The organism is Micromonospora matsumotoense (genome assembly GCF_050951065.1).
GTDB classification, from domain to species: Bacteria; Actinomycetota; Actinomycetes; order Mycobacteriales; family Micromonosporaceae; genus Micromonospora; species Micromonospora matsumotoensis.
The window spans coordinates 2,399,693-2,630,378 of sequence record NZ_CP192025.1 but is presented as its reverse complement, the minus strand read 5'-3'; the positions used below and the strand labels follow the sequence as shown (position 1 = coordinate 2,630,378).

207 protein-coding genes, 1 tRNA gene, 3 rRNA genes, 4 pseudogenes and 1 riboswitch (2 of these 216 cut by a window edge) are annotated in these 230,686 nt (G+C 72.4%); of the genes and pseudogenes, 61 read left to right on the top strand and 154 right to left on the bottom strand.

Annotated elements, in window-relative coordinates:
- Together ACQP1S_RS11760 and ACQP1S_RS11755 are read right to left on the bottom strand one after the other, a co-directional pair.
- Positions 1-58, bottom strand: the 5' end (the start) of a protein-coding gene (locus ACQP1S_RS11760; RefSeq protein WP_432906142.1) for a TSUP family transporter. The gene continues 668 nt to the left of window position 1, outside the view; only the first 58 of its 726 coding nucleotides appear in the window; it begins with the start codon at positions 56-58; its stop codon lies off the left edge, out of view.
- Between the two features lies 1 nt (position 59).
- Positions 60-926, bottom strand: a complete 867-nt coding sequence (locus tag ACQP1S_RS11755; RefSeq protein ID WP_432906139.1) for a hypothetical protein — start codon at positions 924-926, stop codon at positions 60-62.
- Positions 927-1,045: 119 nt separating this feature from the next.
- Here ACQP1S_RS11755 and ACQP1S_RS11750 point away from each other — a divergent pair, with 119 nt between their 5' ends.
- The 11 genes from ACQP1S_RS11750 (at position 1,046) to ACQP1S_RS11700 (ending at position 12,338) form a co-directional block, all read left to right on the top strand.
- Positions 1,046-1,828 (top strand): DeoR/GlpR family DNA-binding transcription regulator, encoded by a 783-nt coding sequence (locus ACQP1S_RS11750; RefSeq protein ID WP_432906136.1) that lies wholly within the window; start codon positions 1,046-1,048, stop codon positions 1,826-1,828.
- A gap of 254 nt (positions 1,829-2,082) precedes the next feature.
- Positions 2,083-3,186 (top strand): mandelate racemase/muconate lactonizing enzyme family protein, encoded by a 1,104-nt coding sequence (locus ACQP1S_RS11745; protein WP_432906133.1) that lies wholly within the window; start codon positions 2,083-2,085, stop codon positions 3,184-3,186.
- Positions 3,183-4,634 carry an aldehyde dehydrogenase family protein gene (locus ACQP1S_RS11740; RefSeq protein ID WP_432906130.1) on the top strand — a complete coding sequence of 484 codons (1,452 nt, stop codon included), beginning with the start codon at positions 3,183-3,185 and terminating at the stop codon, positions 4,632-4,634. The genes ACQP1S_RS11745 and ACQP1S_RS11740 overlap by 4 nt, the downstream gene beginning before the upstream one ends.
- Positions 4,631-5,740, top strand: coding sequence for a 6-phosphofructokinase (locus tag ACQP1S_RS11735; RefSeq protein WP_432906127.1), 1,110 nt, complete (start codon positions 4,631-4,633; stop codon positions 5,738-5,740). The genes ACQP1S_RS11740 and ACQP1S_RS11735 overlap by 4 nt, the downstream gene beginning before the upstream one ends.
- An 11-nt stretch (positions 5,741-5,751) precedes the next feature.
- Positions 5,752-7,050 (top strand): ABC transporter substrate-binding protein, encoded by a 1,299-nt coding sequence (locus ACQP1S_RS11730; protein WP_432906124.1) that lies wholly within the window; start codon positions 5,752-5,754, stop codon positions 7,048-7,050.
- Positions 7,051-7,067: 17 nt separating this feature from the next.
- Positions 7,068-8,012 carry a carbohydrate ABC transporter permease gene (locus tag ACQP1S_RS11725; protein WP_176739204.1) on the top strand — a complete coding sequence of 315 codons (945 nt, stop codon included), beginning with the start codon at positions 7,068-7,070 and terminating at the stop codon, positions 8,010-8,012.
- Positions 8,009-8,824, top strand: coding sequence for a carbohydrate ABC transporter permease (locus ACQP1S_RS11720; protein ID WP_432906120.1), 816 nt, complete (start codon positions 8,009-8,011; stop codon positions 8,822-8,824). The genes ACQP1S_RS11725 and ACQP1S_RS11720 overlap by 4 nt, the downstream gene beginning before the upstream one ends.
- Positions 8,821-9,819, top strand: coding sequence for an alcohol dehydrogenase catalytic domain-containing protein (locus ACQP1S_RS11715; RefSeq protein ID WP_432906117.1), 999 nt, complete (start codon positions 8,821-8,823; stop codon positions 9,817-9,819). The genes ACQP1S_RS11720 and ACQP1S_RS11715 overlap by 4 nt, the downstream gene beginning before the upstream one ends.
- Positions 9,816-10,676: a 2-deoxy-5-keto-D-gluconate 6-phosphate aldolase domain-containing protein gene (locus tag ACQP1S_RS11710; RefSeq protein ID WP_432906114.1), complete on the top strand. Its 861-nt coding sequence runs from the start codon at positions 9,816-9,818 to the stop codon at positions 10,674-10,676. Before ACQP1S_RS11715 ends, ACQP1S_RS11710 begins: the two co-directional genes overlap by 4 nt.
- Positions 10,673-11,323: a GntR family transcriptional regulator gene (locus ACQP1S_RS11705; protein ID WP_091253045.1), complete on the top strand. Its 651-nt coding sequence runs from the start codon at positions 10,673-10,675 to the stop codon at positions 11,321-11,323. The genes ACQP1S_RS11710 and ACQP1S_RS11705 overlap by 4 nt, the downstream gene beginning before the upstream one ends.
- Positions 11,310-12,338 carry an alcohol dehydrogenase catalytic domain-containing protein gene (locus ACQP1S_RS11700; protein WP_432906112.1) on the top strand — a complete coding sequence of 343 codons (1,029 nt, stop codon included), beginning with the start codon at positions 11,310-11,312 and terminating at the stop codon, positions 12,336-12,338. The genes ACQP1S_RS11705 and ACQP1S_RS11700 overlap by 14 nt, the downstream gene beginning before the upstream one ends.
- A gap of 322 nt (positions 12,339-12,660) precedes the next feature.
- On the opposite strand, the gene ACQP1S_RS11695 is transcribed toward ACQP1S_RS11700, so the two are convergent.
- A complete protein-coding gene (locus tag ACQP1S_RS11695; RefSeq protein WP_432906109.1) occupies positions 12,661-13,419 on the bottom strand; it encodes a relaxase domain-containing protein in 759 nt (252 codons plus the stop codon).
- Between the two features lie 136 nt (positions 13,420-13,555).
- Here ACQP1S_RS11695 and ACQP1S_RS11690 point away from each other — a divergent pair, with 136 nt between their 5' ends.
- Positions 13,556-13,963: a hypothetical protein gene (locus tag ACQP1S_RS11690; protein WP_432906107.1), complete on the top strand. Its 408-nt coding sequence runs from the start codon at positions 13,556-13,558 to the stop codon at positions 13,961-13,963.
- Complete coding sequence (locus ACQP1S_RS11685; protein WP_432906105.1) at positions 13,960-17,397, top strand: CHAT domain-containing protein; 3,438 nt, start codon at positions 13,960-13,962, stop codon at positions 17,395-17,397. The genes ACQP1S_RS11690 and ACQP1S_RS11685 overlap by 4 nt, the downstream gene beginning before the upstream one ends.
- Here ACQP1S_RS11685 and ACQP1S_RS11680 read toward each other — a convergent pair.
- Positions 17,335-18,255 carry a sensor histidine kinase gene (locus ACQP1S_RS11680; protein WP_432906102.1) on the bottom strand — a complete coding sequence of 307 codons (921 nt, stop codon included), beginning with the start codon at positions 18,253-18,255 and terminating at the stop codon, positions 17,335-17,337. The genes ACQP1S_RS11685 and ACQP1S_RS11680 overlap by 63 nt on opposite strands.
- Before the next feature lie 35 nt (positions 18,256-18,290).
- Here ACQP1S_RS11680 and ACQP1S_RS11675 point away from each other — a divergent pair, with 35 nt between their 5' ends.
- Positions 18,291-18,557: a hypothetical protein gene (locus ACQP1S_RS11675; protein ID WP_432906099.1), complete on the top strand. Its 267-nt coding sequence runs from the start codon at positions 18,291-18,293 to the stop codon at positions 18,555-18,557.
- A 395-nt stretch (positions 18,558-18,952) separates the two neighbouring features.
- On the opposite strand, the gene ACQP1S_RS11670 is transcribed toward ACQP1S_RS11675, so the two are convergent.
- Together ACQP1S_RS11670 and ACQP1S_RS11665 are read right to left on the bottom strand one after the other, a co-directional pair.
- On the bottom strand, positions 18,953-20,359 hold the full coding sequence (locus ACQP1S_RS11670) for an NAD(P)/FAD-dependent oxidoreductase (protein WP_432906096.1): 1,407 nt from the start codon (positions 20,357-20,359) through the stop codon (positions 18,953-18,955).
- 378 nt (positions 20,360-20,737) lie between these two features.
- Complete coding sequence (locus ACQP1S_RS11665) at positions 20,738-21,559, bottom strand: GNAT family N-acetyltransferase (protein ID WP_432906094.1); 822 nt, start codon at positions 21,557-21,559, stop codon at positions 20,738-20,740.
- A gap of 398 nt (positions 21,560-21,957) precedes the next feature.
- Here ACQP1S_RS11665 and ACQP1S_RS11660 point away from each other — a divergent pair, with 398 nt between their 5' ends.
- Both ACQP1S_RS11660 and ACQP1S_RS11655 read left to right on the top strand, forming a co-directional pair.
- Entirely contained in the window at positions 21,958-22,512 is a 555-nt protein-coding gene (locus ACQP1S_RS11660) for a hypothetical protein (protein WP_432906092.1), read from the top strand.
- A 152-nt stretch (positions 22,513-22,664) separates the two neighbouring features.
- Positions 22,665-23,261 (top strand): hypothetical protein, encoded by a 597-nt coding sequence (locus tag ACQP1S_RS11655; RefSeq protein WP_432906089.1) that lies wholly within the window; start codon positions 22,665-22,667, stop codon positions 23,259-23,261.
- Positions 23,262-23,473: 212 nt separating this feature from the next.
- Here ACQP1S_RS11655 and ACQP1S_RS11650 read toward each other — a convergent pair whose 3' ends face one another.
- A complete protein-coding gene (locus ACQP1S_RS11650) occupies positions 23,474-23,884 on the bottom strand; it encodes a hypothetical protein (RefSeq protein WP_432906087.1) in 411 nt (136 codons plus the stop codon).
- Positions 23,885-24,104: 220 nt separating this feature from the next.
- On the opposite strand from ACQP1S_RS11650, the gene ACQP1S_RS11645 reads away from it, so the two are divergent.
- Complete coding sequence (locus ACQP1S_RS11645; protein ID WP_357773938.1) at positions 24,105-24,452, top strand: hypothetical protein; 348 nt, start codon at positions 24,105-24,107, stop codon at positions 24,450-24,452.
- Positions 24,453-24,699: 247 nt separating this feature from the next.
- Here ACQP1S_RS11645 and ACQP1S_RS11640 read toward each other — a convergent pair whose 3' ends face one another.
- The gene (locus ACQP1S_RS11640) at positions 24,700-25,416 is read right to left on the bottom strand and encodes a DUF998 domain-containing protein (RefSeq protein ID WP_432906083.1); all 717 of its coding nucleotides are present in this window, start codon (positions 25,414-25,416) and stop codon (positions 24,700-24,702) included.
- Between the two features lie 124 nt (positions 25,417-25,540).
- Between ACQP1S_RS11640 and ACQP1S_RS11635 the strand changes: the two genes are divergently transcribed.
- The 3 genes and pseudogenes from ACQP1S_RS11635 (at position 25,541) to ACQP1S_RS11625 (ending at position 28,578) form a co-directional block, all read left to right on the top strand.
- A complete protein-coding gene (locus ACQP1S_RS11635; RefSeq protein WP_432906081.1) occupies positions 25,541-26,176 on the top strand; it encodes a TetR/AcrR family transcriptional regulator in 636 nt (211 codons plus the stop codon).
- 221 nt (positions 26,177-26,397) lie between these two features.
- Positions 26,398-27,523: pseudogene (locus tag ACQP1S_RS11630) on the top strand (IS701 family transposase).
- A 191-nt stretch (positions 27,524-27,714) separates the two neighbouring features.
- On the top strand, positions 27,715-28,578 hold the full coding sequence (locus tag ACQP1S_RS11625) for an IS5 family transposase (RefSeq protein WP_432906078.1): 864 nt from the start codon (positions 27,715-27,717) through the stop codon (positions 28,576-28,578).
- 12 nt (positions 28,579-28,590) lie between these two features.
- Here the strand turns inward: ACQP1S_RS11625 and ACQP1S_RS11620 are convergent, their stop codons facing one another.
- Positions 28,591-29,709, bottom strand: a complete 1,119-nt coding sequence (locus ACQP1S_RS11620; protein ID WP_432906075.1) for an aromatic ring-hydroxylating oxygenase subunit alpha — start codon at positions 29,707-29,709, stop codon at positions 28,591-28,593.
- Positions 29,710-29,886: 177 nt separating this feature from the next.
- Between ACQP1S_RS11620 and ACQP1S_RS11615 the strand changes: the two genes are divergently transcribed.
- The 5 genes from ACQP1S_RS11615 (at position 29,887) to ACQP1S_RS11595 (ending at position 32,106) form a co-directional block, all read left to right on the top strand.
- Positions 29,887-30,294, top strand: a complete 408-nt coding sequence (locus tag ACQP1S_RS11615) for a PaaI family thioesterase (RefSeq protein ID WP_432906072.1) — start codon at positions 29,887-29,889, stop codon at positions 30,292-30,294.
- 286 nt (positions 30,295-30,580) lie between these two features.
- Positions 30,581-30,850 carry a hypothetical protein gene (locus ACQP1S_RS11610; RefSeq protein WP_432906069.1) on the top strand — a complete coding sequence of 90 codons (270 nt, stop codon included), beginning with the start codon at positions 30,581-30,583 and terminating at the stop codon, positions 30,848-30,850.
- Positions 30,792-31,178 (top strand): hypothetical protein, encoded by a 387-nt coding sequence (locus tag ACQP1S_RS11605; RefSeq protein WP_432906067.1) that lies wholly within the window; start codon positions 30,792-30,794, stop codon positions 31,176-31,178. Before ACQP1S_RS11610 ends, ACQP1S_RS11605 begins: the two co-directional genes overlap by 59 nt.
- A gap of 117 nt (positions 31,179-31,295) precedes the next feature.
- A complete protein-coding gene (locus ACQP1S_RS11600) occupies positions 31,296-31,673 on the top strand; it encodes an integrase core domain-containing protein (RefSeq protein WP_432906064.1) in 378 nt (125 codons plus the stop codon).
- A 70-nt stretch (positions 31,674-31,743) separates the two neighbouring features.
- Positions 31,744-32,106, top strand: a complete 363-nt coding sequence (locus tag ACQP1S_RS11595; protein ID WP_432906061.1) for a tyrosine-type recombinase/integrase — start codon at positions 31,744-31,746, stop codon at positions 32,104-32,106.
- A gap of 115 nt (positions 32,107-32,221) precedes the next feature.
- On the opposite strand, the gene ACQP1S_RS11590 is transcribed toward ACQP1S_RS11595, so the two are convergent.
- The 22 genes and pseudogenes from ACQP1S_RS11590 to ACQP1S_RS11485 form a co-directional block, all read right to left on the bottom strand.
- Positions 32,222-32,295, bottom strand: a tRNA-Pro gene (locus tag ACQP1S_RS11590).
- 183 nt (positions 32,296-32,478) lie between these two features.
- The gene (gene der / locus ACQP1S_RS11585; RefSeq protein ID WP_357024988.1) at positions 32,479-33,876 is read right to left on the bottom strand and encodes a ribosome biogenesis GTPase Der; all 1,398 of its coding nucleotides are present in this window, start codon (positions 33,874-33,876) and stop codon (positions 32,479-32,481) included.
- The gene (cmk, locus tag ACQP1S_RS11580) at positions 33,873-34,553 is read right to left on the bottom strand and encodes a (d)CMP kinase (RefSeq protein WP_432906059.1); all 681 of its coding nucleotides are present in this window, start codon (positions 34,551-34,553) and stop codon (positions 33,873-33,875) included. Before cmk ends, der begins: the two co-directional genes overlap by 4 nt.
- Positions 34,554-34,744: 191 nt before the next feature.
- Entirely contained in the window at positions 34,745-35,515 is a 771-nt protein-coding gene (locus ACQP1S_RS11575; protein ID WP_091254551.1) for a pseudouridine synthase, read from the bottom strand.
- Positions 35,502-36,503 carry an SMC-Scp complex subunit ScpB gene (scpB, locus tag ACQP1S_RS11570; RefSeq protein ID WP_432906055.1) on the bottom strand — a complete coding sequence of 334 codons (1,002 nt, stop codon included), beginning with the start codon at positions 36,501-36,503 and terminating at the stop codon, positions 35,502-35,504. Before scpB ends, ACQP1S_RS11575 begins: the two co-directional genes overlap by 14 nt.
- Positions 36,503-37,474, bottom strand: a complete 972-nt coding sequence (locus tag ACQP1S_RS11565) for a segregation and condensation protein A (protein WP_432906053.1) — start codon at positions 37,472-37,474, stop codon at positions 36,503-36,505. Before ACQP1S_RS11565 ends, scpB begins: the two co-directional genes overlap by 1 nt.
- Before the next feature lie 86 nt (positions 37,475-37,560).
- Positions 37,561-38,484, bottom strand: a complete 924-nt coding sequence (locus ACQP1S_RS11560) for a ParA family protein (RefSeq protein ID WP_067315071.1) — start codon at positions 38,482-38,484, stop codon at positions 37,561-37,563.
- Between the two features lie 172 nt (positions 38,485-38,656).
- Positions 38,657-39,673: a site-specific tyrosine recombinase XerD gene (locus ACQP1S_RS11555; protein ID WP_432906050.1), complete on the bottom strand. Its 1,017-nt coding sequence runs from the start codon at positions 39,671-39,673 to the stop codon at positions 38,657-38,659.
- A 68-nt stretch (positions 39,674-39,741) separates the two neighbouring features.
- Positions 39,742-40,857 carry an alanine dehydrogenase gene (ald, locus tag ACQP1S_RS11550; RefSeq protein ID WP_432906047.1) on the bottom strand — a complete coding sequence of 372 codons (1,116 nt, stop codon included), beginning with the start codon at positions 40,855-40,857 and terminating at the stop codon, positions 39,742-39,744.
- Between the two features lie 445 nt (positions 40,858-41,302).
- On the bottom strand, positions 41,303-41,908 hold the full coding sequence (locus tag ACQP1S_RS11545) for an NUDIX domain-containing protein (RefSeq protein ID WP_091254542.1): 606 nt from the start codon (positions 41,906-41,908) through the stop codon (positions 41,303-41,305).
- The gene (locus ACQP1S_RS11540; protein WP_432906044.1) at positions 41,905-43,701 is read right to left on the bottom strand and encodes a CTP synthase; all 1,797 of its coding nucleotides are present in this window, start codon (positions 43,699-43,701) and stop codon (positions 41,905-41,907) included. The genes ACQP1S_RS11545 and ACQP1S_RS11540 overlap by 4 nt, the downstream gene beginning before the upstream one ends.
- Before the next feature lie 129 nt (positions 43,702-43,830).
- The gene (locus ACQP1S_RS11535) at positions 43,831-46,251 is read right to left on the bottom strand and encodes a hypothetical protein (protein ID WP_432906042.1); all 2,421 of its coding nucleotides are present in this window, start codon (positions 46,249-46,251) and stop codon (positions 43,831-43,833) included.
- The gene (locus ACQP1S_RS11530; RefSeq protein ID WP_432906040.1) at positions 46,251-47,435 is read right to left on the bottom strand and encodes a glycosyltransferase family 4 protein; all 1,185 of its coding nucleotides are present in this window, start codon (positions 47,433-47,435) and stop codon (positions 46,251-46,253) included. Before ACQP1S_RS11530 ends, ACQP1S_RS11535 begins: the two co-directional genes overlap by 1 nt.
- On the bottom strand, positions 47,432-49,102 hold the full coding sequence (murJ, locus tag ACQP1S_RS11525; RefSeq protein ID WP_091254532.1) for a murein biosynthesis integral membrane protein MurJ: 1,671 nt from the start codon (positions 49,100-49,102) through the stop codon (positions 47,432-47,434). Before murJ ends, ACQP1S_RS11530 begins: the two co-directional genes overlap by 4 nt.
- 1 nt (position 49,103) lies before the next feature.
- Positions 49,104-49,969: pseudogene (locus ACQP1S_RS11520) on the bottom strand (hypothetical protein).
- A gap of 58 nt (positions 49,970-50,027) precedes the next feature.
- Positions 50,028-50,963: a copper transporter gene (locus tag ACQP1S_RS11515; protein WP_091254524.1), complete on the bottom strand. Its 936-nt coding sequence runs from the start codon at positions 50,961-50,963 to the stop codon at positions 50,028-50,030.
- A gap of 27 nt (positions 50,964-50,990) precedes the next feature.
- Positions 50,991-52,169 carry a putative cytokinetic ring protein SteA gene (steA, locus tag ACQP1S_RS11510; protein ID WP_091254585.1) on the bottom strand — a complete coding sequence of 393 codons (1,179 nt, stop codon included), beginning with the start codon at positions 52,167-52,169 and terminating at the stop codon, positions 50,991-50,993.
- 119 nt (positions 52,170-52,288) lie between these two features.
- Positions 52,289-54,046: a DNA repair protein RecN gene (gene recN / locus ACQP1S_RS11505; protein WP_432906035.1), complete on the bottom strand. Its 1,758-nt coding sequence runs from the start codon at positions 54,044-54,046 to the stop codon at positions 52,289-52,291.
- A 162-nt stretch (positions 54,047-54,208) separates the two neighbouring features.
- On the bottom strand, positions 54,209-55,093 hold the full coding sequence (locus ACQP1S_RS11500; protein WP_219460079.1) for an NAD kinase: 885 nt from the start codon (positions 55,091-55,093) through the stop codon (positions 54,209-54,211).
- Between the two features lie 109 nt (positions 55,094-55,202).
- Positions 55,203-56,048 carry a TlyA family RNA methyltransferase gene (locus ACQP1S_RS11495; RefSeq protein ID WP_432906034.1) on the bottom strand — a complete coding sequence of 282 codons (846 nt, stop codon included), beginning with the start codon at positions 56,046-56,048 and terminating at the stop codon, positions 55,203-55,205.
- Positions 56,049-56,070: 22 nt separating this feature from the next.
- Positions 56,071-56,268: a hypothetical protein gene (locus tag ACQP1S_RS11490; protein ID WP_432906032.1), complete on the bottom strand. Its 198-nt coding sequence runs from the start codon at positions 56,266-56,268 to the stop codon at positions 56,071-56,073.
- A gap of 121 nt (positions 56,269-56,389) precedes the next feature.
- Entirely contained in the window at positions 56,390-56,998 is a 609-nt protein-coding gene (locus ACQP1S_RS11485) for a phasin family protein (protein WP_432906029.1), read from the bottom strand.
- A gap of 111 nt (positions 56,999-57,109) precedes the next feature.
- On the opposite strand from ACQP1S_RS11485, the gene ACQP1S_RS11480 reads away from it, so the two are divergent.
- Positions 57,110-57,445: an SCP2 sterol-binding domain-containing protein gene (locus ACQP1S_RS11480; protein WP_432906026.1), complete on the top strand. Its 336-nt coding sequence runs from the start codon at positions 57,110-57,112 to the stop codon at positions 57,443-57,445.
- A gap of 154 nt (positions 57,446-57,599) precedes the next feature.
- Here the strand turns inward: ACQP1S_RS11480 and ACQP1S_RS11475 are convergent, their stop codons facing one another.
- On the bottom strand, positions 57,600-58,619 hold the full coding sequence (locus ACQP1S_RS11475) for an HAD-IIA family hydrolase (protein ID WP_432906024.1): 1,020 nt from the start codon (positions 58,617-58,619) through the stop codon (positions 57,600-57,602).
- Positions 58,620-59,148: 529 nt separating this feature from the next.
- A pseudogene (locus ACQP1S_RS11470) lies at positions 59,149-59,758 on the bottom strand (hypothetical protein); the annotation flags it as partial.
- Here ACQP1S_RS11470 and ACQP1S_RS11465 point away from each other — a divergent pair.
- Positions 59,717-61,588 (top strand): hypothetical protein, encoded by a 1,872-nt coding sequence (locus ACQP1S_RS11465; RefSeq protein WP_432906021.1) that lies wholly within the window; start codon positions 59,717-59,719, stop codon positions 61,586-61,588. The pseudogene ACQP1S_RS11470 and the gene ACQP1S_RS11465 sit on opposite strands and share 42 nt — an antisense overlap.
- A gap of 91 nt (positions 61,589-61,679) precedes the next feature.
- Here the strand turns inward: ACQP1S_RS11465 and rrf are convergent.
- The 4 genes from rrf to tyrS all read right to left on the bottom strand — a co-directional run bounded on the left by rrf (position 61,680) and on the right by tyrS (position 68,895).
- Positions 61,680-61,796: ribosomal RNA gene (gene rrf, locus ACQP1S_RS11460) — 5S ribosomal RNA — on the bottom strand.
- A 94-nt stretch (positions 61,797-61,890) separates the two neighbouring features.
- A 23S ribosomal RNA gene (locus tag ACQP1S_RS11455) occupies positions 61,891-64,999 on the bottom strand.
- Positions 65,000-65,396: 397 nt separating this feature from the next.
- Positions 65,397-66,911: ribosomal RNA gene (locus ACQP1S_RS11450) — 16S ribosomal RNA — on the bottom strand.
- The 16S, 23S and 5S rRNA genes sit together here, the layout of an rRNA operon.
- Before the next feature lie 697 nt (positions 66,912-67,608).
- A complete protein-coding gene (tyrS, locus tag ACQP1S_RS11445) occupies positions 67,609-68,895 on the bottom strand; it encodes a tyrosine--tRNA ligase (RefSeq protein WP_432907975.1) in 1,287 nt (428 codons plus the stop codon).
- Between the two features lie 116 nt (positions 68,896-69,011).
- On the opposite strand from tyrS, the gene ACQP1S_RS11440 reads away from it, so the two are divergent.
- From ACQP1S_RS11440 to ACQP1S_RS11425, 4 genes are all read left to right on the top strand, one after another.
- Complete coding sequence (locus tag ACQP1S_RS11440) at positions 69,012-69,386, top strand: PaaI family thioesterase (RefSeq protein WP_176739218.1); 375 nt, start codon at positions 69,012-69,014, stop codon at positions 69,384-69,386.
- 164 nt (positions 69,387-69,550) lie between these two features.
- The gene (locus ACQP1S_RS11435) at positions 69,551-70,825 is read left to right on the top strand and encodes an NRAMP family divalent metal transporter (RefSeq protein WP_091253278.1); all 1,275 of its coding nucleotides are present in this window, start codon (positions 69,551-69,553) and stop codon (positions 70,823-70,825) included.
- Positions 70,822-71,199 carry a hypothetical protein gene (locus tag ACQP1S_RS11430; protein ID WP_091253276.1) on the top strand — a complete coding sequence of 126 codons (378 nt, stop codon included), beginning with the start codon at positions 70,822-70,824 and terminating at the stop codon, positions 71,197-71,199. Before ACQP1S_RS11435 ends, ACQP1S_RS11430 begins: the two co-directional genes overlap by 4 nt.
- Positions 71,186-71,503: a hypothetical protein gene (locus ACQP1S_RS11425; protein ID WP_091253274.1), complete on the top strand. Its 318-nt coding sequence runs from the start codon at positions 71,186-71,188 to the stop codon at positions 71,501-71,503. Before ACQP1S_RS11430 ends, ACQP1S_RS11425 begins: the two co-directional genes overlap by 14 nt.
- Positions 71,504-71,571: 68 nt before the next feature.
- Here ACQP1S_RS11425 and ACQP1S_RS11420 read toward each other — a convergent pair whose 3' ends face one another.
- From ACQP1S_RS11420 to ACQP1S_RS11410, 3 genes are all read right to left on the bottom strand, one after another.
- On the bottom strand, positions 71,572-72,894 hold the full coding sequence (locus ACQP1S_RS11420; protein ID WP_432906017.1) for a hemolysin family protein: 1,323 nt from the start codon (positions 72,892-72,894) through the stop codon (positions 71,572-71,574).
- A gap of 249 nt (positions 72,895-73,143) precedes the next feature.
- The gene (locus tag ACQP1S_RS11415; protein ID WP_091253272.1) at positions 73,144-73,779 is read right to left on the bottom strand and encodes a hypothetical protein; all 636 of its coding nucleotides are present in this window, start codon (positions 73,777-73,779) and stop codon (positions 73,144-73,146) included.
- 9 nt (positions 73,780-73,788) lie between these two features.
- On the bottom strand, positions 73,789-74,292 hold the full coding sequence (locus ACQP1S_RS11410) for a GNAT family N-acetyltransferase (RefSeq protein ID WP_091253269.1): 504 nt from the start codon (positions 74,290-74,292) through the stop codon (positions 73,789-73,791).
- Between the two features lie 135 nt (positions 74,293-74,427).
- On the opposite strand from ACQP1S_RS11410, the gene ACQP1S_RS11405 reads away from it, so the two are divergent.
- The 3 genes from ACQP1S_RS11405 to pflA all read left to right on the top strand — a co-directional run bounded on the left by ACQP1S_RS11405 (position 74,428) and on the right by pflA (position 78,047).
- Complete coding sequence (locus ACQP1S_RS11405) at positions 74,428-74,880, top strand: hypothetical protein (RefSeq protein ID WP_091253267.1); 453 nt, start codon at positions 74,428-74,430, stop codon at positions 74,878-74,880.
- Between the two features lie 141 nt (positions 74,881-75,021).
- Complete coding sequence (gene pflB / locus ACQP1S_RS11400; RefSeq protein ID WP_432906013.1) at positions 75,022-77,265, top strand: formate C-acetyltransferase; 2,244 nt, start codon at positions 75,022-75,024, stop codon at positions 77,263-77,265.
- Complete coding sequence (gene pflA / locus ACQP1S_RS11395; RefSeq protein WP_432906010.1) at positions 77,262-78,047, top strand: pyruvate formate-lyase-activating protein; 786 nt, start codon at positions 77,262-77,264, stop codon at positions 78,045-78,047. The genes pflB and pflA overlap by 4 nt, the downstream gene beginning before the upstream one ends.
- 31 nt (positions 78,048-78,078) lie before the next feature.
- Here the strand turns inward: pflA and ACQP1S_RS11390 are convergent, their stop codons facing one another.
- Positions 78,079-78,300 carry a helix-turn-helix transcriptional regulator gene (locus ACQP1S_RS11390; RefSeq protein ID WP_091253265.1) on the bottom strand — a complete coding sequence of 74 codons (222 nt, stop codon included), beginning with the start codon at positions 78,298-78,300 and terminating at the stop codon, positions 78,079-78,081.
- Positions 78,301-78,531: 231 nt separating this feature from the next.
- Between ACQP1S_RS11390 and ACQP1S_RS11385 the strand changes: the two genes are divergently transcribed.
- Positions 78,532-78,708, top strand: a complete 177-nt coding sequence (locus ACQP1S_RS11385; RefSeq protein WP_176739215.1) for a hypothetical protein — start codon at positions 78,532-78,534, stop codon at positions 78,706-78,708.
- Positions 78,705-79,010: pseudogene (locus ACQP1S_RS11380) on the top strand (hypothetical protein); the annotation flags it as partial. The gene ACQP1S_RS11385 and the pseudogene ACQP1S_RS11380, both read left to right, overlap by 4 nt.
- Here the strand turns inward: ACQP1S_RS11380 and ACQP1S_RS11375 are convergent.
- Entirely contained in the window at positions 79,009-79,218 is a 210-nt protein-coding gene (locus ACQP1S_RS11375; protein ID WP_141723245.1) for a hypothetical protein, read from the bottom strand. The pseudogene ACQP1S_RS11380 and the gene ACQP1S_RS11375 overlap by 2 nt on opposite strands.
- Positions 79,219-79,292: 74 nt before the next feature.
- Between ACQP1S_RS11375 and ACQP1S_RS11370 the strand changes: the two genes are divergently transcribed.
- The gene (locus ACQP1S_RS11370) at positions 79,293-80,165 is read left to right on the top strand and encodes a universal stress protein (RefSeq protein WP_432906005.1); all 873 of its coding nucleotides are present in this window, start codon (positions 79,293-79,295) and stop codon (positions 80,163-80,165) included.
- 93 nt (positions 80,166-80,258) lie between these two features.
- Here ACQP1S_RS11370 and ACQP1S_RS11365 read toward each other — a convergent pair whose 3' ends face one another.
- The 4 genes from ACQP1S_RS11365 to ACQP1S_RS11350 form a co-directional block, all read right to left on the bottom strand.
- Positions 80,259-80,882: an FMN reductase gene (locus tag ACQP1S_RS11365; protein ID WP_432906002.1), complete on the bottom strand. Its 624-nt coding sequence runs from the start codon at positions 80,880-80,882 to the stop codon at positions 80,259-80,261.
- Positions 80,879-82,024 (bottom strand): LLM class flavin-dependent oxidoreductase, encoded by a 1,146-nt coding sequence (locus ACQP1S_RS11360; RefSeq protein ID WP_432906000.1) that lies wholly within the window; start codon positions 82,022-82,024, stop codon positions 80,879-80,881. The genes ACQP1S_RS11365 and ACQP1S_RS11360 overlap by 4 nt, the downstream gene beginning before the upstream one ends.
- Positions 82,025-82,135: 111 nt before the next feature.
- Complete coding sequence (locus ACQP1S_RS11355) at positions 82,136-82,540, bottom strand: hypothetical protein (RefSeq protein WP_432905998.1); 405 nt, start codon at positions 82,538-82,540, stop codon at positions 82,136-82,138.
- Positions 82,541-82,661: 121 nt separating this feature from the next.
- Positions 82,662-83,267 carry a DNA-3-methyladenine glycosylase gene (locus ACQP1S_RS11350; RefSeq protein ID WP_432907973.1) on the bottom strand — a complete coding sequence of 202 codons (606 nt, stop codon included), beginning with the start codon at positions 83,265-83,267 and terminating at the stop codon, positions 82,662-82,664.
- Between the two features lie 171 nt (positions 83,268-83,438).
- Here ACQP1S_RS11350 and ACQP1S_RS11345 point away from each other — a divergent pair, with 171 nt between their 5' ends.
- Complete coding sequence (locus ACQP1S_RS11345; protein ID WP_432905995.1) at positions 83,439-83,864, top strand: DNA-binding protein; 426 nt, start codon at positions 83,439-83,441, stop codon at positions 83,862-83,864.
- Between the two features lie 587 nt (positions 83,865-84,451).
- On the top strand, positions 84,452-84,802 hold the full coding sequence (locus ACQP1S_RS11340) for an MmcQ/YjbR family DNA-binding protein (protein WP_091253252.1): 351 nt from the start codon (positions 84,452-84,454) through the stop codon (positions 84,800-84,802).
- 151 nt (positions 84,803-84,953) lie between these two features.
- On the opposite strand, the gene argH is transcribed toward ACQP1S_RS11340, so the two are convergent.
- From argH to ACQP1S_RS11290, 10 genes are all read right to left on the bottom strand, one after another.
- Positions 84,954-86,417, bottom strand: coding sequence for an argininosuccinate lyase (gene argH / locus ACQP1S_RS11335; protein ID WP_432907970.1), 1,464 nt, complete (start codon positions 86,415-86,417; stop codon positions 84,954-84,956).
- A gap of 89 nt (positions 86,418-86,506) precedes the next feature.
- Positions 86,507-87,016, bottom strand: a complete 510-nt coding sequence (locus ACQP1S_RS11330; RefSeq protein ID WP_091253247.1) for an arginine repressor — start codon at positions 87,014-87,016, stop codon at positions 86,507-86,509.
- The gene (gene argF / locus ACQP1S_RS11325) at positions 87,013-87,942 is read right to left on the bottom strand and encodes an ornithine carbamoyltransferase (protein ID WP_432905991.1); all 930 of its coding nucleotides are present in this window, start codon (positions 87,940-87,942) and stop codon (positions 87,013-87,015) included. Before argF ends, ACQP1S_RS11330 begins: the two co-directional genes overlap by 4 nt.
- A complete protein-coding gene (locus ACQP1S_RS11320; protein ID WP_432905990.1) occupies positions 87,939-89,270 on the bottom strand; it encodes an acetylornithine transaminase in 1,332 nt (443 codons plus the stop codon). The genes argF and ACQP1S_RS11320 overlap by 4 nt, the downstream gene beginning before the upstream one ends.
- Positions 89,267-90,193 (bottom strand): acetylglutamate kinase, encoded by a 927-nt coding sequence (gene argB / locus ACQP1S_RS11315; protein WP_432905987.1) that lies wholly within the window; start codon positions 90,191-90,193, stop codon positions 89,267-89,269. The genes ACQP1S_RS11320 and argB overlap by 4 nt, the downstream gene beginning before the upstream one ends.
- Positions 90,190-91,362 carry a bifunctional glutamate N-acetyltransferase/amino-acid acetyltransferase ArgJ gene (gene argJ / locus ACQP1S_RS11310; RefSeq protein ID WP_432905984.1) on the bottom strand — a complete coding sequence of 391 codons (1,173 nt, stop codon included), beginning with the start codon at positions 91,360-91,362 and terminating at the stop codon, positions 90,190-90,192. Before argJ ends, argB begins: the two co-directional genes overlap by 4 nt.
- 115 nt (positions 91,363-91,477) lie before the next feature.
- Positions 91,478-92,479, bottom strand: coding sequence for an N-acetyl-gamma-glutamyl-phosphate reductase (argC, locus tag ACQP1S_RS11305; RefSeq protein ID WP_432905981.1), 1,002 nt, complete (start codon positions 92,477-92,479; stop codon positions 91,478-91,480).
- Positions 92,480-92,682: 203 nt separating this feature from the next.
- A complete protein-coding gene (locus tag ACQP1S_RS11300; protein WP_432905978.1) occupies positions 92,683-93,504 on the bottom strand; it encodes a hypothetical protein in 822 nt (273 codons plus the stop codon).
- On the bottom strand, positions 93,504-95,600 hold the full coding sequence (locus ACQP1S_RS11295) for a hypothetical protein (RefSeq protein ID WP_432905976.1): 2,097 nt from the start codon (positions 95,598-95,600) through the stop codon (positions 93,504-93,506). Before ACQP1S_RS11295 ends, ACQP1S_RS11300 begins: the two co-directional genes overlap by 1 nt.
- A 179-nt stretch (positions 95,601-95,779) precedes the next feature.
- Entirely contained in the window at positions 95,780-96,577 is a 798-nt protein-coding gene (locus ACQP1S_RS11290; protein WP_091253235.1) for a hypothetical protein, read from the bottom strand.
- Positions 96,578-96,749: 172 nt separating this feature from the next.
- On the opposite strand from ACQP1S_RS11290, the gene ACQP1S_RS11285 reads away from it, so the two are divergent.
- Positions 96,750-97,628: a Crp/Fnr family transcriptional regulator gene (locus ACQP1S_RS11285; RefSeq protein WP_432905973.1), complete on the top strand. Its 879-nt coding sequence runs from the start codon at positions 96,750-96,752 to the stop codon at positions 97,626-97,628.
- A 48-nt stretch (positions 97,629-97,676) separates the two neighbouring features.
- On the opposite strand, the gene pheT is transcribed toward ACQP1S_RS11285, so the two are convergent.
- The 9 genes from pheT to ACQP1S_RS11240 form a co-directional block, all read right to left on the bottom strand.
- Entirely contained in the window at positions 97,677-100,223 is a 2,547-nt protein-coding gene (pheT, locus tag ACQP1S_RS11280; RefSeq protein ID WP_432905970.1) for a phenylalanine--tRNA ligase subunit beta, read from the bottom strand.
- Between the two features lie 40 nt (positions 100,224-100,263).
- Positions 100,264-101,343, bottom strand: a complete 1,080-nt coding sequence (gene pheS, locus ACQP1S_RS11275; RefSeq protein WP_432905967.1) for a phenylalanine--tRNA ligase subunit alpha — start codon at positions 101,341-101,343, stop codon at positions 100,264-100,266.
- A 212-nt stretch (positions 101,344-101,555) separates the two neighbouring features.
- Positions 101,556-102,395, bottom strand: coding sequence for a TrmH family RNA methyltransferase (locus ACQP1S_RS11270; protein ID WP_432905964.1), 840 nt, complete (start codon positions 102,393-102,395; stop codon positions 101,556-101,558).
- Between the two features lie 31 nt (positions 102,396-102,426).
- On the bottom strand, positions 102,427-102,819 hold the full coding sequence (gene rplT / locus ACQP1S_RS11265) for a 50S ribosomal protein L20 (RefSeq protein ID WP_067305147.1): 393 nt from the start codon (positions 102,817-102,819) through the stop codon (positions 102,427-102,429).
- 32 nt (positions 102,820-102,851) lie between these two features.
- Positions 102,852-103,046, bottom strand: a complete 195-nt coding sequence (gene rpmI, locus ACQP1S_RS11260; RefSeq protein WP_026267805.1) for a 50S ribosomal protein L35 — start codon at positions 103,044-103,046, stop codon at positions 102,852-102,854.
- 19 nt (positions 103,047-103,065) lie between these two features.
- Positions 103,066-103,716 (bottom strand): translation initiation factor IF-3, encoded by a 651-nt coding sequence (gene infC / locus ACQP1S_RS11255; RefSeq protein WP_091253224.1) that lies wholly within the window; start codon positions 103,714-103,716, stop codon positions 103,066-103,068.
- Between the two features lie 346 nt (positions 103,717-104,062).
- Positions 104,063-104,536, bottom strand: a complete 474-nt coding sequence (locus tag ACQP1S_RS11250; protein ID WP_432905959.1) for a PH domain-containing protein — start codon at positions 104,534-104,536, stop codon at positions 104,063-104,065.
- Positions 104,537-104,752: 216 nt separating this feature from the next.
- Entirely contained in the window at positions 104,753-105,598 is an 846-nt protein-coding gene (gene hisG / locus ACQP1S_RS11245) for an ATP phosphoribosyltransferase (RefSeq protein ID WP_091253222.1), read from the bottom strand.
- Positions 105,599-105,644: 46 nt separating this feature from the next.
- Positions 105,645-105,908 carry a phosphoribosyl-ATP diphosphatase gene (locus tag ACQP1S_RS11240; protein ID WP_091253220.1) on the bottom strand — a complete coding sequence of 88 codons (264 nt, stop codon included), beginning with the start codon at positions 105,906-105,908 and terminating at the stop codon, positions 105,645-105,647.
- A 240-nt stretch (positions 105,909-106,148) separates the two neighbouring features.
- Here ACQP1S_RS11240 and ACQP1S_RS11235 point away from each other — a divergent pair, with 240 nt between their 5' ends.
- Genes ACQP1S_RS11235 through ACQP1S_RS11225 form a run of 3 tightly spaced genes read left to right on the top strand, consistent with a single transcriptional unit; the run spans position 106,149 to position 108,672 of the window.
- Positions 106,149-107,018: a transporter substrate-binding domain-containing protein gene (locus ACQP1S_RS11235; RefSeq protein ID WP_432905955.1), complete on the top strand. Its 870-nt coding sequence runs from the start codon at positions 106,149-106,151 to the stop codon at positions 107,016-107,018.
- The gene (locus ACQP1S_RS11230) at positions 107,015-107,896 is read left to right on the top strand and encodes an amino acid ABC transporter permease (protein WP_432905952.1); all 882 of its coding nucleotides are present in this window, start codon (positions 107,015-107,017) and stop codon (positions 107,894-107,896) included. The genes ACQP1S_RS11235 and ACQP1S_RS11230 overlap by 4 nt, the downstream gene beginning before the upstream one ends.
- Positions 107,897-107,928: 32 nt before the next feature.
- Entirely contained in the window at positions 107,929-108,672 is a 744-nt protein-coding gene (locus ACQP1S_RS11225; RefSeq protein ID WP_091253211.1) for an amino acid ABC transporter ATP-binding protein, read from the top strand.
- Positions 108,673-108,817: 145 nt separating this feature from the next.
- Here the strand turns inward: ACQP1S_RS11225 and ribH are convergent, their stop codons facing one another.
- The 7 genes from ribH to rpe form a co-directional block, all read right to left on the bottom strand.
- The gene (gene ribH / locus ACQP1S_RS11220; protein ID WP_091253209.1) at positions 108,818-109,318 is read right to left on the bottom strand and encodes a 6,7-dimethyl-8-ribityllumazine synthase; all 501 of its coding nucleotides are present in this window, start codon (positions 109,316-109,318) and stop codon (positions 108,818-108,820) included.
- Positions 109,319-109,320: 2 nt separating this feature from the next.
- Positions 109,321-110,598, bottom strand: a complete 1,278-nt coding sequence (locus tag ACQP1S_RS11215) for a bifunctional 3,4-dihydroxy-2-butanone-4-phosphate synthase/GTP cyclohydrolase II (protein WP_091253207.1) — start codon at positions 110,596-110,598, stop codon at positions 109,321-109,323.
- Positions 110,595-111,290, bottom strand: coding sequence for a nicotinamide riboside transporter PnuC (gene pnuC / locus ACQP1S_RS11210; protein WP_091253205.1), 696 nt, complete (start codon positions 111,288-111,290; stop codon positions 110,595-110,597). The genes ACQP1S_RS11215 and pnuC overlap by 4 nt, the downstream gene beginning before the upstream one ends.
- On the bottom strand, positions 111,287-112,006 hold the full coding sequence (locus ACQP1S_RS11205; protein WP_432905947.1) for a riboflavin synthase: 720 nt from the start codon (positions 112,004-112,006) through the stop codon (positions 111,287-111,289). Before ACQP1S_RS11205 ends, pnuC begins: the two co-directional genes overlap by 4 nt.
- 1 nt (position 112,007) lies before the next feature.
- Positions 112,008-113,069 carry a bifunctional diaminohydroxyphosphoribosylaminopyrimidine deaminase/5-amino-6-(5-phosphoribosylamino)uracil reductase RibD gene (ribD, locus tag ACQP1S_RS11200; RefSeq protein WP_091253200.1) on the bottom strand — a complete coding sequence of 354 codons (1,062 nt, stop codon included), beginning with the start codon at positions 113,067-113,069 and terminating at the stop codon, positions 112,008-112,010.
- A gap of 139 nt (positions 113,070-113,208) precedes the next feature.
- A riboswitch (FMN riboswitch) is annotated at positions 113,209-113,379 on the bottom strand.
- Between the two features lie 62 nt (positions 113,380-113,441).
- Positions 113,442-114,437, bottom strand: a complete 996-nt coding sequence (locus tag ACQP1S_RS11195; RefSeq protein ID WP_176739212.1) for a response regulator — start codon at positions 114,435-114,437, stop codon at positions 113,442-113,444.
- On the bottom strand, positions 114,403-115,083 hold the full coding sequence (gene rpe / locus ACQP1S_RS11190) for a ribulose-phosphate 3-epimerase (RefSeq protein WP_091253196.1): 681 nt from the start codon (positions 115,081-115,083) through the stop codon (positions 114,403-114,405). The genes ACQP1S_RS11195 and rpe overlap by 35 nt, the downstream gene beginning before the upstream one ends.
- Positions 115,084-115,341: 258 nt before the next feature.
- Here rpe and ACQP1S_RS11185 point away from each other — a divergent pair, with 258 nt between their 5' ends.
- Both ACQP1S_RS11185 and ACQP1S_RS11180 read left to right on the top strand, forming a co-directional pair.
- Positions 115,342-116,232 (top strand): septum formation family protein, encoded by an 891-nt coding sequence (locus tag ACQP1S_RS11185; RefSeq protein ID WP_091253194.1) that lies wholly within the window; start codon positions 115,342-115,344, stop codon positions 116,230-116,232.
- Positions 116,233-116,313: 81 nt separating this feature from the next.
- Positions 116,314-117,204 (top strand): septum formation family protein, encoded by an 891-nt coding sequence (locus ACQP1S_RS11180; RefSeq protein WP_432905943.1) that lies wholly within the window; start codon positions 116,314-116,316, stop codon positions 117,202-117,204.
- 186 nt (positions 117,205-117,390) lie between these two features.
- Here the strand turns inward: ACQP1S_RS11180 and ACQP1S_RS11175 are convergent, their stop codons facing one another.
- The 18 genes from ACQP1S_RS11175 to pyrR all read right to left on the bottom strand — a co-directional run bounded on the left by ACQP1S_RS11175 (position 117,391) and on the right by pyrR (position 139,415).
- Positions 117,391-118,935, bottom strand: a complete 1,545-nt coding sequence (locus ACQP1S_RS11175; protein WP_245722834.1) for an RsmB/NOP family class I SAM-dependent RNA methyltransferase — start codon at positions 118,933-118,935, stop codon at positions 117,391-117,393.
- Complete coding sequence (gene fmt / locus ACQP1S_RS11170) at positions 118,932-119,858, bottom strand: methionyl-tRNA formyltransferase (protein ID WP_091253189.1); 927 nt, start codon at positions 119,856-119,858, stop codon at positions 118,932-118,934. Before fmt ends, ACQP1S_RS11175 begins: the two co-directional genes overlap by 4 nt.
- Before the next feature lie 7 nt (positions 119,859-119,865).
- Positions 119,866-120,426, bottom strand: a complete 561-nt coding sequence (gene def, locus ACQP1S_RS11165) for a peptide deformylase (protein ID WP_357889586.1) — start codon at positions 120,424-120,426, stop codon at positions 119,866-119,868.
- A gap of 109 nt (positions 120,427-120,535) precedes the next feature.
- Complete coding sequence (locus ACQP1S_RS11160) at positions 120,536-121,519, bottom strand: AAA family ATPase (protein ID WP_432905938.1); 984 nt, start codon at positions 121,517-121,519, stop codon at positions 120,536-120,538.
- Between the two features lie 190 nt (positions 121,520-121,709).
- Entirely contained in the window at positions 121,710-123,713 is a 2,004-nt protein-coding gene (locus ACQP1S_RS11155; RefSeq protein ID WP_432905936.1) for a primosomal protein N', read from the bottom strand.
- Positions 123,714-123,772: 59 nt separating this feature from the next.
- Positions 123,773-124,966 (bottom strand): methionine adenosyltransferase, encoded by a 1,194-nt coding sequence (metK, locus tag ACQP1S_RS11150; RefSeq protein WP_432905933.1) that lies wholly within the window; start codon positions 124,964-124,966, stop codon positions 123,773-123,775.
- An 89-nt stretch (positions 124,967-125,055) separates the two neighbouring features.
- Entirely contained in the window at positions 125,056-126,264 is a 1,209-nt protein-coding gene (coaBC, locus tag ACQP1S_RS11145) for a bifunctional phosphopantothenoylcysteine decarboxylase/phosphopantothenate--cysteine ligase CoaBC (protein WP_432905930.1), read from the bottom strand.
- Positions 126,265-126,278: 14 nt separating this feature from the next.
- Positions 126,279-126,542, bottom strand: a complete 264-nt coding sequence (gene rpoZ, locus ACQP1S_RS11140) for a DNA-directed RNA polymerase subunit omega (RefSeq protein WP_007075826.1) — start codon at positions 126,540-126,542, stop codon at positions 126,279-126,281.
- Between the two features lie 160 nt (positions 126,543-126,702).
- Complete coding sequence (locus tag ACQP1S_RS11135; RefSeq protein WP_432905925.1) at positions 126,703-127,203, bottom strand: guanylate kinase; 501 nt, start codon at positions 127,201-127,203, stop codon at positions 126,703-126,705.
- 25 nt (positions 127,204-127,228) lie between these two features.
- Complete coding sequence (mihF, locus tag ACQP1S_RS11130) at positions 127,229-127,546, bottom strand: integration host factor, actinobacterial type (RefSeq protein WP_067309448.1); 318 nt, start codon at positions 127,544-127,546, stop codon at positions 127,229-127,231.
- Positions 127,547-127,720: 174 nt separating this feature from the next.
- The gene (gene pyrF / locus ACQP1S_RS11125; RefSeq protein WP_432905922.1) at positions 127,721-128,560 is read right to left on the bottom strand and encodes an orotidine-5'-phosphate decarboxylase; all 840 of its coding nucleotides are present in this window, start codon (positions 128,558-128,560) and stop codon (positions 127,721-127,723) included.
- Between the two features lie 75 nt (positions 128,561-128,635).
- A complete protein-coding gene (locus tag ACQP1S_RS11120; protein WP_432905919.1) occupies positions 128,636-129,910 on the bottom strand; it encodes an adenosylmethionine--8-amino-7-oxononanoate transaminase in 1,275 nt (424 codons plus the stop codon).
- Positions 129,911-130,580: 670 nt separating this feature from the next.
- Positions 130,581-131,633, bottom strand: coding sequence for a quinone-dependent dihydroorotate dehydrogenase (locus ACQP1S_RS11115; RefSeq protein ID WP_432907967.1), 1,053 nt, complete (start codon positions 131,631-131,633; stop codon positions 130,581-130,583).
- A gap of 133 nt (positions 131,634-131,766) precedes the next feature.
- Positions 131,767-135,168, bottom strand: coding sequence for a carbamoyl-phosphate synthase large subunit (gene carB / locus ACQP1S_RS11110; protein ID WP_432905917.1), 3,402 nt, complete (start codon positions 135,166-135,168; stop codon positions 131,767-131,769).
- Positions 135,161-136,366: a glutamine-hydrolyzing carbamoyl-phosphate synthase small subunit gene (gene carA, locus ACQP1S_RS11105; protein ID WP_432905915.1), complete on the bottom strand. Its 1,206-nt coding sequence runs from the start codon at positions 136,364-136,366 to the stop codon at positions 135,161-135,163. The genes carB and carA overlap by 8 nt, the downstream gene beginning before the upstream one ends.
- A 118-nt stretch (positions 136,367-136,484) precedes the next feature.
- The gene (locus ACQP1S_RS11100; RefSeq protein ID WP_091253167.1) at positions 136,485-137,816 is read right to left on the bottom strand and encodes a dihydroorotase; all 1,332 of its coding nucleotides are present in this window, start codon (positions 137,814-137,816) and stop codon (positions 136,485-136,487) included.
- Entirely contained in the window at positions 137,813-138,784 is a 972-nt protein-coding gene (locus ACQP1S_RS11095) for an aspartate carbamoyltransferase catalytic subunit (RefSeq protein WP_091253165.1), read from the bottom strand. Before ACQP1S_RS11095 ends, ACQP1S_RS11100 begins: the two co-directional genes overlap by 4 nt.
- Positions 138,785-138,833: 49 nt before the next feature.
- A complete protein-coding gene (pyrR, locus tag ACQP1S_RS11090) occupies positions 138,834-139,415 on the bottom strand; it encodes a bifunctional pyr operon transcriptional regulator/uracil phosphoribosyltransferase PyrR (protein ID WP_432905911.1) in 582 nt (193 codons plus the stop codon).
- 288 nt (positions 139,416-139,703) lie between these two features.
- Here pyrR and bldD point away from each other — a divergent pair, with 288 nt between their 5' ends.
- Complete coding sequence (bldD, locus tag ACQP1S_RS11085; RefSeq protein WP_013285505.1) at positions 139,704-140,192, top strand: transcriptional regulator BldD; 489 nt, start codon at positions 139,704-139,706, stop codon at positions 140,190-140,192.
- 124 nt (positions 140,193-140,316) lie between these two features.
- Here bldD and nusB read toward each other — a convergent pair whose 3' ends face one another.
- From nusB to aroB, 4 genes are all read right to left on the bottom strand, one after another.
- Positions 140,317-140,727 (bottom strand): transcription antitermination factor NusB, encoded by a 411-nt coding sequence (gene nusB, locus ACQP1S_RS11080; RefSeq protein ID WP_176739216.1) that lies wholly within the window; start codon positions 140,725-140,727, stop codon positions 140,317-140,319.
- Positions 140,728-140,750: 23 nt separating this feature from the next.
- The gene (gene efp, locus ACQP1S_RS11075) at positions 140,751-141,308 is read right to left on the bottom strand and encodes an elongation factor P (RefSeq protein ID WP_091253160.1); all 558 of its coding nucleotides are present in this window, start codon (positions 141,306-141,308) and stop codon (positions 140,751-140,753) included.
- Between the two features lie 115 nt (positions 141,309-141,423).
- The gene (aroQ, locus tag ACQP1S_RS11070; protein ID WP_432905904.1) at positions 141,424-141,897 is read right to left on the bottom strand and encodes a type II 3-dehydroquinate dehydratase; all 474 of its coding nucleotides are present in this window, start codon (positions 141,895-141,897) and stop codon (positions 141,424-141,426) included.
- The gene (gene aroB, locus ACQP1S_RS11065; protein ID WP_432905901.1) at positions 141,894-142,970 is read right to left on the bottom strand and encodes a 3-dehydroquinate synthase; all 1,077 of its coding nucleotides are present in this window, start codon (positions 142,968-142,970) and stop codon (positions 141,894-141,896) included. The genes aroQ and aroB overlap by 4 nt, the downstream gene beginning before the upstream one ends.
- 410 nt (positions 142,971-143,380) lie before the next feature.
- Here aroB and ACQP1S_RS11060 point away from each other — a divergent pair, with 410 nt between their 5' ends.
- Complete coding sequence (locus tag ACQP1S_RS11060) at positions 143,381-143,902, top strand: DUF2243 domain-containing protein (RefSeq protein ID WP_091253151.1); 522 nt, start codon at positions 143,381-143,383, stop codon at positions 143,900-143,902.
- Positions 143,899-144,690: a cytochrome c oxidase assembly protein gene (locus tag ACQP1S_RS11055; protein WP_432905898.1), complete on the top strand. Its 792-nt coding sequence runs from the start codon at positions 143,899-143,901 to the stop codon at positions 144,688-144,690. Before ACQP1S_RS11060 ends, ACQP1S_RS11055 begins: the two co-directional genes overlap by 4 nt.
- On the opposite strand, the gene ACQP1S_RS11050 is transcribed toward ACQP1S_RS11055, so the two are convergent.
- From ACQP1S_RS11050 to ACQP1S_RS10950, 21 genes are all read right to left on the bottom strand, one after another.
- On the bottom strand, positions 144,680-145,186 hold the full coding sequence (locus tag ACQP1S_RS11050) for a shikimate kinase (RefSeq protein WP_432905895.1): 507 nt from the start codon (positions 145,184-145,186) through the stop codon (positions 144,680-144,682). The two genes, ACQP1S_RS11055 and ACQP1S_RS11050, sit on opposite strands and share 11 nt — an antisense overlap.
- An 88-nt stretch (positions 145,187-145,274) precedes the next feature.
- Positions 145,275-146,453 carry a chorismate synthase gene (gene aroC, locus ACQP1S_RS11045; RefSeq protein ID WP_432905893.1) on the bottom strand — a complete coding sequence of 393 codons (1,179 nt, stop codon included), beginning with the start codon at positions 146,451-146,453 and terminating at the stop codon, positions 145,275-145,277.
- 99 nt (positions 146,454-146,552) lie between these two features.
- Positions 146,553-147,440, bottom strand: coding sequence for a sulfotransferase family protein (locus ACQP1S_RS11040; protein ID WP_432905891.1), 888 nt, complete (start codon positions 147,438-147,440; stop codon positions 146,553-146,555).
- A 40-nt stretch (positions 147,441-147,480) separates the two neighbouring features.
- The gene (locus ACQP1S_RS11035) at positions 147,481-149,109 is read right to left on the bottom strand and encodes a lipopolysaccharide biosynthesis protein (RefSeq protein WP_432905889.1); all 1,629 of its coding nucleotides are present in this window, start codon (positions 149,107-149,109) and stop codon (positions 147,481-147,483) included.
- A complete protein-coding gene (locus ACQP1S_RS11030; RefSeq protein WP_432905887.1) occupies positions 149,106-151,373 on the bottom strand; it encodes a hypothetical protein in 2,268 nt (755 codons plus the stop codon). Before ACQP1S_RS11030 ends, ACQP1S_RS11035 begins: the two co-directional genes overlap by 4 nt.
- On the bottom strand, positions 151,366-152,298 hold the full coding sequence (locus ACQP1S_RS11025) for a glycosyltransferase family 2 protein (protein ID WP_432905885.1): 933 nt from the start codon (positions 152,296-152,298) through the stop codon (positions 151,366-151,368). Before ACQP1S_RS11025 ends, ACQP1S_RS11030 begins: the two co-directional genes overlap by 8 nt.
- Positions 152,291-153,937: a hypothetical protein gene (locus tag ACQP1S_RS11020; protein ID WP_091246313.1), complete on the bottom strand. Its 1,647-nt coding sequence runs from the start codon at positions 153,935-153,937 to the stop codon at positions 152,291-152,293. Before ACQP1S_RS11020 ends, ACQP1S_RS11025 begins: the two co-directional genes overlap by 8 nt.
- Positions 153,938-154,129: 192 nt before the next feature.
- Positions 154,130-156,136: a delta-60 repeat domain-containing protein gene (locus ACQP1S_RS11015; protein ID WP_432905882.1), complete on the bottom strand. Its 2,007-nt coding sequence runs from the start codon at positions 156,134-156,136 to the stop codon at positions 154,130-154,132.
- 134 nt (positions 156,137-156,270) lie between these two features.
- The gene (locus ACQP1S_RS11010; RefSeq protein ID WP_432905879.1) at positions 156,271-157,215 is read right to left on the bottom strand and encodes a glycosyltransferase; all 945 of its coding nucleotides are present in this window, start codon (positions 157,213-157,215) and stop codon (positions 156,271-156,273) included.
- A 90-nt stretch (positions 157,216-157,305) separates the two neighbouring features.
- Complete coding sequence (locus ACQP1S_RS11005) at positions 157,306-158,145, bottom strand: hypothetical protein (RefSeq protein ID WP_432905877.1); 840 nt, start codon at positions 158,143-158,145, stop codon at positions 157,306-157,308.
- 318 nt (positions 158,146-158,463) lie between these two features.
- Positions 158,464-159,699 (bottom strand): hypothetical protein, encoded by a 1,236-nt coding sequence (locus ACQP1S_RS11000; protein WP_432905874.1) that lies wholly within the window; start codon positions 159,697-159,699, stop codon positions 158,464-158,466.
- Positions 159,700-159,814: 115 nt separating this feature from the next.
- Positions 159,815-161,320 (bottom strand): family 16 glycosylhydrolase, encoded by a 1,506-nt coding sequence (locus ACQP1S_RS10995; RefSeq protein WP_432905871.1) that lies wholly within the window; start codon positions 161,318-161,320, stop codon positions 159,815-159,817.
- A gap of 248 nt (positions 161,321-161,568) precedes the next feature.
- Positions 161,569-162,378, bottom strand: coding sequence for a shikimate dehydrogenase (locus ACQP1S_RS10990; protein WP_091246325.1), 810 nt, complete (start codon positions 162,376-162,378; stop codon positions 161,569-161,571).
- The gene (gene mltG / locus ACQP1S_RS10985) at positions 162,375-163,610 is read right to left on the bottom strand and encodes an endolytic transglycosylase MltG (RefSeq protein WP_432905867.1); all 1,236 of its coding nucleotides are present in this window, start codon (positions 163,608-163,610) and stop codon (positions 162,375-162,377) included. The genes ACQP1S_RS10990 and mltG overlap by 4 nt, the downstream gene beginning before the upstream one ends.
- Positions 163,607-164,068, bottom strand: a complete 462-nt coding sequence (gene ruvX / locus ACQP1S_RS10980) for a Holliday junction resolvase RuvX (protein WP_432905864.1) — start codon at positions 164,066-164,068, stop codon at positions 163,607-163,609. The genes mltG and ruvX overlap by 4 nt, the downstream gene beginning before the upstream one ends.
- 73 nt (positions 164,069-164,141) lie before the next feature.
- Positions 164,142-166,820, bottom strand: a complete 2,679-nt coding sequence (gene alaS / locus ACQP1S_RS10975) for an alanine--tRNA ligase (protein ID WP_363668657.1) — start codon at positions 166,818-166,820, stop codon at positions 164,142-164,144.
- Positions 166,817-167,122: a hypothetical protein gene (locus tag ACQP1S_RS10970; RefSeq protein WP_208569474.1), complete on the bottom strand. Its 306-nt coding sequence runs from the start codon at positions 167,120-167,122 to the stop codon at positions 166,817-166,819. The genes alaS and ACQP1S_RS10970 overlap by 4 nt, the downstream gene beginning before the upstream one ends.
- A gap of 31 nt (positions 167,123-167,153) precedes the next feature.
- Positions 167,154-167,615 carry a DUF948 domain-containing protein gene (locus ACQP1S_RS10965; RefSeq protein ID WP_091246334.1) on the bottom strand — a complete coding sequence of 154 codons (462 nt, stop codon included), beginning with the start codon at positions 167,613-167,615 and terminating at the stop codon, positions 167,154-167,156.
- 145 nt (positions 167,616-167,760) lie between these two features.
- The gene (locus ACQP1S_RS10960; RefSeq protein WP_432907963.1) at positions 167,761-168,366 is read right to left on the bottom strand and encodes a hypothetical protein; all 606 of its coding nucleotides are present in this window, start codon (positions 168,364-168,366) and stop codon (positions 167,761-167,763) included.
- Positions 168,367-171,611: 3,245 nt separating this feature from the next.
- Complete coding sequence (locus tag ACQP1S_RS10955) at positions 171,612-173,108, bottom strand: replication-associated recombination protein A (protein WP_432905860.1); 1,497 nt, start codon at positions 173,106-173,108, stop codon at positions 171,612-171,614.
- A gap of 75 nt (positions 173,109-173,183) precedes the next feature.
- Positions 173,184-173,396, bottom strand: coding sequence for a hypothetical protein (locus ACQP1S_RS10950; RefSeq protein ID WP_432905857.1), 213 nt, complete (start codon positions 173,394-173,396; stop codon positions 173,184-173,186).
- A 129-nt stretch (positions 173,397-173,525) separates the two neighbouring features.
- On the opposite strand from ACQP1S_RS10950, the gene ACQP1S_RS10945 reads away from it, so the two are divergent.
- Entirely contained in the window at positions 173,526-174,269 is a 744-nt protein-coding gene (locus tag ACQP1S_RS10945) for a GNAT family N-acetyltransferase (RefSeq protein WP_432905855.1), read from the top strand.
- Here the strand turns inward: ACQP1S_RS10945 and ACQP1S_RS10940 are convergent.
- The 8 genes from ACQP1S_RS10940 to ACQP1S_RS10905 all read right to left on the bottom strand — a co-directional run bounded on the left by ACQP1S_RS10940 (position 174,240) and on the right by ACQP1S_RS10905 (position 183,811).
- Positions 174,240-175,673, bottom strand: a complete 1,434-nt coding sequence (locus ACQP1S_RS10940) for an MFS transporter (RefSeq protein WP_432905852.1) — start codon at positions 175,671-175,673, stop codon at positions 174,240-174,242. The two genes, ACQP1S_RS10945 and ACQP1S_RS10940, sit on opposite strands and share 30 nt — an antisense overlap.
- Entirely contained in the window at positions 175,673-176,269 is a 597-nt protein-coding gene (locus tag ACQP1S_RS10935) for an ArsR/SmtB family transcription factor (protein ID WP_432905849.1), read from the bottom strand. The genes ACQP1S_RS10940 and ACQP1S_RS10935 overlap by 1 nt, the downstream gene beginning before the upstream one ends.
- A gap of 120 nt (positions 176,270-176,389) precedes the next feature.
- Complete coding sequence (locus ACQP1S_RS10930) at positions 176,390-176,773, bottom strand: hypothetical protein (RefSeq protein WP_432905846.1); 384 nt, start codon at positions 176,771-176,773, stop codon at positions 176,390-176,392.
- Positions 176,774-176,891: 118 nt separating this feature from the next.
- Entirely contained in the window at positions 176,892-178,694 is a 1,803-nt protein-coding gene (aspS, locus tag ACQP1S_RS10925) for an aspartate--tRNA ligase (protein ID WP_432905844.1), read from the bottom strand.
- Between the two features lie 159 nt (positions 178,695-178,853).
- Positions 178,854-179,906 carry a S1 family peptidase gene (locus ACQP1S_RS10920; RefSeq protein WP_432905841.1) on the bottom strand — a complete coding sequence of 351 codons (1,053 nt, stop codon included), beginning with the start codon at positions 179,904-179,906 and terminating at the stop codon, positions 178,854-178,856.
- A gap of 783 nt (positions 179,907-180,689) precedes the next feature.
- Positions 180,690-181,625: an acyl-ACP desaturase gene (locus tag ACQP1S_RS10915; RefSeq protein ID WP_091246356.1), complete on the bottom strand. Its 936-nt coding sequence runs from the start codon at positions 181,623-181,625 to the stop codon at positions 180,690-180,692.
- Between the two features lie 74 nt (positions 181,626-181,699).
- Positions 181,700-183,022, bottom strand: a complete 1,323-nt coding sequence (hisS, locus tag ACQP1S_RS10910; RefSeq protein WP_432905838.1) for a histidine--tRNA ligase — start codon at positions 183,020-183,022, stop codon at positions 181,700-181,702.
- Between the two features lie 69 nt (positions 183,023-183,091).
- Entirely contained in the window at positions 183,092-183,811 is a 720-nt protein-coding gene (locus tag ACQP1S_RS10905) for an MBL fold metallo-hydrolase (protein WP_091246360.1), read from the bottom strand.
- A gap of 262 nt (positions 183,812-184,073) precedes the next feature.
- Between ACQP1S_RS10905 and ACQP1S_RS10900 the strand changes: the two genes are divergently transcribed.
- Together ACQP1S_RS10900 and ACQP1S_RS10895 are read left to right on the top strand one after the other, a co-directional pair.
- Positions 184,074-184,958 carry a peptidylprolyl isomerase gene (locus tag ACQP1S_RS10900; protein WP_363668683.1) on the top strand — a complete coding sequence of 295 codons (885 nt, stop codon included), beginning with the start codon at positions 184,074-184,076 and terminating at the stop codon, positions 184,956-184,958.
- Between the two features lie 62 nt (positions 184,959-185,020).
- Positions 185,021-185,863 carry a peptidylprolyl isomerase gene (locus ACQP1S_RS10895; RefSeq protein WP_432905834.1) on the top strand — a complete coding sequence of 281 codons (843 nt, stop codon included), beginning with the start codon at positions 185,021-185,023 and terminating at the stop codon, positions 185,861-185,863.
- A 135-nt stretch (positions 185,864-185,998) separates the two neighbouring features.
- Here ACQP1S_RS10895 and ACQP1S_RS10890 read toward each other — a convergent pair whose 3' ends face one another.
- From ACQP1S_RS10890 to ACQP1S_RS10835, 12 genes are all read right to left on the bottom strand, one after another.
- Complete coding sequence (locus ACQP1S_RS10890) at positions 185,999-188,431, bottom strand: RelA/SpoT family protein (protein ID WP_432907961.1); 2,433 nt, start codon at positions 188,429-188,431, stop codon at positions 185,999-186,001.
- Between the two features lie 278 nt (positions 188,432-188,709).
- On the bottom strand, positions 188,710-189,276 hold the full coding sequence (locus ACQP1S_RS10885) for an adenine phosphoribosyltransferase (RefSeq protein ID WP_091246369.1): 567 nt from the start codon (positions 189,274-189,276) through the stop codon (positions 188,710-188,712).
- 99 nt (positions 189,277-189,375) lie between these two features.
- Positions 189,376-190,575 carry a protein translocase subunit SecF gene (gene secF / locus ACQP1S_RS10880; protein WP_432905831.1) on the bottom strand — a complete coding sequence of 400 codons (1,200 nt, stop codon included), beginning with the start codon at positions 190,573-190,575 and terminating at the stop codon, positions 189,376-189,378.
- A 1-nt stretch (position 190,576) separates the two neighbouring features.
- A complete protein-coding gene (gene secD / locus ACQP1S_RS10875; protein ID WP_432905828.1) occupies positions 190,577-192,514 on the bottom strand; it encodes a protein translocase subunit SecD in 1,938 nt (645 codons plus the stop codon).
- A 227-nt stretch (positions 192,515-192,741) separates the two neighbouring features.
- On the bottom strand, positions 192,742-193,107 hold the full coding sequence (yajC, locus tag ACQP1S_RS10870) for a preprotein translocase subunit YajC (protein WP_091246376.1): 366 nt from the start codon (positions 193,105-193,107) through the stop codon (positions 192,742-192,744).
- A gap of 121 nt (positions 193,108-193,228) precedes the next feature.
- The gene (gene ruvB, locus ACQP1S_RS10865; RefSeq protein WP_067307871.1) at positions 193,229-194,293 is read right to left on the bottom strand and encodes a Holliday junction branch migration DNA helicase RuvB; all 1,065 of its coding nucleotides are present in this window, start codon (positions 194,291-194,293) and stop codon (positions 193,229-193,231) included.
- Positions 194,294-194,336: 43 nt separating this feature from the next.
- Positions 194,337-194,939 carry a Holliday junction branch migration protein RuvA gene (gene ruvA / locus ACQP1S_RS10860; protein ID WP_432905825.1) on the bottom strand — a complete coding sequence of 201 codons (603 nt, stop codon included), beginning with the start codon at positions 194,937-194,939 and terminating at the stop codon, positions 194,337-194,339.
- Positions 194,936-195,463 carry a crossover junction endodeoxyribonuclease RuvC gene (ruvC, locus tag ACQP1S_RS10855; RefSeq protein ID WP_218108214.1) on the bottom strand — a complete coding sequence of 176 codons (528 nt, stop codon included), beginning with the start codon at positions 195,461-195,463 and terminating at the stop codon, positions 194,936-194,938. Before ruvC ends, ruvA begins: the two co-directional genes overlap by 4 nt.
- A gap of 155 nt (positions 195,464-195,618) precedes the next feature.
- Positions 195,619-196,227 (bottom strand): TetR/AcrR family transcriptional regulator, encoded by a 609-nt coding sequence (locus tag ACQP1S_RS10850; protein ID WP_432905822.1) that lies wholly within the window; start codon positions 196,225-196,227, stop codon positions 195,619-195,621.
- Between the two features lie 12 nt (positions 196,228-196,239).
- A complete protein-coding gene (locus ACQP1S_RS10845; protein ID WP_432905820.1) occupies positions 196,240-197,805 on the bottom strand; it encodes an MFS transporter in 1,566 nt (521 codons plus the stop codon).
- 153 nt (positions 197,806-197,958) lie between these two features.
- Positions 197,959-198,582, bottom strand: a complete 624-nt coding sequence (locus ACQP1S_RS10840) for a transcriptional regulator (protein WP_432905817.1) — start codon at positions 198,580-198,582, stop codon at positions 197,959-197,961.
- Positions 198,583-198,672: 90 nt separating this feature from the next.
- Entirely contained in the window at positions 198,673-199,710 is a 1,038-nt protein-coding gene (locus ACQP1S_RS10835; protein ID WP_432905814.1) for an aminotransferase class V-fold PLP-dependent enzyme, read from the bottom strand.
- A 245-nt stretch (positions 199,711-199,955) separates the two neighbouring features.
- Between ACQP1S_RS10835 and ACQP1S_RS10830 the strand changes: the two genes are divergently transcribed.
- Positions 199,956-200,816, top strand: coding sequence for an SPFH domain-containing protein (locus ACQP1S_RS10830; protein ID WP_432905812.1), 861 nt, complete (start codon positions 199,956-199,958; stop codon positions 200,814-200,816).
- Positions 200,817-200,876: 60 nt separating this feature from the next.
- Here ACQP1S_RS10830 and dnaE read toward each other — a convergent pair whose 3' ends face one another.
- The 4 genes from dnaE to ACQP1S_RS10810 all read right to left on the bottom strand — a co-directional run bounded on the left by dnaE (position 200,877) and on the right by ACQP1S_RS10810 (position 208,452).
- The gene (gene dnaE, locus ACQP1S_RS10825; RefSeq protein WP_091246394.1) at positions 200,877-204,407 is read right to left on the bottom strand and encodes a DNA polymerase III subunit alpha; all 3,531 of its coding nucleotides are present in this window, start codon (positions 204,405-204,407) and stop codon (positions 200,877-200,879) included.
- A 242-nt stretch (positions 204,408-204,649) separates the two neighbouring features.
- Positions 204,650-205,969 (bottom strand): hypothetical protein, encoded by a 1,320-nt coding sequence (locus tag ACQP1S_RS10820; RefSeq protein ID WP_432905811.1) that lies wholly within the window; start codon positions 205,967-205,969, stop codon positions 204,650-204,652.
- A gap of 213 nt (positions 205,970-206,182) precedes the next feature.
- The gene (locus ACQP1S_RS10815) at positions 206,183-207,715 is read right to left on the bottom strand and encodes an MDR family MFS transporter (protein ID WP_432905809.1); all 1,533 of its coding nucleotides are present in this window, start codon (positions 207,713-207,715) and stop codon (positions 206,183-206,185) included.
- 47 nt (positions 207,716-207,762) lie between these two features.
- Complete coding sequence (locus tag ACQP1S_RS10810; RefSeq protein WP_432905807.1) at positions 207,763-208,452, bottom strand: TetR family transcriptional regulator; 690 nt, start codon at positions 208,450-208,452, stop codon at positions 207,763-207,765.
- Positions 208,453-208,652: 200 nt separating this feature from the next.
- On the opposite strand from ACQP1S_RS10810, the gene ACQP1S_RS10805 reads away from it, so the two are divergent.
- Positions 208,653-209,192: an RNA polymerase sigma factor gene (locus ACQP1S_RS10805; protein ID WP_432905805.1), complete on the top strand. Its 540-nt coding sequence runs from the start codon at positions 208,653-208,655 to the stop codon at positions 209,190-209,192.
- Positions 209,185-209,736, top strand: a complete 552-nt coding sequence (locus ACQP1S_RS10800) for a hypothetical protein (RefSeq protein WP_432905803.1) — start codon at positions 209,185-209,187, stop codon at positions 209,734-209,736. The genes ACQP1S_RS10805 and ACQP1S_RS10800 overlap by 8 nt, the downstream gene beginning before the upstream one ends.
- On the opposite strand, the gene ACQP1S_RS10795 is transcribed toward ACQP1S_RS10800, so the two are convergent.
- Positions 209,733-210,170, bottom strand: a complete 438-nt coding sequence (locus tag ACQP1S_RS10795) for a hypothetical protein (protein ID WP_432905800.1) — start codon at positions 210,168-210,170, stop codon at positions 209,733-209,735. The genes ACQP1S_RS10800 and ACQP1S_RS10795 overlap by 4 nt on opposite strands.
- Before the next feature lie 55 nt (positions 210,171-210,225).
- A complete protein-coding gene (locus tag ACQP1S_RS10790; protein WP_432905797.1) occupies positions 210,226-211,200 on the bottom strand; it encodes a serine/threonine-protein kinase in 975 nt (324 codons plus the stop codon).
- 144 nt (positions 211,201-211,344) lie between these two features.
- Here ACQP1S_RS10790 and ACQP1S_RS10785 point away from each other — a divergent pair, with 144 nt between their 5' ends.
- The 3 genes from ACQP1S_RS10785 (at position 211,345) to ACQP1S_RS10775 (ending at position 213,356) form a co-directional block, all read left to right on the top strand.
- Complete coding sequence (locus ACQP1S_RS10785; protein WP_091246410.1) at positions 211,345-211,938, top strand: hypothetical protein; 594 nt, start codon at positions 211,345-211,347, stop codon at positions 211,936-211,938.
- Between the two features lie 117 nt (positions 211,939-212,055).
- Positions 212,056-212,397 (top strand): PadR family transcriptional regulator, encoded by a 342-nt coding sequence (locus ACQP1S_RS10780; protein WP_091246413.1) that lies wholly within the window; start codon positions 212,056-212,058, stop codon positions 212,395-212,397.
- Positions 212,394-213,356, top strand: a complete 963-nt coding sequence (locus ACQP1S_RS10775; protein WP_432905793.1) for a permease prefix domain 1-containing protein — start codon at positions 212,394-212,396, stop codon at positions 213,354-213,356. Before ACQP1S_RS10780 ends, ACQP1S_RS10775 begins: the two co-directional genes overlap by 4 nt.
- Positions 213,357-213,451: 95 nt before the next feature.
- Here ACQP1S_RS10775 and ACQP1S_RS10770 read toward each other — a convergent pair whose 3' ends face one another.
- The 8 genes from ACQP1S_RS10770 to pgsA form a co-directional block, all read right to left on the bottom strand.
- Positions 213,452-214,066: a DUF402 domain-containing protein gene (locus ACQP1S_RS10770; protein ID WP_432905790.1), complete on the bottom strand. Its 615-nt coding sequence runs from the start codon at positions 214,064-214,066 to the stop codon at positions 213,452-213,454.
- Positions 214,067-214,071: 5 nt separating this feature from the next.
- Positions 214,072-214,824, bottom strand: coding sequence for a YebC/PmpR family DNA-binding transcriptional regulator (locus ACQP1S_RS10765; protein WP_432905788.1), 753 nt, complete (start codon positions 214,822-214,824; stop codon positions 214,072-214,074).
- 232 nt (positions 214,825-215,056) lie between these two features.
- A complete protein-coding gene (pdxT, locus tag ACQP1S_RS10760; protein WP_432905786.1) occupies positions 215,057-215,662 on the bottom strand; it encodes a pyridoxal 5'-phosphate synthase glutaminase subunit PdxT in 606 nt (201 codons plus the stop codon).
- 37 nt (positions 215,663-215,699) lie between these two features.
- On the bottom strand, positions 215,700-216,617 hold the full coding sequence (gene pdxS, locus ACQP1S_RS10755; protein WP_363668730.1) for a pyridoxal 5'-phosphate synthase lyase subunit PdxS: 918 nt from the start codon (positions 216,615-216,617) through the stop codon (positions 215,700-215,702).
- Positions 216,618-216,880: 263 nt separating this feature from the next.
- Positions 216,881-217,384, bottom strand: a complete 504-nt coding sequence (locus tag ACQP1S_RS10750; RefSeq protein ID WP_432905783.1) for a hypothetical protein — start codon at positions 217,382-217,384, stop codon at positions 216,881-216,883.
- Between the two features lie 8 nt (positions 217,385-217,392).
- On the bottom strand, positions 217,393-218,562 hold the full coding sequence (locus ACQP1S_RS10745) for a glycosyltransferase family 4 protein (protein WP_091246426.1): 1,170 nt from the start codon (positions 218,560-218,562) through the stop codon (positions 217,393-217,395).
- Between the two features lie 14 nt (positions 218,563-218,576).
- The gene (locus ACQP1S_RS10740; RefSeq protein WP_432905780.1) at positions 218,577-219,518 is read right to left on the bottom strand and encodes a phosphatidylinositol mannoside acyltransferase; all 942 of its coding nucleotides are present in this window, start codon (positions 219,516-219,518) and stop codon (positions 218,577-218,579) included.
- Entirely contained in the window at positions 219,515-220,135 is a 621-nt protein-coding gene (gene pgsA, locus ACQP1S_RS10735) for a phosphatidylinositol phosphate synthase (protein ID WP_432905778.1), read from the bottom strand. The genes ACQP1S_RS10740 and pgsA overlap by 4 nt, the downstream gene beginning before the upstream one ends.
- A gap of 251 nt (positions 220,136-220,386) precedes the next feature.
- Here pgsA and ACQP1S_RS10730 point away from each other — a divergent pair, with 251 nt between their 5' ends.
- Complete coding sequence (locus ACQP1S_RS10730; RefSeq protein WP_432905775.1) at positions 220,387-222,540, top strand: elongation factor G-like protein EF-G2; 2,154 nt, start codon at positions 220,387-220,389, stop codon at positions 222,538-222,540.
- A gap of 58 nt (positions 222,541-222,598) precedes the next feature.
- Here the strand turns inward: ACQP1S_RS10730 and ACQP1S_RS10725 are convergent, their stop codons facing one another.
- From ACQP1S_RS10725 to thrS, 4 genes are all read right to left on the bottom strand, one after another.
- The gene (locus ACQP1S_RS10725; protein ID WP_432905773.1) at positions 222,599-223,657 is read right to left on the bottom strand and encodes an aldo/keto reductase; all 1,059 of its coding nucleotides are present in this window, start codon (positions 223,655-223,657) and stop codon (positions 222,599-222,601) included.
- Between the two features lie 161 nt (positions 223,658-223,818).
- Entirely contained in the window at positions 223,819-224,469 is a 651-nt protein-coding gene (locus tag ACQP1S_RS10720) for a CG0192-related protein (RefSeq protein ID WP_432905770.1), read from the bottom strand.
- A gap of 92 nt (positions 224,470-224,561) precedes the next feature.
- Positions 224,562-225,119, bottom strand: coding sequence for an HIT family protein (locus tag ACQP1S_RS10715; RefSeq protein ID WP_425413158.1), 558 nt, complete (start codon positions 225,117-225,119; stop codon positions 224,562-224,564).
- Between the two features lie 70 nt (positions 225,120-225,189).
- Positions 225,190-227,193 carry a threonine--tRNA ligase gene (gene thrS / locus ACQP1S_RS10710; RefSeq protein WP_432905767.1) on the bottom strand — a complete coding sequence of 668 codons (2,004 nt, stop codon included), beginning with the start codon at positions 227,191-227,193 and terminating at the stop codon, positions 225,190-225,192.
- A 186-nt stretch (positions 227,194-227,379) separates the two neighbouring features.
- Between thrS and ACQP1S_RS10705 the strand changes: the two genes are divergently transcribed.
- A complete protein-coding gene (locus ACQP1S_RS10705) occupies positions 227,380-228,258 on the top strand; it encodes a DUF1775 domain-containing protein (RefSeq protein WP_091246438.1) in 879 nt (292 codons plus the stop codon).
- A 100-nt stretch (positions 228,259-228,358) separates the two neighbouring features.
- Here ACQP1S_RS10705 and ACQP1S_RS10700 read toward each other — a convergent pair whose 3' ends face one another.
- Entirely contained in the window at positions 228,359-229,282 is a 924-nt protein-coding gene (locus ACQP1S_RS10700) for an ADP-ribosylglycohydrolase family protein (protein WP_432905764.1), read from the bottom strand.
- Positions 229,283-229,355: 73 nt separating this feature from the next.
- On the opposite strand from ACQP1S_RS10700, the gene ACQP1S_RS10695 reads away from it, so the two are divergent.
- Entirely contained in the window at positions 229,356-230,045 is a 690-nt protein-coding gene (locus ACQP1S_RS10695) for a response regulator transcription factor (RefSeq protein ID WP_091246442.1), read from the top strand.
- Between the two features lie 29 nt (positions 230,046-230,074).
- Positions 230,075-230,686: the 5' portion of a HAMP domain-containing sensor histidine kinase gene (locus ACQP1S_RS10690; protein WP_432905759.1), read on the top strand. Its footprint extends 792 nt past the window's final position; only the first 612 of its 1,404 coding nucleotides appear in the window; the start codon lies at positions 230,075-230,077; its stop codon lies off the right edge, out of view.

Genomic DNA, 230,686 nt, shown 5'->3' with positions numbered 1-230,686 from the left:
GCATGACAGCGCCGAGGGCGACCGCGCCGACCGCGAGCACGTCGCCGACGGGCACCATGTCAGTGCGACACGGCGTCGTCAACCACGTCGGCGAGGCGGCGCAGCCGGTCGACCGAGACCGTGCGCAGGTCGTCCGCCATGGTCGCGCTGCCGACCACCGAGGCCCAGACCGCGCGGCCGGCGAGGAAGCCGGAGGCGCCGGCGCGGCAGGCGAGCCGCACGGCGTCCGGGAAGACCTCTGCGGGTACGCCGGAGGACAGCACCACCCAGGGGCTGCCGATGGCCGACGACAGGGCGGCGCAGCCGGCGGTGATCTCGGCCGGGGTGCCCTTGCCGTGGGTCGGCACCTCCGACTTGTAGAGGTCGGCACCGAGGCCACCCAACTCGCGGGCCGCCGCGTGGATGCCCGCCTCGTGGTCGTAGGCGCCGCCGTCGCGTGGCCCCCGGGACACCGGTTCGATGATGCTGACCAGCCCGGCCTCCCGGCAGCGGGCGACGAAGTCGGTGACCATGGCGATCCGTGACTGCGGTGCCTCGTCGGGCCGGTAGAGGACGAGCAGTTTGAGCGCCCGGGCACCTTCCTTGCGGACGGTCGCGGGGTCGACGTCCGGGTCGATCGTCACGTCGGCGACGAACTCGGTGGCGCTAGGGATGAACGCGTCGGCCGCGGCGATCAGTGCGCAGGACGGGTCCACGGCCTGCTCCGCGAGCACGGCGTCCCAGCCGAACTGCTTGTCCACGAGGATCGCCGACGCGTACGGGCTGAGCGCGCGCGCCGCGTCGACCTTGAAGGCGGTCAGCTGCGCGTCGGTCACGGGCGTCGACCCGGTGGCGGCGAACATAGCCCGCAGCGCCTCGCGCTGGTCGACGGCGAGCATGGCGTAGCCGCCCGACGGGCGGGCGAGGATCGAGGGGTCGACGGGCATTGTTCCTCCGGCGGGTGAGCGGCGCCGCCGAGAGCGGCGACGTCGAGACGCTGAGATCAAAGGTTGGTTGAAAACTACCATCTACTGGTAGGAGCAGAACAAGGGCTAGACTGTCCGACGTGTCAGGGGAAGCGATGCGCTACGACGGCGCCCCGCTGCGGCGGACGCACATCATGGCCGCGCTACGTCGGGCCGGCTTCCTTTCGGTCGCCGACCTCAGCGCCCAACTCGGCGTGTCGCCGATGACGATCCGCCGTGACCTGCGGCGACTCGCCGACAACGGTGAGGTTCTGCTGGTGCACGGCGGGGCCAGCCTGCCGCCGGGCGGCGCCGGGGGCCCCGGCTACACCTCCCGCGCGCTCAGCCATGCCGACGCCAAGCGGAAGATCGGCGTCGCCGCGGCCCGCCTGGTCCAGCCGGGTGACACCATCGGCGTCGACAGCGGCACGACCGCCGCCGAGGCGGCCCATGCGCTGCCCGAGGACTTCGACGGCTGCGTGATCACCCATTCCGTTCCGGTGCTGGCCCACATGCTCTCCCGGCCCAGGTCACGGGTCATCGGGATCGGCGGCGAACTACTGCACGACAACCAGGCGCTGGTGGGGTTCGCCGCCCTGGACCTGGTCCGGCGGATGCGGGTGCGCCTGCTGTTTCTCGGCGCGAGCGCCGTGGACGAACGGGGTGCCTACGTACGCTCCGAGGTCGAGTTGAGCGCCAAGCACGCCCTGATGGACATCGCGGACGAGGTCGTGCTGCTCGCCGACACGAGCAAGCTGACGGCCTCCGCACCGGTGCTGGTCTGCGGCTTCGATCGCATCGACACCCTGGTCGTGGACGGTCCGCTGCCCGACGCGGCGGCGACGGCGGCCCGCCGCACCGGCACCCGCGTCCTGACCGCCTAGCTCGACCGGCCCGCGTCCGACGCCGGCACGGCGCCCCGCCGCCGGAGCACCGGGTCACCGAACTCCCCGGCTGCGACAGTTCGTCCTTTTCGCCGGGAACCATCGCGCACCTTTTCTTGCGGCTGGTCTTGACGTCTCGACAAGAGACGTTCAACACTGCATGCACATCTGATCGAAGTGAGAGAAGGCGCATGGACCTCGGAGCCGCATCCTCAGCCACGCAGACCCACCGGGTCACGTTGCCGGCTGCCGCGGTGGCAGACGTGCGCTGTCGGGTCTTCCGGGCACGCGCCACCGAGTCCATCGCCATGTCCTTCGCGCCGCTGACCCACCGCGTGATGGTCCTGGTCGAGGTCGAACTGGCCGACGGTTCGGTGGGCGTCGGCGAGAGCTGGGCGAACTACCCCTCCTGGGCGTGGCGCGAACGGATCGCCACGATCCACGAGGGCATCGCACCCCGCATGAGGGGCCGCCACTTTCCCGATCCGGCCACCGCCCAACGGGCGCTGCTCGCCGAGCTGGTGCCGCTGGGCCGCCAGTGGGGCGCACCCGGCCCGATCCACCAGGCGGTCAGCGGCGTCGACATGGCGCTGTGGGACCTCGCCGCCCGGCACCGCGGCGTCGCGCTGGCGCAGTTGCTCACCCCGCATCCCCGCACCGAACTGCCGGCATACGGTTCCAGCCTCGGACCCACCGGGGTCGCCGAGGTCGCCCACCGCTGCGCCGCGCTCGGGCTCACCGCGGTCAAGGTCAAGGTCGGCTTCGACGCCGACACCGACCTGGCCAACGTCCGCACCGCCCGCCGGATCCTCGGCGACGGAGTGCAGGTCTTCGCCGACGCCAACCAGGCGTGGGGGCCGACCGAGGCGCTGAGGATGGTGCCCGCCCTGGCCGACCTCGGGGTGACCTGGGTCGAGGAGCCGTTGGCCGGCGACGATCCCCGGGCGCTGGCCGAGTTGGGCCGCCGTACCGGCATGCCGCTGGCGACCGGCGAGAACCTCTACGGCGCCGCGGCGTTCCTGCCCTACCTGGAGGCGGTCGAGATCCTCCAGCCCGACCTCGGCAAGGTCGGCGGCGTCACCGAATACCTGGACATCCTCGCGGCTGGGCAGGCGGCGGGACGGACCGTGAACCCGCACCTCTACAACGGTGCGGTCGCCACCGCCGCGACCGTCCAGGCCGGCGCGATCTCGCCCGCGACCCGGCTCATCGAGTGGGACGTCCGCGCCAACCCGCTGCGGCAGGCCGCCGACGGCCTGCTCACCACCCACGGCACGGTCCGCGTGCCGGACCGGCCGGGATTCGGCATCGATCTCGACCAGGACCAGCTCGACGCCTACGAGGAGCAGCTACCGTGACCGACCCCGTCGTCAACGACATCCGCTCGGCCGCCACCGCCGTACGGGTGGCCGGCCGCAGCGCCGGTGGGCCACCGCTGGCCGTGCTCGACCCGGCCACCGGTGACCCGTTCACCGAGGTCGCCACCGGTGACCGCGCTGACGCGGCGGCGGCCCTCACGCTGGCTCGGCAGGCGCTGCCGGTCTGGGCGGGGACGCCGCAGGCGGCCCGGTCGGCGGCGCTGCGGGCCATCGCCGCCGACGTCGAGACGCTCGCCGCCCAGCCCGAGTGGGCCGCGCTGATCACCCGGGAGACCGGCAAGCGGCTCGCCGAGTCGACGGCCGAGTTGGGGCTGACGGTCGGCTACTTCCGGATCATGGCCGATCTGCTGGACCGGCAGCAGGCCGAGCAGTTGTCCGTCGTACCCGGGATCACCCACCGGGTGAGCACCCGGGCCGCCGGAGTCGCCGTCGTCCTGACACCCTGGAACTTCCCGGTCTCCATTCCCGCTCGCAAGATCGCGCCGGCGTTGGCGGCGGGGTGCCCGGTGCTGTTCAAACCCTCCGAGCTGACGCCGCTGTCGTCGATGGTGCTGGCTGCGGTCGTCGAACGGCACCTGCCGGCGGGGGTCCTGTCGACGGTGCTCGGCACCCCGACGGACGTCGTCGACCCGTGGCTCGCCGACCCCGCCGTCGGCGTCGTGTCCTTCACCGGGTCGACCCGGGTGGGGCGGCTGGTCGCCTCGGCCACCGCGCCCCGCTTCCTGCCCACGGTGCTGGAACTCGGCGGTTGCGCGCCCTTCCTGGTGCTGCCCGACGCCGATCCGCAGGCGGCGGCGCAGACGCTGCTGGTGGCGAAGTTCCGCAACAACGGCCAGTCCTGTATCGCCGCCAACCAGGTCCTCGCGGCCCGCGCGGTGGCGGCCGAGTTCACCGAGGCGTTCGTCGCGGCGGTCGAGAAGATGGTCGTCGGCCGGCCCACGGATCCGGCCACCGACCTCGGCCCGCTGGCTCCGGCGGCGGACCCGGCCCGGATGGCCGCCCTCGTCGACGAGGCGGTGGGCCGGGGCGCGCGGAGGGTCACCAGCGGCGTCGTTCCCGGCCGGGGCCACTTCGCCCCGGCGACCGTGCTGCTGGACGTGCCCGTCGACAGCCGGGTGATGACCGACGAGATCTTCGGACCGATCGCGCCGATCCACGTCTACGACGACCTCGACGACGCGCTGGCCCTGCACCACGCCACCGGCTACGGCCTGGCCGGCTACGTCTGCGGCACCGACCTCGATCGCGCCCACGCCGTCGCCGAGCGCCTGCACGCCGGGATCGTCGGCATCAACACCGCCACCCCGAACACGCCGTGGATCCCGTTCGGCGGCCTGCGGGACTCGGGGCTCGGATACGAGGGCGGCCGGCCGGGCCTGGCCGCGTTCCAGACCTACCTGTCCGTGGGCACGAAGGCGCAGGGATGACGATGCGCCTGCTCATCGGTCAGACCGGCGCACCGACCAGTGTCGTCAACGCCAGCCTGCGCGGCTTCCTCGACGCGGCGGCGGAGCACGACGTACTGGCGCTGCGGGGCGGGCCGGACGGCCTGGTCGAGGGCCGGTTCACCCCGGTCACCGCCGCCGACGTGCCGGTCGCCGCGACCCGCCACGGCGGGTCCTGGCTCGGTGCCGGGCGGCGGGCGGTCACCGACGCGGACCTCGACGTGGCGCTCGACGTGCTGGTTGCCAACGGGGTCGACGGCGTGGCCCTGATCGGCGGGAACGGGACGATGGCGCTGTTGCACGCGCTGGCGGGCCGGGCTGCCGCGCGCGGGCACGAGCTGACCGTGGTCGGCATCCCGAAGACCGTGGACAACGACCTGGTCGGCATCGACCACAGCCCTGGATACGGCTCGGCGGCACGCTACCTGACGACCGTCGTCCCGGATCTGGCGCGGGACCACGCCGCGATGGCCGGCGTCGAACCGGTACGGATCGTGGAGACCCTCGGCCGCTCGGTGGGTTGGCTGGCCCTCGCCGCGACCTGGCACCGCGACGACCCGGGCCACGCGCCGCACCTGGTTCTGATCCCGGAGCTGCGCTTCGACCGGCTGGCGTTCCTCGCCTCGGTGCAGGACGCGCTGCACACGCACGGGCGGGCGTTCGTGGTGGTCAGTGAGGGCGCGGTGCCCGAGCTGACCGACGAGCCGTTCGGGGCCGTCAACCACTCCCGGATCATCCTCGGGGGCGTCTCCCGGGCGCTCGCCAGCCTGGTGAGCACCGAACTGGCGGTCGCCGCCCGCGGCGAGGTGCTCGGCATGGCCCAGCGCAGCGCCGGCGCGCTCGCCAGTGACGTCGACCGGGCGGAGGCCACGGAGGCGGGACGCCACGCGGCGAAGCTGTTGGCCGACCGCGCCACCGGGTTGATGGTCGGCCTGCACCGCAGGTCCGGCGGGACCGGCTACGACCCGGTGCCACTCGCGGAGGTGGCCGGTCGGACCCGGCCCGTGCCACCGCGATGGCGCACCACCCGGCCCGCCGACCTCGGCGACTTCCACGACTGGCTCTCCCCACTCCTCGGCAAGAACTGAAAGGCACACCGATGCGACAGAAGATGTTGAGCGCCGGATTCGCCCTGGCCCTCGTCGGCGGGCTCGCCGTCGGCTGCGGCGACGGTGGCGGCTCGGGCGGTGACGCCAACGAGATTTCCATCGTCATGTCCAACCACCCGTGGCAGAAGGCCATCGAACCGCTGATCGGCGAGTTCGAGAAGTCCTCGGGCGTCAAGGTCAACGTGCAGACCTTCGCCGAACAGCAGGCCCGCGACAAGATCTCGCTGACCCTGCAGTCCCGCAGTTCGTCCATGGACGTGTTCATGACGTTGCCGTCGCGGGAGGGCCTCCAGTTCGCCAAGGCCGGCTACTACGCCCCGCTCGACGACTACATGAGCAAGTCCGGCAGCTACGACGCCGCCGACTTTCCGGCCGCGGTCAAAACCGGCATGACGATCCAGGACAAGACGATCGCCGCGCCGGTGAACGTCGAGGGCGTCGTCCTGTTCTACAACAAGGACCTGTTCGCCCAGTACGGCGTCACACCGCCGAAGACCCTCGACGAGCTGCCCACGGTCGCCGCCGAGATCAAGCGGAAGTCCGCCGGCAAGGTCACCCCGATCGCGTTGCGCGGGCAGTCCGCCGCGCTGCCGTTCACCTTCGGCCCGTTCCTGCACTCCCAGGGCCTGGAGTGGACCAAGCCGGACGGCACGCCGAACTTCGACACGCCCGCCGCCGCCGACGTGATCAACCGGTACGCGACCCTCGCCCGGGACTTCGGCCCGCCCGGCGTCGCCAACAACACGTTCACCCAGTCCTCGGCGCTGTTCGCGGCGGGCAACGCGGCGATGGAACTGGAGTCGAGCAACGAGATCGGCAGCGTCAACGACCCGAAGACCTCGAAGGTCAGCGGCAAGATCGGCGTGTTGGACTTCCCGGCCGGCTCGGCGGGTTCGAAGTCGACCGTCCTGAACTGGGGCATCGCGATGTCCTCGTACTCGAAGCACAAGGACGCGGCCTGGAAGTTCATCGAGTGGGCGACCGGCAAGGCCACCCAGCTCAAGCTGACCGAGGGCGGCATCGCTCCGCCACGGACCTCCGTCGCGCAGGACAAGTCGTACACCGACACGCTGACCACCGACACGCTGAAGGAGTGGGCCGCGGCGCTGGCCAACGTGCAGACCAGCGGCTCCACCGAGGTCGGTCCGGTCGGCGTCGCCGCCCCCGAGATGCGCAAGGTCGTCGGGGAGGCGGTCGGCAAGGTGATCCTCGGCCAGTCCGACGCCGACACCGCAGCCAAGGAGATCCAGACCGGCCTGACCCCGCTGCTGGCGAAGAACGCCGGGTAACGGCGATGGGCGACCTGATGACGAAGCCGTCCGCCACCCCCGGACCCGTCGGCGCGGGTCCGGCGGTGGGGACGCCGCCCCGGCGGCGTCGCCGCCGGGTGGACCCGACGGCCCGGGGTGTGTTGCCGTTCGCGCTGCCGGCCGTGCTGGCCACGGCGGTGCTGGTGCTGGTGCCGATCGGCTACACGATCTGGCTGTCGGTCAGTGACCGGCAGGCCGACGGGACGAACTCGGGGTTCCTCGGGCTCGCCAACTACGCCGAGATGTTCGACAGTCCGCAGTTCTGGAGCTCGCTGAAGATCACCCTGTTCCTCTTCGTGGTCTGCCTGCTGCTGGAGACCGTCCTCGGGTTGGCGCTGGGCTACGTGATGAGTCTCGACGTGCCCGGCCAGCGGATCTTCCAGGGGATGATGCTGATCCCGGCGATCACGGCCTCGGTCGCGGTCGGCCTGGTCTGGTTGCTGATCATGGACCCGACGCTCGGCGCGGCCAACCAGATCCTCGGCGCGGTCGGCATCGACCCGGTGGTGTGGCTCGGCGACCCGGACGTCGCACCCTGGGCCATCGCCCTGGTCGACATCTGGCAGTGGACGCCGTTCATGGCGCTGATCATCTCGGCCGGTATCCGGTCGCTGCCGGAGGAGCCGTTCGAGGCCGCCGCGCTGGACGGGGCGAGCGGCTGGCGGCTGGCCTGGAACGTCGGCCTCCCGCTGCTGCGCCCGGTGCTCACCGTGGCGATGCTGCTGCGCACGGTCGACCTGGTGCGCTTCTTCGACACGATCTACATCATGACCCAGGGGGGTCCGGTGAACTCCACGAACACCCTCAACGTCTACGGCTACAACGCCGGTTTCGTCGACAACCAGCCGAGCTACGCGGCCACCCTGCAGATCGCCCTGCTCGCCCTGGTCATCATGATCGCCGGCCTGTTCACCTGGTTCCGTCAGCGGGCCGCGCGATGACCCGGCGGCTCAGCGGTGTCTACGCCGCGTACCTCGTGTTCACGATCGTCTTCTTCGGCCCGGTGGTGTTCATGCTCTGGTCGTCGTTGCGCGACAACGTCGACATCACCGGCTCGCTGTTCGACCTCGGGTCGCCACTGACGCTGGACAACTTCACCAACCTGTTCGAGCGCTTCGCGTTCGGCCGGCACATCGCCAACAGCTTCATCGTGGCCGGCGGGTCGACGATCCTCGGGCTCGCCCTCGGCGCACCGGCGGCGTACGTGATCGTGCGCCGCAAGCTGGCCGCGCTGGGCTTCGTCACGCTGCTGGCCCGGATGGCGCCCGGCGTGCTGTTCGTGCTGCCGCTGTTCGTGCTCTCGATCCGCATCGGTGGCCCGGACAGCGTGGCGCTCAACTACGCCCTGCTGATCGTCGCGCATCTGATCATCACGCTGCCGCTGTGCATCTGGCTGCTGGTGCCGTTCTTCGAGGAGATCCCGATCAGCATCGAGGAGTCGACGCTGATCGACGGCGCGAACGCCTGGCAGCGGTTCCACAAGATCGCGCTGCCGCTGGCCCTGCCCGGCCTGTCGGTCGCGTTGACGCTCAGCTTCGTCTTCAGCTGGAACTACTTCCTCTTCGCGCTGGCGCTGGCCAACGAGCGGACGATGCCGCTGACCGTCATCGCGTTCAACTTCATCGGCCAGGGGTCCAACGACTTCGGCGGCCTGATGGCCGCGAGCGCGCTCATCTCCGCGCCCGCCCTGCTGCTGACCATCTTCGCGCAGCGCTGGCTGGTGCGCGGCATCACCGGAGGAGCCGTCAAGTGACATCCACCCGGGCCCGTTTCCAGGGCAACGGCGAGATCACCTTCGAGCAGGTCACGCTCGGCGACGTGGCCGAGGGCGAGGTGCGGCTGCGGGTCGACGTCTGCGCGCTGTGCGGGTCGGACAAGCGGCTGCTGCACAGCGGTGCGACCGTCGTGCCGGGCCACGAGATCGGCGGCACGGTCGTCGGCGGCGCGCTGCCCGCCGGCACCCGAGGCATCGTCTACATCCCGGTCTTCTGCGGTACGTGTGTCCGCTGCGCCGCCGGCCGCACCAACCAGTGCCTGCACCTGTCGCAGCTGATCGGCTGGCAGCGTGACGGCGGTTTCGCCGAGCACGTGGACGTACCGGCGCGGTGTGTCCTACCGGTGCCGGACGACATCCCGCTCTCGGTCGCGGTCCTCGGGCTCGACACGGTCGGCACCGCCGCGCACGCGCTGCGGCTGGCGTTGCGGACCCAGGACACGGTGGACCGGCTGCTGGTCGTCGGTGCCGGGCCGCTCGGCCTCGGTGTCGTCGCGGTCGCCCGTGCCATGGGCATCGCCGTGGACGCCGTCGACCCCAATCCCGCCCGGCTGGAGACCGCGACGGCACTCGGCGCGACACCCGCCGGTGACCTGTCCGCCGAGAACCAGTACGACGTGGTAGTCGAGGTCAGCGGCGCGGACGCGGCCCGGGCGACGGCCCAGCGGGTGATCCGCCCCGGGGGCACGGTCGTCGCGTTGGGCGAGTCGAACGAGCCGTACACCATGCCGGCGACGCCCCGCTGGCGGCGGACCGACTGCTACACCGTGCGGTCCTTCTATTTCCCGGTCGACGAGATGGCGGCCAACTGGGACCTGTTGCGGGTCATGGGCGGGCCGCTGCGGGACCTCCTCGTCACGCCCCTGACCCTGCCCGAGCTGCCCGAGGCGTTCGCCCGCTTCGTGGCCGGCGACCATGTCAAGCCCTGCATCGTCTCGGCGGACGCCGATGTCGTGTCGGAGGTGACCCGATGAGCCTGTTGATCCTCGCCGTCGACCAGCGTCCCTGGCTCACCCAGGCCCTGTACGGCCACACCGGCACCGCGCTGCCCGCGCAACGTGCGGCGATCACCGACGGCAAGCACCTGGTCCTCGACGGGCTGCTCGCCGCCCTCGACGCCGAGCCGCGCCTGGCCGCGCACGCCGGCATCCTGGTCGACGACCAGCTCGGCGCGGGGGTGCCCGAACGGGCCCGGGCCCGTCGGGTGACGCTGAGCATGCCGGTCGAGCGCGGCGGTTGCGACCTGTACGAGACGGAGCCGGCCGACCTGCCGGGCTACCTCGCCCACTTCCGTCCCGAACTGCCCAAGGTGCTGGTCCGCTACAACCCCGACGGGTCCGCGGCCGACAACCGCGAGCAGCGGACCCGACTGGCCGGGGTCTCGCGGGCCGTCCGGGATTCCGGCGGCCGGTTCCTCTTCGAACTGCTCGTGCCGCCGACGGCGCAGCAGCGGACCATCCCCGGTGAGGTCTTCGACACCGAGGTACGACCGGGGCTCATCCACCGGGCGATGGCCGAGATCATGCCCGAGGTGCCCGTCGACGTGTGGAAGGTGGAGCACCTCGGCGCGCCGGAGCACTACCGGAGGGCCGCCGACCTCGCCGCCGAGACCGGCGGTGAGTGCATCCTGCTGGGCGCGAACGCCCCACGGGCCACAGTCGACGGTTGGCTGGCCGATGCCGCCGCCAACGGGTTCACGGGGTTCGCCATCGGCCGTAGCATCTGGTGGGACTCGCTGCGCGGACTTCTGGCCGGTGAACTGACGCGGCCCGAGGCGATCGCGGCGGTCGCCGCCAACTACCGCCACTTCGCAGGGACGTTCCTCCAGTGACAAGCTCTCTCCAGGCCGACCCGCAGCGCGTCGGCGAGGTGCTCTACCGGACCCTCCGCGACCGGATCATCTCCGGCGCCCTGCGGCCGGGGGCCCGGCTGAGTGTGCCGGCCCTCGCCGAGGAGTTCCACGTCAGCCGCAGCCCGGTCCGGGACGCGGTGATCCGCCTCGTGCAGGAGAACCTGGTCGTCGAGACGATGAACCGGGGCGCCGAGGTCGCCCGGGTGTCCCGCGCCGAGTTGGTCAGCCTCTACGAGGCCCGCGAGGTCCTGGAGGGGGCGGTGGCCCGGCTGGCGACGGAGAGGTACGACGCGGCGCTGCGGCGTACCCTGCTCGCGCTGCTCGCCGAGCACCGTGCGGTCGCCGAGCAGGGCGACTTCGGCCGCCACCTCGAACTCGACGCGGCGTTCCACCGGGCGATCCGGCAGGCGGCGCAGAGCCCGGTGCTGGCCCGGATGCTCGACAGCGTGCAGAGCCGGGTGCTGGTGGCGATGCGCTCCACCAGCCTGACCGGCGGCATGGTCCAGGCCGTGCACGAGCACCAGGCCATCTTCGAGGCCATCGGCGCGGGTGACCCGGAAGCCGCCGAGGAGATCGCGCGGGCCCACATCCGCCGGTTGAAGGAGCTGCTCCGTGCCGCTGACTGAGGCCCGTTTCTTCGGCGCCGGAGACGTCCGGTTGCTCACGGCCGAGCCGGCGTCGCCCGGCCCGGCCGAGGTGGCGATCGCACCCCTGGCGGTCGGCGTCTGCGGCACCGACAGCCACATCGTCGCCGGCAGCTTCGCCGCCGCGCCCCAGGTCGTCCTGGGTCACGAGGTGTGCGGCCGGATCATCGAGGTGGGCCCGGCCGTCGACGGGCTCGCCGTCGGCGACCTGGTCACCGTCGAACCGCACGACTACTGCACCCGGTGTACGTACTGCCGGCTCGGTCAGGAACACCTCTGCGACGACAAGCGCGGGTACGGCGTGAAGCTCGACGGCGGCATGACCGAACGCATGGTCGTGCCGGCGCGGATCGCCTACCGGCTGCCCGACCGCACGCCGCCGTGGATCGGCGCGCTGACCGAGCCGCTGGCCTGTTGCCTGCACGGAATGGACCGACTCGACCCGCGCTCGGGGTTGCCGATCCTCATCTTCGGTGCCGGACCGGCCGGGGCGATGATGGTCGCCCTCGCCAGGGCCCGTGGGCTCGCGCCGGTGGTGGTGCTCGATCCGCGCGACGACCGGCGGGCAGCCGCGCTGCGGATGGGCGCGGACGCCGCCTTCGACCCGGCGTCGCTGGACGAGGCCACCGCGCTGACCGACGGGCTCGGCTTTCCGCACGTCGTCGACGCGGTCGGCGCCGGCCGAGTCCTGGAGTCGGCGATCGCGGTGTCCTCGCGTGGCGGCCGGGTCCTCGTCTTCGGCGTGGCCCGACCCGACGACGAGGCCCGGGTCCGCCCCCACGACATCTTCGCCCGGGAACTGACCCTGGTCGGAGCAGTGATCAACCCGTACACGCACCACCGGGCGGTGCGGTTGTTGCCGACTCTGGGCCTGGATCGGTTGCGCCCGGCCTTCTACGGTCTCCACCAGCTACCGGAGGCACTGGCGGCGCAGCGCGCCGGCACCGCCGACAAGGTGTTCATCGCCCCGCACGGCATCGCCGCAGCTCGGGGCTGACGCGAAGGAACGTCCCTCTCCCCCGCTCAGGGGGTGCTCCAGCATGCTCAGGATGAGCCCGAGCACTTTCGCGCAGCGTGGCCAGCACGACGGCGCGGCACCCCCAGAAAGGTCGCCGGATCCGCCGAGGACCGTGCGGGGTGTGCGGCACGTCAAAGCCGACGTACGGCCCGCCCCGGTGCCGGTCACCGCCGGCACCGCCTACGCCGCGCCGTACCTGGTCCGCCGCGCCGAGACCGTGCTGCGGGGCCGCGACGACACGGCGGGGCGCACGGCACGTCGGCGGTGCGGTGCGATCCTGTCCGCTGTGGGATCGCCCCGGTCATCCGCCGGCAATCGCGCATCCCGCGTTGCGCCAGAACTCCTCGTCGTCGAGCAGTGCCCGGGGTACCCCGTCGAGTTCGAAGGAGTGACCCGTGCCCGCCCCGGCGGTGTTCCTGACCCGGTAGCCGAGCGTCACCAGACGGTCCGCCAGGTGGGCCTCGGCAGCGGCGTCACACTCGCGCTGGACGTCCTCGTCGGCCAACGTCGGCTCGTCGGGCTGGGCCAGCGTCCCGTCCTCGTCCTGCACGGCGAACAGGCAGCAATGGACGTGCAGCAGCGGCGGGATGGGCCCTGCCGCGTCGGAGCGGGTGCCGACCGCGTGGGACACCAGCGCGGCGACGAACGACCGGGCCGGGCGGACCCCGTCGACCAGCGCGGCGGAGCGGGCCAGGTGCGCCAGCATGCTGCGGGCGCTGTCGCGGATCGCCTCCTCGATGTCGCTCTGCGCCCCGGTGTCGAGCTGGGTCCACGCGATCGACAGGGAGCGGGGCGCCAGGTAGACCAGGTTGTACAGGGCCGGGTCGGGCAGCACCCGTACACCGCTATCGGTGTGCCGCCCGACCAGGACGTGCGTCAGGTCGTGCGGGTGAACCGGCGTTCCCGGGCGTAGGCCGAACTGTTGTAGGGCGTCGCCACCGCCGAGCCAGGCCGTCGCCGGGGCGGCTGTCGTGCGGTCCGGCCGGAATGCCTGCGGGGAGAGCCCCGGGTCGAGCAGTTCGCTGACGATCGCGGCTGCCTCGGATTGATCTTCTGACATGCGCTCTCCTCGTGTGCGTTCACCGCCGGGGCTATCACCGTCGGGCCATCGGTGATCATCGTGGCTCATCTGTCGGGCTGACTCCTACCGCTACAGTGTGTTGCTCCACTGTCGATAGTCGGGAGGGACGTCAGTCATGCTCACGGGCTCGGGCACCGAAGAGATCATCCTGACCTGGCAGCGGGCTGACCAGCCCGGTGTCGTGGAGTTCGTGGTCACTGAGCGGTACGCCGGTGAGGTGCGGACGCTACTGGCCGCGCAGGATGTGGCGGTCGACCGGAGCCCGGCGGCGTTCCGCACCACCGGCAGTGACCTGATGACGACCCTGGTGGCGGTGGCCGACACTCCGGCGGCCTGGGTCGCGGTCGGGGTCGCCATCAAGGCGTTCTTCGACCGGCACCGGGGTAAGCGGATCAAGGTGGACGAGGACGGGCTGACCGACGCGAGCAACTACTCGGCGCGGGAGATCGAGCGGATCATCCGCGCGCTCGCCCGGCCCGACGCGACCGGGGACGGCGCCGAGGACTCCACCCGGGGCCAGTGACCGGCCGGCCACCGATGAGCTGCCACCTGCTCGTCGACCAGGTCCGGGAGACCCTGCGGACCGCCGCCGAGGAGCAGCTCCGGCTGACCGCGACGGTGCCGCGACCCCAGGTCCACCTGTTCGTCGAGGGTCTCCGACAGGCCTACGTCGGCTGTGTCGAGGCGCGGGCCTTCGCCAGCGGCACGGACGCGGCGACAGCGATCGGCGCATTGGGCTTTGCCGCGGCGGCGCTGCCCGCCAGCCACCTGTTGGTGGTGTGGGAGCAGGTCGACCTGATGGCCGGGTTGGGGGAGCCGCTGGTGGGCGACAGCTCGTTGGTCGTCCTGGAAGCCACGGCCGATGACCACAGCCTGGCCTGGTATCCCCTCCTGGCAGCCGGCGCCGGCATCGAGCGGCAGGTCCGGCGGCCGGCGGCTCGGGCGCGGCACCGGGCTCCGCTGCCCGCGCCGATCGACACCCTGCTGGCCACCTGGCGGGGCGTCCGTCCGCCGGACTTCGCCACGACCTTGGCGATGCTCACCGACCACGGGTACGCGTTCACGGCAGCGGCGACATCGCCGCCGCGAGTGATCCGCAGGCCGGCGGACGCTCTCGACGTCGCCCGCTCTGCCGTGGGCGAAGCGCTCGCCACACTGGCGCCGGACGCGGTGGACAGGGCCTGTCGGGCGGTGCGCGACGCGCTCGCCCTGATGCCCGACGACGATCCCCGCCGGGGGCTCTACCTGGTCGACCTCAGCCAACTCCTGCAACAGCGCTACGAGCACGGCGGTGACCTCGCCGACGTGACCGCCGCCGTTCGCGCGGCACGGCAGGCCGCCGGGTACCCGGCCGGCGACACCCCGGCCCGACGGCTGGACGCGCTGGGGACCGCACTGCGGATCTGGTACGAGGCGACCGGTGAACGCGCCGGTCTCGACGAGTCGATCGAGGCGTCCGCCGCGGCGGTCGACGTGCTGCCCGACCACGACGACAATGCCGCGACCTGCCTGGTCAACCTCGCCACAGCCCGACACGTCCGGTTCCGTGCCACCGGCGACGTCGGCGACCTCGACCAGGCCGTCTCGGACGGCCGCCGTGCCCTCGGATGGTTGAGGCCCGACGACCGGCGCTGGGCACAGGCAGCGATGATGCTGTGCAACTTCCTCGAGGCCCGGTACGCGCTCACCGGCGTTCTCGCCGTACTCGACGAGGCGATCAAGTTCGGTCGGGCCGCCGCGACCGCCCCCGGGGATGTCGGCTGGATGCACGCCGCGTACCACGCCAATCTCGCCCGGACGCTGGACGCCCGGTACCGACGCACCGGCGAACTCCAGTCGCTGCACGACGCCATCGACGCGGGACGGACGGCAGTGGCGGCGGTGCCGCCTGTTCATCCTGAACACGCGCGCTACCAGTTGGTGTTGTCGGAGTCGCTGCGCGCGCTGTTCGACCGTACCGGCAACCTCGTGGACCTCCGCGCCGCCATCGAGGCCGCGCACGAGGCAACGGCGGCAGTGCCGACCGGTCATCCCAACCGACTCAACCACGTGGCGAACCTGGCCCTGCTACAGACGGAGCGCAGTCGCTTCACGACCGGGACGTCCGGACTGGACAGTGCGGTCGCACTGCTGCGGGAGTCCCTTTCCGAGGCTCCGGCCGAGCATCCGCAGCGGCCAACGGCTCAGGCCGTCCTCGCCGACGCGCTACGGCTGCGGGCCGAGCGGACCGGTGACACGACAGCAGTCGACGAGGCGGTCGACCTGGCCCGCCTGGCCCTGGACTCCCTCTCCCCCGACCATCCCCGCCGGAGCACGTTGCTGAGCACCCTCGCGCACGCCCTCGACGCCCGACACGCCGTCGGCGCCGACCAGCGGGACCTTGCCGAGGCGATCGACCTGCTGCGGACGGCGGCGGCGCACCGGACGGCGGCGGTGGGCCCACGCCTCGATGCCGCCCGAGCCTGGAGCGACATCGCGGTCGCCGCCGGTCGGACCGACCTTGCCGCGCAAGGCCTGGACACCGCCGTGCGGCTGCTGCCACTGCGTGCCGCGCGAGGACTGCACCGGACCGACGCGGAGTACTGGCTCGGTCGCCTTGCCGGCCTGGCGCGGGACGCGGCTGCTCTCGCGGTGGCGAGCGGGTCACCGCAGCGTGCGGTCGAGTTACTCGAACTGGGTCGTACGGTGCTGACCTCGCAGGCGCTCGACGGCCGGACCGACCTGTCCGAACTTCGCGAGCACGATCCGGCGCTCGCCGACCGTTTCGAACTCCTCAGCGCGCGGATCGAGGGTGTGGGCAACCCCGCGGCCGAGGACCGCCGGAGCTGGGCCGACGAACTCGACGCGGTGGTGGCCCGAGTCCGCGCGCTGCCCGGACTGGAGCGCTTTCTCCTGCCGCCGGTGGCCGCCGACCTCACCGCCGGCACCGCCGCAGGGCCGATCGTGCTCGTGAACGTCAGCCCGCACCGTTGCGACGCCCTACTCGTCACCCCGGACGGGATCCGGGCGCTGCCGCTGCCCGACCTCACGCCTGACCGGCTCACCGAGGTGGTGGCGCGGTTCCTCCCAGCGGTCCGTGACGATGTCACGTCGATGTTCCGCAACCGCCAGGAACGTGCCGAGACGATCATCGCGGACACCCTGGCCTGGCTGTGGGACGCCGTTGCCGGTCCGGTTCTCGATACGCTCGCACCGGCGCCGGGCGACCGGCTGTGGTGGGTGCCCACCGGTCCGCTCACCCTCCTGCCACTGCACGCGGCAGGACGCCCGCAGGGACCGTCGGCGCTGGATCTGTGCGTCCCGTCGTACGCGCCGTCGATCCGGGCACTGACCCACGCGCGCGCCGCCGTCGTGCCCCCGGCACCGGGACGGACGCTGGTTGTCGGCATGCCCAGTACCCCGGGCGAGACGGACCTGCCCGCCGCACTCCGCGAGGCCGCCCTCGTCGCGGAGCAGGCACCACAGGCCCGCACCCTCATCGGCCCGCAGGCGGTCTCGGCCGCGGTGACCAGGGCCATGGAGAACAGCACCTGGGCGCACTTCGCCTGCCATGCCACCACCGGCGCAAGCCCATCGGACAGCCGGCTACTCCTGCACGACCACGCCACACAGCCACTGACCGCCACGGGGATCTCCCGCCTGCGCCTGCGATCGGCGTCACTGGCCTACCTTTCCGCCTGTGACACCGCCGTCACCAGCACGGACCTCGCCGACGAGGTCATCCATATCGCGTCCGCGTTCCACCTGGCCGGCTATCCGCGTGTCATCGGCACCCTGTGGAACGTCAGGGACGACGCGGCAGCGACGATCGCCCACGACGTGTACGCCACGCTCACCGCCGGTCGGCCGGATCCGAGCCGGGCCGCGCGTGCCCTGCACCAGGCGGTCACCCGGCTACGCGACGAGCATCCGGACCGACCATCCCGTTGGGCCAGCCATGTGCACCTCGGGCTGTAGGCCGGCGACACCGGCCGTCGGTCCGGCGGTCGTCCGCCGACGCCGGTAGCCGCGTTGGTCGCCGCTACCGCGACGGGGCCCGCAGGCATGCTCCGGCACGTTGGTCAGCGACTCCTGCGCGATGCGGTACAGCGTCAACCCGACAGCGGGAGGGAGGAGCCGCGCCTCGCCGACGCTGTCGAACGCCACCCGCAGGCCGGCGTCGGCGACCCGGCCGAGCAGGTCCTCGATCTGGGTCTCGTCGGGCAACGGATGCCGGTCCGGGTCCGTCGGCGCGTCCGGCTCGCGCAGCAGACGTACAGCCGCTGCCAACTCGCCGATCGCGTCCGCATTGATCTGCCTGGTGGTGTCGAGCATCGCGCGGGCGGCGTCGGGGTCGTCGACGACCAGTTCCCGCGCGAGGTTCACCTGGATGCCGACGACCGCGATGGTGTGGGCGGTGACATCGTGCAACTCCCGGGCGATGCGCAGCCGCTCGGCGAGCAGCCGCCGGGCCGACTCGCGCTCCTGCTGGCCACGCTCCGCGGCGAGCCGGGCCGCGAACTCGTGCGTGAGCAACTCCCGGGTACGCACGGCGGTGCCGGCGACGAGGGCGAGGGCGAGCATCGCGGCCTCCCGTAGCGCGCCGTCGAGCAGTTCGAGCGGTGGCGCACCGGCGTGCAGCACCCAGCCGGTGGAGACCAGCAGGGTCGAGGTACCGACCGCCGCCCCGATGAGCGGCTGGCCGCAGCGGGCCACCGTGTACAACGGCACGAGCAGCGGCCAGATGGGCGAGACACCGGAGAAGTCCGTCAGGTTGTAACCCATGACGGCGATCAGAGACAGCACGAGCACGAGCACCGGACCGGCCGCTGGCAACCCTGCTCCATCTCCGTCGCGGGCTGACCCACGACGTGATCGCGGCCTGGCTCGGGGTGCACCGCTCGACGATCAGCCACAGCATCACCGAGATCCGGCCGCTACTGGCCGAACGCGGCTGCGGGATACACGCCGGCATCCGATCCGGACCCTCTCCGACGTGGTGGCCCACCTCGGACACCACCCGCAGGCGTCGATGGACGCCACCGAAGTGCGGGTACGCCGTCCGGTCGCGGGCCGAGCGGGCCGGGACCGGTTCCGTCGCGTCCTCGAAGGGCTGTCGTTCGCCGACCTCGACGTGATCCTCGCCACCACCCCGGTCACCAACACCTCCCTCACCCGCTACACCCGTACCCGGGGCCGTCTCGACCTCGTCAGGTTCGCCGCCACCCCCCACCTGACCACGGAACAGCACCGCCACGGACGGGAACGCCATCGCGGGGCGACCTCAACAGCCCGTGCCCAGCGCGGAGAGCGAGCATCCCCGGTCGACCTGGACGAGGGCGCGGCCTGCTCGGACGCTCAAACCCCACGCCCGAGCAGGTGCCACGATGGCCGACTACCCGTCGGCGAGGGTGAGGTGGCGGTGTCAGCCGGTCCAGGAGCGTCGCGCAGTCGTCGAGCCCGAGGGCGGTCTCGGGTTCGCCGTGGTCGTGCTCGACGCGCCAGCGGCTCTTGGCCAGGCAGCCCAGCTCGGTCAGGGGCGCGCTTCACGCACCCGCTCGAGGCCGAGTTGCGGGCTGGTGACGAGGCGGTAGTCAGCCGACTCCGCATCGGAGAGGGGGTTGCCCCGCACCGGGGTGAAGTCGGGCCCGACGGAGTCCGGTGCACGCAGTGACCGCATCTGCGCTCTCACCGCCTCCACCCGCAGTTGGTCCGTGATGACACGGGTGGACGAATGGGCCGCCTCACGCAGGTCGGACAGACCACCGATGATCTCGGCGAAGGAACGGGAGGAAACGCCTTCCTCCGCCTTCCCCGCTTGCTCGTCTCCGATCAACCGATCGGACGTGAGAAAGAAGCCGTCCTTCCCGAGATAGCGCTCGTACATGATACTCACCAACGCGAATAGGCGCATGTACGCGCGGCGGTAGGCGAATTCGAAGAACCTCAGGGCTTCCGTTTCGCTGACCTCGCCACGGTCCATCGAGGCAACACACGCGGCTGCGGTCAACGCGCTGTAGAGCGCGAGGTGCACGCCGGTGGACAGGAGCGGATCCAGAAAACACGCCGCGTCGCCCACGATCGCGTAGCCTGGGCCACAGAACTGGTCTGCGATGTACGAGTAATCGGTCTCGACCCTCGTACCACCAAGGAACTCTGCCCCCGCGGTCAGGCCCGCCACGGTCGGCGAGACTGCGACAAGGTGCCGGTACAGTTCATCCGACGACGGGTGCTCGCGACGGTCACGCGCGAAGGCGTCCTTGGTGGTGACGTAACCGATACTCATTCGCCCACCGGCCATCGGGATAACCCAGTACCAACCCTCCGGCGAAGAGATGATATTAATACCTCCGGTCGGCGTTTCGGGCAGTAGCCTGGCGCCGGTCCAGTAGCCCCAGACGCCGACATTCCGTAGGTTACTCAGGGGTTCACGGTTGCCGAAGTGCCGGGCGCTGAGAAGCCCGTTACGCCCGGTAGCATCGATCAGAAAGTCGAAGTCATCGACAGTGAACGACTCACCGTCGTCCCGGAAGCACTCCACGGCCACCGGCCTGCCGTCGGCGAACTGAACCGACCGACCGGTGACGCCGGTGGTGACGCTGACGCCGTTCTGGCGGGCGTGCTCCAGCAGCAGCGTGTCGAACTCGCTCCGATCCACCTGCCATGACTGCACGCCGGACTGCATGTGCCAATCAAACGTCCACTGGTCGTCATCCCAGTGGATGACACCTCCGTTCTTTTTCACGAAACCATAGTCATCGAGGATTTTCGACACACCGATCACGTCCAGCACCACCCGGCACGACGGCGTGAGCGACTCACCCACGTGGTATCGCGGAAAATGGGCGCTCTCGATGAGCTGCACGTCGAGCCCGGCCTGGGCCATCGCCGTTGCCGCAGTGCTCCCGGCCGGACCACCGCCGATGACGAGAACCTTCATGTCGTTGCCACCTTGCCGTTCCGGCCGTAGCCAAGGGGATGGGTCCGCCGACGATGTGACGACGACTTTCCTGAAGTCGAGCCGCGGCTCGACCAGCCGTACCAGCCCGGAGCTGCCGCTCGCGCAGATGACGGCGAGGAGGCAGGCGCAGGCCGTCCGCCCTGGCGGCACACCCGCACCGACGGATGTGCGCCGGATATGGCGCACTCGATGACGAACGAAGCAGCACAGGTGACCCCCGTCCTCGTACGGCAACGATAGACGATCGTACATGAAAGAGGTATCGGTCACCGCTTCGCTTCACCAACCATCCGAGATTCGCAAGGCGTCCCAGGCCCGCCTGCCCGCCCGATCCCGCACGGACGGAATGTGTCGGCCTTACCAAATCCGGCAAACGGGGGTCAAGATATTGAACGGGCGGCGACAACCGCTTATCCGAGCACCCGGCCGCACACCCTGGCGGATGGACACCACATCTCGTCCGTCGGCCGGAGCCGGTTGGATGTCCCGCAGCACGACCTGGCCGGTGCTGAGGACCGAGTGCGAGGATCTAGTGACGACAGCCTGGACTGGGTCGACCGCCCCGGCCATCCGGATGCTGCCCACGACGACCTGCCACCGGGCTGCCCCACGACGAAGGATCTCCTGGTACAGGTCCTGGCCGTCTGCGGCGTAGACGCCCCGGACACGCTCGCGCCCGGGCTCCCCGGGTGGCGCCGGGCCCGCGCGACAGCGGCCCGACGGTCGACCTGGCCGGAGCCCTCCGGGGGCTGATCCGGTCGTGCCGCACCGACTTCCCGGTAGTAAGCGCCCGGCCGGCCGGGAACGGTACCGACCCCGCTGCCAGCCCCACCCCTCATAGAGCGCATGAGTAGCGGTCGCGGCAGGGTTGGCCGACAGCGTGGCGCGTTCCTCGCGTCGTCCCCTCAGGAACGCATCGTGCAGGCCGCGCCCGATCCCCCGTCCCTGCCATGCCTTGCGTACCTCGATCTCGGCCAGGACCACCGTGCGTTCACCACCCCGCTCGTCGGTGAAGCCCTCCTCCGGAGCCGGCTGAAGCCCGGCGAACCAGTCCCGGTCCTGCCGCAGGCTGTACCCGAAGACGAACCCCACCAGCTCATCCCCCGCCGGCGCGGTGACCAGCTCGTAGTTCCGCGCACCCAACGCCGCCGTGGCCCGATCCCGAAACGCGTCGACCATGACGTCGCGTCCTCGCCGGGAACCTGCCCGTAGGCGTCCGCGTAGACCTCACACAGCTCGTCCATCAACTCGGCAGCAGCCTCCGCACCGAGGCGGGCAAGCGTCACATCGCTCATGCCCACCACCGTACGGACGCCCCCACGCCCCACCCTTCCCCGTGCCACGGGGAACTACGCTGAGCAAGCACCGATGACTCTCGCCGGTCTTTAGCGCCGTGCCGGGCTATTCAGGACCTTTCCTGAGGCAACCGTCACCCTGGGTCCGTGCCGCCGCCGTAGGGGCCCCATAAAGGAACACCCGCATGCGCGGGGAGCAGAGCAAGGTCCGGCGGGCCCATGACGCCCTCGGGATCACCCCCGCATGTGCGGGGAGCAGCGCGAGACCGTTACGGCGTACGGGTGCAGGGTGGCAGCCCGGCCTTCACCGGCGGCGAGGGCGGAATCGTGCTCGATGGTGCCCTCGACACCGACGTCCGGGTCGAGGACACCACTGTTCGGGGTACCTCGCAGACCGGGATCGCCACCGAGGGCTCCGGCCGGCTCATCGGCACGACGGGGTCAGCGGTGGTGCTGCGGGACCAGTCCCGGCTGGACATGCGGACCGGGATGGTACGCGGCTGCGGCGGGGACGGTGTACAGGTGGAGACCGACGCCCCGGTGGTGGTCCAGGGGTGCGAGTTCGTCGACGTCGGCGGCGAACCGGTGCGGGGCGTCGACCGGCCGCTCGTGTCGGTCCGCGCCACGCAGCCGCCCGACAACTTGCCAGAGGCGACCGGTTCGGCGGGCGGCGACCGCACCGACGAGCCGGATCGCAGCGGCGGCGGCAGTGGTCCCGGCGAGGCCCGATGCTGTCACCAACGTCGATGCGGCGCTGGCGGAACTGGACGCCACGATCGGACTGGCCGCGGTCAAGCGCGAGGTCCGGACCCTGGTGCATCTGATTCGGGTGAGTGAGCAGCGGCGGCGTGCCAACCTGCTGGTGCTGCCGATAAGCCGGCATCTCGTCTTCACCGGCCCGCCGGGGACCGGCAAGACCACCGTCGCACGCATCTACCGGGCGGCTGCTGGCCCACTTCGGATTGCTGTCGAAGGGGCAGGTCGTCGAGGTGGCCCGGGTCGATGTGGTGGGTGAATACCTGGGCAGGCGGCGAACGGAAGCTGGCGGCTGCGGGTCCAGCACCGCACTGAAGACCTCAGCGGTGTTCGAGCGGGCGCTCGGCGGTGTGCTCTTCGTGGACGAGGCATCCACGCTGGCCCGTAAGTTCGGCATCGGTTCGGACCTCGGCCTGGAGGCGATCGACACCCTGGTCAAGCTGATGGAGGACCACCGGGACGAGGTAGTGGTGATCGTTGCCGGGTATCCCGCCGAGATGGACGGGTTCCTGGCCACCAATCCCGGCCTCGCCTCGCGCTTCACCAGGACCATCGAGTTCGCCGACTACAGCCCCGAGGAACTGCTCGCCATCGCCTCCGGGCTGGCCGCCCAGCACGACTACGACCTGACGAAGGCGACCAGCGCGGCCCTGCTGGAACGGCTCGCCGAGGCCGTCGAGCAACCGAACTTCGGCAATGGGCGCGGCGCACGGAAGCTGTTCGGCGTCATGGTCGAACGGCAGGCCGAACGGCTCGCCGACCTACCGACGCCGACCTCCGAACAACTCCGGCTGCTACCGCCCGGGGACATCCCGCCGGTGGGCAGCTGAGAACCTGGGTCACCGGTCACGGTCGCCCGCTTTCTCGGTGGCCGTCCCCACCCGACGATCACCGAGAAAGCGGAAGCACCGAATTCGGGAGATCATAAAACGGCGGAGATCAGCAGACGTGTACCGTATTCCCACTCACCTTCGCCACGATCAATGGCATATATCAGAATTGTCGCCGGTGATCCCAGGTGGGCCAGACGCAGAGTGGAGGATCAGCAGGGGGTCAGCTGCCAAGTCACCTTCGTCACGTTGACCGGTATATACAGATCGCCCCCGGTCCCGCCGGCAGGAGCGCAGTTCTTGAAGGGGGCCCCCGTGCCGTACTGGAACCCGGATATTACGGCGTCGCGGCCTGTGCCGTTGTAGAAGTTGAATCCCTGGATGCTGCCGGTCCACTCGGTTTTAGCAATCAGAGACGGCGTCTCCACGGGACCCTGCGGCGGGTGATTCCAGTTGGGCCAGATGCAGAGCGAGCCCTGCGGGCAGTTCCCGGACCCGGCCCCCCCTTGTATCGACACTCCGGGTGCTGCCGCCGAGGCGGCGGGGGCGACTGCCGAGGCGGCAGGGGCGATGACCAGCACACCTGCGACGGCCCCGGCGATGGCGAAGGATTTCCACAGCACGGCTACCTACTTCCATTGATGAACCTGGATGGAAATCTCAAGCTACCGCCGAAAAGTTTCACCGTCAAGCATCCGGCACCCCTGCACTCGGGCGGCCCAGCGGCAGAGATCAGCGACGGATTTTATTGACACGGAAAATAAAATCGACGACCATCTACGTTAGCCCTGGGCTGAACGAGCTCCGGCCCTGTCCCTGAACGCCGTTCGAAAGGGAAAACCCATGCGCCAATTCACCAGCCGAATCGCAGCGGGTCTCGCCGCCGCATTGATTACCACACTGGCCCTGACGATACCGGCGTCGCCGGCAGCCGCTGTCGAGACGCTCAAGGTTCCCGACGTCGGCCTCGTCTTCTACCAGGCCACCACGCAGATCATCGTCGGCAGGCAGGCCACGCCCGACGGTATCTGTCGCCCGGTCCCGGCCGAGGCGATCTGGGCGATCGGCTGGAACGGTTTCGGTTCCGTCTCGGGCTACCGGACCTCCGACTGCACCGGTACCGCGGCCGAGCTCAACAACTTCCACAGCTGGCCGTACGAGGGCTACTACCTCTCCTACCGGGCCGGCTGACCAGCGTTCCCGGTGGCCGTTCGCGGACGACCACCGGGAAGGCACCGATCCGAATTGCCCGGATCAGCCCCGCCGGCCGAGCCGGCGACTCCGGGAAAGCCCGGGAACATCAGACTCTCCACCAAACCCGGGGCTTGACACATGTCCTCGCGGATCGCGATGTCGCATGGGCCGGGCGTGAGCCCCGCGAGGGGCCGCGACTCACCCATCGGGAGAGCCGCTGGCGCAGCTTGTCCATGTGACGACCTCAGAGCGCGGGGATGTCCCGGTCCCTGCGGCGACAGATGGACACTCCTGCGTAGACGAGGCCGATGAGGACCGGGTAGACGGCGCAGCGTTCGACGAGGCCGACCAGGACGTTGGCCCCTGAGCCAGCGACGGCGAGGAAGGCCACCGTGGAGACGAGTCCGAAGGCACCGAGCATGACCATGGTCTTCGCGGGCTTCCTACCGATGCCGAGGTCTCGGTACATGCGCGCGAGCAGGATGATCAGAATGTTGCCGCCGACGATGGCGGCCATGGCGCCCAGACTGTGGAAGTCGACAGCGCCCTGCCGGTCGGCTTCGCCGTCGCCGGGAAAGAGCGCCAGCACGACGCCGCCGGCACCGACCAGGGTGGCCATGCCGAGCAGGACCCTGCGGCGCCAGCCTCGCAGGCCGTTGAGCAGGGCGACACCGATGAACACCAGGACTCCGAAGAGGAAGAAACCGGTGTTCATGACCCACCAGAGGGGCGAATACATGTACTGGCCGAGCGCGGTCAGCGGGCCGTGGACTCCGAGGTCGCTGATGTAGTGGTAGGTGTAGCTGTAGGGCGGACTCCGCCAGGCCGCGGCGGCGACGAACTCGAGCAGCAGGAAGAGCGCTGCGGCGGCGACGAGCGCTGCTCCGGCAGGCCGGCGCTGGCCGCTCCGGTGCGCCGCAGAGACGGTTGCCTTCGGCTTTGTCTTCATCTGTTGTGTCATGGTCGCGAGCCCTTCAGTCGGTGAGGTCGGCAGAGACGGACACGCTCCTGACATCACTACGAAAGTGTAGCCGTACCAGTTTTGGTGTCAACACAATTACGGTCAGAGTTGTACGATGACGGGCATGGCAACGGAGCAAAACCCCACCGGGCGGCGCGAGCGCAAGAAGGCCATGACCCGGGCCTCGATCCTGCAAGCGGCGCAGGAGCTGTTCCTCAAGCGCGGCTTCGACGCGGTGAGCGTGCGGGAGATCGCCGACCAGGCGGACGTCTCCCCCACCACTGTCTTCGCCCACTTCCCCCAGAAGGAGGCGCTCCTCTTCCACGAGGAAGACGCGCAACGCGAGAGACTCGTCGCCGCCGTGCGCGGGCGGCCGGACGGCCTCTCGATCTCGGAAGCGCTGAAGACCTACTACCGCTCCGAGTTCGTCGCCATGTGGTCCGGCGAAGAAGCGCCGCTCCGCCGCCGCGTCATGTCGCTGATGGAAGCCACACCAGCCCTCCAGGAGTACGCCTCCCGGATGTGGCTCCGCCATGAGGACGCACTCGCCGCAGCCATCACCGAGGAGCTCGGCCTGTCCCAGCCCAGCAACGACATCCGGATCTACGCCCGGTTCGCCCTCCAGATCCAGCTACTCGTGACAAGTGACACCGATCCGATGCTCGACGCGGGATTCCGGATCCTCGATCAGGGCTGGAGTGAGCACGACCCGACGCCTGACGATCATGGGAACGAGGTCACAGAATCCGTCGGCAGCTAGCGTTCAGATCCGGTGTGGCTCGATCCCGATCGGCTCGCCCAAATACTCCAGCCACACCTGCCTGATCTGACGTCTCCGCAGTTCATCACCGTGATTGACGCCTTCCCGGCACCAGCCGGGTAGCTGCGGATGTCGATGCTGATCGCGGAGTGGGCTGGCTGAGCGCACTTGCTGTCTGTTGTGGTCAGTCGTAGAGCGGGCATGCTCCCGTGCTTGTGTTGATCGATGAGATCGTGGGTTGGCGGACAGGTCTGGATGATCTGCTGGCGCGGTTCTCGCACCGGTTCGGGCGGGCAGAGCCACGCCGGCAGGCGCTGGCCTACCTGGTCGGGTTGCTGTCGCCCCTGGCCAGCAAGAACGGCTGGACCCTCGCCGAGGCTGCCGGTGATACCACGCCGATCGGATGCAACTGCTGCTCACAAGTCCGCGTGGGACCCGGACTCTGTTCGTGACGACCTGTTCGCCTATGTGACCGAGCGCCTCGGCCACGCCGACGGAGTATTGATCGTCGACGAGACAGGCTTCCTGAAGAAGGGGATCAAGTCGGCCGGGGTGCAGCGCCAGCACTCCGGCACGGCCGGCCGGACGGAGAATTGCCAGCTGGGAGTGTTCCTCGCCTACGCCAGCCCGGCCGGGCGCACGCTGATCGACCGAGAGTTGTATCTTCCCCGCGGCTGGTGCGACGACGCTGTCCGCCGCGTCGAGGCCGGCATCGCCGCCAACGTCGGGTTCGCGACGAAGCCTGCGCTGGGTCTGCGGATGATGCAACGCGCCATCGTCGCCGGCCTGCCGACGAAATGGGTCACCGCGGACGAGGCATACGGGCAGGACTCGAAGTTCCGGACGTGGCTACAGCAGCAACGCCTCGGCTACGTCCTCGCCGTGCCCCGCAACCAGCGAATCCCCACTGTGGTGGGTAACTCCCGACCAGACGTCCTCGCCGTTGCCGCGCCAGCCCTGGCATGGAAGCGCCGCAGCTGCGGTGACGGCGCCAAAGGGCCGCGACTCTACGACTGGGCCGTGGCCTCCCTGCCCGGCGCTGACGACAGCTACGGCCACTGGCTGTTGATCCGCCGCAGCATCACCGACCCCACGAACCTGGCCTACTACCTGTGCTTCGGCCCAACCGAGACGCTCGACGAGGACCTGATCCGCATCGCCGGAACCCGGTGGGCGATCGAGGAGTGCTTCCAGACCGCCAAGACCGAGGTCGGACTGGATCACTACCAGGTGCGCCGGTACGACGCCTGGTACCGGCACATAACTCTCGTTCTGTGCGCCCACGCTTACCTCGCCGTCACCGCCACCCACGCTGACTGGACGTTTCCTTTACTTTCGCGTCAGTAGCGGCCGATTTCACATCCCGACCCGGTAGCGCGAAATGCCGGGCCTGGGATGAAAAAATGCCATCCTGCCCAGCTCTGCCCTGACCGGAATCAGCGTATTTAACCTCGGGATCATGTCTGGTTCACATTCATCCCCGCGTAGGCGGACATGACGTCCGCCGAGCCGAGGCCCCGGCACCGTACGCCTGAATCATGACCGAACGGCGCCCCTATCCGTCCGACCTCTCCGACGCCCGCTGGGCACTGATCGCACCCCGGCTGACCGCCTGGCGACAAGCCCGCACCGACGCCGGCGTCAGCGGCCGCACCCCCATCCACGACCTCCGCGAGATCTTCAACGCGATCCTCTACGTCAACCGCACCGGCATCGCCTGGCGCTACCTGCCCCACGACTTCCCACCACACCCGACCGTCTACGGCTACTTCGCCGCCTGGAGCAAGGAAGGCACCTTCACCGAACTCAACTACCAGCTCACCGGCCTCGTCCGCGACCACCACGGCCGCACCATCACACCCACCGCATCCATCATGCACAGCCAGAGCGTGAAGACCTCCACCAACGTCCCACTGTCCACACAGGGCACCGACGCCGGCAAGAAAATCGTCGGCCGCAAACGCGGCATCATCACCGACACCCTCGGCCTGCTCCTCGCCGTCACCGTCACCGCCGCAAGCGCCAGCGACAACACCATCGGCATGAACCTGCTCGACCAGGCCACCACCACCTACCCCACCCTCACCAAGACCTGGGCCGACGCCGGCTTCAAAAACCGCGTCGTCGAACACGGCGCACACCTCGGCGTCGACGTCGAGATCGTCACCAAAGACCCACAGATCAAGGGCTTCAGCGTCGTCAAACGCCGATGGGTCGTCGAACGCACCATCGGCTGGCTCATGCACCACCGCCGACTCGTTCGCGACTACGAAACCCGACCCGACAACTCCGCCAGCATGATCACCCTCGCCATGATCGACAACCTCGCCAAACGCCTCACCACCGAAACCACCCCAACCTGGCGAGAACCCCCACAACCACAACACACACAAAATACGTGAATCAGACGTCTCTCAGCGCAGGCGGTCGTCGATGCTCTGCTGGAAGATGGCGAGCAGACCCTCCGCCAGGCCCAGGGTGTGCACCTCGTTGGCGCCGTAGCGGAGGTTCTCCTGGACGTCCTCGGCCACCGCGAAGTCCTCCCCGCCGAACACCACGTCGTTGGTGAAGGCGAAGCGCTTGGCCAGCGCCGCCTGTCCCTCCTCGCCAGGGAAGTCGGCGGCCCGGTACATCATTTCGTGGGTCCAGATGGTCCGGTCCGGCGCCTCCGGCCAGAAGATGTTGATCGAGACGTAGTCCGGGTGCATGATGAAGAAGGTGTTCGGGAAGAGCACGTAGTAGACCGAGGCGTATTCGAGGATCCGCCACGAGTCGGGCTCGGTCGTCAGGGCTTCCTCGATATTCGACCGGGCGGCGCACATGCGGATGTGCGGACCGTCCTCGAAATGGGAGAGCACGCCCTTCCGGAATGCCTTCGACAGGGTGCTGCGGTGCAGATACGGGACGTGGTAACCCTCAAGATAGGTCTTGATCAGCAGTTTCCAGTTCGCATTCTTCACCACCTTGGTCTTGCGATACCGGACGAGTTGGTCGACCTCGAATTCCACCAGGTCGTCCAGCATCCGGCCCAGGTACGCCCGCAGGTCGAGGTTGCCCGCCGGGTCCGGGTGCACCCAGATCAGGCCGCCCGCCTCGGTGACCGGCAGCTCCTTCAGGCCGTACTGGTCGGGGTCGATGCCGGGGAAGTCCTCCTGCCGGCTGATCGAGCGTAGCGAGCCGTCGAGGTCGTACACCCAGTTGTGGAACGGGCAGACGAACGCCTTGAGTTGCTTCTCGTCCCCCTTCACCAGTCGGGCGCCCCGGTGTCGGCACTGGTTGAGGAAGGCGCGCAGCCGGCCCTGCCGATCGCGGGTCACCACGTAGGGGATCCGGTTCCAGTCGCTCAACAGGTAGGAACCCGGTTCGGCGACGTTCGAGACGTGCCCGGCCACCAGAGGGTAGTCGCGGAAGACGCCAGCCAGTTCGCGGTCGAGGATGTCGGCGTCCGTATAGTTGCTCACCGGCACCTCGACGACCCGGCCGAGCATTTCCTGATCGCGGCCCTGTTCGCGGAGCGCGAAAAGGCCCTTCATGATTTCTACCTGTTCCTGGTGATTCATCAGACACGTTCCTTAGATCCGGGGCCTGCCGCAGGTGGGCGGCGGGTCGGTGTGCCCTGTTAGGATCCGATCGGGAGTCGTCAGCACACTTTTTCACCGATTATCGTCGGTGAGCGCACCCTGTCAATGTGGCCGGTGTCCGGAGGAACGATGGATCTCGAGCAGTTCGCGCACAGCGTGTTCGACGCGCAGCCGTTCAGTCAGTACCTCGGCGCGCGGCTCACCGGGGTCGGTCAGACCAGCGCGGAGTTGTCGGTGACCATCACCGACCAGCTCAAGCAGCAGCACGGGTATGTGCACGGCGGCGTGCTCAGCTACCTGGCCGACAACTCCATCACCTTCGCCGGTGGGCTGGCACTGGGCGGCAACGCGCTGACCTCCGAATTCAAGATCAACTATTTGAAGCCGGCCACGGGGGCGGTCCTGGTCGGCCGCGCGGTGGCCAAGAGCGTCGGCAAGCGGCAGGCCGTCTGCCAGTGCGAAATCTACTCGGTGCAGGACGACCAGGAGACCCTCTGCGCGATCGCCCAGGGCACGGTGGTCTCCGCCCGGTCGTAGTTCTCCACTGACGAGGTCACCCCCGGCGGTCGGGCGCCCGGTGTGGGCCGCCCGACCGCCGGGGGTGGAGTCGTGCCGGTGGGTCAGGAGACCACGGCGGTCGACGACGGCCAAGCGGTCACCAAGGTCGGCAGCGGACCCGGCGGCGTTGCTGGTGCCGAAAACCTCATCCGCCCTGGTCAAAGCCTTCTCGATCATCGACGCGCGGGCCTGATCCGAGGGGCTGGTTTCAGTGACCGGACCTCGGTGATCTTCGATGCATTCTGCTCCGCGAGGATGATCGCTTGTGTTGCTGCGACTGGCCTACCTCGGTGTGACCAACGCCCTCACGCTGCTGCGGCTGTTGCCGATGAGCGACCGTGACAAGGACGCCGAGATCCTCGCCCTGCGCCACCAGATCATGATCCTCGAACGGCAACTCGGCGGCGACCGGGTCCGGTTCGCCCCCCGCGGACCGGGCATGGCCGGCCGCTCTGCTGCACCCGCTACCCCGACCGGTGCTGCACCAGCCGCGGCTGCTCGTGCGCCCGGACACGGTACTGCGCTGGCACCGTGATCTGATCGCCCGCCGACACACCCAGAGTTCCCGGCCCTACCGGGCCGGACGGCCACGAACGATCCGGTCGATCCGCACCCTGGTCCTGCGCCTGGCACGAGAGAACAACGGCTGGGCCAACCGGCGCATCCACGGCGAACTCCTCGTCCTCGGGGTGAAGGTCGCCGCCTCCACCGTATGGGAGATCCTCCAGGACGCCGGCGTCGACCCGGCACCCGAACGCACGAGCAGCACCTGGGCGACGTTCCTGCGTTCCCAAGCCCAAGGCCTGATCGCCACGGACTTCTTCGAGACCGTGACGCTGACCGCATGTACGTCCTCGCGGTGATCGAGCACGCCACCCGCCGCGTCCGGGTCCTCGGCGTCACGCCCCATCCGACCGCAGCCTGGGTCGCGCAGGCGGCCCGGAACCTGGTCATGGGACCTCGAGGACACCGGCTGCCAGGTGAAGTACCTGATCCGCGATCGTGACGGCAAATATCCGGCGCTGTTCGACAACACCCTGGCCGACACCGGCATCGAGGTCATGCTCACCGGCGTGCGCATGCCTCGCATGAACTCGATCATGGAACGGTGGATCCAATCCTGCCGCCACGAGGTGCTCGACCGGACTCTGATCTGGAATCAGGCGCACCTGCTACACGCACTGCGCGAGTACGAACACCACCACAATCAACATCGACCGCACCGGGGCATCGCGAACGCCCGGCCCCTGCGAGCACTACCCGACCCGACCACCGAGCCAACCGCCCCCGCACGTCTACGCATCCACCGACATGACCGACTCGGCGGCATCCTCCACAAATACGATAAAGCCGCCTGACCAGCACGGATGGCATTATCGGCACCCACACGGCTACCGGAGGGTCGTCCTGCCCCGCTTCGCCGTCGGCATGCTCATGGCCCGCAAGATCGACGCCCCCGACAACCTCCACGACGCGATCTTCGCGTCCCGACGCGGTACCTGGCTCTCCCCCAACAACGTCCGCCGCCAGTGGCGTCAGGCCCGCGCCGACACCGACCTCGCCTGGGTCACCCCGCACACCTTCCGCAAGACCGTCGCCACCCTCATCAAGGAGGAAAAGGACACCAAGAGCGCGTCCGCGCAGCTCGGACACTCCAGCGAGGAGGTCACCGACACCTACTACATTGCCAAACCCGTCCAGGTCCCGGACGTCTCCGACATCCTCGAACGGCTCGGCACCCACCGCCAACGCCGTTCCACACCAGCAACAACCAACGACGCACATGGATGACAGAACCTGACCGTCGACCCCGGTAAACGGGGGGTTTTCGGGGGGCGGTTCAAATCTCCATAGATACAAGTCAAAGCCCTGACCAGCGTTCCCGCTGGTCAGGGCTTTTTGTCTGTCGGGACGGCCGGATTCGAACCGACGACCCCTTGACCCCCAGTCAAGTGCGCTACCAAGCTGCGCCACGTCCCGATACTCCCCGCGTGGTCTCCCCCGCGGCAGCCGGTACAGCTTAGCGCAGGATCTTCGCACCGCGCGCACAGCCCCCTGTCGCGTTGAGGTGCACCGCCACCACCCCTAAAGCGTCCTAGGAAAGGGGGATACGGGAAGGGCTGCCGTTCCCGGGTGGGAGCGGCAGCCCTTGACGGTGCCGGGTCAGCCGTGGGCCTTGCCCCGGCCGCCGGGGCCGAGCTTCTTGCGGGGTCGTACCGAGATCTCCACCGGGCTGCCCTCGAAGCCGAACTCCTCGCGGAGCTTGCGCTCGACGAAACGCTGGTAGCCGGCGTCCAGCGGCGCGGTGGTGAACAGCACGAACCGGGGCGGGGAGACACCCGCCTGGGTGGCGAAGAGGATCTTCGGAGCCCGGCCGCCGCGCACCGGGTGCGGGGTGGCCTGGACCAGGGCGGTGAGCCACTGGTTGAGCTGCGCCGTGGGCACCCGGGTCTCCCAGCTCGCCAACGCCTTGCGCAGCGCGGGGGCGAGCTTGTCGACGGCCCGGCCGGTCTGCGCCGACAGGTTGAGCCGGATCGCCCAGGGAATCCGGCGTAGCTCCCGGTCGATCTCCTTGTCCAGGTAGTACCGGCGGTCGGCGTCGACCAGGTCCCACTTGTTGAAGGCGATCACCAGGGCCCGGCCGGCCTCGACGACCATGGTCAGGATCCGCTGGTCCTGCTCGCTGATCGGCTCACTGGAGTCGAGCAGCACCACCGCCACCTCGGCCGCCTCGATGGCCCCGGCGGTACGCAGGCTGGCGTAGTACTCGGTGCCGCTGGCCTTGCCGACCCGCTTGCGCAGCCCGGCGGTGTCGACCAGCTGCCAGGTCTCGCCGCCGATCTCCACCAGGCTGTCCACCGGGTCGACGGTGGTGCCGGCGACCGAGTCGACGACCGCCCGCTCCTCACCGGAGAACCGGTTGAGCAGGCTGGACTTGCCGACGTTGGGCCGACCGACCAGCGCCACCCGGCGGGGGCCGCGCGGCCGGTTCTCGACGATCTTGGGCGCGTCGGGTAACGCGTCGAGGATCGCGTCGAGGAGTTCGCCGGAGCCCCGGCCGTGCAGCGCGGAGACCGGGAACGGCTCACCGAGGCCCAGCGACCACAGCGCGGTCGCCTCCATCTCGATGGCGGTGTTGTCGGTCTTGTTGGCCACCAGGATCACCGGTTTGGCGCTGCGCCGCAGCATCTTCACCGCGGCCTCGTCCACATCGGTCGAGCCGACCATGGCGTCGACCACGAAGATCACCACGTCGGCGGTGACCACCGCCGTCTCGGCCTGGGCGGCGATGGCCGCCGCCCGGTCCTTCGCGTCCGGCTCCCAGCCGCCGGTGTCCACCACGGTGAACGAGCGGCCGTTCCACTGCGCGTCGTACGGCACCCGGTCCCGGGTCACCCCGGGGACGTCCTCCACGACCGCCTGCCGCCGGCCGATGATCCGGTTGACCAGCGTCGACTTGCCCACGTTGGGCCGACCGACCACGGCCACCACGGGCTGCGGGCCGGTCGGTTCCTCGACGGTGGCCTCCGGCTCGCGCAGCTCCACCCATCCGTCGCTCATGCCACGCCCCGCTCGGTGAGCAGCTGACGCAGTTGGGCGACGACCTCGTCGATGCCCAGCTCGGTGGTGTCCAGTTCGACGGCGTCGTCGGTCTGCCGCAGCGGGTTGACCGTGCGGGTGGAGTCGAGCCGGTCCCGCCGGGCCAGGTCGGCGGCGGTCGCCGTGACGTCGGCGGCGTCCTCGGCGCTGCGGCGTCGGGCGCGGGCCGCCTCGGAGGCGGTCAGGTAGACCTTCAGGTCGGCGTCGGGGGCCACCACGGCGCCGATGTCGCGGCCCTCGACCACGATCCGGCTGGCCTGGGCGATCAGCTCCCGCTGCCGGGCGACGAGCAACGCCCGCACCGCCGGCACGGCGGCCACCGCGGAGACCGCGCCGGTCACCTCGGGGCCCCGGATCTCCTGGTCGACACCCGTCCCGTCGACGGTCACGCCGTACCCCTGGGGGTCGGTGCCGATGCGCAGCTCGACCTCGCCGGCAACCTTGCCCACCGCGGCGGCGTCGGCCAGGTCGACGCCGGAGCGCAGCACCGCCCAGGTGATCGCCCGGTACATCGCGCCGGTGTCCAGGTAACGCGCACCGAGGTCGACGGCGAGTCGCCGCGAGACGGTGGACTTACCCGAACCGGACGGCCCGTCCACCGCGACCACACAGCGCCCGGCCCGTACGTTTTCCTCCACCGTTGTCCTCCTCAGCCCGTACCTCGCGGGTCACCGGTTCCTCCGGTGCCGTTGAGCGGTCGTCCATCGATCGTCCATCATCCCGCGCCTCGCGGGTCGGCCCCCCGCGCCGCCGTCGGGGGCGACCCGCACCACCCGCCGGCCCGTGGGCCGCGTGGAAGCCTACCGGCACACCTACCCGCTACGACGGGTCAGTCACCCACGACCTTGAACAGGGCGGCGACCTCCGCGTTGGTCAGCCGCCGGATCCGCCCGGTGCGCAGGTCACCGAGCTTGATCGGCCCGATCGAGGTACGCACCAGCCGGGACACCGGGTGCCCGACCTCGGCCAGCAACCGCCGGACGATGTGCTTGCGTCCCTCGTGCAGGCTCAGCTCCACCTGGGCGGTTTTACCCAGGGTGTCCACCACCTTGAACGAGTCGACCTTCACCGGCCCGTCCTCCAGCTCGACGCCGGCCAGCAGCCGCTTGCCCAGGTGGCGCGGGATCGGCCCGGCCACCTCGGCCAGGTACGTCTTGAGCACCTGGTAGGACGGGTGCATCAGCTTGTGGGTGAGGGTCCCGTCGTTGGTGAGCAGCAGCAGGCCCTCGCTGTCCGCGTCGAGCCGCCCGACGTGGTAGACCCGCTGCTCGACCCGGTTGCCGATGAACTCGGCAAGCTCGTTGCGGCCCTTGTTGTCCGACATGGTGGTGACCACCCCGCGCGGCTTGTTCATCGCCACGTAGACCAGGCGGTTGTCGGCCTGGAGGCGTTCGCCGTCGACGTGGATCACGGCGGTGGCGGGGTCGACCTTGTCGCCGAGGTGGGCGACCCGCCCGTCGACGGTGACCCGACGCCGGAAGATCAGATCTTCGCAGGCGCGGCGGGAGCCCACCCCGGCGGCGGCGAGCACCTTCTGGAGGCGTTCGGCGCCTTCGTACACCGGGGCGTCGGGCTTGGGGGAACGGTCATCGCGTGGCATCGGCAAGCTCTTCTACGTCGTCGGGGAGGAACGGGGCGAGCGGGGGCAGGTCGGCGACCGAGTCCAGGCCCAGCTTCTCCAGGAACATCGTGGTGGTCCGGAAGAGGAACGCCCCACTGTCCGGTTCGGCGCCGCACTCCTCGACCAACCCCCGGGAGACCAGGGTACGGAGCACCCCGTCACAGTTCACACCCCGGATGGCCGAGACCCGTCCCCGGGTCACCGGCTGCTTGTAGGCGATCACCGCGAGCGTCTCCAGGGCGGCCTGGGTCAACCGTACCGACTGCCCGTCCAGGACGAACCGCTCCACGTGGGTGGCGTATTCCGGCCGGGTGTAGAGCCGCCAGCCACCCGCCGCCCGGCGCAGCTCGAAGCCGTGCCCGGCGGCGGTGTAGCCGGCGGCGATGTCGTCGAGCACCGGCCCGATCCGCTCCGGTGACTGCTCCAGCACCTGGGCCAGCACCAGCTCGCTGACCGGTTCGTCGACCACCAGCAGGATGGCCTCCAACGCGCCCCGCAGCTCCGCGTCGTCCAGCTCGGGTGCCGGCTCCGGCACGACGGTGGCCCGCCGCCGCCCCGCCGGCCGCCGCTTCGGTACGCCCGCCGCGTCCCGCTCCCCCGCCGGGTCGGGGCCGACGCCGGCTGCACCCGCCCCGGTCCCGGCCGCCGCCACCGGCCCCCCCGGGTCCACCGGCGTCCCCGGTTCGTCGGGTGCCGCATCGGCCGGGGTGTCGCCCGGATCAGCGGGCCCGGCGCCCGCCGGCAGTTCGCCGGGCGGCACCGGGGTGACGCTGTCGTCATCGCCCGGCGGGGACCCCGCCACGACCGGATCGGGGAGGTCGTGGTCAGGTGCCGTTCCTAAGGTGTCCGCGGTCCCGGAGTCGGTCGGGACGGGAGCGGGAGCCTGCCGGGCGGCGGGGCGTTCCCACGGCGGGACCCAGGCGGCTGCCTGATCGGCCAGGGAGTCCTGGCGCTCCTCGTCGCTCATCACGTCTCCTGCGTCGTCGCGGTTTCGCCCGCCGGGTCGGCGGACACGGCGGGTCCGCCCGGGACGGGACCGGTCTCGTCGGGGTCGGCGGGGGTGCCGGCGTACTCGTCGACGTGCAGGTCGGCGTCGCCGTCGGCGGGGCCGGTCCAGCGTACGGTCAGCTCCTCCAGGGCCTCCTCCTGGACGAAGGCGACCAGCCCCTCCCGGTAGAGCTCCAGCAGCGCCAGGAAGCGGGCCACCACCTCCAGGGTGATCTCGCAGTCCGCGCAGAGCAGGGTGAAGGTGGCGACGCCGGCCCGGCGCAGCCGTTCGGCGAGGATCGTCGCGTGCTCCCGGACGCTGACCCGGACCAGGTGCACGTGCGCGATGGAGACCTCGGGCACCGGCTTCGGGGTCATCGCCCGGACCGCCAGCCTCAGCAGCCGCTCGGGGCCGACACCGAGCACCAGGTCGGGCAGGGCGTCGGCGTAACGGGCCTCCAGGGTGACCGCGCGGGGGTAGCGTCGCCCGCCGACCGCCTCCAGTTCGGCGATGTGCGCCGCCGCCTCCTTGTACGCCTTGTATTGCAACAGCCGGGCGAAGAGCAGGTCCCGCGCCTCCAGCAGGGCGAGGTCCTCCTCGTTCTCCACCTCGGCCGAGGGCAGCAGCCGGGCCGCCTTGAGGTCGAGCAGGGTGGCGGCGATGAGCAGGAACTCGCTGGTCTCGTCGAGGTCCCACTCGTCACCCATGGCCCGGATGTAGGAGATGAACTCGTCGGTGACGGTGTGCAGGGCCACCTCGGTGACGTCCAGCTTGTGCTTGCTGATCAGTTGCAGCAGCAGGTCGAACGGGCCGGTGAAGTTCGCCAGCCGGACGGTGAAGCCGGCGCTCTGCCCGCCCGCCGGATCGGCCGCCTTCTCGCCGGCCACCTCGGCGGTCAGCACGGACTGCTGCTCCGGGGTGGTCGTCGGGTCCAGCGGTGGCGCGGTCACCGGACGACCGTAGTCCACGCCCCAGGCGTGGAGGTCGTCGCCGTCCGGGACACTCCGGTGGTGCCCCGGGGACGCAACCCCGGCCCCTACCGGTCGGCCTGGGCCGCGATCACCTCACGGGCCAACTGCCGGTAGTTGCGTGCGCCCGAGGAGGCCGGGTCGAGGGTGGTGATCGGCGCACCGGCCACCGTGGACTCGGGGAACTTCACCGTCTTGGTGATGACGGTCTGGTAGACCTTGTCGCCGAACGCCTCGACCACCCGCTGGAGCACCTGCCGGCAGTGGGTGGTGCGGCTGTCGTACATGGTCGCGAGGATGCCTTCGAGTTCCAGGTCGAAGTTGAGCCGCTCGCGGACCTTGTCGATGGTGTCCAGCAGCAGCGCCACCCCCCGCAGGCTGAAGAACTCGCATTCGAGCGGGATGAGCACCCCGTGCGCGACGGTCAACGCGTTGATCGCCAGCAGGCCCAGCGAGGGCTGGCAGTCGATCAGGATGTAGTCGTACTCCTTGCGCACGTTGCGCAGCACCCGGGCCAGGGCCATCTCCCGGGCGACCTCGTTGACCAGCTGTATCTCGGCGGCCGAGAGGTCGATGTTGGCGGGCAGGATGTGCAGGCCGGCCACGTCCGTCTTGATCAGGACGTCCTCGGCCATCACGTCGTCCTGCATCAGCAGGTTGTAGACCGACAGGTCGAGGTTGTGCGGGTTGACCCCCAGCCCCACCGACAGCGCGCCCTGCGGATCGAAGTCGACCAGCAGGACCTTGCGGCCGTACTCGGCCAGCGCCGCGCCCAGGTTGATGGTGGTGGTGGTCTTACCCACGCCACCCTTCTGGTTGGCCATCGCGATGATCCGGGCCGGCCCGTGCCGGTCGGTGGGCATCGGCTCGGGGATCGGCTTGCGCATCGTGTAGGCGGCCGGGTCGGCCGGGCCCAGGTCGGCGCCGAGCGACGCCTGCTGCTCACGGAGCTCCGACGTCCAGGCGTCGGCACGATCACCGTTGCCAGCCATGTCCTCGCTGCCCCCTCCCGACGACCACCCGGCATCGGAGCTGTCCGACGTCCTTCGCGGCGCCGCTGCGCACCCCGGTTGTCGTTCCAGGAGGTCCGCGCCGATGCCGACTCTACGCCACCGACGACCAGCGCGTTCGGCACCGGTCCGGCGTGTCGGGCGTACCGGCCGGTCAGCGGCCCGACGGCGGGTTCGCGTCCCGGGCCCGGGGGTGCGTGGTGGCGTACACCTCGCGCAGTCGTTCCACGGTGACCAACGTGTACACCTGGGTGGTGGTGACCGAGGCGTGGCCGAGCAGTTCCTGCACCACCCGCACGTCCGCGCCGCCGTCGAGCAGGTGGGTGGCGTACGAGTGGCGCAGGGTGTGCGGGGAGACCGCGTGCGGCCCGGCCACCGGCAGCCCCGCCCGCCGCGCGGCCCGCCGCAGCACGGTCCACGCGCCCTGCCGGGTCAACGGCCCGCCCCGGGCGTTGACGAACACCGTCGGGGTGCCCCGGCCGGCGGCGACCAGGCCCGGCCGGGCCCGCACCAGGAAGGCCCGCAGCGCCTCGACGGCGTACCCACCGATCGGCACCAGGCGGGTCCGGCCGCCCTTGCCGCGCAGCAGGGCGGTGCCCTCGTCGACGTCCAGGTCGTCGATGGCGGCGCCGACCGCCTCGGAGATCCGCGCGCCGGTGCCGTAGAGGAACTCCAGCAGCGCCCGGTCGCGCAGCGCCAGCGCCGTCCCGTCGCCGGTGGCGGTGACCGGGCCGGCGGTCTCCAGCAGCCGGGTCACGTCGTCGACCGGCAACGCCCGGGGCAACCGGCGGGCCGCGACCGGCGGGCGGACGTCCCGGCTGGGGTCCGCACCGGACAGCCCCTCCCGGACGGCGAACCGGTGCAGCCCGCGCACGGCGGAGGCGGCCCGCGCGGCCGAGGTCACCGCCAGCGGCGGGTGGTCGTCGTCGCCGGCGCGCAGCCGGGCCAGGTGCGCCTCGACCTGCCCGGTGCCGACCGCCGCCAGGTCGGTCACCCCGGCGGCGGCCAGGGTGCCCAGATACCGTTCCAGATCCCGACGGTACGAGGTGAGGGTGTTCGCCGACAGCCCCCGCTCGACGGTGAGGTGGTCGAGATAGCCGCGCACCACACGGCGCAGGGCCGGCGCGGGTTCCCCGCCCGCGCCGACCCCGTCGCCTGCGCTGCCGGGCACCCCGCCGGATGCCGGCCCGGGTCCGGCGGCGCGCACCTGCTCCGGTGCCGCGCCGGGCGGCTGACCGGTCAGGCCAGCACCTCGGCCAGCGGGAGGGTGGCCATGCCGTGCGCCTCGGCGACCGGGCCGTAGACCACCCGACCGTCGTGGGTGTTCAGTCCCAGCGCCAGGGCGGGATCGCGGCGCAGCGCGTCACGCCAGCCCTGGTTGGCCAGCTCCAGGGCGTACGGCAGGGTGACGTTGGTCAGCGCGTAGGTGCTGGTGTGCGGCACCGCGCCGGGCATGTTCGCCACGCAGTAGAAGATCGAGTCGTGCACCTGGTAGGTCGGCTCGGCGTGCGTGGTGGGGCGGGAGTCCTCGAAGCAGCCACCCTGGTCGATGGAGATGTCCACCAGCACACTGCCCGGCTTCATCCGGGACACCAGCTCGTTGGAGATCAGCGTCGGGGCCTTCGCGCCCGGGACGAGGACCGCGCCGATGACCAGGTCCGCGTCGAGCACCGCCCGCTCGATCTCGTACGCGTTGGACGCGACCGTCTGCAGGTGGCCCCGGTAGATGGCGTCGGCCTGCCGCAACCGGGCCACGTTCATGTCCAGCAGGAGCACCTCGGCCTGCAGGCCCAGCGCGATGGCGGCGGCGTTCATCCCGGACACGCCCGCGCCGATGACCACGGTCTTCGCCGCGTACACCCCGGAGACGCCACCCATCAGGATGCCCCGGCCACCCCCCTGCCGTTGCAGGTGGTACGCGCCGACCTGCGGGGCGAGCCGGCCGGCCACCTCGGACATCGGGGCGAGCAGCGGCAGCGACCGGTCGGGCAGCTCCACGGTCTCGTACGCGATGCCGGTGACGTTCCGGTCGACCAGCGCGTCGGTGCACTCCTTGGAGGCGGCCAGGTGCAGGTAGGTGAAGAGCACCTGCCCGGCGCGCATCCGGTGGTGCTCCTCGGCGATCGGTTCCTTGACCTTGAGCACCAGCTCGGCGGTGTCCCACACCTCGTCGGCGGTGTCGAGGATGGTGGCCCCGGCGGCGACGAACTCGTCGTCGGTGAGGCTGGACCCGATGCCGGCGCCGGCCTCGACGAAGACCTGGTGACCGTGGCGGACGAACTCGTTGACGCCCGCCGGCGTGATCGCCACGCGGTACTCGTGGTTCTTGACCTCGCGTGGGATTCCGACCTTCACGATGCAGACACCCTTCTCCGGGGTGCCGCACCCCGGACTGCGCGGTGCCCCGCCGGCTCCGTTGCCGACGCGGTCCACCGGTCCCGCCGGCGGCAGTCTAGGCGGGCTGTCCTGCTCCGACGGGCGGCACAGTGACAACCGGTGTCCGTCGCGCCTGACGATGTGTCAGGCATACCGCGCCGGCCTGCCGTTCGGCGTATCTCCCCATGGTCGCACCGGACGCCGCCACCCGCCGGACGGGAACGCCCGCGGGCGCATCGTGTCCCGACGGCGTGACGCACCGCGCCGGCGGGGGTGCAGGCACCGGCCGGCACCGCGCCGTGCGGGGGTGCACGCCCGCCGGCCGGCACCGCGCCAGCCCGCCGGCACCGCCGCCTGCTGGCCGGCTGCGGGGACGGCGCAGGGCCGCGCGGCGTACCGCGGCGGCCCCTGTCGGCGTACCGGATCAGCGGTGCAGGGGGGTGTCGGCCCGGCGCAGCGCCGACCAGCCGGCGTCGCGGGCCCGGGCGGCGGCCAGCAGGCCGGCCACGCACGGACCGTTGGTGACCTCCCCGGCCAGCACCATGCCGACCGCCTCGTCCAGGTCGATCCGGACGATCTGCAGGTCAGCCTCCTCGTCGTGCCGCTCGTGCCGCTGCCCGACGGGCACCTCGGCCAACTCCCGGGCCAGGAACACCCGGACCACCTCGTCGGAGAACCCCGGCGAGGTGTGCACGTCGACCAGCAGGTCCCACCGGCCGGCGGTCAGGTCGGCCTCCTCGGCCAACTCCCGGGCGGCGGCCACCGGCAGGTCCTCGCCGTCGACGTCCATCAGCCCGGCGGGCAGCTCCCACAGGTGCCGCCCGACCGGCTGCCGGTACTGCCGCACCAGCACCACCTGACCGGCGTCGTCGAGGGCGACCACGGCGACCGCGCCGACGTGCCGGGCGTAGTCGCGGGTGGCGGTGCCCCCGCCGGGCATGCTCACCTCGTCGGTGACCACGGTGAAGATCCGCCCGGCGTACCGCTCGACCCGGGAGCGCAGCTCGTAACGGTGCTCGGCGGCGCTCACGACGCGGACGACGCCGTCGCCGACGCGCCGTTGCGGGCCGCGTTCTTCGGCGTCGGCGCCCCCTTCTTCGACGCCTCGCTCGTGGGCGTCTCGTTCTTGGCCGCCCCGGCCCCCGGGTCGAGGTCCACCGGCAGCTGGTCGGCCTGCGAGTACGCCACGGCCGCCTTGACGAATCCGGCGAACAGCGGGTGCGGGCGGGTCGGGCGGCTCTTCAGCTCCGGGTGCGCCTGGGTGGCCACGAAGAACGGGTGCAGACCCCGGTCCAGCTCGACGAACTCGACCAGCCGGCCGTCCGGGGAGGTGCCGGAGATGTGCAGGCCGGCCCGGGTGAGCTGGTCCCGGTAGGCGTTGTTGACCTCGTAGCGGTGCCGGTGCCGCTCGCTGATCTCGGTGCTGCCGTACGCCTCGGCCACGATCGACCCCTCGGCCAGCGTCGCCGGGTACGCCCCGAGCCGCATCGTGCCGCCGAGGTCACCCCGACCGGCGACGATGTCCTCCTGGTCGGCCATGGTGGCGATGACCGGGTGCGTGGCCTCCTCGTCGAACTCGAGGGAGTTCGCCGCGTCGAGGCCGGCCAGGTGGCGGGCCACCTCGATGGTCATGCACTGCAGGCCGAGACAGAGCCCGAGCAGCGGCACCCCGTTCTCCCGGGCGTACCGGGCGGTGCCGATCTTGCCTTCGATGCCGCGTACGCCGAACCCGCCGGGAATGACGATCCCGTCCACGCCGGACAGCGCCGACGCCGCGCCGGCCGGGGTGACGCAGTCGTCGCTGGGCACCCAGCGCAGCTGCACCCGGGCCCGGTGGCCGAAACCGGCGGCCCGGATCGCCTCACTGACCGACAGGTAGGCGTCGGGCAGGTCGACGTACTTGCCGACCACCGCCACGGTGACCGTGTGGTGCGGCTGGTGCACCCGCTCCAGCAGGTCGTCCCACCTGGTCCAGTCGACGTCGCGGAAGGACAGCCCGAGCCGGCGCACCACGTACGCGTCGAGCCCCTCGCGGTGCAGCACCTTGGGGATGTCGTAGATGCTCGGGGCGTCCGGGGCGGCGACGACCGCCTCCCGGTCCACATCGCAGTAGAGGGACAGCTTCTCCTTCAGCTTCTCCGGGATCTCCCGGTCGCAGCGCAGCACGATGGCGTCGGGCTGGATGCCGATGTTGCGCAGCTGCGCCACCGAGTGCTGGGTCGGCTTGGTCTTCAGCTCTCCCGACGGGGCCAGGTAGGGCACCAGCGAGACGTGCAGATAGAAGCAGTTGTCCCGGCCCAGGTCGTGCCGGACCTGACGGATCGCCTCCAGGAACGGCAACGACTCGATGTCGCCGACGGTGCCACCGACCTCGGTGATCACCACGTCCGGGATCTGGCCGTCGCCGTCCGGATCGGCCATGCCGAGGATCCGGGCCTTGATCTCGTTGGTGATGTGCGGGATGACCTGGACGGTGTCGCCCAGGTATTCGCCGCGCCGCTCCTTGGCGATCACGTCCGAGTAGATCTGGCCGGTGGTGACGTTGGCCTTGCCGGAGAGGTCCCGGTCGAGGAAACGCTCGTAGTGCCCGACGTCGAGGTCGGTCTCCGCGCCGTCCTCGGTGATGAAGACCTCACCGTGCTGGAACGGGTTCATTGTCCCCGGGTCGACGTTGAGGTAGGGGTCGAGCTTCTGCATCACCACCCGCAGCCCGCGCGCGGTGAGCAGATTGCCGAGGCTGGAGGCGGTGAGGCCCTTGCCGAGCGAGGAGGCGACGCCCCCGGTGACGAAGATGTGCCGGGTCGTCCGTGCTGAAGGGGCCAAGGCCTGCTCCCGTGTCGTCCGTAGCGGTCGTGCGAACCGCCGTGCCGATCAGCAAAGTGATCACGCGATCCACGGGATTCCACGGTAACACCTCCTCCGGGGCCACCTGGCGTCGCACCCGACCTCGGGCTATCGCGCCCCGGCGTCGGACCGGCCGGCCACCGCCCCGGACCGGGCCGACTCCACCGCCCCGGGGGTACGCGCCGCGGGCACCTTCGCCGCGTCCCGCCCCGCCGGCCGGGCCCCGGCGTCGTCCGTACCGTCGGCACCGCCCTCGTCCGGGCCGCCCACCCGGGGGCCGTCGGACGGCTCCCCCGCCCCCGTGGTCGGGGCGTCCCCGTCCACCGCGCGGGCTTCCCCACCGTCGTCGGGCCGTCCCCCGTCGGGGGCGTCGTCGGGCGGGGCACCGCCGGGCGGACCATCCAGGCCACCCGGGCGGGGATTGCCCGTGCCGGGCAGGGTGCGGTCGGTGGAGTGGTCGAGCACCCGCAGCGAGGCCAGCGCCGCCATCGGCACCACCAGCGCCGCGGCCGCCCCGGCCACGTCCAGCGCGGCACCACCCAACAGCCCGGCGATGACCGCCGCCAGGGCCGTGCCGGCCAGCGCCGCCCGGATCGCCGGGTAGATGCCGAACAACCGCATCAGCCCACCCCACGGCTGGAGCAACGCGAACCAGACCAGCAACAGGCCGACCACCGCCAGCACCGTCAGCGGGCTGTTCACCAGCGTCTGGAAGTTCGCCGTGCTGGACCGGTGCACGGTCAGCCCGCCGGTGCCCTCGCCCAGGGCGGTCAGGAACCGGCCCAACGCCCCCCGCTCCTCCACCGGCCGGCGCAGGTCCACCACCGCGAAGCCGATGGTCAGCGCCAACCCGGCCATGGTGGCCCAGACCAGCCGGCTGATGGTCAGCCAGCCGCCGGTGCTGATCGCGGCGGCCACCGCCACCCCGGCGGTCAACGCGATCGCGCCGATCGAGTCCGCGCCCAGGTAGGGGCTGCCGATCACCACCACGGCCAGCCCGCCCACCGCGACGACCACCATCGGCCGCCACTGCCGGCGGACCCGCTGGGCGAGCCAACCGGCGCTGAGCAGCGAACCGGCGAGAAACACCCCCAGCCCCACCGTGCCGAGGCCGGAGAACCGGCCACCCTCCAGCGCGGAGTAGCCGACCACCCCGTTGAGCTGCAACCGGGCACCACTGAGCACGTCCGCGCCGACCACCAGGGTGGCCAGGCCGGCGACCGCGCCGAGCGGGCCGAGGGTGCGGTCGTGGCCGGGGGCGAACCGGACCAGGGCGGTGCCGCCGACGATCAGCGCGACCGTCACCAGGGCGAAGTACGCACCGGCGTGCTCGCCCCGCCACCACGGCACCGCGTCGGCGAGCAGCGCGGCGGGCACCGCCAGGGCGACGGCGACCAGCAGCAACTCCACGGTCGCCACGATCCGGCGGGACACCGGCGGCGGACTGTGCGGTCCGGCCAGCCGGCGGGCCCGGCGCAGCAGCGGCAGCACCGCGATGGCCAGCACGACCTGCGCGGCGGCGAGCAGCGCGAAGAACCAGCCGGCCACGGACCGCTGGGCGGCGGCCTCCCGGTCGGCGTCGGCCGGCGCACTGATCGCGGTGGCCAGGTCGTCGGGGCGACCGTCGACCTTCACCGCGGGCCGACCGAGGAAGAGCCGCTCCGGCATCGGCCGGCCCAGCGCGATCAACGCGGTCGGCGCCAGGTCGACCAGTTGCAGGTAGCCCTCCCGACCGGTGCTGGCGGAGGTGAGCCAGCCGTGTTCCCAGCCCGGACCGTCGGCGACGACGACGTGCAGCCGGGCCGGCGACTCGGTGTCGGACACCCCGGCGACCAGCACCAGCGACCGTTGCGGCCGGGCGGCGAGCACCTTCGCCAGCGCCTCGTCGGCACGCCGGGCGTCCGCCCGCCGGTCCGCCGGGTCGGTGCCGCTGACCGCGCCCAGGTCGACGATGCTCAGCACGCAGGAGCCGAGCAGCCCCGCCGGGTCGGCCGGCAGCGCCGGGGCGTACCGGTCGACGCGGCCGAAGGGACGGGCGGCGGCGACGGCGGCACCCGGGCCGACCGCCACCGAGCAGCGCACCGACTCCGACAGCGAACCGGGCACCGTGCCCCAGGGCTGCCGGTCGGCGTTGTAGGCGACCACACCCTCCTGGTCGGGCAGGTTGGCGCCGATCCCGTCGGGCTGCTCGACGGTCACCCCGGCAGGTGGGCAGCCGCCCGGCTGGCGGCTGCCGTTCCAGCCGGCGTAGCTGCCCGCGCCGAGGGTGAGCCACCCGTCCACCGGGCAGGTGGGGCGGTGCGCGGAGCGGGTGGACAGCGAGCCGATGGAACCCTGCTGGGCCATCCGCCACAGGGTCGGGGTGGTCTGCGGGTCGACGTCGGACCAGCGCAGCCCGGCCACCCCGGCGAGGACCACGTAGTCGGCGGTACGCCGGGGCGCACTGGTGTCGGGGCGGGCGGCCAACGCGGTGACGCCGAGCGCCACCACGATCAGGGTGAGCAGGACCGGGGTGAATCGGCGCAGCATCAGGCGCGTCCCGTCGAGGGGGTGTCGGTGCCGGGGACGGCCGCCCCGGTGCGGCCTGCCGGGCCGGCGGGGTCGGCGTCCAGCTCGGTGTAGAGAGCCCGCAGCGCGGCGACGGTGTCGGCCTCGGTGGGCCAGCCGGCGGCCCGGGTGACGCCCCGGGCGGCCAGGTCGGCCCGCAGGTCGGGGTCGTCCAGCAGCGACCCGACGGCCGCGTCGACCGCGTCGACGTCGCCGGCCGGGACCAGCAGCGCGCCGTCGCCGACCAGCTCGGGCAGCCCGCCGACGGCGGTCGCCACCAGCGGCACGCCGGCCCGCAGCGCCTCCTGGGCGAACAACTGCCGGGCCTCCCAGTCGCTGGTCACCACCGCCAGGTCGGCGCCGGCGAGCAGGTCCGCCACGTCGGTGCGGTGCCCGAGCAGGGTCACCGGGGCCCGGGTCGCGGAGATCCGGGCGGCCAGCGGCAGGTACGCCGGGCCACTGCCGGCGATCACCACCACGGGCGGCGGGGTGCGGGTACGCCACCGGGCGGCGGCGTCGACCAGCACGTCGTAGCGCTTCTGCGAATGCAGCCGGCCGACGGAGAGCACCAGCGGTTGCCCGGCGGCGACGCCGAACTCGGCGCGGACGGCGGCCCGGCGGCGACGCGGGGCGGGCAGGGCCGGGGCGGCGACGGGGGCGAGCCGGGCGTCGGCGGCACCTAACGCGGCGGCCCGGTCCACCAGGTCCGCGGAGGCCCCCAGGGCGACCCGGGCGGACCGCGCGACCACCCGTTCGGCGAGCCGGGACAGCCGCCCGCGCAGCCCACCGGCGAGTACCGCGTTGTGCCAGGTGACCACGAGCGGCGCGGCCGGCCGGGCGAGCGCCGCGACCAGCCCGGCGCGCAGCCCGTGGGCGTGCACCACCCGGACGTCCGCGCCGGCCAGCGCCCGACGCAGCGCGGTGACCGCCCGGGCGTCGGCGGGGGTCGGGTTGGCCGAGATCTCCACCGGGGTGAACCGGGCTCCGGTGGCGGCGAAGTCGAACTGTTCGCCGGTGGCGGCCGGGCCGCAGACCAGCACCGGCTGGCCGGCCTCGACGAGCCCCCGGGCCACCGACCGGACGTGTTGACCCACCCCGCCGGTGCTGGAGGCGAGCAGCAGCACCACCGTGCCCCCGGGATCGGGGGCGGGCGTCGCGTCGGTCATGGGGAGAGGGTCTCCTTCCCGTCACCGGCGTCGCGGGCAACGCCGTCCTGCGGGTCACCCGTCGGTCGCCGGCCACCCAGCCGACGACGTACGCCGGTGAGCAGCGGCCCGACGTCCCGCCGGTCCACCAACCAGGCCACGGCGAGGAACAGCACGCCGACCACGGCCCCGGACAGCATGCCCTGCACGAGTGCTCCCGTTGTCGTCGGGGTGCCGCCGTCGGCGAGCAGGCGGGCGGTGAGGACACCGGCCGGGGCGGCGAGCAGCGCGGCCAGCAGACCGGCGGTGGCGGCCCGGCCGGCGCCGGCGAGGGCGGCCCGACCGGCGGAGCGGAGCACCGCGCCGACCAGCAGCACCCCGAGGACCAGCATGCCGACGGAGTTGGCCAGGGTGACGGCCGGCACCCGGTCGGCGCGCGGCAGCAGCGCCGCCAGCGGTACGGCGACCAGCGGCACCACCAGCCAGCCGGTGGTGATGGCGGCGGTGGCCACCCGGGTGGCCCCCCGGGCGTAGAGGGCCCGCGACAGCACCGCGAAGAGCCCGTAGCCGACCAGCCCGGGGGCGAAACCGGCGATCGCGGCGGCGGTCGGCTCCGCGCCGAGCGGGAAGAACCGGCCGACCGGTTCGGCGGTGCCGATCAGGGCCGCCGCGCCGAGGAAGCTGCACAGCAGCACCCCCCGGGTGGTCGCGGCGACCGTCGTGCGGTAGCCGTCCTCGTCGCCGGTCGCGGCGGCGGCCGACAGCCCCGGGTACGCGGCGACCGCCAGCGGCACCGCGAGCACCGCCCAGGGCAGCAGGTACATGGTCTGGGCGAGGTTGTAGACCTGCGGGGCTTCGGTCGGGCCACCGGAGATCCGGTTGAGGATGACCACCAGGGCGAGTTGTTGGGCGGTGACGGTGACCGCCCCGGCGACGGCGAGCCCGCCGACCCGGGCCCGGGCGTCGGCGGGGAAGGCGTAGCCGGGTCGCCAGGCCAGCCCGAGCCGGCGCAGCGGGATCAGCAGCGACAGCGACAGCACCACCACGCCGAGGGTGGTGCCGCCGGAGAGGATCAGCTCCCCGGCCCGGCTCACCTGGGCGATGCTCGCGTCCCGCCCCTGGGTGACCCCGAAGACGAGGTAGGCCAGCACGACGGTGAGGCTGGACAGCAGCGGTGCGACGACCGGCCAGGCGAACCGGCGGTGCGCCTGGAGCACCCCGGTCAGCACGATCCCGATGCCGTAGAGGGGCAGTTGCGGGGCGAACACCCGCAGCATCCGTGCCCCGGCGGCCAGTTCGGCCGGTGACCGCCCGTCGGAGATGACCGCCACGACCGGGTCGGCGAACAGCGCCACCAGCGCCGCGAGCGGCACCAGCAGGGTCACCGTCCAGGTCAGCAGCGCGCCGGTGGTGGCGGCCACCGCCCGCCGGTCACCGGCCGCGACCGGCCCGGCCAGCAGCGGTACGACGAGACTGGCCAGCGCCCCACCGGCGACGATCTCGAAGATGATGTTCGGGACGGTGTTGGCGAGCACGTACATGCCACCGAGGTCGCTGGTCTCGACGACCCAGGTGAACACGGCGGTCCGGCCGAACCCGGCGAGCCGGGCGACCACGGTGAGCACGGCGATGAGGGCGGCGGCGCCGGCCACCCGACCGGCGCCGGCGAGGGGTGCCGGTCTGGTCACGTCAGTCGGATCGCCGGCCCAGCGCGTCGAGTTCCCGCAGCACCGGGGTGCGCTGGATGACCGCCGTGAAGCTGACCTTCTCACTGGCCGCGGTGAGGCCGGCGAGGACCGCGAGCAGACCGGCCCGGCCGAGCGGCCCGGTCCGGGCGGCCAGTGCCACCCCGAGCAGCGCGCCGAGCGCGTTGGCCCCGCTGTCGCCGATCATGACCCGCTCGCCCAGGTCCTCGTCGAGCAGCCCACCGGCGGCGCCGACCGCACCGGCGGCGATGCCCGCGTGCGGGCCACCGGCCAGCGGGACGCCGAGCAGCACGCCCGACTTCAGCGCCCGGCCGGGGCGCAGGTCGAGCAGGTTGAGCAGGTTGGCGGTGCCGGCGATCACACCCGCGCCGAGCAGCACGTCGACGGTGCGGCCGAGGGTGCGGTGCCGCTGCCGGCGGGGTGCGCGGCGACCGTGGGATCGGCGGCGAGCAGCGCGGCGGCGGCCAGCCCGGCCGCGCCCACCCCGGCGACCTTGACCAGGCCGGCGGTGACCCGGCCGGCGCGCAGCGCGGCGAGGTGACCGGCGAAGCCCTTGGCGGCCTTCTGCTCCGGCCGGGCGCCCACCACGTCGTCGTAGAGGCCGACCGCGCCGGAACCGAGGCCGGCGACGAGCACCGCCGCCCCGGCCGGGACGCTGGCCGCGCCGAGCGCCCCCGCACCGGACGCCCCGACGGCGAGCGCCGGCCCGGCCGCGAGGCTGACGGTACGGCCCCGGAAGTTGGTCCGCTCCAACGCCGGCCCCACCGGGGAGGTACGGGCCTCCCGCAGCGCGTACCGGGTGGCGGCGGCTCCGGCGGCGGCGGCGAGCAGCCGCCCGAGCCCGCTCACGCGGCACCGCCGGACAGTGCGGGCGGGTGGTAACCGGTCACCGGGGTACGTGGTTCGCTCACTGGGGCAGTCTAGGCACCAACGTGGCGTTGTCGCCGACGCCGTACTGACCGGTCCGCTTCTCGGAGAGTTGTTGGACCAGGGCCAGGCTGGTGACCAGCTGCCCCTGCACGGTGTTGGCGTTGTCGACGGTGGAGATGGTCTGGGCGAGCACCGGGTCGCCGCGGACGACGGCCACCAGGTTGCCCCCGGCGGAGCCGTTGCCGCCGACGACGATCGCGCCGGTGCGGTCGAACTGCTCGGCGACCTTCACCACCGACTCGTCCTTCTTGGCGGAGTCCTTGTCGACGTAGGGCTGCCCGCTGACCACCACCACGGCCTCGGCCGGCCCGGTGACCTTCTCCTCGCTGGTGAGGTACCCGGCGTTGGCGTACGCGGCCAGCACCGCCCGCCGGTCGGCCTCGGTGACCACCGGGGTGCCCTGCGGGCGGTCGAGCAGGACGCTGGCCAGCAGGGCGCTGGAGGTCTCCACGCCGTTGCCGTTGCCGGGCAGCGCCGAGGCGGGCGCGGTGGGCCGGGCGGCGGTGACGGCCAGCTCCATCAGGTTGGTGTTGTTGTCCGGGTTGATGAACTTGTCCTGCACGTCGACCCGGCCGGTCACGGTGGCCCCGGCGGTCTGGAGCATCTTCAGCACGCCCTCGGTGTGCTCCCGGCCGGTGGGCAGGCTGAGCACCATCACGCGCTTGCCGGTGAGCTTGCCGGGGAGGTAGAGCTGCGCCATCTCGGCGGCGAAGTCCTCCTCGAGGTCCAGCTCCTTCTGGAGGCTGTTGACCGACTGGCGCATCTGCTGGTTGTCCTTGCGCAGCGAGTTGACGGTCTCCTTGAGGGAGTCGGCCACCGGGCCGTTGAGGGCGGCCGTGCCGACCACCAGGCCGATCGCCAACGCCAGGAAGACCGCGGTCAGGGACACCACGTGGTACCGGAAGTTGATCACGCTTGCAGCCTCTTGATCGGTCGGGAGCTAGAAGAGCTGGCCGAGCTGGAACACGAGATTGTCCCACCATTCGGAGACCACGCCCAAATACGCCTTGCCGACGGTGGAGACCGCCACGGCGGAGGCCATCGCGGCGATCGCCGAGAGGACCAGGAGCAGCAGGGACGAGCCGGAGATGCTCTGCCGGTAGAGCCGGCTCACGCCCTTGGCGTCGACCAGCTTGCCGCCGACCTTGAGCCGGGTGAGGAAGGTGGAGGCCATCCCGCCCCGCCCCTTGTCCAGGAACTCGACAAGCGTGGCGTGGGTGCCCACCGCGACCAGCAGCGAGGCACCCTTCTCGTCGGCCAGCAGCATGGCCAGGTCCTCGCTGGTGGCGGCGGCCGGGAAGGTGATCGCCGGCACCCCGAGCCCGTTGACCCGGGCCAGGCCGGGCGCCCGGCCGTCCGGGTAGGCATGCACGATCACCTCGGCACCGCAGCGCAGCACGTCGTCGGTGACCGAGTCCATGTCCCCGATGATCATGTCGGGGGTGTAACCCGCCTCGACCAGTGCGTCCGCGCCGCCGTCCACGCCGATCAGCACCGGCTTGAACTCCCGGATGTAGGGGCGCAACACGTCCAGGTCGGCCTTGTAGTCGTACCCCCGCACCACGATCAGGCAGTGCCGACCCTGCACCGCGGTCTGGATCTCGGGTACGCCCACCCCGTCGAGCAGCAGGTCCCGTTCCTGGCGCAGGTAGTCCATGGTGTTGGCGGCGAACGCCTCCAGCTGCACCGACAGACCCTCCCGGGCGTCGGACATCGCCTTGGCGACCGTCTCGGCGTCCTGGAGGTCACCGTGCGCGACCGGATCGTCGCCGACGAAGACGGTGTTGCCCTCGATCCGGACGGTGTCGCCCTCCCGGAGCCGCTCGAAGACCCCCTCACCGAGGTCGTCCAGGAGCAGGATGCCCGCGCCGATCAGCACCTCGGGGCCGAGGTTCGGATACCGGCCGGAGACCGACGGCTTGGCGTTGAGGACCGCCGCGACCCCGACCGCGACCAGCGAATCGGCCGCCACCCGGTCCAGGTCGACATGGTCGATCACCGCGATGTCACCGGGGCGGAGCCGGCCGACCAGCCGTTTGGTACGGCGGTCCAGACGTGCGGTGCCGAGAACTGAGTCCGGTTCCGCGTTCCGGGTCCGGCGCAACGTGGGTAGACGCATCGTGACCATCCTGGCATGGGAGGCAGGCATTTCCGTTGCGACATGCCTGAGCAGGGCCGCCTACCCAGGGAAGCACACCGGAGCACAGGGCGGTGTGCCTCCGCTCACAATCGTTGCGGTCAGGGTCGTCTTTCCTTGGCCGCGACGGCCAGCAGCTCCTCGGCATGGGCGATACCCAGATCCGAATCCGGCAAACCCGCCAGCATCCGGGCCAACTCCCGGGCCCGCTCGGTGTCCTCCACCACCCGCACCCCACTGGTGGTCACCGCACCCCCGGTGTCCTTCGCCACCACCAGGTGCCGATCGGCGAACGCGGCCACCTGCGGCAGGTGGGTCACCACCAGCACCTGGTGACTGCGCGCCAACCGGGCCAGCCGACGACCGATCTCCACCGCCGCCTGCCCACCGACCCCGGCGTCGACCTCGTCGAACACCAGGGTGGGCGGCCCACCGGAGCCGGCGAACACCACCTCGATGGCGAGCATCACCCGGGACAACTCACCGCCGGAGGCCCCCCGCTGCAACGGCAGCGACGGCGCACCCGGATGGGCCAGCAGCCGCAACTCCACCTCGTCGGCACCGTCCGGACCGACCCCGCACTCGACCCCGTTGACCGACAGCGTCGGCTCGGACCGCCCGGCCGGTCGGGGCAGCACCGCCACCTCGATCCGGGCGTGCGGCATCGCCAAGCCGGCCAACTCCACGGTGACCTGCGCGGCGAACCGGACCGCCGCCTCCTGCCGGGAAGCCGACAACCGCCCGGCCAACTCGGCCACCTCACCGGCGAGGCGCTGCGCCTCCCGGTCCAACTCGTCGAGCACCTCGTCGGAGGTATCCAGGTCGGACAGCCGGGTCCGGGCCCGCTCCGCCCAGGCGATCACCCCGTCGACGTCGTCGGCGTACTTGCGGGTCAACGCGCGCAACGCGGCCCGCCGCTCATAGATCGTCTGCAACCGGGCCGGATCGGCGTCCAGCGCCGCCAGATAGGTCGACAGCTCCGCCGAGACGTCCGCCACCAGGGTGGCCGCCTCTTCCAACCGACCGGCCAGATCACCCAGCGCCGGATCGGTGCCGGCCTGCGCCTCCAGGGTCCGCCGGGCCGTGCCGAGCAGCGTCGTGGCGTCCGGGGTGTCGTCGGCCGCCTCCACCCCACCGGCCACGCACAGGTGCGCCAACTGGGCCGCCGTCCGCAGCCCCTCGGCGTGCTCCAACCGCTGCGCCTCGGTCTTCAGCTCATCGTCCTCGCCGGCCTGCGGATCGACCCGGGTGATCTCATCCAGGCCCAGCCGCAGCAGGTCGGCCTCCTGGTGCCGGGCCCGGGCGTTGCTGCGCCGGTCGGCCAGGTCGTCGACCACCTGCCGCCACCGCCCGTACGCCTCCCGCAGCGCGTCGACCAGCTTCTCGTGCCCGTGGCCGGCGAACCGGTCCAACGCGGCCCGTTGCTCGGTGGGCCGCAGCAACCGCAGCTGGTCGGATTGACCGTGCACCGCCACCACCTGCTCGCCGACCTCACCGAGCATCGACACCGGCATGCTCCGGCCGCCCAGGTGCGCCCGGGACCGGCCCTCCACGGTGACCGTGCGGCTCATCAGCAGCGAACCGTCGTCGTCGGGTCCGCCGCCGGCGTCGACGATCCGGGCGTGCACCACGTCGGCGACCCGGCCGGCGAGGCGCAGCCGCCCCTCGACGGTGGCCCGGCCCGGCACGGCCCGCACCCGGCCCGCGTCGGCCCGACCGCCGAACAGCAGGCCGAGGCCGGTCACCACCATCGTCTTGCCGGCACCGGTCTCACCGGTGATGACGTTCATCCCGCCGGCAAGCGGCAGGGTGGTGTCCTCGATGACGCCCAGTCCGGTGATCCGCAGCTCTTCCAGCACAGCACCCGACAGTAGACGCGTGCTGCGACAGTTGACCAGCCGGCACGGCCGACCATCCGGGCCGGGGATGATCCACCCCGTCGCCGCCGGGGCAGTGACACTGGTGGACGGCCCTCGGGCGACGACGGACATACCCGGTCCCGCCTGCGGATCGGGACGGGATCAGCGGCGGCTGCCCCGCCAGCCCTGCACCGGCAGGTCGAACTTGGCCACCAGCCGGTCGGTGAACGGTCGGTCCCGCAACCGCACGACCCGCACCGGCAGCGCGCCCCGACGCACCGTCACCGTCGCCCCCGGCGGCAGATCGTAGACCCGACGACCGTCACAGCAGAGCACCGCCAGGGTGGTGAACGGGTCGACCGTGATGACGAACGTGGAGGTCGGCGCGGTCACCAGCGGGCGGCTGAACAACGCGTGCGCGCTGATCGGCACCAGCAGCAGCGCCTCCACCTCGGGCCACACCACCGGCCCGCCCCCGGAGAACGCGTACGCGGTGGAGCCGGTGGGGGTGGCGCAGACCACACCGTCACAGCCGTAGCGGGACAGCGGCCGACCGTCCACGTCGACCAGCAGCTCCAGCATCTGGGCCCGCTCGCCCTTTTCCACGCTGATCTCGTTGAGCGCCCACGACTCGATGGTCGGGCCGCCGTCGAACTCGGCGGTGACGTCGAGGGTGAGCCGTTCGTCCACCGTGTAGTTGCGCCCGACCACGTCCCGCACGGCCGTGTCCAGGTCGTCGATCTCCGCCTCGGCGAGAAACCCGACCTTGCCCAGGTTGATGCCGAGCAGCGGCACCTTCGTCGGGCGGGCCAGTTCGGCGGCGCGCAGGAAGGTGCCGTCACCGCCGAGCGCGAAGACGATCTCGGCGCCCTCGGCCGCCCGCTGACCGGCCATCGGCACCACCCCGGGCAGGTCCAGGTCCTCGGCCTCCTCGGCCACCACCCGCACCTCGAAGCCGGCCGCGATCAGGTCGGCGGCGACCGCCCGGGCGTGCTCGGTGCTCCGGCGCCGCCCGGTGTGCGTCACCAGCAACGCGGTGCGGCTCACCGGTGCCACCACCCGTCGGGCAGCCGAGCGGCCCCACCATCGTTGAGGTCCACCGGACCCGCCTCCCGTCCACCCTCGTGGGACACCGTCCCGACGCCGCGCACCACCCTCACCCTGCCACCTTCCCCGAGGCCGGGTCCGGCCCGGGGCCGATCGGCCCGGCGGCCACCACGGCGTGCACCCGCTCGGCGTCGGCCGTCGGGGCGTCCCGGCGTAACCATACGAAGAACTCGACGTTGCCGCTCGGACCCGGTAGCGGGCTGGCCGCCACGTCCGCCAGCCCCAGTCCGAGCCCGGCGGCGGTCGCCGCCACGTCCAGCACCGCCTCGGCCCGCAACGCCGGGTCCCGGACCACACCGCCGGTGCCGACCCGTTCCTTGCCGACCTCGAACTGCGGCTTGACCATCAGCGCCAGGTCACCGTCGGTACGGGTGCAACCGGCCAGCGCGGGCAGCACCAGGCGCAGTGAGATGAACGACAGGTCGGCCACGGTCAGGTCCACCGCCCCACCGATCGCCTCCGGGGTGAGGGTGCGCACGTTGGTGCGGTCCAGGACCCGCACCCGTTCGTCGGTACGCAGTGACCAGGCGAGCTGCCCGTAACCGACGTCCACGGCGACCACCTCGGCCGCGTCCGCCCGCAACAGCACGTCGGTGAACCCGCCGGTCGACGCCCCGGCGTCCAGGCAGCGGCGGCCCGCCACCCGCAGCCCGGCGGGGCCGAAGGCGGCGAGCGCGCCGGCCAGCTTGTGGCCGCCCCGGGAGACGTACTCGTCGGCCGGGTCGGCACCGGTGACCAGCAGCGGATCGGCCGGATCGACCATCGCGGCGGCCTTGCGCGCGGGCACCCCGCGCAGCTGGACCCGGCCGGCCTCGATCAGCGCGCCGGCCTGCTCGCGGGACCGGGCCAGGCCGCGACGGACGAGTTCGGCGTCGAGCCGGGTACGACGTGCCATGGGGTGGTTCTCTCCGGTCCGGTCAGGCCTGATCGATGGTGGCGAGGGTCTCCCGCAACGTCTGGTACGCCGCCTCGTACTGGGCGATCTGGTCGGCCGGGGGCAGGCCCTCGGCGTTGGCCATCGCCCGGACGGCGGCGTCGACGGCGGGATGACGGACGTCGTCGACATCATCGTCGAACCCGACGACCGCCGACGGACCGGGGCTGCCGGCGGGCACCGGACCCGGGCGACCGGCGGACGGCGGAACGGGCCGGCCGACGGGCGGCGGACCAGGGCGTCCGGCGGGCGGCGGACCGGGGCGGAACGGGCCGGTCACGACCGACTCCCGGCCGGGCGGCTCACTCGGCGTCACCGGTGTGCCGTCGGCCGGGGCCGGCCTTCTTGACCGGTCGGGACGGCACGGCGCCCTCGGCGGGGCCGTCCACGCCGGTCGAGGGTTCCACCGACGCCGCCTTCTTCACGGCTTTCTTCGCCACCGCCTTCTTGGCCACCGTCCTGGCCGGCGGGCTGGCGACCGCAGTCGGGGCGGCGGTGTCCGGTACGGCGGCGGCGGGCGGCGGGACAGCGGCGATCGGCGGGACGGTGGTGTCCGGCGGGACGGTGGTGTCCGGTGCGGCATCGCCGACCGGCAGCACGCCCGGTCCGCCCTTCGCCTCACGGAGTTGCCGTTCCAGCTCGTGCACCCGGCGGGTCAACTCGGCGACCTCGTCGGCGGTGGCCAACCCCACCGCGCCGAGCGCCCGGTCGACCTCGAACCGGACCAGTTTGGTCAGCGCCTCCCGGTTCGCCGCGCCGGTGGCGAGGAGTTCCTCGGCGAGCGCCTGAAGCTGCCCGGCGGTCGCGCCGCCCGTACCGACCAACCGCCGGGCGGCGTCCTGAGCCCTCTTCCGGGGCGCTTCCGTCAGGCCCAGGGCCAGCTCCAGGTAGGCGCGCCACGCGTCCTGCATGACTGAGTCCTTCCGCGGGGGCAGTGTGCGGCCCTCACGCTACCGGGCGCCCCGGGCCGCCCATTGCGGTACGGTGCCGGAAAACGGCGTGGCGGGTGTGAGGGAGACGATGTGGCCACCGTGGACGAGTGCCGACAGGCACTGCGGGATCTTGCCAGCCGCCTGGACCGGCACGCCGACGCGTCCAGCAAGATCGATCTGGACCGCACCCTGGCCTGCCGGATCACCGACCTGGAGACCGCGTTCCACGGCCGGATCACCGGTGGTCGACTGCTCGACCTCACCGACGGCGACGACCCCAAGGCGAAGATCGCCCTGGTCACCAGCAGCGACGACCTGGTCGCCCTGGTGCACGGTCAGCTCGACGTCACCAAGGCGGTCGCCGCCCGGCGGATCTCCATCAAGGCCAGCCCGTTCGACCTGCTGAAGCTACGCAAGCTGCTCTGAGCGGCGACACCGGCGACGACCGGTCCGCTGCGGCGGGCCGACAGACAGGCCGGGGCGGCACCACCCGCTGTCGGGTCGGTGCCGCCCCGGGCCCCGCTGTCAGCTGGCCGAGCTGGTCAGGTGCCGAGCTGGCTAGGTTGCCGAGTGGTGCTGGTCAGGTGGCCAGTCCGAAGCCGGCCAGCGCCTGCTGCGCCTCCGGTGAGGCCGGTCGGACGTCCGCACCGGTGCCCGCCGACCAGGCGACCGCGCAGAGCGCCGCCAGCGCGTCGAGCGGCCGCCCGGCACCACGCAACTCCACCGCCCCGTCCACCACCGTCACCGACCATCCGCCGGTCTCCGGGGCACCGGGAACCCGGACCACCGCTGCCGGGTCGAAGAGCCCGGCCAGGTCCGCCGCCACATGGGTCGGCCGCCGCTGTTCGGCAGCCGCCAGCAGCTCGGGTACGTCGCTGACGCCGGTCAGCACCAGCAGGCTGTCCAGCCCGGCCCGGCGGGCGCCCTCGATGTCGGTGTCGAGCCGGTCACCGACCACCAGCGTCCGACCGGTGCCGGCCCGCCGGGCGGCGGTGGCGAACAGCGCCGGCTCGGGTTTGCCGACCACCACGTCGGGTGCCCGGTCCAGGGCGTGCCGCAGGGCAGCCACCAGCGACCCGTTGCCGGGCAACGGGCCACGTCCGCTCGGCAGCGTCCGGTCGGTGTTGGTGGCCACCCAGCTCGCCCCGGCCCGGATCGCCACCGACGCCTCGGCCAGGTCCGCCCAGCCCACCTGCGGGCCGTACCCCTGGACGACGGCGACCGGTGCGGCGTCGGCACGGTCGACGGGGGTGAGCCCGACGGCGCGGATCTCGGCGCGCAGCGCCTCGGCACCGACGACGAGCACCGCGGACCCGGCGGGAAGCCGGTCCCGCAGCAGTTCGGCGGCGGCAGCGGCCGAGGTGAGCACCTCCGCCGGATCGGCCGGCACGCCCATGCCCGTGAGCAGGTCGGCGACCTCACTGGAACGTCGTGAGGCGTTGTTCGTGGCGAACGCCACCGAACGGCCCTCGGCCCGCAGCGCGCCGAGGGCCTCGACCGCGCCGGGGATCGGCCGGTCGATCAGGTAGATCACTCCGTCCAGGTCGAACACGACCAGGGCGTACCCGTCGATCAGCCGGTCCCCGGCGACCCCGGTCATCGCTGGTCCGCCTCCGCGTCGCGCCCGTCCACCGGCCGGACCTCGACCGGGGTCGTCGCGTCGGCCGCGCGACCGGCCGCACCCGCGGCGGGGTCGCGCCGGGTCTCCACGGCGCCTGCGGAGACGTCGTCGGCCTCGTGGTCGCCGTCCCCCGCCGCACCGGCGGAGAGGTCGACCGCACCGGCCTGGGCGGCCGGCTCGCCGTCGCGGACGTCACCGTCGTGGACATCGCCGTCGTGGACATCGCCGTCGTGGACGTCCCGGTCGACGGCATCGTCGTGCCGGCTCCGCGTGACATCCTCGCCGCCACGGTCGTCGTCGCCTTCACGATCCTCGTCGCGGTCACGGTCGTCGTGGCCGTCGCGAACCTCGTCGTCGAAGTCGTCCCCGTCGCGGTCGTCCCCGTCGTCGAAGCCGTCCTCGTCGCGGTCGTCCGCGTCGTCGCGGTCGTCGGGGGTCTGCCGGGGTGCGGTGTCCGCACCGGTCGGCCGCGTGCTGCCGTCCCCCCCGGCGGTCGGTTCCTCGACCGGCTCGTCGTCCTCGTCGTCACCCTCGATCACGACGCCGTCGAGTTCCAGCAGCCGCTCCGGGGCGTCGGTCTCACCGTCGGTGTCCACGTCGGCGGCACGCGAGAACCACTCCCGGGCCTCCTCGCGGCGACCCACCGCGAGCAGCGCGTCGGCGTAGGCGTAACGCAGCCGGGCGGTCCACGGCTCGGCGACGTCGGTGGTCAGCTCCGGAACCTGGAGCATCGCCACGGCCGCGTCCTTCTGCCCCAGGTCACCCCGGGCCCCGCCGGCAACGATCAGCAGTTCGATCGCGACGGCCTTGTCGAGCTTGTCGCTGTCGGCCCCCCGGAACAGGTCGATCGCCCGCTCCGGACGCCCCAGGGCGCGCTCACAGTCCGCGAGCACGGCCAGGTGGCTCTGCAACCCGGTCATCCGGTGGTACGTGCGCAGCTCGGCGATCGCCGACTGCCACTCCCCCGCGTGGTAGGCGGCCAGGCCGACCGCCTCACGTACGGCGGAGATCCGGGACGCCAGCCGCCGGGCGGCCATCGCGTGCGCGAGCGCCTCCGCCGGGTCCTCGTCGATCAGTTGACCGGTGGCGACCAGGTGCCGCGCGACGGTCTCCGCCACCGGCTTGTTCAGCGAGAGGAGCTCCGCCCGAACGGCCGTGTCGAGGTCGGTCGCGACGATCTCGTCCGGAAGCGCCGGCGCGGCCGACCGGCCGTCGGCCTCGTCCCGGCGTTCCCGGTCGGGGCCGAACCCGCCCTCGTTGCGGCGGTCCTCGTCACCCCGGTGGTCGTCGTGGCGCGGTCGGTCGTAACCGCCACGCTCGCCGCCCCGGAAACCACCCTCACGGCGGTCGCCACCGCGCGGGTCGCCGCCCCGGAAACCGCCACGGTCGCCGCCCCGCGAATCGTCGCGACGGTCTCCACCACGGAAGCCACCCTCACGGGAGTCACCGTCACGGCGGAAACCACCCGGACGGGAATCACCGTCACGGGGACCGGAACGGAAGCCACCCTCACGGCGGTCACCGCCGCCGAAACCACCGGGACGACGCTCACCCCCGACAGCACCCTCACGGCGATCCCCTCCCCGGAAGCCACCCTCGCGGGAGTCACCACCGCGGAAGCCACCTTCACGCGGGCCGGACCGGAAACCACCACGGTCACCGCCCCGCGAATCGTCACGACGGTCCCCACCACGGAAGCCACCCTCACGGGAGTCACCATCGCGGCGGAAACCACCCGGACGGGAATCACCGTCACGGGGACCGGAACGGAAACCACCCTCACGGCGGTCGCCACCGCCGAAACCACCGGGACGACGCTCACCCCCGGCACCACCCTCACGGCGGTCACCGCCACGGAAACCACCCTCACGGGAGTCACCACCCGGACGACGGTCGCCACCACGGAAACCGCCGTCGCGGGAGTCGCTGTCCCGGCGGAAGCCACCCTCGCGGGAGTCACCACCGCGGAAGCCGCCCTCACGCGGGCCGGACCGGAAACCACCACGGTCACCGCCCCGCGAATCGTCGCGACGATCCCCACCACGGAAACCACCCTCACGGGAGTCACCATCGCGGCGGAAACCACCCGGACGGGAATCACCATCACGGGGACCGGAACGGAAACCACCCTCACGGCGGTCACCACCCTGGAAACCACCGGGACGACGCTCACCGCCCCGGAAACCACCCTCACGGGAGTCACCACCACGGAAGCCACCCTCACGGCGGTCGCCACCGCCGAAAGCACCGGGACGACGCTCACCCCCGGCACCCCCCTCGCGACGATCCCCACCACGGAAACCGCCTTCACGGCGGTCGGCGCCACCGGAACCGCCTTCGCGACGGTCACCACCGCGGAAGCCGCCCTCGCGGGAGTCACCGTCACGGCGGAAACCACCGGGCCGGGAGTCACCACCGCGGAAGCCACCTTCACGCGGGCCGGACCGGAAACCACCACGGTCACCGCCCCGCGAATCGTCACGACGATCCCCACCACGGAAACCACCCTCACGGGAGTCACCATCGCGGCGGAAACCACCCGGACGGGAATCACCATCACGGGGACCCGACCGGAAACCACCCTCACGGCGGTCACCACCGCCACCGGCGCCCTCGCGACGGTCGCCGCCGCGGAAACCGCCGCTTCGCGGGGCGTCACCGTCGCGCCGGAAACCACCTTCACGACGGTCACCGCCGCGGAAGCCTCCGTCACGCGAGTCCCCACCGGCACGGAAACCGCCGGGCCGAGAGTCACCGGAACGGGGGCCCGCGCGGAAGCCGTCCTCGCGCCGGTCGCCGCCCCGAGGTCCGCCGCGGGAGGCACCGCGATCGTCGCGGTCTCCCCGGTACGGGGGACGGTCATCCCCACGAGGGCCGGCGTCGCGCCCCTGGGGCCGGTCGGAGCGGTCTTCATATCGGCGCGGACGATCTCCGCCCTGCGGTCCTGAACTCACAGGTACATCCTTCCTGATTGCGCCACCAACGGCGCGACGCAGTCGAGGGCCGACCCGGATGGGGCGGCCCTCGACTGGAAAGGTTGTCCGGCGGTGTCCTACTCTCCCACACCCTCCCGAGTGCAGTACCATCGGCGCTGGAGGGCTTAGCTTCCGGGTTCGGAATGTGACCGGGCGTTTCCCCTCCGCCATGACCGCCGTAACACTATGAACATATCAAACAACACACGCACCCACACACGGTGTGGGGGGTTGTTCGGTTGTTCAGAGTTGCACAGTGGACGCGTAGCAGCTTTGTAGTCAAGTCCTCGGCCTATTAGTACCGGTCAACTGAACCCGTTACCGGGCTTACATTTCCGGCCTATCAACCCAGTCGTCTAGCTGGGGGCCTTACCCCCACAAAGTGGGGTGGGATACCTCATCTTGAAGCAGGCTTCCCGCTTAGATGCTTTCAGCGGTTATCCCTTCCGAACGTAGCTAACCAGCCGTGCCCCTGGCGGGACAACTGGCACACCAGAGGTTCGTCCGTCCCGGTCCTCTCGTACTAGGGACAGCCCTTCTCAAGTATCCTACGCGCACGGCGGATAGGGACCGAACTGTCTCACGACGTTCTAAACCCAGCTCGCGTACCGCTTTAATGGGCGAACAGCCCAACCCTTGGGACCTGCTACAGCCCCAGGATGCGACGAGCCGACATCGAGGTGCCAAACCATCCCGTCGATATGGACTCTTGGGGAAGATCAGCCTGTTATCCCCGGGGTACCTTTTATCCGTTGAGCGACACCGCTTCCACTCGCAAGTGCCGGATCACTAGTCCCGACTTTCGTCCCTGCTCGACCTGTCAGTCTCACAGTCAAGCTCCCTTGTGTACTTGCACTCAACACCTGATTGCCAACCAGGCTGAGGGAACCTTTGGGCGCCTCCGTTACCTTTTAGGAGGCAACCGCCCCAGTTAAACTACCCACCAGACACTGTCCCTGAACCGGATAACGGTCCGAAGTTAGATACCCAAATCAACCAGAGTGGTATTTCAAGATTGCCTCCACCTATACTGGCGTACAGGTTTCACCGGCTCCCACCTATCCTACACAAGCCCATTCAGATACCAATGTCAAGCTATAGTAAAGGTCCCGGGGTCTTTCCGTCCTGCCGCGCGTAACGAGCATCTTTACTCGTAATGCAATTTCGCCGGGCCTGTGGTTGAGACAGTGGGGAAGTCGTTACGCCATTCGTGCAGGTCGGAACTTACCCGACAAGGAATTTCGCTACCTTAGGATGGTTATAGTTACCACCGCCGTTTACTGGCGCTTAAGTTCTCCGCTTCGCCCCGAAGAGCTAACAGGTCCCCTTAACGTTCCAGCACCGGGCAGGCGTCAGTCCATATACATCGAATTACTTCTTCGCATGGACCTGTGTTTTTAGTAAACAGTCGCTTCCCCCTGCTCTCTGCGGCCATACAACGCTCCACCCGCATGGGGCTTCACGTCTCCGGCCCCCCTTCTCCCTAAGTTACGGGGGCAATTTGCCGAGTTCCTTAACCACAGTTCGCCCGATCGCCTCGGTATTCTCTACCTGACCACCTGTGTCGGTTTGGGGTACGGGCCGCTAAGAACTCGCTAGAGGCTTTTCTCGGCAGCATAGGATCACTGACTTCACCTGAATCGGCTCGGCATCACGTCTCAGCCCCATGTGTTGCGGATTTGCCTACAACACGGCCTACACGCTTACCCCGGCACAACCACCGGCCGGGCTCAGCTACCTTCCTGCGTCACCCCATCGCTTGACTACTACCCACCAGGTTCCTGCGCTCCCCGTTCTTGGTCCGAAGACCGCCAACAGATCGGGCAGTTAGCACAATAAGGTTCATCACGGGCGCTCTTTCGCGGGTACGGGAATATCAACCCGTTGTCCATCGACTACGCCTCTCGGCCTCGCCTTAGGTCCCGACTCACCCAGGGCGGATTAGCCTGGCCCTGGAACCCTTGGTCATCCGGCGGAAGGGTTTCTCACCCTTCTTTCGCTACTCATGCCTGCATTCTCACTCGTGCCGCGTCCACAACTGGGTCACCCCGCTGCTTCACCCCCGGCACGACGCTCCCCTACCCACCCACACACCTGCACACCCCATCAAGGAGATGCGAAGTAAAATGTGAGTGCCACAGCTTCGGCGGTGTGCTTGAGCCCCGCTACATTGTCGGCGCGGAACCACTTGACCAGTGAGCTATTACGCACTCTTTAAAGGGTGGCTGCTTCTAAGCCAACCTCCTGGTTGTCTATGCGACCCCACATCCTTTTCCACTTAGCACACGCTTAGGGGCCTTAGCTGGTGATCTGGGCTGTTTCCCTCTCGACTACGAAGCTTATCCCCCGCAGTCTCACTGCCGCGCTCTCACTTACCGGCATTCGGAGTTTGGCTGATTTCGGTAAGCTTGTGGGCCCCCTAGACCATCCAGTGCTCTACCTCCGGCAAGAAACACGCGACGCTGCACCTAAATGCATTTCGGGGAGAACCAGCTATCACGGAGTTTGATTGGCCTTTCACCCCTAACCACAGGTCATCCCCCAACTTTTCAACGTTGGTGGGTTCGGCCCTCCACGCGGTCTTACCCGCGCTTCAGCCTGCCCATGGCTAGATCACTCCGCTTCGGGTCTAGAACATGCGACTACGACGCCCTATTCAGACTCGCTTTCGCTACGGCTCCCCCACACGGGTTAACCTCGCCACATGCCACTAACTCGCAGGCTCATTCTTCAAAAGGCACGCCGTCACCCCGCAAGGCTCCGACGGATTGTAGGCGAACGGTTTCAGGTACTATTTCACTCCCCTCCCGGGGTACTTTTCACCATTCCCTCACGGTACTCGTCCGCTATCGGTCACCAGGAAGTATTTAGGCTTACCAGGTGGTCCTGGCAGATTCACGGCAGATTTCAGGGGTCCGCCGCTACTCGGGAACACCCACAGAAGGTCAGCAACTTTCACCTACCGGACTCTCACCGTCTACGGTCAGCCATTCCAGACTGTTCGACTAGCCACTAACTTGATAACTTCTCGAACAAGTGTCAGCTTGTTCAGCAGGGTCCCACAACCCCGACCACGCAACCCCTGACAGGTATCACACGCAACCGGTTTAGCCTCAATCCGCTTTCGCTCGCCACTACTCACGGAATCACTAAATTGTTTTCTCTTCCTACGGGTACTGAGATGTTTCACTTCCCCGCGTTCCCCCCATACACCCTATGTGTTCAGGTGCAGGTGACACCACATGACTGGTGCCAGGTTTCCCCATTCGGACACCCTGGGATCACAGCTTGGTTGACAGCTCCCCCAGGCCTATCGCGGCCTCCCACGTCCTTCATCGGCTCCTGGTGCCAAGGCATCCACCGTTCGCCCTTGACAACTTGACCACAAAGATGCTCGCGTCCACTGTGCAATTCTCAACAAACGACCAACCCACAACCCTCGACCCCACACCAGCAACCCCACCCCCACCACACGGCAGGAACAGAATCCGGTATGCAAGACCAGGCCGTGCCTGGAAAACCCACCGAGGCACACGCCTCAGGCAAGTCTCTGAAACAACAACCCCACAGGGTTGTTCCTTCAGGACCCAACAGGGTGCTCACCGCCTTCCCCCAGCCGCACCAACCCGACCGTTCCCACCACCCCAAAGAGCAGCTGTACTAGATCATCATGGCCGTTGCCAGGAAAAGACTAACCAGTGTCTCCGCCATCTGAGCACCCCGACCCGACAGACGCGGACCGCGGGCTCCATACCAGCCTTCGCTGGATGGTGCTCCTTAGAAAGGAGGTGATCCAGCCGCACCTTCCGGTACGGCTACCTTGTTACGACTTCGTCCCAATCGCCAGCCCCACCTTCGACGGCTCCCTCCACAAGGGTTGGGCCACCGGCTTCGGGTGTTGCCGACTTTCGTGACGTGACGGGCGGTGTGTACAAGGCCCGGGAACGTATTCACCGCAGCGTTGCTGATCTGCGATTACTAGCGACTCCGACTTCACGGGGTCGAGTTGCAGACCCCGATCCGAACTGAGACCGGCTTTTTGGGATTCGCTCCACCTCACGGTATCGCAACCCATTGTACCGGCCATTGTAGCATGCGTGAAGCCCTGGACATAAGGGGCATGATGACTTGACGTCATCCCCACCTTCCTCCGAGTTGACCCCGGCAGTCTTCGATGAGTCCCCGCCATAACGCGCTGGCAACATCGAACGAGGGTTGCGCTCGTTGCGGGACTTAACCCAACATCTCACGACACGAGCTGACGACAGCCATGCACCACCTGTGACCGCCCCCGAAGGACCTTACATCTCTGCAAGTTTTGCGGCCATGTCAAACCCAGGTAAGGTTCTTCGCGTTGCATCGAATTAATCCGCATGCTCCGCCGCTTGTGCGGGCCCCCGTCAATTCCTTTGAGTTTTAGCCTTGCGGCCGTACTCCCCAGGCGGGGCGCTTAATGCGTTAGCTGCGGCACAGGAAACCGGAGAGGCCCCCCACACCTAGCGCCCAACGTTTACAGCGTGGACTACCAGGGTATCTAATCCTGTTCGCTCCCCACGCTTTCGCTCCTCAGCGTCAGTATCGGCCCAGAGACCCGCCTTCGCCACCGGTGTTCCTCCTGATATCTGCGCATTTCACCGCTACACCAGGAATTCCAGTCTCCCCTACCGAACTCTAGCCTGCCCGTATCGACCGCAGGCTTGGGGTTGAGCCCCAAGTTTTCACGGTCGACGCGACAAGCCGCCTACGAGCTCTTTACGCCCAATAAATCCGGACAACGCTCGCACCCTACGTCTTACCGCGGCTGCTGGCACGTAGTTGGCCGGTGCTTCTTCTGCAGGTACCGTCACTTACGCTTCGTCCCTGCTGAAAGAGGTTTACAACCCGAAGGCCGTCATCCCTCACGCGGCGTCGCTGCATCAGGCTTCCGCCCATTGTGCAATATTCCCCACTGCTGCCTCCCGTAGGAGTCTGGGCCGTGTCTCAGTCCCAGTGTGGCCGGTCGCCCTCTCAGGCCGGCTACCCGTCGTCGCCTTGGTAGGCCATCACCCCACCAACAAGCTGATAGGCCGCGAGCCCATCCCAGGCCGAAAAACTTTCCACCCAACCCCATGCGAGGTCAAGTAATATTCGGTATTAGCCCCCGTTTCCGAGGGTTATCCCAAAGCCTAGGGCAGGTTGCTCACGTGTTACTCACCCGTTCGCCGCTCGAGTACCCCGAAGGGCCTTTCCGCTCGACTTGCATGTGTTAAGCACGCCGCCAGCGTTCGTCCTGAGCCAGGATCAAACTCTCCAACAAAAACCTGTTGAACAATCCATCCCGGCAACAAACAAATGTTGCCAAAGGAATCCCCACCAAACAAACCCGAAAGTCTGCCCAGTGCGGGGTATAAATCATCATTGGCACTGGCTTATCAAGCACCCTGTTGAGTTCTCAAAGAACAACCACACACCACCCGAAAGCCCCGACCAACAGGACCCCCGACCTGGGGTATCTCACTCACCGCACCCCCGCGCTTCCGCGCCAGGCACTTTTACTACGTTACTCGGTGATATCCGCCGTGTCAAACCACTCTGCAGCGATCCACACCACTTCCACCACATTTCCCACCCACCACAAAGCACCCCGACTCACACCGGAATCCCTCGCGATTTCCGCCAGGCCGGCCGCTGCGGTCTCCCGCACGCTCGCCCGGTTCCCTGCCGGCGTCCTACGTTACCCGGTCGGCTTCGCCCCACCAAATCGGCCCTGGGCCGATCCGGGCACCGCCCGGCCCGTACTCCGCGGCGAACAACTCCGCGCAGTCGGTACCTCACACCACGCTCCGGCCTTCAGGGCTTTCGCCCTGGTTCGTCCGTTCCGCGCTGGCAGAGAGAAAGTTACGCGTCCGCCGAGTTGATCGTCAAATCCGACGGATGCGTCCCCCGTCACACTCCCGCGAACGGCCCGTCCCTCCCGGCGGGGTGCGATCCCGCCGGGAGGTCGGACGGCGGGGTCAGCCGCGCAGCTCGACCCCCGCGAAGGAGCGCTTGCCCCGACGCAGCACCAGGTAGCGGCCGTGCAACAGGTCCGCCGGGTCGACGGTGGCGTCGACGTCGGTGACCCGGTGGTTGTTGACGTACGCGCCGCCCTCGGTGATCACCCGACGGGCCTCCTTGAGCCCACCGACCAGCCCCGAGTCGCGCAGCAGCCCGGCCACGTCGGGCAACTCGCCGGTGAGCTGCACCAGGCCGGCCTCGCTCAGCGCCGCACGCAGCGTCTCCGGGGCCAGGTCGTCCAGCGAGCCCCGGCCGAAGAGCGCCTGGCTGGCGGCGACGGCCTGCCGGGTCTCCTCCGCGCCGTGGACCAGGGTGGTGAGTTCTTCGGCGAGGGCACGTTGGGCGCTGCGGGCCGCCGGCCGTTCCGCCGTCTCCTTCTCCAGCGCCTCCAGCTCCGCCCGGGTGCGGAAGCTGAAGTACCGCAGGTAGCGGGTGACGTCCCGGTCGTCGGCGTTGACCCAGAACTGGTAGAAGGCGTACGGGCTGGTCATCTCGGGGTCGAGCCAGACCGCGCCGCCCTCGGTCTTGCCGAACTTCGTGCCGTCGGACCGGGTGACCAGCGGGGTGGTGAAGGCCTGCACCGGGCCGGCACCCCGACGACGGACGTAGTCGACACCGGCGGTGATGTTGCCCCACTGGTCCGAGCCGCCGTACTGGAGCTGGCAGCCGTGCCGGCGGTGCAGCTCGAAGAAGTCGTTGGCCTGGAGGAGCTGGTAGCTGAACTCGGTGAAGCTGATGCCGGTCTCCAGCCGGGCCCGTACCACCTCGCGGGCCAGCATCTTGTTGACCGGGAAGTGCTTGCCGACGTCGCGCAGGAACTCGACCACCGACATCTCGCCGGTCCACTCCAGGTTGTTGACCAGTTGCGCCGCGTTCTCCCCGGTGTACGACACGAAGGGCGCGAGCTGGTCACGGATGCGCTGCACCCAACCGGCCACCACCTCGGGCGGGTTGAGGGTGCGCTCGGCGCTCTCCTTCGGGTCGCCGATCTGGCCGGTGGCGCCGCCCACCAGCAGCAGCGGACGGTGCCCCGCGAGCTGGAGCCGGCGGGCGGTGGTGACCTGCATCAGGTGGCCGACGTGCAGACTGGGCGCGGTCGGATCGAAGCCCACATAGAAGGTGGCCGCCCCGTCGTCGAGCAGCGCACGCAGTTCGTCGGGGCCGGTGGAGTCCTGGATCAGGCCGCGCCACCGCAGGTCGTCGGTCAGGGAGTCCCGCCCGTGCGGGAGGTTGCTGTCGGTCACGGTCACCGATTCTCCCCCATTGCCGACCTGGGGCCGTACCGGGTTTGCCGGCCGGCGACGCGGCTAGGCTGGCCGGGCCGGTGCAACGAGGAGGAACAGCCGTGGAGATCCCGGAGATGACGGATGGTCTGGTCGGCCTGCTGGGGCTGACGTTCGACGAGGCCAGCGGCGACCGGGTGGTGATCCGCTGGAAGGTCCGGCCGGAGCTGCACCAGCCGGCCGGCATCCTGCACGGCGGCGTCTACTGCACGGTGGTGGAGACCGTCGGCAGTGTGGGCGGCACGCTGTGGCTCGGCGACCGGGGCAGCGTGGTCGGGGTGTCCAACCAGACGGACTTCCTGCGTGCGGTACGCGAGGGTGAGCTGGTCGCGGTCGGCACCCCGGTGCACCGGGGACGCAGCCAACAGCTCTGGCAGGTGGAGATCACCGACGCCGAGGGCCGGTTGGTCTCCCGGGGCCAGGTCCGGTTGCAGAACCTCACCCGGGACTGACTCCGCCCCGGGCGACCAGCGGGACGTCCGGGCCCGGCGGGGTGAGCAGGGCGACCAGCGGAGCATCGGGGCCGACGACCCGAGAAGCCTGACCGGTTTGCCGGATACGGTGCTCCCTGCGCCGATATCGTCGCCTCGATGACCGCCGCCGATCCCGTCCCCCCGTGAGGGCACTCCCGGGTGGCACAGCCGCGTCCCGGCGTCGGCCGGCCCGAGGGAAGCTCCTCGCCGCCACCCTCGGGGTGCTGTCGGCCATCGGCGGCTTCGTCGACATCGGCGACCTGGTGGCGGCGAGCCAGGCGGGGGCCCGGTTCGGCATGGCCCACGCCTGGGTGCTGCTGCTCGGGGTGGTCGGCATCTGCGCGTACGCGGAGATGGCCGGACGGATCGCGGCGGTCAGCGGACGGGCGGTGTTCGACCTGGTCCGCGAACGGCTGGGTCCCCGCGTCGCGCTGCTCAACCTGGCGGCGTCCTACCTGGTCACGGTGCTGACCCTGGCCGCCGAGCTGGGCGGGGTGGCGTTGGCCCTGCAACTGGCCTCCCGGGTGAGCTACCTGCTGTGGGTGCCGGTCGCGGCGTTCGCCGGGTGGCTGGTGCTGTGGCGGATGCGCTTCCAGCTGATGGAGCGGGTGTTCGGGCTGGCCGGGCTGACCCTGCTGGTCTTCGCCCTGGCGCTGTTCTGGTTGCCGACCGACTGGGCGGCGCTCGGCCACGGCGCCCTGCACCCGGGCACGGCCGGCCAGGGCTGGGGGGCGTACTGGTTCGTGGCGGTGGCGTTGTTCGCCTCCACCGTCAGCCCGTACGAGGTGTTCTTCTTCTCCTCCGGCGGGGTGGAGGAGAACTGGAGCGCCGCCGATCTGGCCGATGCCCGGTCGAGCGTGCTGATCGGCTTCCCGGTCGGCGGGCTGCTGGCGTTGTCGCTGGTCGCCACGGCCGCCGTGGTCTTCCACCCGGGCGGGGTGTCGCTGTCGACCCTCGACGAGGTCGCCCGGCCGGTGGTGCTGGCGTTCGGCGGGGTGGGGCTGGCGGTCGCCGCGCTGGCGTTCTTCGCGGTGACCTTCGGGGCCGCGCTGGAGACCGGGCTGTCGGCGGCGTACGCGGCGGCGCAGTACTTCGGTTGGCAGTGGGGCAAACGGGTCAGCCCCCGGGAGGCCGCCCGGTTCCACAGCGTGCTGCTGGTCAGCGTGCTGGCCGCGATGCTGCTGCTGTTCACCACCGTCGACCCGGTGCGGCTGACCGAGTACATGCTGGTCGCCAGCGCGGTGGTGCTGCCGTTGACGTACCTGCCGATCCTGATCGTCGCCAACGACCGGACCTACCTGGGGGACGACGTGAACGGGCCGTGGCTCAACCTGCTCGGTGCGGTGTTCCTGCTGGTGATCGTGGCGGCATCGGTGGCCGCGATCCCGTTGGCCGTCGGGACGGGGATGGGACGGTGAGGGTCCAGCTCGCCCGGCAACTGCTCGACCGGCAGATCGTCGACGCCGACGGGCTACTGCTGGGCAAGGTCGACGACGTCGGGTTCGCATTCGACGCGCAGGGCGTGCCCTACGTGGCGTACCTGCTGACCGGGCAGGGGGCGCTCGGGCAGCGGATCGGTGGGCGGGTGGGGCGGTTGCTGGTGGCGCTGGCCGACCGGTTCACCGAGGGGGCGTCGACGCCGCTGCGCATCCCGGTCGACCAGGTCGCCCGGATCGACAGCGCGGTCCGGCTGCGGGCCCGCGCCGACGAGCTGCCCGGCCCGCCGGTGGAGACCTGGCTGCGGCGGCACCTGATCGACCGGATACCGGGCGCCGACCGTGCGAGCGGGTGAACTGCTCGGCCGCACCGCGTACGACCTGCACGGGCGGCGGTTGGGGCGGGTGGTGGACGTGGTGGTGCGGGGTGGTTTCCCGGACGGCCGGCTCCGGCTCACCGACGTGCTGGTGACCGGCCACTGGTGGAGCCGGATGTGGGGCCGGCTGATCGGGGCGCAACGGCACCCGTCCGGCCCCTGGCTGATCCGGGTGATCGCGCGGGCGTTGAGCCGGGACACCCGCCAGTTCCCCGCCGACCAGATCCAACTGCTCCCCCCGGTCCCGGGCTTCCCGTTCGGGGATCCGTCCCCGCCGGACTGAGCGCGCGGACGCCGGCCCGGGGCCGCGCGGCCGGGGACCGGAGGCGCTGCCCTCCGCCGGCCGGCAGGTCAGGCGTGGGCTTCGTCGCGGACGGGTTCCTGCTCGTCGGTGGGGGACGTGGTCGGGGCGTGGTGCAGCCGGATCTGGGAGATGGCGCGCCGGTCGACGCCGGTGACGGTCATCTCCCACCCGTCGATGGTGACGCTCTCCCCCGCGACCGTGGGGATGTGCCCGAGGCAGGAGAGCACCATCCCGGCGACGGTGGTGTAGTCACCGGCCGGCCGGTTGGGCACCTCGACGCCGATGTCGGTCAGGTCGTGCACGGGGAAGGTGCCGGGCAGCACCAGCGACCCGTCCGCCTCGGTGCGCACCGCGCGGACGTCCCGGTCGGTCTCGTCGTAGATCTCCCCGACGATCTCCTCCAGGATGTCCTCCAGGGTGACGATCCCGTCGACCGCGCCCCGCTCGTCCACCACCAGGGCGATGTGCTGCCGCTCCGCCTTGAACTGACGCAGCGCGTCGACCACCGGCAGCGAGTCGGGCAGCAGCATCGGCGGCCGGGCGCACTCGTCGACCGGCCGGTCGTCCGGCACCCCGACCAGGTCCCGCAGGTGGATCACCCCGACCGCGTCGTCCAGGCCGCCGTGCCGCACCACCGGCGCCCGGGAGTGGCCGGTGGCGGCCAGCACCAGCCGGGCGGCCTCCGCGGTGGTCCCGCTGTCGAGCGTGAAGACCTGCAACCGGGGTACGAGCACCGCGCGCAGCTGCCGGTCGGCGATCTCCACCGCGCCGGCGATGATCGTCCGCTGTTCCTTGGTGAAGCCGTGGTTGCCGGCGACGATGTCGCGCAGCTCGTCCGGGCCGATCTCGTCGGGCTGCTGCTTGGGGTCCACCCCGGCGAAGCGGACCACCAGGTCGCTGGTCGCGCCGAGCAGCCACACCGCCGGCCGGGTGAAGCTGGACAGGATGTCCAGCGGGCGGGCCACCAGCAGCGCCCACCGTTCGGCGCGCTGCATCGCGATCCGCTTGGGGGCCAGCTCACCGAAGACCAGGGTGACGAAGGTCAGCGCCAGGGTCACCAACACGATGGCCGCCGTCTCGGCGGCGCCGCCGAGGAAGCCGAGCAGCGGCACCAGCGGCTTGGCCAGCGAGACGGCCGCGGCAGCCGAGGCCAGGAACCCGGCCAGGGTGATACCGATCTGGATGGTGGCGAGGAAGCGGTTCGGGTCCTTGGCGAGCCGGGCGAGCACCCGGCCGGCCCGACTGGTGCGCTCCAACCGCTGCACCTGGCTGTCCCGCAGCGACACCAGGGCCATCTCGCTGCCCGCGAAGATCGCGTTGAGCACCACCAGGACTCCGACCAGGGCCAACTGGCTCCAGTAGCTCTGCACGCCCGGCACTCTCCCTCAGCCGGTGAACGCCGGCGACGGGCCGACGCCGCCGGGCGGAGGACCCGCCCGGCGTAGCCCAGTCTGTGCCCCACCACGCGGTCCGCGAACCCTCCGCGCGGCCATGATCGGTGACCGGGCGTGAACCCGCCTCCGGCGGCCCGGCACCGATCGCGCTCCCGGCCGGCCGCCGGCCCGGCGGGGGCGGCCGGAGGTCACCCTCCCCCGCGCCCGGCGGTCGGCGGTCGGCGGTCAGCCGCGCCCCGCGGCCGGCGGCAGGTCGAGCACGTACGCGTCGCCCTCGGGGCGGAAGCCGAGCCGGTGGTAGTAGGGGGCGACCATGCCGGGCGGGCTGACCACCCGACGGAAGCCCCGGTCGGTGAACAGGCTGCTGCGGCGGTAGACGAACTCGCCCGGGGTGAAGTCACGGAACCGCCGGGTGACGTAGTCCAGGTCGATCTGGGCGATCCCGTCCGCCTCGGCATGTGACAGCACCACCCCGACCACCTCGTCGGCGCGGACCACCAGGAACGCCGACCGGTCGGCGTCGGCCGGGGGCGGCCGGAAGTCGGGGTTGAACCGGGCGATGTCGGCCGCGTGCACCCGCAGCGTGTGGGCCAGGAACTGGTCGCCCACGCCCACCTCGACCACCTGGTAGGTCTGCGCGTCGTGCCGGGTGGCCAGCATCGCGCGGAGGTACCACACGTTGATCGCGGTGAGCACCACGTTGAGGCCGACCATCGGCCAGACCTGCACGGCGGCGTTGTAACCGATCAGGATCAGGCAGCCGACCAGATTGAGGGCGCGTAGCCGCAGGATGCGGGTCTGCAGCAGGGACCAGACCAGCAGCGCGGAGCCGGCCCAGCCGACGAGTTCGAGCCAGTTCACCCCGCGAGACTAGTGCCCGCCCTGGTCAGCGGGGACGGCGGGCAGCTCCAGCAGCCATTCCTCGACCTCGACACCCCGGCCGTCGGCGAATCCGGAGTCCTCGCCGACGACCACGAAGCCACACTTGCGCAGCACCGCCAGGGAAGCCCGGTTGTCCTTCGCGGCGCGGGCCCGCACCGGCCGGTGCGGCACCTCGCGCAGCAGGGCGGACAGCGCGGCGGTGGCGTGGCCGCGCCCCCAGCGGCGCGGGTCGATCCAGTAGCTGACCTCGGTGTGCTCGCCCACCGGGAAGGCCGCGACGTGCCCGACCACCGCCCGGTCGACGACCACCGTGCGGTTGACGACCCGGGGGTCGGCCCGGATGCGGGCCCAGTGCGCGTCGAACACCGCCCGGTCGGTCGGGTCGGCCGGGCCGAACGCCGCCATCCAGGCCGCCTCCGGGTCCTGCTCGTGGGCGAAGAAGTGCGGGAGGTCGTCGTCGCACACGGGCCGCAGGGACAGCTCGTCGGTCATCGCCGGAGGATACGCACCGGCACCGACAACCTCGGGACCTGTGGCCCGGTCGGCGTACCGTCCGGCCCTGTCGGCGGTCCCCCGCCCGTTGCTACCAAGGAGGTGACAACTCCGGCCGGCGACAGGAGGCACCCCATGACCGCGATCCTCAACCCGACCGGACCGGCCCCGCTGGGGCCGCCGCCGGGACCCCGTACCCCGGTGGAGGTGACCGGGCCGACGGCGGTCGGGCCGGTGGGGCCGGTGCTGACCCTGCCCGGCACGCCGGCCGCCGCGCTGGTGCCGGTGACCCGCGACGGCCGGGCGGTCGGCGCGTTCGTGCTCACCGACGGCCGGGTCCGGTACCGGGCGCTGCCCGACCCGGACCGGGTGCTCGCCGCCGCAGCCGGCGCTGCCGTCGTCGCCCTGGTCACCGCAGGGGTGGCGGTGGTGGCACGACGTCGGCCACCGGCGATCGGCACGGTGACCATGGGGCCCGGCGGCTGGGTCAGCCTGCGCGGCGCGCGGGTGCCCACGCTGCGCCCGGCGTCGCCCCGGCCGTGGTGGGCGCGGCTGCTGCGGGCCCGCCGACTGGTCGTGCAGCGCTGACGCCCCCACGGGTCTTTGGTCCCGGGCCGGTGCGGCCCTGCGCCTCTGCCCGGGGCGTCCCGGCCCGACGAGGCTGATGGCGCAGGCGAAACACCCCGGCGACCCAGGCCGCCGGACCCGACCACCGCGGAAGGACCGATCATGACCGGCACCGCACCTCTGCACCCGTGGCGTGGCTTCACCGGCGACGCCTGGCGCGACACCGTCGACGTGGCCGCCTTCGTCCGGGACAACCACGAGCCGTACACCGGGGACGCGTCGTTCCTCACCGGGCCGACCTGCCGCACCCTGGAGGTCTGGGGGACGCTGCGGTCGATGTTCGTGCAGGAGCGCCAGCGCGGCGTGTACGACATCGACGCGGCCACCCCGTCCACCATCACCGCGCACGCCCCCGGGTACATCGACCGGGAGCGGGAGCTGATCGTCGGGTTGCAGACCGACGCGCCGCTGCGCCGGGCGATCATGCCGGCCGGCGGGCTGCGGATGGTGGAGACCGCGTTGCGGGCGTACGGCTTCGAGGCCGACCCGCAGGTGCACCGGATCTTCACCACCTACCGTAAGACGCACAACGACGCGGTCTTCGACGCGTACCCGCCCGACGTGCTGGCCGCGCGCCGCGCGCACATCATCACCGGGCTGCCCGACGCGTACGGGCGGGGACGGATCATCGGGGACTACCGCCGGGTGGCGCTCTACGGGGTGGACCGGCTGGTCGCCGAGCGGAAGGCGCTGAAGGCGGCGCTGGACGACCGGCCGTCGACCGACGAGGTGATCCGGGACCGGGAGGAGTTGGCCGAGCAGATCCGGGCCCTGGGTGAGCTGGCGCAGATGGCGGCGGGTTACGGCTACGACATCGCAGGGCCCGCGGCCACCGGTCGGGAGGCGATCCAGTGGTTGTACTTCGCCTACCTGGCCGCCACCAAGGAGCAGAACGGCGCGGCGATGTCGCTGGGGCGTACCGCCGGGTTCGTCGACGTCTACCTGCGGCGGGACCTCGCCGAGGGGCGGCTGACCGAGATGGACGCCCAGGAGCTGGTCGACGACTTCGTGATCAAGCTGCGGATCGTCCGGTTCCTGCGCACCCCCGAGTACGACCAACTCTTCTCGGGCGACCCGACCTGGGTGACCGAGGCGCTCGGCGGGATGGGCGTCGACGGCCGGCCGCGGGTCACCCGGACCAGCTTCCGCTATCTCCAGACCCTCTACAACCTGGGTCCCGCGCCGGAGCCGAACCTGACCGTGCTCTGGTCGCCCCGGTTGCCGGTCGGGTTCAAGCGGTTCTGCGCCCAGGTGTCGCTGGACACCAGCGCCATCCAGTACGAGAACGACGAGCTGATCCGGCCCGCGTACGACGACGACACCGCGATCGCCTGCTGCGTGTCGGCGATGCGGGTGGGCCGGGACATGCAGTTCTTCGGCGCTCGCGCCAACCTCGCCAAGGCCCTGCTCTATGCGATCAACGGGGGCCGCGACGAGATCACCGGGGAGCAGGTCGCCCCGGCCACACCGCCGGTCGGCGGGGAGACCCTGGATCACGCCGAGGTGCTGGCCGCGTACGAGCGCACCCTGGACTGGCTGGCCGAGACGTACGTGGACGCGCTGAACGTGATCCACCACCAGCACGACCGGTACGCCTACGAGCGGCTGGAGATGGCCCTGCACGACCACCCGGTGCGCCGGTTCATGGCCACCGGCATCGCCGGGCTGTCGGTGGCGGTGGACAGCCTCGCGGCGATCCGCTACGGCACGGTCAAGGTGCTGCGCGACGACACCGGCCTGGCGATCGACTACCTGGTCGAGGGGGAACCACCGACGTACGGCAACAACGACGAGCGGGCCGACGAGATCGCGGTGTGGCTGACCGAGACCTTCGCGGCGAAGCTGCGCCGGCAGCGCACCTACCGCGACGCGGAGCTGACCATGTCGGTGCTGACCATCACCTCGAACGTGGTGTACGGCAAGCACACCGGCAACACCCCGGACGGCCGGCGGGCCGGTGAGCCGTTCGCCCCGGGCGCGAACCCGATGAACGGCCGGGACACCCACGGGCTGGTGGCCGCCGCGCTGTCGGTGGCGAAGCTGCCGTACGACGCGGCCCGCGACGGTATCTCGCTGACCTCCACGGTCACCCCGGACGGCCTGGGACACACCCACGAGGAGCGGATCGACAACCTGGCCGGGGTGCTCGACGGCTACACCGACGCCGGGGGGTTCCACCTCAACGTCAACGTGCTGGACCGGGCCACCCTGGTCGACGCGATGGCGCACCCGGAGCGCTACCCGCAGTTGACCGTGCGGGTCTCCGGCTACGCGGTGAACTTCGTCCGGCTCAGCCGGGAGCAGCAGCAGGACGTGGTGTCCCGGACCTTCCACGGGTCGCTGTGAACGTCCGGCCCGACGACGCCGTCGCCACCGCCGCCGGGCGGGGCGACGGCGTGCCGACCGGGGCGGTGCACTCGTGGGACGTGTCGGTCGGGGTGGACGGGCCGGGGACCCGGTTCGTGGCCTTCCTCGCCGGTTGCCCGCTGCGCTGCCGGTACTGCCACAGCCCGGACACCTGGTACCGGCGCAGCGGCCGGCACCGCACGGTGGACGAACTGCTGGCGGAGATCGAGCCGTACCGGCGGTTCATCTCGGTGGCCGGCGGCGGGGTGACGCTCAGCGGCGGCGAGCCGCTGATGCAGCCCCGGTTCACCGGTGAGGTGCTGCGCCGCTGCCACGACCTGGGCCTGCACACCGCGCTGGACACCTCCGGTTTCCTCGGTGTCCGCGCGGACGACGCCCTGCTCGACGCCACCGACCTGGTGCTGCTGGACGTCAAGTCGTGGGACCCGGCGACCTACCGGCGGGTCACCCGCACCGGGTCCGTCGCCCCGACGCTGCGCTTCGGCCGGCGGCTCGCCGAGCGGGGCATCCCGATCTGGGTACGGTTCGTGCTGGTGCCCGGTCTCACCGACGCCGAGGAGAACGTGGCCGGGATCGCGGACTTCGCCGCCGGGCTGGACACCGTGCAGCGGGTCGAGGTGCTGCCGTTCCACCGGCTCGGCGCGCACAAGTACGCCGAGTTGGGGCTCGCCTTCCCGCTGGCGCGGACGGAACCTCCCACCCCTGAGCTGGTGGCCCGGGTCCGGGGCCAGTTCGCCGCGCGCGGCCTGACCGTCACCTGACCAACCCCGCCGCCGTCCCGGTCGGGGACGGTCAGCCCTGCTCGTCCTCGTCCGCTGACGGCTTGGGGCGGCGGTGCTCCCGGATGTACGCCTCCACGTCGGACCGCAGCCACACCGAGCCGACCGACAGCGTCTGGAATGGGCTCGGGAAGTTCGGATGCAGCGCGATGGCGCGGAAGCGCGACCGGCTGACATTCAACATCTTCAGGATTTCGCCTGCGGCGACGAGTGGCCCCGGCACCTCATCAGTCATGCCAGCAAGGTAGAACAGTGCGCGCGTGCCGTAGTTGACACGACCACACTTGCACGCTAACAGGACCACGACGAGCGGAGCACGTCTATAGCGACGCGACCTTGTTGACGCGCCAACGTTGACACGAGGTGACCGACGGTGTGGAATCGGTGACGCGGTGCCCCCGCCCTGGTGGAGCTGGGCTCGGTGGGGCGGGGTGCCGCGAAGACCCCGACACCCCCGGGAGGCGAAATGCGCGGACACCGCGAGGTGCCGTACCTGGTGGAACTGTCCTGGCGCTGCCTGGACCACCACCGCAACGCGCGGTGCGAGAAGTGCACCGGGACCGGCTTCTGCCCGGCGGTGGAGGCCGCCCGCACCCGGATCAGGACCTGGCGCAGGTACCGCACCGTGTTCGGTAGGCGGTGACCGCGCCCCTGCCGAAGGCGGGTGACCTGATCGAAGTCACCCGCGCGGCCAGCATCCAGTTCATCAGGCCGATCCGGTTCCGGGTGATCCGCGTGCTCGACTGGCCGACCTACGACGGCTGGGTCTGGCTCGACGGTTACCGGCTCGACGCCAAGGGCGACGCGGTGACCCGACGGTCGATCTTCGTCCAACCCGCCGGACTGGTCATCCACCGACGCGACGCGCCACCACCACCGCGACGGTCCCGGCCGACGCCGTCGGGAACGTCGCCCCCGACGGGGATGTCGCCGCCGGTCCGGGTCAACTCGCCGCCGAGGTCGGGTAGCCGTACAGGTCGAGCAGGCGGCCCCGGGAGGCCTGGAGCCGGTCCACCACCACGCTCATGAACCGGGTGGTGAGCTGCCGGCCCAGGGCGTCGTCGGCCGCCATCAGCCGGCGTACCCCCTCGGCGGTGAACTCCACGGTGACGTTCCTCCAGACGGAGACCGGGGTGCCAGCGGACAGCGGCACGCCCGGCCGGGTCGCCTGCCGGCGGGTGCGGTCCGGTACGTCGACAATGGGCTGAACCGATCCTGGGAGGGCTGATGAACCGACCGGTAGTGGTGGGGGTGGACGGATCGCCGACCAGCCTGGCCGCCGTGGAGCAGGCCGCGCACGCGGCGGTGCTGCGCTCCGCGCCGCTGCACCTGGTGCACGGCTACCTGCACCCGCTCGGCTACGGCGTGCCGCTGAACCCGTACGACCTGGGGGTGCCGGCACCGTCGGAGGAGGCGCAGCGGATGTTGGAGCGGACCGCCGCCGAACTGGCCGACCGGTGGTCGGGGCTGACGGTGCAGGTGCGTCAGGTCGCCGGTGGGGCGGGCGCGACGCTGGTCGAGGAGTCCCGCCGGGCCGATCTGGTGGTGGTGGGCAGCCGGGGCCTGGGCGGTTTCACCGGGTTGCTGCTCGGCTCGGTCGGCGCGCAGGTCGCCGCGCACGCGCACTGCCCGGTGCTGGTGGTCCGCCCGGAGACGTTGCCGATCGGCGTGGACGGGCCGGTGCTGGTGGGGGTGGACGGCTCGCCGGCCGCCGGGGTGGCCGCCGAGCAGGCCGCCGCCGAGGCGGTCCGGCGGGGGGTGCCGCTGGTGCTGGTGCACGTCGGCCCCGCCCCGCAGGACCGGGAGGTGCCCGACGAGGTGGCCGAGTCCGAGGCGGCGTACCAGGCGCACGCGGTCCGGCTGCTCGCCGAGGCGTCGGCCGCCGTCCGCGCCGACCACCCGGACGTGGTGCTGCGGGAGCATCCGGTCCGGGCGGTCGGGGTGACGCAGGGCCTGGTCGAGGCGAGCGGCACGGCGTCGCTGCTGGCCGTCGGCACCCGGGGGCGGGGCGGTTTCACCGGCCTGTTGCTGGGCTCGGTCAGCCAGGCGGTCGTGCAGCACGCCCACTGCCCCGTGCTGGTGGCCCACCCGTACCGGTGAGGTCACCCGGACGGCCGCCGCAGGACCGCCGCGCCGGCGCGGGCCAGCCCGACGGTCGCTGATGCGGGCGGCCCGCCCCGACTGCCGGTGCGGTCAGCCCTCCCGGCTGCCCAGGAGCTGGGCGAAGTCGGTAGTGAGGGCGAACGGGTCGGCCGGGCCGGTGGCCGGTGGCCGCCGGTCGACCTGGTCGGCCAACTCCCGGCCGGCGCGGTCGATGCGGGCCCGCAACGCCCCCTCGGCGGTGCCGCCGGACCAGTCCTCCGGGGCGGCGAAGACCGACGTCGGCAGCACCACCGCGCGCAGGTAGCCGAACATCGGCCGGACGGCGTGCTCCAGGGCGAGGGAGTGCCGGGCGGTGCCGCCGGTCGCGCCGATCAGCACCGGCCGGTCGACCAGCGCCTGGGCGTCCACCACGTCGAAGAAGGACTTGAACAGCCCGTTGTACGACGCATTGAAGATCGGCGTGACGGCGACAATGCCGTCGGCGCCGGTCACCGCGTCGAGGGCGGCCCGCAGCTCCGTCGACGGGAAACCGGTGAGCAGGTTGTTCACCACGTCGTGGGCGTGGTCGCGCAGCTCCACCACCCGCAACTCCACCTCGTCGCCGCGCCGGACCAGCTCGTCGCGGGCGGCCACGGCGAGCTGGTCGGCGAGCAGCCGGGTGGACGACGGCTGACTCAGCCCCGCCGACACCACGGCCAGGGTGCGCCGGGTCATCGGACCCCCTCCGCCCCGGCACCGCCCAGGTCACCGGTGCCGGCCGGGTCGGTGGCCGCCCGGGCGGCGGCGTCGCGGGCGGCGACCAGCGAGGCGTGGGTGGGCGCGACCGGCACGTGCGCCGGGCGCAGCGCGGCGAACTCCTTGCGCAGCACGGGTACGACCTCCTCGCCGAGCAGGTCGAGCTGCTCCAGCACCGTCTTCAGGGGCAGCCCCGCGTGGTCGAGCAGGAACAGCTGGCGCTGGTAGTCACCGACGTACTCCCGGAAACCGAGGGTCCGGTCGATGACCTGCTGCGGGCTGCCCACGGTCAACGGGGTCTCCCGGGTGAACTCCTCCATCGACGGCCCGTGCCCGTAGACCGGCGCGTTGTCGAAGTACGGCCGGAACTCGCGCACGGCGTCCTGCGAGTTGCGCCGCATGAACACCTGACCGCCGAGCCCCACGATGGCCTGCTCGGGCGAGCCGTGGCCGTAGTGGGCGAAGCGCTGCCGGTAGAGGCCGACCATCCGCTGGGTGTGCTCCTTGGGCCAGAAGATGTGGTTGGCGAAGAAACCGTCACCGTAGTACGCGGCCTGCTCGGCGATCTCCGGGCTGCGGATCGAGCCGTGCCAGACGAACGGCGGGACGTCGTCGAGCGGGCGCGGGGTCGAGGTGAACGACTGCAACGGGGTGCGGAACTTGCCCTGCCAGTCGACCACGTCCTCGCGCCAGAGCCGGTGCAGCAGCTCGTAGTTCTCGACGGCCAGCCGGATGCCGTTGCGGATGTCCTGCCCGAACCACGGGTAGACCGGCCCGGTGTTGCCGCGCCCCATCATCAGGTCCACCCGGCCGTCGGCCAGGTGCTGGAGCATGGCGTAGTCCTCGGCGATCTTCACCGGGTCGTTGGTGGTGATCAGCGTGGTCGCGGTGGACAGCAGCAGCCGCTCGGTGCGGGCGGCGATGTGCCCCAGCATCGTGGTGGGCGAGGAGGGGACGAACGGGCGGTTGTGGTGCTCACCGGTGGCGAAGACGTCCAGACCGACCTCTTCGGCCTTGAGGGCGATCGCCACCATCGCCTTGATCCGCTCGTGCTCGGTCGGCTCCCGTCCGGTGGTCGGGTCGACCGTGACATCGCCTACGGTGAAGACTCCGAACTGCATGACCAGCTCCTCGCGTCTGAGATACCGGGCCTTTCGTGGTACCCGGACGTCGCGCACAACATAGTTGCTGAGTCAACTATTCCGCCGCCGCCCGGACCGGGGTGGCTTCGGTCACCCCGGCGGTGTCGGGCCCACCGACCCCTCGCCCTCCTTCGGCGCTCCGGAACCCGCCTGGTCCGGTGCGGCAGGCGGCGGGCCTTCGTGGGACGGGCCAGCCTGGGACGTGCCGTCGTGGGACGTGGCGGTCGGTGGCGGACCGTCGTCGGACGTTGCGGTCGGCGGGCCCTCGTGGGACGGAGCCGCCGACGGCTGGCCGGGGTGCGGCTGGCCGGGGTGCGGCGGGCCGTACCGGGCCGGGTCGGCGGGAGGCCACGGCCGGTTCGGGGGCAGGGTCGGACGACGGCGGCTGAGCTGCACCGCCGTCACGACGACCGCCGCCAGCACCAGCATCACCACCAGCGGAATGGCCACGCAGGCCAGCCGACCGACCAACGCGCCGGCATCATGTGCGTCCATCTCCGTTACCTCCACCCTCGCAACAAGCGCGAATGCTAACCAATTTCGCCCGGGACGGACGCCCCACACGGGTGCCCTACGCCACGGCAGCGGGAAACCACGTCGAACCCACAGGCCCGGGTCAGGTGCGCCGTCGGGGCACATGCCGGCGGTAGGGGCTGACCGTCGGGTCGCCGGTGATCCAGAAACGCCACGGCACGTCGTGGGCGGCGGCCACCCCGACCCGGGGGCCGGCGGAGACCTCCAGGCGGGTGACCGGGCGGGTCGGCGGGCTCAGCAGCAGGGGACCACTCCCGTCGAGCACGCAGGTGCCGTTCGCCGACGCGGTGACGCCGAGCGCGACGGTCAGCCGGGCCGGCCCCCGGGCCAGGTCCCGGTCGGCGACGTCCCCCCGGCGCGCGCGGGCCGCCGGCAGCCCGTCGACCACCACACCGGCCCGCAGCAGGACGGCCGCCGCCTCCCCCTCGCCACCGCAGACGATGTTGAGACACCAGTGCATGCCGAACACGAAGTACGTGTAGGCGTGCCCGGCTGGCCCGAACATCACCCGGGTCCGGGGGGTGGGGCCCCGGTGGGCGTGCGACGCCGGGTCCTCGCCGGTGCCCGCGTACGCCTCGACCTCGGTCAGCCTGATCCGGACGCCACCGGCGGCGAGTTCCCAGCCGAGCAGCGTGCGCGCCGTCTCGGCCACCTCGGCGGCGGAGGCGTGCAGCCACGGGTAGTCCACCGCTCCAGGTAACGACACCTGGGGAAGATCGGCAAACCGAGGACCGCGTTCCCGCCGCGATCCGCTGCAGGCACGCGCCATCCTGCCGGCCGGTCGTCACAGCGGGCACGCCTGCAGAGTTTCTTAAACGATGTGTTGACAACGGATCGTTCTCAGTTTGGAATGGGTGCCATGACCGACACCTTCAGCGCACCTGACCCGGCCCGCGCCCGAGCCGAGCGGACCTACGCCGCGCTACACCGGATCAGCACGCGGCACGCCGACACCGACGCACGACGACGACGGCACACCAACCCGTACCTGGCCGACCCGTGGGAGGCCGTCTCCGTGGTCACCGCGCTTGCCGCCGGCGGGGCGACGCGGGAGACCGACGAGGAGCCCGTCGACGACGCGGACCTCACCGCCGCGCTGACCCTGTTGCCGCACCTGCGCGCCGAACTCGACGCGCTGGAGGTGGGGCTGCTGACGATGGCCCGTGCCCGCGGACTGACCTGGCAGGCGATTGCGTTCGGGCTCGGCCTGGGCAGCGCCCAGGCGGCCAAGCAACGCCACGAACGCCTGGCCGCCCGCACCGCCCCACCCGCTGAGACCGCCTGACCCGGTGGGTACGCGGGTCCGCACCCGCGCCGTTCAGAACTGAGAGTAGTCAACGTGCGACCACCCATCACCCCACTGCCGCCACTTTGCTCTGCTGACCTCGACGCGACAGGCACTTAGCGTCACCATCACTGTGCCGAGTCGTCATCGAGGGCTCCCACAATTCACCTGGCCAGCGACGTGGTGCGGAACGGGCAGCAGAGCAAAGGAGGAGAAGGTGTCGAGATGCCTGCGGGACAGACGTTGCTCTCCGTAGCGGAGGGGGCTCGCTCACGCACTGCAACCGACGAGCACGACGAAGGCAAGGCACGACGGCTACAGCCGCCGCGAAAGACCGAAGACCTCGACCAGCACCAGCGAGATGCCGAGGCGAGCCCGGCGATGAGGCGGCCCGCCCGCGACGGGGAGCCCGGCGGCAACGACGGACCGACGGCAACGGCCCCCGGTAGCGCCGCCGGCGCCGGGAGCGCCATCGGCTTCGCTCATGCCGGCCAGGCCGCAGCACCAGCAGGTCGCACTTCGGCCGACCAGCCGGAGCGGGCCGGTTCGGCGAGACTAGGCCGACGACACTGCACCGGGAGGACGCGATGACGCGCGAGGAGATGCTGGCGTACTGCCTCGGCAAGCCGGGCGCCTGGCTGGACCGGCCCTGGGAGGACGACGAGGTGGTGAAGGTCGGCAGTCGGATCTTCGCGTTCCTCGGCGCACCCGACGGCACCGACCGGGTCGGGGTGAAGTGCGGCCCGAGCCGCGAGGTCGCCGACGAGTGGCTGCACCGGTTCCCCGCCGACGCCCGGCCGATGCCCTACGTCGGTCGATCCGGCTGGAACTCACTCGACCTGGGCGGCGGCATCCCCGACGACGACCTGGTCGAGGCGGTGGACGGCTCGTACGAGGCGGTGGTGGCGAAGCTGCCCCGGCGCGAGCGCCCCACCTGACCACCGGCCACCCGGACGACCGTCCCGGTGTGGGCTCCGCACCCGGAGGCCAGCCCCACGGCGGGGGCGTCCGCACCGCAGGCCGGGCCGGACCGCGCCTGGTCGCCCGTGCCCCGCAGGGCGGGACGACGGACGACCGGCGCGTGTCAGGTCAGCGGGGCACGACCCGCTCGGCGGCCCACTCCCGCCAGCCGGTGAGCTGGTCCGCCGCGGCGGCGAGCTGGTCGGCGACCGGGCCGGGGCCGGTGGAGCCGGGGGTGATCCGGGCCGCCAGCGCCGAACGGACCGACAGCACGTCGCGCACCGACGGGTCGAGGTGCTCGCTGACCGCCGCCAGGTCCGCGTCGGAGACCTCGTCGAGGGCGCAGTCGCGGGCCGCGCAGAGCGCCACCAGCTTGCCGGTGACCTCGTGCGCGTCGCGGAACGGCACGTTGCGCCGGACCAGCCAGTCGGCGACCTCGGTGGCGAGCGAGAAGCCCACCGGCGCGGCGGCGACCAGGCGGTCCACCCGGACGGTCATCGTGGAGATCATCCCGGCCAGCGCCGGGAGCAGCAGCTCCAGGGTGTCGACCGCGTCGAACGCCGGCTCCTTGTCCTCCTGCATGTCCCGGTCGTAGGCCAACGGCAGGCCCTTGAGCATGGTGAGCACGCTCATCAGCCCGCCGACCAACCGGCCGGACTTGCCCCGGGCCAGCTCGGCGATGTCCGCGTTCTTCTTCTGCGGCATGATCGACGAGCCGGTGGCGAAGGCGTCGTCCAGCTCGACCCAGCCGAACTCGTGCGACGTCCAGAGCACCACCTCCTCACCGAGGCGGGACAGGTGCACCCCGACCAGCGCGGTGACGAAGAGGAACTCGGCGACGAAGTCCCGGTCGGCGACCGCGTCCATCGAGTTGGCGAAGGAGGTCCGGAAGCCCAGCTCCTTGGAGACGGCCACCGGGTCCAGCGGCAGGCCGGAGCCGGCCAGCGCGCCCGCACCGAGCGGGCTGATCGCCGTACGGTGGTCCCAGTCGCGCAGCCGCTCCAGGTCGCGCAGCAGCGGCTGGACGTGGGCCAGCAGCCAGTGCCCGAAGGTGACCGGCTGGGCGTGCTGGAGGTGGGTCATCCCGGGCGCTGCGGTGTCGATGTGCCGTTCCGCCTGCTCGACCAGCGCCTCGGCCAGCTCCACCAGCCGGGCGGCCACCCCCCGCGCGTGGTCGCGCAGGTAGAGCCGCAGGTCGGTGGCGACCTGGTCGTTGCGGGACCGGCCGGCCCGCAGCTTGCCGCCGAGGCTGCCGAGCCGCTCCAGCAGGCCCCGCTCCAGCGCGGTGTGCACGTCCTCGTCGTCGATGGTCGGGCGGAACTGCCCGGAGGCGCAGGCCGCCTCCAGGTCGTCCAACGCCGCCAGGATGCGCCCCAGCTCGTCGGGGTCGAGCAGCCCCGCGCCCGCCAGCACCCGGGCATGCGCCCGGGAACCCGCGATGTCGTACGGGGCGAGACGCCAGTCGAACTGGACGCTCACCGACAGCCGCGCCAGGGCCTCGGCGGGGCCACCGGCGAACCGGCCACCCCACAGGCTCGTCCGGTTCGTCGCGGCGCTGTTCTCGGTCAGGCTCTTGTCGTCCACGCCGCTCATTCTGGCAGTGCTCACCTTTCGCTTCCCGACTGCGGGGTTCACTCCCCGTGCCGGCTCGTCTGTCGTACGGGTAACCGTGACCGACCCGGTCACGGGGTGCTTCCGTCCCCACCCTCGTCGCGGCGGGCCCACCCGGCGAGCTTGTCGCCGAGCGCCGCGCCACCGTCGGCCTCACGGGCCACCACCAGGATGGTGTCGTCACCGGCGATGGTGCCGACGACCTCGGTCAGGCCCGCCCGGTCCACGGCGCTGGCCAGATAGTGTGCCGCGCCCGGCGGGGTACGCAGCACGGCGATGTTGCCGCTGGAGTCGACCCCGTTGAGCAGTTCCCGCAGCAGCCGGATCAGCCGGGCGGGGGCCGCCTCGGCGTCGCGCAGCGGCCGGTGGCCGTCCTCGGGGATCAGGTAGCCGGCCCGCCCGTCACCGCCCCGGGCCTTCACCGCGCCCAACTCCTCCAGGTCCCGGGAGAGGGTGGCCTGGGTGACCTGCACCCCGTCGGCGGCGAGCAGGTCGGCCAGCTCGGTCTGGGAACGGATCGCCCTGGCCCGGATCAACTCGACGATGCGGGCGTGCCGGGCGGCGCGGGTCGGGGCGGTCATGATGAGGATGCCTCCAGGAGAAAGGTCAGCAGCGCCTTCTGGGCGTGCAGCCGATTCTCCGCCTGGTCGAACACGACGCTGTGCGGGCCGTCGAGCACCTCGCTGCTGATCTCCTCGTCCCGGTGGGCGGGCAGGCAGTGCAGCACCTTCACGTCCGGCCGGGCGTGACCGAGCAACGCGGCGTTGACCTGGTAGGGCAGGAACGGGGTGATCCGGTCCAGCCCGTCGTCCTCCTGGCCCATCGAGGTCCAGGTGTCGGTGGCCACCACGTCGGCGTCCCGGACCGCCTCGACGGGGTCGACGAGCGCCCGCACCGATCCACCGGTGCCGGCGGCGATCTTCCCGGCCCGGCCCAGCACCCCGGGATCGGGCTGGAACCCGGCCGGCCCGGCGACCCGGACGTGCATCCCGGCGGTCGCCCCGGCCAGCAGGTACGAGTGGGCCAGGTTGTTGGCCCCGTCACCGACGTACGCCAGGGTCCGCCCGGCGGTGCCGCCGCAGTGCTCGCGGACGGTGAGCAGGTCGGCCAGGAGCTGGCAGGGGTGGTAGCCGTCGGTGAGCGCGTTGATCACCGGCACGGTGGCGTGCGAGGCGACCTCGGCGATCCGGTCGTCGCCGTGGGTGCGCAGCACGATCGCGGCGACGTAGCGGGACAGCACCCGGCCGGCGTCGGCGAGCGTCTCGCCCCGGCCGAAGTGGGTGACCTGGGTGTCCACCACGAGGGGGTGGCCGCCGAGTTCGGCGATGCCGGCGTCGAAGGAGATCCGGGTCCGCAGGCTCTGCTTGTCGAAGAGCACCGCCACCGAACGCGGCCCGGCCAACGGGGTGAACCCGAACCGGTCGGCCTTCATCCGACCGGCCAGGTCGAGCACCGCCGACTGCTCGGCCGGGGTGAGGTCGTCGTCGGCCAGCAGGTGCCGGATCATGCGCGGGTCTCCGTCGGGGTCGGGGTGGGCGGCGGCACGGCCCGGGTCTGCGCCCCCGGCGCGGCCGGCGTGCCGTGGGCAGCCGGCGTGCCGTGGGCGGCCGGCGTGCCGTGGGCGGCCGGCGTGCCGTGGGCGGCCGGCGTGCCGTGGGCAGCCGGAAGGTCGACGGCGGTGTCGAGGGCGGCGGGGAGGGCGGCCAGGAACGCGTCGACCTGCGCGGCGGTGAGGATCAGCGGCGGGGCCAGCCGGATCACCGCCGGCTGGACCGGGTTGACCAGGAACCCCGCCGTGCGCAGCGCGGCGGCCACCGGGCCGGCGACCGGCGCGGCGAGCACGATGCCGAGCAGCAGCCCGGCGCCGCGTACCTCGGCGACGAGCGGATGGCCCAGCGCCTCGACGCCCCGACGCAGCCGCTCACCGGTGCGCTTGACGTGGTCGAGCAGCCCCTCGCCGGCGATGGTGGAGACCACCGCGAGGGCGGCGGCGCAGCTGACCGGGTTGCCCCCGAAGGTGGTGCCGTGCGAACCGGCGCGGAGCAGCTCGGCGGCCCGGCCGAAGGCCAGGCAGGCGCCGATGGGCAACCCACCGCCGAGCCCCTTGGCCAGGGTGATGACGTCCGGCTCCACCCCGTCGGCCTGGTGGGCGAACCAGTACCCGGTCCGCCCGACCCCGGTCTGCACCTCGTCGAGCACCAGCAGGGCGCCGTGCCGGGCGGTGATCCGCCGGGCCTCGGCCAGGTAGCCCGACGGTGGGACGACCACCCCGTTCTCGCCCTGGATCGGCTCCAGGATCACCATCGCGGTGGCGTCGGTGACGGCCGCCGCCAGCGCCTCGACGTCCCCGAAGGGCACGTGCTCGACGTCGCCGGGCAGCGGGCGGAACGGGTCGGCCTTCGCCGGCTGGCCGGTGAGGGCGAGCGCGCCCATGGTGCGGCCGTGGAAGCCACCGGCGGTGGCCACGACGTGGGACCGGCCGGTGAGCCGGGACAGCTTGAACGCGGCCTCGTTGACCTCCGCGCCGGAGTTGGCGAAGAACACCCGGCCCGGCCGACCGGCCAACGCCAACAGCAGTTCGGCCAGCGCCACCGGGGGCTCCGCGACGAACAGGTTGGAGACGTGGCCGAGGGTGGCGATCTGTTTGGAGACGGCGGCCACCACGGCGGGGTGGGCGTGCCCGAGGGCGTTGACCGCGATGCCGCCGAGCAGGTCGACGTACTCCCGGCCGGCCTCGTCGACGACGACCGCGCCGGAGCCGGAGACCAGCGCCAACGGCGGGGTGCCGTAGTTGTCCATCATGGACTCGCCCCAGCGTGCCACCAGCGTGCTCATGCGCCGACCGTGCCTTCCTCGTGGGTGGACCCGGGCGGGGTGTCGACGACCATCGTGCCGAACCCCTCCGAGGTGAAGACCTCCAGCAGGGTGGAGTGGGCGACCCGGCCGTCGACGACGTGCGCGGCGGGCACTCCCCCGCGCACCGCCCGCAGGCAGGCCTCCATCTTGGGCACCATCCCCGATTCCAGGGACGGCAGCAGCGTCGCCAACGCCTCGGCGTCGATCTCGCTGACCAGGCTGGCGGTGTCCGGCCAGTCGGCGTACAGGCCGGCGACGTCGGTGAGGACGACCAGCTTGCGGGCGTGCAGGGCGATCGCCAGCGCGGCGGCGGCGGTGTCGGCGTTGAGGTTGTGCAACACCCCGTCGACGTCCGGCGCGACGGTGGAGATGACCGGGATCCGGCCGGCCGCGATCAGGTCGGTCACCGCCGAGACGTCCACCGACTCCACGTCACCGACCTGCCCGATGTCGACCGCCTGGCCGTCGACCCAGGCGGGCCGGCGTACGGCGGTGAACAGGCCGGCGTCCTCGCCGGAGAGGCCGACGGCGTACGGGCCGTGCGCGTTGATCAGGCCGACCAACTCCCGGCCGACCTGGCCGACCAGCACCATCCGGACGACGTCCATCGCCTCGGGGGTGGTGACCCGCAGGCCGCCCTTGAACTCGCTGGCGATGCCGAGCCGACCGAGCATCGCGGAGATCTGCGGTCCGCCGCCATGCACCACGACCGGCTTGAGGCCGGCGTACCGCAGGAAGATCATGTCGGCGGCGAAGGCCCGTTGCAGGGTCGGGTCGACCATCGCGTTGCCGCCGTACTTGACCACCACGGTGGCCCCGGAGAAACGGGCCAGCCAGGGCAGCGCCTCGATCAGCGTCTCGGCCTTCACCTGGGCCCGGATGAGGTCCGCGGAGAGGCTCATGTCGAGTACGCCGAGTTCTCGTGCACGTACGCGTGCGACAGGTCGTTGGTCCAGATGGTGGCCGCCGCCGCACCGGCGTGCAGGTCGATCCGGATGGTGACGTTCCGCCCGGCCAGGTCGACCTTGGCGCGGTCCTCGGCGGCGGCCCCGGAGCGGCACACCCAGATCCCGTTGACCGCGACGTCCACGGCGTCCGGGTCGAACGCGGCGGCGGTGGTGCCGACCGCGGCGAGGATCCGACCCCAGTTCGGGTCGTTGCCGAACAGCGCGGTCTTGACCAGGTTGTTGCGGGCCACCGAGCGGCCCACCTCGACCGCGTCGTCCTCGTCGGCGGCACCGACCACGTCGATGGCGACCTGCTTGGTGGCCCCCTCGGCGTCGGCGACCAGCTGCTGGGCCAGGTCGTGGCAGGCGGCGGTGACGGCGGCGGCCAGCTCGGCCTCGGTGGGCTCCACCCCGGACGCCCCGCTGGACAGCAGCAGCACCGTGTCATTGGTGGACATGCACCCGTCGGAGTCGACCCGGTCGAAGGTGACCCGGGTGGCGGCCCGCAGCGCGGCGTCGAGCAACTCCGGCCCGGCCACCGCGTCGGTGGTCAGCACGCAGAGCATGGTGGCCATGCCGGGGGCGAGCATCCCGGCGCCCTTGGCCATCCCGCCCACGGTCCAGCCGGCCCCCCGGACGACGGTGGTCTTCGGCCGGGTGTCCGTGGTCATGATCGCCACTGCGGCGGCCGCGCCACCGTCGCGGGCCAGCGCCCGGATCGCGGTACGCACCCCGGGCAGCAGCCGGTCCATCGGCAACCGCTCGCCGATCAGGCCGGTCGAGCAGACCGCCACGTCCCCGGCGCCGAGCCGCAGCCGGGGGCTGGACGCGGTGAGCGCGGCGGCGGTGTGCTCGGCGGTGGCGTGGGTGTCCTGGAAGCCGGCCGGGCCGGTGCAGGCGTTCGCGCCGCCGGAGTTGAGCACCACCGCACGGACCACGCCGCCCCGGACGACCTGCTGGGTCCACCGCACCGGCGCGGCCCTGACCCGGTTGGTGGTGAAGACGCCGGCCACCCCCGCGTCCGGGCCGTCGTTGACGACCAGGGCCACATCGGTGGCCCCGCCGCTCTTCAACCCGGCCGCGACACCGGCCGCACGAAAACCCCGAGGGGCGGTGACACTCACAGTGCAGGCCTTTCGTTCGCGACTGCGGGGCTCCGCTGCGCTGCGCTCCTCGCGCTCACCGATGCTGACCTTTCGTTCGCGACTGCGGGGCTCCGCTGCGCTGCGCTCCTCGCGCTCACGGTGCAACTCCGAAGGTGGACAGGCCGGTGGTCTCGGGCAGGCCGAGCATCAGGTTGGCGTTCTGCACCGCCTGGCCGGCGGCGCCCTTGCCGAGGTTGTCGATGGCGCTGACCACGATCACCCGGCCGGAGTCGACGTCGACGGTGGCCTGGAGGTGGCAGGAGTTCGCCCCGGCGGTGGCGGCGGTGTGCGGCCACGCCCCCTCGGGCAGCAGGTGCACGAACGGCGCGTCGGCGTACGCGGCGGCCAGCACCGCGCGCGGGTCGGCGTCGCCGGTGGGCACGGCGGTGACGGTGGCGAGGATGCCGCGCGGCATGGGCGCGAGCACCGGGGTCAGCGACAGCCCGGTCGCGCCGGTGGCCTGCTTGATCTCGGGCACGTGCTGGTGGGCGCCGACCTTGTAGGGCGACAGGTCCCCCATCACCTCGCTGCCGAGCAGGTGTGTCTTGGCGGCCCGCCCGGCCCCGGAGGTGCCGGAGGCGGCGACCACGACCACGTCGGCCGGCGAGACCGCGCCGGCGGCGATCAGCGGCGCCAGAGCCAACGTGATGGCGACGGCGTAACAGCCGGTGTTGGCCACCCGGGTGGCCCCGGCGATCGCGGCCCGCTGGCCGGGCAGCTCCGGCAGGCCGTACGTCCAGGCCCCGGCGTGCGGGCCGCCGTAGTAGCGGGACCAGGCGTCGGCGTCGCGGAGCCGGTGGTCGGCACCGAGGTCGACCACCCGGACCGACTCCGGCAGCTCGGCGGCCAGCGCCGCCGACTCGCCGTGCGGCAGGGCCAGGAAGACCAGGTCGGCGTCGGCCAGCGTGGCCGCATCGGTCGCCGCGAACACCAGATCCCACCCCACGAGCTGCGGGTGCACGGCGGCGACCGGCGCACCGGCCTGGCGGTGGGCGGTGGCGGCGACCAGGTCGAACTCGGGATGACCGGCGATCAGGCGCAGCAGCTCACCTCCGGCGTAACCGCTCGCTCCGGCGACCCCAACTCGGATACCCATTCCTACCTCCGCATGACTATGCAGAGAAGGTTAGTCCGCACCTGGACCAGATGCAACTTCATACATCTGCCCGCATGTAAATGACATCATAAGCGTCACGTGACGCTCCGACCACCCTTCGCGAACCTCCCGCGTCGTCCCGTGTCCACCGGCCGACAAGGTGGCCGGGCCCCGGTTTGCCGGCCCAAGGCCCGACCACCGGCTCAACCGGCCCGCTCGGCCAACCCGTGCTGTCGTTGGTAGGTCCGCAGCGCCACGTCCCACGCCTCGGTGTACTCCGACGGGCCCAGGTTGAGATCGTGATGCCCCCGGACCGCCTCCCGGAGCAGGGTCACCAGCTCCGGCACCGTCCCCCGGCGCTCGTCGACATAGCGGCGGAAGACGTCGGCGAACTGCTCCCCGGTCAGCCGCGCCGCGTGCGCGGTCACCGGATCGGCCTCCAACGCCTGGAGAACGGCACACCACCGGCGGGTCAGGTCGTCGACGTGCCGGGCCCGGATCTTCTGCAACTCGTGGTCGCACTCCAGCCTGATCCGCTCCTCCCAGTACGGCCGCAGCCGATCGCGTACCCGCTCGTCGGGGCTGACCCGCACGTGGGCGGTGAACTGCGGCAACGACTCGTTCGCCGGCCACCGCTGGCCGGCGAGCCGCTCGTTGAGCACCCGCTCCAGCTCATGTGCGCGATGCGGCTCGAACTCCCGAGACACGTCGACGATCCGCTCCCGGACGATCCCGCCGGCCCAGTCGAGGTACCGCTCGGCGCGGAACTTCAGCTCGTCGAACGTCATGCGCCGGCCGGTCCAGAGATACACGGGGTGCACCCGGAAATCGAAGGCGTCCCCCTTCGCCGGCACCAGCAGCGGGTGCCCGACGTCCTGCCGGAACGACACCGTGACGGGCGGCGGCGGTGGCAGCGGCGGCACCGGCGCGAGGGGAGCCGGTGCGCCGAACATGCTCTGCCACCAGTGGCGGCGCTGCGGCACCGGAATCTGGGCGCCGGTGGTGGTGCTGGGATGCGGGTTCATCAGCGGTCCTCGAGGGTGAGTCGGCGTACGTCGGCAAGCAGGGTGTTGCGGGGCATCAGGGGTCCCCAGACGTGGCACAGCTGGTGGTCCAGTCGATGCCGCAGGGGTGCCCTGCCCGCCACCACCAGACCGAGCAACTCCAGACAGTGGGCGGCGACCTCGGGGTGGCCGTCGGCCCGGTTGAGCCAGAAGCCGAGCGTGCGCCACGAGCGGTAGGCGGTCGTGGGCAGGCTGAGCGCGTTCACCCAGCAACTGGCCAGGTCGGCCATCGACACGGTGCCGACCCGCACCAGGTCGAGCAGTTCCGGCCAGTGTTCCCGAGGGGCCGGCGCCCACCGGTCGGCGAGCAGTCGCAACGCCCGTCCGGCGTGCAGCCACACCTCCGGGTCCTCCGACCGGCTCCACTGGGCGAGGGCCGGCAGCACGGTCGCCTGGTGACCGGCCGTGTGCACCTCGACCAGGCCACGCACCACCGAGTGGTGCCACCGCTGCATGCGCGCCCGGGCGATCTGGCGCAGATGCAGCAGGGCGGTGTCGGGCCAGAGCCGGGCGAGCCCCAGCGCATAGGCGCGGGCCACCGTGTCCCGCAGGTGGGCCGGCCCCGCGGACGCCCACCGGTCCAACTCCGTACGCACGCGTTGCCGTAGCTCCGGTTGCATGGCCATGGCCACCAGGGCGATGGCGGCGGCCTGCCGGACACCGGCGCGGCGCTCCCGGGCCAACTGGTCCACGGTCTCCAGCGCGACACCCACCCCGTGCCGGGCCGACCACCCGACCGCACCCGCGGCGGCCTCCCGGACACCTGGCCTGCCCGTCCGCACCAGCTCGGCGAGCCAGCCGAGGAGCTGCTCCGGCAGCCACCAGTCCGACCAGGCGACCTCCAACAGGCTCGTCCGCAGCTGGTCGTTGCCGGGCGAGAACTCGATGCGCCGCCCGCCGCCGAGCCGGTCGTCGTCGACCAGGACGACGGCCTGCCGCAACACCTGGCCGAGCAGCAGGTCGACCACCCCGCCCAGGAACCCCACCGGCACCGTGGCCGCGCCGTCCGTGCCCGGCGTCGGCCCCACCACCAGCCGTCCGGCCGCCGCCTGGACCTCGACCACGGACTGCCCGGCCAGCACCGCGCACGACAGTCGGAACGCCCGGCGCTGGTCGACGTCCCACCGGGACGACCCGTCGACACCGTCGTCCTCGCCGGAGAGCACCCGCCGGGCCCGGTCCCGCAACTGCCGGGGCAGCATCCGCTCCAACCGCTCGGTGAGGTCCACGCCACGCGGGGGCGCCTGGGCGATCAGCTCCGCCAGCCGGACCACCTCACCGGCGCGCGGGCCGGCGGCCAGGTGGGCCGCGAGAAGCGGATGTGAGACGCACTCCTCCTCGACGTACACGTCCACGCAGTCACCGGTGCAGCCGTCGGCGCACCATCCGACGCACTGCCCACGCAACAGCCGGCGCAGCTGTGCCCGGAGCACCTCCACCGCCGCCGCGGGGCGGTGCGGCACCAGGTGCCCGGCGAACTCCTGATCCCGGCGATCGAAGTCACCGACCAGCACCAGGGTGCTCCCGGTGCTCTCCATCCTCGCCGCGAGACCCACCAGGGTCATGCCGTCCAGGTCCCGGACCGCCTCGTCGCCGAGCGCCAACGTGTAACCGTGGCCGCGCCGCACGGGCGGGTTGGCACGCAGCAGGTCCGACAGGTGCTCCGTGTCGAGCACGCCGACCCGGTCGTAGCCGTGGCGGCGGGCCGAGGCCAGGCAGGCGGCGGTGTGCCGACCCGTACCGTCGGCGCCGGTCAGGCAGACCAGGTGGCGCACCTTGAGCTGCCGGTCGAGCCGCTGGTCGCTGGGCGCGGGCGCATAACCGTCCGCCAGTTGCCGGACCCAGGTGCCGCTGAGCGTCTCGGACCAGGTCCGGCCGCCCGTCCCCACGGTCGCCGTGGTGATGTTCACGGTGCCGATCGCCGTCGCCCCCGGGCCGGTCGCGTTCTGACCCCGGACCCGCACGTCACCGACCCCGATGCTCGACGGCACGCCGAGCAGTGCGGTGAGGCGGGCGAGGACGTCCGCCGGGTCCGGCGTCTCCTCCGGCTCGTCCACCGGATCATCATCGGGAGAGGGTCCCTGCGGGGGTACGTCAGTCGCCGCGGACCATTCGGCCACCGTCTCGGCCGACCGCCGCTCGTCGTCGCGGGGAAGGTCCGCCGTGGCGTCGGCCGGTGGTCGTGACCCTCCGACGCCGTCCGGCTCCGGCGGCTCCCACACCCCCGACGACCCACTCACCGGCTGCTGCCTTCGCCGCCGAACACGGCATCGCGCCCGACCGAGCCGATGGCGGTCGCGTGCGGCCCGATCGCGTTCTGCCCCTGGACCCGGATGTCGCCGGTCCGGATGCCCGTCCCGGCCGCGCCGGCCCGGCCCCCGGTGTCCGGCTCGGCAGGCGGCGGCCCGCCGGTGGGAGCCGAGGTCTGGTCCGGTGGTGACCAGGACGACATGTCCTCGTCGATCACGCAGAGCCAGGCCGGCTCCCGGAACTCCTTCTCCGGATGCTCGACCTCGATCCGGCGGAACCGTTCCGGCCGCAGTTCCTCCGGATACTCGCGGACCACGTCGCGGTACATCTCCGTCGAGACGACCAGCGCGACACCCGCCTCGGGAAAAGCGGCCAGCGCCTGTCGCACCGGCGCGGCGTCGCAGAGCCGGCAGACGTGCACGACGGCATGGCCGGGGAAGCCGTTCGCCCCGTCCAGGTGCACCAATCCCTGGTGCACGGCCACCCGCAACCGGACCTGTCCCGCTGCGGTCCGGCTGCTGTTGAACGCGCGTAGCTGCCGGTTCAGCTCCGGCACGAACCGGCCGATGACCCGCGACTCCGACACGTCACGGGGCAGGATCGCCAACTCACCGTCGCCGGCCTGCTGGGTGCTCCAGGCGACCCGGTCCAGGCCCACGTCGGCCGCCGCCGCGCGCAGCAGGGTGTGGAAGTTCTGCTGTGCCTCGTACTGCTGAAGGTTGCTGCGGCGGCTGTACCGCTCCATGTCCACGGAGATCAGCAGCCGTCGTTCGGGATGTCGCATCGGGCAGACCCTTCGTCGCCAGCCCGCTCGGCGAGCGGGCACCACCGCGCACATCGAAACCGCCCCGGCGGTCGCAGACCCCTCAGAAGTACGGCATCGCCGGGACTGTCGGCATCCGGTCATCCCACCATGGACAGATGTCGTGCTAGACGACGCCGGGTCTGCTGGGAGCATGTGGACGAACCTGACCGAACTGCTCCTGGCGCTCGGGCTGTCCCCCGCCGCGATCCTCACCCTGGTGGTCGTCGAGACCCTCGCAGTCCGCAGCGGGGCGGTGCGACGCGTGTCGACACGGATACGCTTCGACACCTCTCATCCGCTGAGGAGGGTGCTGATGCTGATGCGGCAACCACACGTCCGGTCCGACGGCGACTGGCCGTACGGGACCTTTCTGCAACGGCTCGACGGTCCCGTACGGGCCGCGTTGCTGGCGTCCGGGGTCCGGCGGCAGGTGCAGGCCGGGCAGATCCTCATCCACGAGGGTCACCGGGAGGCCCACCTGGTGCTGCTGGAGGACGGCCTGACGAAGGTCACCGCGTCCCTGCCCGACGGACGGACCGCCCTGTTGGCGTTGCGGGTCGGCGGTGACCTGGTGGGCGAGATGTCGGCGCTCAACGACCGACCCCGGTCGGCGACGGTGACCACCTGCGGCCCGACCACCTACAGCGTCATCCAGCCCGAGCAGTTCAAGACCTTCCTGCGGGACCACCCGAACGCCGCCCTCGAACTGGCCGCCATGGTCTCCGACCGGCTGCGCTGGTCCAACCGCCGACGGATCGACTTCTCCTCGTACCCGGTGAAGATCCGGGTGGCCCGGGTGGTGGCGGATCTGTGCCGCTCCCACGGCCGGCAGGAGCGCGACGCGGTGGTCATCGACGTCCGGCTCACCCAGCCGGAACTCGCCACCATCTGCGGCGCGGCCGAGACCTCGATCCAGAAGGCGCTGCGGGAACTGCGCACCGAAGGGCTGGTGGAGACCGACTACCGGCGGATCACGGTGCGGGACCTGGCCACCCTGCACCGGTGCGGGCAGATCGCGGACGACGCGTGACGGCCCCGACCCGGTGACCGGGTCGGGGCCGTCGACGGGCCGGTACGGCTACGCGCCGCGCAGCGTCGCCCCGAACCGCTGGGCGGCCACGGCGACGGCGGCGTCCCGGGCGGCCACCGCCTCCTCCACCGTCAGGGTCCGGTCCGGGGCCCGGAAGGTGAGCTTGTACGCCAGCGACCGGCGACCCGCGCCGAGCGCCTCCGAGGCGTACACGTCGAAGAGGCGGACGTGCTCCAACAGCTCACCGGCCCCCTCGACCAGCGCGGCCCGGACGTCGGCCGCCGGCACCGACTCGTCCAGCACCAACGCCACGTCGATCAACGCCGGGGGGAACCCGGACACGGCCGGCGCGGACACCACCGGCGCGGCCGGCAGGGCGTCCAGGTCCAACTCCATGGCGCTGGTGCGGCGGGGCAGCTCCAGCGCCGCCAGCACCGTCGGGTGCAGCTCACCGGCGTGGCCGACCACCACCCCGTCGACCACCAGCGCGGCACAGCGACCGGGGTGCCAGGGGGCGTGTTCGGCGGCCCGTACCTCGATCCGGTCGGCCGGCAGGTCGGCGGCGGCGAGCACCGCCCGGCCGGCCTCCACGGCGTCGGCCCAACCGGCGGCCCGGCCCGCGCCCCACCAGCCGGCCGGCTCCACGTCACCGGTGAGCACCACCGCGACGTGCCGGGGCTGGGCCGGCACCACCGCGTCGGCGGCGGCGAACTCGGCGTCGGTGGGACGTCGGTCCACCCCCATGACCGGCGGCGCGCCCGCGCCGGGACGTGGGTGGAACACCGTGCCGATCTCATAGAGCGCGAGGTCACGGTGGCCCCGGCCCAGGTTGCGCTTGAGGATGCCGAGCAGCGGGCCGAGCAGCGTGGTGCGCAGCAGCGGCTCCTCCTCCGACAGCGGGTTGGCCAACCGCACCGCCGGCCGACGCGGGTCGTCGGCGGGCAGCCCGAGCTGGTCGGCCAGCTCCGGGGCGACGAACGGCAGGGCCAGCACCTCGACGTACCCGCGTTCGGCGAGCGAGCGGGCCACCGCCCGGCGGCGGCGCTGCTGCCAGGTCAGACCCCGGCCGGGCGGCGCGGTGGGCAGCACCGACGGCACCCGGTCGTACCCGTCGAGGCGGACCACCTCCTCGACCAGGTCGGCCGGGTCGGTGAGGTCGGGTCGCCAGGTCGGCGGGGTGACGGTGAGCACGTCGCCGACACCGGCGGCCGTCCCGACCGTCCCCGGGTCCGCACCCAGCTGGTCGCTGCCCCGGATCACCGTGCAGCCCACCTGCTCCAGCAGGTCGACCACCCGCTGCGGGGAGTAGGCCACCCCGACCCGACGCGACGGCAGGTCGGCCGGGAGGACGACCGGACGCATCGGCCGGACGTGGTCGAGGTCGAGGACCTCCGCGCCGGTCTCGCCACCGCCGTGCGCGGTGAGCAGCTCGACGGCACGCTGGAGGGCCACCAGCGGCAGGGCCGGATCGACCCCCCGCTCCCACCGCTTGGCCGCCTCGCTGAACAGCTTGTGCCGGCGGGCGGTGCGGCCCACCATCACCGGGTCCCAGTGGGCGGCCTCCAACAGCACATTGGTGGTGCCGCCGACCACCTCGCTGGTCTCGCCGCCCATCACCGCGGCCAGCGAGATCGGGCCGGTGTCGTCGCAGATCACCATGTCCTCGGTGGTGAGCGCACGGACCACACCGTCCAGGGTGGTCACCTTCTCGCCCGCCTCGGCCCGGCGCACCACCAGCGGGCCGGTGATCCGGTCGGCGTCGAAGGCGTGCATCGGCTGACCCAGTTCGAGCATCACGTAGTTGGTGATGTCGACCGCCAGCGAGATGCTGCGGATGCCGGCCACGGTCAGCCGCTGCCGCATCCAGCCGGGCGTGGCCGCCGTCGGGTCGACGCCCCGGACCATCCGGGCGGTGAACCGGTCGCAGCCGACGGTGTCGCGCAGCTGCACCGGGTACGCCGGCTCGGCCGTCCCGGCCGGCGCGGGCTGCCGACCCGGGTCGCGGAAGGACAACCCCAGGGCGTACGCCAGCTCCCGGGCGATGCCGCGCACGCTCAGCGCGTACCCCCGGTCGGGGGTGATCTCCAGCTCGACCACGACGTCGTCGAGGCCCACCACCGGCCGGGCGTCGTCGCCGGGTCGGGCGGCGGTGTCCGGCGGCAGCACGATGATGCCGGAGTGGTCGTCACCCAGGCCCAGCTCCTGCGCGGAGCAGATCATGCCGGCCGAGGTGCGCCCGTACGTCTTGCGCGCGCCGATGGCGAAGTTCCCGGGCAGCACCCCGCCGGGCAGGATCACCACCACCCGGTCGCCGGGGGCGAAGTTGCGCGCCCCGCAGACGATCTCCTGCGGCTCGCCGGTGCCGTTGGCGGCGCCGACGTCGACCAGGCAGTGCCGGATCGGCTTCTTGAAACCGGTCAGCTCCTCGATCTCGCGGACCTCACCGACGACCAGCGGACCGGTGACCGTCCGGCGCAGGTCCACCACGGACTCGACCTCGATGCCGAGGTCCACCAGGGCCTGTTCCAGATCCTCGGTGGGCAGGTCGACGGGGAGATCGACGTACTCCCGCAGCCAACTGACAGAAACTCGCATGACTCAGACCACCGTCTCCGTGACTCGTACCCGCATCGCCCTACGCCCCGGCCCCGAACACGCGGGTGAACCGCACGTCGCCCTCGGCCATGTCCCGCATGTCGCTGACCCCGTGCCGGAACATCACCGTCCGGTCGATGCCCATGCCGAACGCGAACCCGGAGTAGACCTCCGGGTCGATGCCACAGGCCCGCAGCACCCTCGGGTTGACCATGCCGCAGCCGCCCCACTCGACCCAGCGCGGGCCGTCGCGGTGCTCGGGGAACCAGACGTCGAACTCCCCCGACGGCTCGGTGAACGGGAAGTAGTGCGGACGCCAGCGGGTCTTCGCGCCCGCGCCGAACATGGCCCGCGCGAAGTGGTCGAGGGTGCCGCGCAGGTGCGCCATCGTGATGCCCCGGTCCACCACCAGGCCCTCGACCTGGTGGAAGACGGGCGCGTGGGTGGCGTCCAGCTCGTCGGTGCGGTAGACCCGGCCGGGCACCACCACGTAGATGGGGGGCTTGCGGGTGAGCATGGTGCGCGCCTGCACGGGCGAGGTGTGGGTGCGCAGCACCAGGCCGGAGGTCTCCGCGCCGGCCGGCGGTGCGATGTGGAAGGTGTCCATCAACCCGCGCGCCGGATGGTCGGCGGGGATGTTCAACGCGTCGAAGTTGGTCCACTCCAACTCGACCTCGGGACCCTCGGCCACCTCGTAGCCCATCCCGACGAACAGGTCGCTGATCTGCTCCATCAGGGTCGACAGCGGGTGCCGTGCGCCCCGGGGCCGCCGGTCGTACGGCAGGGTCACGTCGACCCGCTCCTCGACCAGCACCCGGGCGGCCTGCTCCCGGTCGAGCACCTCGGCGCGGGCGGCGTACGCGGCGTCGATCGCCCGGCGGGCCTCGTTGACCCGCTTGCCGGCGTCGGACTTCGCGGCCGGCGGCAGCGCGCCGATCTCCCGGCGGGCCAGCGACACCGGGGACCGGTCGCCGAGGTGCGCGGGGCGCAGCGCGGTCAGCGCGTCGGGGTCGGCGGCGGCGGCGAACGCCTGCTCGGCGGTGGCCACGGCCTCGGCCAGGGCGGCCGGGTCGAGCAGGGCGACCTGCTTCGGGTCGTACGGATCGTTGCGGTAGCTCATGGCGTACGGGCACTCCCTCACGGCGGCGCCGGCCCTCCCGGGCGGCTAGGCGAGTCTACGGACGCGCGGCTTCGCCGCAGCCCGCCGGTGGGAGTTGCGCGCGGGGAAGGGTCAGGCCCGCCGCCCGCCGACACCGGCGGGCTGGCTAAACGAACGCCGTGGCGCGTTCCTCACGTGACCGACTCCCCTGCTGGGTGTGCGCCTGACCGGGGTCAGCGCAGTGCTCGGGCTGAAGCGTACAGGCAGACGGCGGCAGCCGCAGCCAGGTTCAGGCTCTCGGCCCGCCCGTGCAGCGGCACCCGGACCCGGGCGTCGGCGACGGCGGTCAACTCCTCGGGCAGGCCGTGCGCCTCGGCCCCGAACAGCCAGGCGGTGGGGGCGGCGAGCCGGCCGTGGTCGACGAGGTCGTCGAGGTCGCTGTCGCCGTACCCGGTGGTGGCGAGAATCGTGAGCCCGGCGGCGCGGAGCCCGGCGACCGCCGCGCCGGGGTCGGCGGCGCGGACCACGTCGACGTGGAAGAGGCTGCCGGCGGAGGCCCGCACGCACTTGCCGTTGTAGGGGTCGACGGTGTCACCGGCGAAGACCACCGCGCCCGCGCCGGCCGCGTCGGCGGTGCGCAGCACGGTGCCGGCGTTGCCCGGGTCACGGATGCCGGCGAGCACCGCGACCAGGCGCGGTCCGCGCGCCAGGGCGGTCCGCAACGGCACGTCGAGGTGCCGGCAGACGGCGACCAGCCCCTGCGGGGCGACGGTCTCGGTCAACGCGGCCAGGGCCTCGTCGGTGATCTCGGAGACCGGCAGGTCGGCGCGGGCGGCGCGGGCCGCCAGGTCGGCGTGCCGGTCCAGGGCGGTCGGGGTGCCGAAGAGTTCCACCACCGTGTCGGTGCGGTCGAGGGCCTCGCGGACCGCCTGCGGGCCCTCGGCGAGGAACCGGCCGGCCGTGTCGCGGTCCCGACGCCGGTGCAGCCGGCGGGCGGCGACCACCCTGGGGGTACGCGGGGTGAACGGGCCGGTGACGGCGTCGAGGCGTCTCCCGTGCGCTGGTGACTGCATGGGAGACGCCTCGATCTGCTGCCGGGACGGGTCAGGCGGCCTGGGCCGCGGCGCCACCGGTGCCCTCGGCCGTCACGGCGGCCCGGGCCAGCTCGACGATCGCGGCGAACGCCGCGGCGTCGTGGACGGCCAGGTCGGCCAGGATCTTGCGGTCGACCTCGATGCCGGCCAGGCGCAGGCCCTGGATGAGCCGGTTGTAGGTCATGCCGTTGGCCCGGGCGCCAGCGTTGATGCGCTGGATCCAGAGCTGCCGGAAGTCGCCCTTGCGGTCGCGACGGTCCCGGTAGGCGTACTGCATCGAGTGCAGCACCTGCTCCTTGGCCTTGCGGTACAGCCGGGAGCGCTGACCGCGGTAACCACTCGCGGTCTCCAGCAGGGTACGACGCTTCTTCTGGGCGTTCACAGCCCGCTTGACGCGTGCCATCTCAACTCCTTGTTAGGTAAAGGTGGCGCGCGTCAGCGGCCGAGCAGCTTCTTGATGCGCTTGACGTCGGCCTTGGCCAGCTCGACCGTGCCGGTCAGCCGCCGGGTCTGGGTGGACGGCTTCTTCTCCAGGTTGTGGCGAAGGCCGGCCTGCTGGGCAACGATCTTGCCCTTGCCGGTCACCTTGACCCGCTTGCCCATACCCGTGTGGCTCTTCATCTTCGGCATGTGGAACGTCTTCTCCCTGTTACTGGCCGCTGGTGTCAGCGGTCGGGCCGGTCTCGCCGGCTGCTGCGGTCTCGCCGACCACCGGGGTCTCGCCGTCTGCCGACGGCGCGGACTCGTCCCCGGTCCGGTCCCGGGGACCGGTGCGGGACGCCGTGGCGGCGACCGCGGAGGCCTTGACGGCCCGGTGCGGAGCGAGGACCATGATCATGTTTCGACCGTCCTGCTTCGGAGCGGCCTCGACGTATCCCAGGTCCGTGATCTCGGACTCGAGCCGGCGCAGGAGCCGGTAACCCAGCTCCGGGCGGCTCTGCTCGCGACCGCGGAACATGATCGTCACCTTGACCTTGTCACCCGCCTTGAGGAACCGCACCACGTGACCCTTCTTGGTCTCGTAGTCGTGCGGGTCGATCTTCGGCCGGAGCTTCATCTCCTTGATGACGGTCTGCTGCTGGTTACGCCGCGCTTCGCGCGCCTTGAGTGCGCTCTCGTACTTGAACTTGCCGAAGTCCATGAGCTTGCACACCGGCGGGCGCGCCATCGGCGCAACCTCGACCAGGTCCAGGTCGACGTCCGCGGCCAGCTGCAGGGCGCGCTCCAGCGGGACGATGCCCACCTGCTCACCCTCGGGGCCGACCAGTCGGACCTCACGTGCCCGGATCTGCTCGTTCACGCGTGGTTCGACGCTGATGGGGCCTCCTCGAGTCGAGTCTGCTGTGTGGCCGACTCCGCGTGGCCCCCGGGTGGGGACGACTCGGAAAGCAGAAGGCCCCGGCACATGCCAGGGCCCGCTCGACCGGTCGGCACGATCACATGATCGCGCATCCGGGACCGGGACATGCCCGGAACCGGTGACCGGACCCGGCCACCGACTGGGGCAACTCGGGTGGGAGCAGGCGCTCCGCTTCGGGACCGCCTGGCCGCCAAAGGCGGAGGCAGTCTGGTCGACTCGGCAACACTACACCCCGGCCCCAGCCATCCCCAAACCGGGCCCGCAGGTCAGTGGGGGTGGGAAATCCTCAGCCCGGGGTCGATGCGCCACCGAGGCGGGCCAGATGGGCCTGGTGCAGCCGGCGCAGCGCCCGCACCCCGTCGACCGCGATCTCCTTGTCGGCCGCCTGGAGGGCCACCATCGGCAGCAGGTCGTCGTCGTGCAGCTCCAGGCTGGCCCACGGCGCACCCCGGTCGAAGCGCACCCCCCGGACCACCTCCCAGGGCAACTCGTACGCGCCGATCACGTTGCGCACCCGGACCCCCCGGGCGTCCGCCTCGACCCGGGGCCGGGTGAACAGCAGCAGGCCGAGCGCGCCGAGCACCCCGAGACCGACCATGGCGAACTGGTCACCGCGCTGGAAGGTGCCGTAGCCCTCGCCGGTCGCCCCGGTCAGCGACGTCGCCACCAGGCTCAACACCACCAGCAGGGCGATCGCCGAGGCCCAGCAGACGACCCGGATGCGGCGCGGTTTGAGGCGGATCAACTCGGTGTCGCTCACCGGTCCAGTCTGCCACCCGCCGCAGCCCACCCCGCGCCGCCACCCGACCGACCTGGGCGGGGCCGCGCCGAGGGGGCATTCGCCATGGGGCCGACGTGGCGGTATCAGGGTGGTGACGATACCGCCACGTCGGCCCCATTGAGTGGATCATGGCGCGGCGACCGGGTGCGCCAGGCGGCGGACCCGGGCGGTGGCGGACTCCGGGCGGTGGCCGGATCAGAGCCGACAGGCGTGGATGTTGGTGACCAGGATGGCGCGGGCGCCCAACTCGTACAGCTCGTCCATGATCCGGTGCACGTCGTCGCGGAGCACCATCGCCTGCACGGCGACCCAGCCCTCCCGGTGCAACGGGGAGACCGTCGGCGACTCGATGCCCGGGGTGAGCGCGCTGGCCCGGTCGAGCAGACCGGCCGGCACGTCGTAGGCGAGCATCACGTAGCGGCGGGCCACCAGCACCCCGTGCAGCCGGCGCAGCAACTGCTCCGCCTGCGGGTGCCCCGGCGCGCCGGCCCGCCGCACCAGCACCGCCGAGGAGCGCAGCAGCGGGTCCCCGAAGACCACCAGCCCGGCCTGGCGCAACGTCGCGCCGGTCTCCACCACGTCGGCGACGACGTCGGCGACCCCGAGCCGGATGGCGTTCTCCACCGCGCCGTCGAGCCGGATCACGTCGGCCTTGACCCCCAGGTCGGCGAGGTACCGCTCGACCAGCCCCGGGTACGCGGTGGCGATCCGGTGCCCGCCCAGCTCCTGGACGTCGCCGACGTCCTCCGGGCGGGCGGCGAAGCGGAAGGTGGCCCGGCCGAACGCCAGGTCGACCACCTCCTCGGCGGGTGCGCCCGAGTCGATCAGCAGGTCCCGGCCGGTGATCCCGACGTCCAGGTCACCCGAGCCGACGTAGGTGGCGATGTCCTTGGGCCGCAGGTAGAAGAACTCGATGTCGTTGGCCTCGTCCGGGCAGACCAGGTCCTTGGGGTCGGTGCGCTGGCGGTAGCCCGCCTCGCGCAGCATCTGGGCGGCCTTCTCGGCCAGGGCGCCCTTGTTGGGTACGGCGACACGCAACATGACGGAGTGCTCCTTCGATCGGATCAGATCAACGACGCGGGCGCACTCACAGATGTCGGTAGACGTCCTCCAGCTCCAGACCGCTGGCCAGCATCAGCACCTGCACCTGGTACAGCAGCTGGGAGATCTCCTCGGCGGTACGCTCCGGCCCCTCGTGCTCGGCGGCCATCCACGACTCGGCCGCCTCCTCGACGACCTTCTTGCCGACGAAGTGCACCCCCTTGGCCAGGGCGTCGACCGTGCCCGAGCCCGGCGTGCCGGCGGCGGCCTTGGCCTGGAGCTCGGCGAACAACTCCTCGAACGTCTTCACGGGACCGGATTCTTCCAGCCACCCACCGACGCCGTGTGCTCCGGGGTCCGGGCGAGTCGCACTGCCCACCGCCGGATTCCCGCAGGCTGGGACACGCCCGGCCGCCCGGCGGCACGACACCCCAGCCGGGGCCACCGGACGGTACGCCGGCAACGGGCCGGACACGTTTGGACATCGATCTCTCATCTACCTGATGGGACACCCTTCGAGGGATCGGCGCTCTTCTCTATCCTGGCGGCCATGGTCAGCAGCAGCTCACGTACCCGCGCCGCCGCCACCGCCGCCGTTCTCCTCGTCGCCGTGGCCGGATGCGCACCCCAGGAAGTCACCCCCACCCCCGACGTCGTCCCCACGGCGGCCACCTGCGCCAAGGACAGCCTGAAGACCCGGACGCCGGGCAAGCTCACCGTCGCCACCGACGAGCCCGCGTACGAGCCGTGGTTCAAGGGCAACAAGCCGGACAGCGGCGAGGGCTTCGAGGCCGCCGTCGCGTACGCGGTGGCCGAGAAGCTCGGGTACGCCCCAGGGGACGTCACCTGGACCCGGGTCAAGTTCGACACCGCCATCGCCCCCGGCCCGAAGACCTTCGACTTCGACATCAACCAGTTCTCCATCACCGAGGAACGCAAGCAGGCGGCCGACTTCTCCGCCCCGTACTACCTGGTGCGGCAGACGGTCATCGCGCTCAAGTCGTCGAAGATCGCCGGGAAGAAGTCGGTGGCGGACCTCAAGAACGCCAAGCTCGGCGCCCAGGTGGGCACCACCAGCTACCAGGCGATCACCGCGCTGATCAAGCCGACGGTGAAGCCGCAGGTCTACAACAGCAACGACGACGCCAAGAAGGCCCTGCAGAACGGTCAGCTCGACGGCCTGGTGGTCGACCTGCCGACCGCGTTCTACATCACCGGGTCGGAACTCCCCGAGGCCACCATCGTCGGCCAACTGCCGCAGGTGGGCGCGCCGGAGGCGTTCGGGCTGCTGCTGGACAAGGACTCCCCGCTCACCCTCTGCGTCAGCAAGACGGTCGGCGAACTCTCCGGGGACGGCACACTCAAGCAGCTGGAGCAGAAGTGGCTCACCCAGGTGGCGGGGGCGACCGAACTCCAGTGACCCGGGCACCAGCACCCCACCACGGCAGCCCGGCCGAGCTCCGGCAGCACACCCCCTCGGCGGCCCAGCGGCGGCGGGCCGCGTACCGGCGTCGGCAGACGACCCGCAGCGTGCTGGTCGCCGCCGCCTCCACGGCGGCGCTCGGCACGCTGCTGGTCGTCGCGGTCACCGGCGCACCCGGCTGGGACCGGGTCCGCCGGTCGTTCCTGGACCCGGAGATCGCCCGGGACGCCCTGCCGGAGGTGCTCGCCGGGCTGTGGCTCAACGTCCGGCTGCTGGTCTGCTGCGCCGTCGGGGCGCTGCTGCTCGGCCTGCTGATCGCGCTGCTGCGCACCCTGCGGGGCCCGGTCTTCTTCCCGGTCCGCGCGCTCGCGGCGGGCTACACGTACACCTTCCGGGGCCTGCCGCTGATCATCGTGTTGTACGTGCTGACCCTCGGCGTGCCCGGCCTGCGGTTACAGGGCATGCCCCCGGTGCTGGTGCTCGGCGGGCTGGCGCTGGTGCTCACCTACGGCGGTTACCTGGCGGAGGTGTTCCGGGCCGGCATCGAGTCGATCCATCCGAGCCAGCTCGCGGCGGCCCGCTCGCTGGGGCTGACCTACCGGCAGACCATGCGGCACGTGGTGCTGCCGCAGGCCGTCCGGCGGGTCGCGCCGCCGCTGCTCAACGACGTGGTGGCGTTGCAGAAGGACGTCGGCCTGGTCTCCCTGGCCGGCCCGATCGACGCGGTCCGGGCCGCCCAGATCGCCACCGCGCAGACCTTCAACTACACCCCGTACATCCTGGCCGGGGTGCTGTTCGTGCTGCTCGCCATTCCGCTGATCGCGGTCACCGACTGGGTGACACTGCGCTCGGCCCGACGCCAGAGCGGAAGCTGAGAGATGACGGTGCCGACCCGTCGGAGGTCGAGATGGCCGTGCTGACCTGCCGGGGGCTGCGCAAGGAGTTCGCCGGCCAGGTGGTGCTCGACGGGCTCGACCTGACCGTCGAGGAGCACCGGGTGGTCGCCCTGATCGGCGCGTCCGGGTCGGGCAAGTCGACCCTGCTGCGCTGCGTCAACCTGCTGGAGGAGCTGGACGACGGGACCATCACGCTGGACGGCGAGGAGATCTCCGACCCCCGGGTCGACCCCGACCGGGTCCGCCGCCGCATCGGCATGGTCTTCCAGTCGTACAACCTGTTTCCGCACCTGAGCGTGCTGGACAACGTCACCCTCGCCCCGCGCCGGGTGCACCGGCGGGAGCGGGCCGAGGCCGAGGCGCAGGCCCGGGACCTGCTCGACCGGGTGGGGTTGGGCGCAAAGGCGGACGCCTACCCGGACCGGCTCTCCGGCGGCCAGCAGCAGCGGGTGGCGATCGTCCGGGCGCTGGCCAACTCGCCCCGGCTGATGCTGCTGGACGAGGTCACCTCGGCGCTCGACCCGGAGCTGGTCGGGGAGGTGCTGGCGATGATCCGGGACCTGAAGGCGGACGGGATGACCATGGTGCTGGCCACCCACGAGATGGGCTTCGCCCGGGAGGTCGCCGACCAGGTCTGTTTCCTCGACGCCGGTCGGGTGGTCGAGGCCGGGCCGCCCGCCCAGGTGCTGGGCGAGCCGACCCAGCCGCGTACCCGCCAGTTCCTCAAGCGGATCATCGACGCCGGCCGCCTGTAGGGCCCGCCTCAGACCGCAGCGCAAGATCGACTCCGGTGGGGCGATGTTGCGGTGTCCACGTCCACCGGACACCGCAACATCGCCTCGACAGGCGCGCCCCCAGCCCACGAGCCCGGCCGGGTCGGGGGCGGCCGGGTCGGGGCGGTCAGCCGGCGAAGCCGACGCGGTGGCCGTTGGCGGTGGTAACGTCGCGGACCGCCAGCGCGGCGTCCAGCGCGGCCACCGTCGCCGACCAGCCCTTGTCCTCGGCCGAGCCGGGCAGCCCGGCCCGGTCGCGGGCCTGGTCGAGGGTCTCCACGGTCAGCACCCCGTGCGCCACCGGCTTGCCCTCGTCCAGGGCGACCCGGGTCAGCCCGTCGGTCACCGACCGGCAGACGTAGTCGAAGTGGGCGGTCGCGCCCCGCACCACCACGCCCAGCGCCACCACCACGTCGCAACGCCGCGCCAGGGCCTGCGCCACCACCGGCAGCTCCACCGAGCCGGCCACCCGGGCCGTCACGACCCGCGCCCCGCACGCCTGCGCGGCGGCCACCGCCCGGTCGAGCATGTGGTCGGTCAGCTCGCCGTGCCAGCGCGCCGCCACCACCCCGACGGTCAGCCCGGCGGCGTCCACCGGGGTCACTCCGGGTTCACCGAAACCCGCCATGGTCATGCTCCGATCTCGTCGCCGGGGACGGGACGACCCATCGGGGCCTCCGTCACCTCGTCCAGCTCGTCCAACAGGTGGCCCATCCGGTCCCGCTTGGTCCGCAGGTAGCGCACGTTCTCCGGGTGCGGCCGGACCGGCAGCCCCTCCCGGCCGGTGATGGTCAGCCCGTACCCCTCCAGGCCGGCGCGCTTGGCCGGGTTGTTGGTGAGCAGCCGCATCGACCGCACACCCAGGTCGTAGAGGATCTGCGCGCCGGTGCCGTAGTCCCGGGCGTCGGCGGGCAACCCCAGGTCGAGGTTCGCGTCCACGGTGTCGCGGCCCTGGTCCTGGAGCTGGTACGCCTGGAGCTTGTGCAGCAGCCCGATGCCGCGCCCCTCGTGCCCGCGCACGTAGAGGACCACCCCCCGCCCCTCCCGGGCGACCCGGGCCAGCGACGCCTGCAACTGCGGCCCGCAGTCACAGCGCAACGAGCCGAAGACATCCCCGGTGAGGCACTCGGAATGCACCCGGACCAGCACGTCGTCGCCCTCGCCCAGCTCGCCGAAGACCAGCGCGACGTGTTCGGCCGGGTCGTGTTCGGCCCGGTAGCCCAGCGCCCGGAACACCCCGTACGGGGTGGGCATCCGGGCCTCGGCGACCTGCTCCACCTGCTTCTCGTGCCGCCGCCGGTAGGCGACCAGGTCGGCGATGGTGACCAGGGTGAGCGCGTGCTCGACGCAGAACTTCTCCAGATCCGGCAGACGCATCATGGTGCCGTCGTCGTTGACCAGCTCGCAGAGCACCCCGGCGGGCCGCAGTCCGGCCAGCCGGGTCAGGTCGACCGCCGCCTCGGTGTGCCCGGGTCGACGCAGCACCCCGCCCTCGCGGGCCCGCAGCGGCACCACGTGACCGGGACGGGCCAGGTCCGTCGGGTCGGTGCCGGGGTCGGCGAGCAGCCTGATGGTGTGCGCCCGGTCCGCGGCGGAGATGCCGGTGCTGACCCCCTCCCGGGCGTCCACGGTCACCGTGTACGCGGTGCCGCGCCGGTCCTGGTTGGTGTGGTGCATCGGCGGCAGGTCCAGCCGGTCGCACTCCGACTCGGTCAGCGGGACGCAGACGTAACCAGAGGTAAAGCGGACCATGAAGGCGAGCAGCTCCGGGGTGGCCAGCTCGGCGGCGAAGATCAGGTCGCCCTCGTTCTCCCGGTGCTCGTCGTCGACCACCACGACGGGCCGGCCGGCGGCGATGTCCGCCACCGCCTCCTCGATGCGGGCAAAGGTGACCGCGCGCGTGCTCATGCCACGACCTCCGAGTAGGTGGGCGGGATCGGTGCGGACGCCGGGCGGGTGGCCCGCGAGCTGCGCCACCAGGCGGCGAAGCCCCAGACGCAGAGGGCGCCGTAGACCAGGTACATGGCCGCCGAGGGATAGAAACCACCCCGCAGCAGCAGCGGTACGCCGACCGCGTCCACGGCGATCCAGACCAGCCAGAACTCCACCCAGCCCCGGGCCATGCCGTAGGTGGCCAGCAGGCTGCCGGTGAGGATCCAGGCGTCCGGCAACGGCCCCCACGAGCCGAGCGCGGCGAGCAGCGGATAGCCGAGCGCGGTGCCGACGACGGCGGCGACCAGCAGGCCCAGCCGTTCCCGGCCGGTGGCCCAGCGGGGGCTGACCGCCGCGCCGGCCCCGCCGTGGCGGCGGTTGCGCGACCACCGCCACCAGCCGTAGACGCTGACCGCGAAGAAGAAGACCTGCCGGCCGGCCTGGCCGTAGAGGTCGTGCGCCTGCGGGGTGGCGAACACCCCGCCGAGGAAGACGGTGAACAGCAACCCGTTGCCGATCATGCCGACCGGCCAGGCCCAGACCAGTCGGCGCAGCCCGAGCAGCGCCGAGACCAGCCCGAAGCCGTTGCCGACGATCTCCCGGACCAGCACCGGGGAACCGACGACCTGCACCTGGGCGTCGAGCAGCCAACCTATCGGGCCGGTCACCGCGCACCCCCGCCGACCGGCGGAACCACCGGGCCACCGGCGCCCCCGGCCGCCACCGGGCCACCGGCGTTCTCGGCCACCAGGCCGTGGGGGCCGGCGGGTGGCGGTGGGCCGCCGCCGGCCAGTCGGGCGTCGAGGAGGCGTTCGACGTACTTGGCCAGCACGTCCACCTCCAGGTTGACCGGGGCACCGACGCCCCGGGCGCCGAGCGTGGTGAGGCCGAGCGTGGTGGGGATCAACCCGACGGTGAACCAGTCGTCGCCCACCGCCGCTACGGTCAACGACACCCCGTCGACGGTGATCGAGCCCTTCTCCACCACGTACCGGGCCAGGGTGGTGGGGAGCCGGAACCGCAGCGTCTCCCACTGCGCGGCCGACTCCCGGGAGAGCACCTCGCCGACCCCATCGACGTGGCCCTGCACCAGGTGCCCGCCGAGCCGGCTGTTCAGCGCGGCGGCCCGCTCCAGGTTGACCGGGTCGCCGGGGCGCAACCCGCCGAGCGCCGAGCGGCGCAGGGTCTCCCCCATCACGTCGGCGGTGAACACCCCGCCGTCGACCTCGACCACGGTCAGACAGACCCCGTTGACCGCGATGGAGTCGCCGTGCCGGGCGTCCGAGGTGACCAGCGGGCCGCGGATCGCGACCAGCGCCGAGTCACCCCCGGTGTCGGCGATCCGGACGACCTCGCCCAACTCCTCGACGATGCCGGTGAACATCTCAGGCCTCCCTCTTCCGGGGCAGCGCGGTGATCCGCAGGTCGGATCCGACCCGGGTAACGTCGGTGAGTTCCAGATCGATGGCGTCGGCGATGGTCGTCACACCGGCGTCGATCAATGCGGTGGGGCCGCCCCCGAGCAACTTCGGCGCGACATAGCCGACGACCCGGTCGACCAGCCCGGCGGCGAGGAACGCCCCGGCCAGCCGGGGGCCGCCCTCCAGCAGCGCGGCGCGTACCCCCCGGTGGTGCAGTTCGGCCAGCAGGGCCGGCAGGTCGACCCGGCCGTCCGGGCCGGCGCCGACCTCCGCGACGGTGGCGATCCAGGTCCGGGCGGCGCCGTCGCGGACCCGGGCGTCGGCCGGGGTACGCCCCGCGCTGTCCACCACCACCCGCAGCGGCTGCCGGATGGCCAGGGTGCCGTCGCGCAGGTTGCGGGCGGTGAGCCGGGGGTCGTCGGTGAGCACGGTGCCCACCCCGGCGATGACCGCGTCCACCGTGCCGCGCAGCGCGTGCACGTCCATCCGGGCGGCCTCGGAGGTGATCCACATGCTGCTGCCGTCGACCGCCGCCGACCGCCCGTCGAGGGTGGCGGCGTACTTCCAGATCAGGTACGGCCAGCCCCGCCGCATCGAGGTCAGCCAGGCGACGTTGCCGGCCTCGGCCTCGTCGGCGCGTACCCCGAACTCCACCCGCACCCCGGCGGCGCGCAGGGTGGCGGCACCGCCCGAGGCGACCGGGTTGGGGTCGGGCACGGCGACGACGACCCGGGCGATCCCGGCGCGGATCAGCGCGTGACTGCACGGGCCGGTGCGACCGGTGTGGTCGCAGGGCTCCAGGGTGACCACGGCGGTGCCGCCCCGGGCCCGCTCGCCGGCCTGGGCGAGCGCGACGATCTCGGCGTGCGGCCCACCGGTGTAGGCGTGGAAGCCCTCCCCGACGACGGTGCCGTCGGGGTCGAGCAGCACGCACCCGACCACCGGGTTGGGGCTGGTGGTGCCGAGGCCCCGGGCGCCCAGCTCGATGGCACGACGCATCGCCTCGTCCACGGAGACGCCGCCCATGCCCTGCCCTCTCCCTCGCCGGTCCGTGCGCGGGCGGTACGGGAGGAGCGGGCAGGCGGCGGCGGAACCGGGAACGGCAGGGCCGCCCCCGGGGAGCCCACGCGCAGCCGGATGACGCCCGCGCAGGGCCGCCCCGCCCGCGCGCTGTCTCCCATCCGGACTGTCGGGGGTGCGGACGAACCGCTCCCCCACCGTCGGCCCCGGATTCTCACCAGGTCCACCGGGCGGCAGAGCCGTCCGGGTCGCGGGCTTACCACGTTGACCGTGGATCACCGCCGGTTCGGAATTTCACCGAGCCCCGCCAGCGCGTGGTGGGTACATGCGAAGTCTTACACGTTCCCCCGGGAGGTCCGCCACCTCCAGCGTGCTACTTCACACCCCGTCGGCGCGTCGGCGGTCCACCGCGACGTATGACCCCGGTTGGCTCTTGGCGACCGTTTTCATCTCGCTGGCCACGGCGATCGCGTCCAGGGGGTCGGTGAAGCGCTTCCTGGCGTCCGAGAGCGAGACGCCGATCGACAGCGTGACCAGGGCGGCCCGCCGGATGTTGCCCCGGCGGTCCTTCAGCTCGACGAAGCCGCGCTCCCGGTCGGTCGGGTCGTAGAGGGTGTCGGCGGACTTCTCGAAGTCGACCACCGACCGGGAGGTCAGCGGGCGGATCTGCTCGGGGGCGCAGACGATCACGAAGTCGTCGCCGCCGACGTGGCCGAGGAAGGCCGGCGGCAGCCCGATCGCCACCACCGCCCGGTGCAGGCTGCGGGCCAGCGCGGAGATGAACTCGTCGCCCCGGACGAAGCCGTACCGGTCGTTGACGCTCTTGAACCGGTCGATGTCGATGTAACCGACGGCGTAGTCGACGCCGCTGCGTACCCGGTCGCTGATCTCCCGGCGGATGCGGCTGTTGCCGGGCAGGCCGGTCAGCGGGGAGACCTCGCGGAATTCCTTGTTGCGGCGCAGCGTGGAGCTGACCCGGGCCACCAACTCGGCGGTGTCGAACGGCTTGACCAGGTAGTCGTCGGCACCGGCGCTGAGCCCGTGCACCTTGTCCACGGTCATTCCCTTGGCGGTCAGCATGATCACCGGCAGCGCCGAGGTGATCGGGTTGGCCCGCAGCCGGCGGGTCAGCTCCAGGCCGTCGATGCGCGGCATCATCAGGTCCACCACGGCCAGGTCCGGCCGGTGCTGCTCGATCATGTCGAGGGCCTCCTGGCCGTCACCGGCGTGCAGCACCTCGAAGCCGTGCAGCCGCAGGTTGAACTCGACGAAGCGGGCGATGTCCTCGTCGTCGTCGACGACCAGGATCACGTCGGGACGGTCACCTGCCGGTTCCACCTCAGGCGCCGGAGGCCGCGCGCTCCGCGAGCCCACGCAGACGGCGGACCGCCTCGGCCGGGTCGGCCGCCCCGTACACGGCGGTGCCGGCGACGAAGGCGTCCGCACCGGCCGCCGAGGCCTGCTCGATGGTGTCGGCGGCGATCCCGCCGTCGACCTCGATCCGCAACTCCAGGTGGCCGCTGTCGACGTGCCGCCGGGCCGCCCGCACCTTGTCCAGCAGTTGCGGGATGAACCGCTGCCCGCCGAACCCGGCCTTGATCGTCATGATCAGCAGGGTGTCGAAGCTGGGCAGCAGGTCGAGGTACGGCTCGATCGGGGTGTCCCGGTCGATCGCCAACCCGGCCTTCGCGCCGGCCGAGCGGAGATCCTTGGCCAGGGCGACCGGGTCGTCACACGCCTCCGCGTGGAACGTGACGTTGTACGCGCCGGCATCGGCGTACCCGGGTGCCCACCGCCGCGGGTCGGTGATCATGAGGTGCACGTCGAACGGGAGCCGGGTCACCGCCCGCAGGCTCTGCACCACCGGCAGGCCGATGGTCAGGTTGGGGACGAAGTGGTTGTCCATCACGTCGACGTGCAGCCAGTCCGCAGCGCCCTCGACGGCGCGGACTTCATCGGCGAGGCGGGCGAAATCGGCGGCGAGGATGCTGGGCGCGATGATCGACGGCGGTACGGTCACAGGGCAAGTGTACGAACGCGGCCACCCGCTGCGGACAGCGCGGCACCATGTGCGACGTCCTGTGATCCAGGCGTGACCCATGGTGCAACATCAGCTCCCCCCGGTGGGGATCGGGGACGAAGAGCCGGTGTTGACTGGCCGAACGGCTCCGAAACGGCAACACTCCATCAGGGACGGTCACGCATGCTGCTCGCCCGGCGACGGACAACGCCACGCGGGCGCAGCGACGGACCGTCAGCTCCCCGGGAAGGGCGGACGATGCGACGGTGGCTCGTGGCGCTGGCGCTGGCCGGCACGGTGACGGTGGCGCTCAGCGGCTGCGTACCGCAGCACAATGCCGACGGTGACCTGCTCGACGACTGGCCGGTGCTGCCGGTGGCCCAGTCGTTCGTGCCCGCCACCGACGCCTGCCTGCCCCGGATAACCCCCGTGGTGCAGGCCGGCACCTACGAGACGGTGGACTGTGCGCGCAGCCACCTGGCCGAGGCCATCCACGTCGGCACCTTCACCGGCGCGGTGGTCCGGGGTGAACGGCCCGAGCCCGGGTCCGCCGCGCTGCGCCCCGCCCGCACCGAGTGCGACCAACGGGCCCGGGACGTGCTCGGCGGTGACTGGCACTCGGCCCGGCTCACCATGAACATCGCGCTGCCGTCCAACTCGGCCTGGAACAGCGGTGCCCGCTGGTTCCGTTGCGACCTCAGCGAGACCGACAGCATCGACAACACCCGGCCGGTCAACCGCATCGGCAGCCTGCGGGGGGCGATGGTCGGTGACAATCCACTCAGCCACCGCTGCTTCGATCCCAAGCTGATCGGCAACAACCTCAACTACATGGCGCCGGTGCTCTGCTCCGAGCCGCACCGCGCCGAGTTCGTCGGCGTCTATCTGGAACGCAGCGACCTGAGCTGGGCCGACTTCAGTCGCGCCAACCAGCGGGTGCACCGGCGGTGCATGGCGCTGATCGCCGGGTTCGCCGAGGTGCCCAACAACAGCGACCTGCCGTACCGGGCCGGGTCGATCTTCTATCCACCGTCGCAGCGGGAGTGGGATGAGGGCGACCGGGGGATCCGCTGCTTCCTGTGGAGCGACGACCGGAAGCTGACCCGCTCGATGCGCGGCGCCGGTCCCAAGGGACTACCCGCGATCTGAGCCCCGGTGCCGTAAGCTGCCGCACCGTGACGTCGTCGCGACGGGCCGACGCCATGCCGGTGACGAGCGGGGGCGGATGCCATGCGACGGTGCGGGACAGCGGTCGCGACGGCCGCCGCGACGGCGCTGGCGCTGGCGGGCTGTGTCACCCCGGCCGGGGTCGACCGTGACCTGACCGACGAGTGGCCGGCGCTGGCCGTGCCGCAGGTCTTCGTCCCCGCCGAGGGCGTCTGCCACACCGGGGTGCAGGACGTCGGTTACCTCAGCGGCGGGAACCCGGTCGACTGTGCCGGCACCCACCACACCGAGACGATGCACGTGGGCATCCTGACCGGGGCACCGGCCGGGCTGACCGCTCCCCCGGCGACCGGCTCACCCGCCGTCCGGGCGGTCCGCGCCGAGTGCGACCGGGAGGTACGCCGGGAGCTCGGCGCGGACTGGCGGGCCGGTCGGCTCGGCCTGACCGTCGTCCTGCCCTCGGCGCAGGGCTGGACCGGCGGGGCCCGCTGGTTCCGCTGCGACCTCGGCGAGATCAGCAGCATCGACGAGCCGGGAATCCGCCCCCGCACCGGGAGCCTGCGGGGCGCCCTGGCCGACGACACCGGCCTGGGGCTCGGTTGCTTCAACCCGAAGGTCACCCGGGACGACGTCCGGGCGATGAAGGCGGTCTCCTGCACCGCCCCGCACCACGCGGAGTTCGTCGGCGTGTGGCAGGCCCCCGACGTCAGCTATGCCGAGTTCCGCCGCACCGCCGACCGGACCCACCGGGGCTGCCTCGGCCTGATCGCCCGGCACACCGGCGTGCCGGACAACGGCGACCTGAAGCTCCGGGCCGGCTCGATCTACTACCACCCCGTCGAGCGCGAGTGGCGCAGCGGCAACCACGGGGTCCAGTGCTTCCTCTGGCTCTCCGACCGCACCCTCACCCGCACCCTCAAGAACGCCGGCCCCCACTCCCTCCCCCTCCGCTAACCCCACCCCCACCCCCACCCCCACCCCCACCCCCACCCCCACGCCCCCGCCGCCGCCCCACCCGCCCAAGCGGGTTGATCAAGAGGTTTGCGTCATTCGCCAGCGCGATCCTGACGTAAACCTCTTGATCACCGAGGTCGGGCGGGGGAGGGCGGGGAGGGCGGAGGGAGGGAGAAGAGCAGGGGGTTAGTCGCGGCGGAGGACGGCCAGGAACATGGCGTCGGTGCCGTGGCGGTGCGGCCAGAGTTGGACGGTGGGGCCGTCGCCCAGGCCGGGCATGCCGGGCGGGAGCAGGGTGCGGGCGTCGACGAAGTCCGCCGCCACACCGGCGCGGCGGGCGGCCTCGGTGACCGTCACGTGCGTCTCCACGGTGTGCGGGGAACAGGTCACATAGGCGACCAGACCACCCGGGCGGGTCGCCCGCAGCGCGGCGGCGAGCAGTTCCCGCTGCAACCGGGTCAACGGAGGCAGGTCCGACGGCTGCCGCCGCCAGCGCGACTCGGGGCGGCGACGCAGCGAACCCAGCCCGGTGCACGGGGCGTCGACCAGCACCCGGTCGAAGTGCCCCTCCGGCAGGTTCGGGTCCGCCCCGACGGTGCGGCCGTCGGTGTGCAGCACGTTCACCGGCAGACCCCGGGTGGCCTGCTCGACCAGCCGGGCCCGGTGCTCGGAGACCTCGACCGCGGTCACCCGGGCACCCCGTTGCGCGGCGAGCGCGCCGAGCAGGCCGGCCTTGCCGCCGGGTCCGGCGCACAGGTCCAGCCAGCGGCCGTCGGGGCCGTCGAGGGGGGCCGTCGCCAGCGCGTTCGCCACCAACTGGGAGCCCTCGTCCTGCACGTGCGCCCGGCCGTCGGTCAGCGCCGGCAGGTCACCGGGGGCACCACCGGACAGATAGACCGCGTACGGGGAGAACGCGCCCGGGGCGCCGCCGACCTCGTCGGCCAACTCCACCGCGTCGGCCCGGCCGGGACGGACGCACAGGTGCACCGGCGGGCGCTCGTTGTCCTCGATCAGCAGCCGGGTGACCTCGCCCAGGTCACCGCCGAGGGCGTCGGCGAAGGCCCGCACGATCCACTGCGGGTGGCTGTAGGTCACGGCCAGGTGGCCGATCGGGTCGGCCGCCGGGGACGGGGCGAGCTTGGTCACCCAGGCGTCGAGGTCCTGGCCGGCCACCTCGCGCAGCACCGCGTTGGCGAACCCGGTGGCGCCCTCCCCCACCGTGCGGACCAGGTCGACCGTGGACGACACGGCCGCGTGCGCCGGCACCCGGGTGTGCAGCAGTTGGTAGGCCCCGAGCCGCAGCGCGTCGCGCACCGGCGGGTCGATCCGCTCCACGTCCCGGCCGGCCGCGGCGGTGAGGATCGTGTCCAGGGTCCCGAGCTGACGCAGCGTGCCATAGGTCAGCTCGGTGGCGAAGGCGGCGTCCCGCCCGGTCAGCCCCTGCTCGCGCAGGATCGCCGGCAGCACCAGATTGGCGTACGCGTCGTCGCGGTGCACCGCCGCGACCGCCTGGTACGCCGCATAGCGGGGCAGGTCCACCGCCGGGCGGACCGGTCGCCCGGGTCGCCCGCCCCACCGGTCGGCGCCACCCCGGTCACCCCACCCGCCGGTGCGGGCGGTGCGGTCCCCCCGGAAGCCGCCGGCCGACCGCTCGGGCCGCCGGTCGTCGCCGCGCTGCTCGCGCCGCGCGCCGTCGACGGGACGCTCGGGTCGGTGCGTCGGCCCCGTCACGCGAACTCCTCCCCGGCACCGACCCGTACGCCGCGCGCCCAGTCGGTCGCCGGCATGGCCCGCTTGCCCGCCGCGCGTACCTCACCGAGTTGCACGGGCACGGTCGCCGTGCCGGCCCACACGCGGGATTTCTCCACCAGCAGTTCTCCAGGTTTCAGATCGGGGCCGTTGCCGACCGGTGTCACCGTGCCGAGCTTGACCCGGTCGCCCCGGAAGGTCGTCCACGGGCCGGGTGCCGGGGTGCACGCGCGGACCCGCCGGTCCACCGCGAAGGCGGGGTCGGTCCAGCGCACCCGGGCGTCGTCCACGGTCAGCTTCGGGGCCAGCGAGACCCCGTCGGCGGGCTGCGGCTCGGCCCGCGCGGTGCCCGCCTCGATCGCGTCCAGGACGGCCACCAGCAGCCCCGCACCGGAGTGGGCGAGCCGCTCCAGCAGGTCGCCGGAGGTGTCGGTGGGGCGGACCTCGTCGGTGAGCGTGCCGTAGACCGGGCCGGTGTCCAGCCCCTGCTCCAACTGGAAGACGCTGGCCCCGGTCAGCTCGTCGCCGTGCAGCACCGCGTGCTGCACGGGCGCCGCGCCACGCCACGCGGGCAGCAGCGAGAAGTGCAGGTTGATCCAGCCGAACCGGGGGATCTCCAGCGCCGTCGGGGGCACCAGCGCGCCGTACGCGACGACCGGCACGCAGTCGGGTGCCAGCGCGCCGAGCCGGTCGAGGAACTCGGGCTCCCGGGGCCGGGCCGGGGTGAGCACCTCGACGCCGTGCTCGTCGGCCCAGGCGCCGACGGGCGAGCGGAGCACACCCCGGCCCCGGCCGGCGGGCGCGTCGGGGCGGGTCACCACGGCCACCAGGTCGTGCCCGGAGGCGTGCACCGCGGCCAGGGCGGGGACGGCGACGGCCGGGGTACCGGCGAAGATCAGACGCATCGGCGGGTCACCGACCCAGACCGAAGGGGCCGCCGGCGGCGTGCGGGCTGACCTTGACCGTGGGCGGGGCGGCGGCGTCGTACCAGTCGGCCTGGCGGATCGCCTTCATCGCCTCCTTGCGGCCGGCCGGGTCCAACCGGTCGAGGAAGAGCACCCCGTCGAGGTGGTCGGTCTCGTGCTGGACACAGCGCGCCATCAGCCCGGTGCCGACGATCTGCATCGGGTCGCCGTAGCCGTTGAAGCCCTTGGCGATCACGTTCTGCCGGCGCTTGGTGTCGAAGTAGAGCCCGGGAATCGACAGACAGCCCTCCGGGCCGTCCTGCTCCTCGGTGTCGGGGAACTCCAGCACCGGGTTGACCAGGTGGCCGAGCACGTCGTCCACCTCGAAGGTGAAGGCCCGCAGGCTCACCCCGAGCTGGGGCGCGGCCAGCCCGGCGCCGCCACGGTCGCGCATCGTGTCGGTGAGGTCGGCGATGAGCCTACGTAGCTCGACGTCGAAGTCGACGACCGGATCGGCCGGCGTGCGCAGCACCGGGTCCCCGAACAGACGGATGGGCTGGACGGTCACGCGGGGTGGCTCCTTCGTTGGACGGCGTGGTGCCGTACCAGTCTACGGAGTGCCGAGGGGGTGCCGGCCGGCGTACCGCGACGGGTCGGGATCGGGCCGTGACGCCGGCTCAGGCGCTGGTGCCCGGTTCGCCGGCGAGCACGGCGTCCCCGCCGAGCAGGGCGTGCGCGGGCAGCGGGAGCCGGGTGCCGTGGGCGGCCTCCCAGTCGTGGACCAGGCTCGGGCGGACCTGGCTGGCGAAGTAGTCGACCGCGCTCGTCCCGCCGACGACCGGTTCGTCCACCTCGGCGACCAGGTGCGCCGGCACCAGCGGGAAGCCGTTGCGCAGGGCGGCGCTGAGCCGGCGGTGCCCGTCGACCACGAAGAAGTACTCGCCGGTGAAGCCGATCCGCAGCGGTTCGAGGGCCTCGTCGCCGGCTGCCGCCAGGTCCCCGACGAACTCGGACCCGTCGAGCCCGCGCAGGGTGGCGACGTCCTCGGTCGGGTAGACCCGGGCCGGGTCCAGCAGCAGCAGCGGCGGGGCGTCACGCAGCACGTCGGCGCCGAGCCGGCCCTCGTACGCGTCGATGATGTGCGTGATGACCTCCTCGGCGGAGGCCCGGGTGGTGTCGCAGACCAGGTCGTAGTTGCGCAGCCGGGCCTTGTCGACGCCGTAGCGGAGGATGAACCGGTTCCGCTCGCTCTCGCTGCGTTCGCGCAGCTTGGCCTCCGCCTCGTCCAGCGAGGTGTAGCTCTCGGCCGGGCCGGACGGGCGCAGCAGTACCCGTCGGGCCGCCTCGGCCGGCTCGGTGATCATGTGCACCTTGAGCGCGTCGGTGAAGAAGTGCCAGGCCAGCCGGGAGTCCATCACCAGCGACTCGCCGGAGGCGGCGATGTTGCGCTGGAGTTGGTCGACGTAGCCGTCGACGGCCTGGTCCAGCTCGGCGTGCAGGTTGAGCTGGAGGGCGGTCATCTGCCGCTCCTGCGCCATCTGCCGGTAGAGATCGCCGACGCTGACTCGGCGCAGGCCCAACCGCTGGGCGATCTCGACGGAGACGGTGCTCTTGCCGCTGCCGAGGTCACCGTTGAAGACGATCGACTGACGAACGGTCACCACTGGTCCACCCCTGCTCACCGGCTGCTTGACTTCATCGATCCGGCGTAGATCCGACGCGCTTCCGCCTTCGTCGCGCCATCATGCGCCCGGGTATGACGGGCGATGCTATCACGCGGTCTGTCGCCTCCCGCCGCACGCGGTGTGCGACGGACGACTGGCCAGGCGCTTCCCGGCACTGACTGGTGACTCAGAACAGGCTGAGCGGATCGACCTGGAGGCGGACCGGATCGGCAGCCCGGCGGGCGCTGCGTGCCCCGGCCGCGGTGTGCAGCGCCTCGGCCAGCGCGGCGGCCCGGGACCGGGGCACCCGGACCAGCATCCGTTCCCGGTCCTGATCGGCAGGGACCGGGCCGAGCACCTCCGCCCCCTCGGGCAGCCGGGCCTGAGCCAGCAGATCGGCCACCGCGTCCGCGCCGCCGGTGACGCTGGCCATCTTCACCGCCGGGGGGAAACCCAACTCCCGGCGCTCGGCCAACTCCCGGGCGGCGAACCAGCCGGGGTCCCAGCGCAGCAACGCCTGCACCGGGGCGAGCGCGCCGTCGGCGACCACCACCACCTTCCCACCGGCCGGAGCGGGTCGGGCCAGGGCCGCGGCGGACAGCCACCGGCGCAGGGTCTCCTCGCCGGCCCGCAGATCGGCCCGGGTGAGCAGGGCCCAGGAGTCCAGCAGCAGGACCGCGCCGTACCCCCCCTCGGCCACCGGCTCGGCACCGGGGGTGGCGACGACCAGTCCGGCGCCGGCCGGGACGTCGGTCAGCACCTCGTCGCGGCCCGAGGTGCGCACCGGCACCCCGGGAAAAGCCCGACCCAGCTCCTCGGCGGTCCGCCGGGCACCGGTGACCGCCGCCCGAAGCCGCCGCCCACCGCACTGCGGACAGGCGTACGCGGCAGCGACCCGGCCGCACCAACGGCAGGCCGGTGGGGCGTCGGCGGCGGGCAACGCCAGCGGGCCGGCGCAGTGCGGGCAGCGGGCCGGGGTCCGACAGTCGGCGCAGGAGACCGACGGCAGGTAGCCCCGGCGGGGCACCTGGACCAGCACCGGCGCGTCGGCGCGCAGGGTGTCCCGGGCGGTGGTCCAGGCCAGGCTGGGCAGCCGGGCCGTCGCGGCCCCCGGGTCGCGGGCCAACTGCGGGTCGTCGCCGGTCGGGGCGATGGCCGGGGTACGCGCCCGCAGGGTCGCCCGGTCCGCGACCACCTCACGGGCCCAGCCGGTCTCCACCAGCAACTGCCCCTCGGCGGTCCGGGTCCAGCCGCCGACCAACGCGGCGGCCTCGCCGAGCCGGGCCCGGGTGAGCAGCACCTCCCGCGCGTGCGGGTAGGGCGCGCGCGGCTCGGCGTGCAGGTCGTCCCCGTCGTCCCAGATCGCCACCAGGCCGAGCCGCGCCACCGGGGCGAACATGGCGGCCCGGGTGCCGATCGCCACCGGCACGTCGCCCCGCCGGACGGCCAGGAACGCCCGGTAGCGACGGGCCGGGCCGAGCGCCGCCGAGAGGGTCACGTGCTGTCCGGGGCCGAGCAATGCGGTCAACGCCGCGTCGAGCCGGTCGAGGTCCCGGGCGTCGGCCACCACCACCAGCGCGCCCCGCCCTCCGGCGAGGGTGGCGGCGACCGTGTCGGCGTAACGGGCCGCCCAGTCCTCCCCGGCCAGCGCCGACCAGACGGCCCGGGGCGCCCGCCCGTCGGCGAGCGCCGTCAGGTATGCCGGGCCGGTCGGATAGTCCCGCCACCCGCGCGGGTCGGGCACGGTCCGACGCGGTGCCACCGCCGCTCCGCCGCCCGGACCGGTGCCAGCCTGCTCAATGCCGACCGGACCGGTGCCAGCCTGCTCAATGCCGGCCGAATCGGTGCCAGCCGGCTCGGGGACGGTGCGGGGTTCCTTCTCGACCCGGGCGTGCCGGGGCGGGACGGCCAGCCGGAGCACGTCGGCGAGGTTGCCGGCGTAGCGGTCGGCGACCGCCCGGGCCAGCCCGGCCACCTCGGCGGCCAGCACCGGCTCCGGGGAGACCACCTTCTCCAGGTATGCCAACCTGCCGCCGTGCGCCGAGGCGTCGACACGTTCCAGCAGCCAACCGTCGACCAGTTGGCCGGCGAAACGGACCTTGACCCGGACCCCGGGCACCGCGACGTCGGCCAGACCGGCGGGGACCAGATAGTCGAAGGGACGGTCGAGGTGCGGCAACGGGACGTCCACGCAAACCCGAGCGACCGGCGACCCGTCTGCGGGTCGCCGGTCGCTGGGCGTGGTGCCGGTCAGGCGCCCGCTACCGACTTCAGGTCGGCCGCCCGGTCGGTGCTCTCCCAGCTCAGCTCCGGCAACTCCCGGCCGAAGTGGCCGTAGGCCGCAGTCTGCTGGTAGATCGGGCGGAGCAGGTTGAGATCCCGGATGATGGCCGCCGGCCGCAGGTCGAAGACCTCACCGACCGCCTTCTCGATCGCGGCCACCGGCACCGTCTCGGTGCCGAAGGTCTCGATGAAGAGGCTGACCGGGTGGGCCTTTCCGATCGCGTACGCGACCTGCGCCTCGCAGCGCTCGGCCAGGCCGGCGGCGACCACGTTCTTGGCCACCCAGCGCATCGCGTACGCGGCGGAGCGGTCCACCTTGGACGGGTCCTTGCCGGAGAACGCGCCGCCACCATGCCGGGCGTACCCGCCGTAGGTGTCGACGATGATCTTCCGGCCGGTCAGCCCGGCGTCACCCATCGGGCCACCGATCTCGAACCGGCCGGTCGGGTTGACCAGCAGCCGGTAGCCGTCGATGTCCAGGCCCAGGCTCTCCAGCTCCGGCGCGATGACGTGGTCGCGCACGTCCGGGGTGAGCAGCGAGTCCAGCGAGATGTCCGCGGCGTGCTGGCTGGACACCACGACGGTGTTCAGCCGGACCGGGCGCAGCCCCTCGTACTCGATGGTGACCTGCGTCTTGCCGTCCGGCCGCAGGTACGGGATGGTCCCGTCCTTGCGCACCGCGGACAGCCGCTGGGCCAGCCGGTGCGCGAGCGCGATCGGCAGCGGCATCAGCTCCGGCGTCTCGGAGCAGGCGAAGCCGAACATCATGCCCTGGTCGCCGGCGCCCTGCGCGTCCAGCGCGCTCTCCGACGCCCCGGTCCGCAGCTCGAAGGCGTTGTCGACACCCTGTGCGATGTCCGGCGACTGGGCGCCGATGGAGACACTGACGCCGCAGGACGCGCCGTCGAAGCCCTTCTTCGACGAGTCGTACCCGATGCCGAGGATCGTCTCGCGGACGATTGTCGGGATGTCGGCGTACGCCTTGGTGGTCACCTCACCGGCGACGTGGACCTGGCCGGTGGTGATCAGCGTCTCGACCGCCACCCGACTGTGCGGGTCCTGGGTGAGCAGGGCGTCGAGGATCCCGTCGCTGATCTGGTCGGCGATCTTGTCCGGGTGGCCTTCCGTGACCGATTCGGACGTGAAGAGGCGGCGTGTCACGGCACTCCTAAGCTCTTTAGATAATCGTTCCGCAGCAGTCTAGTCACCCTCGTACACCGCTCACGACCGGGCGAGTCGGCATCCACTGTTCAGGACCGGGTCGCCCACCGGGCGAGCACGAGGTCCCAGACACGGTCGGCCAGGTCCTCCTTGTCCTGCTCGGGCAGGCGGTGCACGGCGCCGTCGGCGCCGATCACGGTGGCCGCGTTGGTCTCGGCCCCGAAGACCTTGTCGACGCCGACCTCGTTGACGACGACGAGGTCGGCCCGTTTCCGGGCGAGTTTGGCCCGGCCGTTGGCCTCGGCGTCGCCGGTCTCGGCGGCGAACACCACCAGCACCTGCTCCGGACGACGGCGGCGGCCCAACTCGGCGGCGATGTCCGGGTTGGTGACGAGGGCGATGGTCGGCGCGCTGCCGTCGTCCGGCTTCTTGATCTTGCCAGTCGCGTAGGTCGCCGGTCGGAAGTCCGCCGGTGCCGCCGCCATCACCACCGCGTCGGCACCGGCGGCGGCGGTCAGGGTCGCCGTGCGCAACTCCTCGGTGGTGCCCACCCGGACCAGGTCGACCCCGGCCGGGTCGGCCAGCGACACGTTGGCGGCGATCAGGGTGACCCGGGCGCCCCGGGCGACGGCCGCGCGGGCGAACGCGTAACCCTGCTTGCCGGAGGAGCGGTTGCCGAGGAACCGGACCGGGTCGAGGGGTTCCCGGGTGCCGCCGGCGGTGACCACCAGGTGCCGGCCGGCCAGATCGGCGGAGGCGTCGACACCCCGGGCGAGGGCCCGGCGGGCGACCGCGAAGATCTCGGCCGGGTCGGGCAGCCGCCCCTTGCCGCTGTCGGCGCCGGTGAGCCGGCCCACAGCGGGCTCGATCACCCGGACGCCGCGGGCCCGCAGGGTGGCCACGTTAGCGACGGTGGCCGGGTGCTCCCACATCTCGGTGTGCATCGCCGGGGCGAGCACCACCGGGCAGCGGGCGGTGAGCAGGGTGTTGGTGAGCAGGTCGTCGGCGAGGCCGTGGGCGGCGCGGGCGAGCAGGTCCGCCGTGGCCGGCGCGACCACCACCAGGTCGGCCCGCTGGCCGAGCCGGACGTGCGGGACCTCGTGCACCTCGGACCAGACGTCGTCGGCGACCGGCTGGCCGGACAGCGCCGCCCAGGTCGGCGCCCCGACGAAGCGGAGCGCCGACGCGGTCGGCACGACCCGGACCCGGTGACCCGACTCGGTGAAGAGTCGCAGCAGCTCACACGCCTTGTAGGCGGCGATGCCGCCGCCGACTCCGAGCACGATCTCGGCGGACATCGGGGCTACGGGGGTTACGGCTGGTCGGTCGGCTCGGCGGTGAGCAGGCCCGCGTTGATCTCGCGCATGGCGATGGAGAGCGGCTTCTCCTGCGGGGTGGTCTCCACGAGCGGGCCGACGTACTCCAGCAGGCCCTCACCGAGCTGGCTGTAGTAGGCGTTGACCTGACGCGCACGCTTGGCAGCGAAGATCACCAGCGCGTACTTCGAGGTGGTCTTCTCAAGCAGCTCGTCGATCGGCGGGTTGGTGATGCCCTCGGGGTTGGCGATGGATCCCACGAAATACCTCTGCGTCTGAAAGGTGTCCGCGCGAGCGCAGCTGGTCGCTCGGGCCGCGCGGACGCGGCTGGGCGCTCGATCCCGGCTGGTCGCTCGAACACGGCGGTGGCTCGAACAAGGCGGTCGCTCGAACACGGTCTGCGGTCGGACGGGAGCCAGATTAGGACGAACCGAGCAAGCCTACCAGCTCAGCGGCGGCGCGCTCGGTGCGGTCGTGGTGGACGGTGTGCGCGGCGAGGGCCGCCAGGGCCGGGTCCGCGCGGTGTCCGGGCGGGAGCAGCAGCACCAGCCGGGCCGATGGCACAGCCGCAGTCACGGCGAGCGCCCCGGGCGGGTCCAGCGGAAGCAGCACCGGCCGTCCCCGCGCCAGTCGGTCGATCAGCGGGGCACGCGGCGTGCCCCGGCGGTACGGCCCGGTCCGGGACCACTCCAGCAATCCGCCCGCGGCGATCATCCGATCGAACTCGGCCGGCTCCCGGAAGAGCCGGTCGACGCCGTCGGACTCGCCGGGGCGACGTGCCCGGGTGGTCACCGGAACCGGCACCCACACGGATGGAGAACGTGCCCGGACCGCCTCGACCACACCGCCCCGACCGGCACCCGAAGGTCCGGTCAGGACGGTGAGCCGTGCCGCCGGGCACGCCTCGTCATCCGTGCTCACCGCTTGTTTCTACCTGCTGCGGCGTTCAGTTGGCGGCGAACTCTCCAAGCAGCGCCTTACGCTGCTGCTCGCCCAGGCCACGCAGGCGGCGGCTGTCGGCGATCTTGAGCTTCTCCATGATCTGGGTGGCCCGGATCTTGCCGATACCCGGCATCGCCTGAAGCACGGCCGACACCTTGAGCTTGCCGACGACATCGTCGGACTCGGCTCGCGCAAGGACTGCGGCCAGGGTGGTCTTGCCCTGCTTGAGCTGCTCCTTCAGCTCAGCACGGGCCTTGCGGATCTCCGCGGCCTTTTCCAGCGCGGCAGCGCGCTGCTCGGGGGTCAGTGACGGGAGCGGCACCAGTTCTCCTCAGGTCCCTATCGCGACGGGCGGTACGCACCGCCGCTCTGTGAAACGTGGTGTCGCTGAAAACCAAAGGGGTCCGTGGTTCCCAGCGCGGGGAAAACTAGCGTTCGGCGGAGCTTTCGGCAACGTGGACGCGCGATGATCAACGTAAAGTGACCGAGCCGTCAGTCAGTGACGCGCAGCCAGAATGTGTCGGCAGTCGGCCACCGCACGGTCCGCGGCGGCCCGCAACGCGTCGGCGTCCGGGCCCGCGTGGAGCACCTCCCGGGAGTACGACGGCAGCACTGCGGACAGGCTCGAACCGAACACGGTCGGTAGGTCGGCAGCCGTCGCGCCCTGCGCGCCGAGGCCCGGAGCGAGCAGTGGACCGTTGACCCGGGACAGGTCGTGACCGGTGTCCCCGATGGTCGCGCCGACCACCAGACCGATGCTGCCGAGCGGCTCCGCACCCCTGTTGAGCTGGGAAATCTCATCGATAACAAGCTGCGCGACCGTCCGCCCACCGGAGGTGACGGCGCGCTGCACCTGCGCCCCCTCCGGGTTCGAGGTGAGCGCTAACACGAACACCCCGCCGCCGTGCGCGACGGCCGACTCGAACATCGGGGCCAGCGAACCTACTCCCAGGTAGGGGCTCGCGGTGACCGCGTCGACATACAGCGGGCTGGATGGATCAAGGTACGCGGAGGCGTACGCCGCGACGGTCGAACCGATGTCGCCGCGCTTGACGTCGAGCAGAACGAGCGAGCCAGCTTCGCGCAACTGTCGGATAGTTGACTCAAGAATCGCCACTCCGCGGCTCCCGAATCGCTCGAAGAAGGCCGACTGAGGCTTGATCACCGCAACCCGGTCACCGAGCGCTTCCGCGACGGTCCGGGCGAACCGCGCCAACCCGTCCACGTCGTCCGGCAGACCCCAGCGGGCCAACAGCCCGGGATGCGGGTCGATGCCCACGCAGAGCGGCCCACGCTCCGCCACCGCCCGGTGCAACCGGGTTCCGAAGGTCTCCATCGATGCTCCTCTCGTCTCCTACTGCGCGCCGGCAGCGGCGGTCGCCACCCCGGCCTCGGTCCTCCTGCGGCCCGGTCAGCCGGCCGCCACCGCGGCGGCGATCCCGGCGGCGATCCGGGCCACGTCGTCATCCCCGGTCAGGTACGGCGGCATGGTGTACACCAGATCGCGGAAGGGGCGCAGCCACACGCCCCGGGCCACCGCAGCGGCCGTCGCCGCCGCCACGTCCACCTCGTGGTCCAGCTGCACCACACCGATCGCGCCCAGCACCCGGACGTCCACCACCCCCGACGCCCCCCGCAGCGGCTCCAGGCCGGTCCGCAGCCCCGCACCCACCCGCGCCACCTCGGCGGCCCAGTCGCCGGCCCGCAACAGCCCCAGAGAGGCGTTGGCCACCGCACACGCCAACGGGTTGCCCATGAACGTCGGGCCGTGTGCCAGCACCCCGTCGGCGGAGATCCCCCGGGCCACCTCCGGGGTGCACAGCGCCGCCGCCAGGGTGAGGTAGCCACCGGTGAGCGCCTTGCCGACGCAGAGCACGTCCGGGGTCACCCCGGCGTGCTCCGCGGCGAACATCCGCCCGGTCCGACCGAACCCGGTGGCGATCTCGTCGAAGATCAGCAGCACTCCGTGCGCCCGGGTCACCTCGCGCAGCACCCGCAGGTAACCCGGATGGTGGAAGCGCATCCCGCCGGCGCCCTGCACCACCGGCTCGACGATCACCGCGGCCAACTCGTCGGCGTGCCGGGCGACCGCGTCGGTGAGCGCCGTCACGTACGCCGGGTCGGGCGGGTCGGCGAAGCCGCCGGGCGGCACCGGGGCGAAGACCTGCCGGGGCAGCACGTCCCCCCAGAGGTGGTGCATCCCGCCCTCGGGGTCGCAGACGCTCATCGGGTGGAAGGTGTCACCGTGGTAACCGCCCCGCCAGGTGGCCAGCCGACGGCGCTGCGGCAGGCCGACGGCCCGCTGGTACTGCAGGCACATCTTGATCGCCACCTCGACCGACACCGAGCCCGAGTCGGCCAGGAAGACGTGCGCCAACCCGTCCGGGGCCAACTCGACCAGGGTCTCGGCCAGCCGGACCGCCGGCTCGTGGGTGAGCCCGCCGAACATCACGTGACTCATCCGGCCGAGCTGGTCGGTGACCGCCGCGTCCAGCACCGGATGCCGGTAACCGTGGATCGCCGCCCACCAGGACGACATCCCGTCGACCAGTTCCCGGCCGTCGGCCAGGCGCAACCGGACACCCTGCGCGCTGTGCACCACGTACGGCGGGTGTGCCGGCGGCAGTGCCGCGTACGGATGCCAGACACGGGCCCGGTCGACGGCCAGGATCTCCTCGGGCGTCACGCGCGTTCCTCCGTACCCTCGTCGGCCGCCGCACCACCGGCGGCCGGCCCTGCTCTGCTGCCCTGACGGCGACAGCGGTCGGTCTGGACCGGCCGCACGGCGACCGCGACGGGGACAGCGGTGCCGTGGCCCGCTCCCACGGCGGCCACTGCGCTCCGGCCCGCCCGTCCGGCGATCACGACGGCGAGGGCGGTGCGCCGATCCGCCTGCGCGGCGGCGGTGAGCCGAGAGGCGCCGGTGAGGCGAGAGGCGGCGGTGCGCCGCGGCCGTGGGGAGGTGCGGCGGACCGGTCGCCCGGAATGCCGCCCGGAGTCCGGTGCCCGCTGCCGAGCCGGTCGCCCTGGAGCAGGAGCACGCTGCCGGCCCGGTCGCCCCGCTTCGGCAGCCACCGTCACCGGGGTGAGCCCGGAGCGGGCGCACCCGGCCGGGCCGGGGTGGGCGGGCGCTGCCGCTGTGGCGGCGGCAGCGTCGACGCGTACTGCTGCCATGGCCAGCCCGGAGCGGGCGCGCGCCGCCGCGGTGACTCCGGCGGTGGCGCGCGCTGTGGCCACGCTTCCTCGTGCCCGAGCGCGAGCAGCGGCAGCGGGAGTCCTGGGGGCGGCCGGGGAGTGTCGTGTTCCCGGCCGCGCCACGGCGGGCACGACCGGGTCCGCCGGACGTGCCCGCCGGTTCACCGGCCGCTCGCCGCCGGATCGCCGGCCGACACCCCGGCCCCGGTGGAGACGCGGACGGCGGCCCGGACCAGGGCCGGGCCCCGGTAGATCAAGCCGGTGTAGAGCTGGACCAGGCTGGCTCCGGCGTCGAACATCCGGGCCGCGTCGTCCGGGTCGAGGATGCCGCCGACGCCGATCACCGGGAGCCGGCCGCCGGTCTCCCGGTGGACGAAGGCGACCATCTCCCGGGCCCGCCCGGTCAGCGGGCGACCAGACAGACCGCCCGCCTGCGCGCCGCGTTCCCCGTCGGCGGACGCGAGGCCGTCACGGGCCAGGGTGGTGTTGGTGGCGATCACCCCGGCCGCCCCACGGGCCAGGCAGACCTCCAGCAGTTCGGCCACGGCCGGCTCGGTGAGGTCAGGGGCGATCTTCACCAGGACGGGCTTCTCCCCCACCAGGGCGGTCAGCAGGGCGTCCAGGTGCGCCTTGTCCTGCAACGACCGCAGCCCGGGGGTGTTCGGGGAGGAGACGTTGACCGCGAAGTAGTCACCGTGCCCACGCAACGCCTGGTACGAGGTGAGGTAGTCCTCGACCGCCTCGTCCAGCGGGGTCACCTTGGACTTGCCGAGCGAGATCCCCAGCGGCACCCCGAGCGGGCGGGGCAGGGCGGCCAGCCGGTCGGCGAGGGCCTGCGCACCGGCGTTGTTGAAGCCCATCCGGTTGATCACGGCCGCGCTGTCGGGCAGCCGGAACAGCCGGGGCCGTGGGTTGCCCGGCTGGGCGTGCGCGGTGACGGTGCCCACCTCGACGAAGCCGAACCCCAGCGCCGGCCAGGCCGGCAGTGCCACCCCGTTCTTGTCCATCCCCGCCGCCAGTCCCACCGGGTTGGGGAATTCCACCCCGAACACCGTCCGAGGTGCCCGGTGCAGATTGCGGGCCCGCAGCAACGCCAGCGCCGCCGGCCGCCGCGACACACTCGCCAACCGCCGCAGCGTCCACTCGTGCGCCGCCTCGGCGTCCCCACCCCCGATCCGGAACAGAACCTCCCGAACCCCCTTCTCGAACATCACCACGCCCCGACCTCCCGCTCGACACTCTCGTCGGTGATCAAGAGGTTTGCGTCACCCCACCCGCCGTTCGGTGACCGAAACCTCTTGATCACCGGACCGAACGGGGGGTGGGGGGCGCGCGGGGGGTGGGGGGTCATTGGGCGGCTCGGAGGGCGGCGTGGAGTTCCTGGAGGGGGCGCACGCGCATGTCGCCCCGGATGCGGGCCTCGATGCCCATGACCGCCGCCGCCGCGCCCGGCACGGTGGTGATGCAGGGGATGTCGGCCGTGACGGCGGCGCTACGGATCTCGTAACCGTCCGAGCGGGCGCTCGCGCCGGAGCCCTGCGGGGTGTTCACCACCAGTGCCACGTCACCGGCGAGGATCATCGAGACCGCGTCCGCGCCCTCGCCCGCCTGGTAGTGCTTACGGATCTGCTCGCAGGCGATGCCGTGCCGACGCAGCACCTCGGCGGTGCCGGTGGTGGCGACGATCTCGAAGCCCAGGTCGGCGAGCCGCTTGATCGGGAAGATCATGCCACGCTTGTCCCGGTTGGCCACCGAGACGAAGATCTTCCCGGCGGTCGGCAGCGAGCCGTACGCGGCGGACTGGCTCTTGGCGAAGGCGTGCCCGAAGCTGGTGTCGATGCCCATCACCTCGCCGGTGGACTTCATCTCCGGGCCGAGCAGCGAGTCGACCCCCTTGCCGGCCGGGGTGCGGAACCGCTTGAACGGCAGCACCGCCTCCTTGACCGCGATCGGGGCGTCGGGCGGCAGCACCCCGCCGTCGCCGGTCGCCGGGAGCAGCCCCTCGGCGCGCAGCTCGGCGATGGTCGCGCCGAGGGCGATCCGGGCCGCCGCCTTGGCCAGCGGCACGGCGGTGGCCTTCGAGACGAACGGCACGGTACGGGAGGCCCGCGGGTTCGCCTCCAGCACGTAGAGCATGTCGTCCTTGAGGGCGTACTGGACGTTGAGCAGGCCGCGCACCCCCACCCCCCGGGCGATCGCCTCGGTGTAGCGGCGCACCTCGGTCAGGTGCGAGCCGGCCAGCGTGATCGGCGGCAGCGCGCACGAGGAGTCGCCGGAGTGGATGCCGGCCTCCTCGATGTGCTCCATCACGCCACCCAGATAGACCTCACCGTCGGCGTCGCAGAGCGCGTCCACGTCGATCTCGATGGCGTCGTCGAGGAACCGGTCGACCAGCACCGGGTGGTCCGGGGAGATCTCGGTGGCCCGACCGATGTAGTCGCGCAGCGTGGCGTCGTCGTAGACGATCTCCATGCCCCGCCCACCGAGCACGTACGACGGCCGGACCAGCACCGGGTAGCCGATCTCGTCGGCGATCGCCTTCGCCTCGTCGTACGAGGTGGCCATGCCGTGTGCCGGGGCGCGCAGGCCGGCCCGGGCCAGCACCAGGCCGAACGCGCCGCGCTCCTCGGCCAGGTGGATCGACTCCGGGGAGGTGCCGACCACCGGCACCCCGGCGTCCTTGAGCCGCTGCGCCAGCCCCAGCGGGGTCTGCCCGCCCAGCTGCACGATCACCCCGACCACGCCGGGGCCGCCGGCCGCCTTCCCGGAGGAGTCCTCGGCGTGCCAGACCTCCAGCACGTCCTCGAAGGTCAGCGGCTCGAAGTAGAGCCGGTCCGCGGTGTCGTAGTCGGTGGAGACCGTCTCCGGGTTGCAGTTGACCATGACGGTCTCGTAGCCGACAGCACCCGACCCGGCCGCGTCCGTGGCGGCGGAACCCGCCGCGCCGAGCGGAGCGGCGCGCAGCGCCTGGACGGCGTGCACACACGAGTAGTCGAACTCGATGCCCTGCCCGATCCGGTTCGGGCCGGAGCCCAGGATCAGCACCTTGGGCCGGTCCGACGGGGCGACCTCGGTCTCCTCGTCGTACGTCGAGTAGTGGTAAGGGGTGGTCGCCTCGAACTCGGCGGCGCAGGTGTCCACGGTCTTGTAGACCGGGCGTACGTCGAGCCGGTGCCGCAGGATGCGGACGCCGTCCTCGGCGGCCAGCTCCGGGCGGAGCGCGGCGAGCTGCCGGTCGGACAGCCCGGCCCGCTTGGCCCGGCGCAGCAGGTCGGCGTCGAGCACCGGGGCGGCCACGATCTCGGTCCGCAGCTCGACCAGGCTGGCGATCTGGTCCAGGAACCACGGGTCGATTCCGCCGGACGCCGCCGTGACCTCGGCGATCGACGCGCCCAGCCGCAGCGCCCGCTCGACGGTGTAGAGCCGGCCGTCGTGCGGCATCCCCAGCGCGGCGAGGGTGCTCTCCCGCGTCGCCCCCTCCGGGTCCGGGGTGGTCCAGAAACCCGACGACGTGGTTTCCATCGAGCGCATCGCCTTGTTGAGCGCCTCGGTGAAGTTGCGGCCGAGGCTCATCGCCTCACCGACCGACTTCATCGTGGTGGTCAACTCCGGGTCGGCGCCGGGGAACTTCTCGAACGCGAACCGCGGGATCTTGACCACCACGTAGTCCAGGGCCGGCTCGAACGCCGCCGGGGTCTTGCGGGTGATGTCGTTGGGAATCTCGTCGAGGGTGTAGCCGATGGCCAGCTTCGCGGCGATCTTGGCGATCGGGAAGCCGGTGGCCTTCGACGCCAGCGCCGACGAGCGGGACACCCGGGGGTTCATCTCGATCACCACGATCCGGCCGTCCGCCGGGTTGACCGCGAACTGGATGTTGCAGCCGCCGGTGTCCACCCCGACCTCGCGCAGCACCGCGATGCCCAGGTCGCGCAGGTTCTGGTACTCCCGGTCGGTGAGCGTCATCGCCGGGGCGACGGTGACGCTGTCGCCGGTGTGCACACCCATCGGGTCGATGTTCTCGATCGAGCAGACCACCACCACGTTGTCGTGCCGGTCGCGCATCAGCTCCAGCTCGTACTCCTTCCAGCCGAGCACACTCTCCTCGATGAGCACCTCGTGCACCGGGCTGGCGGCCAGGCCGGAGCCGGCGATCCGGGTCAGGTCCTCGTCGGTGTGCGCCATGCCGGAACCCAGGCCGCCCATCGTGAACGACGGCCGGATCACCACCGGCAGGCCCAGCTCCGCGACGGTCTCGCGGACCTCGTCCATCGAGTGACAGACCCGGGACCGGGGCACCAGGCCGTCCGGATCGGCCAGCCCCAGCCGTACGCCGGCCTTGGCGACGATCTCCTTGAACAGCTGGCGGTCCTCACCCCGGTTGATCGCCTCGATGTTCGCGCCGATCAGCTCGACGCCGTACTTGTCGAGCACGCCCGCGGCGTGCAGGGCGACCGCGGTGTTCAGCGCGGTCTGCCCGCCCAGGGTGGCCAGCAGCGCGTCGGGGCGCTCCTTGGCGATGACCAGCTCGACGAACTCCGGGGTGATCGGCTCGACGTAGGTGGCGTCGGCGAACTCCGGGTCGGTCATGATGGTCGCCGGGTTGGAATTGACCAGGCTGACCCGGATGCCCTCGCTGCGCAGCACCCGGCAGGCCTGGGTGCCGGAGTAGTCGAACTCGCAGGCCTGCCCGATCACGATCGGCCCGGAGCCGATCACCAGGATGTGCTTGAGATCGTCGCGCTTAGGCATTCGTGCGCCCCTCGCTGAGGTTGCGGCCCGCGCCGGGCTGCCCGTCGGGGCCACGGCCCTCGATCAGCTCGGCGAAGCGGTCGAAGAGGTAGTCGGCGTCGTGCGGGCCGGCTGCCGCCTCCGGGTGGTACTGGACGGTGAAGGCGGGCACGTCCACGGCCCGCAGCCCCTCGACGACGTTGTCGTTGAGGCAGACGTGCGACACCTGCACGCCACCGAACTCGGTCTCGATGACCTCGTCGGGAACGACCGGGCCGGCCGCCGTGCCGGGCTCGCGCCCCGGCCAGGCCACCGCGAAGCCGTGGTTGTGGCTGGTCACCTCGACCTTGCCGGTGACCCGGTCGAGCACCGGCTGGTTGATGCCCCGGTGGCCGTAGCCCAGCTTGTAGGTGCCGAAGCCGAGCGCCCGGCCGAGGATCTGGCTGCCGAAGCAGATGCCGAACAGCGGAATCCGCCGACTCAGCACCTCCCGGGCCAGCGTCACCGGCCCGTCGGCGGTGGCCGGGTCACCCGGGCCGGGCGAGAAGAAGACCGCGTCCGCGCCGGTGGCCAGCAGGTCGTCGATGGTGGAACCGGCGGGCAGCACGTGGGTGGTGACCCCCCGGGCGGCCAACCGCCGCGGCACGTTGCGCTTGATGCCCAGGTCCACCGCGGCGACGGTGTAGCGGTGCACGCCCTCCGCCTCGACCACGTACGGGGTGGCGGTGGTCACCTCGGCGGAGAGGTCCGCGCCGACCATCTGCGGGGACTGCCGGACCCGCTCCAGCAGGGCGCGCGGATCGTCCTCGACGCTGGAGATGCCGACCCGCATCGCGCCGCGTTCGCGCAGGTGCCGGGTGAGCGCCCGGGTGTCCACCCCGGCGATGCCGACGACGCCCTCGACGCCGAGCCGGTCCTCCAGGCCACCGGTGGACCGCCAGTTGGAGCCGATCCGGGCCGGGTCGCGGACCACGTACCCGGCGACCCAGATCCGGTCGGACTCGTCGTCCTCGCCGTTGACGCCGGTGTTGCCGATGTGCGGCGCGGTCTGCACCACCACCTGCCGGTGGTAGGACGGGTCGGTCAGGGTCTCCTGGTAGCCGGTCATCCCGGTGTTGAAGACCGCCTCGCCGAAGGTCTCCCCGACACTGCCGTACGCCTCACCGTGGAAGGTCCGCCCGTCCTCCAGGACCAGGATCGCCGCTCTGCGCTTCGCCATCACACGTCACCTCCGATCCGGACTGCGGGACTCCGCTTCGCTGCGTTCCTCGCTCGAATCACGCGCCCTCCCCCGATCCGGACTGCGGGACTGCGCTTCGCTACGTTCCTCGCTCGAATCACTTGACAGCCTTTCCGTCCAGGACCGTCGGCTCGCCGCGCAGGAAGGTCGCCACGATGCGACCCGGCAGCGTCATGCGGGCGTACGGGGTGTTGCGACTGCGGCTGGCCAGCTCCGTGGGCTCGATCACCCGACGGGCGGCCGGGTCGACCAGGGTCAGGTTGGCCGGTGCCCCGGGTGCCGGGTCGAGGCCGTGGCCGTCGAGTCCGGCGATCCGGGCCGGGGTCCGCGACATCCGGTCGGCGATCAGGTCCCACTGCGGGCCGAGCACGTCGAGGGCGATGGACAGCGCCGTCTCCAGACCGAGCATGCCCGGCCGGGCGTACGCCCACTCGCACTCCTTGTCCTCCACCGCGTGCGGGGCGTGGTCGGTGGCGACGATGTCGATGACGCCCTCGGCGAGCGCGGCGCGCAGCGCGGCGACGTCGGTGCCGGTCCGCAGCGGCGGGTTGACCTTGAAGACCGGGTCGTAGCTGGCCGTCGGGCTCCAGTCGGGCGAGAGCGCGGGGCTCGCCAGCTCACCCCGGCCGCCCACCACCTCGTCGGTGAGCAGCAGGTGGTGCGGGGTGACCTCGGCGGTGACCCGTACCCCCCGGGCCTTGGCCTGGCGCAGCACCTCGACGCTGCCGGCGGTGGAGACGTGGCAGACGTGCAGCCGGCTGCCGACGTGCTCGGCGAGCAGCACGTCGCGGGCGATGATCGCCTCCTCGGCGACCGCCGGCCAGCCGGTCAGCCCGAGCCGGGTGGAGACCTCGCCCTCGTGCATCTGCGCGCCCTCGGTGAGCCGGGGCTCCTCGGCGTGCTGGGCGATGATCCCGTCGAACGCCTTGACGTACTCCAGGGCCCGGCGCATCAGCTTGGGGTCGGCGACGCAGTGCCCGTCGTCGGAGAAGATCCGCACCCGGGCCGCCGAGTCGGCCATCGCGCCGAGTTCGGCGAGCCGCTCGCCGGCCAGCCCGACGGTGACCGCGCCGATCGGCTGCACGTCGACCAGCCCGGCCTGCCGGCCGAGCCGCCAGACCTGCTCGACCACGCCGGCGGTGTCGGCGACCGGCGAGGTGTTCGCCATCGCGCAGACCGCGGTGTAGCCGCCGAGCGCCGCCGCCCGGGAGCCGGACTCCACGGTCTCGGCGTCCTCCCGACCGGGTTCGCGCAGGTGGGTGTGCAGGTCGACCAGGCCGGGCAGGGCGACCAGCCCGGTGCCGTCGATGACGGCGGCGTCCGGGGCGGTCAGCCCGGACCCGGTCGCGGCGACGACGCCGTCGCGGATCAGCAGGTCGGTCGGCGCACCGCCGACGACGCTCACGTTCTTGATCAGGTACGCGGTCACCGGTTGTTTCCTCCGAGCAGCAGGTAGAGCACGGCCATCCGCACGGAGACCCCGTTGGCGACCTGTTCGACGATGGTGGAGCGGGGTGAGTCGGCGACCTCGGGGGTGATCTCCATCCCCCGGTTCATCGGCCCGGGGTGCATGACGATCGCGTGTTCGGGCAGCCGGCGCATGCGTGGGCCGTCCAGCCCGTAGCGGCGGGCGTACTCGCGGGCGGACGGGAAGTAGGAGTCGTTCATCCGCTCCCGCTGCACCCGCAGCATCATCACCACGTCCACCCCGGGCAGCACGGCGTCGAGGTCGTAGCAGACGTCGGTGCCGGGGTGGGACCCGGCGGCCGGGCCGGCGTCGGTGACCGCCGGCGCGGCACCCGCGCGGGCGGCCCAGTCGACCGGGATCAGCGTCGGCGGGCCGACCAGGGTGACCTTGGCGCCGAGGGTGCTCAGCAGCAGCACGTTGGAGCGGGCCACCCGGGAGTGCAGGACGTCCCCCACGATCGCCACGTGCAGGCCGGCGAGCCGTCCCAGCCGGGCCCGCATGGTGTACGCGTCGAGCAGCGCCTGGGTCGGGTGCTCGTGGGTGCCGTCGCCGGCGTTGACCACCGATCCGTCCACCCAGTTGGCCAGCCGGTGCGGGGCGCCGGAGGCGGGGTGCCGGACGACCACCGCGTCGGCCCCCATCGCCTGGAGGGTCAGCGCGGTGTCCTTCAGGCTCTCGCCCTTGGTGACGCTGGAACCCTTGGCGGAAAAGTTGATCACGTCGGCGCTGAGTCGCTTGGCGGCGGCCTCGAACGAGATCCGGGTCCGGGTGGAGTCCTCGTAGAAGAGGTTCACCACGGTCCGGCCGCGCAGTGCCGGCAGCTTCTTGACCTCGCGGCCGGCGACGGTGGCCATCTCGGCGGCGGTGTCGAGGATCTGGGTGGCGGTGTCGGCGTCCAGGTCGGCCCCGGAGAGCAGGTGTCTGATCATGAGCGGGGCCGCCTCTCGTTCGCGCCTGCGGGATGCCGTCGCGTCGCGCTCACCGGGTGCCTCCGCAGAGCCGGACCTCGTCGGCGCCGTCGGTCTCGACGAGGGTGACCTTGACGCTCTCGGCGAGCGCGGTCGGGATGTTCTTGCCGACGTAGTCGGCGCGGATCGGCAGTTCCCGGTGGCCCCGGTCGACCAGCACGGCGAGCTGCACCGAGGCGGGTCGGCCGACGTCGTTGAGGGCGTCGAGGGCGGCCCGGACGGTACGGCCGGAGAAGAGCACGTCGTCGACGAGGACGACCCGCTTGCCGTCGATGCCACCGGGGGGCAGTTGGGTCGGGCCGACCGCGCGGGTGGCGTGCCGACGCAGGTCGTCGCGGTAGAGGGTGATGTCGAGCACCCCGACCGGGACGTCGACGTCCTCGAAGGTGCTGATCCGGGCGGCGAGCCGCCGGGCGAGCGGGGCGCCCCGGGTGGGGATGCCCAGCAGGACGGTGTCGGCGGCGCCCTGGGTCTTCTCCAGGATCTGGTGGGCGATCCGGTCGACCACGCGCTGGACGTCGGCGCTGGAGAGGATCACCTTCACCGAGGGTTGCCGCTCGGGCGATGGGTGGGCAGCCGGTGGGCAGGCCACGGCGGACCTCCTTCCCCGCCTCACGGGACGGGTCGTTAAAGGATGTCGGGGGTGTCCGGTCGGGTCGCGGGCGGCCCGACCGGGGCTGGCGGCCACGTTACCAGCGGTCACCTGGCCGTTCGCCGCGACCCACTGATCCCCGGATCAGGACGGTGAAATGGGGACAACTCCCCCACTATCTCCGATGGGAATGTCACGAGCACTTGACCACGTGTCGCAATCCCCGTACCGTCACGCTCCGTAGCGATCGCTGGGAGAACCCCAAAGCACAGCACTGGGAGTGTCCGAATGCCCTCTGAATACGCCAAGTCGCTGGGCGCCCGCCTGCGCTCCATCCGCCAGCAGCAGGGCCTGTCCCTGCAGGGGGTGGAGGAGAAGTCAAACGGACGCTGGAAGGCGGTGGTGGTCGGCTCGTACGAGCGCGGCGACCGGGCCGTCACCGTGTCCCGGCTGGCGGAGCTGGCCGACTTCTACCGCGTTCCCGTCTCGGAGCTGCTGCCCGACGGCAGCGGTGTACGGCACGAGCCCACCAGCAAGATCGTCCTGGACCTGGAGCGGCTCTACGACGAGGCCTCCGAGGACCTCGCGTACGTCGCCCGCTACGCCCGGGCGATCCAGCAGCAACGTGGCGACTACAACGGCCGGGTGCTCTCCATCCGCGCCGACGACCTGCGCGCCCTGGCGATCGTCTACGACGCCTCGCCGTCCGGGCTGATCGAGCGGCTCACCGAGCACGGTGTGCTGGTCGCCGACCCGCGGGCGTTCTTCGCCTCCTGATCCGCGGTCGTTGACAACGAGAAGGGCCCGTGCCGTCCGGCACGGGCCCTTCTGTCACACCGTCTCCCGCCCTGGCGGCCCCCGAACGGCCGGCCCTGGTGGGGCGGCACGCGCGCGACCCCGGTCAGCGGGTGGCGTACTCGGCGATCCGGCCGAGGATGCCGTTGAGGAAGCGCGGCGAATCGTCGGTCGACATCTGCCGGGCCAGCTCCACCGCCTCGCTGATCGCCACCGCGTCGTCGATCTCGTCGACGTAGAGCAGCTCGTAGACGGCGATCCGGGCCAGGTTGCGGTCGACCGCCGGCATCCGGTCCAGGGTCCAGCCCTCGGCGTAGCTGGCGATCACCTCGTCGATCCGGTCGAGGTGCGCGGCGACCCCCTCGACCAGGCCGACCGCGTAGTCCAGGTGCTCGGGACGCGGCTTCTCGATCCGCTCGACGTAGCCGGCGAGCACCTCGACCGGGGGCCGGTCCCGCAGGTCCGCCTCGAAGAGCACGTCCAGCGCCCGCTTACGCGCCTTGCGGCGCGACGGCATCTGCTGCTTGGGGCCCTCGGCCATCAGGCTCGGCCGAGGTAACGGCCGTCGCGGGTGTCGACCTTGATCTTCTCGTCGGTGGTGATGAAGAGCGGCACCTGCACGGTCGCGCCGGTCTCGACGGTGGCCGGCTTGTTGCCGCCGGTCGACCGGTCGCCCTGCAGACCCGGCTCGGTGTAGGTGACCTGGAGCACCACGCTGGTCGGCAGCTCGATGTAGAGCGGCACGCCCTCGTGGGTGGCGACGGTCGCCTCGGCCTCGGGGAGGAGGTAGTTGGCGGCCTCGCCGACGGTGCCACCGGGGACGGTGATCTGGTCGAACGTCTCCAGATCCATGAAGACGTAGTCCTCGCCGTCGGCGTAGAGGTATTGCATGGTGCGCTTGTCGACGGTGGCGGTCTCGACCTTGGTGCCCGCGTTGAAGGTCTTGTCGACGACCTTGCCGGACAGCACGTTCTTCAGCGTGGTGCGGACGAACGCCCCACCCTTACCGGGCTTGACGTGCTGGAACTCGACGACGGCCCAGAGCTCCCCGTCGAGGTTGAGTACCAGGCCGTTCTTGAGGTCGTTGGTGGATGCCATTTCCTGCCTTGATCATCAATTGGCGGACAGACCAGGCAAGTCTACTAGCTGCGTCTAATCGGCGGCGGTTCCGGCGGCCGGGGTACCGGCCCGACCGACCGTACCGCCCCGATTGTCACTCAGAGCGACGATGAAGGTCGGCCGCCAGCCGGGTGGCGAGGTGCCGCAGGGCCAGCGGGTAGCCGTCCACGCCGAGCCCGCAGATGACGCCGGTGGCCACCGCCGAGACCACCGAGTGGTGCCGGAACTCCTCCCGGGCGTGGATGTTGGAGATGTGCACCTCGACCAGGGGCCCGCGCAGCAACGCACAGGCGTCCCGCACCGCGATCGAGTAGTGCGACCAGGCCGCCGGGTTGAGCACCACCGCCGCGCCCTCGTCCGCCGCGCCGTGCAGCCAGCCCAACAACTCGTGCTCGGCGTCGGTCTGCCGGACCACCACGTCCAGCCCCAGTTCGCGGCCCGTCTCGACGCAGAGCGTCACCAGATCCGCATAGCTGGTCAGGCCGTACACGTCGACCTGGCGGGTGCCCAACCGGCCCAGGTTCGGCCCGTTGAGCACGTACACCCGGGGGGTGGCGGGCCCGGTCACCGGCTGACCTCCCGGAAGGCGGCGTGCAGCAGCGCGTCGTCCGGACCCTCCAGGATCGCCGGCCGGGCCAGGCCGTCCAGCACCACGAACCGCAGTCGGCTGCCCCGGGTCTTCTTGTCCACCCGCATCGCCGCCAGCAGGTCGGGCCAGGCATCCGCCGGGTAGCTGGTCGGCAGGTCCAGCGCGGACAGCACGCTGCGGTGCCGCTCGGCGGTCGCCGCGTCGAGCCGCCCGGCCAACCGGGCCAGGGTGCCGGCATAGACGGTGCCGACCGAGACCGCGTGCCCGTGCCGCCAGCGGTACCGCTCGACCTTCTCGATCGCGTGCGCCAGCGTGTGCCCGTAGTTGAGCACCTCCCGGACGCCCGACTCCCGCAGGTCACCGGAGACCACGTCGGCCTTGACCCGGATCGCCCGCTCGATCAGCTCCCGGGCCACCGGGCCGGTCGGATCGGTGGCGGCGGCCGGGTCCGCCTCGACCAGGTCCAGGATCGCCGGGTCGGCGATGAAGCCGCACTTGACCACCTCGGCCAGCCCGGCGGCCAGGTCGGCCGGCGGGAGGCTGTCCAGGGTGCCCAGGTCGGCCAGCACCCCGACCGGCGGGTGGAAGGCGCCCACCAGGTTCTTGCCGGCCCCGGTGTTGACGCCGGTCTTGCCGCCGACGGCGGCGTCGACCATGCCGAGCAGCGACGTCGCCACCGGCACCCAGCGCACCCCGCGCAACCAGCAGGCCGCGACGAAGCCGGCCAGATCGGTCACCGCACCGCCGCCCACCCCGACCACCGCGTCGGTACGGGTGAAGCCGGCCGCACCGAGCTGCTCCCAGCAGTCGGCGGCCACCTCGACCCGCTTGCCCGCCTCGGCGTCGGGCACCTCGATCGCCAGTGGCGTCATGCCGGCGACGGCCAGCCGCTCGCCGAGCGCCTCGGCCAACTCCCTGAGCGGTGGCGCGTGCAGCACCGCCACCCGGGTCGCCTCGGGCAGCAACGCGGGCAGTTCGGCCAGCAGGCCCCGCCCGACCAGTACGTCGTACGGCCGCTCGCCGCCGACCGGAATCCGGGTCACCTCGTCCATCGCCGGGAGCCTAGTCGAGCGTCGACCCCGACACGGTGACTGTCCACCTGATGGCGGCACCGGGACGGGGTGGCCGACCGAACCGTCAGCCGGGTGACCGGACCCCGACCGGGCGCCGGACCTCCGCCGGGCGCCGGACCCCGGCCGGGTGCCGGACCCCGGCCGGGTGCCGGACCCCGGCCGGGTGCCGGACCCCGGCCGGGTGCCGGACCCCGGCCGGGTGCCGGACCCCGGCCGGGTGCCGGACCCCGGCCGGGTGCCGGACCCCGGCCGGGTGCCGGACCCCGGCCGGGTGCCGGACCCCGGCCGGGTGCCGGACCCCCGCCGCGTGACCGGGACGGCGGGGTCGGCGTTTAGCCGGACGGGACCCGGGCACCGGGGACGGGATCGACCCGAACGCGGAGGAACCCATGGCCAGCACCACCATCGACGGCGCAGACATCCGGCTACCAGCCGTCATCCTCGGCGTCGGCCTCGGCGGGTTCGTCGACGGCATCGTCCTGCACCAGGTGCTCCAGTGGCACCACATGCTCAGCAGCACCGGCAGCGACAACGTCGGGATCAGGGCGTACCCGGTGGACACCGTGTCCGGGTTGCAGATGAACACCCTGTGGGACGGGCTGTTCCACGTGGTGACCTGGGTGGCGGTGCTCACCGGGCTGGCCCTGCTCTATTCCCGGGTCACCCGGTCCCGGGGCCGGCTGTGGCGCTCCGGGATGCTCTGGGGCTGGGCGCTGGTCGGGTGGGGGCTGTTCAACCTGGTCGAGGGGGTGATCGACCACCACCTGCTCGGCATCCACCACGTCCACGGTGGCCCGCACCAGACCGCCTGGGACATCGGCTTCCTGCTGCTCGGGGCGGCACTGGTGGCCCTCGGCTGGGCGATCCAGCGCCGTGCCGCCGCCGTGGACACCTGCGCCGAGCGGCGATGACCGGGGCGCACGGCGGCGGGGTCGGCCCGCTGCTGCTCGTACCGGCGGTGGTGTTCTGGGGTTATCTGGCCGCCGCCCTGCGCCAGCGCGACCCGGGCCGGGCCGGCTGGAGCCACTGGCGGACGGCCAGCTTCGGCGCGGGCACGGCGCTGCTGGCGGTGGCCCTGCTGCTGCCCGCCCACGGCCTGGTCGGGCACGTGTGGCAGCACCTGCTGGTCGGCATGCTGACGCCGCTCGGGCTGGTGCTCGGCGCACCCGGCACGCTGGCCCTGCGGACGGTACGGCCCCGGATCGGCCGGGCTGCGCTGCGGCTGCTGCGGCGGCCCGCCCTGACGGTGGCCACCCACCCGGTCACCGGCCTGCTGCTCACCACCGGGGGTCTCTACCTGCTGCACCTGACGCCGCTGTACCGGGCCACCCTGACCCACCCCGGCCTGCACCCGCTGCTCCTGCTGCACTTCCTGGTCAGCGGGTACGTCTTCACCTGGGCGATCGCCGGCCCCGACCCGGGACCGCACCGCCCCGGCGTGCCGGTGCGCCTGGTGGTGCTGGGCCTGTCCGTCGCCGCCCACGCCACCCTGGCCCAGCTGATGTACGCCGGCCTGGTCGACGCCGCCGTCCCCGCCGATCAGCTACGGACGGCGGCGACCCTGATGTACTACGTCGGCGACCTGGCCGAGATCCTGCTCGCCCTGGCCCTGCTGGTGACCTGGCGGCCCGCACCCCGCCGGGACCGGTCGGCGTCGGCCGGCCCGGACCGCCACCGGATGGACGTGGTCAGGGCTTGAGTAGAGCGACGATCTCGGCGGCGAGTTCCTCCGGCACCCGGCCGTCGGTGACCACCGTCGCCGTCGCGACCTCCGTGTAGAGCGGTCGACGCTGATCCATCAGGTACTTGAGGGTGGCGCGCGGATTGACCGACAGCAGCGGCCGGCCGGCACCGAGCCCGACCCGTTTCACCGCGTCGGGAAGCTCCACGGACAGGTGGACCACGGTGTGCCCGACCAGCGCGGCCCGGTTCTCCTCGGCGAGGATCGCCCCACCGCCGAGGGCGAGCACTCCGGCGTGCGACGTCAGCGCCGCCAGCACCGCCGCCCGTTCCAGGGCCCGGAAGTGCGCTTCACCCTCGTCGATGAAGATCTCCGGGATCGGCTTGCCGGCCATCTCCTCGATGTCGGTGTCGGTGTCCCGGAACGTCACCCCGAGCAGGGTGGCCAACTCCGCGCCGACGGTGCTCTTACCGGAGCCGGGCGCACCGACCAGCACGCAGACAGGCTTCGTCACTGGGCCAGCCTTTCGTTCGCGACTGCGGGGCTCCGCTGCGCTGCACTCCTCGCCCTCACCGGAGCCAGCCCTTCTTGGCTGCCGGCACTCACCGGATGATCAGCGCGTCGAGGTAGCCGGCGAGGTTGCGGCGGATCTCGGCCACCGAGTCACCACCGAACTTCTCCACCGCGGCCTCGGCGAGGACCAACGCCACCATCGCCTCCGCGACCACCGCCGCAGCAGGAACCGCACACACATCCGACCGCTGGTTGATCGCGGTCGCCGGCTCCCCCGTGGTCACATCCACCGTGGCCAACGCCCGGTTCAGCGACGAGATCGGCTTCATCGCCGCCCGCACCCGCACCGGCTCACCCGTGGTGATCCCACCCTCCAGACCACCGGCCCGATCCGTCACCCGACGCACCCCGGTCGCCGTCGGCATGATCTCGTCATGCGCCTCAGAACCCCGCGACCGGGCCTGCTGCCACCCGTCCCCGATCTCCACACCCTTGATCGCCTGGATCGACATCAACGCCGTCGCCAACCGCGCATCAAGCTTCCGATCCCACTGCACATGACTACCCAGACCCGGCGGCACCCCGTACGCCAGCACCTCCACTACCCCACCCAAAGTGTCCGCAGCCTTCTTCGCCGCGTCGACCTCGGCGACCATCCGGGCACTCGCGTCCGGATCGAGACACCGCAACGGGTCCGCGTCGATCCGCTCAGCGTCCTCGGGCGTCGGCCGTAGCCCCGGCTTCGCGGCCACCGACCCCAACTCCACCACATGCGACACGATCTCGATACCGAGGGCCTGCTTCACCAGGGCCTTCGCCACGGTGCCCACGGCCACCCGGGCGGCGGTCTCCCGGGCGCTGGCCCGCTCCAGGATCGGCCGGGCGTCGGTGTGGCCGTACTTCTGCATGCCGGCCAGGTCGGCGTGGCCGGGCCGGGGACGCGTCAACGGGGCGTTCCGGGCCTGACTCGCCAACTCGTCCGGATCGACCGGGTCGGCGGCCATCACCGTCTGCCACTTCGGCCACTCCGAGTTGCCCACCCGGATCGCGACCGGGCTGCCCAGGGTGACGCCGTGCCGCAGACCACCGACGACCTCGACCTCATCCTGCTCGAACGCCATCCGCGCACCCCGGCCGTAACCCAACCGACGACGCGACAACTCACCCGCGATGTCACCGGTGGTCACCGCCACCCCGGCGGGAACCCCCTCCAACAACGCCACCAGAGCCGGACCATGCGATTCACCTGCAGTCAGCCAACGCAACACGACGGTCAGTCTGTCACGCCCGGTGCTGGCGTCGGCACCCTGTCCGGCCCGTCCCGCCCTGCGGACGGCGAGGTGCGCCGGGCGGGCCACCGGCAGGGCTCACGACCAGTCGAAGCGCATTCCCAGCCGCTGCGAAAGCGCCGCGTTGTGCGGGGCGAAGTGCGCGCTCAGCTCGTCCCGTACCTGCTCCGGCATGGCGCTGCTGCGCCGGTGGTTGTGCGCCTCGTACGCCGCGAGCTGGTGCGGAGGCAGGCCGAGGAAGTCCAGCACCCGGGCGTACGTGGCGGCCGGCTCGGCGTACAGCGTCTCGCTGGGCAGGATCAACAGCTGGGCGGGGTCGAAGCGGTCCAGCCACGGCGTCAGGTGCTCCAGGTAGCGGCCCCGGGCCCGGTAGGTGTACCAGTCGTACGCCTCGCTGAAGTACGTCGGGTCGGCGATCAGCTTCTCCCGCTCCCCCGCCGTCCGCTCCTCCTCCCGGGCCAGCGCCTCGGCGAAGTCCAACGGCTCCTTCCCCTCGGTGCGCCGCTCCTTCCAGTGCGAGTACGCCCGCTCGACCGGATCGCGGAGCAGAAAGATCAATCGGACGTCCGGCAGCAGCTCGGCGACCCGCTGCGCGGCGAGCGGGTGGAACATGTACAGCGGCGCCGCCTCACCGACGCGGACCGGCCCGCCGTGCCGGCGTTCCAGCGCCCGGCGGTGCTGCAGCGTCGGGAAGTGCGAGCGGTACCACGCCTCGCCCCGTCCCCAGTTCTCCTCGAAGTAGTGCGAGGTCTTGGTGTTCCACGCCGGGAAGAGGCGGGGCACCAGGGGGTGCGCCAGCAGATAACGCCAGAGCGAGGTGGTGCCGCCCCGCTTGGTGCCGGTGATCAGGAAGTCCGGCAACGGCCGGCGGTCGCTGGTCCGTTCGCCGTACCGCACCAGCGAACTGCGCACCTGGTGGGTGACCTGGTGCGGGACCACACCCTTGAGGCGGTCGCGGATCGTCATCGTCTCCCTCTCGTCACGCCGGTCTTCGGCCTGAGTATCGTCACGCCGGTCTCGGCCTGAGCATCGTCACGGCGGCCCGGACCGTACCCCGGACCCGCCGGTCCAGCAGCAGCCCGGCGGCGACGACCGCCAGCACCACCAGGGCCAGCGCCAGGCCGGCCACGCCCCGGCCGGCGACCAGCGCGCTGAGCACCGCCACCACGGCCGCGCCGCCGCCGGCCCCGACCGCCGCCCAGCCCACCGAGCGGGTGAGCAACGGCTCACCGATCGCCACCCGGGCGGCGATCGCGGCCAGCACGTTCTCGGCGACCACCCCGGCCGTCCAGGCGCACGCCGCGCCGAGCGCGCCGTGCTCGGGGATGAGCAGGAAACCCAGGCCGACGGTGAGCGCCAGCCCGACCACGGTGGCCTGGAGGTGCCGGGCGCTGTTGCCGCTCATCAGCAGCATCGTCTGCACGATGCCCACCCCGGAGTTGACCAGCATCGCCCCGGCCAACACCGCCAGCGGGGTGGCGCCGGCGGTGAACCCGTCGCCGAAGAGACTGAGGAACCCGGGCGCGAACACCGCCAGGAGCAGGTAGGCGGGCCAGGACAGCAGAATGATCACGACGGTGACCCGCCGGTAGACAAGCGCCGCGTCGGCGGTGCGCCCCTGCCCGAGCAACCGGGACAGCTGGGGTGCGACGGCCACCCGCAGCCCCTGCATGATCAGCAGCCCGGCCAGGGCGTACCGGCCGACCGCGCCGAAGACACCGGACTCGTCCGCACCCGCCAGTGCCGCGGTGAGCAGCACCCCGACCCACATGCTGCTGGCGTCGATGGCCGCCGACACCGCCCGGGGCAGCGCAAAGCCCCAGAGGGTACGCCAGTCCGCGCCGTCCGGCCGCAGCCGCGCCCCCGCGAACACCCCGAGTGGCCGCAGCAGCAGGACGACGGCGGCCACCACGGCCAGCGCCACCGGTAGCAGCCAACCGCCGAACCCGACCGCCACCCCGGCACCGGTGGCGACCGTCGCCAGCAGCAGCACGGGTCGGGCCAACGGCACCAGCACGTACTGGATGCCGACCACGGCGGTCACCGGGCGGACCGCCCGGACGGCGGCGAGCAGCACGGTCATCGCCACGGTGACCGGCAGCGCGAGGAAGGCCAGCCGCAGCAGCGTCGGCCCATCGGACCGCTCGAAGAAGACCGGGGCGAGCCGGTCGGCGGTGAGCGCGCCCACCGCCGCCACGATCGCGGTCAGCAGCAGGACCGGCAGCAACGCGACCGGCAGCAGCCGGGCGGCGTCGCCGTCGACCCCGATCCGACGTCGGGGCAGGGCCCAGACCAGCGCGGTGTCCGCACCGGCGCAACAGATCGCGCCCAGGATGGAGACCACGCCGATGGCGGTGAACAGCGCGCCGGAGCCGTCGGTGCCGAAGCCGCGCACGATGACCACGGTGAGTAGGAAGCCCAACGCGCCGTTGACCGCCGCGCCGACCAGCCCCACCGCGCCGCTGCGGGCGCTGCGGCGTACCTCCCCGGCACCGCTCGCCGCACCGGGGGTGTCGGCCGCCGTCGGCCCGGCCGACGGGTCCGCCCCGGCCGGCACGTCGGTCGGGGCAGCCCGGCGGTCGACCTGCCGGGGAGTCGCGGGAGTGGTCCCGGTGCCGGTTCCCGGTTGGCTCATGTCCGTTCCCTGCCGTCCTCGGTGCCGGTCTGGTCTTCGGTCCGGGTGGTGGCCCGGCCCGGCGGGGTGGCCCCGCCGGGCCGGCCCGGCTGCACCACGGTCGGCGCGTCCACCCCGCCGCCCGGACGGGAACCACCGACCGACGCCGGGGATGCCCCCGGAGCCGGGGCCGGGGGTGGAACCGGGGGGCTGGCCGGGGTGGAAGCTGGGGACCCGGCCGGGGTGGAAGCTGGGGACCCGGCCGGGGTGGACGCCGGGGGCTCGGCCGCAGCCCGGGTGGAAGCCGGTGCCGGGTGCGGCGCAGGGCCGGGGGTCGGAGTGGCAGCCGGGGTCGGTGCCTGAGCCGGGACCGGGGGCCAGGTCGGGGCCGGGGTCGACGCAGGTGCGGAGGCCGAGGCCGAGGCGGGGGTCGGGACCGCATCCGAAGCGGGAGCCGGAGCCGGGGGCCAGGTCGGGGCCGGGGTTGACGCACATGCGGAGGTCGGGGTGGGAGCCGGAGCCGGGACCGGCGGCCAGGCTGGGGCCGGGGTCGACGCAGGTGCGGAGGTCGGAGTGGGGGTCGGCGCGGGAGCCGGGGTCGGCACCGGAGCCGAGGGGCGGGACGGGATCGGAGCCGAGGGTGGGATCGCGCCCGGGGATACGGGCGGAGCCGGCGGTGCAGCGGTGGCCGAGGCCCCGGTGGGCGCGGTGGGGACGCTGGCAGTGGCCCTGCTGCGCGGGGCCGGGACGGTGCCGGTGGCGCTGGTGGGCAGGGTCGGGACGGTGCCGGTGGCGCTGGTGGGCAGGGTCGGGACGGTGGCCGACGCCCTGGTCGGCACGGTGGCCGACGCCCTGGTCGGCACGGTGGCCGACGCCCTGGTCGGCACGGTGGCCGACGCCCTGGTCGGCACGGTGGCCGCCCCGGTGGCCGCTGCCGGTGGATCGACGCCCACCGGCGTCGCACGGGGCGCACGGGGCGCACGGGGCTCGGTGACGACTCCCGGCGCGAGGGTCACCGGACGGTTCACCGGCCCGCTGACCGCCGCCAGCCCGGCCCCGACCGCGAAGAAGATGACCGACATGTTCGGGTCGATGTAGGCGTACACCGGGATCACCACCAGGGCGATCACCGGGATGGTGCTCAGCCACTGCCCGGCCGGGGAGACCGCGCCGGCCAGCCGCCTGGCGATCAGCACCAGCCAGGCCAGGAAGGCGACCAGGGCCGGGATGCCGTGGCTGTAGAGCACCTGCCAGATCATGCCCTGGGTGCCCAGCGGCTCCTCGGCGAGCGTGGTGTCGACACTGTTGGGCGCGCCGTACCCGAGCAGCGGCGAGCGTTCGACCGCCTGGAGGGTACGCACGTAGAGGTCCATCCGGTCGACGTTGGTGTCGGTGCTGCTGACCCGGTTGTCGATCAACTCCTGCACCGGCACCACCAGGCTGACCACCCAGACCAGCAGCACCAGCCCGCCGATCGAGGCGATCAGCTTGGCGTTGCCCCGGACCAGCGCCCGCAGGCCCAGGTAGGTCAGCCCCGCGCCGAGGCCGAGGAACATGCCCCGGTTGAGGGTCATGAACGCCGGCACCATCGACAGCGGCAGGGACACCAGCAGCGCCACCCGGAACTTGCCGGTACGCACCGACGTCAGGTAGGCCAGCACACACGGCACCAGCAGCGCGTACGCCGTACCCCAGTTGTTGGTGTACGGGTAGGGCGCGGCGGTCCGGTAGATCGGGGCGCGCGAGACCGGGTTGAACTCGTTGGCCCGTACGTGGGTCAACGCCTGGATGAACCGCTCCCCCGACATGCTGCCCGGCAGCACCAGCTCCACCGGGGTGGTGAGCTGGAAGCGGGGTGCCAGCACCGCCAACCAGCCCAGGGCCACCACGCCCAGCCAGTACCAGCCGAGCGGGCGGAGCACCTGGGCCCAGGGGACGCCGTCGCGGACCAGGTTGTAGACGTACACGCAGACGATCAGGGCGGTCACCATGAAGCCGAGCCGCAACCCGGAGGTGAGGTAGGCGGTGGCCCGGTCCAGCCGGGTGAAGCTGAGCAGCACCAGCGCCAACAGCACCAGCCAGCAGGCCGTGCCGGCGGGCAGCGCCACCCGGCCCCGGGTGACCATCAGGCCCAGCAGCACCAAGCCGAACGCCGACCAGCCGAGGTAGAAGCCGCCGAGCGCCCACCAGAGCGGCATCAGCCCGAACATGGCCAGCAGCGGCCAGGTGGGCAGCGGCGGCAGCCCGGACGGCGTCGTGCCGACCCGGCGCCGCCGGTCAGACACCCCGCCCCCGACGCTGGGCCAGCCGGAGTACCCGCTCCCCGGAAAGCAGCCCGAGCACCACCGGGACGGTCACCAGCACCCGCTTCTCCCGGGGGTTGAGCCGGACCACCCGGCCGAGTTCCCGTACCGCCTCCCGCCGCCGCCGGCCGGAGGCGAGCGCGAAGGCGATCTGGCCGTGCAGCCGGGCCAGGCCGGTCCGGCTGCCCGCCAGCTCGGGGTGCTTGTCCAGCAGGTAGCGGGTGGCCTCGACGATGGTCGCCCAGCGGCCGAAGAAGAACGAGCCGCCGTGCCAGTCGACCACCACCAGCACCTCGGGCACGATCACCACCGGGCCGTGCGCGGCGATCCGCAGCAGCCACTCGTAGTCCTCGCCGTAGCCGCCGGGCAGGTCCTCGTCGACCGGGCCGATGGCGTCCCAGGTGGAGCGGCGGATCAGGATGGTGCTGGAGTGCACCTCCATGATCCGGTCCTCGACGAAATCGGACAGGGCGACCTCGGCCCGGTCGAGCTGCCGTTCCTTGGCGATGCCCGGACCCTCCAGCCGGATGCCGCAGCTCGCGGCGGCGGCGTCGGGGCGCTGCGCCAGCAGCTCGACCTGCCGGCGCAGCTTCGCCGGCAGCCAGAAGTCGTCGTCGTCGCAGAACGCGATCAGCGCGGCGCCGGCCTCGTCGGCGCCGGTGTTGCGACCGCCGGGCAGGCCCTGCCGGTGGGTGTTGTGGACGTAGCGCAGGCTGCGGCCGGCCGGGACGTCCACGGCCAGCTCGCGCAGGTCGGTGTGGTCGTAGACCACGACGCACTCCACCGGACCCGGGTAGTCCTGGTCGAGCACGGCGCCCACGGCCCGTTCCAGCAGTCCGGGCCGGTCCCGGGTGGCGATCACCACGGTCACCGGCGGGTGCTGCGGGCCGGCCGTCGACTCAGTCACGCTTCTCCCCCGTCACCACGAATCCGACCGGCTCGACGCCCACCGCACGCAGCCGTTCCACCAGTTGGGTCAGCCGGCCGGTGCGGGTCTTGTCCCGGGCGGCGACCAGCACGGCCCGACCCTCCCGGGCGGCCCGCACGCCCCGCTCGTCGTGCAGGGCGGGCGGCGCGTCCATCACGGTGACGCCGTCGCCCGTCGGGGCGTCCAGCGGGACCAGGTGCACCGCGCCGGCCCCGATGCGCAGTTCCTCACCGTCGACGGTGGGGGTCTCCTTGGGCAGCACCCGGGGGATGATCTCGGTCTTGTCCGCCGACGTGGTGGTGGACCGGTAGACCCCGCCGTTCTTCGGGTCCTCGGTGGGGAACGGCCGGGGCTTGCGGACCGGCTGGATGATCATGGTGTCCTCCGGGTTGCCCATCGGGGCGGCGGCCGGCGCCGGCGCCGGTGCCGGGACGACGCTGGGCGCCGGACGCGGGCGGGGCACCCGGGGGCGGGTCGGCTCGGTCGCCGGGTGCCGGCGCTGGGCGTCCTGGAGCAACGGCCGGATCCGGTCCCGGCTCTCCGGGGCCACCCCGAGCCGCACCTCGTGCCCGCCCTGGGCGAGCGCGGCGGCGATCCCGGCGGTGACCTGCTCGCGCCGCTCGTCGCCGGCGCTGGAGAGCAGCACCAGCGGCAGCGGTTTCGGCCCGTCCACCCAACGGCTCAGGGCCAGCACCAGGTAGCGCAGGTCGGTGTCGGAGAGCCGGCCGGACCGGTCCCGCCCGACGGTCCCCAGTAGGGGGGCACCGACCAGCGCGGACACCTCGTCGGCGGTGCGTACCCGGCGGTCCATGGACTCCCGGATGAAGGCGACCAACCCGCCGACCAGCAGCCCGCCGAGCAGTCCGGCGACCAGGATCAGCGGGGCGGCGTCCCGGCTCGACGGGACGGGGGCCCGCGCGGCGCTGGTGACCGAGCCGGGGCTGAGGTCTGCCGAGCCGATCTTGGAACGCTGCTCGGCGAGGGTCGCGAGCTGATCGTTGAGCGCCCGCAGCTGGTCCAACAGGGCGCTGGTGCGCGGCGACGGGCTGGAGGAGTTCTGGTTGGCCGGCAACGACCGCTGGGTGGTGGTGCGCTGGCTGGTGACCAGGGCGATCGTGTCGTCGTACGACTTGAGCACGGCGGCACGCTGGTTCTCGTACATCCCCTTGCGCAGTTCGAGGTACGCCTCGGCGGCGCCGTTCGCGCCGTCCACCGCCTCGGCCTCGCTGTGCCCGGAGTAGCTGAACCGCATCACCTGGCCGCCGACCGGGGTCTCCACGGTGAGCGCGTCGGCCACGCCGGTGGTGTCCCGGCCGGTGATCGAGGCGACCTTGTCGATCACCCCGTTGCTGGTGGCGATCCCGCTCTCGGCGGTCATGTTGACCGCCCGGTCGGCACCGCCGGAGGGCACCGAGAACGGGTCGGTGACCACCGGACGGACCACCACCGCCGTGGTGGCGGTGTAGGTGGCGGGGAAGAACAGCAGGTAGGCGGCCACCAGCAACAGCACCAACCCGGTGGCGGCGAGCACCGTGCGCCACCGCCGCACCGGGATACGGGCCAACTCGGCCAGGCCGACCGGGCGCTGCCGGGCGGGAGTGACGTCGGTCACGTCCATCAGTCAGGTCCTCTTGCGGTGAGGGGGGCGGGCAGGTCGGCGCGGGCCGGACGTCGGCCCCGGTGCGAGCCGCTGGTCGTCCCATTGTCGCCGACCGTTCACCTGTGGTCGACAGCCGACCGGGTCCCCTGCGCCACGGGCGGTCCGCCGGTGCCTCGGGGACACCGGCGGACCGCCCGTACCAAAGGTGGGTCAGGAGGTGGCGAAGAACAGCGTCTTGCTCGACCAGTCCACGCCGGCGCTGGCCGGCGCGATCTCGACCGAGGCGGCGCCGTCGACGGCGACCTCGTCGAACGGCACGGCCCGCAGCGAGCCGTCGGTGTTGCCGTAGACGATCTTGCCGTTGACCCAGGCCAGCCCGCGCACGTTGCCCCAGTTCAGGCCCACGCTGGGCAGGGTGAACTCGGAGCAGCCCACGATGTAGCCGTCCGGCTCCAGGTAGCGGTAGAACAACTTGTTGGTGCCGGCCTTGGTGTAGTACATCCGACCGTCGAGGAAGAACGCCCCCGCCATCGTCGCCGGGTTGAACCAGTCGTTGTAGCCGCTGCCGACCCAGGGGGCGCCCACCGAGCCGCCGGTGAGCATCGACACACCCAGGTAGCTGCCGCCGGGGGCAGCCGCGTCGGTCTTGGACCAGTAGAGCTTGTTGCCGACCGAGAAGGACGCGCCGGCCGAGGTGAGGTTCGCCTGCGCGCTGCTCGCCGGCGTACCCAGCGTGCTGCCGTTGAACGGCACCTTGGTGGTCTGACCGTTGCCGGTGCCGACGTACAGGTAACCGGACGACGCCGTCGGCGCGTTGGTCGCCGCGACGGTACGGCCACCGGCGAGCGGGAACAGGCCCATCCGGCCGTGGTACTCGTTGCCCACGCCGTCGGAGTCGAAGCCGGCCAGCAGGCCGTTGCTGCCCCGCCACAGCTCCCACATGATCGGGCCCCAGGTGGTGGTGCCCGCCGGGGCGCCCGACCGGGTCGGGTTCCAGACCAGCGGCAGGCCGTTGATCGGGTCCAGCGCGCCCAGGCCGAACCGGTTGACCGCGCCGCTGCCGGCCGAGTCGTTGCCGTTGGCGTTGCTCAGCCAGCGGAAGTGACCGCCGACATAGACCACGTTGTCGGCCACCTCGACGGAGGTCACCGAGTCGGTGCCGGTGTAGTTGACCCAGGTGGCGTCCAGGGCGGTGCCCCGGTCGGCGGTCTCGAACCGGGCGATCGCGTCGCAGTACGCCCCGTCGCCCCGGCCACCGTCCGCGATGATCACGAAGTACGTGCCGTCGTCGGAGAAGTCGACGTCCCGGGCGTAGAACGGGAACGAGCCGCTGTAGCAGGGCGCCACGTAGCGCTGGGTGCTCCAGTTGGCGACCGCCGGGGTGCCGTTCAGGTCGACGACCACCACCTGGTTGCGGGGCTCGCCGTTGACCTCGGTGAAGTTGCCCACCGCGACCAGGGTCTTGCCGTCGGGGGCGACGGCGAGGCCCCAGACCAGCTCGCTGCTGGCCCGGGCGACGCTGGCGTCGATCTGGAAGCTCGGGTCGATCGCGCCGGTGGTCGCGTCGAGCCGGGCCAGCAGCGAGTGCTCGGTGCCGTTGACCCAGTGGAACGCGCCCGCGATGTAGAGCTTGTTGCCCACCACGACGGTCCGGCGGACCAGGCCGCCGTCACTGCGGCCGACCCAGCCGGTGATCGTCGCGCCGGTGGCCGGGTCCAACTGGACGAGGTTCTTGCGGCTGACCCCGTTGACGTTCTTGAACGCGCCGCCGACGATCAGCTTGCCGTCCGGGCTCGCCGCGAGGGCGTGCACCGCGCCGTCCAGCGTCGGGGTGAAGTCGGCCTTCAGCGCGCCGCTGGCCCGGTCGTAGGCGAACAGGTAGTTGCGGGAGGTCCAGCTCGTGCCCCCGGCGGCCTTGACCGAGGTGAAGGAGCCACCCACGTAGACCGTGTTCCCGATCTCGGCGAACGCCTTGGTGTCACCGTTCTGCGCGTGCGGAATATTGTCCGCCGGGTTCGCCGACGTGAGGGTGCTGGTTACCGGGGTAAGGTCCGCCGCACGGGCGGGCGCGGCCAGCAGGCCGACCGCGAGCACCGGTACGGCGAGTGCGGCGAACCACCGCCGCCGCACCGGTCGAGACGTTCTGTGAAGCACTGGCGCCCCCAAAAATGAAGTGAGATCCCGCGTAGCTTGCTCTGCACGGACATTTCGCACCATCGACCGACCGGTCCGCCCGACCACCGGCTCGGCCCGGTCCTGTCGTACGGGTCGCGTCCGGACGACCCACGGAGGACGAGGATTCCGCATCGACCGGCGCAACCCGCCACCGGGCTGCCCGGTCCCGGCCGGCCTCATGCCGGCTGCTCCCACCGGAACGGCGGGACCGTTCCGGTGGTGGTGACCGTCCAGGACGCCGCACAGGCCAGGTCGTCGGCCGTGACGGCGTCGGCCTCCCGGGCCAGCACCAGTCCCCGCCGGTCGAGTTCCCGGGCCATCTCGACCTGATGGTCGTCGACGTGTTCGCCGTGCCTGGCCCGGCGCGGCACATAGACGGCACGGCGGCCGGCCCGCATCGCGGCCAGCGCCGAACCCACCCCGGCGTGGGTGACGATCACGTCGGCCTCCCGCATCGCCTGCTGCATCTCGGCGTGCGGCACCTGCCGGCGGGCCCCGACCGGCATCCGGGGGATGCGGGTCGACCCCACCTGCCAGAGCACCTCCGCCTCGGGGGGCACCACGTCGACCAGGCGTTGCAGCAGGCGCGGAAAGCCGAAGCGGTCCTGGGTGCCGAGGGTCACCACGATCCTGGCGACCGGGCGCGGGGTGGCGGGTGCGGGCAGGTAACCGTCGAAGATGGACCCGCCGTAGCGCCAGCGGCCGTCCGCCCAACCCGGGTACTGGGTGTAGAGCCGGGTCCGGGGCACCCGGGCGACCAGCCGACCGGTCAGCGACGGGCCCTCGGTCCGGGTGGCGCTCTCGATGTAGTGGCAGTCCAGGCCGTGCCGGACGGCGGGCAGGAAGAACGACATGGCGACGCTGGCGCCGGTGCTGATCACCCGACGGAACCGTCCGCCGCAGAGCACCCGGCGGGCCGCCAGCAGGTCACGCAGCGCACCCACCGGGTCCCGGGTGGTGGCCGGCGGCACGTGGATGACCTCGTGCCCGTCGAGCAGCGACCGGCTCTGCGGGGAGTCGAACGTCGCCCAGACGCAGTCGTCCTGCACCCCGAGCCGGGGCAGCAGGTCATGCAGCTCGGCGAGGTGCCCACCGGTGGAGGCGACGAGGAGGGTGGTCACGTCGGTGGCCCAACTTCCGTTCGAGGAGTGGTGGGGGCCGGGTCCGTCATGGCGCGGGGAGGGGTCGCGCCGGTCCGGACGGGGAGGGGGTCAGGTACCGGTGGTCAGCCGGTCGTCGCTGCGCGGTGCCGGGTCGACCGGCGTCCTCGGCGGGCGGACCCGGCCGTCGGCGACCAGCACGGCGAGCACCATCACGCCGGTCAGCAGGGTGCCGAAGAACCAGCCGCCGAAGACGTCGGTGAGCCAGTGTTTCTCGGCGTAGATGCGGGTGTAGCCCTCCACCGTGACCAGCACCGCCAGGGCGGTGACCAGGCCGATCAGCACCCGACGCGGAATCCGCCAGGTCAGCGCGGCCAGCACCAGGATGGTGCCGAAGGTCATCAGCACCCGGCCGCAGCCCCCGGAGGGGTAGGTGCCCAGGTCGGTCGGCGGGTGGCCACGGTCGACGACCTTCGCGAGGATCGTCTGGGTGTACTGCTCGACGACGAACTGCAACGGCATCGCCACCAGCGGAATCCACCAGCGGCGGCGACGCCAGGCGATGGCGAAGCCGATCGCGGCCACCGCGGTCACCCACTTGAGCGGGTAGCGGTCACCGATCGGGGAGATGAACAGGTTGATGTCCTCCCAGAAGCCGACCCGGCGGGCGTGCACGTAGTCGAAGACCGGGTGGTCGACGTGGGGTTCGAGCCGGGAGATCGCCTCACCGAGCGGCCAGCAGACGACGACGACCGCCGCCGCACCGGCCAGCAGCACCACCAGGGCCGCACCGACCCGGCCGAACGCGGCGGTCAGCCCGGCGAGGGCGACCCGCACCCGTTCGGCCGTCCGGCCGGTGTCGACGGCCGACGCCCACCGGGCCGCCAGCACCGGAACGGTCAGCAGGGGCACCAGCACGGCCAGCACGGCCAGCACATAGACGATGGTCATCTCGGGTCACCGCCGCCCGAACGATCGGTGGCCGGGGCGCAGGACACCCCGAGCTGATTGACGCGTGACGATCCCATCGTGCTCCCTGATTGTGCCAGCCATCGACCGGGCCTCCCCACACCCCGCGCCCCGGACGAGGTCCCCACGCCGTCCCGGGCCGGATCGACCACGCCGTCGCCGGCCAGTGGTGATCGAGTGGGGCCACCATAACGGAACGTGAGCCAGCTTCGGTAGCGGCGGTGACGGCAGTGTGGGCTTTTCGCCGTTTTTCCGGTCGGGACCCCGACACTTGTCCCAGTCAGCGGGAGAAACCGCCGGTCAGGGGCGGGGTGAGCCCATCCGGTCGGCGAGCGTGTGCAACAGAGCGGGGTGCAGTTTCGCACTCCAGCCACCCCCGCCGGCCGCCAGTTCCGCCGTCCGCAACCACAGCTCGACGAGATACGCGTCGGCGACCAGCCGACGCCCCGCCGGGTCCAGGCCGAACGCCGGGCCGTGCCGGTCCAGCATCTCCACCATCTCCCCGGTCGCTCCCGCCACGTCCCGGCCACCCAACGACAGCGCGCTCTGGAAACCCTGGTGGGCGAGGTCGAACCCGAGCGGGCGGTCGGCGCCGCTGTTCTCCCAGTCCCAGACGATCAACCGGCCCCGGTGACGGCCGAGATTCCACGGCACCCAGTCGCCGTGCCAGTGACCGAACTCCACCGGCCGGTCCCCGTCGCGGTCGGCAAGGGCGGCCAGCGCCGCCACCACCGGGCCACCGGCGGTGGCGGCGCGCGCGGTCAGGTCGGCCAGGAACGCCGAACCGCGCAACGGTCGGGACGGCCCCGCGGGGCCACCGCGCCGGGCCACCGCCAGCATCGCGGCCACCTCCGGACGCCGCGGGTGACGCGGCCGGCGCACCCGCGCCGGCATCGGCTCGACCAGGGTCACCGCCAGGTCACCCCAGCTCACCTCGTCCAGCAGCCGGGGCACGTCCGGGAAGTCACCGCCGTCGCGGGGCAACTCCCGCAGCGCGGCGGCCTCCGCGCGGACCATCGCCCGGGTCGCGTCGTTCCACCCGATCTTCGCGTACGCCCGCGCGGCGCCCCGGTCGTCGAAGAGCTGCAACGTCGGCTTGTGGTGCGGATCCGGTGGACGGATGCCGATCGCGGCGTGCAGCGTCCGGCCCGCCAGCCGGCCCAGGTGCCCGGCGAGCAGCAGGTCGATCGGATCGACGTCGGTGGGCACCGCCACGGTCAGCACCGGCATCCGGGCCAGCCCGGTCAGCCCGAGGCCGGCCAGCACGCCGACCGCCAGCCGGTTGGCCCGCACCCGGGGCGGGCGCAGCGCGTTGTACGCCAGGGTCGACGCCGCGCCGATCCGGCGGGAGGCCAGCGGGAGCAGGAACCTGGCCCGCTCGACCGAGGGCACCACGGCGTACCGGACGGCCGGGCGGTGGGTGGCGGGCACCGGGTCGGGCGGGCTGCCGAGCCAGAGCCGGGGGTCACCGAAGATGGCCCGGGTCACCCAGCCCAGGCCGTCCTGCCGGGTCCGTGGGTCCGTCGCCACCGTCATGCCCTCCCCCTGTCCCGCCCGACCGCCGCGCGCTGGCGGACACGATAGGGGCAGCGCACAAGCAGCCGCCCGGCGGGCCGGAGCCCACCGGGCGGCGTACGGTGCCGGGTCCGGCTCAGCGTTGCCAGACGCGGACGTAGTCGACCCGGAAGTCGGCCGGGAACCGGGTGGCCGCGTCGGGGTCGCCCAGCCAGCCGCCGACCTGGAAGTTCAGCCGCAGGTTGAACGGCTTGTTGAAGGCCTCGTCGAACCACGGGGTGGTGCTGCGGTCGCGCTGCCAGACCTGCCGGCCGTCGATGTACCAGCGGATCACCCCCGGCTCCCACTCCGTGGTGTACGTGTGGAAGCCGTCCCCCGGGTAGCCGGTCGGGAAGTCCCAGCGCTGGTCCTGCTTGACCGGCGTGTAGTCGTAGAAGATCGCCTGGGTGGCGGCCCCGTGCAGGGACGCCCCGCCGGGCAGCTCCACCACGTCGATCTCACCCTTGCCGCCGTCGTCGGGGCGCAGCCAGAACGCCGGCCAGAGGCCCTTGGAGTCGGCCGGCCCGTTGGGCGACTTGGCCCGCATCTCGAACCGGCCGTAGGTGAACGACGCCTTGCCGATGGTGTCCAGGTAACTCTGGGTGTACTGCCGGGTCTGCGAGCTGCACACCGCGGTCTCCCGCTGGGCCCGCAGGGTCAGCACGCCGTCGGCGACGAAGGTGTTGTCCGCGTCGTCGACGTTGCATCCCCGGTCGATGTCGCGGCCCTCGTTGTCGCGCAGGTTCCACCGCTTGAGGTCGACGGTGGGTCCGGTGAACTCGTCGGACCAGACCAGCCGCCAGCCGGGCACATCCGTGCCGGGGCGGACCGTCGGTGTCGGGCGGGGTGCGGCCGTGGTCGGCGCGGGCGGGCTGACCGTCCGGGTCGGCGACGGCGCCACCGTACGCGTCGGCGTGGGCGTCGGAGCCGCGGTGGTCGGCGGGGCCGCGGTGGCCGGTGGCCGGGTCGGCGGCCGGCTGCCCCGCTGGTAGGTCACCACCAGGCTCGGCCGGATGGCGGTCTTCGTGTTCTCCCGGGACGCCCAGTAGATCCGGGTGTTCCAGTTCTCCTGGGTCAACGCGAAGGTGACCTGGCCGTTGCCGCTGACCGCACCGGAGACGTCCCACTCGTTGTAACCCTGGGCGACCCGGTCGACGGCGGCCAACTCCGGTCCGAGGACGGGCCGCTCGTGCCATGCGCCGGTCCCGACGGCGGTGCCCCGGGCGGCGTGGGCCCGGACCCGGGAGGAGAACTGCTGCCACGCGTACACCCGCAGGGACGCCTTGACCTTGACCGCGTCGGCGGGCAGGCCGCGCACCTGGAACTCCAGCACCGCGTCGCGCTGGCCGACACGGTTGCCGTCGCAGAGCTGCGGGCAGCTGGCCAGGGTGGTCTTGGACCCGTTGTCGCCGTCCTGCGGGACCTGGGTGGCCGTGGTGTCCGCGACGGCGGAGAGCACGATCGGCGGCACCTCGGCGGCGATCAGCGGCATCATCGTGGCCGTGATGCCGGCGACTGCGGTGACGCTCAGGACACTGAGGACGACCGCCTTGCGTCGGCCACTGATGGCCGGAAGGGCGCGGTGGATTCCGTGCCTGCTCAAGGAACTCTCCCCGGATGGGCGACGATTACCGGCAGCAGCGTATCGACCACAGGTGGATATGGCGGGGGTGAAATCGCAGTGACGACCCGACTTAACCAAAGAATAAGGCAGTGGGGGTTGCTTTTCGGCAGGCGAGCCTGCGAATGCCGGCTTCCCGAGGTTACGCCTGATTGACCGGAAAGTCGGCGATGCGGGTCAACGGCGCACCGCAGCGCACGACCGGTGGATCAACGCCGGCCGACCGGCGGTCAGCGCCGCGCCGCGGCGAGCGCCGCGCGCATCGCCTCGACCGGCGCCGGCACCCCGGTGAACTGGGTGAACTGGCCGACCGCCTGGGCCAGCAGCAGATCCAGCCCGGAAACCACCGGTCGACCGGCGGCCGACGCCGCCGCGGCCAGCGGGGTCGGCCACGGGTCGTACAACGCGTCGAAGAGCACCGTGGACGGTCCCCAGTCGGCGTCGGCCGCCAACGGATCGGCGACGCCCTTGGGCACGGTGGAGACGACCAGGTCGGCACCGGTGTGCGCGGCGGCGTCCGGCCAGGCCACCGCGACCAACTCCACCCCGACGGCCGCCGCCACCGGCCGCAGCTGCGCCACCGCCGACGGGCGACGGGCGACCACGGTGACCGTGGTCGCGCCGAGCCGGGCGGCGGCGGCCAGGGCGGCCCGGGCGGTGCCCCCGGCGCCGAGCACCGTGACGGCGGCCCCGGCCGGCACCCCGGCCGAGGTCAACACGCTCACCATCCCGGAGACGTCGGTGTTGTCGGCGTACCAGGAGCCGTCGGGACGCCGTACCAGCGTGTTGGCCGCGCCGACGGCGGTGGCGACCGACGACGCCCGGTCGGCCACCGCGAGCGCGGCCTCCTTGCCCGGCATGGTCACCGACAGCCCGGCCCACTCCGGGCCCAGGCCGGCGACCAGGGCCGGCAGCTCCTGCGCACCGCACTCGATCCGGGTGTACGACCAGCCGTCGAGCCCGGCGGCGGCGTACCCGGCGTTGTGGATCACCGGGGACAGGGAGTGCGCGATCGGCCGGCCGAGCACCGCCGCCCTCACCGGCAGTTCTCTCCGCTCAGCACGCCGTTGGTGCACATCTGACGTTGCAGGTCACGGAAGTCGGCGTCGGTCGTGCCGTAGCCCATGGTGCCCTTCTTGTCGACGGTCATGAAATAGACCCAGGTGCCGTTGGGCGGGCTCATCGCCCCCTTGAGGGCGTCCTCGCCGGGGTTGCTGATCGGGGTGATGGTCAGCCCGTCCGCGCCGTGCGTCCGGTACGGGTTCTTGGGGTCGTTGAGCTCGGACTGCTTGAGGATGTCGGAATCCTTCGGATTCTTGCCCTGCAACCGCAGCCAGTAGTTGATCGCGCTGTCGATCTCCAGGCACTTGCAGTGGTAGCGGTCGGTGTAGACCCGGTTGTAGATCACCCGGGCCACCTTCGGCATGTCCACGTGGTTGACCGACTCGGCCTGCGCGATCGAGGCCGTGATCAACGCCTCGTACGGGGAGATGCCCCGGTCGGCCTGCACCGTGTCGACGAACTTCATCTCGCCGGTGACGTCGAGGAACTTGTCCACCATCATCGACAGGATCTGCGGGGCGGTCGCCTTCGGCGGCAGCTCGTAGGTGGCCGGATAGAGGAAACCCTCCAGGCTCCGCGGCCCCTTCTTGCCGTCCTTGCGGTTGAACCAGAACTCCGGCACGCCCAACTTGACCGGGTCCTTCGCGGCGGCCTTGAACTCGGCGACCGGGATCTTGGTCTCCTTGGCCAGCAGGTCGTAGATCGCCAGGGTGATCATGCCCTCGGGGATGGTGATCCCGTTGACCACCCGGCTCTTCGGGTCCAGCAGCAGGGCGAGCGCGTCGGTGGCGCGCATCTCCTTCTTGACCTTGTACCGGCCGACCTGGATGTTCTTGCTGCGCGCGTTCTCGTCGGCCGCCTCGACGAAGGCCTTGGTGCTCTTGACCACACCGGCGTCGTAGAGGGAGTTACCGATGGCGGTGGCGCTGTCGCCCTGCTTGACGTCGACCAGCGCCTCACCGGTGCCCGGACCGTCGAAGTCCGGCGTGATGAAGTGGTTACGAATCCGGTCGAAGCCGTAGAAGGCCCCGCCGCCGATGCCACCCAGCAACACCAGGGCCATGAACAGGGCAAAGATCGTCTTTAGGTGCCCGCCGCCCGATTTGCCGCCGCCCGACGTGCCGTTGCGCTTGTTGACGAAACCGCGCCGGTGCCGGCCCTTCTCCCCCCTCTCCTGCTCGTCGAACCCGAGGTCCAGATCGTCGATCATTCCGTCCGCCTCCGCTGCGCTTCCAGCCAGCTCTGCAGGATCTCGACCGCGGCGGCCTGATCCACCACCGCACGTTGGCGCTTTCCCCGGACGCCACGCTCGGCAAGCCTACGAGACGCGACGACCGTTGACATCCTCTCGTCGGTGATCGTCACCGGAACCGGCGTTATCACCTCGGTCAACCGGCGCACGTACGCCAACACGTGCTGGGCGGCCGGGCCGTGCCGACCGGCGAGATTGACCGGCAGACCGACGACGACCTCGACGGCCTCGTGCTCGGCGACAAGCTGCGCGAGCTGGGCAAGGTCGCTGGGCACCGCGTCCGGGCCGGTGGTCAGGTCCCGGGCCAGGGTGACCAGCGGAGTGGCCAGGATGCCGTGCGGATCGGACCGGGCCACCCCCACCCGGACCTGCCCGACGTCGACCCCCAACCGGACCCCGCGGGACGACTCACTCACGGTCGGTCACCCTCCGGCGGTGACGAGCCAGGGCGGACCAGCTCGGGTCCGCCCTGGCTCAGGTGCTGATCCGTCACGCGTCGGCGATCGCCTTCTCGACCGTGAGCAGCAGCTTCGGCGCCTCCGCGGCGGGCAGGCCACCGCCCTGCGCGACGTCCTGACTACCACCGCCCCGGCCGGAGAAGGCCGCCTTCACCAGGTCGTTCGCGGCCAGACCGCGCCCACGGGCCGCGGCGTTCACGGCCACCACCAGGGACGCCTTGCCATTCGATCGGGCCGCCACCGCCACCACGGCCGGCCGGGCCGGGTCGATCTTGCCGCGGATCTCCTGGGCCAGGGTCCGCACGTCGTTACCGGCCGCGCCCTCCGGCGCCTCGGTGCCGACGTACGCCACCCCGCCGACGTCCTTCGCCTGCCCGGCCAGCGCCGCCGCACCGCCCAGCACCAACTGGGCGCGGAGCTTCTCCAGCTCCTTCTCGGCGTCCCGCAGCTGCGTGACGGTCTGCTCGACCCGCTCCGCGACCTGCTCACCGGGCACCCGGAACAGCTCGGCGAGGCGGGACACCAGCAGGTGCTCGCGGGCCAGGAAGCCGAACGCATCCATCCCGACCAGCGCCTCGATCCGGCGCACGCCCGAACCCACCGACGCCTCGGAGAGGATCTTCACCAGGCCGAGCTGGGCCGAACGGGCCACGTGGGTGCCGCCGCACAGCTCCCGGGCGTAGTCGCCGACCTCGACGACCCGGACCCGCTCGCCGTACTTCTCGCCGAACAGCGCCATCGCGCCGATCCGCCGGGCCTCCTCCTGGGTGGTGATGAAGGCGTTGACCTCGAGATCCGCCAACAGCACCTCGTTGACCTGCTGCTCCACGTCGTGCAACACGCTCGGCGACACCCCGGCCGGGGTGTTGAAGTCGAACCGCAGCCGGCCCGGGGCGTTCAGCGAACCCGCCTGGGTCGCCGACTCACCGAGGAAGTTGCGCATGGTCTGGTGCACCAGGTGGGTGGCGGTGTGCGACCGCGAGATGGCCCGCCGGCGGGTCACGTCGATCTCGGCGTAGCCGGTCTCCCCGGCCCGCACCTCACCCCGGACCACCTTCGCCCGGTGCACGATCAGACCCGGCACCGGCTGCTGCACGTCGAAGACCTCGACCTGACCGGCACCGACGGTGATCAGACCCTGGTCGGGCTGCTGACCACCACCCTCGGCATAGAACGGGGTGGTGTCGAGCACCAACTCGACGGTGTCGCCCTCGACCGCCGCGCCGACCGTGACGCCACCGCTGAGCAGCGCCCGGACCCGGGACTCCCGGTGCAGCTCGGTGTAGCCGGTGAACTCCACCGCCCCGCCGTCGTCACGCACCGACCGGTACGCCGACACGTCGGTGTGTCCGGTCTTGCGGGCCTGCGCGTCGGCCTTGGCCCGGTTGCGCTGGTCGGCCATCAACCGGCGGAAACCCTCCGCGTCGACCTGCAACCCCTGCTCGCCGGCGATCTCCAACGTCAGATCGATCGGGAACCCGTACGTGTCGTGCAGCTGGAACGCCTGCTCACCCGACAGCGCCGGCTTCCCCGCCGACCGGGTCTGCGCGATCGCCGTGTCCAGGATCGTCGTCCCCGCCCGCAACGTCGACAGGAACGCGTCCTCCTCCGCGTACGCGTACTGCGAGATCCGGTCGAACTCGGTCGCCAGCTCCGGGTACGACGGCGACATGCAGTCCCGGGCCACCGGCAGCAACTCGGGCAACGCCCGCTCCTGCCAACCCAACAACCGCACCGCCCGGATCGCCCGCCGCATGATCCGACGCAGCACGTAGCCGCGCCCCTCATTCGACGGGGTCACCCCGTCACCGATCAACATCAACGCGGTGCGCACGTGGTCGGCGACCACCCGCAACCGCACGTCGTCCGGGTGCGACTCGCTCGCCACGTGCCCCGAGTGCGCGCCGTACCGCTTACCGGTCAGCTCCGCCGCCCGGTCCAGGATCGGCCGCACCTCGTCGATCTCGTACAGGTTGTCCACACCCTGCAGGATCGAGGCCATCCGCTCCAGGCCCATCCCGGTGTCGATGTTCTGCGCCGGCAGGTCACCCAGGATCGGGAAGTCTTCCTTCCCACTGCCCGGACCCCGCTCGAACTGCATGAACACCAGGTTCCAGAACTCCATGTAGCGGTCCTCGTCGACCGCCGGACCACCCTCCCGGCCGTACTCCGGGCCCCGGTCGTAGAACAGCTCCGAACATGGGCCGCACGGCCCCGGAATGCCCATCGACCAGAAGTTGTCCGCCTTGCCCCGACGGACGATCCGCTCCGCCGGCACCCCCACCGACCGCCAGATCTCGAACGCCTCGTCGTCGTCGAGATAGACCGTCGGCCAGACCCGCTCCCCGTCCAGCCCGTAACCACCCTCGGCAACCGGCTTGGTGACCAGGTCCCACGCCAACGGGATCGCCCCGGACTTGAAGTAGTCCCCGAACGAGAAGTTGCCGTTCATCTGGAAGAACGTGCCATGCCGACTGGTCTTGCCGACCTCGTCGATGTCCGGCGTCCGCAGACACTTCTGCACACTCACCGCACGCCGGTACGCCGGCGTCTGCTGCCCGAGAAAATACGGAACGAACTGCACCATGCCGGCATTGACGAACAGCAGGTTCGGATCACTGATGGCAGGCAGCGGAGCAGACGGCACCACGGTATGCCCGTTCGCCTCGAAATGGGCGAGATACCGCCGCTTGATCTCCGCCGTCTTCATCGCTGGTGTTCCTCCGGAAAGATCTCTCGGTCACCGATACGCGGGTCCTCCCGCAACTCGGCGAACTGGTCGTCGAACGCCTCACCCCGGGCGAACGCCTCGTGGATCTCCTGCTCGCGCTCGGCCATCCCGATCCGTACGTCCTCCACGAAGCTACGCAGCGACTCGACCAGACCGCCAGCGGATTCGGACAGCCCACTGGCGATCCCCGCCGGGGTGTACGCCTGCGCGGTCCGGGTGGCCTTGCGGACCACCACCACGCCCACGGCCAGCCCGATACCGAGCCAGAACAGTCGCCTCATGTCTCATTCCTCCTGTGCGACGCCGGTCGGGTCAGCTGTTGCCACGCCGGGCGGCACGCCGCTGCTGCTTGATGGTGTCGCGCACCTCACGCTCGGTCTCCGCGGTACGCCGTGCCGAGGCGGCCCGGCGGACGCCGTACCCGAAGGCCGCCACCTTCACCAGCGGGTTCGCCGCGGCGGCCGAGACCACGGTGGCCAGGTTCGCCACGTTGGCGGTGACGTTCTGCGCGTGGCTGGTCATCGTGTCGACCTTCGCGAGTTGCAGGTTCACCCCGTCGAGCGAGGTCTGCACCTGCTCCAGGGCGACGTTGACGTTCTTCACCGTGGTGTTCACGTCCCCCAGCAGCGGGGCGGTCTGCGCGTTGAGGTCGTTGATCATCCGGGTCGTCGCGTCCACGGTGTGCCGCAGCCGCAGGATCGGTACCGCCAGCACGAGCACCAGCATCAGGAACGCGCCGGCCGCGATCAGCGCAGCGATCTGTCCACCATCCACGCATGTCCTCCTCAAGCAGGGTTCCGGGGCCCGACGCCCCGGAACACGCGACCCGGTACCCGGTCGCGGTGTGACCCGTACGGGGTCAAACGGGGGCAGGCGGGCCTGCCAGCCCCAGACCCTACCGTCCGTGATGGAAACCGGCTCAGGACGGTGAGCGTGTCAGGCCGCCGAGCGGATCCTCGGTGATCGTCGGGAACGGATCCTCACCGGTCAGTGACGGGTCGGTGCTCGGCTGTGGCCGGGTCCGCTCGTCGTCGATCGCGTTGCGGACCTTCACCGACACCAACGAACCGGTGCACTCCCCCGCTGCGGGTGCGGCCGGGCTGGCCGGCGGCACCGCCGGCTCCCCGCTCACCAGCGGCGGAGTGCAGGTCGGTTCCCGCACCCAGAGGTCGAGGGTCAGTTCGTCCCGTCGCCAGCAGGTGTAGCTGCCCTTGGCCGGCTGTTCCGGACACCGGGTCACCTTCCACGGCCGCCAGCCCTCCGCGCGCAGCGCCTGCTCATAGACCCGGGTGGTCTCCTCCGGCGCGCGGTCGGACTCCACGGTGCGCTCCCTCAGCCGGCAGTCCTGCAGGCACAGGCGGCTGCCGCTGACGTTGTCCACCGTCTTCGCCGTCGCCCAACCCGGCACACCCAACTCGTCGAGGGTGTCGAAGACCGGGTCCCGGCTGAGGGTCCGCATCCCGAAGAAGGCCGGGAGGGCCCCGAGCAGCAACACGCTGACCAGCACCAGGATTCCCAGCCGCAGGCGACGCCGTTCCTCCGTCCGGCGACGCGGTTCGCCGCCGCCGTCATCGGAGGCGGCACCGGCACCGGCGGGGTCGTCCTGCGTCGGCGGGCGCAGCGGAGCTCCGGTCGAGCCGTCCGGATCGGACCGGGCTCCGTCCGGTGGCGTCACCCGGGCCACTCCCGGGACGTCGGCCCGACCGGACGACGGGACGGCCGCGACACCGGCCGTCTCCGCCCGGTCAGCGGGACGCACCGGCGGTGCCGCCCGACCGACGGCGTCCTGCGGCCCACCGCCCGGTCGTGCGCCCGGTGCGGTGGCGGGGGCGACCGACGCCGCCGCGACGACTCCACCCGCACCGGGGGCCGGCCGCCGGCAGCGGACCGTGGCCCGGAGGGCCGGCCGCCCTCCGGCCCCGCCGTACGACGCGGGTCGTCCGGAGGGGCGGGCGGGCGGGCGGTGCCGGTGACCGGGCCGGTGGCGGGGCCGTCCGGGCGGGCGGTGCCGGTGACCGGACCCTCCGGACGGGCGGTGCCGCGCGCTGGCGCGCCGGCGCGCGGCGCTCGCGGGTCGGGTGCGCCGGGCTGCGGCGCCCTCGGGTCGGGTGCGCCCAGCCGCGGCGCCCTCGGGTCGGGTGCACCCGACTGCGGGCCTACCGGAGTGGGGGCGGGCGGGCGGGGTCCGCTTCCGATGCGTAGCTCGGAGCGGGGCGCGGCGGGATCGTTCGGGACCGGTGCGCCGGATCGGGGAGCGCCGGACGTGGGTGCCGTCGCGGCAGCGTCCGGACCGGCACCGCCGGGCGGGCGTCCGGCCGGCCCCGGGCCGGCGGGACGCGGACCACCCGGGACCTGCGCGGTGCCGGGCACCGGAGCCGAGCCGCCAACCCGGGGAGCGCCGGGCATCGGACCGGGACCGGCCGGACGCGGGCCGCCCGGGACCTGCGCGGTACCGGGCACCGGCACGGAGGCCGCACCGCTGGCTCGGGAGCCACCGGGCGGCGAACCGGCAGCGCCGGGACGCGGACCCCGGGTCGGGTCGGGGTCAGACTGGGCTCCCCGGGCGGAGCCGTGGCCGTCGCCTACCGGCCCGGACACGGGACCAGCCGGCCGGGCGGGGGCCGCTCAGGCGGGGCAGGCCGCGCCGTGCCCCGAGCCGGACCGGCCTGCTCCGGCCGGGGCGGGCCGCTCTGCTCCGGCCGATGCGGACCGGCCTGCTCCGGCCGATGCGGACCGGCCTCGACGTCGCTGCGCTCCGGGCCGCCCGATCGACCCCGACCAGCCGGATCGGCCGGACCCGCGCCGCCCGGCGGGGTCGACCGACCAGCCGGCGGAGTCGAGCGGTTGAGCACCCGCAGGGCGGGGTCGGTGTGTGAGGTGCGCCCGGCCTGCCGCAGCCAGTCCGCCGGCCGGTCCGGTCGGTCGCCACGTGAGCGGTCCTCCTGGGCGGACCCGGACGGAACCGGTTGACCGGCCGGCGCACCCCCGTCCGGCCGACCCCGCACCTCATCGGCGTCCGGGCGGCCCCGCGGATCGGATTCGTTCCCGGTCGGGCTACGCCATCCCCCCGACGGTTCCTCGTCGTCCGGGCGGTTCCGACGGCCCCCGGGCCCCTCGCCGTCCGGCCCGGGGTGGTGGACCGCCGGCTCGCCGTCGGGACGGGCCCGCCGGCCCGGTGGTGGGGCGATGTCGGGAGGCGGGCGACGACGCCCGTTGTCGTCCCGGGCGGCCGGGCCGGGCCGACCGGTGCCGGGAACGGGCGGCGCCGACGGAACACCCGGTGCGGGCGAGGTCGGCGCGACACCTGGTAGCGACGGCGCGTTGCCGGTCAGCGGCACCACCGGCCGGTCCGGATCGGCGGCGCGACGGCGGCCTGCCCGCTCGGCGGCCGGCCGGTCACCGGGATCGCGGACGGGGTGGGTGATGCCTCGGCACGGCGACCCCCCGTAGCCCGGGGCCCGGAAGCCGCCGTGTCGGGCGGGGGGTTGCCGCCCGCCGGTGCCATCGGGCCGGTACGCGGCCCGCCGACCGTCGGGTCCGGCAGCACTCCGGCACCGGCCGGGGTCCCCATCCCGACGCGGGGCGCACCGGTCGGGTGCGCCGCAGCGGGCGCGGGACCACCGGGACCGGAACCCGTGCCGGGCCGGTTCGCGGGTTCGATCGGACCGGGCCGGCGGTCTCTCGGCCGGTCGTCGGGCACGGTCCGACGCCCCCGCAGGGGCGTACCGCCCGGTGCCGCCACGCCCGACCGGTCGTCGGATGCCGCTCGGCCACCCAGGGGTGGCCCGGCGGGTGCCGGGGCACCGTGCGACGGCCCGGCGGGTGCCGGGGCACCGTGCGACGGCCCGGCGGGTGCCGGGGCACCGGGACCGGTCCACCCGACAGGTGGCGCCTGACCGGGCGGGACCGCCGCCCGGCCGGACCCCGAGCCGGGGACCGCCGCCCGGCCGGGGACCGCGACCGCGGCCCGGCCGGAGCCGGCACCACCGGCGGTGGGGTCGGGGCGGGATGCCTGGTCGGGCCGCTGCGGGCCGGGGCGGTCGGCGGACGCCGAACCCGGCCAGGGTCCGGGCCCTTCGCCCAGGCGGGGGCGCTGCCCGGAGGGTCCGGACCAGGCCGGCCCACGGACCGGCGGGGCGGCCTGCCCACCGGGGTGCGTCGGCCCCGGTGGCGGCCCGTCAGAGCGACCGGGTCGGGGCGGCTCGGCCCCGGCAGACGCCGGCCCGGGCCGGCCGGGCCCGGTTGGCGGCAGGTCCGATGGACCGCTTGGCTGCGGCGGGCGGGGGCCGCCGGATGCCGACGCCTCCCGGCGCGGACCCGGTGGACCGGCCAGGGGACCCGTCGGGGGACCGGACTCCGGTCGGGCACCCGGCGGTGCCTGCTCCGGCCGGAGGCCCTGCGGTGCCTGCTGCGGCCGGGAATCCGGCTGCGGTGGGCGGACGCCGGCCGGTGCCGGCCCGTCGGGACGCGAAACCGGCTGACCGACGCGCGGAGCGACCGGCCCCCCCGGGCCGGTCTGCGGCGCGGCCGGCCCACGCCCGGCAGCCGGCGGAACCGGACCACGGACCGGCGGCACCGGACCGCCGTCCGGGCCGAGTTCGGTGCGCTGCTGCTTCGCCGTACGCAGGTCGTCGATCCAGCCGAACTCCTCGCCGGCCGGCTCGGGCGGGGTGTCGTCGCCGCCCCGCCCCCGACCCCACCGACGTCCCTTGGCGCGAGGTTCACGCCGCTCGTCGGGACCGTCCTGCGGTTGCTCCCCACCTCGCGATGTCACTGCTGAACCTCCCCGGCGTCGCCGCCGTCCTCATCCGCCCCACCGGCGTGCCCCGTGCCCGTCGGGTGACGGCCGTTGACCACCGGCACCGGCCCGTCGGGGCGTGACACCGGGGTGGACAGCCCCCGGACGATCCGGCGCAGCAGGGGCAGCCGGGCGGCCACCGACCGCTCGGCGCCGTGCCCGCTGGGCCGGTAGTAGTCGGTCCCGACGAGGTCGTCGGGAGCGTACTGCTGGGTGACCACCCCGCGCTGGTCGTCGTGCGGGTAGCGGTAGCCCGTGCCGTGCCCGAGCCCTCGGGCGCCGGAGTAGTGCGCGTCGCGCAACCCGCGCGGCACCGCACCGCCCCGACCAGCCCGGACGTCGGCCATCGCCGCGCCGAGGGCCGTGGTGGCCGAGTTGGACTTCGGCGCGGTCGCCAGGTGGATGACCGCCTGGGCGAGGTTGAGCTGGGCCTCGGGCAGGCCGACGTACTCCACCGCGTGGGCGGCGGCGGTGGCGACCGACAGGGCGGACGGGTCGGCCAGGCCGACGTCCTCGCTGGCGAAGATGACCATACGGCGGGCGATGAACCGGGCGTCTTCCCCGGCGACCAGCATCCGGGCCAGCCAGTGCAGCGCGGCGTCGACGTCCGAGCCGCGCATGCTCTTGATGAAGGCGCTGGTCACGTCGTAGTGCGCGTCGCCGTCCCGGTCGTAGCGCACGGCCGCCACGTCCACCGCCTGCTCGGTGGTGGCCAGGTCGATCCGGTCGACGCCGAGCGCGGTCGCCGAGGCCGCCGCCGCCTCCAGCGCGGTCAGGGCCTTGCGGACGTCGCCGCCGGCCAGGCGTACCAGGTGGTCCTCGGCGTCGGTGGCCAGGGTGAGCGCGCCGGCGAGGCCGCGCGGGTCGGTCACCGCGCGACGCAGCAGCGCCCGCACGGCCTCGTCGTCGAGCGGCTGGAGGGTGAGCAGCACGCACCGGGACAGCAGCGGCGAGATGACGGAGAAGTACGGATTCTCGGTGGTCGCCGCGAGCAGGGTGACCGTGCGGTCCTCGACGGCGGCGAGCAGCGAATCCTGCTGGGTCTTGCTGAACCGGTGCACCTCGTCGATGAACAGGACGGTCTGCGGGCCACCGGAGCGGCGCTGGCGACGGGCGGTCTCGATGACGGCCCGGACGTCCTTGACGCCGGCGGTCAACGCCGACATGGCCACGAAGCGGCGGTCGGTGGCCCGGGCCACCAGGTGGGCGATGGTGGTCTTGCCGCTGCCCGGCGGGCCCCAGAGGATGACCGACAGCGCCGCGCCGCCGCCGACGAGCTGACGCAGCGGGGCACCGGGCGCGAGGAGGTGCTCCTGCCCGACCAGTTCGTCGATGCGCGCGGGCCGCATCCGGACCGGCAGCGGGGCGTCCTCCCCCACCGAGGCGAAGTCGTCGACGCCGACGGAGCCCGCGTGGGCGCTGGGCGCCACGGCGGGTGCACCGAGGGAGAAGAGGGCGTCGGAGTCCATCAGGAAGACAGTACCGGGCGCGGCCCACGACGCCGGAATCGCGCCGTGGGCCGCGCCCGTTCTGATCCGTCGCGGTCAGCCGCGACCCGGCCGACGGCCCCGGTACCACCGGCCGCCGCCACCGCCGCGCGGGCCGCTGCCGACGCCGGCCAGGTAGAGCGAGAGCAGCAGCAGGCCGATCAGCACCAGGGTGTTCCAGTTGAACAGGTCGGGGGCGCCGAAGTTGGTGTTGAGCAGGTCGATGAGGAGCGCGAAGCCGAAAACGACGGCCGCGAGGATGGCGAGCATGTGTATGTCCTCCGGTAGGGGGTCCCAGTAGGTCGGCCCCGATGTACCCAATCGGTCGGCTCGTCAATCTCTGTCGTGGAGATCGCCGCCGCCGGGTCCCGTCGTCCGGCCGGGTTCTAGGCTGCTCGCATGATCGACGGCGACCGGGAACTCACCGGCCGGGCGGCCATCCTCGCCGCCACCGACCACCACCCGTTCGTACGGCACGCGTTGCGGCGCGACGACCGACCCCGCGCCTGGGTCCGCGACGGCGCGGTGGCCTGGGTGCTCCCGACGGCGGAGAACGGCCGGGCGGGTGGGGTGGTCGGTCCGGTCGACGCGGCGTTGGCGCTGGTCGCGGCGTTGGTCGCCGACGGCGTGGTCCGGCCGGGGCAGTACCTGCAACTGCCCCGGGCCGACCGGTCGCTGCTGGTCGGCCGGTTCGGCGCGACCCGGATCGACGACTGGGAATTCCTCTGGACCACCACCGGCCCACCCCGGCAATCCGGGCAGGAGCGGGTGGTCCGCCTCGGCCCGGCGGACCACCCGGCACTGTCCGCGCTGATCGACGACGCCTTCCCCACCACCTCGTCGCGCCCCGGGGACACGACGGTCGTCGACTGGTACGGCATCTGGGACGCCGACCGCCTGGTCGCCTGCGGGGCGGACCGCAGTCGCGGCGACATCGGCTTCCTCGCCGGGCTGACCGTGGCCCCCGACCGGCGGGGGCGAGGGCTGGGCGCGGCGCTGACCGCCGGGATGACCCGGGCCCTGCTCACCCGGTACGACCATGTCGGGCTCGGCGTCTACGCCGACAACCTCGCCGCGCTGCGGCTCTACCGCCGGCTCGGCTTCACCGGCACCCTACGGCGCAGCTCGGTGTGGCTCGGCTGAGGCCACCGACCCGGCCGGCTGCACGTCCCGGGGGTCGGCGCCGGCCGACGCGGCCGGAAGTCCGGACCCGGCGGGCGCGGCCGTACCGTTCCCGGGTCCGGCTTCGACCGGGACGTTCCCCGGCTCAGCGTCGACCGGGACGTCCCCGGGCCGGGCTGCGGCCGGGGCGGCCCGTCGGCCGGCCCACCAGGCCGGCAGGTAGAGCGGGGCGGCCACCGCCAGCGCGACCGCGCCGACCACCATCGCGGTGCCGACCCCGTTGCGGTCGGCCAGCGCGGTGAGCAGCACCGCGCCGAGGGCGAACCCGGGCTGTCCCATCATCGAGTTCAGCGAGATGACACTGGTCCGGTAGGGGCCGTCGACCTGCCGGTGCAGCAGCCCCAGGTGCAGCGGGTTGGACGCGCCGTGCACGGCGTAGCAGGCCAGGTAGGCGACCAGCACCCCGACCGGCCCGGCGAGCAGACCCATGCCGAGCACCGTGACGCCCTGCACGATCCGCAGCAGCGCCGCGGCGGGGGCCGCGCCCAGCCAGCGCAGCAGCAACGGGGTCGCCGCCGCCCCGGCCGCCGAGACCAGCCAGGCCGCCGAGTTGGCCGGGCCGAGCAGCGCCGCCGCCCGTTCGGGGTCACCGACCACGTCGGCGAGCCGGATCGGCAGCAACGACTCGAAGGTGACCATGCCGAAGCCCCAGAACAGCTCCACCGACACCAGGGCGAGCAGCACCCGGGAGCGGCGCAGCAAGCCGACGGCCTGCCCGACCATCCGGGGTGCCGCCGCGACCGAGGCGCGCAGCGTGCCGGGGCCCCGGGCCGGGCCGGTCTCGACCAGCAGGAACAGCAGGACGACCAGGGCCACCGCCTGCAGGGCGGCGGCGACCAGCACCGGCACGGTCAGGGCGCTGACCGGCCCGACCGGCCCGAGCGCGATGAGGCCGCCGCTGAGCAGCGCGCCACCGGCGATGGTGACGCCGGCGACGGTGCCGGCGAAGCCGAGGCCGGGCTCGTAGTCGGTGTCCGGGTCAGCGGCCAGGGTGGACTCGACGTACCAGGAATCGAGCGGGCCGCTGTCGAGCGCCCGGTAGACCCCTTGCAGGGCCCAGACCAGGAAGAACAGCGCGAAGGAGTCGGCGACTGCGAACAGGCCGAGGGAGAGCAGGCTGACCGCCCAGGCGGTGACCAGGACGATCCGGCTGCCGAGCGCGTCGGCCAGGCCGCCGGTCGGCAGCTCCAGCGCCAGCACGACCAGGCCCTGCGCGGTGGAGACCAGGCCGATCTGGGTCAGCGACAGGCCGCGTTCCTGCATCAGCAGGATCATCACCGGGATGGTCAGGCCGGTGGGCAGCCAGCGCAGGCCGTAGAGGGTGAGGTAGCGCAACCGCACCTGACGTACGGTCAGCGCGCCCATCACCGCTGCTCGATCATCGGGAACGCGGCCACGAAGACGTGCACCCGCTCGGCGTCCGGCTGCGCCGGATCCGCCTCGGTGCGGTAGCGCTCCAGCACCCGCCACAGCTCGTCTTCGAGGGCCTGGAGCCGGTCGGCCGGGAGGCTGAGGAAGGCGTCGCTCATCCCGAACGCGTCCCGCCAGGCCGGTGACCAGTCCTGCTGGACGGCGAACCAGCGTTCGGCCCGCTCGGCCAGCAGGCGCACCTGGTCGCCCTGGATCCACTCGATCGCGGCCCGGGCGTCGGGGTCGTCGTCGAAGTCGCTCGGCTCCCAGTCGGTCACCTCGTGCGCGGCCCGCCACCAGCGCTGCCGCCCGGTGCCCCGGTCCGGGTCCTCGACCACCAGCCCCACGTCGGCGAGCTGGCGCAGGTGGTAGCTGGTGGCGCCGGTGTTGGTGCCGAGCAGCCCGGCGAGGGTGGTGGCGGTGGCCGGCCCCTGCACCCGCAGCGCGCCGAGCAGCCGCAGCCGCAGCGGGTGGGCCAGGACGCGGACCTGCCGGTGGTCGATCCGGACGGAGCTGGTCGCGGGTCGCCCGCCGGTGTCGTCGTTCTCCATGCATGCACAATAACTGTGCACAGAAGCTATGCACAAGTTTTGTGCATAGCTTCTGTGCAGTCGCGGTGCGGGCTCCGGCTCAGCGTCCATCTCTGCCCGGCCGACCCCGACGGCTGATGGTCAGCCGGCGAGCAGCTCGGTCACACCGCGCAGTCGGGTCCGCAGCAGGGCGGTGGCGCGGGACGAGTCCAGCCGCACGTCGGTGGGACGCCGCGGCCCGGCCGCCGTGGTCGTGGTGGTCGTCATCCCGGCCGGATCGATCCCGTACCGACGGGCCACCAGCAGCCCCAGCCCGGCCCGGCTGACCGGCTCCGGGCCGGCCACGTTGAGCGGGCCGGCGACGGCCGAGCCGGCCAACTCCAGCGCCGCGCCCGGGTCGACCACCCGTACGGCGGTCTCCGCCGCCGCCTTCGCCGCACCGTAGGGATGCACCGGGGTCGGCACGTCGTCGTCGAGACAGGGGATCGGACGCCCGGCGTGCAGCGCATCGCTGGACAGGTGCACCAACCGCGCCCCGACCTAGCGATCAAGAGGTTCACGTCACCTCACTGCGTGATGATGACGTGAACCTCTTGATCAACGATCCGGGGTAGGACCCGGGCGGGGCCGGGTGGGGTGGGGGTTAGACCGGATCGGTTACCGGGGCGGCGGGGCCGGCGGTGCCGGGGGAGGCGGTCGGGGCCTTGGGCTTGGCGTCGATGCCGGCCTCGGTGCGTTGCTGGGTGGTGATCGGGGTCGGGGCACCGGTCAGCGGGTCGAAGCCGCCCCGGGTCTTCGGGAAGGCGATCACCTCACGGATCGAGTCGGCCCCGGCGAGCAGCATGCAGACCCGGTCCCAGCCGAACGCGATGCCGCCGTGCGGCGGGGCGCCGTACTTGAACGCCTCCAGCAGGAAGCCGAACTTGTCCTGCGCCTCCTCCGGGGTGATGCCGAGCAGGTCGAAGACCCGCTGCTGCACGTCGCCCCGGTGGATACGGATCGAGCCGCCGCCGATCTCGTTGCCGTTGCAGACGATGTCGTACGCGTAGGCCAGGGCCCGGTCCGGGGCCTCCTCGAACCGGTCGACCCACTCGGCGTTCGGCGAGGTGAACGGGTGGTGCACGGCCGTCCAGCCGCCCTCGTCCGTGCGCTCGAACATCGGCGCGTCGACCACCCAGCAGAACGCCCAGGCGCTCTCGTCGATCAGCTTGGCCCGCTTGGCGATCTCGATCCGGGCCGCGCCGAGCAGCTCCTGCGCCTCCCGGGTGTCGGTGCTGGCGGCGAAGAACACCGCGTCGCCCGGCTTGGCCCCGACCGCGTCGGCCAGGCCACCCAGGTGCTCGGTGGAGAGGTTCTTGGCCACCGGCCCGCGCGCCTCGCCGGTCTCGGCGTCCAGCACCACGTACGCCAGGCCCCGTGCGCCACGCGCCTTGGCCCAGTCCTGCCAGCCGTCCAGCTCCTTGCGGGTCTGTGCCGCACCGCCCGGCATGACCACCGCGCCGACGTAGCCGCCCGCGTCGATCGACGCGGCGAAGACCCGGAAGGCGGTGCCGCGCAGGTACTCGGTCAGCTCGGTCAGCTCCAGGCCGTAGCGCAGGTCGGGCTTGTCGGAGCCGTACCGGGCCATCGCGTCGTGCCAGGTGATCCGGGGGATCGGCCGGGAGATCTCGTGGTCGGCCAGGTCCTTCCAGAGCGCCGAGACGATCGCCTCGCCGAGGTCGATCACGTCGTCCTCGGTGACGAAGGACATCTCGATGTCGAGCTGGGTGAACTCCGGCTGCCGGTCGGCGCGGAAGTCCTCGTCGCGGTAGCAGCGGGCGATCTGGTAGTACCGCTCCATGCCGCCGACCATCAGCAGCTGCTTGAACAGCTGCGGCGACTGCGGCAGCGCGTACCAGCTGCCCGGCTGGAGCCGGACCGGGACCAGGAAGTCGCGGGCACCCTCGGGGGTGGACCGGGTCAGCGTCGGGGTCTCGATCTCCAGGAAGTCCCGCTCGTGCAGCACCCCCCGGGCCAGCTGGTTGGCCCGGGAGCGCAGCCGCAGGGCGTTGGCCGGGCCGCTGCGGCGCAGGTCCAGGTAGCGGTAGCGCAGCCGGATGTCGTCGCCGGCCTCGATCTGGTCGTCCACCGGCAGCGGCAGCGGCGCGGCCTCGGAGAGCACCTCCAGCGCGGCGGCGGTCACCTCGATCTCGCCGGTGGGCAGCTCCGGGTTGTCGTTGCCCTCGGGGCGGCGGGTCACCTCACCGGTGACCTTGACGCAGAACTCGTTGCGCAGCGCGTGCGCGTCCTCCTCGCGGAACACCACCTGGACCACGCCGGAGCCGTCGCGCAGGTCGACGAAGATGACACCGCCGTGGTCGCGCCGGCGGGCCACCCACCCGGCGAGCGTCACCGTGGTGCCGGCGTCCGTCGCGCGCAGGCTGCCGGCGTCATGGGTACGGATCACGACTTGCGTCTCCTCATCTGCGGTACGGCTGTTCCCCCGCATTGTGTCAGCCGCCCGGCCCGCCCGGTTGCGGGGTGAGCAAGGCCCCGGTCGTCCGGCCGGAGACGCGGAACGGGCCGCCGGTGTCCCGGCGGCCCGCTCGCGGAGGGATCGGACGGATCAGATGATGCTGACGCCGTAGACGCTCAACGGCTCGGTGACCGGCTGGAAGTAGGTGGTGCCACCGCGGGTGCAGTTTCCGCTGCCGCCGGAGGTGAGGCCGACCGCGCTGCTGCCGCTGAACAGCGAGCCGCCGCTGTCGCCCGGCTCGGCGCAGACGTTGGTGCGGATCAGGCCGGAGACCGAGCCCTCGGCGTAGTTCACCGTGGCGTTGGTGGCGGTCACCGAGCCGCCCTTGAGGCCGGTGGTGCTGCCGGAGCGCTGCACGCTCTGGCCGACGAAGGCGTTGGCGGCGCCGGTGACGTCCCGGAAGCTGCCGTTGTAGAGCGAGACGTTCCCGGTCGCGTTCGCGGAGTTGCTGTGCCGGACGATGCCGTAGTCGTTGCCCGGGAAGCTGGTGCCGGTGCGGGTGCCGAGCACACTGGTCTGGCCGGAGTTCGAGTACCAGGTCGAGCCGATGTTGGTGCAGTGCCCGGCGGTCAGGAAGAAGGTCTGGCCGGCGCTGTTGCGGACGTTGAAGCCGAGCGAGCAGCGGCCACCGCCGGTGTAGATCGCCTGGCCCCCGGAGATCCGGGTGCTGAGCACGCCGGCCTCGGCCTCGATCCGGACGGCACCGCCGGTGCGCGCGGCTGCGGCCTCGACCTTCGCCAGCTTGGCGCCGGTGACGGTGCTGTCGACCGAGACGACGACCTGGTTGGTGACCGCGTCGGTCCACCAGGCGGTGCCCGGGATCTTGGCCGAGCGCTCCAGCTCGGCGGTGGCGGAGCGGAGCTGGGCCGCGCCCCGGGTGACCAGCTTCGGGGTGGCGCCGGCGGCGCGGACCTGCCGGGCGGCGGCGGAGTCGGTGACCGCGACGACCATCGTGCCGTTGGCGTCGGCGTAGGTGCCGGCGGCACGGTCACCGAGGCGGTCGGCCAGGCTGGCGGCGGCGTCGGGAGATGCGGGCGAGGCGGGGGCCGCCTGGGCGGGTGCGCCCATCAGCGCGCTGGTGACCAGGGTGCCGGCCATAGCGACGGCGGCGACGTGGCGGAGCGATGACCTCGTGGGTCGCATATAACAACCTCCGGAAGGGGGCGACGGGCAGCGTCACGGAGACACACCCGAGGACACCCGGCCGACCTGGGGAAATCGGCCGAGAGACTGAAGTATTCACATATTTAAGATCGTTATCAAGACATGGCTTTGCCCGGATTCACCCCGCCGGTCGATATGACGGTCAGGCAACACCATGGACACATCCATGTCAGACCCTCGCCGGCCTGGCCGAGGCGGCCGGCGGGGACCGCCGTCACCCCTGCCGCCGCCGGGCCTGACCCCTGGGCGAATTCGTCGGGGCGACGACCCTGCCGGACCACCGGCGTGATCACCTCGCCCACCCCGACGAACCATGGTTCGGCCGAGCAGGAGAGGTCACCTTCTACCCGTCACGCACAGTCATCACGGCCCGACCCCACCACCCCCGATCGCCTCCTTTGCTCTGCCGCCCTCCCGGCGACAGTCACGAGGGGTAGCAGGAACACAGATCAACCGTGACGAAAGATCATCACTGGACCGCAGGCCAGGTGGGTGGTGCCGCGATGGCAGCAGAGCAAAGCCCGGTGGAGAGGCATACGGGGGGACATCTTCCAGTCACGGTGCGTCACATGCCGAGAAGGGTCACCTGGTGTTACGGCCCGGATTGCCGGACGAGCCATCCGGCGGGCGGCGAGCAGCGCCGGCACCCGCACACCTGCGGCGGGAGGTGGGCGGCGGTGGTCCAGCCAGCGCCGCGAGGCCCCGGACCGTTCCCGCACCCGCCCCTTGCGGGCAGGTGTGGGAACGGTCCGGGGCAGCCGTTCAGGCGCGGGCGGCCAGCTTGGCGGCCCGGGCGTCGCGCTTCTCCTCGAACCGGGACGCGGCCTGCTCCAGGCCGTCCAGGTGAGCCGCGATCCGGTCCCGGGCGGCCTCACCCTCGGCGTCCAGGCCGGCGACGTTGAACACGTCCCACTGGCGCAGCACCGGGGCCACCACGTCGTCGCGGTGCTGGCGCAGGTCGTAGATGCCGGCCAGGGCGATCGCCACCGACTTGCGGGTGAACCCCTCGATGCCCACGCCGGGCATCTGGAAGTCCCCCAGCACCTCGTCGATCGCCCGCATCGTCTGGTTCGGGGCCACCTCCAGGGCCGCGCCGAGCAGGTTGCGATAGAAGATCATGTGCAGGTTCTCGTCGGCCGCGACCCGGCCCAGCAGCGCCTCGCACACCGGGTCGCCGGTGATCCGGCCGGTGTTGCGGTGCGAGATGCGGGTCGCCAACTCCTGGAACGACACGTACGCCAGCGAGCGCAGCATCGACGAGTCGTGCGAGTTGCTGTAGCCGGCGGTCATGTGCACCATCCGGGCCCGCTCCAGCGCCACCGGGTCGACCGCCCGGGTCACCGTGAGGTAGTCCCGGATGGCGGTGCCGTGCCGCCCCTCCTCGGCCGTCCACCGACCCACCCAGGTCCCCCACGCCCCGTCCGGCCCGAACAGGCTGGCGATCTGGTGGTGGTACGACGGCAGGTTGTCCTCGGTGAGCAGGTTGACGATCAGCGCCGTCCGGGCGATGTCAGGCAGCGTCGAGTCCCCCTCCGACCACGCCTCGCCGCCGAGCGGGCCGTCGAAGGTCCGCCCCTCGCTCCACGGCACGTACTCGTGCGGGAACCACTCCTTGGCCACCGCCAGGTGACGGTCGAGGTTCTTGGCGACCACGGGTTCGAGTTCGTGGAGCAGCGCGGTCTGGCTCAGTTCGGTCACAGGGGCCCCTCCCTACGGTGGCGTAACTTACGCCACCGTAGGTCCCCGTCGGCGTACGCGCCAGTAACTGAGACTCAGCCGACCAGCGGTTTCAGGTCCGCGCGCGGCGGCGTCCACTCCCCGGGTACGGCGTTCACCTGCTCGCCCGAGCGAATGTCCTTGACCTGGTCACCCTCGGCGCCCCGGAACCACACGTACGGGATGCCGCGCCGCTCGGCGTACCGGATCTGCTTGCCGAACTTCGCCGCGTTGGGCGACACCTCGGCGGGAATCCCCCGCGACCGCAGGGCCTCGGCGATCGCGTTGCTGCCCGCCCGCTCCTCCTCGGCACCGACCGCGACCAGCACACAGGTCGGCACGCTGCGCGAGATCGACAACGCCCCGGCCCCGAAGAGCAGCCCGAGCAGCCGGGTCACCCCGATCGAGATGCCGACGCCCGGGTACGACACGGCGCCGGCGCTGGCCAGGTTGTCGTACCGGCCACCGGAGCAGATCGAGCCGAACCGCTCGTAGCCGCGCAACTGCGTCTCGTACACGGTGCCGGTGTAGTAGTCCAGGCCCCGGGCGATCCGCAGGTCGGCGACGCAGAGCCCCGGCGCGTGCGCGGCGGCCGTCTCCACCACCGCGACCAGCTCGGCGATGCCCTCGTCGAGCAGCGGGTCGGTCACCCCGAGGGCGCGCACCGCGTCGGCGAAGGAGGCGTCCGGGGCGGAGATCCCGGCCAGCGCCAGGCACGCCCTGGCCTGCGCCTCGCTCGCCCCGGCCGTCTCGGCCAGCAGCTCGGTCACCTTCGCCGGGCCGATCTTGTCGAGCTTGTCGACCGCGCGCAGCGCCGCCTCCGGGTCGGTCAGCCCGATGCCCCGGTAGAAGCCCTCGCAGATCTTGCGGTTGTTGACCTGGATCAGCACCGGCGGAATGGGCAACGCGCGCAGCGCGTCCCCGATCACCAGCGGCATCTCCGCCTCGTAGTGCGCCGGCAGGGTGTCCCGGTCGACGATGTCGATGTCGGCCTGGAGGAACTCCCGGTAGCGCCCCTCCTGCGGGCGTTCACCCCGCCACACCTTCTGGATCTGGTAGCGGCGGAACGGGAACTGGAGCTTGCCCGCGTTCTCCAGCACGTACCGGGCGAACGGCACGGTCAGGTCGAAGTGCAGGCCGAGCGCGTCGTCACCGGCCGGGCCGTCCGCGTCGGCCTGCAACCGGCGCAGCAGGTAGACCTCCTTGGAGGTCTCCCCCTTACGCAGCAGCTGGTCCAGCGGCTCCACCGACCGGGTCTCCAACGGCGCGAAACCGTACAGCTCGAAGGTCTGCCGGATCCGGTCCAGGACGAACTGCTCGATCATCCGCTGCGACGTGGTCCACTCCGGGAAGCCGGACAGGGGCGTGGGCTTGCTCATGGCGTACTCCTTGCGGGTCCGCGCCGGGCGCGGTGAGATCGGTGGTCCGCGCGCGGCGCGGAGGAGAGGCTAGAGACCGCGGGCGGGCGCGGCCGGGCGTGCGTCGCCGGGGCCCGCCACGTCGACGAGGTACGGGTTGCGCACCCGCTCACGGCCGATGGTGGTCGCCGGGCCGTGGCCGGGCAGCACGACGGTGTCGTCGGCCATCGGGAGGACCTTCTCCCGCAGGCTGGTCAGCATTCGGGGCATGCTGCCGCCGGGCAGGTCGGTGCGGCCGATCGAGCCGGCGAAGAGCACGTCACCGGAGAGGCAGAGCTGCTCCGCCTCCCAGGGCGAGCCGACACCGGGCAACCGGAACAGCACCGACCCGCCGGTATGGCCCGGTGCGTGGTCGACGGTGATCTCCAGGCCGGCCAGCGCCAGCGTCGCCCCGTCGGTCAGCTCCGCCACGTCGTCGGGCTCGGTGTACGGCAGCCGACCGCCGAACAGCGCGGTGAGGTCCATCGAGAGCGCCTTGGTCGGGTCGGCCAGCAACTCCCGGTCCTCCGGGTGCACGTACGCCGGGATGCCGCGCGCGCCGCAGACCGGGGCGACCGAGAAGGTGTGGTCGAGGTGGCCGTGGGTGAGCAGCACGGCGGCCGGGTGCAGGCGGTGCTCGGCGAGCACGGCGTCGAGCCGGTCGAGCACCCCGATGCCGGGGTCGACCACCACGCACTGCTCCCCCGGCGCGGTCGCCACCACGTAGCAGTTGGTGCCGAAGGCGTCCGCGGGAAAGCCGGCCACGAGCACGTCCGCTCCCCTTTCGTTCGAGCCGTCCGTCTCCTGGGCAGCCTAGTCGCCACCGGCGACCCGGTATCCGCGCCCACCCGTCCCAGGGACCCCGTGGAGCACAGTGACGCACTTTGATAAACCCAGCCCGGCCCTCGTACACCACTTTCACAGCAGGTACCCGTACACTCTGGCGGGCGTGTGGCGTGGCGCACCTGCGAACACGGCGGGCGCGCACGGCCCGACCGCCGGTGACGACCAGGGTAGAGGAAGGGGAGCACGGGTGGCTTCCAGCAGGGACCGGCAGCGCAAGCTCGCGCGGGAGAAGCTCGATCGGCAGTTGGCCCGGCGGGCCGTCGCCGCCCGGCGGCGTCGACAGATCCAGGCCGGGGTCGGTGCGGCCGTGGTGCTGGTGCTGATCGTGGCCGGCGCCGCCTGGGGGCTGGGTGCCTTCGACCGGGACCCCGAGCAGAAGGCCGCCGAGGACGTCTGCCTCTGGACGCCGCAGGACGCCGGTGCCAACACCAGCCTCAAGGACGTCGGCACCCCGGCCACCACCGGCCTGCCCACCACCGGGGTACGGACGATGACGATCGACACCGACCAGGGCGGCCCGGTCACCGCCGAGCTGGATCTCGCCGCGGCGCCCTGCGCCGGTGCGAGCATCGCCCACCTGGCCGGGGCGTCGTTCTACGACAACACCAAGTGCCACGAGATCACCGCCGAGGGCGCGCTGCGCTGCGGCGACCCGAGTGGCACCGGCCTGGGCGGCCCCACCTACTCGTTCTACAACGAGAACGTGCCGACCGGGCCCGAGGCGAGCCCCTCGGCCAGCCCGGCCCCCGGGCAGCCGCCGACCTACCCGAAGGGCACGGTCGCGATGATCAGCAACCCGCCGGGTGCCAACGGCAGCCAGTTCCTGCTCTTCTTCAAGGACTTCAGCCCGGCCCAGCCGGCGTACCCGATCATCGGCCGGGTCACCAGCGGGCTGGACGTGGTCGAAAAGATCGGCGCCCTGCCGACCGTGGACAACGGGGCGGGCGCCAAGGTCAAGCCGAAGACCGACGTGGTGATCCGCAAGCTCACCGTCGGCGAGGCGCAGGCCGCGCCGGCTCCGGCGACCGGTTCCCCGGCCGCGTCCCCGGCGGCCAGCCCCAGCGCCGGCTGAGCCGGCCCACCACCCGTACCTGCGGCCACGCCGCGCCAGAGAAAAGCCCAGGAGGAGTGACCGTGACGTCCACGAGAGAGCGGCAGCGCGCGGCGGCGCGGGCCCGACTTGAGCGGGAGATGGCCGAACGCTCGGCCAAGGCCCGCAAGCGCCGGCAGACGCAGGCGATCGTCGGGGCCGCCGCGATCCTGGTGCTCGTGGTCGCCGGCACCGTCTGGTTGGCGGCCAGCCTCGGTGGCGACGACGACGACAGCAAGCAGCAGGCCGCCGGCACCGAGGGCTTCTCGCAGTGCACCTACACCGAGGCGCCCAAGGAGGGCCGGCCCGCCCAGATCAAGGATGTCGGGCTGCCCCCCAACCAGCAGGCCAACAAGGGCACCCAGACGTTGACCCTGGAGACCAACCTGGGCCCGATCGTCGCCAAGCTCGACCGGACGAAGGTGCCCTGCACCGCGGGGAGCTTCACCCACCTGGCCAGCAAGGGGTTCTTCGACAACACGAAGTGCCACCGGCTGGTGACCGAGGGCATCAAGGTGCTCCAGTGCGGTGACCCGAGCGCGACCGGCACCGGCTGGCGGCAGACCGACGGCACCGGCGGGCCGAGCTACGGCCTGGCCGAGGAGAACCTGCCGACCGACAAGCGGCCCCCCTACCCGGAGGGTGTCATCGCGATGGCCAACTCCGGGCAGCCGGGCAGCACCGGCAGCCAGTTCTTCATCGTCTACGGCGACTCGCAGCTCGACGCGAAGTACACCGTGCTGGGCACCGTCACCTCCGGCATGGACCTGGTCAAGCAGGTCGGCGCGGCCGGCGACGACAAGGCGTACGCCCAGCAGGCCGGGGGTGGCCACCCCAAGAAGGAGGTCACCATCACCAAGCTGACCATGAGCGACATCGAGGGCTGACCCCTCCGGTACGACGAAGCGCCCGCCGGCTGAGCCGGCGGGCGCTTTCGTGACCTCGGTGTCGGAACGGCTCCCGGAGACCTACGCACGGCTCTCCGGGAGCCGGGTGGGCCGCCTACCGGGGTCCCTGGCCCGTCAGGCGCCGGAGGTGACCCGGTAGGCGTCGAAGACCCCGTCGACCTTGCGGACGGCGGCCAGCAGGTGCCCCAGGTGCTTCGGATCGGCCATCTCGAAGCTGAACCGGCTCACCGCCACCCGGTCCCGGGTGGTGGTGACCGTCGCCGACAGGATGTTGACCCGCTCCTCGGAGAGCACCCGGGTGACGTCGGCCAGCAGCTTGTGCCGGTCGAGGGCCTCCACCTGGATGGCCACCAGGAACGTGGAGGCGGAGGTGAGCTTCCAACTGACCTCCACCACCCGCTCGGCCTGAGCCCGCAGGTCCTCGGCGTTGGCGCAGTCGTCGCGGTGCACGCTGACCCCGCCGGAGCGGGTGACGAACCCGAAGACCGAGTCCGGGGGCACCGGCGTGCAGCACCGGGCCAGCTTGATCCAGACGTCGCTGACGCCCCGCACCACCACGCCGGGATCGCTGCTGTTCTGCCGGCTGTGCGGCGGGCGGGTGGCGACGGCGGTCTCGGCGATGTCCTCCGCCGCGCCCTCCTCGCCGCCGTACGCGGCCATCAGCTTCTGCACCACCGACTGCGCCGACACCTGACTGTCGCCGACCGCCGCATAGAGCGAGGCGACGTCGGCGAGGTGCAGGTCCCGGGCGATCGCCATCAACGCGTCGGAGGTGAGCATCCGCTGCAACGGCATGCCCTGCTTGCGCATCGCCTTGACGATCGAGTCCTTGCCGGCCTCGATCGCCTCCTCGCGCCGCTCCTTGTTGAAGTACTGGCGGATCTTGGTACGCGCCCGGGGGCTCTTGACGAAACTCAGCCAGTCCTGCGTCGGGCCGGCCGTGTCGGACTTCGAGGTGAAGATCTCGATCACGTCGCCGTTGGACAGCGTCGACTCCAACGGCACCAGCTTGCCGTTGACCCGCGCCCCGATGCACTTGTGCCCCACCTCGGTGTGCACCGCGTAGGCGAAGTCCACCGGCGTCGACCCGGTCGGCAGCGGGATGACGTCCCCCTTGGGGGTGAAGACGTACACCTCCTGGCTGGACAGGTCGAAACGCAGCGCGTCGAGGAACTCCGACGGGTCGGCCGCCTCCCGCTGCCAGTCCAGCAACTGCCGCAGCCAGGTCATCTCGTCGATGTGCGCCGGCGGGCCGACGATCTGGGTGCCCTTGTGCTCCTTGTACTTCCAGTGCGCGGCGATGCCGAACTCGGCGGTGCGGTGCATCGCGTAGGTGCGGATCTGCATCTCCACCGGCTTGCCGGTGGGCCCGATGACCGTCGTGTGCAACGACTGGTACATGTTGAACTTGGGCATCGCGATGTAGTCCTTGAACCGACCCGGCACCGGCTGCCAGTTGGCGTGGATGACCCCCAGCGCCGCGTAGCAGTCCCGCACCGTGTCGACCAGGATCCGCACCCCGATCAGGTCGTAGATGTCGTTGAAGTCGCGACCCCGCACGATCATCTTCTGGTAGATCGAGTAGAGGTGCTTCGGCCGGCCGGTCGTCTCGGCCTTGATCTTGGCGGCCTTGAGGTCGGTGCCGACCTTCTGGGTGACCTGCTTGAGCAGCGACTCCCGCTGCGGCTGGTGCTCCCCGATCAGCCGCAGGATCTCCTCGTAGCGCTTGGGGAACAGGGTGCCGAAGGCCAGGTCCTCCAGCTCCCACTTGATCGTGTTCATGCCGAGGCGGTGGGCCAGCGGGGCCAGGATCTCCAGCGTCTCCTTGGCCTTCTGCTCGCGCTTGGGCGCCGGCAGGAAGGAGAGCGTCCGCATGTTGTGCAGCCGGTCGGCCAGCTTGATCACCAGGACCCGTGGGTCCTTCGCCATCGCCACGACCATCTTGCGGATCGTCTCCGCCTTGGCCGCGTCGCCCAGCTTGACCTTGTCGAGCTTCGTCACGCCGTCGACGAGCAGGGTGACCTCGGGACCGAAGTCGGCCCGCATCTGGTCGAGGGTGTACTCGGTGTCCTCGATGGTGTCGTGCAGCAGCGCCGCCACCAGCGTGGTGGTGTCCATCCCCAGGTTGCCCAGGATGGTCGCCACCGCCAGCGGATGGGTGATGTACGGGTCGCCGGACTTGCGGTACTGACCGGAGTGCCAACGCGCGGCCATGTCGAAGGCCCGCTGGAGCAGCCGGGCGTCCGCCTTGGGGTGGTTTTCCCGGTGGCTGGCGATCAGCGGTTCGAGCACCTCGCTGACCTGGGAACTCTGCCAGGGGGCGTTGAACCGGGCCAGCCGTGCCCGCACCCGACGCCCGGTCGGCGCGTTGGACAGCGCGAAACCGGCGCTGGGCGACGGATCGTCGTCGGGCGACGACTCCACGACCATGCCGTCGGGCGCGGCACCGGGGTCGTCGCCGACCCCCGCCGGGCCGGCCGGTGGATCGTTCTTCCGATCGGTCACCGTGCCGTCAGCGTCGCCTGTCGGGTGCACCGTGCCCTCCACCGGAGGGACGACATCGTGGGACACCGGCCTCCTCACCGATCGCCGGGACCAACGCCGGCCGTGCGGCCGACGCCTGTCTTCCAACCGGCCGTCGCGCCGGCGTGTTCCCATCGGCCGCCGTCGGGGCCGATGGCGTTACCCGCCGACCCCCGGTCGACGCCCTACCTGCCGCCCGGACGGGTGATCGCCCGGTCAGCAATGGGCAATGCTACCCGCACGGTAGGTGCCGTGCCGCTCCGCCGGACGGTCCGTCCCAGGTCGTCGGGACGACCGGGGCGTCACACGGTCAGCAGGGCATGGACCGCCCGCCCGGCCAGCCGCTCCCGCCCACCCAGGAAACCCAACTCCAGCAGTACGGTGAACCCGGCCACCGTGCCACCGGCCCGCTCGACCAGGTCGAGGGTCGCCTCGGCGGTGCCTCCGGTGGCCAGCACGTCGTCGACCACCAGCACCCGGTGCCCGGCGGTGAAGGCGTCCTGGTGCACCTCCAGCGTCGCCTCGCCGTACTCCAGGGCGTAGGAGGCCGAGTACGCCGGCCGGGGCAGCTTGCCCGCCTTGCGCACCGGCACCACCCCCAACCCGGTCGCGTACGCGATCGCGGCGGCGATCACGAAGCCCCGGGCCTCGATGCCGACCACGATGTCGAAGCTGTCCCGCCCGTGGTGGTCGATGATGCCGTCGATCACCTCACGGAACACGTCACCGTCGGCGAACAACGGCATCAGGTCCTTGAACATGACCCCGGGCTTGGGGAAGTCCGGCACGTCCAGCACCCGGCTGGCGACCAGCCGGGCCGCCTCCGGGCCGCTGTCTCCGCGTACCCCGGTGCTGTGGGTCTCCGTCACGGTGGTCGGTTCTCCTTCGATACGACGACGGCGTCCGTCATGCTGCTCGCACAGCATGGCGGACGCCGTCGACTCGGCGTGTGGCGGGTCGCCTGTCGGTCAGCGCCGCTTCGCGCCACCGGGCCGGTTGCCTCCGCCGCCGCTGGGGCGACCGCCCCGGGCACCGGTTGCCCGCTTGGCCGCCGGCCGGGAACCGACCTTCGGCGCGCTGCCGGCCAGGGCCGCCGCCTCGGGGTCGATCGGCTCGTCGGCAGCGTCGTCGGCGGCCGACGCCCGGGCCGCGCCGCGCGGGGCGATCTCGCCCCGGGCGATCGCGCCCCGCCGGGCCAGCACCCGCTTGGTGTGCGCCTCGATCCGCGGGTCCTTGTTCTTGAGCAGCACCAGCAGCGGGGTGGAGAGCAGGATCGAGGTCAGGAACGCCATCGCCATACCGACGAAGAGCACCAGGCCCAGGTCCTTCAGGGTGCCCGCGCCGAGCAGGCCGGCACCGATGAAGAGCAGACCGCCGACCGGGAGCAGGGCGACCACCGAGGTGTTCAACGACCGCATCAGGCTCTGGTTGAGCGCCAGGTTGGCCGCCTCGCCGTAGGTCTGGTTGTTGTTGGCGGTGATGCCCCGGGTGTTCTCCTGGACCTTGTCGAAGACCACCACCACGTCATAGAGCGCGAAGCCCAGGATGGTGAGGAACCCGATGATCGTCGACGGGGTGACCTCGAAGCCGACCAGCGAGTAGACGCCGGCGGTGAGGATCAGGTTCATGAACAGCGAGATGATCGCGGCGACCGCCATCCGCCACTCGAACCGCAGCACCAGGTAGGCCGCCACCACCAGGACGAAGATGATCAGGCCGAGCAGCGCCCGGGAGGTCACCTGACTGCCCCACGCCTCGCTGACCTGGCTGCCGCTGATCTGGTCGGCGTTGATGCCGAACCCCTGCGCCATCTCGGCCTTGACCGCGTTGGCCTGGTCGGCGCTGAGCTGCGAGGTGCGCAGCTCGTAGTACTCACCGCTGGTGCTGCCGACCTTCTGCGCGGTCACCACCTCGGCGCCGCCGCCCTCGGCCGCCAACGCGTCGTTGACCTTGGCCTCGGCCTGTTCCAGGGTGCCGACGCTGGCCGGCACCTGGAACGAGTTGCCGCCGGCGAACTCGATGCCCAGGCTGAACCGGTTGACCGCGAAGCTGAGCACGGCGACCAGCACCAGCGCTCCGGCGACCGCGAACCACAGCTTGCGCCGGCCGACGATGTTGAGACCGGCCTCGCCCCGGTAGAGCCGGGACGCCAGACCACTCTTAGCCATGTCAGGCCTCCTTGACGCGCGAGTTGCGGGCGGTGCCCGGGTCGGCCGACCGGGGCGGTAGGGCCCGACCGAGGCCACTGACCCGGGGCGACAGGAACGCCGGGGTCCGGGCGAACATCGTCATGATCGGATGCCGGAAGAGGAAGACGACCACCAGGTCGAGCACGGTCGCCAGGCCGAGGGCGAAGGCGAAGCCCTTCACCGTGCCGACCGAGACGATGTAGAGCACCACGGCGGACATCAGGGTGATCGCGTTCGCCGAGACGATCGTCCGGCGGGCCCGGATCCAGGCCCGGGGCACCGCGCTGCGTGGGCTGCGCCCCTCTCGGATCTCGTCCTTGAGTCGCTCGAAGTAGATGACGAACGAGTCCGCCGCCACACCGAGTGAGACGATCATGCCGGCGATGCCGGCGAGGGTGAGGGTGAAGCCGATCGACCGGCCGAGCACCACCAGCGCGCCGAAGACGAGCAGCGCGGAGAGCACCAGGCTCAGGAAGATGACCGAGCCGAGCAGCCGGTAGTAGAAGAACGAGTAGACGATGACCAGCAGCATGCCGATGCCCGCGGCCAGCAGGCCGGCCCGCAGGTGGCTGTCGCCCAGCGTCGCGGTGACGTTCTGCTGCTCCTGCGGCACGAAGGTGACCGGCAGCGCGCCGTAGCGCAGCTGGCTGGCCAGGGCGTTCGCCGACGTGTTGTCGAAGCTGCCGGTGATCTGCGAGTCGCCGGTCAGCACGCCCTGGATCTCGGGCGAGGAGACGATCTCGTTGTCCAGCACCACCGCCACCCGGCACTTGCCGTCCTGGCCCAGGGCCGTCTGGTCGCATGCGCCACCGGTGTTGCCGAACGCCTCCCGGGTCAGCTCGGTCCACTTGGACTGGCCGTCGCCGGTGAAGTTCAGGCTGACCACCCAGGTGCTGGCCTGGTCGAGGACCGCGTTGGCGTCCTTGACGTCGGTGCCGAGCACCTTGGCCTGGTCGAGCAGGTACTTGGCGGCACCGCCCTCACAGGCGACCGCCTGCTGCTTCTCGTCCTTGATCGACGCGGGGGGCCGCTTGTCGAGCTGCGCGCAGGTGATGGTCGGCACGTTGAACTGCATCTGCGGGGTCAGCACCGCGATCTCCTGCGGGGAGAGCGTGCCGAACGGCTTGAGCGTCTCCGCCAGGGCCGGGTTGGTGGCCAGGTCGGCCGGAGCCTGGAGCCCGCTCGCGGCGGCCCAGGCCGGCGCGCCGACCTTCTTCTCGACGGCCTTGCGCTGCTCCTCGATGCTCTGCGACACCGGTGCCTCGCTGGCGCTGGGCGAGGCGGCCGGGGCGCTCGGCGAGGCCGACCCGGACGGGGTGGCGCTCGCGCTGGCGCTCGGCGCGGGGGCGCCACCGCCCTGCCCACCGGCGCTCGGCGAGCCGGTCACCTTCGGCGACGCACTCCCGGAGGCCTTCGGCGAGGCGCTGCCGGAGGCCTTCGGCGAGGCGCTGCCCGACGGGGCGGGCGAGACGCTGCCGGACGGGGCCGGGGTCGCCGGGGCGGCGACCGTGCCGCTGCCGTCGGCGGCCTTGAGCACCTTGCGGAAGCGCAGCTCCGCGGCGCTGCCGACGTCGGTCAGCTCCCGGTTCTCACCGGGCAGGGAGATGACGATGTTCCGGTTGCCCTCGGTGACCACCTCGGCCTCGGCCACCCCGTAGGCGTTGACCCGGCTCTCGATGATCTGCCGGGCCTCCTCCAGGTTGGCCGACGTCGGGGGCTTGCCGTCGATGCTGTTGGTCGCCTCCAGCGTCAGCCGGGTGCCACCGATGAGGTCCAGGCCGAGCCGTGGCTCCAGCCGGTCCTTCCAGCCGCCGCTGGCACCGCCCGAGAAGAACACCAAGGAATAGAGGACGACGAAGATGAACCCGAGCACGGCGAGCTGCCGCCCGGGGCGCATCTGTCCCTGAGGTGGTGCCACGGCTGTCTGTCTCCCTGTAACGGTCGCGCCGCCGGCGCAGCGGCGACGAGGTCGGAGCGGGGGTCCCGCCCCGACGTGCTCTGCGCGGACCGCTCCCGACCGTTCGGCACGGCGTACCACCGCCGACGTGGGGGCGTCGGACGGCAGGGCGCGCGTGCCGGCCCCGGGGACCGGCCCACCTATCCAGTTGTCCTGTCACGCCCACCCCGGCGGGGTGGGTGTGACACTCACTCCTTGACGGCTTCCGCGTCCTCGGTGACCGGCTCGTCGACCTCCGGACGCTCGGCCCGGGTGACCACCCGGGCGATGGCCGGCCGGGCATAGCGGGACTGCACGCCGGGGGCCACCTCCAGCAGCACGGTGTCGTCCTCGACGCCCACGACCGCGCCGTAGAGCCCGCCGATGGTGACGACCTCGTCACCGGGGCCGAGCGCGGACTGCATGGCCTCGGCCTCGCGGCGGCGCTTCTGCTGCGGCCGGATCATCATGAAGTACATGACCCCGAAGAGCAGGGCGATCATGATGATCGGCGTCAGGCTGCCGGCGCCTCCGCCGGACTGTGCTGCGTAAAGCACGGTGTGCGACCTTCCCATTGGCCCCCGTCGCGGCGCGGTGCGCGCCGGAGCGGAGGCGGATATTCACATCCTGTACAGACCGCGGCGAGTCTAATCCCTGCACCTGGGAACGCCGAATGCGACGCAGATCACGAACAGATCACGGTGGATCGGGCGCGTTCGAGAACAGATCGGGCACCGCGGGGGCTTCCATGCCAAATGTACCATTTGGCGGCGTACGGCCCAGGTGCCGCCAGGCGGCCTCCGTGGCCACCCGCCCCCGGGGCGTCCGGGCCAGCAGACCGGCCCGGACCAGGAACGGCTCACAGACCTCCTCCACCGTGTCCGGCTGCTCCCCCACCGCCACCGCCAGGGTGGACAGGCCCACCGGCCCGCCCCGGAACGAGTCGACCAGCGCGGTCAGCACCGCCCGGTCCAGCCGGTCCAGGCCCAGGGCGTCCACGTCGTACACGGTCAGGGCGGCGCGGGCGGTCTCCAGGGTGACCACGCCCTCGGCCCGGACCTCGGCGTAGTCGCGCACCCGGCGCAGCAGCCGGTTGGCGATCCGGGGGGTGCCCCGGGACCGGCCGGCGATCTCCACCGCCCCCTCCGGGGTGATCGGCACGCCGAGGATGCGCGCCGACCGGTGCAGCAGCGCCTCCAGGTCGGCCGGGGAGTAGAAGTCGAGGTGCGCGACGAAACCGAACCGGTCCCGCATCGGGCCGGTCAGCAGGCCGGACCGGGTGGTCGCGCCGACCAGGGTGAACGGTTCCACGTCCAGCGGGATGGCCGTCGCCCCCGGCCCCTTGCCGACGATCACGTCGACCCGGAAGTCCTCCATCGCGCTGTAGAGCAGCTCCTCCGCCGGCTTGGCGATCCGGTGGATCTCGTCGATGAACAGCACGTCGCCCTCGGCGAGGCTGGTCAGGATGGCGGCCAGATCGCCGGAGCGCTCGATCACCGGGCCGCTGGTCACCCGGATGCCGGAACCCAGCTCCGCGGCCACGATGTTGGCCAACGTCGTCTTGCCGAGGCCGGGGGGCCCCGACAGGAGGATGTGGTCGGGTGGGGCGCCGCGCCGCATCGCGCCCTGCAACAGCAGGTCGAGCTGGTCGCGGACCCGGTGCTGGGCGATGAACTCGTCCAGCCGCTTCGGCCGGACGCTGACCTCCGCGTCGCGCTCCGCGTCGTCGGCGTACGCGGAGACGAGACCGTCGCCGGTCATGCCGGCCGCCCCGGCCACGACCGTGCCCACCGTCGCACGCCGGTCATCGGGTCCGGCCCAGCAGTCGGATGGCCTGCTTGAGCAGGACCGGCACCGGCGGGGTGGGACCGTCCACGGTCTCCGCCACCGCGGCCACCGCCTGGTCGGCCTGCCCGGCCGTCCAGCCGAGCCCGACCAGCGCCTGACGGACCTGGTCCGGCCAGGCCCCGGCGGTCACCCCGGCCGCGCCGTCGGTGCCGACCGGCACCGGGCCGATCCGGTCGCGCAGCTCCAGGACCAGCCGCTCGGCACCCTTCTTGCCGATCCCCGGGACCCGGGTCAGGGCGGCGGTGTCGGCGTTGGCGATGGCCTTGCGGACCGCGTCGGGGGTGTGCACGGCCAGCACCGCCTGGGCCAGCCGTGGGCCGACCCCGCTGGCCGTCTGGAGCAGCTCGAACAACTGCTTGGCGTCGTCGTCGGCGAAGCCGTAGAGGGTGAGCGAGTCCTCCCGGACCACCAGGCTGGTGGCGAGCCGGGCCGGCTGGCCGACCCGCAGCTCGGCCAGGGTGCCGGGGGCGCACTGCACGGCCAGGCCGATCCCCCCGACCTCCACCACCGCGTGGTCCGGACCGGTCGCGGTCACCGTGCCGCGCACGCTGGCGATCATCGCGCTCCTCCTCGTCGTACCCGGTCGGCGGCCTCGGCCAGCTTGGACCGGGTGCCGCCCCGCCACACGTGGCAGATGGCCAGGGCCAGGGCGTCCGCCGCGTCGGCCGGCTTGGGCGGCTCCGCCAGCCGCAGCAGTCGGGTGACCATGGCGGTCATCTGCTTCTTGTCGGCCTGGCCGGAGCCGGTCACCGCGGCCTTGACCTCGCTCGGCGTGTAGGTCTGCACCGGCAGCCCGGCCCGCGCCCCGGCCAGCACGGCGATCCCGCTGGCCTGGGCGGTGCCCATCACGGTGCGGACGTTGTGCTGGCTGAACACCCGCTCGACGGCGACCGCGTCGGGCCGGTGCTCGGCCACCAGGTCGGTCAACGACCGGTCCAGGTGCAGCAGGCGCAGCGACAGGTCGTCGGCGGGATCGGTGTAGACGACGTAGTAGGCGACCAGCGAGCAGGGGCGGCCCGGCACGCCCTCGACCACGCCGACCCCGCACCGGGTCAGCCCCGGGTCGACGCCCAGCACGCGCACGCCGCCTCCTCCCCGACCCCTCGGCAGTACGTGTGTTCGACACCCTACTGGGCCGCCCCGACGGGCTGGTGAGCGGACACGCCGGCCATCCCCGGCCCCACCGGCGGTGGGGCCGGGGATGGCCGGGGACCTACCCACCGCCGGCCGGCGGTGGTTCAGTCGGCCCGCAGGCCGTCGAGCACGCCGTCGACGACCTTCTCGGGGAGCAGCCGGTCGTCCAGATCCGGGTGCCAGCGCAGCAGTCGCTGGATCAGCATCGGCCCGGTGAGCAGCGCCATCGCCACCTCGATGTCGAGATCGGCGCGCAACTCGCCACTGGCCACGCCCCGGCGGAGCACCTCCCGCATCAGCTTCCGCCGGGGTTCGATGATGTTCTGGTAGAGCTGGAAGTGGTCCGGACTGCGGTTCACCTCGGGCACCAGGCACGGCATGATCCGCTCCGCCCGGGGGTCGATGTTGTGCCCGACGGCCCCGACCAGCAGCACCAGGTCGTCGCGGACGGAGTGCCCGGCGGGTTGCGCGACGACCCCCTTGAGCCGGCGCAGCGCGTCCAGCAGCAGGGCGTCCTTGCCCGGCCAGCGGCGGTAGATGGTGGCCTTGCCCACCCCGGCGCGGGCGGCGATCGCCTCGATCGACAACGCCTCGATGGTGCTGCCCTCGGCGAGCAGGTCGAGAGTGGCCTCGATGATGGCCTCGTCCGCGCGGACGCTCCGCGGTCGCCCGGGCGACCGCGGAGCATCGGCGGTGGGGTTCACGTCAGACATCGTTCTGCGAACCTACGTGGTTCCGGCCAATTCCCGTTCCGCCACCGGCGTGTCGGCGGTGGCGGTGGCGGGCCGGCCCGGCATCCAGCGCAGCACGATGAGGATGCCGAGGGCGGCCACCACCGCGGAGATCGCCGCCGCCCAGTGCATGGCCGAGACGAAGGCGTCGTTGGCCGCCGCGATCAGCTTCGGCGCCGCCGGGCCGAGCTGTGCCGCCGCCGCGTACGCCCCGGAGACCGACTCGGTGGCCGCCTCCCGGGCCGGGGCGGGCAGGCCGTCGACGGTGGCGGCGATGTCCTGCCGGTAGACCGCGGAGAGCACCGAGCCGAGGATCGCGACGCCCAGCGCGCCGGCCACCTGACGGACCGTGTTGCTCACCGCCGATCCGACGCCCGCCTTCTCCCGGGGCAGCGCCGACATGATCGACTCGGTGGCCGGCGGCATGATGTTCGCCATCCCGACGCCCTGGAGGAAGAAGGCCACCAGCACCACCCAGATCGGCGTGTCGACGTCGATGAAGGCGAACGCGGCCAGCGCCACGGAGGTCAGCACCAGGCCGACCGTGGCGACCGCCCGGCCGCCGTACCGGCGCACCATCGCGGCGCTGCGCGGCGCGAAGACCAGCTGGGCCCCGGCGAACGGCAGGAAGAACAGGCCGGTCTGCAGCGGGCTGTAGCCCCGGACCAGCTGCATGTAGAAGGAGCTGAAGAACATCACGCCCATCGCGGCGAAGAAGACCAGGCCGACGATCGCCACCGGCGCGGCGAACCGGGGCACCCGGAACAGTCGGACGTCCAGCGACGGGTGGTCGCTGCGCCGCTCGTGCACCACGAACCAGGCCAGCACCGCCACTCCGCCCAGGATGGCGGCCCAGACCGTCGGCCGGCCGAAGCCGTGCTCGCCGCCGTCGATGATGCCGTAGGTCAGCGCGACCAGCCCGACGACCGAGAGCAGCACGCCGAGCACGTCGACCCGGCCCGGCCGGGGGTCCCGGGACTCGGGCACCAGCAGGGCGACCAGCAGCACGCCGAGCACCACCACCGGCACGTTGATCAGGAACACCGAACCCCACCAGAAGTGCTCCAGCAGCGCGCCGCCGAGGATCGGGCCGATCGCCACCGCCAGGCCGACCGCGCCGGCCCAGACACCGATCGCGCGGCCCCGTTCCCGGGGGTCGAAGACGTTGGAGATGATCGACAGGGTCACCGGCATGATGGCCGCGCCGCCGATGCCCATCAACGCACGGGCCGCGATCAGCTGGCCGGGGCTCTGCGCGTACGCCGACAGCAGGGACGACAGGCCGAACAGGACCAGGCCGATGAGCAGGAACCGGCGGCGGCCGGCCCGGTCGCCGAGCACCCCGAAGGTGAACAGCAGGCCGGCGAAGACGAGGGTGTAGGAGTTGATCGCCCATTCCAGCTCGCCCTGGCTGGCCCCGAGCCCGTGCACCGGGTCGGCCAGGGTACGCAGGGCGACGTTGAGGATGGTGTTGTCGAGGACGACGACGAGCAGGCTGATCACCAGCACACCGAGGATCGCCCATCGTCTCGGATGCCCGGTGTTCTCGTGCGGTTGCATTGTGGTGGTGCTCCCCCCGGTTCGCCCGTCCGCGCAATACGAGACGAGGCAGACTCGTAACAGCACTCACCCTACGAGGATCGTGTTTCGATACGGCACCGGTTCGTATCGTTTGTGGTGCGGGTCACGCCCGATCGAGCGGGACACCACCACTCAGACCGGCACGCCGCACGCGGCCAGGGCGGCGGAGAAGCTGGTCAGCCGGGTCGACGGGGGCGGTAAGGGCTCGATCCACCCCGGCCCGGCAGCGTACACGCGTACCCCCGGGAAGTCGCGGCCGAAGCGGACCAGCCGGTACGCGCGGCCGGTGACCGGCGTCTGCGACCAGACCACCACGATCCGCGGGCGGGCCCGCAGCACGGCGGACCGCAGCGCCACCCAGGGCAGGGCCGGCCCGAGATGCAGGCAGCCCCGGCCCTGCTCGCGCAGGGCGGCAGCCACCGCGTGCAGGCCCAGACAGTGCGCCTCGTGCTCGGCGCCGGCGAGCAGCACGCCGTCGGCGCGCCACTGCCGGACGGGATCACGCCGGTGCACGTCCAGCCCGATCCGGATACCCTCGGACAGGGCGTGCTCGACGGCGATCTCAGCGGCGTCGCGCCCGCGCAGCCCGGCCAGCAGCGGCACGCAGAGCCCCTCCCAGACCGCCGCCACCCCGGCGTCGGCGGCGAACTCCAGCACCAGCGCGGCGACCAGGTTCGCGTCGAGGTCCTCGGCGGCGGCCGAGAGTCGCTTGTGGGCCGTCTCGACGACCTCGACCGGCATCGGATCGGTCAACACCAGACGCACCTCCCGGGTAGCTCACCACTACCAGGGGGTTCGCCCGGACGGCCCGGTTCGGATGCGCCGTCGGTGGATTATCTGCGTGGCTCAGCCGGTGAGCGCCTCCAGTGCCAGGTCCACGTCCGCCTCGGTGGTGTAGAGGTGGAACGCGACCCGGATCTGCCCGGCCCGCACCGCCGCCCGGACCCCGGCCCGCGCCAGCCGCTGCCGCGCGTCGGGCACCTCCACCGCGACGATCGCGCTGCGGCCCGGCGGTCGGCCCAGCCCGGCCAGGAAGCGGTTCGCCAACGCCACGTCGTACGCCCCGATCACCGCCGGGTCGAGCGCGGCGACCAGCTCCAGGGCCGGCGCGGTGCCCACCCAGCTGAACCAGGCCGGGGAGATGTCGAACCGGCGGGCGTCGTCGGCCAACCGCAGCGGCGGACCGTAGTAGGTGGCGTGCGGGTCCTTGCCGGCATACCAGCCGGCGGCGTCGGGGCGCATCCGCTCCCGTAGCGCCGGCCTCAGATAGGCCAGTGCCGCGCCGCGCGGCGACACCAGCCACTTGTACGTCCCCACCGCGACCGCGTCGGCCAGCGACCCGTCGAACGGCAGCCACCCGCACGCCTGGGTGGCGTCCACCACCACCAGCGCGTCGTGTGCACGGGCGGCGGCCACGATCTCGGCGTACGGGGCGACGGCCCCGTCGGCGGACTGCACCAGGCTGAACGCCACCAGGTCGGTGCCGGCGTCGATCGCGTCCCGCAGACCGGCCAACGGCACGGTGCGCACCCGTACCCCCCGTTCCTGCTGCACCAGCCACGGGAACAGGTTGGAGGTGAACTCGACCTCCGGGACGACCACGGTGGCCCCGGCGGGCAGGGCGGCGGCGATCGGCGCGAGCAGCTGCGACACGGTGCTGGCCACCGCGACGTCCGTCACCGGCACCCCGACCAGCCCGGCGAATGCCTCCCGGGACCGCCCGGTCGCCTCCTCCCACACCTCCCACGAGGTACGCCCCACCCGCCAGTCGGCCAGCGCGTCCTGCACCGCCGTCCAGACCGGCTCGGGTGGCAGCCCGTAGCTCGCGGTGTTCAACCAGCCGGGCTCCGGCTGCCACAGCTTGCGCGCCTGTTCCAGCTCCATGCCACCGACGCTAACCACTCCCCCGGCGTGGGCGTCAGCGCCAATCCGGCCCCGGTGGCCTGGCCGGGTGCCCCAGGCCAGGCCACCGGGCCAGGGGCACCCGGCCTGGCGCCCTGCCGGCCGGTGGGTGGCAGGGCGGCGGCGGTCAGGTCCGCGGCGAGCCCGACCGGTGTCCGGCCGAGAGCTTGACAGGGTGCCCTAGGTTGAAGATCAACATTGTGACGAACCCGGAAGGGTGATCCGCCATGCCGGTCGGCTTCACGTTCGCCGTCATTTTCGCCATCGGGCTGGCGATCGCCGGCGCGGTGCTGCTCATCGCCCACAATCAGGGCGTCAAGCGCATCGCCGCGCTGGTCGCGCTCGGCTGCCTCGCCGGGATGCTGCTCTTCGGCGTGGGGTCGAGCGCGCACTCCGTGCCGATCCGCTCGGTCGGCATCGTCACCAGCTTCAACAAGCCGACCGGCGAGGTCACCGGCTCCGGCCTCAAGTGGGTCGCCCCCTGGCAGAAGGTCGGCGAGTGGGACGCCGGCCGGCAGAAGTACGACCACATCGGCGGCGACCAGTGTGTCCGGGTCCGCACCGGCACCCTCGCCGACGCCTGCGTGGAGGTGCTGATCGAGTGGCAGGTCAAGCCCGAGAACGCGCCGAAGCAGTTCATGGACTACAAGGGCGACTTCGAGAGCTTCCGGGGCCAGCGGGTGGGGGTGCAGCTGGACAGCGCGGTCAACGACGCCTTCGCCACCTACAACCCGCTGGAGAAGATCGACGCCCGGACGGGCAACCTGAACGTCGACCTCAAGCCGTTCTCCGAGGGCATCCGGGGCAACGCCGAGGGCCGGCTCTCCGGCGACGTCGACATCCTGTCCGTCACCATCACCCGGGTCAACCACGACGACAAGACCGAGGGCAACATCAAGGCGTTCCAGGACAAGCTCGCCCAGACCCGCAACCTCGAACAGGACCGCAAGAACGCCGACATCCAGCGGCAGATCACCGAGACCAACGCCAAGGTCGACAAGGTGTCCCGCTGCCTGGAGATCGCGGAGAAGAACGGCAGCACCCCCGGGCTGTGCATCAACCCGGGGATCGTGACCGGCGGCAAGTGACCATCCGCCGAACGGGGGTGACCACCCCCGGGCGGGGTGACCACCCGCCCGGCGGGTCGGTCAGCTCACGTTGGCGGGGCCGAGGACGCTCTTCAGGTCGCCCATCAGCGCGGTGGTGGCGGCCACCCGGAACGGCCCGAGGCGCAGGGTGGTCACCTTGCCGCCGTTGAGCAGCTTGACGTGCACCTCGGTGTCGCCCGGGTGCAGCACCAGGGTCTCCTTGAGCCGTTCCACCAGCGGCGGCGTGCAGCGGTGCACCGGGATGGTCAGCGTCACCGGCTTGCTGCCGGGGGTGCTGCTGACATCCGGCATGGACATGTCCATCGCCATGATCCGCGGGGTGTCGTCGCGCCGGTCCACCCGGCCCTTGACCACCACGATCGCGTCCTCGGCGATGTACTGGCCGATCACCTCGTAGGTGTTCGGGAAGAACAGCGTCTCCACCCCACCCGCCAGGTCCTCCAACGCGGCCGAGGCCCAGGCCCGGCCCTGCTTGGTGACCCGGCGCTGCACGCCGGAGAGGATGCCGGCCAGGGTGACCACCGCCCCGTCGGGCACGGTGCCCTCCTCGGAGAGCGCGGCGATGGTGGTGTCGGCCGCCGCGCCGAGGACGTGTTCCAGGCCGAACAGCGGATGGTCGGAGACGTAGAGGCCGAGCATCTCGCGTTCGAAGGCGAGCTTGTCCCGCTTGTCCCACTCCGCGTCGCCGATGACCGGCATCACGGTGGTGCTGCCGGTGTCGGCGTCACCGAAGCCCGCCCCGAACAGGTCGTACTGGCCAACGGCCTCCTTGCGCTTGACGTCGGCGAAGGCGTCGATGGCGTCGGCGTGCACGGCGAGCAGGCCCTTGCGGGTGTGGTCGAGCGAGTCGAAGGCACCCGCCTTGATCAGCGATTCGATGGTCTTCTTGTTGCAGACCACCGCGTCGACCTTGGACAGGAAGTCGTAGAAGTCGGCGTACTCGCCCTTCTCCTCGCGGCACCGCATGATCGCCGCGACCACGTTCGCGCCGACGTTACGGACCGCGGCCAGGCCGAACCGGATGTCCTTGCCGACCGGGGTGAACGGGCCGGCGGAGGTGTTCACGTCCGGCGGCAGCACCTGGATCCGCATCCGGCGGCACTCCGACAGGTAGAGCGCCATCTTGTCCTTGTCGTCACCGACGGAGGTGAGCAGCGCCGCCATGTACTCGGCCGGGTAGTGCGCCTTGAGGAACGCCGTCCAGTACGACACCAGGCCGTACGCCGCGGAGTGGGCCTTGTTGAAGGCGTACCCGGCGAACGGCACCAGGACGTCCCAGACCGCCTGGATCGCGGCGTCGGAGTAGCCGCGCTCGCGGCAGCCGTCCCGGAACGGGATGAACTCCTTGTCGAGGATCTCCTTCTTCTTCTTGCCCATCGCCCGGCGCAGCAGGTCCGCCTGGCCGAGGGTGTAGCCGGCGAGGATCTGCGCGGCGCGCTGCACCTGCTCCTGGTAGACGATCAGGCCGTGGGTGGGCGCCAGGATCTCCCGCAGCGGCTCCTCCAGCTCCGGGTGGATCGGGGTGATCTCCTGGAGGCCGTTCTTGCGCAGCGCGTAGTTGGTGTGCGAGTCGACGCCCATCGGGCCCGGCCGGTAGAGCGCCAGCACGGCGGAGATGTCCTCGAAGTTGTCCGGCTTCATCAGCCGCAGCAGCGAGCGCATCGGCCCACCGTCGAGCTGGAACACCCCGAGGGTGTCGCCCCGGGCGAGCAGCTCGTAGGCGGGCTTGTCGTCCAGCTCCAGGCCCAGCAGGTCGAGTTCCCGACCGTGGTTGAGCTGGATGTTCTTCACCGCGTCGTCGATGATCGTCAGGTTGCGCAGGCCGAGGAAGTCCATCTTCAACAACCCGAGCGACTCGCAGGTCGGGTAGTCGAACTGGGTGATGATCGCCCCGTCGGCGTCCCGGCGGGTCAGCGGGATGTGCTCGATGATCGGCTCGGCCGACATGATCACCCCGGCGGCGTGCACGCCGGTCTGCCGGATCAGCCCCTCGATGCCCTTGGCGGTGTCGATCACCTTGCGGACGTCCGGGTCGGACTCGTAGAGGCCGCGGATCTCGCCGGCCTCGGCGTACCGGGGGTGCTTGGGGTCGAAGATGCCGGTGAGCGGGATGTCCTTGCCCATCACGGCGGGGGGCATCGCCTTGGTGATCCGGTCGCCGACCGCGTAGGGGAAGCCGAGGACCCGGGCCGAGTCCTTGATCGCGGCCTTCGCCTTGATCGTGCCGAAGGTGGCGATCTGGGCGACCTTGTCCTCACCCCACTTGTCGGTGACGTACTTGATCACCTCACCGCGCCGACGCTCGTCGAAGTCGATGTCGACATCCGGCATCGAGACCCGCTCGGGGTTGAGGAACCGCTCGAAGATCAGGCCGTGCGGGATCGGGTCCAGGTCGGTGATGCCCAGCGCGTACGCGACCAGCGAGCCGGCGGCCGAACCACGGCCCGGACCGACCGCGATGCCCTGGTTCTTGGCCCACTGGATGAAGTCGGCGACCACCAGGAAGTACGACGGGAAGCCCATCTGGTTGATGACGCCCAGCTCGTACTCGGCCTGCACCACGTGGCCCTCGGGGATACCCCCGGGGTAGCGGCGGGCCAACCCCTTGAAGGTCTCCTTGCGGAACCACGACTCCTCGGTCTCCCCCTCGGGCACCGGGAAGCGCGGCATCAGGTTGTGGAACTCGAACATCCCGCTCGGGTCGACCTTCTCGGCGACCAGCAGGGTGTTGCGGCAGCCCTGCTGCCAGAACTCCGAGGAGTCGACCGCGCGCATCTGGTCGGCGGACTTGACGAAGTAGCCGCCGCCCTCGAACCGGAACCGGTTGGGGTCGGCGACGTTGCTGCCGGTCTGCACGCAGAGCAGCACGTCGTGCGCCTCGGCCTGCGCCTCGTGGGTGTAGTGCGAGTCGTTGGTGACCACCGGCGGGATGTCCAGCTTGCGGGCGATCGTGATGAGATCTTCCCGGACCCGCTGCTCGATGGAGAGCCCGTGGTCCATGATCTCCAGGAAGTAGTTCTCCTTGCCGAAGATGTCCTGGTAGGCGGCGGCGACCTTGAGCGCCTCGTCGAACTGGCCGAGTCGCAGCCGGGTCTGCACCGCGCCGGACGGGCAGCCGGTGGTCGCCATGATGCCCTCGGCGTGCTCGGCGATCAGCTCCATGTCCATCCGGGGCCACTTGACGTAGTGCCCCTCCATGGACGCGCGCGAGTTGAGGGTGAACAGGTTCTTCAGGCCCTGCGCGTTACGCGCCCACATGGTCTTGTGGGTGATCGCGCCGTTACCGGAGATGTCGTCGCTCTTCTGCTCCGGCCGGCCCCACTTGACCCGCGCCTTGTGATAGCGCGACTCCGGCGCCACGTACGCCTCGACGCCGAGGATGGGGGTGATCCCGGCCGCCATCGCAGACTTGTAGAAGTCGTTCGCGCCGTGCATGTTGCCGTGGTCGGTGATCGCCACCGCCGGCATCCCCAGCCGGTTGGCCTCGGCGAAGAGGTCCTTCAGCCGGGCCGCCCCGTCGAGCATCGAGTACTCGGTGTGCACGTGCAGATGCGCGAACGAATCGCCCATGCGTGGCGTCCCCCCGGATCGGATCATGGGTCACGAGATCAGGCCGGTCCACGATAGCGCCGCCCGGGGAAGCCACTGAACCCGCCGCGCGGAGACCTCCGCGCGGAGGTCGTGCGGTCCCGCACGCCGTACACCGACAGTCACCGCGCGGCCCCGCAAAGCCCGCCGCCGACGCGGACAGGGGTGCCCCCGCCCGGTCGGGCGGGGGCACCCCCACGACGCCCACCGGCGTCGCCCGCGGATCAGACGACGGTGACGGAGACCTCACGGTTGTTCCCGGGGGTGGCGGTCAGCTGCACGGTCACCCCGCCGTAGGTGACGGTGTGGCCGATCGCGGTGAGGGTGGCGTTGACCAGCGCCTTCTCGTCCGTGCTACAAGTGGTGACATCCGAGCCGGGGGTACGGTCGACCACCTCGACCGGGAAGGGCCCGCCGATGGGGGGAACGCTCCCGCCGGGCGAGGCACCCCCGCTGAACACCGAGGTGGTCACCCGGTAGACCAGCACTCCGGGCTGGAAGCAACCCGACGCCACGTCGAGCCCGCTGATCTGCCGGTTCTCCACCACCACGGCGGTGTTCCCGCCGGTGTGGACGACCACCGCCTTGGTGCCACCGGTCGTACCCAGGGGGGTCAGGACCGCCGACGCGCTCCCCGTCGTGGTCCGGCAGTCGATCTGGGAGTCGGTGAGCCAGCCCGCCTTCCACTTGTGCCAGGCGAACAGGTCGGGAGCCCGGGCGGAGATGAGGCCCATCAGGTCCCAGCCGCCCACCGCCCGGTGGATGCTGTCGGCCGAGTTGTACGAGTAGAGGTCCGGCAGCCCGAAGAGGTGCCCGGTCTCGTGGTTGAGGATCTTGTAGCCCCAGTAGTCGACGTCCTGACCGAAGGTGACGGCATGGCGCAGTTCGGCCCCGTCGGCGGTCACTCCGTCACCGGGGGCCACGACCCAGGCCGGCGATATGTCGAAGGTCGTCGCGGACTTCGGCGGCACCACGTAGACGATCTGGTAGAGGCTGAAGTCGATCGCGGAGTCCGCGGCGGCCACCGCGGCGGCCAGGTACGACCGCTGGGTGAAGAAGTTCGATTGGTAGCCGGCGAAGCTGCCGTGGGTCTGCGGGATGTGCCGCCACGTGGTGTCGAAGGTCAACTGGAGGTTCAGCGCACCGTACGAGGCCTGGGTGAAGACGTTCGGGGCGGCGCCGAACGTGCTGGTCCGGCCGGCCCGCTCCCCGCTGACCGGGGCCGCGTTGGTGAAGTCCACGAACAGCACGATGCCCCGGACGGTGCCGCTCGGCGGCAGCCAGGTGGCGTAGTTGGTTGGTCCCTCGTGCTGCCACCCGGTCACCGGCGTGGGCAACTGGCAGGGGCTGACCAGTGTCGACCGGGCGGGCCCCGCCGCCGCCCCTACTGTCGGCGGCCCTTCGGCCGGTGGCGCTGCCGTCGCCGGCACCGCCGGGGCGAGCAGCACGCCGGCCACCAGCACCGCGAGGGCCGTCCTGGCTCGAACACCCAGCGACATCCACCTCCTCCTACCGGACTTCTTGTCGTTCGCTGATTCGCTCATGGAGCCGATCCTGCCAAGGTGCTCATCGGGCTCGCATCGGTAGAAACCACCTAGTCCCCGGCACCGGAGATCCACTCCCGACGACACCGCAGCACGGGGCTGTCGAGTTCAGTCACGATCGACTACGGGTGGCTCCCCGGACCCGATGGTCCCCCGCTGGTCGACGACGACGGTCCCGGACCGGAGGCCGTGCCCGGGACCGTCGTGTCGACATCAGTGCATCGCGGTCAGGGCCGCCGCCTCCTGCTCGGCGCGCTCGTCGCCGCTGACCTCGTGCAGCGGCTTCTCCCGGATGAAGACGACGGCGACCAGGGCGAGGAAGGCGATCGGGGCGCCGATGAGGAACAGCTCCGAGGTGGCGGTGGCGTACGCGTCCCGCACGACCGCCAGGACCGGGGCGGGCAGCGCGGAGAGGTCGGGCACCTCGGTGGTGCCGCCGCCGGTGGCACCGGCGGCCGGGCCGAGCCGCTCGGTCAGCAGCCCGGTGACCCGGTTGGCCAGCACCGCGCCGAGAACGCTGACCCCGATCGCGCCGCCCATGCTGCGGAAGAAGGTCAGCACCGAGGTGGCCGCGCCCAACTCGTGGGCGGGCACGTCGTTCTGTGCGGCGAGGACCAGGTTCTGCATGAGCATGCCCACGCCGGTGCCGAGCACCGCCATGTAGAGCGAGAGCAGCGGCACGCCGGTGTCCGCGTCGATGGTGCTCAGCAGCAGCATGCCGACGGTCATCACGGCCGCCCCGGCCACCAGGTAGGCCTTCCACCGGCCGTACCGGGTGATGAGCTGGCCGGCGACGGTGGAGGAGACCAGCAGGCCGAGGATCATCGGCAGGCTCATCAGACCGGCGACGGTCGGCGACTTGCCGAGCGAGGTCTGGAAGTACTGCGACAGGAAGACCGTGCCGCCGAAGAGGGCCACCCCGACCAGCACGCTGGCGACCGTGGTCAGCGTGACGGTACGGCTGCGGAAGATCCGCAACGGGATGATCGGCTCGGGGACCCTCGACTCGACCCACACCGCCAGGGCCAGCAGCGCCAGCCCGCCGACGACCATCAGCGCGGTCCAGCCCGAGGCCCAGGCGAACCGGTGCCCGGCCAGCGAGGACCAGACCAGCAGGGTGGACACGCCTGCGGTGATCAGCACCGCGCCCCACCAGTCGATCCGCGCCTTGCGACGGACCTCCGGCAGGTGCAGGGTGCGTTGCAGCAGGGCGATCGAGAGCAGGCTGAACGGCACGCCGATCAGGAAGCACCAGCGCCAACCCAGCCAGGAGGTGTCGACCAGGACCCCGCCGATCAGTGGGCCGGCGATGGTGCCGACGCCGAACACCGCGCCGAAGGTGCCGGCGTACCGGCCCAGCTCACGGGGCGGGATCATGGCCGCCATCACGATCAGCGCCAGGGCGGTCATCCCGCCGGCGCCGATGCCCTGCACGACCCGGCTGACCAGCAGGAGCTCCACGGTGCGGGCGAGCCCGGCGATCAGCGAGCCGACCACGAACAGGCCGAGCGAGAGCTGGATGAGCAGCTTCTTGCTGTAGAGGTCGGCCATCTTGCCCCAGAGCGGGACGGTGGCGGTCATCGCCAGCAGCTCGGTGGTGACGATCCAGGTGTAGACGGTCTGGCTGCCGTTGAGCTCGGCGATGATGCGCGGCAGCGCGTTCGCCACCACCGTCGAGGCGAGGATCGCCACGAACATGCCCACCATCAGGCCGGAGAGGGCCTGGAGGACCTCCCGGTGGGACATTCGGCCGGCACCCGCCCCGGGCGGACCGGTCGGTGCGGCAGTTGCGGTCATGGACGTTTCCTCACAGGTGTGCGCTGCCCGCCCGACGCGGTCGCGCCGGGCGGGTCGGTGGTGGGGTCGACGACCCCGCCGGTACGGGGGTCGGGCAGCCCGGCGGCGACGGCGGCGAACGCCTCGTCGAGCAGTTCGGCCAGGGGGCGGGATCCACCGCCGGTGGCCCAGCGGACCATGGCGGTCCGCAACGCGGCGCCGGTGACCGCCACCACGAGGGCCGGATAGCCGTCGTCGCACGAGTGGCCGGTACGCGCCGCGAGCGCCTCGACCATGGCCTGTTCGGTCGCCGCGTTGCCGGAGACCAGCCGGGCCAGCAGCACCGGGTGCTGCATCACCACCTGCATCCGCAGCAGCCACAACGCCGCATCGCCCTCCACCTCGTCGATCACCCCGGCCAGGGCCAACCGGATCGCCCACAGTGCCGGCACCTGCGCCGGCACGGTGTCCAGCGCCCGCAGCACCCGTTCCCGGTCCCCCTCGGTGTCGCCGGTCAGGGCGTCGTCCTTGGTGGCGAAGTAGTTGAAGAAGGTCCGCGCGGAGACGTCCGCCGCCTCGCTGATCTCCTCGACCGTGACCTGGTCCAACCCCCGCTCGGCGACCAGGCGCAGCGCGGCGGCGGCCAACGCGGCGCGGGTCTGCCGCTTCTTGCGGTCCCGCCGCCCGAGCCCCTCGTCGATGGTCACGCCCCGGAGCCTAGGAACAAAGATGCAGGCACTGCAAACTTGCACGGTGTGACATGAAACTCGGACGGTAGCGGGTGGGCGACCCGCCCGGCGGCCCGTCGGTCGGCCACGTCGGTCGGCTGGCCGACTCGGGAACCCGCCGTCCGGTCCCGCGGCATAGCCTCTACGGCACCACATCACGGCGGACAGGGAGCCCGGTAATGCTCCTCGCGAACGACATAGAGGACCTGGCCGGCGCCGCCGCCCGGGGCGAGCCGGGTGCGCTCGACGCGCTGCTGACAGCGGTGCGCCCCGAGGTGCTGCGGCTCTGCGGCCGGCTGCTACCGCACCGCGAGGACGCCGAGGAGGCCTGCCAGGACGCCCTGCTCGCGGTGGCCCGGGGCATCGGCCGGTTCGAGGGCCGGTCGTCGTTCCACACCTGGCTCTACCAGCTCACCGCCAACCGGGCCCGCTCGACCTACCGGGCGCTGCGTCGACGCTGGCAGGTCGAGGCCGGCGGGGTGCCGCTGCCCGACCCACCCGACCCCCGGCGCACCAGCGTGGTCGCCGGCACCCGGCTCGACCTGCTCGACGCGTTGGACGCGGTCCGCCCCGAGGCCGCCGAGGCGCTGACCCTGCGCGACGTGCTCGGCCTGCCCTACCGGGAGATCGCCACCCTGCTCGACGTGCCGGAGGGCACCGTGAAGTCCCGGGTCCACCTGGCCCGCCGGCAGGTCCGGCAACGGCTGTCCGGTGAGTGAGCGCCCCCGGCCGGGCCGGCGACTGATCATCCTGCTGGTGCTCGTACCCGTGACGGCCTGCGGACCGACCCCGGTCGCTCCGCTCCCGGTCCGGTCGCCGACCCCGACGGTCGCCCCCACGACCCCGACCGCCCCGACCGCCCCGACCACGGCGGCACCCACCTCGGCCGGGCCGGTCGTCGGCACCGTCAGCACGCCGTCGGCCCGGCACACCCCCGCGCCGCCGCGTCGGACCCCGACCGGCAGCACCCGCCCGCCGTCGACGAGCCCCCGGCCGCAGGCATGTCTCGGCCCGGTCCGCTACGACCTGGTGGTCGCCGACACCGAGTTGGCCCTGTTGAAGTCGCTCTGCCTGAGCGTCGGCGGGGTGCTCCGCATCCAGGGGATCGGGCCCGGCGAGGTCGAAGTGGACCGGAAGGACCTGGTCTCCAGCCACTACGAGGCGGGGGTGGTGGACATCCGCTTCGTCCACCCCGGCACGGTGCAGGTGACCATCCCGCACGGCGGCAAGACATATCCGGTCACGGTGGTGGTGGTGGCCTAGCCGTCGGCCGGGCGTATCCGCACCCCGGCCAGCAGCGTGTCGACGAAGTCCGGCCCGCTGCCCGGAGGCGGGACGATCTGCGCATAGAGCAGGCCGTCCCGGCCGGCGCGGGCCGCCGCCTCGACCAGCACCGGACGCCCCGCGGGGCAGCTGAACCCGGCGACCACCCACTCCACGCCGGCCAGTCGGGTACGACGCACGGGCACCGCCACGCAGTCGGCGTGCGGGCGTTGCGCGACGAAGTCCGCCGGGGTGGTCCGCCGGGCCAGGCCGGCCGAGAGCCCGACGAAGGCCCCGGGCACCGTCGGGTCGATCGCCCACCGGCCGGGGTCGGGCGAGACGACCAGCGCCGGTTCGAGCCGCCCCCGCGCGTCGTACCGACCGGCCCAGCCCGTCCCGGCGGCCCGCCAGCCCGCCGGCAGGGTGACGCTCACCGGCCCGCTGCGCCCCCGTCCGGGACCGGGCGCGGGGCGCCCGCGTCGCCGGCGGTCACCCCCACCGCGACGAGCGCCAGGGCAGCGGCCCCGACCAGGCGGAGCCGGCGGGCCGCCCCCGCCGGAACCCCGACGGCCCCGCCACCAGCCGATCCGCCCGACCGGCGTGGTCGGCGCGGTCACGGTGAACGGCGCGGCCGACCCGGTCGGGGCGGGGACCGTTGTCGGCGGACCGGGTCCCCGGTGGCGGCGCTCCCGCCGGGCCCGGGTCGCCGGGCCGGCGGGTGGCCCGGCGCAGCGCCGCCCGGAAGGCGTCCGCGTCGGGGTAGCGGTCGCGGGGGCGGGGAGCGGTGGCCCGACGCAGCACCGCCGCCACCGGTCCGGGCACCCCCGCCGCACGCTGGTCGGGGCCGCCCAACAACCGCAGGCCGAGCCGACCCAGCCCGAACACGTCGCTGTGGGTGTCCACCACGGCCAACGGGTCGTCCTGCTCGGGAGCCATGTAGCCCGGGGTGCCGGCACGGGCGGTCAGCCCGGACGCGGCGGCGAGCGCCTTGGCCAGGCCCAGATCGGCGATGACCACCCGTTCGCCCTCGGCGGTCGAGGCGAAGAGCACGTTGCCCGGGGTGAGGTCGCGGTGCACCACCCGCTGCCGGTGCAGCACGGCCACCCCGGCCGCGATCTCGTCGAGCAACGCCAGGGCCACCGGCACCGGCAGCGGCCCGGCGGCCAGCCGGTCCCGCAGGCTGCCGCCGTCGGCGAGGGCCAGCACCGCGTACGGCCGGCCGTCGGGGAGTTCGCCGACCGCGTGCACCCGGACCAGCCGCGGGTGGTCGAGTCGCCGCAGCAGCCGGGCCTCGTCCCGGAAGCGTTCCCGGACCCGCAGGTCGTGGCTCCAGTTCTCGGCCAGCACCTTGATCGCCACCCGGGAGTCGAGGACCGGGTCGTGGCCGAGCCAGACGGTCGCGAAGGAGCCCGCGCCGAGCAACCGCTCGATCCGGTAGGACCCGATCCACGCCGGAGTGCTCATCGCCCCACCCCCACCGCACGGTAACCGGCATCGACGGGTGCCGGCGTCCGTCAGACCCGGGAGCAGTCGGGAAGCCGACGAACGGATTGCGGCCGGGCGGAGACCAACAGAACGACAGACCCGTACCACCGAAGGAGTGCCGTCATGCATCGTCTTCCCACCATCCTGCTCACCGGCGCGCTGGCCCTCGCCGCCCTCGTCCCGGCCGGCCCGGCCGGGGCCGCCGGGCCGGGCTCCGACCCCGGCGTCCGGTCCGGCTCCACCGTGGACCTTCGGCCGGGCCGTACGGCCGGCAGCACCGATCTGCTCAGCGTCCGGGGGGCGGGGCCGTTCCGGATCGGGGCGTCGCTGACCCGGCTCACCTCGGCCGGGCTGATCGACTGGTCGGTCGTCGACTGCGACGGCGTGGTCCAGGCCGGGGTCACCGGCGAGTGGGCCGGGGTGATCCTGGTGGCCTTCCGGGACGGCCGGTTGGTCGAGGTGGGCACCGCCGGCGCCCCGCCCCGCTCACCGGCCGGGGCGTCGGTGGGCATGTCCTTCGCCGAACTGGCGCAGATCTACGGCTCGCGGGGTGCCCTGATCCACAACGACGCCGGGGACGCCACCGCCTACCTGGTGCGGTTCGGCAGCCGGGTCGAGCTGTTCACCGGCCACCCGATCCGGCCGGGCGTGGGCTACTTCCAGGTCGGGCCGGCCGACCACGTCGAGCGGACCTTCCGGCAGGGCCGCTCCTGCTGACCGCCGGTCCGGGCCGGGGCGTCGGGGTGCTCCCCGACGCCCCGGTCCGCATGGTGGCGCTACCCACATTGCTGTCTCGCTCGACATTAGTGTGTGGCACACAGTATGGTGTGAGACATGATCAGCGAGGAGGTCCTGCGGACCCATCTCCAGGAGCTGCGTCGCGGCACGGTGGTGGTGGCCAGCCTGCTGGCCCTGCGCCAGCCCGGCTACGGCTACGCACTGCTGCAACGCCTCGCCGGGCACGGCTTCCCGGTCGACGCCAACACCCTCTATCCCCTGCTCCGACGACTGGAGGAGCAGGGGCTGCTGACCAGCGAGTGGAACACCGAGGAGAGCCGGCCGCGCAAGTTCTACCGCACCAGCGCCGACGGGGAGACGGTCCTGGCCCGCCTGCTCGACGACCTCGCCGCCGTACAGACCTCCGTGACCGGGCTGATCGAAGGAGCCGACCGATGAGCACCCTGACCGACCGCTACCTCGCAGCCACCCTGCGGGCGGTGCCGGCACCCCGGCGGGAGGAGATCGCCACCGAGCTGCGGGCCGCCATCGAGGACATGATCGACGACCGGGTCGGCGGCGGACAGGACAGCGCCACCGCCGAACGCGAGGTGCTCACCGAGCTGGGCCACCCGGAACGCCTGGCCGCCCGGTACGCCGACCGCCGGCTCCAGCTCATCGGCCCCACCTACTACCTGGTCTGGCAACAGGTGCTCCGCCGGCTGCTGACCACCATCCCCGGCGCGGTCGGCGTGATCGTCGGAGTGGTCCAGGCGACCGTCGGCGACAACCCGGGCGGGGCCATCGGATCGGGCATCAGCGTGGCCTTCCAGACGGCCGTGCAGATCACCTTCTGGGTGACCCTGAGCTTCGCGATCCTGGAACGCACCAACACCTCGCTCACGCTGCCCGAGTGGGACGTCGACAAACTGCCGGAGACACCGGTGGAACGCGACATCCGACTCCCCGACACCTGCGCCTCGGTGGCGATGGTGCTGCTCACCCTGGCCTTCCTGCCCTGGCAGCACTTCCGGTCCTGGGTCCGGGACACCGATGGCGAGCGCATCCCGCTGCTCGACCCCGCGCTCTGGACGTCCTGGCTGCCGGTGCTGGCCGCCGTCCTGCTGGCCGGTCTGGTGCTGGAGGTGGTCAAGTACCGCACCGGGCGGTGGACCTGGTCGCTCGTCGCGGTCAACGCCCTGCTCGACCTGGCCTTCGCCGTGCCGCTGATCTGGCTGGTGCTCACCGACCGCCTGCTCAACCCGGACCTGGTCGACCGGTTCGGCTGGCTGCGTGACGGCGACGGGCTGGGCGTCGCCAGCCGGGTCACGGTCGTGGTCGTCGCGGCGATCACGCTCTGGGATTTCGTCGAGAGCGTGGTGAAGGCGCGTCGCTCCGCCACCCGGGTCGACGCCTGAACCCCGGTCCCGGTCCGGCGCTCACGGGGGCGTCGGACCGGGACCGGTCAGTTCGATCACCACCGCGACCGGCCGGCCGGCGCCACGGCGGCAGGTCAGCAGGGCAGCGCGTCCCAGCCGGCCGGCAGGCGGGGCACCGGCCAGGACGGATCCGGCCGCCAGTGCGCCCAGCCCGCGTCCCACCACCGCTGCCCCGCGTCGAGCAGCGCGGCGATCCGGTCCCCCTCGGCCCGGATCGCCTCCGCCATGCCCGGGTAGCGCCCCTCGACGAGGCGCTGGGCGAACAGGTCCACATCCTTGAAGACGTACCGGTCGGCGTCGGCCGCCCACCACAGGTCCAGCTCGTGGTCGAGGGTGTCCACCCCGATCGGGGTACGCCGCAGCGGGTCCTGGAGGTTGAAGTACCAGCCGGCGAAGGTGCGGTCCGGCCCGGCCCAGAAGACGTCGACCGAGTGCGCCTCGCCGGGGCGTTGCAGCATCAGCTTGCCGTGTCCGGACCACCCGGTGTGCCCCGCCGTCTGCCACGGGTGCCGGCCGCACGGAAAGACGCCACGCTCCGGGAAGCCGAACTCGGCACCCGGCGGCAGATAGAGCGCCAGCAGCTCGCCGGTGTCCGCCACGCAGATGGTGGGGCAGCCGAACCAGACCTCACCACGCAGGATCTCCCGCCGGACGACCACGTCGCCCGGCGGGAACCGGTGTGCCGGCACGGCCGTCAGGCGTCCACCGCCGCCAGAACGTCGTCGGAGACGTCGAAGTTCGCGTAGACGTTCTGCACGTCGTCGCAGTCCTCCAGGACGTCGATCAGCTTGAAGATCTTGCGCGCGCCGTCCTCGTCCAGCGGCACGTTGACGCTGGGGATCAGGGCCGACTCGGCCGACTCGTACTCGATCCCGGACTCCTGCAGCGCGGTGCGGACCGCGATCAGGTCGGTCGGCTCGGAGACCACCTCGTAGGCCTCACCGAGGTCGTTGACCTCCTCGGCGCCGGCGTCGAGCACCGCCATCATCACGTCGTCCTCGGTGGTGTCGGCCTTGGGGACGATCACCACGCCCTTGCGGGAGAACATGTAGGACACCGAGCCGGCGTCGGCGAGCGAGCCGCCGTTGCGGGTCAACGCCGTGCGGACCTCGGTGGCGGCCCGGTTGCGGTTGTCGGTCAGGCACTCGATCAGCATCGCCACACCGCTCGGGCCGTAACCCTCGTACATGATGGTCTGCCAGTCGGCGCCGCCGGCCTCCAGGCCGGAGCCGCGCTTGACCGCGCGGTCGATGTTGTCGTTCGGGACCGAGCTCTTCTTGGCCTTCTGGATGGCGTCGAAGAGGGTCGGGTTGCCGGCCGGGTCGCCGCCGCCGGTCCGGGCCGCGACCTCGACGTTCTTGATCAGCTTGGCGAACATCTTGCCGCGCTTGGCGTCGATGACGGCCTTCTTGTGCTTGGTGGTCGCCCATTTTGAGTGGCCGGACATCTCGTACCTCCGTCTGTTGACTCACGCCTCACGTCGGCTGGCCGCGCCGGCTCCGGGCCAGGACCGGCCGCGCTGGAGGGCTGCGACGGGCAGTGCCCGCGCCGAACCGCGGCAATCCTACCGAGAGCACCCACCCCGCCGTCACACCCGGCGCGGCACCACCACCGACCCGCCGGGGAATCGTCACCAATGACCCGTTTTGCCGGGGAGGCGGAACCCGCCCGGTACGGACTCAGCGGGCGGCTTCGACCAGGTCGGCGAAGTAGCGGTGCAGGCGCAGGTCGCCGGTCAGCTCCGGATGGAAGGAGGTCGCCAGCAGGTTGCCCCGACGGACGGCGACGATCCGATCGACGGCCGGGCCACCGGTGACCCGGCCCAACACCTCGACACCGGCGTCGACCCGCTCGACCCAGGGGGCGCGGATGAACACGGCGTGGAACGGCCCGCCGTCGACCCCGGTGATCTCCACCGGGGCCTCGAACGAGTCGACCTGCCGACCGAACGCGTTACGTCGCACGGTCATCGCGATGCCGGCGAAGCCCTGCTGGTCGGGGCGGCCGTCCAGCACCTCGGTGGCCAACATGATCATCCCGGCGCAGGACCCGTAGACCGGCATCCCGTCGGCGATCCGCTTGTCGATCGGCGCGCGCAGCGCGAAGATGTCCACGAGCTTGCTCATGGTGGTGGACTCCCCGCCCGGGATGACCAGCCCGTCGACCACGTCCAGCTCGGCCGGTCGACGCACCGTACGGGCGTCCGCGCCGACCCCGGTCAGGGCGGCGACATGCTCGCGGACGTCCCCCTGCAGCGCGAGCACCCCGATCACCGGTCCACCCACGTCCCCTCCTCCCGCCCCGGCGGCAGCGACCCCGGGATCACCAACCGCGCTCGGCCAGCCGGTGCGGCTGGGGGATCTCGTCGACGTTGATGCCGACCATCGCCTCGCCCAGGCCCCGGGACACCTTGGCCAGCACGTCCGGGTCGTCGTGGAAGGTGGTGGCCTTGACGATCGCGGCGGCCCGCTGGGCAGGGTTGCCGGACTTGAAGATGCCGGAGCCGACGAAGACCCCCTCCGCGCCGAGCTGCATCATCATCGCCGCGTCGGCCGGGGTGGCGATGCCCCCGGCGGTGAACAGCACCACCGGCAGCCGGCCCGTCTCGGCAACCTCCTTGACCAGGTCGTACGGGGCCTGCAACTCCTTGGCCGCGACGAACAGCTCGTCGGCCGGCAGGGAGCTGAGCCGGGCGATCTCCTGACGGATCTTCCGCATGTGCATGGTGGCGTTGGAGACGTCGCCGGTGCCCGCCTCGCCCTTGGAGCGGATCATGGCAGCGCCCTCGGTGATCCGGCGCAACGCCTCACCCAGGTTGGTCGCGCCACAGACGAAGGGGACGGTGAACGCCCACTTGTCGATGTGATTGGCGTAGTCGGCCGGGGTCAGCACCTCGGACTCGTCGACGTAGTCGACGCCGAGGGACTGGAGCACCTGCGCCTCGACGAAGTGACCGATCCGGGCCTTGGCCATCACCGGGATGGAGACGGCCGCGATGATGCCGTCGATCATGTCCGGGTCGCTCATCCGGGACACGCCACCCTGGGCCCGGATGTCCGCCGGCACCCGCTCCAGCGCCATGACGGCGACCGCACCGGCGTCCTCGGCGATCCTGGCCTGCTCGGCGGTGACCACGTCCATGATCACACCACCCTTGAGCATCTCGGCCATGCCGCGCTTCACCCGGGCGGTGCCCCGGGACTGGGCGGCATCGGCGTTCGGGGAGGTCGTTTCGGGCATGGTCCATCACTCCTCGGACGTGCTCAGGGGCTGACTCCGGCTGATGCTATGACGCCCCGGAGGCCGCTCCGACAGCCAATCGGCCCCACGGTGGCCTGCCCTGTGGCCCCCGTCACCCCGGGCCGCACCACCCCGGCCCGCGCCCGCCCCGGCAGCCCGGCCCCGCCCGCCACCGCGACCCGGGCCGCACGCCGCCGGGCCGCAGCCGGGTCGGTAGCCCGGTCAGCCGGGTCGGTAGCCCGGTCAGCCGGTCGGTAGCCCGGTCAGCCCGTCGGGACGTCGGCGGGGAGGGCCAGGGTGGGGTCGTCGATGTCGAAGTACCGCGGCCAGGGGTGGCGGCGGCCCATCCTGCACAGCCGCACCAGCGGACGGCTCCGCGCGGTGCGCGCGTCCCGGACCAGGTCGGTGTGCACCTGCCGGGACAGGGCCAGCCGCCGACTCGCCGCGATCACCGCCCCGCAGGCGGAATCCGCCGGGTCCAGCCGGACCGCCCGCAACTGCCGGGTGAGGTCGTTCTCGGCCGCCTCGCGCTCCTCGGGGACGGCGTCCAGGGCGATCCGCGCCGCCGCGTACAGCTCCACGCCGTAGTGTTTCTCGGCCAGCACCGCGGCAGCGGCGGCCCGGCGCAGCAGATGGGCGTCGAGCGCGCGGGCCGCCGACTCCGCCCGGGTCTGCAACCGCTCGACCCGGCCGGCCGTCCAGACCAGGTAGACGACGACCAGGGCGGCGACGACTGCGGCGACCGACACCGCCCACAGCTGCGGCATCGTCGGGGTCACCTCGGACCACCCAGCCCCGCCCACTCCTGGTCGATGACCCGACCGTCGGTGGCCTCGATGGCCGCCGCGTAGACCTCCACCACCCGGCGGGCCACCACCGGCCAGTCGTAGTGGGCCACCACCTGGTCGCCGCAGGCGGTCAACGCGGCCCGCTGCGCCGGGTCGTCGAGCAGCTCGGCCAGGACGGTCCGCAGGCCGGCCGGATCACCGGTCGGGAAGAGCCGGCCGGCCCGCCCGCCGTCGAGCACCCGCCGGAACGCGTCCAGGTCGCTGGCGACCACGGTGGCACCCGCCGCCAGCGCCTCGGTGAGGATCATGCCGAACGACTCGCCGCCGGTGTTCGGGGCGACGTAGAGGTCGACGCTGCGCAGCATCCGGGCCTTGTCGACCTCGGAGACCAGGCCGAGGAACGTCACCCGGTCGCGCAGCTCCGCCGGGAACCGCCCGAACAGGTCGTCCGGGTCGCCCGGCCCGGCCACCAGCAGCCGTAACCCGGGCCGGTGCGGGGCCAGCGCGACGAAGGCGTCCCGCAGGATCGGGAACCCCTTGCGGGCCTCGGTGAACCGGCCGAGGAAGCCCAGCGTCCCGCCGCTGCCGGTGGTGCACTCCCCCGGCCAGCCGGGCAGCGGCGCGACCCCGGCGAACTTCGCCACCGCCACCCCGTTGGGGATCTCCACCGCCCCACCGTCCAGGTGCTCGACCTGCACCTTGCGGGCCAACGCGCTGACCGCGATCCGGGCGGTGATCCGCTCCAGCAGGATCTGCAGGACGCCCTGCGCGGCGGCCAGCATCCGGGACCGGGTCAGCGCGGTGTGGAAGGTCGCCACCACCGGGCCCCGGGCCGACAGCACCGCCATCATCGACAGGCTCGGGATCAGCGGCTCGTGCACGTGCAGCACGTCGAAGTCGCCCCGGGTGATCCAGCGCCGCACCCGGTTCGTGTAGAAGGGCCCGAAGGCGATCCGGGCCACCGAACCGTTGTACGGCAGCGGCACCGTCCGGCCGGCGGCGACCACGTACGGCGGCAGTGTCGACTCCTCGTCGGCGGGAGCCAGCACGCTCACCTCGTGCCCCAGCCCGAGCAGCGCCTCGGCCAGGTCCATGACGTGGTTCTGCACCCCGCCCGGGACGTCGAAGGAGTACGGGCACACGATGCCGATCCGCACTGGCGCCCCCTCCCTCAGACCGATCCGGCGCTGGCCGGGGGTGGCGGCGCGGTGGGCCCGCCGTCGGTGGAGCCCCGCTGGTCCAGCCACATCCGCTGCACCATATGCCAGTCTTGCGGATGACGGGCGATGCCCGTCGCCAGACAGTCGGCAATCCGCTGGGTCAGCACCCGGACCCGTTCGTCCAACGGTGCGCTGTCCGGTTCGGGCACCGGCAACGGGCCCTCCAACTGCGCGCGTGGCATCTCCGGTTCGTACCACAGCGAGGCAACGTAGAGCGGGGCGCCGGTGCGGATGGCCAGCAGGGCGGGCCCGGCCGGCATCCGGGTCCGGCCGCCGAAGAAGTCCACCTCGATGCCCCGGGCGGACAGGTCCCGGTCGGCCAGCAGCGGCACCACAGTGCCCGCGCCCAGCCGCTCCACCAGCACGTCGAAGGCGGGCCGGGCACCGCCGTGGGTGGGCAGGATCTCCATGCCGAGCCTCTGACGGAAGGCGAGGAACCGCTTGTAGATGCCCTCCGACTGGAGCCGTTCGGCGACCGTGGTGATCGGCAGGCCGCTGGCGGCCACCCAGGCGCCGGCGGCGTCCCAGTTGCCGGCGTGCGGCAACGCCACCACCGCGCCCCGGCCGGCCGCCACGTCGGCGACGAGCATGTCCGACCCGCCCAGGTCGAACCCGTCGAGGATCTGCTGGCGGCTCAGCGAGGGCAGCCGGAACGCCTCCAGCCAGTACCTGGCGTACGACCGCAGACTCTGCTTGACCAGTGCGTCCAGCTCCGCCTCGGGCAGGTCGGGGCCGACCACCCGGCGCAGGTTGGCGCGCAGACGGGTGGCACTCTTGCCGCGGGTGCGGTGGGCGCGGTCGGCACCCGCCCGGAAGGCGGCGGCGGCCACGGGCCGGGGCAACGCGCGGACCAGCCGCCAGCCGGCGACGTAGCCGAGTTCGGTGAGATTCACTCCCGGCCGACCAGCTGTGCCTGGCGGTACACGTGGGCCACCCGCTGCCCGACCGTGAAGATCGACACGGCGGCGAGCAGCCAGAGGGCGATCTCCAGGGCGGGCCCGACACCGAGCCCGGTGAGCAGCCCACCGACGCCGACGATCAGCAGTCGCTCGGTGCGCTCGGCGACGCCCACGTTGCCGGTCATCCCCAGCCCCTCGGCGCGGGCCTTGACGTAGGAGACCAGCCCGCCGGCGGCCAGGCAGATCAACGCGGCGGCCACCCCGGAGTGGTTGCCCTCGGTGGCCAGCCAGTAGGCGACCGCCCCGAAGACCGCGCTGTCGGCGACCCGGTCCATCGACGAGTCGAGGAACGCGCCGAACCGGGTCGAGCCGCCACTCATCCGGGCCATCGTCCCGTCGAGCATGTCGGTCAGCGCGAAGAACGTCACGATCAGCGCTCCGGCGACCAGTTGACCGCGGGCGCCGAAACCGAGCGCGCCGACGAGCACGCCGACGGTGCCGGTCACGGTGACCGCGTTGGGGGACACGCCGGCGCGGAGCAGACCGCGCGCGACCGGCTCCACGACGCGGGTCATCCCCGCGCGGGCCGTCACTTGGAAGATCTTCGCCATGGCGGTCCCACGATAACGGCCGACAGCGGCGGGCGGTACGGCCGGTCGCCCGACCCGCCCGACGAGACTTGTGCCGGGTCCTCCGGCGGGTGTGAGATCGGGGCGGAAGGTGAGCCAGCTCACCACCTCGCCCGTTGACCGCTCGCCGGCAGCCGGGCCACCGGAGGATATCGCCGCGGCACCCGAACGGGGCCGCTTCCCGTCGCGCGCGGCGGTCGCCACCCACCACCGGCTGAGGGAGGTGCGCCGCGATGGCGCAGAAGAACCAGGAGAAGGGTGCCACCGGCGACGCGCCGGTGGTCACCGCGCCCGACCAGGTACGCAACGTGGTGCTCGTCGGGCACTCCGGCGTCGGCAAGACCACCCTGGTCGAGGCGCTGCTCGCGGCCACCGGCACGATCGACCGGGCCGGCACCGTCGCCGCCGGCACCACCGTCTGCGACCACGACCCCGCCGCGGTACGCCAGCAGCGCTCGGTCGGCCTCGCCTGCGCCCCGCTGGTGCACGCCGGGGTGAAGGTCAACCTCCTGGACACCCCCGGGTACGGCGACTTCATCGGCGAACTGCGGGCCGGCCTGCGGGCCGCCGACGCCGCGCTGTTCGTGGTCGGCGCCGTCGACGGGATGGACGCCGCCACCGCCGCCCTGTGGGAGGAGTGCGCCGCCGTCGACCTCCCGCGCGCCGTCGCGGTCACCCGGCTGGACCACCCGCGCGCCGACTTCGACGAGGCGGTGGCGCTGTGCCAGCGGGTCTTCGGGGACAACGTGCTCCCCCTGCACCTGCCGATGCTCGGCGACGACGGTGAGTCGGTCGCCGGGCTGCTCGCGTTGATCACCCGGCGGGTCCACGACTACTCGGCCGGGCTGCCCGCCGCCGTCCGGGAGCCGGACCCGCAGCACCTGCCGGCCATCGCCGAGTCCCGGGGCGAACTGATCGAGGGGATCATCGCCGAGAGCGAGGACGAGACCCTGATGGACCGCTACCTCGACGGCGAGGAGATCGACACCGACGTGCTGGTCTCCGACCTGGAGAAGGCGGTCGCCCGGGGCCACTTCCACCCGGTGACGCCGGTCTGCGCGGCCACCGGCGTCGGGCTGGACGTGCTGCTCGACAGCCTGGTGTCGGCCTTCCCGTCGCCGCTGGAGCACCAGGTGCCGGCGGTCACCGGGGTGGACGGCTCCCCCCGGCCGCCGCTGAGCTGCGACCCGGACGGCCCGTTGGTCGCCGAGGTGGTCCGGACCACCGTCGACCGGCACCTCGGCCGGGTCAGCCTGGTCCGGGTCTTCTCCGGCACGCTGCGCCCCGATCAGAGGGTGCACGTGTCCGGGCACGGGATGGCCGGGCGCGGCCACCCGGACCACGACGCCGACGAGCGGGTCGGGCACGTCTACCGCCCGCTCGGGGCGAGCCTGCGGGAGGTGTCCGCCTGCGTCGCGGGCGACATCTGCGTCATCACCAGAGCGGAGAGCGCGGCGACCGGCGACACCGTCTCGGCGAAGGCGGAGCCGCTGCTGATCGCGCCCTGGGAGATGCCGGAGCCGCTGCTGCCGGTGGCGGTCGTGGCCCGGAGCCGGGCCGACGAGGACGCCCTGGCCCGCACCCTGGGCCGGTCGATCGTCGGCGACCCGACGCTGCGGCTGGTGCGTGATCCGCAGACCCACCAGCTGGTGCTCTGGTGCATGGGTGAGGCACACGCCGACGTGGTGCTCGACCGGCTCCGCGCCGGCGGGGTGGAGCTGGACACCGAGCCGGTGCGGGTGCCGCTGCGCGAGACGTTCGCGGTGGCCGCCACGGGGCACGGCCGGCACGTGAAGCAGTCCGGCGGGCACGGCCAGTACGCCGTCTGCGACATCGAGGTGGAGCCGCTGCCCCCGGGTGCGGGCGTCGAGTTCGTCGACCGGGTGGTCGGCGGTGCGGTGCCGCACCACTACGTGCCGTCGGTGGAGAAGGGCGTCCGGGCGCAGCTGGCGCAGGGGCTGATCGCCGGGCAGCCGGTGGTGGACGTGCGGGTGACCCTGGTCGACGGGAAGGCGCACAGCGTCGACTCCTCCGACGCCGCGTTCCAGGCCGCCGGCGCGCTCGCCCTGCGCGACGCCGCCGAGCGGGGCGGTCCGACGCTGCTGGAGCCGGTGGACGAGGTGGTGGTCCGGGTCGCCGACTCCTCGGTCGGTGCGGTGCTGGGTGACCTGTCCGGCCGGCGGGGCCGGGTGCTCGGCACCGAGGCCGACCCGGACGCCGAGGGCCGCACCCTGATCCGGGCCGAGGTCCCTGCCCGGGAACTGCTGCGCTATGCGGTGGAGTTGCGGGCCCTGACCGCCGGCACCGGCACCTTCCGCCGCGAGTTCGCCCACTACGACCCGGTGCCCACCCCGCTGGCCGATCAGCTCACGGCAGCCCGTCCCTAGCGCCGGTCGCCCCGGGCCCGCACGCCGACCATGCGGCGCGCAGGCCCGGGGACGCTGGTCAGGGGCGGGCGGCGGGGACGGCGGGCAGCGGCCAGTGGGGGCGGTCGGCGTCCCGGAGTGCGGCCGTCCGCAGGGCGGCGAGCTGCCGTTCCACCTCGGCGAAGTGGTCCGGGGTGAGCGGACCGAGGCGCAGCGTGGCGGCGTTCTCCTCGACCTGGGCGACGGTACGGCAGCCGGGGATCGGCACCGTCCGGTCGCTGCGGGCCCAGAGCCAGCCCAGCGCGCCCTGGACCAGGGTCCGCCCGTCGGCGGTGAGCGCGCCCCGGACGGCGGTGACCCGACGCAGCCACTCCGGCGCCGGTCGACCACTGCGGAACCACTCCAGCCAGCCCGGGGCCACCCCCCGGACGTCGTCGCGGGGCAGCGTCGAGCCGGTGGTGTACTTGCCGGTGAGCAGCCCCATTCCGAGCGGGCCCCGGTTGACGCTGGCCAGGTCGTGCTTGTCGCAGGCGGCCAGCATCACCGGGGCGTCCCGGAGCACCGACAGGCTGTGCTGGATCGCGGTGGCGTGCGGGGCCACCTGGGCGAACCCGGCGGCCCGGTCGGCCCGGTCGGTGCTCCAGCCGTACGCCCGGACCAGGCCGTCGGCGACCAGTTCCTCGCAGGTGTCGACCAGCGCCTCGACCCGGGGCAGCGGGAGGTCGCCCAGGTGCAGTTGGTAGAGGTCGATCCGGTCGGTGTCCAGTCGGCGCAGCGAGTCGACGACCGCCCGCCGCAGGTACGCCGGGGAGGCGTCCTCGCCGGTGGCCTGCCGGGACCGCTCGTCGAAGGTGTACCCCCACTTGGTGGCGATCACCGCCTCGTCCCGGCGGCCGGCCAGCGCCCGCCCGAGGACCCGTTCACCGTGCCCCGCGCCGTAGGTGTCGGCGGTGTCGAAAAGGGTCACGCCGAGGTCGAGCGCGCGGCGGACGGCCCGCACCGACTCCTCGTCGTCGACTGCGCCCCAGCCCAGCGGCTGGGTGCCCTCGGCCCAGGGGCCACCGATCGCCCAGCAGCCCATGCCGAGGGCGCTGACCTCGATGCCGCTGCGACCCAACATCCGTGTCGTCACTGCCATCGCCGCATCGTGTCACCTTCGGAGCGCGCGGGGAGACGAAGCTGACGCATCGTGCCCGATCGACCACAAGCGACACCACCGGCACGGCGGGTGCCGGCGCGGACACCGGCCGACGGCGACCCGCCCGGCCCACCCCGTGGTGCCGGGGCCCCGCCGGGTGGTCAGCGGGGCAGGACGCGGGCCAGCGGCATCGGGGTCGGCTGCCCCGGCCAGCGGCCGGTCAGGGTGGCGGCTGCCGGCCCGTCGTCGGGCAGTCCGCCGACCGATCCGTCGCCGGGCAGCCGGCGGGCGACGACCAGGTCGACGGTGTCGGTGCCGATGTGGGTCGGGTCGCCGTCGCGCACCTGGCGTAGCCCGCCGACGACGGGGGCGACCCCGCTGCCGGTGGTGGCCACCGTCATGGACGGCTCGCGGGTCTCCCGTACGCCGTCGGTCTCGAAGTGCTCCTGCGCCTGACCGGTGCCGGCGAGGATCGCGGTGGCCAGGGCGGCGGCGTACACCGGGTCGCCGCAGGCGTCGTAGACCCAGCGGGGGCCGAGCACCGAGTGGTGGGTGGTGCCGACCAGCCACTCGTCGGCGTCGGCCAGCGGTGCGCCCCGGTAGGTCAGCGGGACCTGGTGGACCGGCCCGGTGTCGACGCGTACCAGCATCGTCTCGATGCCCACCTCGCCGGCGGGGTCGTCGAACCGGTAGGCGCCCACCAGGACCGGCTCGCCGTCGGCGGGCCCCGAATACCACCGCCGGCCGGGCAGCCAGGCGGCCAGGAGCGCGAGTTTCGTGGGGCGGATCTCCGCCCGGTGCAGCAACGCCATGATCACATCCTAGGAGCCGCCGCACCGGCCCACCGGCCCACCGGCCCCGGCGCGGGCCGGTCACGCCCGGTGCGCCGGACCCGGCCCGCCGGTCAGGACGGCCAGGCGCGGGCGAGCAGCTCGCGGGTGTCGAAGAGCAGTTGCGGCAGCACCTTCGTCCGGCCGATCACCGGCATGAAGTTCATGTCCCCACCCCACCGGGGCACCACGTGCTGGTGCAGGTGGGCGGCGATGCCGGCACCGGCCACCCCGCCCTGGTTCATGCCCAGGTTGAACCCGTGCGCGCTGCTGACCTGCCGGACCACCCGCATCGCGGTCTGGGTGAACGCCGCCAACTCCACCGTCTCGGCCTGGTCGAGGGCGGTGTAGTCGGCCACGTGCCGGTAGGGGCAGACCAACAGGTGCCCCGGGTTGTACGGGTAGAGGTTGAGCACCGCGAAGACGTGCGCGCCCCGGGCGACCACCAGGCTCCGGCCGGGCGGCAACCCGGGGGCCAGGCAGAACGGGCAGCCCGCGGGCTCCTCGTAGCCACCCTCGGGCCGGTCCTCGCCGGAGATGTAGGTCATCCGGTGCGGGGTCCAGAGCCGGTCGAGCCCGTCCGCCAGGCCGTGGTCCGTGTCGCCGTCGAGGTGCCGCTCCGCCCCAGTCACACCGCCGATCCTACGATCTCCCGCGCCGACCGCCACCGGCCGTGGGTACGCGGCCGGTGGCGGGCCGGGGTCAGCTTCCGGCGGACGGCCCCGAGTTGGTGCGCGAGGAGACCACGTCGAGCACGTGGCTGACCGCCTCGGCGACCGGCACCCCGTTGCGCTGCGAACCGTCGCGGTAGCGGAACGAGACGGTGCCGGCGGCCACGTCGTCGTCCCCGACGATCACCATGAACGGAATCTTCTGCTGCTGCGCGGTGCGGATCTTCTTCTGCATCCGGTCGTCCCCCGCGTCGACCTGGGCCCGGATGCCCTCGGCGCGCAGTGCCGCGACGAAGCCGTGCAGGTATTCGGTGTGGTCCTCGCGGATCGGGATGCCGACCACCTGCACCGGAGCCAGCCAGGCCGGGAAGGCCCCGGCGTAGTGCTCGGTGAGCACCCCGAAGAACCGTTCGATCGAGCCGAACAGGGCCCGGTGGATCATCACCGGGCGCTGCCGGCTGCCGTCGGCCGCCTGGTATTCCAGGCCGAACCGCTCGGGCAGGTTGAAGTCGACCTGGATGGTGGACATCTGCCAGGTCCGGCCGATGGCGTCCTTGGCCTGCACGGAGATCTTCGGCCCGTAGAACGCCGCGCCGCCCGGGTCGGGCACCAGGGTCAGGCCCGACTCCTGCGCGGCCGAGCGCAACGCCTCGGTGGCCCGTTCCCAGTTCTCGTCGGTGCCGACCGACTTGTCCGGGTTGCGGGTGGACAGCTCCAGGTAGAAGTCGTCCAGGCCGTAGTCGCGCAGCAGCTCCAGCACGAAGGCGAGCAGCGACTTCAGCTCGCCGGCCATCTGCTCCTCGGTGCAGAAGATGTGCGCGTCGTCCTGGGTCATGCCCCGGACCCGGGTCAGGCCGTGCACCACGCCGGACTTCTCGTACCGGTAGACCGTGCCGAACTCGAACATCCGCAGCGGCAGCTCCCGGTAGGAGCGGCCCCGGGACCGGAAGATCAGGTCGTGCATCGGGCAGTTCATCGGCTTGAGGTAGTAGTTCGCCCCCTCCACCTCCATGGGCGGGAACATCCCGTCGGCATACCAGTCGAGGTGCCCGGAGACCTCGTACAGGTGGCCCTTGGTGATGTGCGGGGTGTTGACGAACGAGTAACCGGCCTGCTCGTGCTTGATCCGGGAGTAGTTCTCCATCTCCCGGCGGATGATGCCGCCCTTGGGGTGGAAGACCGCCAGGCCGGAGCCCAGCTCGTCGGGGAAGCTGAACAGGTCGAGGTCGACGCCGAGCTTGCGGTGGTCGCGTCGGGCGGCCTCCTCCAGCAGCTTCAGGTACGCCTTCAGCTCGTCGCGGGTCGGCCACGCGGTGCCGTAGACCCGCTGGAGCTGCGGGTTCTTCTCCGAGCCCCGCCAGTAGGCGGCGGCCGACCGCATCAGCTTGAACGCGCCGATCAACCGGGTGTGCGGCAGGTGCGGGCCCCGGCACAGGTCCGACCAGCAGACCTTGTCGTCGGCGGCGGCGAGGTTGTCGTAGATGGTCAGCTCGCCGCCGCCCACCTCCATCACCTCGCTGGTGTCCAGCCCCTCGCCCTTGACGTCGATCAGTTCGAGCTTGAACGGCTCGGCGGCCAGCTCGGCCTTCGCCTCGTCCAGGCTGGCGAAGCGGCGGCGGCGGAACCGCTGGCCGGACTTGATGATCTCCTGCATCCGCTTCTCGAGCTTGGCCAGGTCGTCCGGCTGGAACGGCTTGTCGACGGCGAAGTCGTAGTAGAAGCCGTTCTCGATCGGCGGGCCGATGCCCAGCTTGGCCTCGGGGAAGACGTCCTGCACGGCCTGGGCGAGCACGTGGGCGGTGGAGTGCCGCAGCACGTTGAGCCCGCCCGGCGAGTCGAGGCTGACCGGCTCGACGGTGGTCTCCTCGGCGGGGGCCCAGTCCAGGTCACGCAGCTGGCCCTGCGGGTCGCGGACCACCACGACCGCCTTCGGGCCGGCGGCGGGCAGCCCGGCCGCGGCCACCGCGTCGGCCGCCGTCGTCCCGGCGGCGACGACGACGGGGTCGGCCACGACGGGGGTACGGGGTGCGGACACGGTGACTCCTCAACGGCAGACGGCACGGATAGGCCGGATGTTCCGGCTATCCGATGCTATCGGTCGCCCTGTTCCGCCCGGTCGCCGGGAAAGGAGGCCCCGGTTGAACCTTTTCGGCCCGCCGTCCGAACTACCAGGTGTGGCCGGAGCCGGTGTCGGCCACGGCGAGACGGATGGGGGCGGAAGATGGCGACGACCCGCGATGGTGCCCGGCGGGGCCGGACCGTACTGGTGCTGGCGGCTGCGGTGGCCGCGGTGTTCGGTGCGCCGGGTGCGGCGTGGGCGGACGGGGTGACGTCCAGCCCCGGCCAGGCGGTGCAGGGCGACGCGGTGGAGTTGACGTTCGTGGTGCCCGAGGAGCGGCCCGGCACGCGTACCGAGAAGATCGAATTCAGGCTCCCGCCGGACGCCCCGATCGGCGAGGTCTACCCGCTGTCGGTGGACGGCTGGGCGCCCCTGATCACCTCCCGCGACCTGGACGCGCCGGTCGCCGGGATCCACGCCCCCTCGGTCAGCACGGTGACCTCGGCGGTGGTCTGGACCCGGGGGGCCGGGCCGGCGGTGCCGGGTCCGGCCCGGCTCTCGGTGGCCATGGGTCCGCTGCCGCAGCTCGACCGGATGACCTTCGAGGTGGTGCAGACCTACTCCGACGGCACGGTGGTGCGCTGGGCCGACCCGGTCGGGGGCGGGCATCCCGCCCCGACGCTGGCGCTGGTGCCACCCGCCCCCGGTGCCGCCACCGGGCACCACGGCGGCGCAGCCGACGGGACGGACGCCCAGGCCGCCCCGGCCGCCGCTGCGGCACCGACCGACGACGACGGGGACGGCGGACCCAGCGCGGACCTGCTGCTCGGCGGTGGTCTGCTGATCGGGTTGGGTGGTGGCGCGGCGGTCGGCTGGGTGGCCAGCCGCTCCCGCCGCCGGGCTGCCGCCGACGCGGCGACCGACCGGGACGACGACCCGACGTCGGACGACCCCACCCCGGCCGACCGGGGCTGGCGTCTTGACGGGCAGGCCCCGGGCGAACCCGCCGACACCGACCCCGAGCGGGTGGCGGCACGCTGAGCGCCGACCGTCGCCGCCCCGGCCAGCCTCACCGTCAGATCAAGAGTCACGTCCACTGCCGCCAGCCCACCCATGCGGGCTGGCCCGGCCGGCCTGACCGTCAGTCCAGCCAGTCCGGCAGCGCCTCCCGGGCGGCCACCCAGTCGTCGGGCACCCCGCCGGGCGTGCCGACCCCGGTGTGTCCGCCGATGATCCCGCCGACGATCGCGGCGGTGGTGTCGACGTCCCCGCCCGCCTCGACGCAGGCACGGACGGCGGCCGGGTAGTCGGCCAGGTGGGTGGCGACCACCCAGAGGGTGAAGGCGACGGTGTCCTGAGCGGTGACCCGGGAGCCGTTGCCCAGCGCCGCGACGGCCTCGTCGAGGGGGCGGCCGAGTAGGCCGACCGCCCGGCGTATCCCGCGGTGCACCTCGGCTGCCGGGTCGATCGCCCCGGCGACGGTGGCGAGCAGCCGGGTCACGTCGGGACGGCGCTCCCCCTCCAGCCGGGCCCGGGCGGCGAGCGAGGCGGCGACGGCCACCGCGACCGCGCCCGCGACCCCCTCCGGATGGGCGTGGGTGACCTCGGCGCTGGCGCGGGCCCTGGTCGCCGCGCGGGTGGTCGAGTCGGCATACCACGCGCCGAGCGGGGCGACCCGCATCGCGGCGCCGTTACCGCAGGAACCCTGGCCGTCGAAGGCCGACGCGGCGGCCACCGGCCACGGGGTGCCGGTGCGGATCAACCGCAGGATCGTCACCGCACCCGGCCCGTAGCCCCGGTAGGGCTCGGCCCGGGTGGCGAAGGCCAGCGCCAACCGGTCGCGGTCGACCTCGCCGTGGGTGGCGAGTTCGGCCAGCACCGAGCAGGCCATCTCGGTGTCGTCGGTCCACTGCCAGGGCGTCGGGGGCAGCCGACCGGCCGCGAGGTCGTCGGGCCGCCGGCCCGGGACGAAGAACTGGGAACCGAGGGCGTCGCCGACGGACAGCCCGGCCAGGCTGTCCCGGGCCAGCGCCAGCCGCGCGTCGGGAAAGAGGGTGAACGGCATCGTCGTACCAGTTTGCCCGGTTCGCGGGTCCGTCGCAATGCGCCCGACTTGCCACGGGCAGTACGGTGCTGACGTGGCCACCGTGCTCCTGGTCGAAGATGACCACGTCGTCCGAGGCGCGATGCTGCGCTCGCTCAGCGAACGGGGGCACGCGGTGCACGCGGTCGGCACAGCCCTGGACGCGCTGCGCCGGGTCGCCGCCGAGACACCCGATCTCGTCGTGCTCGACCTGGGCCTGCCCGACCTGGACGGCTCGGACGCGCTGCGGATGCTGCGCGGCATCACCGACGTACCGATCATCATCGCCACCGCCCGCGACGACGAGCAGTCGGTGGTCCGGCTGCTGCGGGCCGGCGCGGACGACTACATGGTCAAGCCGTTCACCGGCGCCCACCTGGACGCCCGGATCACCACCGTGCTGCGCCGGGTCGGCCGGGCCAGCCGTACGGTGACCCCGGCCGTGCACACCGTCAGCGGCCTGCGGGTGGACGTGGGCGAACGCAGCGCGGTGCTCGACGGGGAGCCACTGGCGCTCACCCGCAAGGAATTCGACCTGCTGGCGTACCTGGCCGCACGACCTGGCCGGGTGGTGTCCCGGCGGGAGCTCTTGGAGGAGGTATGGCGCCAGCCGTCGGTCGGCGAGGACCAGACCATCGACGTGCACCTGTACTGGCTGCGTCGAAAGATGGGCGAGTCCGCGGCGAAGCCGCGCTACCTGCGCACCGTGCGGGGGGTGGGGTTCCGGCTGGTGGCCCCCGACTGAGGCCGGCGCTGGCCGCTCTGACGGCCGGCATGTGCGCGCTGGTCGCGTCGGCGTTTCTCGTTCCGCTGGGGCTGACCCTGCGCGGTGAGGTACGCGAGGAGGCGCTGGCCGACGCGGCACGCCGCGGGGCGATGGTCACCGGCGCGCTCGCCGTCAGCACCGCCCCGGCGACGGTCCGCCGCGCGGTCGAGGCCACCGGTGACGACCCGGCGACCCGGCCGGTGGTGCACGGTCTCGCCGGGGCGCAGCCCGCCGGGCGGGCTTCGGCCGCCGACCTGGAGCGGGCCCGTGCCGAGGAGCAGTCGCTGGTCGTCGACGTCGACGGCGGGCTGGCGCGGCTCGACCCGGTGGTGCTCGACGGCCGGGTCGCCGTGGTCGAGGTGTTCGTGCCCGCCGCCGTCCTCGACGAGGGGGCGGGCGGCACCTGGCTGCTGCTCACCGGGGTGGCCGTGGCGCTGGTCGGCGCGGCGGTGATCGTGGTGGACCGGGTCGCCGGGCGGGCGGTCGACTCCACCCGGGGGCTGGTCCGGGCCGCGCTCGCCGTCGGCGACGGCGACCTGGGGGTACGGGTCGACCCGAGCGGTCCCCGTGAGCTGGCCGAGGCCGGGTACGCGTTCAACCGGATGGCCGACCGGCTGGTG

Coding starts and splice junctions, on each gene's coding strand:
- ACQP1S_RS11095 (WP_091253165.1), bottom strand. CDS start 138,784: ATGATCAGACACCTGCTCTCCGGGGCCGACCTGGACGCCGACACCGCC.
- ACQP1S_RS11365 (WP_432906002.1), bottom strand. CDS start 80,882: ATGACCCGGCGCACCCTGGCCGTGGTGTCGGCGGGGCTGAGTCAGCCG.
- carB (WP_432905917.1), bottom strand. CDS start 135,168: ATGCCTAAGCGCGACGATCTCAAGCACATCCTGGTGATCGGCTCCGGG.
- ACQP1S_RS11015 (WP_432905882.1), bottom strand. CDS start 156,136: ATGGTGCGAAATGTCCGTGCAGAGCAAGCTACGCGGGATCTCACTTCA.
- ACQP1S_RS11710 (WP_432906114.1), top strand. CDS start 9,816: ATGAGCCTGTTGATCCTCGCCGTCGACCAGCGTCCCTGGCTCACCCAG.
- ACQP1S_RS10765 (WP_432905788.1), bottom strand. CDS start 214,824: ATGTCCGGCCACTCAAAATGGGCGACCACCAAGCACAAGAAGGCCGTC.
- ACQP1S_RS11355 (WP_432905998.1), bottom strand. CDS start 82,540: ATGGACGCACATGATGCCGGCGCGTTGGTCGGTCGGCTGGCCTGCGTG.
- ACQP1S_RS11370 (WP_432906005.1), top strand. CDS start 79,293: ATGAACCGACCGGTAGTGGTGGGGGTGGACGGATCGCCGACCAGCCTG.
- ACQP1S_RS11575 (WP_091254551.1), bottom strand. CDS start 35,515: ATGCCACGCGATGACCGTTCCCCCAAGCCCGACGCCCCGGTGTACGAA.
- ACQP1S_RS10830 (WP_432905812.1), top strand. CDS start 199,956: ATGCCGGTCGGCTTCACGTTCGCCGTCATTTTCGCCATCGGGCTGGCG.
- ACQP1S_RS11755 (WP_432906139.1), bottom strand. CDS start 926: ATGCCCGTCGACCCCTCGATCCTCGCCCGCCCGTCGGGCGGCTACGCC.
- dnaE (WP_091246394.1), bottom strand. CDS start 204,407: ATGGGCGATTCGTTCGCGCATCTGCACGTGCACACCGAGTACTCGATG.
- ACQP1S_RS11485 (WP_432906029.1), bottom strand. CDS start 56,998: ATGCAGGACGCGTGGCGCGCCTACCTGGAGCTGGCCCTGGGCCTGACG.
- ACQP1S_RS10700 (WP_432905764.1), bottom strand. CDS start 229,282: ATGCCGTTCACCCTCTTTCCCGACGCGCGGCTGGCGCTGGCCCGGGAC.
- rplT (WP_067305147.1), bottom strand. CDS start 102,819: ATGGCACGCGTCAAGCGGGCTGTGAACGCCCAGAAGAAGCGTCGTACC.
- ACQP1S_RS11665 (WP_432906094.1), bottom strand. CDS start 21,559: ATGGTCGACGCGTTTCGGGATCGGGCCACGGCGGCGTTGGGTGCGCGG.
- ACQP1S_RS11495 (WP_432906034.1), bottom strand. CDS start 56,048: ATGGCACGTCGTACCCGGCTCGACGCCGAACTCGTCCGTCGCGGCCTG.
- ACQP1S_RS10935 (WP_432905849.1), bottom strand. CDS start 176,269: ATGGAGAACGACGACACCGGCGGGCGACCCGCGACCAGCTCCGTCCGG.
- scpB (WP_432906055.1), bottom strand. CDS start 36,503: ATGAGCGACGAGGAGCGCCAGGACTCCCTGGCCGATCAGGCAGCCGCC.
- efp (WP_091253160.1), bottom strand. CDS start 141,308: ATGGCATCCACCAACGACCTCAAGAACGGCCTGGTACTCAACCTCGAC.
- ACQP1S_RS10835 (WP_432905814.1), bottom strand. CDS start 199,710: ATGGAGCTGGAACAGGCGCGCAAGCTGTGGCAGCCGGAGCCCGGCTGG.
- ACQP1S_RS11345 (WP_432905995.1), top strand. CDS start 83,439: ATGACCGACACCTTCAGCGCACCTGACCCGGCCCGCGCCCGAGCCGAG.
- ACQP1S_RS10820 (WP_432905811.1), bottom strand. CDS start 205,969: ATGAGCGAATCAGCGAACGACAAGAAGTCCGGTAGGAGGAGGTGGATG.
- ACQP1S_RS11235 (WP_432905955.1), top strand. CDS start 106,149: ATGGTCAGCAGCAGCTCACGTACCCGCGCCGCCGCCACCGCCGCCGTT.
- ACQP1S_RS11730 (WP_432906124.1), top strand. CDS start 5,752: ATGCGACAGAAGATGTTGAGCGCCGGATTCGCCCTGGCCCTCGTCGGC.
- pflB (WP_432906013.1), top strand. CDS start 75,022: ATGACCGGCACCGCACCTCTGCACCCGTGGCGTGGCTTCACCGGCGAC.
- ACQP1S_RS11040 (WP_432905891.1), bottom strand. CDS start 147,440: ATGACGATCCGCGACCGCCTCAAGGGTGTGGTCCCGCACCAGGTCACC.
- ACQP1S_RS10775 (WP_432905793.1), top strand. CDS start 212,394: ATGAGCACCCTGACCGACCGCTACCTCGCAGCCACCCTGCGGGCGGTG.
- ACQP1S_RS10705 (WP_091246438.1), top strand. CDS start 227,380: ATGGCGACGACCCGCGATGGTGCCCGGCGGGGCCGGACCGTACTGGTG.
- coaBC (WP_432905930.1), bottom strand. CDS start 126,264: ATGTCCGCCGAGATCGTGCTCGGAGTCGGCGGCGGCATCGCCGCCTAC.
- ACQP1S_RS10805 (WP_432905805.1), top strand. CDS start 208,653: ATGCTCCTCGCGAACGACATAGAGGACCTGGCCGGCGCCGCCGCCCGG.
- hisS (WP_432905838.1), bottom strand. CDS start 183,022: ATGAGCAAGCCCACGCCCCTGTCCGGCTTCCCGGAGTGGACCACGTCG.
- ACQP1S_RS11595 (WP_432906061.1), top strand. CDS start 31,744: ATGCTCATGGCCCGCAAGATCGACGCCCCCGACAACCTCCACGACGCG.
- ACQP1S_RS11640 (WP_432906083.1), bottom strand. CDS start 25,416: ATGACACAACAGATGAAGACAAAGCCGAAGGCAACCGTCTCTGCGGCG.
- steA (WP_091254585.1), bottom strand. CDS start 52,169: ATGCGTCTACCCACGTTGCGCCGGACCCGGAACGCGGAACCGGACTCA.
- aroB (WP_432905901.1), bottom strand. CDS start 142,970: ATGGACGAGGTGACCCGGATTCCGGTCGGCGGCGAGCGGCCGTACGAC.
- ACQP1S_RS11735 (WP_432906127.1), top strand. CDS start 4,631: ATGACGATGCGCCTGCTCATCGGTCAGACCGGCGCACCGACCAGTGTC.
- carA (WP_432905915.1), bottom strand. CDS start 136,366: ATGGCGAAGCGCAGAGCGGCGATCCTGGTCCTGGAGGACGGGCGGACC.
- ACQP1S_RS10850 (WP_432905822.1), bottom strand. CDS start 196,227: ATGTCTGACGTGAACCCCACCGCCGATGCTCCGCGGTCGCCCGGGCGA.
- ACQP1S_RS10730 (WP_432905775.1), top strand. CDS start 220,387: ATGGCGCAGAAGAACCAGGAGAAGGGTGCCACCGGCGACGCGCCGGTG.
- ACQP1S_RS11180 (WP_432905943.1), top strand. CDS start 116,314: ATGCGACGGTGCGGGACAGCGGTCGCGACGGCCGCCGCGACGGCGCTG.
- ACQP1S_RS11440 (WP_176739218.1), top strand. CDS start 69,012: ATGACGGATGGTCTGGTCGGCCTGCTGGGGCTGACGTTCGACGAGGCC.
- ACQP1S_RS11000 (WP_432905874.1), bottom strand. CDS start 159,699: ATGACGGTGGCGACGGACCCACGGACCCGGCAGGACGGCCTGGGCTGG.
- argB (WP_432905987.1), bottom strand. CDS start 90,193: ATGAGCCTCTCCGCGGACCTCATCCGGGCCCAGGTGAAGGCCGAGACG.
- ACQP1S_RS10790 (WP_432905797.1), bottom strand. CDS start 211,200: ATGAGCACTCCGGCGTGGATCGGGTCCTACCGGATCGAGCGGTTGCTC.
- ACQP1S_RS11645 (WP_357773938.1), top strand. CDS start 24,105: ATGCGCCAATTCACCAGCCGAATCGCAGCGGGTCTCGCCGCCGCATTG.
- argC (WP_432905981.1), bottom strand. CDS start 92,479: ATGGGTATCCGAGTTGGGGTCGCCGGAGCGAGCGGTTACGCCGGAGGT.
- ACQP1S_RS11410 (WP_091253269.1), bottom strand. CDS start 74,292: ATGACCGACGAGCTGTCCCTGCGGCCCGTGTGCGACGACGACCTCCCG.
- der (WP_357024988.1), bottom strand. CDS start 33,876: ATGAGCGACGGATGGGTGGAGCTGCGCGAGCCGGAGGCCACCGTCGAG.
- ACQP1S_RS11670 (WP_432906096.1), bottom strand. CDS start 20,359: ATGAAGGTTCTCGTCATCGGCGGTGGTCCGGCCGGGAGCACTGCGGCA.
- ACQP1S_RS10780 (WP_091246413.1), top strand. CDS start 212,056: ATGATCAGCGAGGAGGTCCTGCGGACCCATCTCCAGGAGCTGCGTCGC.
- ACQP1S_RS10950 (WP_432905857.1), bottom strand. CDS start 173,396: ATGCTCGCCATCCTCGCGGCCGTCGTTTTCGGCTTCGCGCTCCTCATC.
- ACQP1S_RS11060 (WP_091253151.1), top strand. CDS start 143,381: ATGGCCAGCACCACCATCGACGGCGCAGACATCCGGCTACCAGCCGTC.
- ACQP1S_RS11620 (WP_432906075.1), bottom strand. CDS start 29,709: ATGAAGGGCCTTTTCGCGCTCCGCGAACAGGGCCGCGATCAGGAAATG.
- ACQP1S_RS11635 (WP_432906081.1), top strand. CDS start 25,541: ATGGCAACGGAGCAAAACCCCACCGGGCGGCGCGAGCGCAAGAAGGCC.
- ACQP1S_RS10845 (WP_432905820.1), bottom strand. CDS start 197,805: ATGCAACCGCACGAGAACACCGGGCATCCGAGACGATGGGCGATCCTC.
- ACQP1S_RS11340 (WP_091253252.1), top strand. CDS start 84,452: ATGACGCGCGAGGAGATGCTGGCGTACTGCCTCGGCAAGCCGGGCGCC.
- ACQP1S_RS11535 (WP_432906042.1), bottom strand. CDS start 46,251: ATGCTGCGCCGATTCACCCCGGTCCTGCTCACCCTGATCGTGGTGGCG.
- secF (WP_432905831.1), bottom strand. CDS start 190,575: ATGGCTAAGAGTGGTCTGGCGTCCCGGCTCTACCGGGGCGAGGCCGGT.
- pyrF (WP_432905922.1), bottom strand. CDS start 128,560: ATGGAGACCTTCGGAACCCGGTTGCACCGGGCGGTGGCGGAGCGTGGG.
- ACQP1S_RS11330 (WP_091253247.1), bottom strand. CDS start 87,016: ATGACCGCCCCGACCCGCGCCGCCCGGCACGCCCGCATCGTCGAGTTG.
- ACQP1S_RS10725 (WP_432905773.1), bottom strand. CDS start 223,657: ATGGCAGTGACGACACGGATGTTGGGTCGCAGCGGCATCGAGGTCAGC.
- ACQP1S_RS11405 (WP_091253267.1), top strand. CDS start 74,428: ATGACCGCGATCCTCAACCCGACCGGACCGGCCCCGCTGGGGCCGCCG.
- fmt (WP_091253189.1), bottom strand. CDS start 119,858: ATGCGTCTGATCTTCGCCGGTACCCCGGCCGTCGCCGTCCCCGCCCTG.
- nusB (WP_176739216.1), bottom strand. CDS start 140,727: ATGCCGTCGCGCCGCAAGGCGCGTAAGCGGGCGCTGGACGTGCTCTTC.
- ACQP1S_RS11385 (WP_176739215.1), top strand. CDS start 78,532: ATGCGCGGACACCGCGAGGTGCCGTACCTGGTGGAACTGTCCTGGCGC.
- hisG (WP_091253222.1), bottom strand. CDS start 105,598: ATGTTGCGTGTCGCCGTACCCAACAAGGGCGCCCTGGCCGAGAAGGCC.
- ACQP1S_RS11625 (WP_432906078.1), top strand. CDS start 27,715: ATGACCGAACGGCGCCCCTATCCGTCCGACCTCTCCGACGCCCGCTGG.
- ruvB (WP_067307871.1), bottom strand. CDS start 194,293: ATGACCGGCGACGGTCTCGTCTCCGCGTACGCCGACGACGCGGAGCGC.
- ACQP1S_RS11290 (WP_091253235.1), bottom strand. CDS start 96,577: ATGCGACATCCCGAACGACGGCTGCTGATCTCCGTGGACATGGAGCGG.
- ACQP1S_RS11270 (WP_432905964.1), bottom strand. CDS start 102,395: ATGCAGTCACCAGCGCACGGGAGACGCCTCGACGCCGTCACCGGCCCG.
- ruvA (WP_432905825.1), bottom strand. CDS start 194,939: ATGATCGCCAGCGTGCGCGGCACGGTGACCGCGACCGGTCCGGACCAC.
- ACQP1S_RS11205 (WP_432905947.1), bottom strand. CDS start 112,006: ATGTTCACCGGCATCGTCGAGGAGTTGGGCGAGGTCGTCCGGATCGCC.
- ACQP1S_RS11020 (WP_091246313.1), bottom strand. CDS start 153,937: ATGGACGTGACCGACGTCACTCCCGCCCGGCAGCGCCCGGTCGGCCTG.
- ACQP1S_RS11530 (WP_432906040.1), bottom strand. CDS start 47,435: ATGACCGACGCGACGCCCGCCCCCGATCCCGGGGGCACGGTGGTGCTG.
- ACQP1S_RS11055 (WP_432905898.1), top strand. CDS start 143,899: ATGACCGGGGCGCACGGCGGCGGGGTCGGCCCGCTGCTGCTCGTACCG.
- ACQP1S_RS11720 (WP_432906120.1), top strand. CDS start 8,009: ATGACCCGGCGGCTCAGCGGTGTCTACGCCGCGTACCTCGTGTTCACG.
- ACQP1S_RS10720 (WP_432905770.1), bottom strand. CDS start 224,469: ATGGCGTTGCTGCACCGGGCGGAGATCCGCCCCACGAAACTCGCGCTC.
- ribD (WP_091253200.1), bottom strand. CDS start 113,069: ATGGGCGGCGTCTCCGTGGACGAGGCGATGCGTCGTGCCATCGAGCTG.
- rpmI (WP_026267805.1), bottom strand. CDS start 103,046: ATGCCGAAGATGAAGAGCCACACGGGTATGGGCAAGCGGGTCAAGGTG.
- ACQP1S_RS11300 (WP_432905978.1), bottom strand. CDS start 93,504: ATGAACCCGCATCCCAGCACCACCACCGGCGCCCAGATTCCGGTGCCG.
- ACQP1S_RS10750 (WP_432905783.1), bottom strand. CDS start 217,384: ATGCCGCAGCTGTGGGCGGTGTCGGTCGCCGCAGTCGTCGCCGCCCTG.
- pheS (WP_432905967.1), bottom strand. CDS start 101,343: ATGAGCTACCGCAACGATCCGTACGACCCGAAGCAGGTCGCCCTGCTC.
- ACQP1S_RS11725 (WP_176739204.1), top strand. CDS start 7,068: ATGACGAAGCCGTCCGCCACCCCCGGACCCGTCGGCGCGGGTCCGGCG.
- ACQP1S_RS11185 (WP_091253194.1), top strand. CDS start 115,342: ATGCGACGGTGGCTCGTGGCGCTGGCGCTGGCCGGCACGGTGACGGTG.
- bldD (WP_013285505.1), top strand. CDS start 139,704: ATGCCCTCTGAATACGCCAAGTCGCTGGGCGCCCGCCTGCGCTCCATC.
- ACQP1S_RS11615 (WP_432906072.1), top strand. CDS start 29,887: ATGGATCTCGAGCAGTTCGCGCACAGCGTGTTCGACGCGCAGCCGTTC.
- ribH (WP_091253209.1), bottom strand. CDS start 109,318: ATGGCGGGTTTCGGTGAACCCGGAGTGACCCCGGTGGACGCCGCCGGG.
- pheT (WP_432905970.1), bottom strand. CDS start 100,223: ATGCGAGTTTCTGTCAGTTGGCTGCGGGAGTACGTCGATCTCCCCGTC.
- yajC (WP_091246376.1), bottom strand. CDS start 193,107: ATGGGAAGGTCGCACACCGTGCTTTACGCAGCACAGTCCGGCGGAGGC.
- ACQP1S_RS10970 (WP_208569474.1), bottom strand. CDS start 167,122: ATGAGGCGACTGTTCTGGCTCGGTATCGGGCTGGCCGTGGGCGTGGTG.
- ACQP1S_RS10955 (WP_432905860.1), bottom strand. CDS start 173,108: ATGGACTCCGACGCCCTCTTCTCCCTCGGTGCACCCGCCGTGGCGCCC.
- argH (WP_432907970.1), bottom strand. CDS start 86,417: ATGAGCGGCGTGGACGACAAGAGCCTGACCGAGAACAGCGCCGCGACG.
- ACQP1S_RS11035 (WP_432905889.1), bottom strand. CDS start 149,109: ATGAGCCAACCGGGAACCGGCACCGGGACCACTCCCGCGACTCCCCGG.
- ACQP1S_RS11690 (WP_432906107.1), top strand. CDS start 13,556: ATGCTCACGGGCTCGGGCACCGAAGAGATCATCCTGACCTGGCAGCGG.
- ACQP1S_RS10945 (WP_432905855.1), top strand. CDS start 173,526: ATGATCGACGGCGACCGGGAACTCACCGGCCGGGCGGCCATCCTCGCC.
- ACQP1S_RS10785 (WP_091246410.1), top strand. CDS start 211,345: ATGCATCGTCTTCCCACCATCCTGCTCACCGGCGCGCTGGCCCTCGCC.
- ACQP1S_RS11225 (WP_091253211.1), top strand. CDS start 107,929: ATGGCCGTGCTGACCTGCCGGGGGCTGCGCAAGGAGTTCGCCGGCCAG.
- mltG (WP_432905867.1), bottom strand. CDS start 163,610: ATGATCGACGATCTGGACCTCGGGTTCGACGAGCAGGAGAGGGGGGAG.
- ACQP1S_RS11475 (WP_432906024.1), bottom strand. CDS start 58,619: ATGACCGGGGTCGCCGGGGACCGGCTGATCGACGGGTACGCCCTGGTC.
- ACQP1S_RS11390 (WP_091253265.1), bottom strand. CDS start 78,300: ATGACTGATGAGGTGCCGGGGCCACTCGTCGCCGCAGGCGAAATCCTG.
- pdxS (WP_363668730.1), bottom strand. CDS start 216,617: ATGCCCGAAACGACCTCCCCGAACGCCGATGCCGCCCAGTCCCGGGGC.
- ACQP1S_RS11285 (WP_432905973.1), top strand. CDS start 96,750: ATGTGGACGAACCTGACCGAACTGCTCCTGGCGCTCGGGCTGTCCCCC.
- argF (WP_432905991.1), bottom strand. CDS start 87,942: ATGATCCGGCACCTGCTGGCCGACGACGACCTCACCCCGGCCGAGCAG.
- ACQP1S_RS11560 (WP_067315071.1), bottom strand. CDS start 38,484: ATGGCTGGCAACGGTGATCGTGCCGACGCCTGGACGTCGGAGCTCCGT.
- alaS (WP_363668657.1), bottom strand. CDS start 166,820: ATGAAGACGGCGGAGATCAAGCGGCGGTATCTCGCCCATTTCGAGGCG.
- ACQP1S_RS11695 (WP_432906109.1), bottom strand. CDS start 13,419: ATGTCAGAAGATCAATCCGAGGCAGCCGCGATCGTCAGCGAACTGCTC.
- ACQP1S_RS10920 (WP_432905841.1), bottom strand. CDS start 179,906: ATGCGACCCACGAGGTCATCGCTCCGCCACGTCGCCGCCGTCGCTATG.
- ACQP1S_RS10815 (WP_432905809.1), bottom strand. CDS start 207,715: ATGTCCCACCGGGAGGTCCTCCAGGCCCTCTCCGGCCTGATGGTGGGC.
- ACQP1S_RS11320 (WP_432905990.1), bottom strand. CDS start 89,270: ATGAGCACGCTGGTGGCACGCTGGGGCGAGTCCATGATGGACAACTAC.
- pgsA (WP_432905778.1), bottom strand. CDS start 220,135: ATGGCGAAGATCTTCCAAGTGACGGCCCGCGCGGGGATGACCCGCGTC.
- ACQP1S_RS10940 (WP_432905852.1), bottom strand. CDS start 175,673: ATGGGCGCGCTGACCGTACGTCAGGTGCGGTTGCGCTACCTCACCCTC.
- ACQP1S_RS11360 (WP_432906000.1), bottom strand. CDS start 82,024: ATGCAGTTCGGAGTCTTCACCGTAGGCGATGTCACGGTCGACCCGACC.
- ACQP1S_RS11005 (WP_432905877.1), bottom strand. CDS start 158,145: ATGACCATCGTCTATGTGCTGGCCGTGCTGGCCGTGCTGGTGCCCCTG.
- ACQP1S_RS11215 (WP_091253207.1), bottom strand. CDS start 110,598: ATGAGCACGCGCGCGGTCACCTTTGCCCGCATCGAGGAGGCGGTGGCG.